General features: G+C 59.8%; 188 protein-coding genes, 3 tRNA genes, 7 pseudogenes and 2 riboswitches (1 of these 200 only partly in view). Of the genes and pseudogenes, 100 read left to right on the top strand and 98 right to left on the bottom strand.

From position 1 onward, the window contains the following. Positions 1-464: 464 nt before the first annotated feature. The 16 genes and pseudogenes from F8N43_RS29490 to F8N43_RS08150 form a co-directional block, all read right to left on the bottom strand. Positions 465-756, bottom strand: a pseudogene (locus tag F8N43_RS29490) (fructose-bisphosphate aldolase). 575 nt (positions 757-1,331) lie between these two features. Further along, positions 1,332-1,550 carry a PLD nuclease N-terminal domain-containing protein gene (locus F8N43_RS08220; RefSeq protein ID WP_150632975.1) on the bottom strand — a complete coding sequence of 73 codons (219 nt, stop codon included), beginning with the start codon at positions 1,548-1,550 and terminating at the stop codon, positions 1,332-1,334. A gap of 184 nt (positions 1,551-1,734) precedes the next feature. Then, positions 1,735-3,156 carry a mannose-1-phosphate guanylyltransferase/mannose-6-phosphate isomerase gene (locus F8N43_RS08215; protein WP_150632976.1) on the bottom strand — a complete coding sequence of 474 codons (1,422 nt, stop codon included), beginning with the start codon at positions 3,154-3,156 and terminating at the stop codon, positions 1,735-1,737. Between the two features lie 116 nt (positions 3,157-3,272). After that, positions 3,273-4,361, bottom strand: a complete 1,089-nt coding sequence (locus F8N43_RS08210; protein WP_150653563.1) for a mannuronate-specific alginate lyase — start codon at positions 4,359-4,361, stop codon at positions 3,273-3,275. Next, positions 4,361-5,758 carry an alginate O-acetyltransferase AlgX-related protein gene (locus F8N43_RS08205; protein WP_150653562.1) on the bottom strand — a complete coding sequence of 466 codons (1,398 nt, stop codon included), beginning with the start codon at positions 5,756-5,758 and terminating at the stop codon, positions 4,361-4,363. Before F8N43_RS08205 ends, F8N43_RS08210 begins: the two co-directional genes overlap by 1 nt. Positions 5,759-5,769: 11 nt before the next feature. Beyond that, complete coding sequence (gene algG, locus F8N43_RS08200) at positions 5,770-7,287, bottom strand: mannuronan 5-epimerase AlgG (RefSeq protein WP_150640055.1); 1,518 nt, start codon at positions 7,285-7,287, stop codon at positions 5,770-5,772. An 83-nt stretch (positions 7,288-7,370) separates the two neighbouring features. Then, positions 7,371-8,759 (bottom strand): alginate export family protein, encoded by a 1,389-nt coding sequence (locus F8N43_RS08195; protein ID WP_224787814.1) that lies wholly within the window; start codon positions 8,757-8,759, stop codon positions 7,371-7,373. Positions 8,760-8,800: 41 nt separating this feature from the next. Continuing rightward, positions 8,801-10,201 (bottom strand): sel1 repeat family protein, encoded by a 1,401-nt coding sequence (locus F8N43_RS08190; RefSeq protein ID WP_150632981.1) that lies wholly within the window; start codon positions 10,199-10,201, stop codon positions 8,801-8,803. Next, positions 10,198-11,412 carry an alginate biosynthesis protein Alg44 gene (locus F8N43_RS08185; protein WP_150632982.1) on the bottom strand — a complete coding sequence of 405 codons (1,215 nt, stop codon included), beginning with the start codon at positions 11,410-11,412 and terminating at the stop codon, positions 10,198-10,200. The genes F8N43_RS08190 and F8N43_RS08185 overlap by 4 nt, the downstream gene beginning before the upstream one ends. Before the next feature lie 65 nt (positions 11,413-11,477). After that, complete coding sequence (locus F8N43_RS08180; RefSeq protein WP_150640056.1) at positions 11,478-12,959, bottom strand: glycosyltransferase family 2 protein; 1,482 nt, start codon at positions 12,957-12,959, stop codon at positions 11,478-11,480. A gap of 58 nt (positions 12,960-13,017) precedes the next feature. Beyond that, the gene (locus tag F8N43_RS08175; RefSeq protein ID WP_150640057.1) at positions 13,018-14,328 is read right to left on the bottom strand and encodes a nucleotide sugar dehydrogenase; all 1,311 of its coding nucleotides are present in this window, start codon (positions 14,326-14,328) and stop codon (positions 13,018-13,020) included. Between the two features lie 701 nt (positions 14,329-15,029). Continuing rightward, a pseudogene (locus tag F8N43_RS08170) lies at positions 15,030-15,192 on the bottom strand (cytosine permease); the annotation flags it as partial. Between the two features lie 286 nt (positions 15,193-15,478). Then, positions 15,479-16,630, bottom strand: a complete 1,152-nt coding sequence (argE, locus tag F8N43_RS08165) for an acetylornithine deacetylase (protein ID WP_150653560.1) — start codon at positions 16,628-16,630, stop codon at positions 15,479-15,481. Beyond that, positions 16,627-17,304: a DUF1028 domain-containing protein gene (locus F8N43_RS08160; protein ID WP_150653559.1), complete on the bottom strand. Its 678-nt coding sequence runs from the start codon at positions 17,302-17,304 to the stop codon at positions 16,627-16,629. Before F8N43_RS08160 ends, argE (F8N43_RS08165) begins: the two co-directional genes overlap by 4 nt. Positions 17,305-17,464: 160 nt before the next feature. Then, positions 17,465-17,881 carry a RidA family protein gene (locus F8N43_RS08155; protein WP_150632987.1) on the bottom strand — a complete coding sequence of 139 codons (417 nt, stop codon included), beginning with the start codon at positions 17,879-17,881 and terminating at the stop codon, positions 17,465-17,467. 21 nt (positions 17,882-17,902) lie between these two features. Then, entirely contained in the window at positions 17,903-19,258 is a 1,356-nt protein-coding gene (locus F8N43_RS08150) for a flavin-containing monooxygenase (RefSeq protein WP_412072587.1), read from the bottom strand. A gap of 137 nt (positions 19,259-19,395) precedes the next feature. On the opposite strand from F8N43_RS08150, the gene F8N43_RS08145 reads away from it, so the two are divergent. Continuing rightward, positions 19,396-19,776 (top strand): RidA family protein, encoded by a 381-nt coding sequence (locus F8N43_RS08145; protein ID WP_150639804.1) that lies wholly within the window; start codon positions 19,396-19,398, stop codon positions 19,774-19,776. A gap of 94 nt (positions 19,777-19,870) precedes the next feature. Here F8N43_RS08145 and F8N43_RS08140 read toward each other — a convergent pair whose 3' ends face one another. After that, complete coding sequence (locus tag F8N43_RS08140) at positions 19,871-20,755, bottom strand: LysR substrate-binding domain-containing protein (RefSeq protein WP_150639803.1); 885 nt, start codon at positions 20,753-20,755, stop codon at positions 19,871-19,873. Between the two features lie 158 nt (positions 20,756-20,913). On the opposite strand from F8N43_RS08140, the gene F8N43_RS08135 reads away from it, so the two are divergent. Together F8N43_RS08135 and F8N43_RS08130 are read left to right on the top strand one after the other, a co-directional pair. Further along, entirely contained in the window at positions 20,914-23,937 is a 3,024-nt protein-coding gene (locus F8N43_RS08135; protein WP_150653557.1) for an FAD-binding and (Fe-S)-binding domain-containing protein, read from the top strand. Between the two features lie 332 nt (positions 23,938-24,269). Beyond that, positions 24,270-24,731: a hypothetical protein gene (locus tag F8N43_RS08130; protein WP_150632992.1), complete on the top strand. Its 462-nt coding sequence runs from the start codon at positions 24,270-24,272 to the stop codon at positions 24,729-24,731. A 107-nt stretch (positions 24,732-24,838) separates the two neighbouring features. On the opposite strand, the gene arsH is transcribed toward F8N43_RS08130, so the two are convergent. From arsH to F8N43_RS08065, 13 genes are all read right to left on the bottom strand, one after another. Then, the gene (gene arsH, locus F8N43_RS08125; RefSeq protein WP_150632993.1) at positions 24,839-25,531 is read right to left on the bottom strand and encodes an arsenical resistance protein ArsH; all 693 of its coding nucleotides are present in this window, start codon (positions 25,529-25,531) and stop codon (positions 24,839-24,841) included. 11 nt (positions 25,532-25,542) lie between these two features. Then, positions 25,543-26,013, bottom strand: coding sequence for an arsenate reductase ArsC (locus F8N43_RS08120; RefSeq protein WP_150632994.1), 471 nt, complete (start codon positions 26,011-26,013; stop codon positions 25,543-25,545). Positions 26,014-26,208: 195 nt separating this feature from the next. Then, complete coding sequence (locus tag F8N43_RS08115; protein WP_150632995.1) at positions 26,209-26,508, bottom strand: DUF4189 domain-containing protein; 300 nt, start codon at positions 26,506-26,508, stop codon at positions 26,209-26,211. Between the two features lie 169 nt (positions 26,509-26,677). Then, positions 26,678-27,097, bottom strand: coding sequence for a hypothetical protein (locus tag F8N43_RS08110; RefSeq protein WP_150632996.1), 420 nt, complete (start codon positions 27,095-27,097; stop codon positions 26,678-26,680). 226 nt (positions 27,098-27,323) lie between these two features. Continuing rightward, on the bottom strand, positions 27,324-27,725 hold the full coding sequence (locus F8N43_RS08105; RefSeq protein ID WP_150653556.1) for a GFA family protein: 402 nt from the start codon (positions 27,723-27,725) through the stop codon (positions 27,324-27,326). A 144-nt stretch (positions 27,726-27,869) separates the two neighbouring features. After that, on the bottom strand, positions 27,870-28,649 hold the full coding sequence (locus F8N43_RS08100) for a hypothetical protein (RefSeq protein ID WP_412072586.1): 780 nt from the start codon (positions 28,647-28,649) through the stop codon (positions 27,870-27,872). Positions 28,650-28,726: 77 nt separating this feature from the next. Continuing rightward, positions 28,727-29,716 (bottom strand): alginate O-acetyltransferase AlgX-related protein, encoded by a 990-nt coding sequence (locus F8N43_RS08095; protein WP_150632999.1) that lies wholly within the window; start codon positions 29,714-29,716, stop codon positions 28,727-28,729. Further along, on the bottom strand, positions 29,713-30,366 hold the full coding sequence (locus tag F8N43_RS08090) for an alginate O-acetyltransferase AlgF (protein ID WP_150633000.1): 654 nt from the start codon (positions 30,364-30,366) through the stop codon (positions 29,713-29,715). Before F8N43_RS08090 ends, F8N43_RS08095 begins: the two co-directional genes overlap by 4 nt. An 8-nt stretch (positions 30,367-30,374) precedes the next feature. Further along, positions 30,375-32,918 carry a bacteriophage N4 adsorption protein A gene (locus F8N43_RS08085; RefSeq protein ID WP_150639799.1) on the bottom strand — a complete coding sequence of 848 codons (2,544 nt, stop codon included), beginning with the start codon at positions 32,916-32,918 and terminating at the stop codon, positions 30,375-30,377. After that, entirely contained in the window at positions 32,915-35,029 is a 2,115-nt protein-coding gene (locus tag F8N43_RS08080; protein ID WP_150639798.1) for a glycosyl transferase family protein, read from the bottom strand. The genes F8N43_RS08085 and F8N43_RS08080 overlap by 4 nt, the downstream gene beginning before the upstream one ends. 12 nt (positions 35,030-35,041) lie before the next feature. After that, positions 35,042-37,255, bottom strand: a complete 2,214-nt coding sequence (locus tag F8N43_RS08075) for a hypothetical protein (protein WP_150639797.1) — start codon at positions 37,253-37,255, stop codon at positions 35,042-35,044. Between the two features lie 42 nt (positions 37,256-37,297). Then, positions 37,298-38,476 (bottom strand): non-hydrolyzing UDP-N-acetylglucosamine 2-epimerase, encoded by a 1,179-nt coding sequence (gene wecB, locus F8N43_RS08070; protein WP_412072585.1) that lies wholly within the window; start codon positions 38,474-38,476, stop codon positions 37,298-37,300. Between the two features lie 642 nt (positions 38,477-39,118). Continuing rightward, positions 39,119-39,544 (bottom strand): hypothetical protein, encoded by a 426-nt coding sequence (locus tag F8N43_RS08065; protein WP_150633004.1) that lies wholly within the window; start codon positions 39,542-39,544, stop codon positions 39,119-39,121. 235 nt (positions 39,545-39,779) lie between these two features. Between F8N43_RS08065 and F8N43_RS08060 the strand changes: the two genes are divergently transcribed. Together F8N43_RS08060 and F8N43_RS08055 are read left to right on the top strand one after the other, a co-directional pair. Further along, positions 39,780-40,793: a GlxA family transcriptional regulator gene (locus F8N43_RS08060; RefSeq protein WP_191623725.1), complete on the top strand. Its 1,014-nt coding sequence runs from the start codon at positions 39,780-39,782 to the stop codon at positions 40,791-40,793. Positions 40,794-41,320: 527 nt separating this feature from the next. Beyond that, positions 41,321-42,718 carry an MFS transporter gene (locus tag F8N43_RS08055; RefSeq protein ID WP_150639796.1) on the top strand — a complete coding sequence of 466 codons (1,398 nt, stop codon included), beginning with the start codon at positions 41,321-41,323 and terminating at the stop codon, positions 42,716-42,718. Positions 42,719-42,833: 115 nt separating this feature from the next. Here F8N43_RS08055 and F8N43_RS08050 read toward each other — a convergent pair whose 3' ends face one another. Further along, the gene (locus F8N43_RS08050; protein ID WP_150653554.1) at positions 42,834-43,751 is read right to left on the bottom strand and encodes a LysR substrate-binding domain-containing protein; all 918 of its coding nucleotides are present in this window, start codon (positions 43,749-43,751) and stop codon (positions 42,834-42,836) included. 377 nt (positions 43,752-44,128) lie between these two features. On the opposite strand from F8N43_RS08050, the gene F8N43_RS08045 reads away from it, so the two are divergent. The 3 genes from F8N43_RS08045 to F8N43_RS08035 all read left to right on the top strand — a co-directional run bounded on the left by F8N43_RS08045 (position 44,129) and on the right by F8N43_RS08035 (position 46,174). Continuing rightward, a complete protein-coding gene (locus tag F8N43_RS08045) occupies positions 44,129-44,581 on the top strand; it encodes an Ohr family peroxiredoxin (RefSeq protein ID WP_150633008.1) in 453 nt (150 codons plus the stop codon). Positions 44,582-44,858: 277 nt separating this feature from the next. Beyond that, entirely contained in the window at positions 44,859-45,317 is a 459-nt protein-coding gene (locus F8N43_RS08040; protein WP_150633009.1) for a MarR family winged helix-turn-helix transcriptional regulator, read from the top strand. A gap of 161 nt (positions 45,318-45,478) precedes the next feature. Continuing rightward, the gene (locus F8N43_RS08035; RefSeq protein ID WP_318182891.1) at positions 45,479-46,174 is read left to right on the top strand and encodes a tRNA (adenine(22)-N(1))-methyltransferase; all 696 of its coding nucleotides are present in this window, start codon (positions 45,479-45,481) and stop codon (positions 46,172-46,174) included. A gap of 119 nt (positions 46,175-46,293) precedes the next feature. Here the strand turns inward: F8N43_RS08035 and F8N43_RS08030 are convergent. From F8N43_RS08030 to F8N43_RS08020, 3 genes and pseudogenes are all read right to left on the bottom strand, one after another. Further along, positions 46,294-46,662 (bottom strand): annotated as a pseudogene (locus F8N43_RS08030) (LysE family translocator); the annotation flags it as partial. Positions 46,663-46,692: 30 nt separating this feature from the next. Then, positions 46,693-47,187, bottom strand: a complete 495-nt coding sequence (locus F8N43_RS08025) for a PaaI family thioesterase (protein ID WP_150633012.1) — start codon at positions 47,185-47,187, stop codon at positions 46,693-46,695. A gap of 86 nt (positions 47,188-47,273) precedes the next feature. Continuing rightward, positions 47,274-47,678 (bottom strand): RidA family protein, encoded by a 405-nt coding sequence (locus F8N43_RS08020; protein ID WP_150639791.1) that lies wholly within the window; start codon positions 47,676-47,678, stop codon positions 47,274-47,276. 132 nt (positions 47,679-47,810) lie between these two features. Between F8N43_RS08020 and F8N43_RS08015 the strand changes: the two genes are divergently transcribed. The 3 genes from F8N43_RS08015 (at position 47,811) to F8N43_RS08005 (ending at position 50,445) form a co-directional block, all read left to right on the top strand. Further along, on the top strand, positions 47,811-48,737 hold the full coding sequence (locus F8N43_RS08015; RefSeq protein ID WP_150633014.1) for a LysR family transcriptional regulator: 927 nt from the start codon (positions 47,811-47,813) through the stop codon (positions 48,735-48,737). A 136-nt stretch (positions 48,738-48,873) separates the two neighbouring features. Continuing rightward, entirely contained in the window at positions 48,874-49,542 is a 669-nt protein-coding gene (locus F8N43_RS08010) for an ATPase (RefSeq protein ID WP_150653552.1), read from the top strand. A 114-nt stretch (positions 49,543-49,656) separates the two neighbouring features. Continuing rightward, positions 49,657-50,445: a DeoR/GlpR family DNA-binding transcription regulator gene (locus F8N43_RS08005; RefSeq protein WP_150653551.1), complete on the top strand. Its 789-nt coding sequence runs from the start codon at positions 49,657-49,659 to the stop codon at positions 50,443-50,445. A 222-nt stretch (positions 50,446-50,667) separates the two neighbouring features. On the opposite strand, the gene F8N43_RS08000 is transcribed toward F8N43_RS08005, so the two are convergent. After that, positions 50,668-51,519 carry a CAP domain-containing protein gene (locus tag F8N43_RS08000; RefSeq protein WP_150633017.1) on the bottom strand — a complete coding sequence of 284 codons (852 nt, stop codon included), beginning with the start codon at positions 51,517-51,519 and terminating at the stop codon, positions 50,668-50,670. A 200-nt stretch (positions 51,520-51,719) separates the two neighbouring features. Here F8N43_RS08000 and F8N43_RS07995 point away from each other — a divergent pair, with 200 nt between their 5' ends. The 6 genes from F8N43_RS07995 (at position 51,720) to F8N43_RS07970 (ending at position 57,271) form a co-directional block, all read left to right on the top strand. Next, complete coding sequence (locus F8N43_RS07995; protein WP_150633018.1) at positions 51,720-52,340, top strand: cell wall hydrolase; 621 nt, start codon at positions 51,720-51,722, stop codon at positions 52,338-52,340. 108 nt (positions 52,341-52,448) lie between these two features. Continuing rightward, positions 52,449-53,384: a Ppx/GppA family phosphatase gene (locus tag F8N43_RS07990; protein ID WP_150639789.1), complete on the top strand. Its 936-nt coding sequence runs from the start codon at positions 52,449-52,451 to the stop codon at positions 53,382-53,384. Positions 53,385-53,485: 101 nt separating this feature from the next. Then, the gene (locus F8N43_RS07985) at positions 53,486-54,427 is read left to right on the top strand and encodes a GlxA family transcriptional regulator (RefSeq protein WP_150633020.1); all 942 of its coding nucleotides are present in this window, start codon (positions 53,486-53,488) and stop codon (positions 54,425-54,427) included. A gap of 128 nt (positions 54,428-54,555) precedes the next feature. After that, positions 54,556-55,524, top strand: coding sequence for a nitrilase-related carbon-nitrogen hydrolase (locus F8N43_RS07980; protein WP_150639788.1), 969 nt, complete (start codon positions 54,556-54,558; stop codon positions 55,522-55,524). A gap of 189 nt (positions 55,525-55,713) precedes the next feature. Beyond that, positions 55,714-56,754: a GGDEF domain-containing protein gene (locus F8N43_RS07975; RefSeq protein WP_224787796.1), complete on the top strand. Its 1,041-nt coding sequence runs from the start codon at positions 55,714-55,716 to the stop codon at positions 56,752-56,754. Between the two features lie 187 nt (positions 56,755-56,941). After that, on the top strand, positions 56,942-57,271 hold the full coding sequence (locus F8N43_RS07970; RefSeq protein ID WP_150633022.1) for a hypothetical protein: 330 nt from the start codon (positions 56,942-56,944) through the stop codon (positions 57,269-57,271). A 9-nt stretch (positions 57,272-57,280) separates the two neighbouring features. Here the strand turns inward: F8N43_RS07970 and F8N43_RS07965 are convergent, their stop codons facing one another. After that, entirely contained in the window at positions 57,281-58,069 is a 789-nt protein-coding gene (locus tag F8N43_RS07965; RefSeq protein ID WP_150653549.1) for an alpha/beta hydrolase, read from the bottom strand. Between the two features lie 319 nt (positions 58,070-58,388). Between F8N43_RS07965 and F8N43_RS07960 the strand changes: the two genes are divergently transcribed. Beyond that, complete coding sequence (locus F8N43_RS07960) at positions 58,389-59,333, top strand: aldo/keto reductase (RefSeq protein ID WP_150633024.1); 945 nt, start codon at positions 58,389-58,391, stop codon at positions 59,331-59,333. Between the two features lie 12 nt (positions 59,334-59,345). Here the strand turns inward: F8N43_RS07960 and yghX are convergent, their stop codons facing one another. Continuing rightward, entirely contained in the window at positions 59,346-60,233 is an 888-nt protein-coding gene (gene yghX / locus F8N43_RS07955) for a YghX family hydrolase (protein WP_150633025.1), read from the bottom strand. 177 nt (positions 60,234-60,410) lie between these two features. On the opposite strand from yghX, the gene F8N43_RS07950 reads away from it, so the two are divergent. The 3 genes from F8N43_RS07950 (at position 60,411) to F8N43_RS07940 (ending at position 64,779) form a co-directional block, all read left to right on the top strand. Next, positions 60,411-62,957, top strand: a complete 2,547-nt coding sequence (locus F8N43_RS07950) for an S-type pyocin domain-containing protein (protein ID WP_150653548.1) — start codon at positions 60,411-60,413, stop codon at positions 62,955-62,957. Further along, positions 62,947-63,222: a bacteriocin immunity protein gene (locus F8N43_RS07945; protein WP_150633027.1), complete on the top strand. Its 276-nt coding sequence runs from the start codon at positions 62,947-62,949 to the stop codon at positions 63,220-63,222. The genes F8N43_RS07950 and F8N43_RS07945 overlap by 11 nt, the downstream gene beginning before the upstream one ends. Before the next feature lie 90 nt (positions 63,223-63,312). Further along, entirely contained in the window at positions 63,313-64,779 is a 1,467-nt protein-coding gene (locus F8N43_RS07940) for a bacteriocin immunity protein (RefSeq protein ID WP_150653547.1), read from the top strand. 72 nt (positions 64,780-64,851) lie between these two features. On the opposite strand, the gene F8N43_RS07935 is transcribed toward F8N43_RS07940, so the two are convergent. The 5 genes from F8N43_RS07935 to F8N43_RS07910 form a co-directional block, all read right to left on the bottom strand. After that, entirely contained in the window at positions 64,852-65,253 is a 402-nt protein-coding gene (locus tag F8N43_RS07935; RefSeq protein WP_150653546.1) for a heme-binding protein, read from the bottom strand. Beyond that, positions 65,250-66,494, bottom strand: coding sequence for a glycolate oxidase subunit GlcF (gene glcF / locus F8N43_RS07930; RefSeq protein WP_150653545.1), 1,245 nt, complete (start codon positions 66,492-66,494; stop codon positions 65,250-65,252). Before glcF ends, F8N43_RS07935 begins: the two co-directional genes overlap by 4 nt. Positions 66,495-66,497: 3 nt before the next feature. Beyond that, positions 66,498-67,562 carry a glycolate oxidase subunit GlcE gene (gene glcE, locus F8N43_RS07925; RefSeq protein ID WP_150653544.1) on the bottom strand — a complete coding sequence of 355 codons (1,065 nt, stop codon included), beginning with the start codon at positions 67,560-67,562 and terminating at the stop codon, positions 66,498-66,500. Further along, complete coding sequence (glcD, locus tag F8N43_RS07920) at positions 67,562-69,061, bottom strand: glycolate oxidase subunit GlcD (protein ID WP_150633032.1); 1,500 nt, start codon at positions 69,059-69,061, stop codon at positions 67,562-67,564. The genes glcE and glcD overlap by 1 nt, the downstream gene beginning before the upstream one ends. 404 nt (positions 69,062-69,465) lie before the next feature. Continuing rightward, positions 69,466-71,229, bottom strand: a complete 1,764-nt coding sequence (locus F8N43_RS07910) for an L-lactate permease (RefSeq protein ID WP_150633034.1) — start codon at positions 71,227-71,229, stop codon at positions 69,466-69,468. A gap of 193 nt (positions 71,230-71,422) precedes the next feature. Here F8N43_RS07910 and F8N43_RS07905 point away from each other — a divergent pair, with 193 nt between their 5' ends. From F8N43_RS07905 to F8N43_RS07870, 8 genes are all read left to right on the top strand, one after another. Beyond that, the gene (locus tag F8N43_RS07905; RefSeq protein ID WP_150633035.1) at positions 71,423-71,659 is read left to right on the top strand and encodes a hypothetical protein; all 237 of its coding nucleotides are present in this window, start codon (positions 71,423-71,425) and stop codon (positions 71,657-71,659) included. Positions 71,660-71,747: 88 nt separating this feature from the next. Next, positions 71,748-72,365 carry a transcriptional repressor LexA gene (gene lexA / locus F8N43_RS07900; RefSeq protein WP_150633036.1) on the top strand — a complete coding sequence of 206 codons (618 nt, stop codon included), beginning with the start codon at positions 71,748-71,750 and terminating at the stop codon, positions 72,363-72,365. Beyond that, on the top strand, positions 72,365-72,982 hold the full coding sequence (gene imuA, locus F8N43_RS07895; RefSeq protein WP_150639781.1) for a translesion DNA synthesis-associated protein ImuA: 618 nt from the start codon (positions 72,365-72,367) through the stop codon (positions 72,980-72,982). The genes lexA and imuA overlap by 1 nt, the downstream gene beginning before the upstream one ends. Positions 72,983-72,989: 7 nt before the next feature. Further along, positions 72,990-74,405 carry a Y-family DNA polymerase gene (locus F8N43_RS07890; RefSeq protein WP_150639780.1) on the top strand — a complete coding sequence of 472 codons (1,416 nt, stop codon included), beginning with the start codon at positions 72,990-72,992 and terminating at the stop codon, positions 74,403-74,405. Next, positions 74,381-77,479 (top strand): error-prone DNA polymerase, encoded by a 3,099-nt coding sequence (locus F8N43_RS07885; RefSeq protein ID WP_191630110.1) that lies wholly within the window; start codon positions 74,381-74,383, stop codon positions 77,477-77,479. The genes F8N43_RS07890 and F8N43_RS07885 overlap by 25 nt, the downstream gene beginning before the upstream one ends. A 137-nt stretch (positions 77,480-77,616) precedes the next feature. Further along, positions 77,617-79,728: a PAS domain-containing sensor histidine kinase gene (locus tag F8N43_RS07880; protein WP_150633039.1), complete on the top strand. Its 2,112-nt coding sequence runs from the start codon at positions 77,617-77,619 to the stop codon at positions 79,726-79,728. Positions 79,729-79,869: 141 nt separating this feature from the next. After that, the gene (uvrA, locus tag F8N43_RS07875) at positions 79,870-82,500 is read left to right on the top strand and encodes an excinuclease ABC subunit UvrA (RefSeq protein WP_150653541.1); all 2,631 of its coding nucleotides are present in this window, start codon (positions 79,870-79,872) and stop codon (positions 82,498-82,500) included. A 139-nt stretch (positions 82,501-82,639) separates the two neighbouring features. Beyond that, positions 82,640-82,828, top strand: a complete 189-nt coding sequence (locus F8N43_RS07870) for a hypothetical protein (protein WP_150639778.1) — start codon at positions 82,640-82,642, stop codon at positions 82,826-82,828. Between the two features lie 57 nt (positions 82,829-82,885). Here the strand turns inward: F8N43_RS07870 and F8N43_RS07865 are convergent, their stop codons facing one another. Then, on the bottom strand, positions 82,886-83,407 hold the full coding sequence (locus tag F8N43_RS07865; RefSeq protein ID WP_150634460.1) for a DUF4142 domain-containing protein: 522 nt from the start codon (positions 83,405-83,407) through the stop codon (positions 82,886-82,888). A gap of 217 nt (positions 83,408-83,624) precedes the next feature. On the opposite strand from F8N43_RS07865, the gene F8N43_RS07860 reads away from it, so the two are divergent. Further along, complete coding sequence (locus tag F8N43_RS07860; protein WP_150634461.1) at positions 83,625-83,867, top strand: YdcH family protein; 243 nt, start codon at positions 83,625-83,627, stop codon at positions 83,865-83,867. 109 nt (positions 83,868-83,976) lie between these two features. Then, positions 83,977-84,219, top strand: coding sequence for a hypothetical protein (locus F8N43_RS07855; RefSeq protein ID WP_150653540.1), 243 nt, complete (start codon positions 83,977-83,979; stop codon positions 84,217-84,219). A gap of 93 nt (positions 84,220-84,312) precedes the next feature. Here F8N43_RS07855 and F8N43_RS07850 read toward each other — a convergent pair whose 3' ends face one another. From F8N43_RS07850 to F8N43_RS07825, 6 genes are all read right to left on the bottom strand, one after another. After that, positions 84,313-85,413, bottom strand: a complete 1,101-nt coding sequence (locus F8N43_RS07850; RefSeq protein WP_150653539.1) for an SMP-30/gluconolactonase/LRE family protein — start codon at positions 85,411-85,413, stop codon at positions 84,313-84,315. Further along, positions 85,410-86,549 (bottom strand): sterol desaturase/SRPBCC family protein, encoded by a 1,140-nt coding sequence (locus F8N43_RS07845; RefSeq protein WP_150653538.1) that lies wholly within the window; start codon positions 86,547-86,549, stop codon positions 85,410-85,412. The genes F8N43_RS07850 and F8N43_RS07845 overlap by 4 nt, the downstream gene beginning before the upstream one ends. Positions 86,550-86,655: 106 nt before the next feature. Further along, complete coding sequence (locus F8N43_RS07840; RefSeq protein WP_150634465.1) at positions 86,656-87,519, bottom strand: LysR family transcriptional regulator; 864 nt, start codon at positions 87,517-87,519, stop codon at positions 86,656-86,658. Positions 87,520-87,804: 285 nt separating this feature from the next. Beyond that, a complete protein-coding gene (locus F8N43_RS07835; RefSeq protein WP_150639806.1) occupies positions 87,805-89,652 on the bottom strand; it encodes an amidohydrolase in 1,848 nt (615 codons plus the stop codon). Positions 89,653-89,945: 293 nt separating this feature from the next. Then, complete coding sequence (locus F8N43_RS07830) at positions 89,946-90,260, bottom strand: SCP2 sterol-binding domain-containing protein (RefSeq protein WP_019690779.1); 315 nt, start codon at positions 90,258-90,260, stop codon at positions 89,946-89,948. Positions 90,261-90,324: 64 nt separating this feature from the next. Continuing rightward, positions 90,325-91,035: a histidine phosphatase family protein gene (locus F8N43_RS07825; protein WP_150653537.1), complete on the bottom strand. Its 711-nt coding sequence runs from the start codon at positions 91,033-91,035 to the stop codon at positions 90,325-90,327. 203 nt (positions 91,036-91,238) lie between these two features. Here F8N43_RS07825 and sohB point away from each other — a divergent pair, with 203 nt between their 5' ends. Together sohB and F8N43_RS07815 are read left to right on the top strand one after the other, a co-directional pair. After that, complete coding sequence (gene sohB, locus F8N43_RS07820; protein WP_150653536.1) at positions 91,239-92,261, top strand: protease SohB; 1,023 nt, start codon at positions 91,239-91,241, stop codon at positions 92,259-92,261. A gap of 192 nt (positions 92,262-92,453) precedes the next feature. Further along, on the top strand, positions 92,454-96,269 hold the full coding sequence (locus F8N43_RS07815) for a leucine-rich repeat domain-containing protein (RefSeq protein ID WP_150653535.1): 3,816 nt from the start codon (positions 92,454-92,456) through the stop codon (positions 96,267-96,269). A 53-nt stretch (positions 96,270-96,322) separates the two neighbouring features. Here F8N43_RS07815 and F8N43_RS07810 read toward each other — a convergent pair whose 3' ends face one another. Together F8N43_RS07810 and F8N43_RS07805 are read right to left on the bottom strand one after the other, a co-directional pair. Then, positions 96,323-96,817, bottom strand: a complete 495-nt coding sequence (locus F8N43_RS07810; RefSeq protein WP_150634469.1) for a DUF934 domain-containing protein — start codon at positions 96,815-96,817, stop codon at positions 96,323-96,325. After that, positions 96,801-98,459 (bottom strand): nitrite/sulfite reductase, encoded by a 1,659-nt coding sequence (locus tag F8N43_RS07805; protein ID WP_150634470.1) that lies wholly within the window; start codon positions 98,457-98,459, stop codon positions 96,801-96,803. Before F8N43_RS07805 ends, F8N43_RS07810 begins: the two co-directional genes overlap by 17 nt. A 523-nt stretch (positions 98,460-98,982) precedes the next feature. On the opposite strand from F8N43_RS07805, the gene F8N43_RS07800 reads away from it, so the two are divergent. Further along, positions 98,983-100,056 carry an ABC transporter substrate-binding protein gene (locus F8N43_RS07800; RefSeq protein WP_150653534.1) on the top strand — a complete coding sequence of 358 codons (1,074 nt, stop codon included), beginning with the start codon at positions 98,983-98,985 and terminating at the stop codon, positions 100,054-100,056. Here F8N43_RS07800 and F8N43_RS07795 read toward each other — a convergent pair. Then, entirely contained in the window at positions 100,053-100,271 is a 219-nt protein-coding gene (locus F8N43_RS07795; protein WP_150634472.1) for a DUF2970 domain-containing protein, read from the bottom strand. The genes F8N43_RS07800 and F8N43_RS07795 overlap by 4 nt on opposite strands. Before the next feature lie 199 nt (positions 100,272-100,470). Further along, positions 100,471-104,181 (bottom strand): methionine synthase, encoded by a 3,711-nt coding sequence (gene metH / locus F8N43_RS07790; RefSeq protein WP_150653533.1) that lies wholly within the window; start codon positions 104,179-104,181, stop codon positions 100,471-100,473. Positions 104,182-104,337: 156 nt separating this feature from the next. Between metH and F8N43_RS07785 the strand changes: the two genes are divergently transcribed. The 3 genes from F8N43_RS07785 to nfuA all read left to right on the top strand — a co-directional run bounded on the left by F8N43_RS07785 (position 104,338) and on the right by nfuA (position 108,495). Continuing rightward, on the top strand, positions 104,338-106,635 hold the full coding sequence (locus F8N43_RS07785; RefSeq protein ID WP_150653532.1) for a fatty acid cis/trans isomerase: 2,298 nt from the start codon (positions 104,338-104,340) through the stop codon (positions 106,633-106,635). A gap of 183 nt (positions 106,636-106,818) precedes the next feature. Then, complete coding sequence (locus tag F8N43_RS07780; RefSeq protein WP_150653531.1) at positions 106,819-107,853, top strand: acyltransferase family protein; 1,035 nt, start codon at positions 106,819-106,821, stop codon at positions 107,851-107,853. Between the two features lie 57 nt (positions 107,854-107,910). Next, positions 107,911-108,495 (top strand): Fe-S biogenesis protein NfuA, encoded by a 585-nt coding sequence (nfuA, locus tag F8N43_RS07775; RefSeq protein ID WP_045057579.1) that lies wholly within the window; start codon positions 107,911-107,913, stop codon positions 108,493-108,495. A 170-nt stretch (positions 108,496-108,665) separates the two neighbouring features. Here the strand turns inward: nfuA and cobM are convergent, their stop codons facing one another. From cobM to F8N43_RS07750, 4 genes are all read right to left on the bottom strand, one after another. After that, complete coding sequence (cobM, locus tag F8N43_RS07765; protein WP_150653530.1) at positions 108,666-109,412, bottom strand: precorrin-4 C(11)-methyltransferase; 747 nt, start codon at positions 109,410-109,412, stop codon at positions 108,666-108,668. Positions 109,413-109,495: 83 nt separating this feature from the next. Next, positions 109,496-109,909, bottom strand: coding sequence for a cobalamin biosynthesis protein (locus tag F8N43_RS07760; RefSeq protein WP_150640065.1), 414 nt, complete (start codon positions 109,907-109,909; stop codon positions 109,496-109,498). Further along, complete coding sequence (locus F8N43_RS07755; protein ID WP_150634478.1) at positions 109,906-110,610, bottom strand: CbtA family protein; 705 nt, start codon at positions 110,608-110,610, stop codon at positions 109,906-109,908. Before F8N43_RS07755 ends, F8N43_RS07760 begins: the two co-directional genes overlap by 4 nt. 11 nt (positions 110,611-110,621) lie before the next feature. After that, the gene (locus F8N43_RS07750) at positions 110,622-110,825 is read right to left on the bottom strand and encodes a CbtB domain-containing protein (protein ID WP_150653529.1); all 204 of its coding nucleotides are present in this window, start codon (positions 110,823-110,825) and stop codon (positions 110,622-110,624) included. A gap of 119 nt (positions 110,826-110,944) precedes the next feature. Then, positions 110,945-111,173: riboswitch (cobalamin riboswitch) on the bottom strand. Between the two features lie 238 nt (positions 111,174-111,411). After that, positions 111,412-111,625, top strand: a riboswitch (cobalamin riboswitch). A gap of 99 nt (positions 111,626-111,724) precedes the next feature. Between F8N43_RS07750 and cobW the strand changes: the two genes are divergently transcribed. From cobW to F8N43_RS07725, 5 genes are all read left to right on the top strand, one after another. Further along, a complete protein-coding gene (gene cobW, locus F8N43_RS07745) occupies positions 111,725-112,786 on the top strand; it encodes a cobalamin biosynthesis protein CobW (protein ID WP_150634481.1) in 1,062 nt (353 codons plus the stop codon). Between the two features lie 3 nt (positions 112,787-112,789). Next, entirely contained in the window at positions 112,790-116,656 is a 3,867-nt protein-coding gene (gene cobN / locus F8N43_RS07740) for a cobaltochelatase subunit CobN (protein WP_150653528.1), read from the top strand. A 101-nt stretch (positions 116,657-116,757) separates the two neighbouring features. Next, a complete protein-coding gene (locus F8N43_RS07735) occupies positions 116,758-117,756 on the top strand; it encodes an ATP-binding protein (protein WP_150630074.1) in 999 nt (332 codons plus the stop codon). Between the two features lie 119 nt (positions 117,757-117,875). Beyond that, positions 117,876-118,421, top strand: a complete 546-nt coding sequence (locus F8N43_RS07730) for a vWA domain-containing protein (protein WP_412072584.1) — start codon at positions 117,876-117,878, stop codon at positions 118,419-118,421. A 199-nt stretch (positions 118,422-118,620) separates the two neighbouring features. After that, the gene (locus F8N43_RS07725; protein WP_150653526.1) at positions 118,621-120,267 is read left to right on the top strand and encodes a phospholipase D-like domain-containing protein; all 1,647 of its coding nucleotides are present in this window, start codon (positions 118,621-118,623) and stop codon (positions 120,265-120,267) included. Between the two features lie 151 nt (positions 120,268-120,418). Here F8N43_RS07725 and F8N43_RS07720 read toward each other — a convergent pair whose 3' ends face one another. Continuing rightward, positions 120,419-121,960, bottom strand: coding sequence for an MFS transporter (locus F8N43_RS07720; RefSeq protein WP_150653525.1), 1,542 nt, complete (start codon positions 121,958-121,960; stop codon positions 120,419-120,421). A gap of 165 nt (positions 121,961-122,125) precedes the next feature. On the opposite strand from F8N43_RS07720, the gene F8N43_RS07715 reads away from it, so the two are divergent. Together F8N43_RS07715 and F8N43_RS07710 are read left to right on the top strand one after the other, a co-directional pair. Further along, positions 122,126-122,992 (top strand): LysR family transcriptional regulator, encoded by an 867-nt coding sequence (locus F8N43_RS07715; protein WP_150630070.1) that lies wholly within the window; start codon positions 122,126-122,128, stop codon positions 122,990-122,992. A gap of 390 nt (positions 122,993-123,382) precedes the next feature. Continuing rightward, the gene (locus tag F8N43_RS07710; RefSeq protein WP_150630068.1) at positions 123,383-124,942 is read left to right on the top strand and encodes a TerC family protein; all 1,560 of its coding nucleotides are present in this window, start codon (positions 123,383-123,385) and stop codon (positions 124,940-124,942) included. Between the two features lie 114 nt (positions 124,943-125,056). Here F8N43_RS07710 and F8N43_RS07705 read toward each other — a convergent pair whose 3' ends face one another. The 5 genes from F8N43_RS07705 to F8N43_RS07685 all read right to left on the bottom strand — a co-directional run bounded on the left by F8N43_RS07705 (position 125,057) and on the right by F8N43_RS07685 (position 133,845). Then, complete coding sequence (locus F8N43_RS07705) at positions 125,057-125,935, bottom strand: DUF4434 family protein (RefSeq protein WP_150653524.1); 879 nt, start codon at positions 125,933-125,935, stop codon at positions 125,057-125,059. After that, positions 125,935-129,099 (bottom strand): NfrA family protein, encoded by a 3,165-nt coding sequence (locus F8N43_RS07700; RefSeq protein WP_150653523.1) that lies wholly within the window; start codon positions 129,097-129,099, stop codon positions 125,935-125,937. The genes F8N43_RS07705 and F8N43_RS07700 overlap by 1 nt, the downstream gene beginning before the upstream one ends. Continuing rightward, a complete protein-coding gene (gene nrfB, locus F8N43_RS07695; protein WP_150653522.1) occupies positions 129,096-131,270 on the bottom strand; it encodes a cyclic di-3',5'-guanylate-activated glycosyltransferase NrfB in 2,175 nt (724 codons plus the stop codon). The genes F8N43_RS07700 and nrfB overlap by 4 nt, the downstream gene beginning before the upstream one ends. Further along, a complete protein-coding gene (wecB, locus tag F8N43_RS07690) occupies positions 131,267-132,421 on the bottom strand; it encodes a non-hydrolyzing UDP-N-acetylglucosamine 2-epimerase (protein ID WP_150653521.1) in 1,155 nt (384 codons plus the stop codon). Before wecB (F8N43_RS07690) ends, nrfB begins: the two co-directional genes overlap by 4 nt. 455 nt (positions 132,422-132,876) lie before the next feature. Then, a complete protein-coding gene (locus F8N43_RS07685; protein WP_224787795.1) occupies positions 132,877-133,845 on the bottom strand; it encodes a hypothetical protein in 969 nt (322 codons plus the stop codon). A 286-nt stretch (positions 133,846-134,131) separates the two neighbouring features. Here F8N43_RS07685 and F8N43_RS07680 point away from each other — a divergent pair, with 286 nt between their 5' ends. The 8 genes from F8N43_RS07680 (at position 134,132) to F8N43_RS07645 (ending at position 140,870) form a co-directional block, all read left to right on the top strand. Next, entirely contained in the window at positions 134,132-134,980 is an 849-nt protein-coding gene (locus tag F8N43_RS07680; RefSeq protein ID WP_145314551.1) for a transporter substrate-binding domain-containing protein, read from the top strand. 52 nt (positions 134,981-135,032) lie between these two features. Beyond that, positions 135,033-135,695 carry an amino acid ABC transporter permease gene (locus F8N43_RS07675; RefSeq protein WP_008033038.1) on the top strand — a complete coding sequence of 221 codons (663 nt, stop codon included), beginning with the start codon at positions 135,033-135,035 and terminating at the stop codon, positions 135,693-135,695. Positions 135,696-135,704: 9 nt separating this feature from the next. Further along, a complete protein-coding gene (locus F8N43_RS07670; protein ID WP_150630059.1) occupies positions 135,705-136,367 on the top strand; it encodes an amino acid ABC transporter permease in 663 nt (220 codons plus the stop codon). After that, on the top strand, positions 136,364-137,170 hold the full coding sequence (locus F8N43_RS07665) for an amino acid ABC transporter ATP-binding protein (protein WP_150639063.1): 807 nt from the start codon (positions 136,364-136,366) through the stop codon (positions 137,168-137,170). The genes F8N43_RS07670 and F8N43_RS07665 overlap by 4 nt, the downstream gene beginning before the upstream one ends. 31 nt (positions 137,171-137,201) lie before the next feature. Further along, complete coding sequence (locus F8N43_RS07660) at positions 137,202-137,591, top strand: RidA family protein (RefSeq protein WP_150630055.1); 390 nt, start codon at positions 137,202-137,204, stop codon at positions 137,589-137,591. A gap of 170 nt (positions 137,592-137,761) precedes the next feature. After that, positions 137,762-138,526 carry an IclR family transcriptional regulator gene (locus F8N43_RS07655; RefSeq protein WP_008033782.1) on the top strand — a complete coding sequence of 255 codons (765 nt, stop codon included), beginning with the start codon at positions 137,762-137,764 and terminating at the stop codon, positions 138,524-138,526. A gap of 41 nt (positions 138,527-138,567) precedes the next feature. Next, complete coding sequence (locus tag F8N43_RS07650; RefSeq protein WP_150653520.1) at positions 138,568-139,785, top strand: amino acid deaminase; 1,218 nt, start codon at positions 138,568-138,570, stop codon at positions 139,783-139,785. Positions 139,786-139,937: 152 nt separating this feature from the next. Further along, positions 139,938-140,870 carry a sugar kinase gene (locus F8N43_RS07645; protein WP_150630051.1) on the top strand — a complete coding sequence of 311 codons (933 nt, stop codon included), beginning with the start codon at positions 139,938-139,940 and terminating at the stop codon, positions 140,868-140,870. 138 nt (positions 140,871-141,008) lie between these two features. Here the strand turns inward: F8N43_RS07645 and F8N43_RS07640 are convergent, their stop codons facing one another. Both F8N43_RS07640 and F8N43_RS07635 read right to left on the bottom strand, forming a co-directional pair. After that, entirely contained in the window at positions 141,009-141,284 is a 276-nt protein-coding gene (locus F8N43_RS07640) for a peptidylprolyl isomerase (RefSeq protein WP_007898282.1), read from the bottom strand. Positions 141,285-141,348: 64 nt separating this feature from the next. After that, on the bottom strand, positions 141,349-143,886 hold the full coding sequence (locus F8N43_RS07635; protein WP_150639061.1) for a PAS domain-containing protein: 2,538 nt from the start codon (positions 143,884-143,886) through the stop codon (positions 141,349-141,351). A gap of 119 nt (positions 143,887-144,005) precedes the next feature. Between F8N43_RS07635 and F8N43_RS07630 the strand changes: the two genes are divergently transcribed. Then, positions 144,006-145,115, top strand: coding sequence for a PilT/PilU family type 4a pilus ATPase (locus F8N43_RS07630; RefSeq protein WP_150630088.1), 1,110 nt, complete (start codon positions 144,006-144,008; stop codon positions 145,113-145,115). A 46-nt stretch (positions 145,116-145,161) separates the two neighbouring features. Here the strand turns inward: F8N43_RS07630 and F8N43_RS07625 are convergent, their stop codons facing one another. The 11 genes from F8N43_RS07625 to F8N43_RS07575 all read right to left on the bottom strand — a co-directional run bounded on the left by F8N43_RS07625 (position 145,162) and on the right by F8N43_RS07575 (position 159,443). Next, positions 145,162-147,117 carry an acetoacetate--CoA ligase gene (locus F8N43_RS07625; protein WP_150653519.1) on the bottom strand — a complete coding sequence of 652 codons (1,956 nt, stop codon included), beginning with the start codon at positions 147,115-147,117 and terminating at the stop codon, positions 145,162-145,164. Between the two features lie 79 nt (positions 147,118-147,196). Continuing rightward, positions 147,197-147,970 carry a 3-hydroxybutyrate dehydrogenase gene (gene hbdH / locus F8N43_RS07620; protein ID WP_150630047.1) on the bottom strand — a complete coding sequence of 258 codons (774 nt, stop codon included), beginning with the start codon at positions 147,968-147,970 and terminating at the stop codon, positions 147,197-147,199. Between the two features lie 7 nt (positions 147,971-147,977). Further along, positions 147,978-149,369, bottom strand: coding sequence for a GntP family permease (locus tag F8N43_RS07615; protein WP_150630045.1), 1,392 nt, complete (start codon positions 149,367-149,369; stop codon positions 147,978-147,980). Positions 149,370-149,654: 285 nt separating this feature from the next. Further along, positions 149,655-151,070 (bottom strand): sigma-54 interaction domain-containing protein, encoded by a 1,416-nt coding sequence (locus F8N43_RS07610; RefSeq protein WP_150653518.1) that lies wholly within the window; start codon positions 151,068-151,070, stop codon positions 149,655-149,657. Positions 151,071-151,211: 141 nt separating this feature from the next. Further along, positions 151,212-152,792, bottom strand: coding sequence for an ABC transporter ATP-binding protein (locus F8N43_RS07605; protein ID WP_150630041.1), 1,581 nt, complete (start codon positions 152,790-152,792; stop codon positions 151,212-151,214). Between the two features lie 14 nt (positions 152,793-152,806). Beyond that, positions 152,807-153,829: an ABC transporter permease gene (locus tag F8N43_RS07600; RefSeq protein ID WP_150630039.1), complete on the bottom strand. Its 1,023-nt coding sequence runs from the start codon at positions 153,827-153,829 to the stop codon at positions 152,807-152,809. Beyond that, positions 153,829-154,890: a microcin C ABC transporter permease YejB gene (locus F8N43_RS07595; RefSeq protein WP_150653517.1), complete on the bottom strand. Its 1,062-nt coding sequence runs from the start codon at positions 154,888-154,890 to the stop codon at positions 153,829-153,831. Before F8N43_RS07595 ends, F8N43_RS07600 begins: the two co-directional genes overlap by 1 nt. Further along, complete coding sequence (locus tag F8N43_RS07590) at positions 154,890-156,758, bottom strand: extracellular solute-binding protein (protein WP_150639056.1); 1,869 nt, start codon at positions 156,756-156,758, stop codon at positions 154,890-154,892. Before F8N43_RS07590 ends, F8N43_RS07595 begins: the two co-directional genes overlap by 1 nt. Before the next feature lie 136 nt (positions 156,759-156,894). After that, the gene (locus F8N43_RS07585; RefSeq protein ID WP_150630034.1) at positions 156,895-157,176 is read right to left on the bottom strand and encodes a peptidylprolyl isomerase; all 282 of its coding nucleotides are present in this window, start codon (positions 157,174-157,176) and stop codon (positions 156,895-156,897) included. Positions 157,177-157,260: 84 nt separating this feature from the next. Beyond that, a complete protein-coding gene (locus F8N43_RS07580) occupies positions 157,261-158,142 on the bottom strand; it encodes an esterase/lipase family protein (RefSeq protein WP_150639055.1) in 882 nt (293 codons plus the stop codon). 227 nt (positions 158,143-158,369) lie between these two features. After that, a complete protein-coding gene (locus F8N43_RS07575; RefSeq protein ID WP_150630030.1) occupies positions 158,370-159,443 on the bottom strand; it encodes a 3-deoxy-7-phosphoheptulonate synthase in 1,074 nt (357 codons plus the stop codon). A 627-nt stretch (positions 159,444-160,070) separates the two neighbouring features. Here F8N43_RS07575 and F8N43_RS07565 point away from each other — a divergent pair. The 7 genes from F8N43_RS07565 (at position 160,071) to treS (ending at position 166,909) form a co-directional block, all read left to right on the top strand. After that, entirely contained in the window at positions 160,071-160,829 is a 759-nt protein-coding gene (locus F8N43_RS07565; protein WP_150653516.1) for a carbon-nitrogen hydrolase family protein, read from the top strand. Continuing rightward, a complete protein-coding gene (locus F8N43_RS07560) occupies positions 160,829-161,272 on the top strand; it encodes a GNAT family N-acetyltransferase (protein ID WP_150630027.1) in 444 nt (147 codons plus the stop codon). Before F8N43_RS07565 ends, F8N43_RS07560 begins: the two co-directional genes overlap by 1 nt. A gap of 126 nt (positions 161,273-161,398) precedes the next feature. Continuing rightward, entirely contained in the window at positions 161,399-162,040 is a 642-nt protein-coding gene (uvrY, locus tag F8N43_RS07555) for a UvrY/SirA/GacA family response regulator transcription factor (RefSeq protein WP_008015884.1), read from the top strand. 2 nt (positions 162,041-162,042) lie between these two features. Next, on the top strand, positions 162,043-163,866 hold the full coding sequence (gene uvrC / locus F8N43_RS07550) for an excinuclease ABC subunit UvrC (protein ID WP_150630025.1): 1,824 nt from the start codon (positions 162,043-162,045) through the stop codon (positions 163,864-163,866). Between the two features lie 32 nt (positions 163,867-163,898). Continuing rightward, a complete protein-coding gene (gene pgsA, locus F8N43_RS07545) occupies positions 163,899-164,459 on the top strand; it encodes a CDP-diacylglycerol--glycerol-3-phosphate 3-phosphatidyltransferase (protein ID WP_150630023.1) in 561 nt (186 codons plus the stop codon). Between the two features lie 62 nt (positions 164,460-164,521). Beyond that, positions 164,522-164,597, top strand: a tRNA-Gly gene (locus tag F8N43_RS07540). A gap of 245 nt (positions 164,598-164,842) precedes the next feature. After that, positions 164,843-166,909 carry a maltose alpha-D-glucosyltransferase gene (gene treS, locus F8N43_RS07535; protein ID WP_150630021.1) on the top strand — a complete coding sequence of 689 codons (2,067 nt, stop codon included), beginning with the start codon at positions 164,843-164,845 and terminating at the stop codon, positions 166,907-166,909. Between the two features lie 4 nt (positions 166,910-166,913). Here the strand turns inward: treS and F8N43_RS07530 are convergent, their stop codons facing one another. Then, on the bottom strand, positions 166,914-167,849 hold the full coding sequence (locus tag F8N43_RS07530) for a LysR family transcriptional regulator (RefSeq protein ID WP_150630019.1): 936 nt from the start codon (positions 167,847-167,849) through the stop codon (positions 166,914-166,916). A gap of 138 nt (positions 167,850-167,987) precedes the next feature. Here F8N43_RS07530 and F8N43_RS07525 point away from each other — a divergent pair, with 138 nt between their 5' ends. From F8N43_RS07525 to F8N43_RS07515, 3 genes are all read left to right on the top strand, one after another. Then, positions 167,988-169,301 (top strand): MFS transporter, encoded by a 1,314-nt coding sequence (locus tag F8N43_RS07525; protein ID WP_150630017.1) that lies wholly within the window; start codon positions 167,988-167,990, stop codon positions 169,299-169,301. 62 nt (positions 169,302-169,363) lie between these two features. Then, complete coding sequence (locus F8N43_RS07520; protein WP_150630015.1) at positions 169,364-170,113, top strand: creatininase family protein; 750 nt, start codon at positions 169,364-169,366, stop codon at positions 170,111-170,113. 81 nt (positions 170,114-170,194) lie between these two features. Then, positions 170,195-170,659, top strand: a complete 465-nt coding sequence (locus tag F8N43_RS07515) for a RidA family protein (protein ID WP_150630013.1) — start codon at positions 170,195-170,197, stop codon at positions 170,657-170,659. Between the two features lie 68 nt (positions 170,660-170,727). On the opposite strand, the gene F8N43_RS07510 is transcribed toward F8N43_RS07515, so the two are convergent. After that, positions 170,728-171,984: an OprD family porin gene (locus F8N43_RS07510; RefSeq protein ID WP_150630011.1), complete on the bottom strand. Its 1,257-nt coding sequence runs from the start codon at positions 171,982-171,984 to the stop codon at positions 170,728-170,730. A 251-nt stretch (positions 171,985-172,235) separates the two neighbouring features. Next, positions 172,236-173,975 (bottom strand): dipeptidase, encoded by a 1,740-nt coding sequence (locus F8N43_RS07505; protein WP_150653515.1) that lies wholly within the window; start codon positions 173,973-173,975, stop codon positions 172,236-172,238. Positions 173,976-174,551: 576 nt separating this feature from the next. On the opposite strand from F8N43_RS07505, the gene nirB reads away from it, so the two are divergent. From nirB to F8N43_RS07480, 5 genes are all read left to right on the top strand, one after another. Next, complete coding sequence (nirB, locus tag F8N43_RS07500) at positions 174,552-177,113, top strand: nitrite reductase large subunit NirB (protein WP_150653514.1); 2,562 nt, start codon at positions 174,552-174,554, stop codon at positions 177,111-177,113. Next, positions 177,113-177,490 carry a nitrite reductase small subunit NirD gene (gene nirD / locus F8N43_RS07495; RefSeq protein ID WP_150630005.1) on the top strand — a complete coding sequence of 126 codons (378 nt, stop codon included), beginning with the start codon at positions 177,113-177,115 and terminating at the stop codon, positions 177,488-177,490. The genes nirB and nirD overlap by 1 nt, the downstream gene beginning before the upstream one ends. 40 nt (positions 177,491-177,530) lie before the next feature. After that, entirely contained in the window at positions 177,531-177,971 is a 441-nt protein-coding gene (locus F8N43_RS07490; protein ID WP_150630003.1) for a CBS domain-containing protein, read from the top strand. A 252-nt stretch (positions 177,972-178,223) separates the two neighbouring features. Further along, positions 178,224-178,297, top strand: a tRNA-Cys gene (locus F8N43_RS07485). Positions 178,298-178,491: 194 nt separating this feature from the next. Continuing rightward, positions 178,492-178,578: transfer RNA gene (locus tag F8N43_RS07480), tRNA-Leu, on the top strand. An 82-nt stretch (positions 178,579-178,660) separates the two neighbouring features. Here the strand turns inward: F8N43_RS07480 and F8N43_RS07475 are convergent. Together F8N43_RS07475 and F8N43_RS29855 are read right to left on the bottom strand one after the other, a co-directional pair. Beyond that, positions 178,661-179,567: pseudogene (locus F8N43_RS07475) on the bottom strand (tyrosine-type recombinase/integrase); the annotation flags it as partial. Positions 179,568-179,743: 176 nt separating this feature from the next. Then, positions 179,744-180,292, bottom strand: a complete 549-nt coding sequence (locus F8N43_RS29855) for a helix-turn-helix transcriptional regulator (protein WP_224787811.1) — start codon at positions 180,290-180,292, stop codon at positions 179,744-179,746. 4 nt (positions 180,293-180,296) lie between these two features. Here F8N43_RS29855 and F8N43_RS07465 point away from each other — a divergent pair, with 4 nt between their 5' ends. After that, complete coding sequence (locus F8N43_RS07465; protein ID WP_150653512.1) at positions 180,297-181,931, top strand: methyl-accepting chemotaxis protein; 1,635 nt, start codon at positions 180,297-180,299, stop codon at positions 181,929-181,931. 94 nt (positions 181,932-182,025) lie between these two features. Here the strand turns inward: F8N43_RS07465 and F8N43_RS07460 are convergent, their stop codons facing one another. After that, a complete protein-coding gene (locus F8N43_RS07460) occupies positions 182,026-182,556 on the bottom strand; it encodes a Dabb family protein (RefSeq protein WP_150653511.1) in 531 nt (176 codons plus the stop codon). Positions 182,557-182,909: 353 nt separating this feature from the next. Between F8N43_RS07460 and F8N43_RS07455 the strand changes: the two genes are divergently transcribed. Further along, positions 182,910-184,241 (top strand): OprD family porin, encoded by a 1,332-nt coding sequence (locus tag F8N43_RS07455; RefSeq protein ID WP_150653510.1) that lies wholly within the window; start codon positions 182,910-182,912, stop codon positions 184,239-184,241. 928 nt (positions 184,242-185,169) lie between these two features. On the opposite strand, the gene F8N43_RS07450 is transcribed toward F8N43_RS07455, so the two are convergent. Continuing rightward, positions 185,170-185,427 carry a hypothetical protein gene (locus F8N43_RS07450; protein ID WP_224787794.1) on the bottom strand — a complete coding sequence of 86 codons (258 nt, stop codon included), beginning with the start codon at positions 185,425-185,427 and terminating at the stop codon, positions 185,170-185,172. 19 nt (positions 185,428-185,446) lie between these two features. Between F8N43_RS07450 and F8N43_RS07445 the strand changes: the two are divergent. After that, a pseudogene (locus tag F8N43_RS07445) lies at positions 185,447-185,877 on the top strand (dicarboxylate/amino acid:cation symporter); the annotation flags it as partial. A 283-nt stretch (positions 185,878-186,160) separates the two neighbouring features. Here the strand turns inward: F8N43_RS07445 and F8N43_RS07440 are convergent. Then, entirely contained in the window at positions 186,161-186,874 is a 714-nt protein-coding gene (locus F8N43_RS07440) for a cupin domain-containing protein (RefSeq protein ID WP_150653509.1), read from the bottom strand. 67 nt (positions 186,875-186,941) lie between these two features. Next, positions 186,942-187,799 (bottom strand): GNAT family N-acetyltransferase, encoded by an 858-nt coding sequence (locus F8N43_RS07435; RefSeq protein WP_150653508.1) that lies wholly within the window; start codon positions 187,797-187,799, stop codon positions 186,942-186,944. 242 nt (positions 187,800-188,041) lie between these two features. Between F8N43_RS07435 and F8N43_RS07430 the strand changes: the two genes are divergently transcribed. From F8N43_RS07430 to F8N43_RS07370, 13 genes are all read left to right on the top strand, one after another. Continuing rightward, positions 188,042-189,514 carry an aldehyde dehydrogenase family protein gene (locus F8N43_RS07430; protein WP_150653507.1) on the top strand — a complete coding sequence of 491 codons (1,473 nt, stop codon included), beginning with the start codon at positions 188,042-188,044 and terminating at the stop codon, positions 189,512-189,514. 374 nt (positions 189,515-189,888) lie between these two features. Then, positions 189,889-190,557 carry a haloacid dehalogenase type II gene (locus F8N43_RS07425; protein ID WP_150653506.1) on the top strand — a complete coding sequence of 223 codons (669 nt, stop codon included), beginning with the start codon at positions 189,889-189,891 and terminating at the stop codon, positions 190,555-190,557. A gap of 31 nt (positions 190,558-190,588) precedes the next feature. Then, positions 190,589-191,863, top strand: coding sequence for an NAD(P)/FAD-dependent oxidoreductase (locus tag F8N43_RS07420; RefSeq protein WP_150653505.1), 1,275 nt, complete (start codon positions 190,589-190,591; stop codon positions 191,861-191,863). A gap of 94 nt (positions 191,864-191,957) precedes the next feature. After that, on the top strand, positions 191,958-193,595 hold the full coding sequence (locus F8N43_RS07415) for an ABC transporter substrate-binding protein (RefSeq protein ID WP_150653504.1): 1,638 nt from the start codon (positions 191,958-191,960) through the stop codon (positions 193,593-193,595). A gap of 56 nt (positions 193,596-193,651) precedes the next feature. Then, a complete protein-coding gene (locus tag F8N43_RS07410) occupies positions 193,652-194,608 on the top strand; it encodes an ABC transporter permease (protein ID WP_150653503.1) in 957 nt (318 codons plus the stop codon). Further along, positions 194,605-195,480 carry an ABC transporter permease gene (locus F8N43_RS07405; protein WP_150653502.1) on the top strand — a complete coding sequence of 292 codons (876 nt, stop codon included), beginning with the start codon at positions 194,605-194,607 and terminating at the stop codon, positions 195,478-195,480. The genes F8N43_RS07410 and F8N43_RS07405 overlap by 4 nt, the downstream gene beginning before the upstream one ends. Before the next feature lies 1 nt (position 195,481). After that, positions 195,482-197,323: an ABC transporter ATP-binding protein gene (locus F8N43_RS07400; RefSeq protein WP_150653501.1), complete on the top strand. Its 1,842-nt coding sequence runs from the start codon at positions 195,482-195,484 to the stop codon at positions 197,321-197,323. Then, the gene (locus F8N43_RS07395) at positions 197,320-197,628 is read left to right on the top strand and encodes a (2Fe-2S)-binding protein (RefSeq protein WP_150653500.1); all 309 of its coding nucleotides are present in this window, start codon (positions 197,320-197,322) and stop codon (positions 197,626-197,628) included. The genes F8N43_RS07400 and F8N43_RS07395 overlap by 4 nt, the downstream gene beginning before the upstream one ends. Then, the gene (locus F8N43_RS07390) at positions 197,610-199,001 is read left to right on the top strand and encodes an NAD(P)/FAD-dependent oxidoreductase (RefSeq protein WP_150653499.1); all 1,392 of its coding nucleotides are present in this window, start codon (positions 197,610-197,612) and stop codon (positions 198,999-199,001) included. Before F8N43_RS07395 ends, F8N43_RS07390 begins: the two co-directional genes overlap by 19 nt. Next, complete coding sequence (locus F8N43_RS07385; RefSeq protein WP_150653498.1) at positions 198,998-200,152, top strand: NAD(P)/FAD-dependent oxidoreductase; 1,155 nt, start codon at positions 198,998-199,000, stop codon at positions 200,150-200,152. The genes F8N43_RS07390 and F8N43_RS07385 overlap by 4 nt, the downstream gene beginning before the upstream one ends. Beyond that, positions 200,149-201,306 carry an acetylornithine deacetylase gene (gene argE, locus F8N43_RS07380; protein WP_150653497.1) on the top strand — a complete coding sequence of 386 codons (1,158 nt, stop codon included), beginning with the start codon at positions 200,149-200,151 and terminating at the stop codon, positions 201,304-201,306. The genes F8N43_RS07385 and argE (F8N43_RS07380) overlap by 4 nt, the downstream gene beginning before the upstream one ends. A 253-nt stretch (positions 201,307-201,559) precedes the next feature. After that, the gene (locus F8N43_RS07375; protein ID WP_150653496.1) at positions 201,560-203,017 is read left to right on the top strand and encodes an NAD-dependent succinate-semialdehyde dehydrogenase; all 1,458 of its coding nucleotides are present in this window, start codon (positions 201,560-201,562) and stop codon (positions 203,015-203,017) included. Between the two features lie 27 nt (positions 203,018-203,044). After that, positions 203,045-204,124 carry a tartrate dehydrogenase gene (locus F8N43_RS07370; protein WP_150653495.1) on the top strand — a complete coding sequence of 360 codons (1,080 nt, stop codon included), beginning with the start codon at positions 203,045-203,047 and terminating at the stop codon, positions 204,122-204,124. Between the two features lie 59 nt (positions 204,125-204,183). On the opposite strand, the gene F8N43_RS07365 is transcribed toward F8N43_RS07370, so the two are convergent. Beyond that, on the bottom strand, positions 204,184-205,110 hold the full coding sequence (locus F8N43_RS07365; RefSeq protein ID WP_150653494.1) for a 2-hydroxyacid dehydrogenase: 927 nt from the start codon (positions 205,108-205,110) through the stop codon (positions 204,184-204,186). Positions 205,111-205,382: 272 nt separating this feature from the next. On the opposite strand from F8N43_RS07365, the gene gabT reads away from it, so the two are divergent. From gabT to F8N43_RS07345, 4 genes are all read left to right on the top strand, one after another. Beyond that, positions 205,383-206,675, top strand: coding sequence for a 4-aminobutyrate--2-oxoglutarate transaminase (gabT, locus tag F8N43_RS07360; RefSeq protein WP_150653493.1), 1,293 nt, complete (start codon positions 205,383-205,385; stop codon positions 206,673-206,675). 95 nt (positions 206,676-206,770) lie between these two features. Beyond that, complete coding sequence (locus F8N43_RS07355) at positions 206,771-207,427, top strand: 2-haloalkanoic acid dehalogenase (protein WP_150653492.1); 657 nt, start codon at positions 206,771-206,773, stop codon at positions 207,425-207,427. Positions 207,428-207,472: 45 nt separating this feature from the next. Further along, positions 207,473-207,961 (top strand): Lrp/AsnC family transcriptional regulator, encoded by a 489-nt coding sequence (locus F8N43_RS07350; RefSeq protein ID WP_008055821.1) that lies wholly within the window; start codon positions 207,473-207,475, stop codon positions 207,959-207,961. A 631-nt stretch (positions 207,962-208,592) separates the two neighbouring features. Then, positions 208,593-209,372 (top strand): response regulator transcription factor, encoded by a 780-nt coding sequence (locus tag F8N43_RS07345; RefSeq protein ID WP_150653491.1) that lies wholly within the window; start codon positions 208,593-208,595, stop codon positions 209,370-209,372. Positions 209,373-209,487: 115 nt separating this feature from the next. Here the strand turns inward: F8N43_RS07345 and F8N43_RS07340 are convergent. Both F8N43_RS07340 and F8N43_RS07330 read right to left on the bottom strand, forming a co-directional pair. Further along, a pseudogene (locus F8N43_RS07340) lies at positions 209,488-210,995 on the bottom strand (IS3 family transposase). Between the two features lie 725 nt (positions 210,996-211,720). Further along, positions 211,721-212,638, bottom strand: coding sequence for a LysR family transcriptional regulator (locus tag F8N43_RS07330; protein ID WP_150653490.1), 918 nt, complete (start codon positions 212,636-212,638; stop codon positions 211,721-211,723). Positions 212,639-212,763: 125 nt separating this feature from the next. Between F8N43_RS07330 and F8N43_RS07325 the strand changes: the two genes are divergently transcribed. The 7 genes and pseudogenes from F8N43_RS07325 to F8N43_RS07295 all read left to right on the top strand — a co-directional run. Then, positions 212,764-213,522 carry a 5-oxoprolinase subunit PxpA gene (locus tag F8N43_RS07325; protein ID WP_150653489.1) on the top strand — a complete coding sequence of 253 codons (759 nt, stop codon included), beginning with the start codon at positions 212,764-212,766 and terminating at the stop codon, positions 213,520-213,522. A 94-nt stretch (positions 213,523-213,616) separates the two neighbouring features. Beyond that, positions 213,617-213,862 carry an acetyl-CoA carboxylase gene (locus F8N43_RS07320; RefSeq protein WP_095079351.1) on the top strand — a complete coding sequence of 82 codons (246 nt, stop codon included), beginning with the start codon at positions 213,617-213,619 and terminating at the stop codon, positions 213,860-213,862. Between the two features lie 10 nt (positions 213,863-213,872). Next, the gene (locus F8N43_RS07315) at positions 213,873-215,246 is read left to right on the top strand and encodes an acetyl-CoA carboxylase biotin carboxylase subunit (protein ID WP_150653488.1); all 1,374 of its coding nucleotides are present in this window, start codon (positions 213,873-213,875) and stop codon (positions 215,244-215,246) included. After that, the gene (locus F8N43_RS07310; RefSeq protein ID WP_150653487.1) at positions 215,243-216,115 is read left to right on the top strand and encodes a 5-oxoprolinase subunit B family protein; all 873 of its coding nucleotides are present in this window, start codon (positions 215,243-215,245) and stop codon (positions 216,113-216,115) included. Before F8N43_RS07315 ends, F8N43_RS07310 begins: the two co-directional genes overlap by 4 nt. Then, positions 216,112-217,086 (top strand): biotin-dependent carboxyltransferase family protein, encoded by a 975-nt coding sequence (locus F8N43_RS07305; RefSeq protein ID WP_150653486.1) that lies wholly within the window; start codon positions 216,112-216,114, stop codon positions 217,084-217,086. Before F8N43_RS07310 ends, F8N43_RS07305 begins: the two co-directional genes overlap by 4 nt. Positions 217,087-217,197: 111 nt before the next feature. After that, positions 217,198-218,520, top strand: a complete 1,323-nt coding sequence (locus F8N43_RS07300; protein WP_150653485.1) for a purine-cytosine permease family protein — start codon at positions 217,198-217,200, stop codon at positions 218,518-218,520. 178 nt (positions 218,521-218,698) lie between these two features. Beyond that, positions 218,699-219,211, top strand: a pseudogene (locus F8N43_RS07295) (transposase); the annotation flags it as partial. Between the two features lie 666 nt (positions 219,212-219,877). Here the strand turns inward: F8N43_RS07295 and F8N43_RS07290 are convergent. Continuing rightward, positions 219,878-220,771 carry an AraC family transcriptional regulator gene (locus tag F8N43_RS07290; protein WP_191630107.1) on the bottom strand — a complete coding sequence of 298 codons (894 nt, stop codon included), beginning with the start codon at positions 220,769-220,771 and terminating at the stop codon, positions 219,878-219,880. 139 nt (positions 220,772-220,910) lie between these two features. Here F8N43_RS07290 and F8N43_RS07285 point away from each other — a divergent pair, with 139 nt between their 5' ends. The 3 genes from F8N43_RS07285 to F8N43_RS07275 are packed head-to-tail and all read left to right on the top strand — an operon-like array spanning position 220,911 to position 223,065. Beyond that, complete coding sequence (locus tag F8N43_RS07285) at positions 220,911-221,654, top strand: SDR family NAD(P)-dependent oxidoreductase (protein WP_150629889.1); 744 nt, start codon at positions 220,911-220,913, stop codon at positions 221,652-221,654. Between the two features lie 29 nt (positions 221,655-221,683). After that, the gene (locus F8N43_RS07280) at positions 221,684-222,085 is read left to right on the top strand and encodes a VOC family protein (RefSeq protein WP_150653484.1); all 402 of its coding nucleotides are present in this window, start codon (positions 221,684-221,686) and stop codon (positions 222,083-222,085) included. Next, entirely contained in the window at positions 222,082-223,065 is a 984-nt protein-coding gene (locus F8N43_RS07275; protein ID WP_150639048.1) for a saccharopine dehydrogenase family protein, read from the top strand. The genes F8N43_RS07280 and F8N43_RS07275 overlap by 4 nt, the downstream gene beginning before the upstream one ends. Before the next feature lie 89 nt (positions 223,066-223,154). Here the strand turns inward: F8N43_RS07275 and F8N43_RS07270 are convergent, their stop codons facing one another. After that, positions 223,155-223,340 carry a hypothetical protein gene (locus F8N43_RS07270; RefSeq protein ID WP_150629886.1) on the bottom strand — a complete coding sequence of 62 codons (186 nt, stop codon included), beginning with the start codon at positions 223,338-223,340 and terminating at the stop codon, positions 223,155-223,157. A gap of 214 nt (positions 223,341-223,554) precedes the next feature. On the opposite strand from F8N43_RS07270, the gene F8N43_RS07265 reads away from it, so the two are divergent. Continuing rightward, complete coding sequence (locus F8N43_RS07265) at positions 223,555-223,938, top strand: hypothetical protein (protein ID WP_150629885.1); 384 nt, start codon at positions 223,555-223,557, stop codon at positions 223,936-223,938. A gap of 95 nt (positions 223,939-224,033) precedes the next feature. On the opposite strand, the gene F8N43_RS07260 is transcribed toward F8N43_RS07265, so the two are convergent. From F8N43_RS07260 to F8N43_RS07225, 8 genes are all read right to left on the bottom strand, one after another. After that, positions 224,034-224,318: a hypothetical protein gene (locus F8N43_RS07260; protein WP_150629884.1), complete on the bottom strand. Its 285-nt coding sequence runs from the start codon at positions 224,316-224,318 to the stop codon at positions 224,034-224,036. 306 nt (positions 224,319-224,624) lie between these two features. Continuing rightward, positions 224,625-224,855: a hypothetical protein gene (locus F8N43_RS07255; RefSeq protein ID WP_150629883.1), complete on the bottom strand. Its 231-nt coding sequence runs from the start codon at positions 224,853-224,855 to the stop codon at positions 224,625-224,627. A 114-nt stretch (positions 224,856-224,969) separates the two neighbouring features. Next, positions 224,970-225,191 carry a hypothetical protein gene (locus tag F8N43_RS07250; RefSeq protein WP_150629881.1) on the bottom strand — a complete coding sequence of 74 codons (222 nt, stop codon included), beginning with the start codon at positions 225,189-225,191 and terminating at the stop codon, positions 224,970-224,972. A gap of 72 nt (positions 225,192-225,263) precedes the next feature. Beyond that, positions 225,264-226,304, bottom strand: a complete 1,041-nt coding sequence (locus tag F8N43_RS07245) for a DNA topoisomerase IB (protein ID WP_150653483.1) — start codon at positions 226,302-226,304, stop codon at positions 225,264-225,266. Between the two features lie 75 nt (positions 226,305-226,379). Beyond that, complete coding sequence (modC, locus tag F8N43_RS07240; protein WP_150653482.1) at positions 226,380-227,459, bottom strand: molybdenum ABC transporter ATP-binding protein; 1,080 nt, start codon at positions 227,457-227,459, stop codon at positions 226,380-226,382. Positions 227,460-227,462: 3 nt separating this feature from the next. Next, positions 227,463-228,143, bottom strand: coding sequence for a molybdate ABC transporter permease subunit (modB, locus tag F8N43_RS07235; protein WP_150629875.1), 681 nt, complete (start codon positions 228,141-228,143; stop codon positions 227,463-227,465). Then, positions 228,144-228,911 carry a molybdate ABC transporter substrate-binding protein gene (modA, locus tag F8N43_RS07230; protein WP_150653481.1) on the bottom strand — a complete coding sequence of 256 codons (768 nt, stop codon included), beginning with the start codon at positions 228,909-228,911 and terminating at the stop codon, positions 228,144-228,146. A 130-nt stretch (positions 228,912-229,041) separates the two neighbouring features. Continuing rightward, complete coding sequence (locus F8N43_RS07225) at positions 229,042-230,112, bottom strand: NAD(P)H-dependent flavin oxidoreductase (protein ID WP_150653480.1); 1,071 nt, start codon at positions 230,110-230,112, stop codon at positions 229,042-229,044. A 249-nt stretch (positions 230,113-230,361) separates the two neighbouring features. Here F8N43_RS07225 and F8N43_RS07220 point away from each other — a divergent pair, with 249 nt between their 5' ends. Further along, a protein-coding gene (locus F8N43_RS07220; RefSeq protein WP_150653479.1) for an MDR family oxidoreductase crosses the window boundary here: on the top strand, positions 230,362-230,686 show its beginning. Its footprint extends 659 nt past the window's final position; only the first 325 of its 984 coding nucleotides appear in the window; its start codon is at positions 230,362-230,364; its stop codon lies beyond the right edge, outside the window.

The following is a 230,686-nucleotide window of genomic DNA, read 5'->3' as shown; positions in this document are numbered from 1 at the left end:
CAATACGATATCTTCCAAGGCGATGTAAAGGTCGGGGGTATTTCAGGTGTCCACTTCTGGCCGTTCTCTGCTGGTCATGGTTACGAAGCGTGCTGGTCAAGTCCGATGCAAATGACGGGTCAGGTCGAATGCAAACGGGTGGTCGAGTCAGTGCAATTACCCAGTTAATGGGGAAGTTAAGGAAAAAAAAGGTGACAGATCTATTTAATAAATAGGTCTGTCACCTTTTTGATTTAATGCTGTGTCACCGGCCTTGATGGTTTCTGCGATGTGAGCAGCCATTATCTTCGGGCTGTCGAGAAAGCGGAAAGCTGCGTGAATATTTGTGCCAAAAGTATCGAGTTAGAGGATAGGCATAGCCCAAATGGCGTTTCTATTCGGTTATTAAAGCTCTTCCAGCTGAGTCGCTATGAGGTAATAAAAACCCGCATCACACGCGGGTTTTTTTGCTTTGAATTCGGTCATTAACCTTTGGATGTATCAAACCCACGCTGCTCAATAACCCGAAACACATCACCTACATCCCGGAGCAGGATCAAGGCGATGTTGGTGACGGTGTTGATGTCGTTTTCGGCGTAGTCCGGCAGGCTGGTGCAGGCCATGAGGTTGAGGTATTTGAGGACGGCGTTGAGGCGTTCGCTGACGCAGTTGTGCAGTTCGCGGAGGGGGGGCGTCGCTGTCGATTAGGAGGACGGGGTAGTCGGTGGCGAATTGGGACATGGGGGTGAAGCTGTGAGACGGATTGTTCATTGGCATAAATAAATCTTCCTCGTATTTGAAAGAAGAGCTGCCGCCATTCGCTGCGAAACGAATTGGGTGGTAGCTGTGTGCGGGTTCGCAGACCAAGGATACGAGGAGCCCGGCAGACCCGAAGGTCTCCCACACACAGCCACCATAAAACGGGTTTCGGACACTGTTGCGACCGTCATTCCATTTATGGTGCTGCGTTCTACACGTATCTTAAGGGCTGCGAAACCCCCGTCGCTGACTTGTATCTGCGACTGGCCGAACTATAGGCGCCCATTTTGGCGCTCACAACCGCGCTGTAGGACGCTTTCGCGGTTGTTGCGGCAAGGCTGAATGCCACTGTTTTCCGGCTTGTCACGGTGATTCGGGACATGTGGAGTGCCTTGGGAAATGGGGTGCAGGTTTTGGGGCCGCTTCGCAGCCTAACGGGGATAAATCCCCTCGCCACAAAGGGTAAATTCCTACGAGATTTTCGGACTTCAGTTTTGAAGTCGAGTGGCCAGAAACGACGAAGCCCCAATCATTGGGGCTTTGTCATTTCAAACTGGGGTGTTTTCCAAACTGCTATCGCGGCTCCCCCGACATCATTGTCTAGCCTGCGGCGAATGCGGATTGTGATCGGTGTGTTTCGGGCCGGCCAATGCCCACGCGATCAATCCGAACAGTGGCACAAACACGATCACCACCATCCATACGAGTTTGTTGCTGGATTTGCCTTCGGCTTTGCGCACTTTGTTAATTGCCCATAGCTCAACCAGCACAAGAACGGCGGCGAGTACGATCCAGATGGTTTCGGTTTGCATGGGTTGCCCTCCTGATGGTCTTACAGTTAGGTGGGCAGGCGGTGGAGGGGTTCATTAATTTTGTGGGTGTTTGTGGATGGCTCGCTGATGGAGTAGCGCACGATTAGACCGGTATATTTCGCGAGCAGGCTCGCTCCCACAGGGGGAGCGTTTCTTGCTCGTACTGTAAACACGCCAGGCGGGCTCAGTTATTGACCTGCTGATTCCTCCCATACACATCTTCCAAGCGCTGAATATCGTCCTCACCCAAGTAACTCCCGGACTGCACTTCAATCACTTCCAACGGAATTTTCCCTGGGTTGGCCAGCCGATGCACCGAAGCAATCGGGATGTAGGTGGACTGGTTTTCCGTCAGCAGGAACACCTTGTCGTTGCACGTCACCTGGGCGGTGCCGGAGACGACGATCCAGTGTTCGGCGCGGTGGTGGTGCATTTGCAGGGAGAGTTGTGCTCCGGGTTTCACGGTGATGTGTTTGACCTGGTGGCGGATACCGTTGTCCACCGAGTGGTAACTGCCCCAGGGACGATACACCGCGCAGTTGTTCTGGGTTTCCGAGCGGCCCTTGGCATCGAGTGCATTCACCAGTTTTTTCACGTCTTGCACGTTGTCGCGGTTTGCGACCATCAGTGCGTCCTCGGTTTCTATCACGACGAGGTTTTCCACTCCGAGCAGGGTCACCAGTTTGCTGCTGCCATGTACGAAGCAACGGCGGCTGTTGTAGCTGACGACATCGCCTTTGAACACGTTGTCATCGCCGTCCTTGTCATGCACATCCCACAGCGAAGACCAGCAACCGACGTCACTCCAGCCGGCGCTGAGTGGGACGACCCAGGCGCGGCTGGTGTGCTCCATCACCGCGTAATCAATGGAGTTGTCCGGGCAGCATTCAAAGGTAACGCGATCGATGCTGGTCACGCCTTCGTTGCTAGGGCTGCGCTCCAGGGCCATCACGCAGGTGTCGTACATGTCCGGCTCGTGAGTGCGCAGCTCTTCGAGGTAGCGACTGGCACGGAACAGGAACATCCCGCTGTTCCAGAAGTATTCGCCGGAGCGGACAAATTCGGCGGCGGTTTGCGCGTCGGGTTTCTCGATAAATTGCTCGACCTTGAAGGCACTGGAGCCGGCATCGCTGCAGTCGGCCTTGATGTAGCCAAAGCCGGTTTCCGGGCGCAGCGCCGGAATGCCGAACAGCACGAGATTGCCTTTGAGCGCTTCCTCCTGCGCGATTCCCAATGTGGCGCGCAAGGCGGGAACGTCGCTGATCACATGGTCGGCCGGAAGCACCAACATGAGCTCATCGCGGCCCTCGGCAATCAGCTTGAGGGCTGCCAGCGCTACCGCCGGTGCGGTGTTGCGGCCGAAGGGTTCGAGCAGGATCGCCTGCGGCTTGCAGCCGATGGCGGCGAGTTGTTCGTTGACGAGAAAGCGATGCTCCTGATTGCACACCACAATCGGCTTGCCGATCCCCTCGAACTCCAGGCGCTGCAGGGTTTGCTGGAATAGCGATCCTTCGCCGGCCAGGCTCAGGAACTGTTTGGGATACATCTTGCGCGACAGCGGCCACAACCGCGAACCACTGCCACCGGACAGAATGACTGGAATCATTTTCTTGCCTCCCGCACCTTCATCATTCGATATGAAGGCGCTTCGAACCGCGAAGGACTGCCTTCCATTATTTGAAACACAAGCTCAATTCAGAGTGGCCGCATCGGCTGATGCCTTTATTCTTTCTGGTCAGCAAACAACTGGGTGATGTCGCCGCCCAGACGGTAGTTTTTCATCGGTTCGACCGATTGGCGCCAGCGGTTGGTTGCCGCCGAGCAGGCGTACAGCGCGCAGTAGGGTTCCAGCCAGGCAAACTTGCCATCCTCGTTAAGGTCTTCAAGTTCCTGTTTGTGGCCGGTCTTGCGTTCAAACACGCCTGGGTCTTTGATGCCTTCTTCCACCCGCGCCGCCAGACGCCGCATGGCGCCTTGGTTTTCTTCGCGCAGGTCGACGCCGTTGGCTTGGGCGAAGGAGGCGATCATCATCAGCGGTCCCATCGCGTAGTTGTGGTAAGCCAGTGCGCGGGTGTCGCGGCCCAGTTCGTTGGGCAAGTAGCCGTCTGCATCGACCTGGGACGCGCCGATGCGAAACTGCGCCACCGACCAGTCGAACAGGTCGCGTCGATCGACTACGACCGAGGCCGCCATGACGGACCATGCTGCCCAATACTGGTGGTTGTTGAGCCGGTCCAGCGGCTGGTCGCGCCAGTCGCGCACCACCTGTTCGGCAACCTTGCCGATCCAGTCCTCGATTGGCCGGGTCTGCGCTTCGCGGCCTCTCAGTGGCTGGGAGCGCGAGTATTTGAGCCGCAGATAAGCCGAGGAAACACTGCCCACCGCCCATTTGCGCATCGACTTGCCGGTGTGGGTGTAAGTGGTACTCAGCAGCGCCTGCGCCTTGGCCCAATCGCCGAGCCAACTCAAGGTGCAGTCCACATGACCGGGGCGACCGACCCGCAAATAGGCGGCGACCTGTTTGTTGACGCCTTTTTCCAGTTCGTTGATATCGCCTGACATTTCTTTGTAGCGTTTGTTGGATTTGGCGTTTAGCTGATCCCGCGCCTTGCCCGAGCCTTCGTATTTACTGGGGATCAACAGGTCACCGGTATAGGGTTTGGGCGTCGCGGGACAGTCCGGCGCGTCGCCTTTTTTTTCTATGGCCGGCGCGTAATAGCCCTGCGGCGGGCGAAGTTGAGCGCACGCCTGCACGATAGGCCCCATCAGAATGAAGGCCACGCCAACGGCGGCCCAGTGTGCCTGACGCATCAGTTTTCCTCCGCCTGCGCGGTGCGCAGGGACGGTGCAGCGGTGATCGCGGGTTTGACACACAAGCGGGTCGAGAGCGTTCCGGAGGTCATTTCCGGCGGTGGTTGCACGTCCATGGACAGAAACGTCTGATCGTCCCAGTCCCCGTCGCCGCGCAGTTCGAAGGCGAAGCGGCCCTGGGTACTGACCGTCGGCGAACGGCTCAAGCTGAGGTTTTCCTGGCGACCGTTCAGGTAGGTCAGGGTCGCGTTCAGCAGGCGTACGCCGGGATCAGAAAACGTGAGGTCGACCAGATAACGATTGCCCTTGATCGGATACACATTGCCGCCACCGCCGTTGAACAACACCTGATTGCGACCGCCGTGCAGGGTCGCCTGGCTTTTGAGCAGGGGGGCCTGGTTGTCGCAGCCATCGCTCAGCGCCGCCATCGCCTGCCGGGAGAAGCTGGATTTGCCGAGGCTGTCGAGATTGTCGGTTTCCCACACCAGCACCCTCGGCGGGGCGTTCTGGAAGTCGTCGCCGAGCAAGTAGGCGATCAACGAATCATCGTAGCCACCGCCCGGTACGCTGAAGTTGCGGACTGGGGTTTCCAGATATTGTTCGAGGAAACCGGCAAAGTTGAACAGCTCGCCGCTGGCGCTGGTGCCGATCAAGGCGACCTTGGCCGGGCCCTTGGAATCGCCCTGGGCGTGGGTTTGGTAACGGGTGACATACTGCGCCGCATAGCCGCTGCCACAGATCTGCGCGGCGGCTTTTTGCAGCGTACCCGAGCGTCCGAGCAGGCCCGCCGGCTGGCTGGCGAAGAGCTGATGCGGCAACGCCTTGAGCACATCGTTGCCCTTGAGCGACTGGGCCACCAATTGGGCGCTGCGGTCGGCGCCATAGGGTGTCCAGTTGTGGTCGCCCTTAAAGTAGAAGGGCTGCCCGGCGGGCTGTGGCTCACTCAACAGGGGAGTAAAGTCCGGGGCCGCAATACCCAGGCCGCGCACCCGGTCCAGGGTTTGCAGGTAGTTCTGCCGGGCGCTGGCCTGATCGAAGCTGGCCAGTTCCACCGGCGTCAGGCGGTCGGCGTGCAGCAAGCCGCGACTGGGCGGCATCACCAGCACCAGTTCGACCCCGCGCTGGGCGAGCCCGTCGCGCAGGCGCTTGAGGGTGTTGTAGCTGCTCTCGTCAAGGCCGAAGTCGGTGCGAAAATCACTGCGCGTGCGAAACAGCCACTGGTCCTTGGCCTCCACCAGCGTCGCGTAGTTTTTCAACTCCGGTGGTTCGTAATAGGTTGCCTGCGCCGCTTGCGGGCACAGCTGACAGCAGGCCTCGGCCGTGTAATTCGGCAGCGCCTGTGCCCCCATCGACATGGACAGCAAGGTCACAGCGGCAAATCCATGAAGGGTGTTCATCGGAAGGCTCCTCACAGTGTCACGGGCAGAATCAGCGCGGCGGCATGGCGGCGCAGGAGGATGTCCATCAAGTCGCTCTGAACCTCCCCCAGCAAACCGGTGAAGGCCAGGCCGTCCTGTTTCTGTGGCGCCAGAAAGGTCAAGTCATAGAGTTCCAGGCGCGTGGGTGAAAACACAGCGATGGGGCTGGAACCGTTGCCGATCAGCTTGCCGCCGACCACGGTGAGCGACAGTTTTTCTTCGTAGGGGTCCTCCTTCAGATCGCGGTCGCTGCCACGCAAATCCTTGATGTGGCCATAGATCCCGGTCAGGGCATTGGCCATCAGTTCGTTTTCATAAAGCCGCACGCCGGTGCTGTTGCGTACCCGGATGCCGTGCCGGTCATTGTCCGCCGCACGGTTGCGCCACATCAGGTTATTGCCGCTCTCATACAGGGTGATGCCGTCGGAGCGGTTTTTGTAGGTTTCGTTATAGGCCAGCAGGTTGTTGACGCTGGAACGGTCCAGGACGATGCCGGACAGCTGATTGTTGTAGGTGCGGTTGTAGATGATCCAGCTGTCGTTGACCTCTCGCGAAAGGATGATGCCGTGTTTCTTGTGGGTATCGAAGACATCGTTATGGGCAATGATCAGCCGACGCGAACGGTCGTGCGGGTCGATGCCATACACGATGTTCGCGCGAAAGGTGTTGCGCAGAATCACCACGTCGTCGGCCTCGTAGCAATAGAAGCCGAAATAGTTGTCGACGAACTGCGAATTGATCAGCCAGCCGGTCGGTTTTTTGCGCTTCATCTTCGGTGCCATGCTCGGGCTGTACTGGGAAATACTCACCCCGTAGCTCTTGCTCTCGGTGTAGCCGAAACTGGTGATGGTGCTGTTGACGATGTAGGTCTCGGTGCCGCCCCAGGAGATGAGAAACGGCCGAAACGTCTCCTCTTTTTTGAACCAGGCCGGGCTGTCGTCTTTCTCGCTCCAGGCGCTGACCTTGGTGTCGGTAATGAACAGCTTGCCGTCATTGACCAGGAAGGAACCGCCGTCCTGGGACAAGCGCAATTCCTTGACCGACTTGTCGATATGCAGGGTTGCGCCGGGACGAATGACGATCGGCAAGCGCGCGAGGAACACCCCCGGCGCGGTTTCGCGCAAGGCGGACTGTGGCAGGCTGCGCGCCAGTTGCGTCAGGCTCATGTAGCCGCGATCGATGAAGATCGCCACGGGCATTTGCTTCTGGCGCACCACCCATTCCTTGAAGCGATCCTCGCCGCCGATAAACTCGTCGAGCGCGTTTTCCTTGATCATCGGCTGGATCAAGGCACGGCCGGCGGGCTTGTAGGCAATCTTCGCGGCGACTGCCTCGGCGGTATAGCCGGACAGGTCGGGCATTTTCGGTTCCTTGATCAGCAACGGTTTCCCTGGCGCCTCGCTGATGGTATAGCGCGGTATCAGGATGTCACCCGCCGCATTGGCGCCTGCCGTCTGCATCAACAGCATGGCGGCGAGCAGCAGTCCTATCTTGACGACACGGTCCATAAGTCTCACTCATCAAAAATGCAGCCTGGTGTGTTCAATCTGCCGTTGCCAGCGATGGCGTCACCGCGGGCAACCACCGGGTCCTAGATTTTCCAGACGAAATCAATGAATGCCCGGTGCATGCTCGAATCGGTGTCATTGGCGTAGGCGTCACCGGGGAAGAACACACCCAGACGCAAGCGGATCAGTGCCGAGGGTTCGTCGACCCAATCCACCATGCTCGCGGGCAACAGGCCTTGTTTGAAGTACTTGGTCATGACCAGGTCGACTTCCTGGCCCAGGTCTTTCTCGCCGTCCACCAACGCTGCATTGACGATCCCGTCGTCGCCGGTTTGCGCCTTGTCGTCGACCCGCCAGAAGCGGTGGTAGACGAGGCTGGCGTCGTAGTCCTCGCGCATCTGCCAGGAGCCGAACAGCGTCGCCGTCTGGAGGTTGCTCAGTTCACCGCGAAAGGCTTCGCCGAAGCGGTGTACGCGTGAGCGGGTGCCGGTGAAGTTGGAGCGGTTGCTCTGCAGGCCGGTTTGCTGGAATTGATTTTCCTGGTCGTTACCGCCGCCGTCACCGCGGGCGGCGGCAGCACCGAGGCGCCAGCTTTCATCGATGTTCCAGCGTAAGCCAAGGTCTGCGGCCCAGGCGTTGACGTCGCCACTGGTGTGGCCTGTTGCGACTCGATCGCCGGTAGGGCTGATCACGCTGGAGAGGTTGTCGCGATCGCCTGTCAGCCAGGTTGCGGTGGCCCAGTAATTGAGCGGCATCGTCGAGCGATAGTTGTAGCCGTCACCGTTCGCTTCGAGACCGACCCAGGTCAGGCTGCCGGTGTTGGTCTTGTCGAGTGTATCGACCTGTTCGCCGGGATCGGGCAGGCTGCCGCTGTCCTCTGAGTGGTGGACACGCAGGCCTACCCAGTTATTGGGTGTCCATTGCGTTGAGATGTCGGCGAAGACATGGGAGCGGTCTTCATCTTCGGGCGCCAGGTCGTCGAAGTCGGTGCGATAGTCGGAAAAGCGTTGGGCGGCGCCGAGGTGGGTGCGCAGCAGCGTGGTTTCGAAGGTCCAGTTGAGCGCTTCGATGTTGGTGTCCATCCACTCGCCACTGTCCTCACGCAGACGCTGGCGTCCCAGGCGCAGATGCTCGCCCGGATAGGCCGTGATGCCTTGATAATCAACCCAGAACTCGCGAAGCGCCAGGTAGCTGTCATCCGCTTCACGGGTGTTGTTCTGGTCGGCGCCGTTGTTCACCGTATCGGTGTCGATGGTGTCGGTCGCCGCCACCGCCTGCGCCATCGTATAGGCGCTCCAGTTACCCCATTGGCCAAAGGCCCAGGGGCGCAAGTCGATGCCTATATCGTTGAGGGTGCCACCGGATGCCGTGCCAAGGTCCCGGTCGTCCTGCGACTCACCGGTAATCTTCACATCCAGGCCGAAATTTTTCGGCGCCCCTTCCGCCGCCAGCACCAGACCGGAGCTGCACATCAGCGAAACTCCCAGACCACAACCAGCCAACAATGCTTGCTTCATAGTAAGTCCTGTGGATCTTCCGGAGTTTGCAGCCTGGCTAAAGCCGCGCCCGTCAGACGGGCCTGGGCTTCTTCCTCAAGCATGGGTTGCGCGATGTTCCTCTCTGCCGGGGTCATTCCCGACTGCACGGCCAACAGCACTGGCCCTGCATTGACCACGCCCTGGCGTTGTGCGAGTTGCGCAAAGACAAAAGCGTTGATCCGATTGACCTTGACCCCGCGGGCTTCGGAAAACATGTGGGCCAGGGCCAAATCGGCGTTGGGCGAGCCATTGCGGGCTGCGAGCAGCAAATGTTGCAGTGCTTTCTGAGGTTCGACCTGGCCCAGGTAACCGCGCCGGTACAACTGGCCCAGATAGTAATGCGCCTTGAATTCACCGGCCGCGGCCGCCTTGAGCAAGTGTTCTTGCGCCAAGCGCGGATCTTGCGGCAACCATTTGCCGAGGTAATACAGCCGCCCGGTCAGCAGTTCCGCCCGTGGATCGCGCGCTTCGCGCCCGCGCTGCAAGGCCGAGAGTAATTGCGCCGCATCGCCTTGGGCGGGGTAGTCGTCGATCAACCGAGCCAGACTGGTCCAGGCCGGCGGATACTCCGGTGCCAGTTCCTCGAGCAGGCGCTGGGCGCTTTGCGGGTCGGCCTGGCCTTCGAGGGCCGGGGATGACAGCACGCGCGCCACCGATTCGACCCGCAAGGGCGCTACTTGTTTCCGGTGCCAAGCCTGGCGCAACTGCACCAACAAGTCCGCTTGCGCCTTGGGCTGGGCGCGCATGCGGTTGATGATGGCCAGCTCGACATAACAGGCATGGAGTACCTCCAGCCGCACCCGGCACATCTGTTCGATCTGCAGTACGTGAGCGTTATAGGTGCCTTGATTGCGGTAAATCAGAATCTGCGCCAGATCCACCCCGACAATGCCCTTGGCACGCCAGCTGTCGACCTTTTGTTGCGGATCCACGCCAGGCGTCAGTTGCGGGTAACCCAGGTACAACACCGTCAGCGGCACCACCGCACTGAATTCGCCGTTATCCAGCGCGTCTTCCAAAAATTGCCGGGCCTCTTGCACTTGCCGGGGAGTTGTCGGCCCCTTACGTAGCAACAAGCGGCCCAGACGTGACTGCGCCTTGGCCGATGTCGGTGCGGCTCGCCGGTACAAGGCTTCAGCCTCTTTCAGGCTTGCCGGGTCACCCACCGAGGCGGTCAAGTCGCCCATCCCGGCCTGTGAGTCGGCATAGCCATCCTTGGCCAGGGGCGCGTAGTTAGTGCGAGCCGTCTCGTAATCGCCGCGGGCCATGGCCTCGCGCGCCAACCCTTGATCGGGCAGGGTTCCGCAACCGTGGATCATCGTCAGAACCGCGGCCAGCGCAGACAACCGCAGCCCGGATAGCCCTGCGCCGTTCATTTTCCGGCCGCCATGACTTTATTTTCCCAGGTGTTCTTCATCCAGGTACTGGCCGCCGAGGCATTTTGCACCCAGGTATTACCCTGCAGGTCTTCGATACTGACCTCGACCGGCCGCCCGGCCTGATCGGTTTGCAACGGGCTGTCAGGCTCAATGGTGACCCGCAGGTCGGAGGCCAGGCCGCCGTTGTCCAGCGCTACCGCGGTGATTTTGCCGGTGCGTGGCTGTGCTTCTCCGATCAGTTGGAAGCTCACTGCCTTACCGGGCTGGATCTTGGCGAAATTCTTGTAGGGGAAGCGCGCCTCGATAGTTGCCACACCGTCGATCGGCATCAACTCGTACACCGTGGTGCCCTTGCCGACGACCTGGCCATCCGGCACCAGTTGCGACACCACCCGGCAATCGCATGGGCTGGTCAGCGAACCTTGCAGGGTTCGGCTGAACAGGCGTTCAAGATTTTCCGGCGTCGCCTGTCCGGGCGGCAGGTTGCCTTTCATCACATCCAGCAACGAGGCGGAAAAGGTGGCCAGCGGGGCCCCCTTGGCCACTACTGAACCCACTTTGACTAACGAATGGACGCTGCCGTCGCGCGGCAGACCGATCAACTGACCGGGCACATTGACCCGTGCCGATTCGGCATGAGTGATGAAGTAAATGCCATACAACTGGTGCGCCACATAAGCAAAGGCAGCCAGTCCCACCAGGAACATCAGCAGGCTGACTGTGGTCGCCCGCACGCGAGCGAACACACCCATGCCGCTGCCGCTTTCGTGCTTTCGCGGCTTGGCGAAATTGTCGCGCTGCTGGGTCGCGAGCATGTCACCCAGGCGGACCACTCCACCCGAAAGGTAAGAGGTGATCACGTAACGCAAGGCGGAGATGGCGCGCGGATGCAGGTTGTGGAACTCGCAACCTATCCGCTGCCCCTCGTCGTTAATCGAGCGCACCACAAACTCCACGTCGATGGCGAACCCTAGTGCATCGACCTGGAACACCAGTTTGCCTTTGTGTTGCCGGCCAACGATCAGCGATGTGCCCGGTTGACTGAGGCTGAAGCCGCCGGCCGACAAGTCGACCAGCTCGCAATCGAATGCCTCCCGGTCGGGCCCATGAAACTTGATCCTCGCCGGTAGAGTCAGACGCGCATGCTGACGCTGCACCTCCGACTCGTGCACGACATTGTCATCAACAGCAACAAAAGCTGTGTTCATATCGCGTTCCTTCCCATCGATTGAGTCCGATCCGGCAAGGCCTGCCGACTGCCCTGATACCTGCGCTACACAATCCACATCAGCAGTGCGCAAAACACGCTGCCGGCCGAAAACGTCATGGTCCGCGACGACCAGGTATTGAACCAGCGCTGATAGCTCGCCAGCCCGCGATCCAGTTTGGTTTTCTGGCGTGTCCACGATTGCTGGTCGAGGCGGAAGAACACATAAATCTTCACCATGGCGCCGACCAACTGGTTGTAATAGAGAATCACTGGGTAAGCCGGCCCGACCGGGTGCCCCGAGGCCAGCAACAGAAGACTGAGGATCAGGCGAGTCACGCCGATCCAGAGCACATAGATCATCAGGTAGGCGATGCTGTATTTGAGGCTGGCAATGATCGCCACCGATGGCCCGAGCAAGCTGGCCCACATCGATACGCGTTGGTCGAGCAGCACCAGCGAAGTGAACCAGCCCAACCGCCGCACGCCCAGGTGCAGAGCCCGGGAGTTCTGCCGCAGGTTATTGCCATACCAGCGAAACATCAGCTTGCGGCTGGCCTTGAAGAAGTTTTTTTCCGGGGGATGCTCGACGGTGTTGATCGCTGCATCGGGCACATAAAAGGTGTCGTAGCCCAGCCGCATCAGGCTGTACCAGCTGGACTTGTCATCCCCGGTCAAAAAGCGGAAACGGCCCAGACGCCAGTGCTGCAGATAATCGCGCTCGACGTCCTGGATAAAACCGGGATCGGTCACCACCTGGGCGCGGAACACCGACATCCGCCCGGTCATTGTCAGTACTCGTTTACCCAGTGCCATCGAGCACATATTGATGTGCCGCTGGGCGAACCGCAGCTTGTGCCATTCGCTCATCAGGTAGCTGCCGCGTACCTCGCAGAACTCATTGGTGGTCAGCCCGCCGACGTTCGGAAACAGTTTGAACCAAGGCACCGTCTGCCGCACCAGCCCGGGCGAGAGCACGGTGTCACCATCGACCACCGCCACCACCGCATCGGCGTCCGGCACGTGCCGGGAGATCGCGCGAAAACCATGGGCCAGGCCATCACGCTTGCCGGTGCCGGGAATCCGCACGAAGCTCAGTTGGACCTGCTCCGGTGGGCTGTAACTGTCCCAGAGCGCTTTGATCAGCAGTTCATCGGCGAGCTCGACGATGGAACAGACCACCGTGGTCGGATAGCCACAGCCGATGGCCTCTTCGATCACCGAGCGGTACACCTGCGCCGTGGTCAGCGCCTCGATACGAAAACTGGTGACCAGTAAAAACACGTGGGACGGATCGGCACTGCTGCCGAGCCGGGTGACTTTGCGTCTGTAGTACGGGAACACCAGATAAAGGAACAGCAAGCCCCGAAGGTAATGGACAGCGCCCATCGAATACCGCCAGATACCGATCGCCCCCAGCAACAGGAGAAAGTCCCTGGATTGCGGATCGAACACTGAGCGCGGCAGCAACAGTGCAAGCGCCATCAGCGCGGTGACGTAAAACAGCCACCCCGCAGCGTCGCGCAAATAATCCCTGGAATCAGCCATACCTGTGACCCCTGTTCGATAAACCCCGAGTCGCTCGGGGGGCAGCCCGGCGCCGCACTTACCAGCAAATACCCTCGAGCCGATCGTCACTGGTGTGTTGCATGAAGCCCACCAGGTCAACCACCTGCTTGCCTTCAGGCACATCAAGCGCAATGGCTTTGAAGGACTCGTCACCGTTACCCAGTACAATCACGTCCGCCTCCTCGATCACCTTCGTCAGGTCGGCTTGCAGCAGCGAAGCCAGGTGCGGAATTTTCGACTCGATGTATTCCTTGTTGGCCCCGTAGATGCGCGCGTATTCAACGTTGCGGTCGAAGATATGCAGGTCATAACCCTTGCCGATCAACATTTCGGCCAATTCCACCAGCGGGCTTTCGCGCAGGTCATCGGTGCCCGCCTTGAAGCTCAGGCCGAGCAGGGCGATACGCCGTTTGCCGTAACTGGTGATGATGTCGAAGGCTCTTTGTACCTGGGCCGCATTGCTGCGCATGATCGAGGCCAGCAGCGGGTGCTCGACGTCCAGTTGCCCGGCGCGGTAGTTCAGCGCACGCACATCCTTGGGCAGGCAAGAGCCGCCGAACGCGAAACCGGGGCGCATGTAATAACGCGACAGGTTGAGTTTGGTGTCCTGGCAGACAACGTCCATCACATCGCGACCGTCCACACCGACGGCCTTCGCGATATTGCCGATCTCATTGGCGAAGGTCACTTTTGTCGCGTGCCAGACGTTGCAGGTGTATTTGATCATCTCCGCCACTTCGATGCTGCGGCGCAGGAGTGGCGCATCCAGCTCTTGATAGAGTGTGGCGAGCATGTCACCGCTGCGCGGCTCGAGTTCACCGATTACCGTCATGGGTGGGCAGTTGTAATCCTTGATCGCGGTACTTTCGCGCAGGAACTCCGGGTTGATTGCCACGCCGAAATCGACCCCGGCCTTCTTGCCGGAACAGTCTTCCAGTATCGGGATTACCACATTCTTCACGGTGCCCGGCAGCACCGTGCTACGCACCACGACCGTATGCCAGCTGTCCTTGGTATGCAGGGCTTCGCCGATCTCGCGACAGACCGATTCCATGTAGACCAAATCCAGATCGCCGTTCTTCTTGCTGGGTGTACCGACAACGACGAACGACATCTCCGTGGCCATCACTGCCGCCTTCACATCATCGCTACCGCGCAGTAGCCCCAGCTTCACCCCTTGCTCGAGCAGAGGTTCCAGGCCCGGCTCGACGATTGGCGATTTACCCTGATTGATCAGGTCTATTTTGACTTTCGAGACATCCACCCCGATTACGTCATGGCCGCGAGCACAAAGACAGCCCGCACATACAGCACCCACATACCCCAAACCAAATATGCTGATACGCATCGGTGAGTTCCCCATATACCTGAATTCGAAAGGCTATCGGCATGCCGCACAGGCCGACAGTTACTCTAGCGGGTCAACTAAACGGCAGTTTGATTCAACGTGATTGTCGGTTCTGCACTTGCAGAAAAAAGAGTGTAGTCACAGATCATCTGGGTGCTGTCATTTTTTTTAACAGAATTTTCGAACACTTCGTGCCGACAATATAAGTAGTCGGCTTACAAAGAAAGTGCCAAAAGACCTGGTGTGAACAAATAATAGTAAATATTCATTAAAAACAGTCACTTAATTAGATTATCGCGATTGGTTATATAGGTAGATTATGCATTTCTGCACCAGAATCAGGCGGGAACTTACATTGTTTTTTTGCACCGGCACTGGCGCGGTGCAATGCCAGTTTTACAGTTTTGTAATGGCGGTTAATCAAGTTTTTCTTATGTTGTAAAGTTGCTGAAACACGTCAATTAATTAGTGTCTGTTTTATTGGCGTTTTCATTGCGTGCGATAGTCAATATCTTCGGGCTGGGAGTTTCCTCAAACAACAAAAAAACCGCATCGCAGCGGTTTTTTTTTGCGATTGAATGTACGGACTAGAGGCTGTTGACGAATGTTCCGGTAGAGAGGCGGCGCTTGTACGCGGTGTCGCGATTGGCCAGCCAGAAGTCGATCAGGTTGATTGCGGTCCATGGCACCAGCACCACCCGTCGTGCGCCGAGGGCGCCGGTGACGATCGGCAGCGGCGCGATGTTTCCGCCCGAACCAGAGAATGAACAGGTGACGGGTTTTGCCGTGGCGATCTTCGGGCGGTACGTAGCCGATGGTGTGTTTTTCAATGAGTGGGGCCCAGGTTGTTGTTGCGGTAACCATGACGGACGCCAAGGCAATTTTGAGTACGTGGAGGTACTGCGGTGAGCGTCGCTTGGGGGCGGCGCTTTTCTTGTTGGAGTTGATGATGTGCGGTGGTTAGCGATAGATAAATTACAAAGATTGTTGGTACAGACGTTAAAAAATGTAGGTCGCCGGGCAGCCGAAAACCCTGTGGGAGCTAGCCTGCTAGCGATGGCGATCTGTCAGCCAAATCAGTGTTGACAGTCAAATCGGCATCGCTAGCAGGCTAGCTCCCACAGGGTTTTTGGGGTGTTCAAAATCTTTGTTATTCGCTAATTGATAGCAGCATTCGTTGCAGCATGGCATCGCAGGCATTGAGTTGATCGAGGCTGACGAACTCGTCCGGTTTATGGCCCTGATCCATGCTGCCGGGGCCGCAGACGACGGTGGGGATGCCGGCTGCGTCGAACAGACCGCCCTCGGTGCCGAAGGCCACCATTCCAAAGGCCCTGGAGCCGCAGAATGCAGCGATCAACTCAGCCGCTTCGCTGTGTGCATCGGTCGCTAATCCGGGATATGCCGAGAGTTCACTGAAGCGAATCTCACTCCGGTCACTGACAGCCCGCATTCGCGGCAGCACGTGTTGCTCGGCGTAGGTTTTCAGGTCCCGGGCGACGTCGTTCGGATCATGGGAGGGAAGGGCGCGGATCTCGAAATCGAAACGGCAATCGGCGGGGACGATGTTCAAGGCTTTGCCGCCGCCAATCACGCCGGTTTGCACGGTGGAAAATGGCGGATCGAAACGCACGTCGTGATGCTCGGGCGCTTTGAGCCTGTCGCCGATCCGTCCCAGCTCTCCGATCAATTCGGCGGCGTACTCAATGGCATTGACCCCAAGCGGCGCATACGCCGAATGGCACGCGTGGCCGTGAATATCACAGCGTATCGCCAGTTTGCCTTTGTGGCCGAGCACCGGTTTCAGCTCGGTCGGTTCGCCGATGATGCATAGCATCGGTTTGACTGGCCGTTGCTCCAGCTCCGCCAGCAACGAACGCACGCCGAGGCAGCCGACTTCTTCATCATAGGAGAGCGCGATATGCACTGGCAGCCGCAACGAGGTGCTCACCAAGGAAGGCACAAGGGCAAGCATACAGGCAATGTAGCCCTTCATGTCTGCCGTGCCGCGGCCGTACACCTTGCCATCGCGCTCTGTGAGTTCGAACGGCGGCACGGTCCATGGCTGGCCGTCGACGGGCACCACGTCGGTGTGCCCCGACAGCACGATGCCCGGCTTGTCAGTCGGGCCGATCGTGGCAAATAGATTGGCCTTGCTGCGCTGCTGGTTGTAGATCAGTTCGCAAGGCACATCGCAGCTGGCGAGGTAGTCGCGGACAAACTCGATGAGCTGCAGGTTGGATTCGCGACTCGTGGTGTCGAACGCCACCAGCGCCTTCAGCACATCGCGACTGCTGCTCATCGGTCATCTCCGGCGACGCCGTAGCCGGGGGATTTATCGGGGGCGAGGGCGCGGTCGATGTAGTCCTGGACTTGCGGGCGGTAGGCGTCCCACAGTTTTTCCAGCTGCCCGATCGGATCGTTGTCCGCCCAGTCGACCCGCAGGTTGATGATCGGCCAGGTCAGTTCGCCGACCACCACCATCGCCGCCGAATGCACCGGCCCGGCTTCGCCACCGGCGGCAATGGCGGCTTTCATCGCCGCGAGCAAGCGGTCGGCCAGTTGGCCTTCACCGTGTTCGAAGGCTTCAACCATGGCTTCGATCACCGCGCTGTCCGCAAGCATGTTGCCGGCGGCCACACATTGTTCGCCGGACACGGCGTTGTGGTTGCCCAGGGTTTGCGCGCCGCTGAAGTGGGCGGTCTGGCCAAGGTGGTCAATCGCAGTGATTTGCCGGTATTGGCTGTAGCCGTTGCGCGTGAGGACTTTGTCCAGTGCATTGAGGGGGGCGAGGCCTTGCTCCATCAGGGCCAGGACGTCCGGGCCGAGGGAGGGCAGGGTAATGTTTTGCGTGGAGACGGCGCCGACGCCCGGCAGCAGCCACGGGCAACGGGCGCCGACGGCGATGCTGGAAGAGCTGATGGCGATGCCGAACTGGCCGGTTTCGGGGCAACGGGCGGCGATGGAGAAGGTCATGGATTTTGCTCCTTGGTTTGCCGGGGTGATGTGGTTGTCAGCTGACGCCATCGCGGGCAAGCCCGCTCCCACAGGGGTCTTTGGTGGCCACAGGTTTGTGTACGACGACTAACCTGTGGGAGCCGGCTTGCCGGCGATGGCCGCGATGCGGTCTGTTTCCTTACTCAGGAATCACCGCAATCACATCAATCTCCATCAACCACTGAGGCTGCCCCAGTGCCGACACCACCAGCCCGGTCGAAATCGGAAACACGCCTTTGAGCCATTTGCCGACCTCCTGATACACCGGCTCGCGATACCGCGGATCGATCAGGTAAGTCGTGGTTTTAACGATGTGACTGAGATCGCTGCCAGCCTCTTCCAGTAACTGCTTGACGTTACGCATGGCCTGTTCGGCCTGGGCTCTCGGGTCACCGAGACCCACCAGTCTGCCTTCGAAATCCGTCCCGACCTGGCCACGAACATACACCGTGTTGCCAGCACGGACGGCTTGGCACAGGTCATTGTCCAGGCTCTGATTCGGGTAGGTTTCCTGGGTGTTGAACATACGAATACGGGTATGGGTGGGGGTAGACATATGAAGCTCCTGAACAATGGCTTAAGCGCTGGCAGTTTTTTTAGGGGCGAGCGAAACAGCTTCAGCCTCGCGTTGCGCTGCATCGTGGTAGTCGAGATACGAGCGCTGAATGGCGATGTGATCAGCCACATATTTGGCATCGTGCCAAACGCCCCAGATGAACGAAGACCCGCGACGCGACTGCCATGGCAGGCCGAGGAAATACACCCCCGGTTCGCTCGACACGCCGCGCTGATGCTGCGGTTTGCCCTTGTCGTCGAAGGCGTCAACGTTGAGCCAGCTGTAATCGGTGGCAAAACCGGTGGCCCAGATGATCGAGGTCACGCCGGCCTTGGCCAGGTCGAGTTCGAGAATCGGCTGGGTCACGCATGCCGGATCGGGGAAGGTGATGCGCGCTTCGGGTTCTTCCGGCAACTCCAGGCCATTGCGTTCGATGTAGGCGTCGGCGGCGTTGAGCAACGCCAGATAATTCTCATCGCCACGCGCCAGGTTCTCGGCCAGGTTCGGCTGGAAAGTCGCCACCCCGCCATTGAATGAATGAGTCAGACCAACCAGCGTCATGCCGCGATGGGCGAGGCCTCGAAAGTCCACGGTGCGGCCGCCATGCGCGCCACTCACCGCGATGGTCACGTGTTCGCGACCGGGCTTCATCGCCGCTTGATCCCACTCGCCAAGCACCCCCAGCCACCAGCAGAAATCCCGGTTGCGATAGGCGCGAGGAGGACGGTCGTGGGCGCCGACGGAGAGGTAAACCTGCTTGCCAGAACGTTGCAATTCATCGGCGATCTGCACGCCTGACGAGCCGGCACCGACCACCAAAACAGCGCCTTCGGGCAGTTGCTGCGGGTTGCGGTAATCGGCGGAGTGAATCTGCAGGAACGGCTGATCTTGCGGGGCAATCGGCGGGATGACCGGACGCTGGAACGGCCCGGTGGCGGCGACCACGCGGTTGGCTTCGATCACGCCTTCAGAGGTTTCAATGGTGAATCCCGGACGACCGATGTTGCGTTCAACCTTCAGCACATCCACGCCCGTGCGGATCGGCGCGTTGAATTTCTTCGCATAGGCTTCGAAGTAATCGGCGACACGCTCTTTCGGCGCAAACGCGTCCGGGCTGAGGTCGTCAAAATCAAGACCCGGAAAACGGTCATGCCACGCCGGGCCATTCGCCACCAACGAATCCCAGCGCCCGGTGCGCCAGCGCTCGGCAATACGGTTGCGCTCCAGCACCAGGTGCGGCACGCCCAGTTTGCTCAGGTGTTCACTCATGGCCACGCCAGCCTGACCGGCGCCAACAATCAGCGTATCTGTTTTTATTTTTTCAGTGGTCATCTCAATACCCTCGACGTTGGAGTCAGGTCGCGAACGGCCTGCCATTTCTTGGGCTCAAGACTAGGGATGACCCTGGTATCGGTAAAATATTATTAAGCTGGCATTTGAGTATAAATAACTGAGGCAGAGCCCCGATTCTGTAAACTGGCTGCCCTTTTCACGCCCTCCAACAAGAGAACCCCATGGCTAACCAAGACATCACCTTCACCCCTGATCCCGACGCGGATTCCATCTCCTCCGACGTTGCCGGTTTCAACGGCATCCTGGTCTCCACACAGATCCCGACCCGCGCCGACGGCAGCCTGGAACTGGGCGACATCACCCTGCAGAGCGAGTGCACGTTGCAGGCATTGAAGGTTGCGCTGGAGCGCGCCGGCAGTTCCATGGACCGCGTCATGCACCTGACCATCTACCTCACCGACATGGCCGACCGCGCCGCGTTCAATGAGGTTTACAAGCGTTTCTTCGCCAAGCCGTGGCCGGTACGTGCAGCGGTTGGCGTGGCATCGCTGGCGGTTGACGGCATGCGTGTGGAAGTGACCGCGATGGCGGCCAAGAGCTGAGCACAACCGCAGGAGCGAGGTATGGCCCGGTCCTGCGCACACCGTCGCCTTGCCGGCGATGGCGGCGCCCGGCGGAACACTCAGCCGGCGTCGCTCATATTTGCTCCAGCAGCCAGGTACGGAAGGCGATCAGTGAGGGCAGTCTTTCGTTGCGCGGTGGGTAGGTCAGGTAGTAACTGCGCTGACTGGCGAAGGGCAGGTCCAGGCTGATCAGCTCGGCGCTGGCCAATTCGTCGGTCACCAGGATGCGCGGCACCAGGCCGATGCCGATACCCGCTCTCACGGCCTGGATCAAATGTGAAGTGAGTTCGAAACTGGGCCCCAGGCGCATCATTCGATGGGGCAAGCCGTGGTGGCTGAACCACTCGCCCCAGACGTTGGCATTGTTCGCGACGTTGAGCAGCGTCTGTCCGCCAATGCGTTCCGGGGTCCAGGCGTCATGGGCCGCGGCCGCTTGTGGAGAAATGATCACCATCAGTTCTTCCGTATGCAGTCGATGGCTGATCAGGCCCGGCACGTCGGCAGTGCCGACGACGATCGCGGCATCGATGCCGCTGGTTTCGAAGTCGATGGCTTCGATCCGGGAATTGATGTGCACCAGCATGCCTGGATGGGTTTTGTAGAAATCATGAAGGCGCGGCAGTAACCACTTCGAGCCGAACGTGGGCAGTGTGGCCAGGCGTAAGGTTCCGCTGCCTGATTGATAAGCCAGCGCCTGCAATGTGGCGCTGCGGATGCGTCCGAGCGCGTCACTCATTTCCCGCTGGTAAAGACGACCGACATCGGTCAATTGCACCTGGCGGCCTTCACGGCGAAACAGCGTCAGGCCCAGTTGCTGCTCCAGCGCCTGGACTTGCCGGCTGACGGCGCTTTGAGTCAATGACAGCTCTAGCGCGGCGCGGGTATAGCTTTCATGCCGGGCGGCGGCTTCAAACGCCAGCAGCAACGACATGGAAGGGGTGAGGTGGCGGTAATTCATTCGTAAAAGTCATCAATAGCGGCAGGATTATCCGTTTGTCTGGCGCCAGAACCTGCAGGATCATTGGCTCAGCCGACGACCTGAGGCTGACCTATTAATGCTCAGGCGACAAGTGTTTTGATTTTTCCGTGATTAGACCTACAAGAGACCCTCCAGCGATGATCGCCCAGTTGCTTCCCGCTGCGCCCGCGGCACAGTACCCGGAATTCCTCCAGGCCTTGCGTGCCAATGGCTTGCGCGGTCAGCTCAGTGCCGACTATGCCACCCGCACCGTATTGGCGACCGACAACTCGATTTACCAGCGTCTGCCGCAAGCGGCGGTGTTCCCACTGGATGCGGACGATATCGTACGCATCGCGACGTTGATGGCCGAACCGCGCTTTCGCCAGATCAAGCTGACCCCGCGCGGCGGGGGGACCGGCACCAACGGCCAGTCGTTGACCGATGGCATCGTGGTTGACCTGTCGCGGCACATGAACAAAATCCTCGAAATCAACGTCGCCGAGCGTTGGGTGCGGGTGCAGGCGGGCGTGGTCAAGGACCAGCTCAATGCCGCGCTCAAGCCCCACGGGCTGTTCTTCGCCCCGGAGCTGTCGACGTCCAACCGGGCAACCGTTGGCGGCATGATCAACACGGACGCCAGCGGCCAGGGCAGTTGCACCTACGGCAAGACCCGCGATCATGTGCTGGAACTGCACAGCGTTCTGATCGGTGGTGAACGCCTGCATAGCCATCCGCTTTCCGACTCGCAACTGGAAGCGGCGTGTACGCAGTCCGGCCGCATCGGTGAGGTCTACCGTACCGCGCGGCAGATTCAGGAAACCCAGGCCGACCTGATCGAGTCCGTGTTCCCCAAACTCAACCGGTGCCTGACCGGTTACGACCTGGCGCACCTGCGCGACGAGCAAGGGCGTTTCAACCTCAATAGCGTGCTGTGCGGAGCGGAAGGCTCGCTGGGGTACATCGTCGAGGCCAAGCTCAACGTGCTGCCGATTCCCAAGTATTCGGTGCTGGTGAACGTGCGCTACAGCAGCTTCATGGATGCGCTGCGCGATGCCAACGCGTTGCTGGCGCACACGCCGCTGTCCATCGAAACCGTGGACTCCAAGGTATTGATGCTGGCGATGAAAGACATCGTCTGGCACAGCGTCGCCGAGTATTTCCCGACGGATGCCGAGCGCCCCACGCTGGGCATCAACCTGGTGGAATTCAGCGGCGAAGACGTGGCGCAAGTGGACGCTCGTGTGGCCTCGTTCGTGACGCATTTACAGGCCGACACGACGATCGAACGGCTGGGCCACACGCTCGCCGAAGGTGCGGAAGCGGTGACCCGTGTCTACACCATGCGTAAACGCTCTGTCGGGCTATTGGGCAACGTCGAAGGCGAAATTCGCCCGCAGCCTTTTGTCGAAGACACCGCCGTGCCGCCGGAGAAACTGGCCGACTACATCACGGAGTTCCGCGCATTGCTCGACGGTCATGGCCTGGCCTACGGCATGTTCGGTCACGTCGATGCCGGTGTGTTGCACGTGCGTCCGGCACTGGACATGAAAGACCCGGCCCAGGCTGCGCTGGTCAAGCCGATTTCCGATGCCGTGGCCGAGCTGACGCGGCGCTATGGCGGGCTGCTGTGGGGCGAGCACGGCAAGGGATTGCGTTCGGAATATGTTCCCGAGTTTTTTGGCGAGCTGTACCCGGCGCTGCAATCGCTCAAGGGGGCGTTTGACCCGCACAATCAGCTCAATCCCGGCAAGATCTGCACCCCGCCGGATGCTGCCCAAGGCCTGCTCAAGGTCAACGAAGTGACGCTGCGCGGTGATGTTGATCGGCAAATCGACGAGCGCGTCTGGCAGAGTTTCGGCAGCGCCGTGCACTGCAACGGTAACGGCGCTTGCTACAACTATGACCCCAACGATGCGATGTGCCCGTCGTGGAAGGCCACGCGCGAACGCCAACATTCGCCGAAGGGCAGGGCGTCATTGATTCGCGAATGGTTGCGTCTGCAAGGCGCGGCCAACATTGATGTCTTGCAAGCGGCCCGGGGCAAATTGACGTGGTTGAGCGGATTGCCGACGCGCTTGCGCAATAACCTGGCGCGCTCGCGCGGCGAGACGGATTTCTCCCATGAGGTGTACGACGCGATGGCCGGCTGTCTGGCCTGTAAGTCCTGCGCGGGACAATGCCCGGTCAAGGTCAACGTTCCGGAATTCCGCTCGCGTTTTCTCGAGCTGTATCACGGTCGCTATCAACGCCCGATCCGCGATTATCTGATCGGTTCGCTGGAGTTCACCATTCCCTACATGGCCTACGCACCGGGCCTGTACAACGCGGTGATGGGCTCTAAATGGGTGAGCCGCTTGCTTGAACGGCACGTCGGCATGCTCGACAGTCCACTGATCAACCGCTACGACCTGCAGGCCACGTTGACGCGCTGCAAAGTCGCTGTCGCCAGTGTGCCAGCCCTGCGCGAATTGACTGCCGCACAACGGGAGCGAAGCGTGGTGTTGGTGCAGGACGCCTTCACCCGATACTTTGAAACACCGTTGCTGGCGAGCTTTATCCAGTTGGCGCATCAGTTGGGCTACCGCGTGTTTCTGGCGCCCTACAGTGCCAACGGCAAGCCTTTGCACGTGCAGGGTTTCCTTGGTGCATTCGCCAAAGCGGCGGTCCGCAACGCCAATCAGCTCAACGCCCTGGCCGACTGTGGCGTGCCGTTGGTTGGACTGGATCCGGCGATGACGCTGGTCTACCGCCAGGAGTATCAGAAAGTGCCGGGGCTCGACGGCTGCCCGAGCGTCCTGCTACCCCAGGAGTGGTTGGTTGACGCGCTGCCTGAGCGGCCTCATGGCGTTGCACAGACGTTTCGTTTGATGGCGCACTGCACCGAGAAGACCAACGTCCCGGCCAGTTCTTCGCAATGGGAAACCGTGTTTGCCCGGCTTGGGCTGAAGCTGGTGACCGAGGCGACTGGCTGTTGCGGCATGTCGGGTACTTACGGCCATGAAGCACGTAATCAGGAGACCTCGCGGACTGTTTTCGAGCAGTCATGGGCGGGCAAGCTGGAGAAGGCAGGTGAAGCGCTGGCGACCGGGTATTCGTGCCGCAGCCAGGTCAAGCGCCTGGCCAACAGGCAACTGCGTCACCCGCTGGAAGTGGTGTTGGAGCATGTACGCGTTAAGTGAGGGAGGGCGAGTAGTCCATTGGAGGGCCAGCGTGCTCCGTGCCATTGCCGAGGCTCGCCAACCTCGGTCGATGTGAGGCGCCCTCACCTGGTTTCAGGGACCTCCAGGCCGCCTGGATAGAAAGAGCGGGTCATGTGTATCGCTGTGTATCCAGACCCGCTCTACAGATGCTGGCGTACAAATGCCCCTTGATCCGGATACATCCGGGATACACGGTTGCAGTCAAATAGCCTGGCCTTGGCGAGAAAGCAAATGCACCTCGCACCACGGCTTATCGCCCTGGTGGCATGACCCTGAGCGGCTCACCGCACACAGTATCTGGAGAAACAACCATGTCCCATATCTCGAACAAATCCCGTATTGGCCTGATCGCTGTTGCGCTGGTTGGCAGCATGAACCTTGCTTCGTCCGCCTTCGCTGCTGACGCGCTGCCCCAAGGCTACCAGCTCGCCGCCGCTGAAAAGACCAGTGAAGGCAAGTGTGGCGAAGGCAAATGTGGCGCCAGCGAAACCGGTGCCAAGGCCACCAAGGCCGGTGAAGGCAAGTGCGGTGAAGGTAAATGCGGCGACGCTTCCTTCGCGCGCACCGACACCGACCACGACGGCCGCGTTTCCCTGAAAGAATTGCTGGCTGTTGCTCCGCAGGGCACTGAAGAGTTCAAGGCGATGGACACCAACAACGATGGTTTCCTCTCCGAGGGCGAGGTCTACAAATTCCGCACCAACCAGTTCACCTCCAACGGCAAGAAAGTACCGACCGAACTGTTCACCAAAATGAGCAAAGCGCAGAACTGATAGCGGGTGCCGTCAACCGCTACGACACCGGTGTGGCGAGATAGGGTTTTCTCTATCTCGCCCGCGCTGGCGTTTATCCGTAGCGATTCATAAAGCGTTGTAGCGCTTCAAATCGACCGCTGATTCACCCGCCGGGTCAGTTCCTCTGCCGACTCCTTGCGTTCCGAGTAACGGTCAACCAGGTCCGGGCGATCGCGCAGCAACAGGGTGAACTTCACCAATTCCTCCATGACGTCCACCACCCGGTCATACAGCGAGGACGGTTTCATGCGGTTGCCTTCGTCGAATTCCAGAAAAGCTTTCGGCACGGAAGACTGGTTGGGGATGGTGAACATCCGCATCCAGCGCCCCAGCACGCGCAATTGATTCACCACGTTAAACGACTGGGAGCCACCACTGACTTGCATGACCGCGAGGGTTTTACCCTGAGTCGGGCGAATGGCACCTATCGCGAGCGGCACCCAGTCTATCTGCGCCTTGAACACGGCAGACATCGAACCGTGACGCTCGGGTGAACACCAGACCTGTCCTTCGGACCATTGCATCAGCTCGAGCAGTTCCTGAACTTTCGGGTGATCGGTCGGTGCATCATCCGGCAGCGGAAGGCCGGATGGATTGAAGATCCGCGTTTCTGCACCGAAGTGTTCGAGCAACCGGGCGGCTTCCTCGACCAGCAGACGACTGAATGAACGCGCTCGGGTCGATCCGTATAACAGCAGGATTCGCGGCTTGGGCCGGGTGTCGTCACCGGTCATGGATGGGATCAGGGAGGCGTCGAGATTGGGCAGTTCGTGGGACATGAGTGCTCCGGTTACAGGGTGCTGATGCGATCGAGTTCACGCTTCAAGGCATCCCGGTCAAGTTCGCCGAAGGGCAGGGCGAGGAAGGCCCGGCAGCGTGTTTCGATGCGTGCCAAGGTCGAGTGGAAGGCAGCGGTGATGACCGCTTCTTCCCCCTTCACCTCGGAGGGATCTTCCAATCCCCAATGGGCCTTCAGCGCCGGCCCGAAGTAAACCGGGCAGGTTTCGCCGGCGGCCTTGTCGCAGACGGTGATGACAATGTCCGGTGGATTGGCTTCGAACGCGTCGTTGCCTTTGCTGCTCAACCCGTCGATCGCGATGCCGGCTTCTTGCAACGTCACAAGACTGCGCGGCAGAACCTGGCCCTTGGGGAAGCTGCCGGCGCTGATCGCCTGAAAACCTTGCGGCGCGAGATGATTGAACATCGCCTCGGACAGGATGCTACGGCAGCTATTGGCGGTGCACATGAACAGAACGCGCATGGTGATTCCTATTACATATATGGTTATTCGAATATACGGTTGCCCATATGAATAGGTCAAATGCTGTCTGACTGCCAACTCACGACCCGCAGCCGACGTGAAAGGGTCGACGGCTTTCAGAACACAAGCCTGAAGACGCTCAAGTACGCGCCTTTCATGGATGTTTAATGTGCGCGAGCGCCCACGAGGGCACGCCTAATTTCTGCACTCGGACAACACCACCTGGCAGGTATCCGGCGTGCCACCGGAGCGGCCGGCATAGCGAATGCAGTTATTCAAGGATTTTTGGCGCGCCATGTTCAAGGTGTCCCCCCAAGCGAGGCCGCCTTCGCCGGAAGTGGGCAGCGCTTTGGCATAGCAGCTTGAGCCTGCGTTTGAGGCCGAATAGCGAGCCGTAGCCGCTTTGCCTGAACATCCCGCCATCATCGCCAGATTGATGGCCAGCAGGGAGGGCAGGACCCATGACGAATAGTGGCGTGCTGTTTTTCCGGTCATGGCGTTTTCCTGCAAGTGGCGGCTAGCAGCGTGTGTGTAGTCGTGTACTTATCAGATTAGACGGTTGGCTGAGGGTGAGAAGGGCAGATGGGGCAAGCTGCGCGGCAAACGCTTGCGCGCAGCGCCAATGGTGCATTCGCGGGTTACTTAAGTGCCCCTCACAATTGGCCTAAACCGATACATCAACGTTCCCACGAGCCAACAGCCACTCCTGATAGACCGCAGCGCTGTCAATCGAAAAGTCGCCAGGGTTAGCGTTGATGGTGTTCTCTTCAGGGCTTGCGACCTCGATCAGAGGCTGGAGGTTTTCCAGCACAGGCAAAGCGTCGCTTTTGCTGAAGGACTGCACATTGGGCCGTGCGATGGAGTCGCTTTTCGCGTTGAACGTTGCCAGGTTCTGATCCGATTTATAGCGAGCTTTCAGCTGTTCCAGATCGCGTTCTGCCTCGCGAAAACTTTTATCGATCTGTGCCTGGGTTTGCGCTGTCGCATTGACGACCTGGATCTTGCCGGCGGTCACGTTGCCACTTTCCAAAGACCTTTTGAACGCATCGACGTAATGCAGTGCAGGTAAGTTGCTTCCGATCATGTTGACACTCCTTGGTTGGTGACCGAGTAGCAGAGCAAAAGTCAGGCCATTTGTTGAGTGCCTTGTCCTGCAGGGTGTTGGCGGGTCACAGAGGTGAGTCGGTGGCACGCGCTTGCCGAGAGCGGCAACGCATTGCCCTCGTCATCGACCTGATCGCTTCGGCCAGCAGGATTGCGTGTTCGGTACATCACCCGGCATCTGGCGCAGACAATTGGCATGAGAAGGGTTATCGAGACTGCGGCCAGTGATCCTGAATGTCATGCCATACAGCCTTGGACGCCACCTCGACATGCTTCTGTTTGTCGCAATCAAAGGGCGTGTCCAACGTACCGAGCGCTATGGAGATCCAATCGGAGTATTCGCCCTGGCTATTTGACCAGAAGAGCGATGAACCGCAGCGAGTGCAAAACTGGCGCTCGACAGATGCAGAGGACGGGTAAGAGCGGATGTCAGCGCTACCCTGTACAAGATCAAAGTCGCCACGCAAAACACTGCCGTAGCTCGCAAATGCTGCTCCATGGCTTTTGCGGCATTGACTGCAATGGCAGTGCGAAACGGCTTTGGGGCGTGACCGGAGTTGGTATTGGACTGCGCCGCAAAGGCAACGGCCCTGGAAAGTCTCAGTCATTTTTGATGGCGATCCACTGAAGAGAGGACGGCACTTTAAGCGGTGGGCAGATGCAGTGTCGAGTGAGTGCTTCAGGCTGATAGTTCGCCGATGCGAACGTCAACTTTCGAGCGAAATCACCGGCCTGGATTGTCTCGATCTACGTCATCGGCTCAATTGCTCGACCAATTCAGGCGTGACGTAATGCGGTCCGTCGAACAGGTACAACGGATAGCCGTCATACGCCGCCAATTGCGGTTTGAGTTCGGCGGCGGTGGCGGAGCGGAATCCGCCACCAAAGTTGGGGCGGAAGGCTTCGACGATGATTCGCACACGGTCTTTGCCCAGGCGTTGGCGCAAGGCGTCGGCGTAGGTTCGGGCGACCGGTGCGGTGCGGGCGTAGACGCCGACGCCGTCCTGGAAAAACACGCCAATGTCATTCGGCAGCCACTGCTTGAGCCATTCGGCGGTGGCGGCAGGGCCGATATTGGCGCCGTCATACACGCTGATCCACAGCGGTCGCGGCAGCTTGGCGAGCAGGGCAGGCAACTCTTTGGCGCGGGTCCAGCTCGGATCGACTTCGGCAGGGAAATACCAGCCGGTGACGTGTAGCGGCGTAGGCAGTTTGGCGATGCGTTCGGAGACTTCAGCCAGTTGCTCGATGTTGTCCCGCGAGCGATTCTCGCTGAAGTAACCGGCCAGCCCGAGGATCACATCCTGCGCCCAGGGCGCCTTGGCGATGCGTGCCCAATCGGGCAGTATCGGCACACTCGGTAGCCCGGTACCGGCAATGAAAGCCTGATCGTCGACGACGGTCCATTGCACCAGCAGTTCACGAGCGCCGAGTTTTTCCCATTGACCGGTGATGCCGACCGTCTTGTTGTCCGGCTGCCAGACGATGCCGACAATGCCTGGGCTCAAGGCCTTGTTTGTCATGTAAAGCATGGCGGTTCCTGCACTGAGGGTGATGGCAAACAATAGCGCGGTGACCGTCGCGCGACTCGCGGTGTAGCCAGGAATATTCACGGCAGTGCCTTGTTGATGCGTTGATGCCATTGGCTCAGCGAAGTGACGCCCTTGGCGCTCCAGTTGGCTGTCGCATCGGGGCCAAGGTGAAACTGGCCCTCGTTGAATTGCCAGACGATCACTTGCGGTTTGTGTTGGGCAAAATCCGCCGACTCCAGGTATTGCAGCAGCGTAGCCCATGGGCCGACATCGCCGGGGTTCCAGGTCAGCGCGACGGGGCGGTCCAGCGCATTGGAGAGCTTCTGCGTAAAGCCAAGGTAAGGTTGGACAAAGCTGTTGCCGATGACTTGCACCGGTGCTGGCGCATCATCGATCAGCAAGTCGTTTTCCGCCTGGTGGCGAACGGTATAGATGTCGCGACCAATCGCCTTGCGTTTGACCGCCGGCAAAAAATTGCTCGCCAGGTCGCCGAACGCACGGCGGTCGAACCACTGGCCCAGCGCCGCGCCACCACCGGGTTCGCCTTGCAGCCGGTAGCGTTCGGTAATCAGTTGCGCGGTGGCGTCGGCGGTGTTTTCGGCGCTCCAGGCAGTCCAGTGGTAGTCGGCGCGGTAAAAAGCCGTGTGTTGGCCTTGCTCGGTGTTTTGCAGGATGGGCTTGATGTTCAGCGTGCTCAGCCCTGCGCGAGTCAGGTCACGCTGCAAGTGCTCGTAACGCTGCATCACCGCCGTACTCAGCGGCTGATCGGCCGGCAGACGCTGTGCGTAGAACGGCGCTTTCATCGGCACCACCAACACGACCAGCCCGATGTGCGCGCGTTCGAGTCGCTGCTGGAGTGCTTTGATCAACTCAATGTTGCGGGTCGTGCCGGTGGTGTCGACCTTGTTCAGGCTTTCCCAGGCCGGAAACAACCATCCGCCATTGCCAGTGATCACTGCAGACGCCGCTTGCACGGCGGTGCCTGACAGGCTCGACAGGAGGCCGGCGAGCAGGGCGGGCATCGACCAGCGATGGATAAAACGCGAGGGTTTGCATTGAAGGGTCATGGCGCGCTCTGGTCGACAAGGCCAATCAGCCGTGGCGCCTGGCGGGTGCCAACCAGAAACAGGCTGTAGCGATCGCCCGCCTTGAACGGTGCCAGTTTCATTGGGAGGCTGCGGTGCTGATCGCAGCTGGCAACCAGCGTCGCCTGCACCGGGTTGATGGCGCGCTGGGCCTGCCCATTGAACGGCACCTGACTGAACACCGGGGCGCCGTTGGCCAATTGGACATTGGCCTGTGCGCAACCGTTGCCCAGGTTGTACACGTTCAGTTCGGCGCGCAGGTCTTTGCCGCGCAGCGGCGGGTCGATGACCAGGCGCGGCGCCAATGCCGGGTCGTTGTCGAGAATCAGCGTGACCCACGCACCTTTCGGTGCGCTCAGGTCCTTTATCTCGCGACCATTGACGGTCAGCTGTAGCGGCTGCCGCGAGTCGACCACCTGGAAGGGACTGGCCAGCGTGTTCTGGGCGGAAAGGGCAACACTCGCGCCTTGGCCCACCCGGACCTGCATGGCGGTGTCGTGTGGGTTGACCACCCGGACCCAGGCCGAACCCTCGGGCAATGTTGGCGCGTACAGCTGTGCGATTTCGGGGGCCGCTGGTGCCCACGTCGGGATCAGGCCAAGGCCCAGCCACAAATAGATTCGAGCGTTCATGCACGTCCTCAATAGGAATAAGTCAGGCGAGCGAACACGCCTTCAGCGCGGTCATCGCCCATGACTTTCACGCGGTATTGCAGGGAAAAATCCACGTAGGAGCGGGGCGCGTTGTACGCATCTTCACGGAACCAGTAACGCACGTTATTGCCGACACCAACGCCTCCGGCCTTGCCGGAGGATGACTCGGTGCTGCCATCGGCGTCAGTCCCGCTGTTCATTTTCGAGTCGTAGTCGAACGCGGCCACGACATGGGGGAAACTGACCCAACGCGAACCTGCGCCGCCGATGGCGTAGCTGCGGCCGACCTGCCATTCGCTGTTGAAATAGTCCCGCGAGTCGTTGATGTAATGACCGGCTTCAGCGAACAACTGCGAGGTCCACCAACTGGAGACATCGACCCGCAAATCGGTGCCGATGCTTGAGCCATAACCCAGGCGCACCAGCCAGTCACCGTCGACGTCCGACGATCCCAAGGGGAACGTGCGCTCGACGGCGGCCATCACGTTCAGCGCGGTGAAGGGTTTGATCCGTACGCCCACGGCGCCTTGCAACGCATCGAAACCGGTATCCGAATCACCGTTCTTGCTCCACAGCGTGTCGGTGACGCGCCCGTACAGTTCGACGAATCGTGCATTGCGATAACCCAATGGACGCCAGGACAGTTCGGTGCTGTTTTGCAAACTGTCGATGCTGGTGCTGCCGCTGCTCGGCGCTGAACTCAAGCCACTGCTGGAGCTGTTGCCGCGATAACTGGTGGTGCTGGTCAAACCGATTCTGCGCGAGACATCGCCCACCGTACGGCGGGTGTCGAACAGCTGCTGCGCGGGCATGTCCATTTCACCGGCGTGTTGCGCGTCGATGACGCGCTCGAAGTACCCGACGGCTTGCTCGTCTTCATGGGCGCGCATCGCGGTGTAGGCCGCATCCTGAGTGGCCGTCGGCGTGAGCCGGGTGTCGGCATCGGCCTTGCGGAAGGACGCGTGGGCCGCTTCATCATCGCCGGCCTGGACCGACAAATAGGCGATCTGCAAATCACTCATCGATTCCAGTTCGCCGCTGTCGCGAGCTTGTTGAAGCCGTTCGCGGGCGGTGCGGCGCTGGCCGATGGCGGCGTACAAACTCGCCTCTTCGTAAGCGGGCAGGCTGCCCAGCGCCAACGCCTGGGTAAAGTCTTTGCGCGCTCCGGAGTCGTCTCCGATTTGTTGACGCAGGCGCCCGCGTTGAGACAGCAATCGGGCGTCATCTCCCGTCAGCTTCAGACCTTCGCTGGCCGCCGCGATGGCTTCAGGTACCCGTTTTTGCTCGCTCAGGGCACTGACCAACAAGCGCCGGTAAGCCGGATTTTGCGGTGCGCGGCCAATGGCCTCATTCGCCAGGGCAGCCGCCGTCGCAGCCTCCTTGCGGGCCAACGCTGCATAGGCCTGGGCAGCCAGGTCGGTTCCGCCGTCGCGCTGATTGCCCGGCCAGATATCACAGACGAGGCCGAAGGCGGTTTCCTGACAGTTCAAGGCCGGTGCAGGAAAATGGGCCACGGCTTTCGCACCGTTGTTTTTCTGCCGCAGTGCCAGGCGGGCAGCGGCGCGTCGGCGGGCGACTTCGCCGCTGTCATCGTCGGCCAGTGGCTGCAGATGATCGAGCGCTTGTTGCGGCTCGCCATGGGCCAGTGCGGCGTCGGCGGCGAAGAAACGGATGTCGCGGGTTTCCGTTTCCAGAAGGCCATCGATGGCCAAGGCGCGATTCAGATCAGCCTGGGCCGCTTGGGTTTTACCCTGACGATCCAGGGCGTAGCTGCGCAGAATCCACGGCGCGATCTCCCCGTCGTCCTGAGCCAATGCGCCTGACGCCGCCAGCTCGGCCCCTCGGTAGTCGTTGGCAGCGAGCAGGGCGCTGATCAGCAGTTGCTGATTGGCGGCAATTTCCGGTGCCCAGGCGACGGCCTTTCTGGCCTGATCTATAGCAAACGGCACACGGCCTTGCTCCAGGGCGCGATAACCCTCAACCGCCAACGGCGCCGCCAGTTGTCGACGAATCGCTTCGCGGCGCATCAGTAACGTATCGTCGTCCGCAAACACGGCCAATGCTTGGGTGGTGGCTTGATCCGCCTCTTGCAAATGCTGTTGACGCTGCAAGGACTCGATCAGCAGCAGGCGATAGTCCAGGCGTTTTGGCGCCTGCGCGATGGCTTTGCGTGCCGCCAGTACCGCAGCGCCGAAGTCATCCCGGTCATAGGCCTTGAATGCCTGGGCCGCAGCACCGAAACCCGGGGCCTGGCGCGACGGTGGATAGCGCTTGGGATGATCACGCAATTCCTTGTCGCGCTGAGCCAGTGCAATCAGCGTATTCAGGCGCGTGATGTCGGCGCGCTGGCGCAAGGCTTCGCGGGCCTTGGCGATGGCCAGGTCATAGTCCTTGCGCTCGTAGGCACTATACGCCTCGTTGGCGTTGACATAGGCCGGGCCGGTCAACGGCAGCGGCAGTGTTTCGCCATGCACCAGTGCCGGCAGCAGGCTCAGCCCCGTGGCCATGAAGGTCAGCAAGGGGCGGTTCATGCCGGAAGCTCCGCAGGGTAGTGACTGTGCTGACGGGCGACGGCCTTTTCGATGGTGGCGCGAGGCAACACGCCGCTGTCGACCAGATAGTCGCCGATGCGACCGTGACGCTGCGGGCGGTACTGCAACATGGCGCGGTTGAACTCGCCGCGATCGAGCAGGCCCATTTCGATCAACAGATCACCCAACAGCGGCGCGCGGGCATCCGGCACGGCTTGGCCATCGCGTACGTTCAGTTGACGCAACTGCGCAACGATTTCGCTTTCCCGGGCAATCAGCTGCACCGGTTCGCTACCCAATACCTCGCTGACCTGTTGCAGGCCTGCGGCCGGCAACGGGCTGGCCACGGCAACTTGTGCGCGGCCGTCGGCATTCAAGCCAAGCGGCACCACGCGCCAGCGCAGAGCGAATTCATCGTCCAGTTTCAGGGGCGACGATTGCGCCTTGGCGGCCACATCGAACACCCGTGGCAAGTCGTTTTGAAAGGCGATGGCTTCCGCCAGCGTCTCGTCATCCAGCCAGCCGTTACTGAGCAAAATCCGCCCCAGTGGCATGTGCCGGGTTTTCTGTTCGGTGAGGGCACTTTGCAGATCGGTTTCGTTGATCGCCTGCCAGGACAGCAGCACGCTGCCGAGCTTGCGCGGTGCGGCGGCCACCAGGTCGGTGGACGGGAAGTCGTGCATGGTTTTGTCCCACACCAGCTTGCGGTTGAGCACCTTGCCGACCAGGAACATGCGCCAGGCCCGTGACGCGGCCATGAAGTTGACGAAGTTGCCGACCACCATGCGCGGGATCGACAGCAAGCCATGCTGCCAGCCGTACAGCACAGTGGTGAAATAGCAGCGGTGAGCGATGCGCCAGGCCAGCGCGATACCGTTGGCCAACAGCAGGTATTGGATGACGCCGCTGGTTTCAAACGGCGTCGGGAAACTGACGTCCCACAGGCCGCTCTGGCGCAGGATGATCAGCCCCAGCAGTTGCACCAGAATGACGTAGGCGATGATGCTGACGAACGCCGTCACCAAGCCTTTGCGATCGCGAAACAGCAGGTATCGGTTGGCCAGCGAACCGTTCCAGCCCATTTGCTCCCAGCCTTGCAGGCCAATGCCCAGGGTCCAGCGGGCTTTCTGGCGGAACGCGGTGCGGAAGGTATCGGGAAAGAATTCCCGCACGCACAACGGCATCTCCAGGGTCGATTCGTAAGGCTTGCGAAACCATGATTTACGCAACACCCGGAACTGCACCGGGAAGCGTACGAAGATTGCGTTCATGCCGACCTTGGCCAGGCGTGCGCCAACGTCGTAGTCCTCGGTGAGGCTGTCGGTATTGAACGGCTGGTTTTGGGTTTCCCCGGCCAGCACGCGCAGGGCGCGATGCGAGAAACAGGTGCCGACCCCGGCGGAGGGCACGGTGTCGGTCATGCTTTCACGCACCACCAGATCCTTGCCATGCCACTCGGCGAAATCGTCCATGTAAGTGCCGGCCACCCACTCGTACCAGTTGCGCTCCAGAGACACCACGGGCAACTGGATCATGTCCTTGCGCGGCAGCAAGTAGTTGAAGAGGCGCAATTCCATCGGGTGCAGTACGTCTTCGCTGTCGTGCAATACCACGCCAGCGAAGGTCATGCCGTGGGTTTTTTCGTGCAGGAAAATGGCCTGGATCACCCAGTTCAGGCAGTCGGCCTTGCAGGTCGGCCCGGCATGCGGGACTTCCACGCGATGCAACTGCTTGTAGCGCCGACGCATGCGCTCCACTTCATCGATGGTGCGTTGGTCGTTGATGTAGGTGCCGACGAAGACCACGTAGTTCTGGTAGTCGAGGGTCGACACCATGTTCTCGATCATCGGCGCGATAACGTCGTATTCCAGCCAGGCCGGGACCATGATCGCCAGCGGCTGTTCATCCCGTGCCATCAACTGGTCGGCGGTCAGCGGCCGGTATTTTCGGTCCACGGTGAACTTGCGAAACAGGCGGCGAGACCAGTACCACAGATCAATGAACAGATCGTCCAGGCTGGAGATCAGGATCAGGACCGCGATCACGAGGGTCGAGATCTCCAGGAAACTGTAGTAGTGGGCCAGCCAATAGGGCCAATAAAGCGACGTCATCGAAGGTTACCGTTACTGGCGATTGCGGCGGGCACTACGGCCAGCCAGCAACAGGATGAGGACCAACAGGATGCCGCCCGGTATCAGCCACAACAGCGACGGCGTGCGCCAGGCGTCGAGGCCCTTGGGTGCTTCGTTGTCGATCAATTGGCTGCCGCTCGGGTCCTCTGTATCGAAGGTAGTCAGTGCACCGTTGTCACCCAGGATGGCGACGTCGCCGCGGCTCAGCAGAATTGGTTTGGCGAAGCGCGGTGCGTCGGTGCCCAGGGCGCGATAGACCAGACCGTGTTGGCCGCCGGCATCCACCACTTGCAACGAGGCCAGATGGTTGAGGGGCTGCACGTCCAGCAACACTTGATCTTTGTGATTGATGCGCAGACGACCCTGTTCATCGACTTGCACCGATTCCTTGCTGTCCTTGATCGGCAACTCGAAGGCGAGGAAGGTTTTGTCCGCGGTGACCGAAGCCTTGGCATCGGCACTGACCTTCAGCTGTGCGCGCAACGGCGATACACCCGCGGCAACAGCCACCGAAATCACCTGCGGCAGGCTGCTCGCCGGGTGTTCGAGGTAGGCCTGTGGCACAAGGATTTGCGCGTCCATGGCAAACCGCGCGGCCATGCCGGAGAAGTCATCACCCAGAGCCGTTTTATCCAGCACGATGTGGCTGGTCGGCAGCACCGATACCGGGAAGGCTTGCGGCGTTTCCAGGCAGCGATCACTCACTGGCTGACGCTGGAACGACACGCGCAAGACGTTCGTTGCCCCCACCGCATAACGCGGGATACGCGCTTCGATGCGCTGCATTTCACCGTTGGCCACCAGCTGTTGTGCGCCAATCAGATAATCGTTGAGAAACAGCGAAGCCACTGGCGCGGTGTCCGATGCACCGGGTGCGGCGGACACGTCGATCACTGCCTTCACCGGCAGGCGACCGTCATAGGCCACGCTGCCCAACGGGAACGACGTGCTCCAGTCGGACTTTGCAAGCACGTCGATGGCGCCGGGTTTGCCGCCCAGCCGCGACAACGCCACGCGACCGTCGGCGCTCAACGGCAACTGCGCTTCGCTGACCGTTAATTGGCGGCTGCGTGCCAGGGTGTTCCAGGCCGAGCTGAACAACGCCAGCGCTTTGCCGGTGGCTTGCGGCGCGATCATCAGCACCGGACGTGTGCCGAGCAAGGCCAGGCGCACGTTGTCAGTACCGGTAGCGGCCAGACCTGCGTTGACATGGCGCTCACGCCACTGCATGAAGGCGTTCGTTGCCGTGGCGTCGAGGCCTTGGATCTGGCTCTGTAGCGCGTCGAGTGATTCATTGACGGCCTTGAGCAGTTGCGGGTCGTTGATAGCCAGATCGGCCTGGACGTTCGGCGTCTGGCCAAGCATCAGCAATGCGCCGATTTGCGCCGCGTCCGCCAGAACGTGGGGGCTTTTGCCGTTGAGGCTGGCGAACGCGGGAATGGCCAGCAACTCGGCGGGGATGCGCAGGCCGCCAAGGTCAACGCTGTCTTGAACGGCCGGGAAGGGCAGGATGCGGCTGTGCTTGCCGATCCGCTCCAGCGCTACACCGAGGCGCCACGCCGCGTCGTAGCTTTCGGCAGACAAGGTGCCCGGCGCGACCATGATGCCCGGTTTGCCAGGCAATGCCGTCCAGGCAGCGCCGACGTTCTGCAACAGGTTGGCGTCGTAGCTGTAGGTGAGGCGGGTGTCGGGTTCGATCCGCAACACATTGCCGATGGCGCGTTCGTCTTCACACAGCACACGGGACACGATGGACGACCAGGCAACGCCCAGTCGCAGCGAGCCGCTGTCCCGTGCTTTCTTGTCCACGCCGAGCATGGCGCTGGCGTCACCCTGGGCTTCGCTGAGGCCTTCGGCACGCACCGGATAGCCGTCCAGCGACAGCAGCAACGTGTTGCGGCCGCGTTCGCCATTGAGGTAACTGGCGTTGAAATTGAGGTTGGCGTCTGTCAACGGTACACCCGCCGGCAGCGGCAGATACAGTTCGCGGCGAGCATCGGTGGAGCCGAGGATGATTGGCGCGTCGATTCCCAGATCGCTCAAGCGCACCTCACGCTCCTGGCGAGTGTCGGCGTTGAGTCGGTTGATCGCCTGGGTGAGCGGGCTGTCCGCGGCCAAGGCAAAAGTCGGCATGAGCGCGAGCAGGCTCACGCCACAGGCAAGGGCGCTGAGCGCACCCGTATGGATGGCAACGGAAGACTTCATTCAGGTCGATCTCGAGCAGATAGGGGGAGGAGCAGTTTTGGTTTATTGAGAGGTGAAGGCCGGGAGGTTTTCCCCGGGTTCCTCGCGCACGGCAGCCGCTGTCGGGTGTTGCAGGAACCTGGGCAGCGCGCATGCCACGACGAAGTCATCGACCGCGCGGCCCATCAGGGCGTCGACGATGCGCGTGCTGGCCTTTCCATCGCCATAAGGGTTGGCCGCCAGGGAGCTGCGACGCCACAGCAGGTCGTCATCAAACAGCGCGTTGACCCCGGCGATAATCGAGTCCGGTGCAGTGCCAACCAGGCGCACCGTGCCCGCCGCGACCGCTTCCGGACGTTCGGTCACGTCACGCATGACCAGCACCGGCTTGCCCAGGGACGGCGCTTCTTCCTGCACGCCACCGGAGTCGGTGAGGATCACGTGAGCCCGTTGCATCAGGCGCACGAAGGCCAGGTAGTCCAGCGGTTTGATCAGGTGTACGTTGGGCAGATCGCCGAGGTGCTCGGTGACCGGGCCCATGACATTGGGGTTCAAATGCACCGGATAGACAATCTGGATATCCGCGCGCCGGGCGAGATGACTCAGGGCCTTGCAGATATCCAGGAAGCCTTCACCGAAGTTTTCCCGACGATGCCCGGTCACCAGCAGCACCTTGCGGCCGCTCTGCAGAAACGAGAATTGCTGGTCCAGGCTGGCCCGCAAGTCAGCGTCCAGCTCGATGCGCCGTGCGGTCATCTGCAACGCGTCGATCACCGTATTGCCGGTCACGAAGGTGCGGCCCTGCAGGCGTTCGTCGAGCAGGTTCTGGCGCGATTCTTGGGTCGGCGCAAACAGCATGTCGGCGCCCAGGTCGATGCAGCGACGGTTCATCTCTTCCGGCCATGGACTATAGATATCACCGGTGCGCAGCCCGGCTTCCACATGGCCGACCGGGATGCGTCGATGAAACGCCGCCATCGCGGCGACCATGGCCGAGGTGGTGTCGCCATGCACCAGTACCCGGTCCGGGCGGGCCAATTCCAGCACCGGGTCAATCGCTGTGTACAACGCCGCCGTCAGCGAGTTGAGCGACTGCTGTTGCGTCATCACATCAAGGGTGTAATCAGCCTTGAGGTCGAACAGATCCAGCACCTGTTTCAGCATGCTTTGATGCTGGCCAGTGACGCAGATCTGCGAATCAATGTTCGGTTCCGCGGCGAGGGCTTTGACTAACGGCGCCATCTTGATGGCTTCTGGACGGGTTCCGAAGATCGAAAGGATTTTAATCTTATGGCGAGCGATGATGCCTTCCTCGCGCAGTTTTAGTGCGCAACACAACAGCGGCTAAGGTTTGTTGAAACTTGAGTAACACGCTAGCGGTTTTGAACTTGATTAAGGTCGGCTCATCGGCACGTGAGGTGAGCTGATGTTCACTTCAGGTGAGGAAGTGTGTTGCCTGGAACCCGGAACCGTCCGGATTATTAGCATCGAAGAACAGTATTTAAAAGTGTTATGTGTATTTTTTTTATTTGGTTGAAAAGTTTGAAACTTTTTATTCTTGGTCGGGTCTTTTATGGTTTTTTGAAATTTCAGCAAGATGGATGTTGGTCGTTTTGTTAGAGTTAACATTATGAATTGTATAGATTTTTTCTTATATAACTCATTCGTCGGCGCGCGTGAATTATTCTCGCGGTAGAAGTGTCGGGGGGTGGTGCCTGTAAGGCGGCGGCTGGTTGGAGTATAGCGGGTAACAGTCACTTAAGTGGCGCCTGTATATTGTCGCGACTCGATAATGTTTTGGGCGCGTAGTCACACTTACTTGTAAAGGTCCTGCTGCGAATTAGCAGGGTAAGTGTTCGGGGCGACCCAATTAAACCTGGCTGATCACTTCGCTTTCCAGTGCCCACCGCCTGACTCGCAATCGATCTTCACCTGGTTCAAGTGTTCGGCGTCGTAGTAATACGTGGTCACTTGGGCATTGTCGGGAATGTTAAGCGACTTGGCGTTCTTGTCCTTACTGGTGGAATGAGGATTGGCCAGCGACTCCTGAGTCAAGGTTGCGATGCAAGTGGCCTGATAATGATCGTCGCACTGTTCGACCTTTTTCTTGGTGCTGGTCGTCATCTCCTTGCTTTCATTGCTGCATGACCAATCGATGGAATTTACCGGCATGCCTTCGTACTCATAGCAGCTATGGGATTCGATCACGGGCACGGAAGGACTTTGGGAGCGGGTCAGCACGTCGCAGCCTTCAGCGAAAACCAGGGTTGGGCCGAGGCTGGCGATCAGAAGCAGAACTCTACTGTTCATCTGGGTTCCCTCTGCAATGGCGCCTTTCCGGATCATGGGGCAGCACTGATAACCTTTCGAAAACATGATGACGCACAGGGTTCAATTCGTTTTTGATCTGCGACAGGGAAGCCGCGAGCAAGGTGTGGATCATGGCGCTGTCTGCAGAGGAACCAGATGGAGGAGCGTGGACCGTTTTGCGATATCCTGAGGGACCAGACGCCCTGTCCGTTAACGCAACCGAGTGCCACACACCTTGATCGAACGACGCCAATTCAGCGGAGGCATGAAGGGGAAGAATCTTCGCTATCTGAACGACAACCCCAACGAGCCTGTTCAAATGACACGGACAGGCTTTTTGCTGCTCGAACATTTCTCGCTGCCTGCTTTTACCCAGGCACTGGATACGATCGTTACCGCGAATCTGCTACGACCCAAACTGTTTTCGTCCCGCACGTTCGGCTTGGACGATGGGGAAGTCGTCAGCGATCTGGGGCTGGTCATCCGGCCGGATGCGCGTATCGATTGTTCCGTGGTTCATGACCTCGATCTGTTGGTCATCTGCGGTGGCTACAGGACTGAACTGAAGGTGACGGATGAGCTGATCAGCTTGCTCAGAGCCGCCTCGGATCATGGCGTGAGCCTGGCCGGTTTGTGGAATGGTGCCTGGTTCCTCGGGAGTGCGGGCTTGCTCGACGGCTATCGTTGCGCGATTCACCCCGAACATCGCCCCGCACTCGCGGAAGTGGCGAAAGCGACGCATGTCACCAGTGAGCCTTTTGTCATTGATCGAGACCGGCTCACGGCGTCCAGTCCTTCGGGCGCGTTCCACATGGCGCTGGACTGGATCAAGAGCTTGCACGACAAGGCGCTTGTCGAAGGGATCGAGGACATCCTCGCGTTCGAAGAGTCGCGCTACCGGCGGATCAAACCGACGGAAAATGTCTGTGTGAGCGCACCCTTGCGCGAGGTGGTGAAGCTGATGGACGCCAACCTCGAAGAGCCTCTGGAACTGGAGCAGTTGGCGGTCTACGCGGGTCGTTCTCGCCGCCAACTCGAACGCCTGTTCAAGGAGCAGCTTGGCACCACGCCTCAGCGCTATTACATGGAATTGCGGATTACCGAAGCGCGCCGGCTGCTGCAGCACACGGAGCTGTCCCAGGTGGATGTGCTGGTGGCGTGTGGTTTTGTGTCACCGAGTCATTTCAGCAAGTGCTACAGCTCGTATTTCGGGTACAGACCGTCCAAGGAAAAGCGCCTGGTCAAATGAGTCCCGGCAACTGTAGGCGCGAGCTCGCGATGGCCGATAACGCACCTACAGAAGGCTAAACCGTAACGACATGCGTTGTCGTACGACTATCTTATTTTCAAATGCCCACCGCTACATCCGACAGGCTCGCCTCTTCAAGGGCGGCGAAGCCGTTGCCGTTTGGCGCAGTCCACATTTCAGGCGTGTTGTTTTATGAGACGAACGGCAATTTTCCAGATTGACAGCCGGGTAGGGGACTCGATATAAAAGGCGCAGTTGTACGATGACATACGATGTTACGCCTCTAAAAACAAAAATCGGGTCCCATCATGAACTCCATTCGCATTCTCGCTTCTCCGCATGCCGCTTCTTGTGGCCCTGACTGTACCTGCGCTCCGTCATCCCCGATGTCGGTAGCCGCATCGCCAACCTCCCGATTGCCCTTGCTACTCGTCTGACGCGAGCCACAGAACCGTGTGCTGTGCGTAAGAATTGATCTCGCTTGAAACCGAGAGATCATCACCACAATCCAATAATAAAGTGATGCCATGAATCTGAACGAGCCCATCAATGCGCAACGTGTCGGCCAGGCCGTCGGCAAATATCGCTGGACGATCTGTGCGTTGTTGTTCTTCGCCACGACCGTCAATTACCTCGACCGCCAGGTGCTCAGTCTGTTGGCGCCGGATTTGTCGACGCAATTTGGCTGGAGTAACAGCGACTACGCCAACATCGCTTCCGTATTCCAGTTTGTGTATGCGATTTCCATGCTGTTTGCCGGCCGTTTCGTCGACAAGATCGGCACCAAAAAGGCCTACATCATCGCGATCAGTATCTGGTCGACCGGCGCCATGATGCATGCCTTTTCAGTGCCTATGGGCGAGGGCATCGCGGCGGTGAGCAGCGCGTTCGGTCTTGCCGTCATCCCGGTCTCGATCGCAGGCTTCATGCTGTCCCGCGCCGTGCTGGCGATAGGCGAGGCGGGTAACTTCCCGATTGCGATCAAGGCCACTGCCGAATACTTCCCGAAGAAGGAACGCTCCTTCGCCACCGGTATCTTCAACTCCGGCGCCAACGTGGGCGCGATCCTGGCGCCGATTTGCGTACCGCTGATTGCCAGCCTGTGGGGTTGGGAAGCGGCGTTCATCGTGATCGGCATGCTGGGCTTCGTCTGGGTGGCCGTGTGGATTGCGCTCTACGAAAAACCTGAAAATCAAAAACGCCTCTCGGCAGAGGAACTGGCCTTCATCCGCAGCGATGCGCAAGTGATCGCCACCCCGGCACCGGGCGTTGCCGAGAAAAAAGTATCGTGGTTCAAATTGCTGACCTACCGCCAGACCTGGGCGTTCGCCTTCGGTAAATTCATGACCGACGGCGTGTGGTGGTTCTTCCTGTTCTGGCTGCCGACCTACCTGTCGGCGCAGTACGGCATGAAGGGCGCGGCCATCGTGTTGCCGTTGGCCGTGTTGTACAGCATGACCATGGTCGGCAGCATCGGCGGCGGCTGGTTCCCGAGCTATTTCATGGCACGTGGCGATGCGCCGTATGACGGTCGGATGAAAGCCATGCTGGTCATCGCGTTCTTCCCGCTGCTGGTACTACTGGCGCAGCCATTGGGTTACATCAGTTTCTGGGTGCCGGTGATATTGATCGGTATCGGAGCGTCGGCGCATCAGGCGTGGTCGTGCAACATCTTCACCACGGTGTCTGACATGTTCCCGCAAAAATCCATCGCATCGGTGGTCGGCATTGGCGGTTTGGCCGGCGGCATGGGCGGGGTCGTGATGACGAAGATTGGCGGTTGGGTTTTCGACTACTACAAATCGATCAACGATATTCACACCGGCTACATGATCATGTTCGCCATCTGTGCGGTGGCCTACCTGGTGGCGTGGAGCGTGATGAAACTGTTGGTACCGCGCCACAAGGAAATCACCGATCTGTAATCGGCAGGCTGGAGTTGAACCGGTGGGCGGCGAGCGAAGCCGTCACCGGTTCGGTTTCACCGGCCACCGAACTTCGGTTTTAGCGGGCGGAACCGGTTGAATGCCCAGTCGAACCTTACCCCTTGGCCCGGTGACGCAAGCGCGAGTACGAGATCAGCATGCTGGTCAGTTCTTGGGTGACCGGAGTGAAGGGGGAAACTCGACGACTGATCAAGCACACCTCGCACGACTCCAATGGCTCGCGGATTGCAATGCTGGTAAGCGACGCCGAAAACAGCTTCATGCCGGCAAGCACGCCGGGCTCCATGGTCAGGTAATCCGTCTCGGCGATAATGTGCAGGATTTCCAGCAGCGACTCGGTCGTGATCACGATCTTCGGAGGCGGCAAGCCCTGGTCTCTGAACAGATCGGTCAGCTGGTTCTCCGCGCTACCCGCCATCCCCGCCGGCCGGACGCTGATCCACTGGCAATCGGCGAGGTCGCGCACTGAGCGAGCATCCGCCAGGGGATGGCCCTTGCGCGCGATGACGCTGGCTTGCGAGCGGTAAAGCCGCTCAATCTGCAAGTCGATATCGCAGACATCAGTGCTCAGTGGACACATCACAAAGTCGAGCCGGCCCGCGCGGATCATTTCAATCAGCCTCTTCGTCTGCCCACTGGCGACGTGTAGCCGCACGTTTGGAAATCGGCGGGTAAAACTGTTGAAGACCGGCATCAGGCACGCAGCCAAAGGTTCCGCCGTGATACCCAATGCGATCTGACCTTCTGGCGCCCCCTGGCTTTGTCGGACGTCTTGAACAGCTCGATCACAATCCAGAATGATCGAGCGTGCCCGGGTCAGGAAAACCTTGCCGGCCAGGGTCAGACTGATGCCTTGATTGGAGCGCACCAACAGGGTGGTCCCCAGTTCTCTTTCCAGGCTTTGAATCGACTCGGTCAACGTGCTTTGGGCCACGTCCAGTGCTCGTGCCGCCGAACGAAAACTGCCCATGTCGACCACTGAACAGAACGTTCGGAGCTGGGTCAGCTTCACGAAGCGGTGATCCAGTTGTTGCCGTTGTGGCCATGGCAAGCATGAGGGATAGAGATTGTGAGGCTGCTGGCGGCGTTCATGGCGGATTCTCCAAACGGCAAGAGTTGCGGTGGATTTTTATCGCTATCGATTAAGTCGTATGCGATGCAAATATATTCAAGTAAAGACCCAGCGATGTCAAAGCGTGTGCTGCGACTTGGCGACGAGTGGTGACGTGCTTGATCCCAGAGAGGGGCAGCGGGGGGCCGGAAAAACCGAAGGTGATCGGTTTTTCCGGCATTCTCGGTGATTTGATCGTGCTTATAAAATGAGTTGCGTCAGATAGTTACGTGTCTTTAGTGCTATTTGACTTTAATAAAAAACTCAAGGAATCACCGATGAGCAAAATCGAAAAAGTATTGGCTACCGGCAAAACGCACACCACGCTGAGCAGTTCCGGTAACACGTCGCGCGGGCACAACGGCAACCTCGACATCGAACTCTCAACGACGGGAAGCGCCAAACCGGCCCATGTATTCGCCGCCACCCAGCCGCACCCGACGGCCGAGCAGTTGTTTGCCGGCGCATGGTCGGCCTGCTACATCGCAGCGCTTGGCCTGGCGGCCAAAGCGTTGAAGGTGACTATTCCAGCCGACGTGTCCGTCGACATCGAGATCGATCTGGGGCAAACCGGGAATGCTTACTTCCTGCAGGCCGGGTTCAACATAAACCTGCCAGGCCTGCCTCATGAGGTCGCGTGCGAAATCGCGCATGCGGCGGATCAAATCTGCCCCTACTCGAAGGCCACGCGCGGCAACATTGACGTTTACTTGAATGTTCAGACGTCGTGAGTCCATGTGAAAAACCTGCCGATCCAGGTTTGTAGTGCGGATCGTGTTCAAGTCGCGGAGGTAAGTGACTAGCTCATAGGCATGAAGGCCTGATTCTTGATGTTCAAGGATCAGGCTCGCCGCTGCCGGCGCACGGCTCATCAGGGCGCATCTCTGGTGAGCCGGTCGCCTGCTGCCCGTGGAAATCGATCATCACATTAACGAGCACTTCCGATACCATCGCATGCGATGTATAGTTTCGCCTTGCGATCCATTGTCTTTGGCCCGGAGCATGCTCATGAAACCCACTGAAAAGACATCCGCCCTCGACCTGAAGCTTTCAGACTTCCTGTGTTTTGCGGTCTATTCCTCTAACCTCGCCTTCGGCAAGGCTTACAAGCCCATGCTCGAGCGGCTCGGACTCACCTATACGCAATACATCACCCTCGTGGTGCTGTGGGAGGAAGACAACCAGACCGTTGGCAGCCTCGGCGAAAAACTGTTCCTCGAGTCCAACACCCTCACGCCGATCCTGAAGAAGTTGGAAGCCATGGGTTATGTGCTGCGCCAGCGCGACCCGGAAGACGAACGCCAAGTGCGGATCAGTCTCACTAAAGAGGGGCGAAAACTGCGTGAAGGTCTCTCGGAAGACGGCTTTCCGCAAACCGGTCTCGATGCCGACGAGTTCGTGCAACTGCAGCAGGCCATCGTGAAGTTACGGGGCAATCTCATTCGTACGACAAAAGACAGGGACTAAGGCGATTCAACTGTTCGAGCCTGTCTTGCCGAAGGCACGACGACAGGCAAGCCAGTCACACAACCCGCGCCGGCCCTTTACCCTGCCTCCCTCACCACGCATCATGGCGGCCCGCACTCATGCCACAGGGGCCGGACCTTCGTGGTGAAAAGGAACTGCAGTTGAACGAACAGACATTGTCCATGCGCCTGGAGCGCGTGGCCGCGCATATGCCAGCCGGTGCGCGCCTGGCCGATATTGGCTCGGATCACGCCTACTTGCCGGTGGCATTGATGCGCCGTGGCGCCATCGCGTCGGCGGTGGCGGGCGAGGTGGCATTGACGCCGTTCCACTCGGCCGAACGCACCGTGCGCGAAAACGGGCTGGGCCAGCGGATCACCGTGCGCCTGGCCGATGGCCTGGCGGCGATCGAGCCGGGCGACGGGATCACCGCGATCAGCATCTGCGGCATGGGTGGCGAGACGATCCGCGACATCCTCGACAGCGGCAAGGCGCACCTGAGTGGCCACGAGCGCCTGGTCCTGCAGCCCAACGGCGGCGAGCAGCCACTGCGCCAATGGCTGATGGAAAATGGCTACCGCATCCTCTGCGAGGAAGTGCTGCACGAAAACCGTTTCTACTACGAAATCATCGTCGCCGAGCGCGTCGGGCCGGTGACGTACACGGCCGAGGAACTGTACTTCGGCCCGCTACAGATGCAGGCACGCAGCCCGGCGTTCCTGGTCAAGTGGCAGCGCATCCTGCGCCACAAACAGCAGACCCTCACCCAGTTCGCCCGCGCGCGGCAGGCTGTACCTGAGGAAAAGGTGCAAGACATCGCCCGGCAGGCGCGGTGGATCACCGAGTTGCTCGCTTGAGCAGGTTCCCGGGTTTGAGCGAAAACTCGCCGAGCGGCTATTTCTCGAGGCCCCCTCGCAATTCGGGCTATCTCTAGAGCGCCTGAAGTCCTATGGATAAGCAACAGCAGACAAATCCATCACCGGTTAGCAAACGCCAACCGCGCCGCAAACAGGACAAAGATCATGCCCGTCGTGCGGTCCATCCACGTGATGACTTTTTCCCGTCGCAGTACCGCGGCGAGTGGCTGTGTCGCGCGAATCAACGTTAACGACCAGATCAAACCGATCACCACGTGAATGCTGACCAGGCCAAATGTCCAGGCAATCAATGAGTGGCCCTGGGGAATGAACTGCGGGAGAAAAGAGACGTAAAAAACCCCGATTTTCGGGTTGAGCACATTCCCCGTCATGCCCTTCAGAAACCAGTTGGCCGTTGGTTTAGCGTCCGTTTCGAAGGGCGACAGTGAGCGGCGCGGGCGCAGCAACATGTTCAGTCCCAGCCACGCCGGTTGGCCTCAAGGCCGGGTAGGGGCGACCTATCGATTGTGCGCGACGGCGGCCAATTGATCGGTGTCGACGCGAACAAAAATGGAGTCGCCCACCGCCGTGAGCACGTCCCCGGCGTAGATCTCGCAGATAACCCGGGTTTTGCGCCCGACATCACCTTCGACTTTCGCCCGCAAGGTCAGCGGAACGCCCATTGGCGTCGGTTTGATGAACTTGATGCCGAGGTTGCCCGTGACGCAATTGATGCGTGGAAGGCTGGCGGGTTCGCGGTTTTCCATCCGGTAGTGATACGCCATCACGGTCCAGTTGGAATGGCAATCAACCAGCATCGCGATCAAGCCGCCGTACACCAGGTCCGGCCAGCCGCAATACCTGGCGTCGGGCACGTGCTCGGCGATGACGTGCACGCCGTCTTCATGCCAGAAGCTCTTGACGTGCAGCCCGTGCGGGTTGCGGCTGCCGCAGCCATAACAAACGCCTTCCGGCGCCGCGGTGTCTTGCAGGGAAGTAGCGGACGTGGACATGCCTGGGTCATCCTCGAAAATGTGAGCGGAACATTCCGATTCTAACGCCGAACGGAAAACGCATTCATCCCTGCGCAGATTTCATTTCATCCCTCGGCGGTGTCTGGAAGTCTGGCGATCACCTTGATCTCGAACTGGAAACCGTACAGCCACGTTACGCCGACCCCGGTCAGCGTGGGGTGCGGCGCGTTACCCCAGAATTCCGGCACGATCTTCCAGATAGTTTCGAAAGTCGATTCGGGGTCGACGATGAACACGGTGACATCAATCACGTCGTCGAACGTGCAGTCGGCCGCTGCGAGGATTGCGTTCAGATTGGAGAAGGCCAGTCGCACCTGTTTCTCCAAATCAGGTTCGGGCGATCCATCCTCAGTGCTGCCGACTTGCCCCGAGACGAACAAAAAGCCGTTGGAGCGAATAGCCGGCGAGTACCGATTGCGCTCATAAAGCGCCTGGCGTTGGGGTGGGAAAACAACATCGCGCTGCGTCATGAAATGCCTCCATCAAGGGCTCTCTATCGTCGATGTAGAGACTGTAGGGACTTGCATCGGGACGATAAACGAGCAACCTTGGCCAGCACTGTTTGTGAAACCCAAACAATCCGATTGATACCTGGGGCCGCAATGGACCGTTTTGATGCAATGCAGGCATTTGCGCGCGTGGTGGAGGCGGGCAGCTTTACCAAGGCGGCCGACACCTTGCACATGAGCAAGACCACCGTGACCCAACTGGTGCAGCAACTGGAGGCACGGTTGCGCGTCAAGTTGCTCAACCGCACCACGCGCAAGGTCAACGTCACAGCCGATGGCGCGGTCTACTACGAGCGGGTGTTACGGCTGCTGGCCGATATGGACGATGCCGAAACCAGCCTGTCCGGTGCGGCGACGTTACCCAGAGGCCGACTTCGTGTGGATGTGCCGAGCCCGCTGGCGAGGATGATTCTGGTGCCAGCATTGCCTGGGTTTTATGCGCGCTACCCGGACATCCAGATCGACATGGGCGTCAGCGATCGCATCGTCGACATGATCGATGAGAACGTCGATTGCGTGGTGCGCGGCGGCGAACTGATGGACCAGTCGTTGATGGCCCGGCGTGTCGCGGACCTGCCACTTGGCGTGTTTGCGGCACCGAGCTATCTGGCGCGCGTTGGCCTGCCGCTACATCCGCGAGAGCTGGAGGATTCGGCGCATCGCGTCGTCGGTTTCTTGTGGGCGCGCACCGGCAAACCCGTGCCCTACGCGCTGTACAACGAGCGTGAACGGTTGCAGATCAAAGGACGCTACGTGCTGGCCGTCGATGATGGCAACGCGTTTCTTGCGGCGGGCCTCGCCGGGCTCGGTGTGCTTTGGCTGCCCAGATACATGTCCCGGGACTATGAGGCGAGCGGCGAATTGGTGCCTCTGTTCGAGGGTTGGCGGCTCGATACGATGCCGTTGTATGTGGCCTTCCCGCCGAACCGGCACATCAGCCTGAAGCTGCGCGTGTTTATTGATTGGGTGGTCGAGTTGATGGCGCAACATGCACCGGTTGCGGATCGGCCGGGGGTGTGAGGGCAAAGCGCAACGGTCCCTTTTGCCGCAACCATTCGTTTGATCAATAACCATCATCAAGAATCGCAAGTTCTGTTTTTTCGCCAAGGGAGGAGGATAGCCACATACCGAATTCGCCTCCGAAGGAACCTGCGCGATGAGAATGTCTACCCTGCTGACCCTTGTCGCTGTCCTGACCGGCAGCGTTGCCGCCACCGTGCCGGCGTACGCGGCCGAACAGTCCTGCCACTTCCTGCCGGTCGCCGACAGCGCCGCGAGCTTGCAGCACGCGCAATCGGTGGGCGTGCTCTACAGCGAAAACACCGTCAGCACCCTCGAATACCTTGAGCAGTACCACTCGGTTGCGCTGAACGGCGCGAAGAACCCTGAACTGGACTCGCGCATCAGCAGCGCCTTCGTCAACAGTTCCGATCCGAAACGGGCGATCAACGGGTTGATGGGGTCGTTGCACAAAGAGTTTGCCTCGGTGACGGTTTACGACAACCTCGATGCGCTGGTGCAGGCGCACCCGGATGTGGTGGTGATGCTCGACACCTACAGCCGTCTGGTGTCCAAGCGCAACAATCAGGTTGAAGCGCGGTTCATGGCCAGTTTTTATGACTCGAACCTGCAATACATCGGCAAGGCCGAGGGCTCACGCACACAACAAATGCCTTCGGTCTGGGTGCACGGCAAAGCCGCACCGGAGATCGCCGCGCAGATCAACCAGCAAATCGCGTTGCAAGAGAACGCTCTGAAGCAGTTCGACACGTCGCTGAAAGCGCTGGTGGCCACGGGCCGTGTGGCTCAGGTCGCGATCAACTGACGCTTCACCGCAATCCCAGGAGCCCTGGCTTGTCGGCGATGGGGCTCTTGCATCGATTGTGTTTGCGTGAAGGTTTGGCTAATCTCGCACAAACCCGCAAAATCAGGCGTAAACATGCACGATCAACACTCGGCCGCCGAACTCCCTCATCTGCGCCGGCAGAAAATCCTGCTGATCCTCGAACGTGACGGCAAGGTCATGGCGTCGGAGTTGAGTCAGCATTTCGCCGTCTCGGAAGACACTATCCGCCGTGACCTGTCGGAGTTGGCCACGGCCGGCTTGGTACAGCGCGTGCACGGCGGTGCGCTGCCTCGGCCCAAGGATACGGGCAAGGATTACTTCACGCGGGTCAGCGAAACCGATGAGGTGAAAACCCACCTCGCGCAACTCGCGGCCAGTCGGGTGGAGAATGGCCAGATCGTGATGTTCGATTCCGGCACCACTACGCTGCAGATCGCGCGCTCGTTGCCTTCGGACATTGCCATCACCGCCATCACGACCTCGCCGATGACTGCGATCATCCTGGCCGAGTACACAGGCATCAAGGTGATTCTGGCGGGCGGGCAACTCAACCTCGCCACGATGTCGGTCAGCGGTCACGAGACCGTGCGCTTGCTCCAGGGCATCAAGGCTGATGTGCTGTTCACCGGGGTCTGTGCAATTCATCCGCAAGTTGGCATCAGCTCGTTGCACTTCGATGAGGTGCCGGTGAAACAGGCGCTGCTCGACAGCGCTTCGCAGGTGATCGCCGTCACCACGGCGGACAAACTGGGTGCGGTCGAGCCGTTTGTGGTCGCGCCGTGCAGCCGCATCCATACGCTGATCACCGAGCGTCACGTGGCGACGGGCGATGTCGGGGATTATCGGAAACTGGGGATCGAGGTGGTTCAGGCGAGTGCCTGAACCGGCCTCGACCAGTGTCGAACACTGATCGCCGACCTCGATAAAAATGCTTGTGGAGATGTTGGGTACGTTGCCCTTCGGCATCGGCTCAAGCCAAGGGCCACTGGCGTCCAATCACTCTTGATGACCGGCTGATCGACAGAGTCTATGACGGGTTGACCGATCGCGCAGAAGAACCGGACCCCATCAAGAGCGTCCGGTTTTTCTGCGCGATCCGGGCGTTTACGGCGTACCAAACATCGCCGTCCAGTAAATCCCCGAATCGCTCTTCGGGTCCACCGCATACGCCGCGCCCAACTCTTGGAACTGCGGGTTCATCAGGTTGGCGCAGTGGCCGGGGCTGGCGACCCAGCCATCGACGACCTTGCGCACGCTGTCTTGCCCGGCGGCGATGTTCTCGCCGATCAACTGGGCGCTGTAACCCGCCAGTTCTGCGCGGTCACCCGGGGTACGACCGTCGCGGTCCTTGTGGTCGAAGTAATTGTTGTTGGCCATCGACCGGGAATGCTCTTCGGCCGCTGTCGCCAGGGTGACGTTCCAGGTCAGCGGCGCGGCGGCGGCAAAGGATTGCGTGCCGCACTGACGTGGACGGCTGCGGGCGGTGTTGAGCTCGGCCAGCAACTTCTGGCCCTCCGCCTGCCAGTCGCCCAGGCGTGCGCTCAACAATGGACGGGCCAGCACGATGCGCCATTCACGGTCCTGGCGGCTCACGCCGATGTCGACGAATTGCGGGTCCAGCACGATCTGGCAAAAACTCTCCTGGATCGCTTTCATCGCCGAAGCTGCATCACGCGGTCCGGACAGGCTGATTGCCTGCACATTCTTCATCGGGTAATTCGCCGCGACCATGGCCTGTTGCAGGTTGCCGATGCTGGTGGCCGACAGCGCCAGCCGTGGATCACCCGCCAGCGGCGGCAGCTCCGACGATACTTCACCCGCGCAACGTTGCACCTGGCTGCGGTAGTCGTTGATCGAGTCGATCAGTTGTTTCTCGTCGGCCGCCAGCGCCTTCGCGGCGAACAACAAGCCCAATGACAACGTAGCAAGACGCAAAACGGATGACAGGACACGCATGGAAATCTCCCTTGTTCGGACTGCGCCCATGATGCGCGATTTCACCCCCGTGAGCGCAATGCCTTTTCGCGCCGAAATACCGGTTGTTGGCCGTCTGTCGAAACGAAAACGGGCAACTACAATCAAGCCATGTCGCCCGAAAGACGTGCTGCGCGTCGACATTTTGTTGCTTGAATCCAGTCCACTCAGAAGGGTCGATCATGCGATTAATTTGGATAGCAACCTGCTTTGCAATCACGCTACTCGGCGGCCAGGCATCGGCGACTGAACAGGAACAGAAAAAGGAAGTGGCCGAAAACAAGGCCGAAGTGCTGGAGCAGAAAGCGGCGGAGAAGGGCGCCGATCTACCGGTACCCAAGTCCGAAGCCATCACCACTTCGGAAGTGCAGGCGGTCGACCCGGCAGGCGCGTCGCCGCTGGACGATGCAATCACCTGCCTGGCGCGCTCCATCTATTGGGAAGCCAAGGGCAAATCCTCCGCCGACATGGAAGCGGTGGCGAGTGTGGTGATGAATCGCCTGGGCCACGAAGGTTTTCCAGACACGGTGTGCGCAGTGGTCAAGCAAGGCTCCGAAGCCAAGAACTGCCAGTTTTCCTGGTGGTGTGACGGGCGTTCCGATGAGGTCCAGGAAGAAACCCAATACGCGATCGCCAAGGAAATCGCGCGCAAGGCCCTCAACAAGCAACTCAACGACCGCACCAACGGCGCGATGTATTTTCACGACCGCAACGTAAAACCCGACTGGGCCAGGAAATACATCAAGACCACCGAGACCCGCATGTTTCTCTTTTACAAGCCCAAGGGGGGAGAGGCCCATTAGTGGGTGTCATCTGGATGTCATCGAACCCATGCCAAGATCCTTGCAAACCGTCTTGAGTGTTCAGCAGAGCGGTGTCGGCTGATAGATGAATGTGCAAGGAATACTGCTATGAAAGGAGATGCCTCCCTGTTTGCGGCCATTGACCTGGGCTCCAATGCGTTTCGCTTGATGATCGGCCAGTCCGTCAAGCGCAACCAGCAACTGGTGATCCAGGAAGTGAAGACCCTGCGTGAACCCGTGCGGTTGGCGGAGGGGTTTCAGGGTGGCGCGCTGGACGAGATGGCGCTGGATCGCGGCTGGCAGGCACTCGCGCGATTCGGCAAAAAGTTGCGCGGCTTTGAGCCCGGTCGCGTGCGAGCGGTGGCAACCAGCGCTGTGCGTGAAGCCGACAATGCTCAACTGTTCCTCGCCAGCGCAGAACGGCATCTGGGGTTTAGCATCGATGTGATCTCCGGGCATGAAGAAGCCCGGTTGGTATACGCCGGCGTGGCTCACACGGTTCCCGGCACGCAGCGCAAACGACTGGTGATCGACATCGGTGGCGGCTCCACGGAACTGATTCTGGGGCAGGGCGCGCAACCGCTGTTGACCGAAAGCATCGCCATCGGCAGCGGCACCTTTGGTGCGCGTTATTTTCAAGGCGGCCGCATCACCGCCCCGGCGTTACTGGAAGCCGAGCGTGTCGCCACCCTGCAATTCGAACGCGTGGCGCGCCGTTATCGCACATTGGGCTGGCAGCAGGTCATCGGCTCATCAGGCACCGCACGGATGCTGGCCAAAGTGCTCAAGGCCAACGACTTGAACGACGAAGGCCAGAGCGGCATCACCTACAGCGGCTTGTTGCGCCTGTCACTGCGCCTGCTGGAAGTGGGGCACGTCAATCAGCTCAGGTTGGCGGGTTTGCAAAGCCATCGTCTGAGTATCCTGCCCGGTGGACTGGTGCTGATGCTGGCGGCGTTCAAGGTCTTTGGCGTTTCGCACATGACGCCGTCCGAGCCCGGTTTGCGGTTTGGGGTGCTGCATGGGTTGATGTCGCGGCACTGAGTGCCTTGCGTTAGGGATAGACCTGATTAGCGCGTACAGTGCAAATTAGATGGCCTGAAAAACTATCAAGCCTCCTTTGCAGCCATCAGGATATCGTCGTCATGCACCAGGTCGGCCTCATCGTTTATCCCGAGTTCCAGGTGTTGGGCCTGGCCATGTGTGCGGCGTTCGAAATGGCCAATGGCGCCGTCGACGAACCGGTGTACAGCCTTGCCTTGTTGTCGGAGCACGGCGGGACGGTGCGAACCTCCGCCGGATTCGGTGTGGAAACCACCGCGTTCGATCAGCGCTCGTTCGACACGCTGCTGGTGATGGGTGACAACCTGATCCGTCCGGTTTCATCGGGCATGGTGGCGTTTCTGCGCAGCGCCAGTCAGACCTCCCGCCGTGTCGGCTCGATCTGCACCGGTGCCATCGCGCTGGCCGAAGCCGGACTGCTTGATGGTCGGCGCGCGACTACACACTGGTGCCATGCGCCGGCGTTGCAGCGGGCCTACCCGAAGGTGAAGGTGGAGGAGGATCGGATCTTCATCAACGACGGCAACGTCTGGACCGCTGCAGGCATGAGTGCCTGTGTCGATCTCGCATTGGCCCTGGTGGAAAGTGACCTCGGTGCGCAAGTGGCGCGTCGTGTGGCCCGGCAATTGGTGGTGTACCACCGGCGCGCAGGCGGGCAGTCGCAGTTTTCGGTGATGCTCGAACTCGAACCCAAGACTGACCGCATCCAGTCAGCGTTGACCTACGCCAAGCAGAACCTGAAGTCCGAGCTGTCGGTGGACGCGCTGGCTAGCGCGGCAAACCTCAGCCCGCGGCAGTTCAGTCGCGTATTCCATGCCGAAACCGGTCAATCACCCGCCAAGGCCATCGAAAATCTGCGGGTGGAGGCCGCACGTCTGATGATGGAAACCGGCCGGCACGCCATCGACGTGGTGGCGACAGAGACCGGCTTTGGTGATCGGGAACGGATGCGCCGGGCGTTTATCCGGGCGTTTGGCCAACCACCGCAAGTCATCCAGCGCGCTAGTCGAGGCGGACTTGCGTGAACCCCGATCGCGAACCTCCTGCAAGGTATCTGCATGGCTTAAAAGGTGGTGTATTCGGCATTTGAGACAAAATATTATTGGCGTAATCTCGGTCTCGTTGAAGCCCAATCCCCACTGAGATCACCGCCATGACCATCGTCAAAGCCGCTGCCGTCCAGATCGCACCTGTTCTCTACAGCCGTGAAGGCACTGTAGAAAAGGTCGTCGACAAAATCCGTGAACTCGGCGAGAAAGGCGTGCAGTTCGCCGTTTTCCCGGAAACCATCGTGCCGTATTACCCGTACTTTTCCTTTGTTCAGTCGCCGTTCGAAATGGGTTCCGAGCACTATAAGTTGCTCGATCAAGCCGTCGTCGTGCCTTCCGCGACCACCGATGCCATCGGCAAAGCCGCCAGAGAAGCCAATATGGTGGTGTCCATCGGCGTCAACGAGCGCGATGGCAGTACCCTCTACAACACACAATTGCTGTTCGATGCGGATGGCACCCTGATTCAGGCCCGTCGCAAGATTTCGCCGACCTATCACGAACGCATGATCTGGGGCATGGGTGATGGTTCGGGCCTGCGTGCCACCGACAGCGCCGTCGGCCGCATTGGTCAACTGGCTTGCTGGGAGCATTACAACCCGTTGGCACGTTACGCCTTGATCGAAGACGGCGAACAGATTCACGCCTCGATGTACCCCGGTTCGTTCGCCGGTGCGCTGTTCACCCGCCAAATGGAAGTCAGCATCCGTATGCACGCGCTGGAGTCGGCGTGTTTCGTGGTCAACTCGACCGCCTGGTTGTACCCGGACCAGCAGGCGCAAATCATGGCTGACACCGGCTGCGCCATCGGTCCGATCTCCGGCGGTTGCTACACCGCGATCATCAATCCGCAAGGTGAAGTCGTCGGCGCACTGACCGAAGGTGAAGGCGAAGTCATTGCCGACATCGACTTGTTCCAGATCGACATCCGCAAGCGTCAGATGGACGGCCGCGGTCACTACAGCCGTCCGGAAATCCTCAGCCTGAACATCGACCGTACGCCTCATCGCCATGTGCATGAGCGCAACTCGCAGCCGACGCCGGCCGTCACTGTGCAAGCGCAAGAGGTGTGATCATGAACGTCATGGCCATCGGCAGAGGTTAAGGTTCGCACGACGTCGCGGTCGCCAATGCCTGCGATAAAACTGACCTGCCTCAGCCCGAATGGCGCGGTAATGCACAGGGGGATGGCCGTTTGTCCGGCGTATGGTTATGCTCGCAACGTTTTGCATTTGCCAATCATTAACAACCACAGTGATGACATGAGCCAATCAGAGACGCGTGCGACTGCCCTGGCGCTGTATCCGGAAGATTCCCGCGAGGCCGCGGCGCTGCTCAAACAAGCCATTCCGCTGATGGTTCGTCACAACATCCCGCCCAATCCCGTGCATTACGCGCTCTGGTACACCTACAGCAAAGGCCAGGACCTGGAGCTCAATCGTCACCTGGACCGGGTGGTAAAGGACTTCGATTGCTTCCCGCCGGAGTCCGCCACCCGGCTTTTTCGCGACTACATCATTCGCGACGAGCTGGAAGAGGCCCGCGCCGGGCAACAACAGGCGATCAATCTGGTGGACGACATGCAACGCGACGTTTCGCGCAGCGTCGAGGGCAATCTGAATTTCCAGAGCAGTCTGGGACGTTGCCTGGAAATGCTCGAGTCGCCCGTCAACGAGCGCTTGCCGGGCATTTTGAGTGAGCTGCAACAGAGCACTCAACTGATGCAGAGTCAGCAGGAGCAGTTCCTCTCCCAACTGCACACGGCCCAGAGCGAGATCAAAAGCCTGCGCAGCAAGCTTGAGCGTGCACAACTGGCGGCCACACTCGATGGCCTGACCGAACTGCTCAACCGCACCGCGTTTACCCGTTTGCTCGAGCAGGCGCTGAGCAATGAGTCCCAGGGCGTCGCGCTGGTCATGCTGGATATCGACCACTTCAAGCAATTCAATGATCAGTACGGTCACCCGTTGGGCGACCGAGTGCTGCAGCATGTCGGGCAGGTGCTGCGCAGTTCGCTGCCACCTCACGCCACGGCGGCGCGCTACGGCGGTGAGGAGTTTTGCGTGGTTCTGCAACACTGCGCCGATCTGGCGAGTGCCGCTGTTTTTGCTGAGCAACTGCGGGTGAAAATCCAGTCGTTGCGGATCAAGGCGCGGGTTGATGGCAAGGTGCTCGATACGATCACGGCATCCTTTGGCGTGGCCTTCGCGCAACCCGCCGAGAACTTTGACAGTCTCCTGACCCGCGCCGACGACGCGCTCTACCAGGCCAAGCGCACCGGGCGTAACCGCGTGCATCGCTAAGCGCTGAAATGCGCCGCCGCCATGCTGCTGCGGGTCTTGTGCATTGCCTTCATCCTGGGCGGCGTTATCGGACTCAAGCGGGTCACGGCGAACTGAGAAGGTTTGCGATAAGGCATTTTGCTGGCCCCGAAGTCTGAAAGTTACAGACAGAATCACTTTAATTTCAGGTGGTTAGGGCTGGCTTTAAATGCGCAATGTATGGATTACGCTGATTTCGTTTGGCCTGGCGGGCATCGCCGTCTCCGCCCAGGCCAAAGAGCTTCAAAGCAATGACCGGTATATGTGCAGCTGGGGCGCGGGCACGGCAGCAAGAGCCCAGGAACTCAAACTGGCGGGCGTTTCGCTGTACGCCGCCCGCCAGAAATTACAGACCTACAAGTTCAGCAAGCCATGGATGCGCATGACGGCGATGGGTATTACCGAGCAAACCTACGACAGCCCGTCGCGGATCAAACCTGCGGCACTGCGCCAAAGTTTCTACGAAGATTGCGTGCGCTTTAAGTTGGCGCGCAAATGATCGAGTGAACTACAGCCCGTCTTCCATCAGTTTCAGATATTGGGGGCTGTCGGAGATCGAGTTGTGCCCCACGCCCGGAATAACCTTGAGGGTCGCCACACCTTTGGCGAAACGCCCGTAGAGTTTTTCCGTGCTGGAGGGCGGGATGATTTCATCCTGCTCAGCCGCCAGCAGCAGCGTCGGTATCGAGATGTGCCCGGCGTATTTCCACGATTCGAACGTGTCCTGCAGCAGCCACTTCACCGGGAATATCGGGTACTGGCGGACGGCGAGGTCTTCAAGGCTGTTGTAGGGGGTGATCAGGATCAGCCGTGCGGCCGGCCGCTGACTGGCGAGACGCACGGCGACGCCCGAACCCAGGCTGCGGCCGACTACGGCAATGTGAGGGTGGCTGTCGTAGACCTTGTCGAACAAGGTCAGGGCGTCGCGGGCAATCGCCTCCTCGGAAGGTGAACCGGTGCTGCCGCCGAAGCCCCGGTAGTGCAGCAAGTACAGGGCATGGTCGGGGAACGCCTCGGAAAACTCGGGCAGGTTGCGCGAAACGTCTTCGGCATTGCCACCAAAATAAATCAACGCATTCGGCCCCTCGCGCGGCCTCACACTGACCTGCACCTGTGCGTCTGCCACCGAGAGTGTGAGCCGCGTTTCGGGTGCACCGAGCGCGGAGGGTTGCGGGAAGTAGATCAGGGCGCGCTGAAACACGAACAGCACCACACACAGCGTCAGGTACAACGCGACCGCGATGACGACGAGATAGACGAGGATACGCGACATTCGCTTAACGTTAGTGGGTGGCATTGACTGCTCTGGGCCTGACGACCGTGATGGTTTGATCGCTGTCAGAGTGTAGTTGAACGACAGCAGCGCGGGCCGGCGGTGTGGTTTTTGAGGGTGTGCGTCTCCGTTGCCGCTGTTACCGCAGAAGCAGATATTCATCCAACGGATTGCGGCTGTGCCCACCAGCGCCTGACGACCCTGTTGTATTTCAGGCAGGGCCGAATTGTCGCCGGCAGCTATTCTTTTGTAGCTGGCAAAGGTCTGATGGCGCTGGTGATCGTGCCGTTTGCCGGAAAACTAGCGCAAAAGGCCAACAGCCCAGAGGTCGAAGGACACAACCATGAGCCACACTGATGGATACACGCGTCGACGAATACTCACGCTGGCTGCCGGTGCTTCGGCGGTGCTCACTTTCGATCCGGCCTTTGCAACCACCACGCCGTCGAAGGAAACAGGAGGCAAGAACATGCTGACCCGCGCCATTCCTTCCAGCAACGAGCCATTGCCCATTGTCGGCGTGGGCACCTATCGCGGCTTTGATGTCGCGCCTGCCGATCCGGCCTATAAAAACCTGCCCGCCGTCTTCAGCGCGTTGTTCGAAAAGGGCGGGACGGTGATCGACAGCTCTCCCATGTATGGCCGCGCCGAGCAGACCACCGGCGAACTGCTGTCGATCCACAAACCGCGGTCGCCAGCGTTTCTGGCCACCAAGGTATGGACCCGTGGCCGCGAAGAAGGCATCGCGCAGATGGAGCAATCCTTCAAACTGCTGCAGACCGACCGGATCGATCTGATGCAGATTCATAACCTGCTGGACTGGAAAACCCATTTGCCGACCCTGCGCAAATGGAAGGAAGAAGGGCGCATTCGCTACATCGGCATCACCCATTACACCGCGTCGGCGTATGACGAAGTGGAAGCGGTGCTGAAAGCCGAGCCACTGGATTTCTTGCAGATCAACTATGCGCTGGATGATCGCGGCGTCGAGAAACGCATTCTGCCGCTGTGTCGTGAGCGCGGGGTGGCGGTGATCTGCAACCGGCCGTTCGGCGGCGGTGATTTGCTGGCCCGCTTGAAGGGCAAGCCGCTGCCGGGGTGGGCCTCGCAAGTCGGTGTCACCAGTTGGGCGCAACTGGCGCTCAAGTACTTGCTGGCGCATTCGGCGGTAACCTGCGTCATCCCCGGCACCGGCAACCCGCGTTACATGACGGAAAATGCCGGTGCGGGTTTCGGTCCGATGCTGACTGGCGCGCAGCGTGAGCAGTTGATTGATGTGGTGGGGTAGGCGCTTGGCTCGCTAAACCAGGTATCGCCGGAACCAACCCAGTGTCCGGTCCCAGGCCAGTGTCGCCGCTGCGTCATCGTATCGAGGCGTGGAGTCGTTGTGAAAACCGTGGTTCGCGCCGGGGTAGATGTAGGCTTCATAGGTCTTGCCTGCGGCCTTCAACGCCTGCTCATAGGCGGGCCAGCCTTCGTTGATGCGCGTGTCCAGTTCGCCGTAGTGAAGCATCACGGGTGCCTTGATTCGGGGGACATCCCTGGCTTCTGGCTGGCGGCCGTAAAACGACACCGCAGCGCCCAGTTCCGGATACGCCACTGCGGCGGCATTCACCACACCTCCGCCGTAGCAGAAGCCGGTGATCCCGACTTTTCCGCTGGCGGCATCGTGCTTCATCAGCCATTCGATCGCGGCGAAAAAGTCATTCATGAGCTTCTCCGGGTCAACGGTCGCCTGCAGTTCACGGCCTTTGTCATCGTTGCCGGGATAGCCGCCGACCGAGGTCAGGCCATCAGGGGCGAGGGCGATAAAGCCGGCCTTGGCCAACCGCCGCGCCACATCCTCGATGTATGGGTTGAGCCCCCGGTTTTCATGCACGACAACCACCGCGGCCACCTTGCCCGTGGCTTTGGCCGGGCGCACCAGGTAACCGCGAACCGGCCCGTTGCCTTTGGGGGAAGGGTAGGTGATGTATTCGGCGATGATGTCCGGGTCGGTGAACTCAACCTGCTCGGCGAGTGCGTAATTCGGGCTCAGGGAGGCCAACAGTGCGCTGGCCGTCAAACCACCCAGAGTGAACATCGCCGCACGGTCCAGAAACTCGCGCCGGTTGATCTTGCCGTGGGCGTAGTAGTCATAGAGTTCGAGCAGTTCCGGAGCAAAGTCTTTCGCAGTGAGACGGGGCATCGGAGTGTTACCTCTTCGACGTTGATGAATCCCTGTCAGTTAAGCGCATGAACGGTTTTTTTGTCGGCGCGTGAATCAGGTGTTCAAATCGGCGAATAAATCCCCCGCGATACATATGTACCGCACTCCGCCATTCCCCGATCGACAAGCTGTGCCCTACAGACAAGGAGAGACTGTATGGCACAACGATTCAACGATGGCACGTCAGGAGACGTCGTCATCAGGTCCGGTCCGCCTGCTTCTGGCGGCGGTGGGGGCGGTGGCGGAAGTTTTGGAGGTAATCGTGTAGGCGCCTCCGGCGCAATCAGCGGCCCCAGCAAAAAAACGAAACAGGCCAGAAAGCGGGCCAAGGAAGAACATAAGCGGATTCAGGCAGAGCAGGCACTGGCCGCCGCTGAGTACGCTCGGGAGCAGGCACGCATCTATGCGCGCAACCAATTACTCACTCAACTCACCCAGCGTCAAAACGTAACCAGAGATCAAATTGACGACAGTTTTGCCGCCCGGGCTAAACAACTCACGTCATCGCTTGATCAAGAGATCTCAGCGGCGAAACGGCCTCCCAACCACGGTTCGTCCGAGCGCTTTCAGCTGTATTTCATCACCAAAGAAAAAAACGAAATCGACGGGCTGATCAGCAAAAAAACTGCAGAGCTCGGCGTCAAGAACACTACGGCTCTTTCATTTGATGGGCACGATCCGCTTGCGCGCACCGCAAGCGATTATCTGGCGCGGTTGAATCAATTCGGCGAGGCGTTGCATAAAGGTCATCAAACTTGGGAAGACGCCTACAAAGCGGCTCATGAAGCCCGACTGCTGTCGGCGCAACTCGATGCGCTCAAGGATAAATCCAATGCGTTGGCCGCTTATCATGCCGAGCAGACCATTGTCTGGCGTAAGCGGGAGGCGCTTTGGGAACGCCATCGGCAGTACGCCGAGCAGCGCGACGCGCGCATTCGGTTCAAACAACAGGTTGATGAGGATGTTCGCCTCGAACGGGTCAGGCAGGCCAACACCTTTCAATTACCTGCCACATCGTCAGTGCTTTCTGCCGGGGTATTGCCCAGCCACGGCGGGGAATGGATTGATACTGACAAACTGGTAACCGCCGTTTTTCGTGCAGTCCCCGCATTGGGCTCCGTGGCCGCGACGCTCACGGTAGGGCAAGCCGCAATCTTCATGGTGGGGATCGCTTATCCCAGCGAATTGGGCAACGGCGAGTTGACCCCTGAACAACGACATCGCTTGTATGAGGCCATCGCAGTCCCGGCTCACGCGCTGGAACTGCATGACAGCCATGAAGTGCAGGCCGCTGCCGATGCCGGTGGTTCGGTGGAGGTTGAGTACCGGCTCAAACCCGTGGTCACGCCGCAAGGTACTGCGATAGTCGTTGCCGGTACGGGTGGCGATATCGACTCTCGCGTCCCGGTCGTGAATGCAACGCTCGACCCGCAAACAGGCGTCTATACCGCTGAGATCCCGGGGTCGCCCACCAGGCACGTGCAGTTCACACCAGAAGCCACGACTCAAGGGGCCCTTGCCAGTCAGACTTTGACTGTCACCGAACCGCAGATTCAGGACATCCCGACAGGCGTTGACTGGCGCATCCAGGATTGCATCGTCTGCGCGCCTGGCCTGCCGCCGACCTACCTGTCGTTCAACGTTCCACCCATGGGCACAGGTGTGGTCTCCGGAACGGGTCAAGCGGCGACGGCTGATTGGTGGACAGGCGCGAGCCAAACAGCCGGCGCAGCGATCCCGAGCCAGATCGGCGATCAATTCCGAGGCCGGGAATTCAAGTCGTTCGAGGCTTTCGACGAAGCGCTGTGGCGAACGCTCGGCGAACACACAACGCTCACCAGTCAACTCGATGAGGTGAACAAAAAACGTGTTGCACAAGGCTTCGCCCCCTACGCGCCGAAAAGCACATGGGTGGGTGAAAACCGCGAGTTCGAATTGCGGTTTCAGGAGCGGCCGGAGTTCTGGTCCGATCCGTTCAATCTCGACCAAATCAGCATCAAAACGCCGCAAAGTGCCGAGGGGTGGTTGGGCATCGTACCGGCGGTTGTGCCTTGGCCGATTCCGCCGGCTGGCACCTGGACCCCGCTGGTACCGCCGGGCATTGAACATCTCGGCTCCACCACATTGCCCATCGCACCCACCACCCCTGTGGTTTATCCCGGCGCTCCTGCCATCCCGGTCCTACCGCAAAACGAGACGTTTCCTGCGGTTGACGAAGGGGAGATGGGGGCGAGTATTCCTGGGTTCCCGGGGGATATGGAGCTACCTTCACCGGATGTGCTGTTCCGGGACCGACGTGATGATCCAGGCACTGCTACAGGTTGGGGGTCCGACGTATCGGAGGTTTGGCTTGGAGACGATGCGAGGGGAGACGGGGCACCGGTACCGTGGCAAATCGCGGAACAGTTACGGTGGAAGGAGTTTGCTAATTTTCATCGGTTTCGAGAGGCGTTTTGGATAGCTGTTGCAGCAGATGCGGAGTTGAGCAAGCAATTTACGCGAAGCAACTTGGACAGAATGCGAGATGGCTCAGCACCTTTTCCTCGGGTTGTAGATCAAGTAGGGGGGCGTAAAACGTTTGAATTACATCATGTGATTGAAATTTCACAAGGTGGAGAAGTCTACGGGTTGGATAACATATTGGTGATGACACCAAGACGTCATATTCAGATACATAAAAGGAATCGTGATTATGATTTTTAAAGACAGGTTTGAGGAATACACCGAGGCAGAATTCCTATCTTTTTTGGGTGAGTTTTTTCATCAAACAAGCGGCCTTAAAGGACGGGCGCTAGAAATGTATCGAGATAAACTCCTCGAGCATTTCGAATCCATTACTGAACATCCAGACCGTTCCGACGTCATTTTCTACCCAAAGGAAGGCCAGGAAGACAGTCCCGAAGGCATCCTGAAAGAAGTCAAAGAGTGGCGTGCAGCCAATAACAAACCAGGATTCAAGCCGGAATAACCGATACCACCAGCATTAAACGGGCACCTGCTCACAAGGCGTGAGCAGGTGTGCTGTTTTCGTCGTGCGCAAAACAAGGAAGAACCCAAGATGGAACTTAAAGCAGCACTCAAGGATTACACCGCCTCGGAATTCCAGGCGCTGGTCAACAAAATCTGGGCCGTTGATCTACCGAAACCGGACCACGACAAACTGATCAACCATTTCGACCGGATCGCTGGCCATCCCCGAGGGGCCGATCTGCTGTTCTACTCGACGGACGAGCACATCTCCAACAGCCCGCAAGCCGTTGTACACCACGTCAGGACATGGCATCACCAACAAGGAATTCCAGCGTTCAAAGGCGAGGACATTCCTGCCGCGAAGCCCCCTGTTGCGCCGCTGACCCCTTTGGCCAGGAGCCTGGCAGAGGTCGAAAAAATCGCGGCGGATGTGGCTGTCTCAGGGCATGTTCTCGAAGAGGCTTTCAGCCATTTCGAGCAGCAGATCGAGAGCTTTCAACGTCAACAGGACACCCTTCGGGACATCCCCAAACAGGAGTCTGGCATCCGCACCCTGGAACATGCCCAGCGTGAAGCACTGATAGCCGCCAGAAAGTTTGAGTTCTGGAAAATGAGAGTGGAGTTTGTACAAAGTGGCGCTCAGCGCAACCTGACGTATGCGCGTTCCGAGCAAGCGCAATGGCAGGGCGTCATTCAAAAGATCAACGCCATTCGGGATCGCTATGTGACTCGGTTGGCCAGCATGACCCAGCGGCATCGCACTCTGCATGATGAAGCGGAAGCACTGCTGATCAAGGCGCATCAACGCCTGATTCATTCGCGTAGTTCTACACAAACGATGCATACGATCAGCGCGTCCCTCGCTTTTGCCGATAAACGTCCCGATCTTTTACTGAATGGCGGTTCGCCCGTATTGTTGGTGTCCCAGCAGGTGGCTCTGCTTAAAGCGATACGCTCGGTTGTTGCGGATTTTTCCTGGCAGAACACCTCAGGCGAACCGAACACTGGAAGCCAGCAGGCGGCCTTATTGAATTTCGCTTTTACCAGTCGGGCAGACACTCAGGTTTTCGGTTTGAGTGCGCCGCTGGCCGAGCTTCTACCCATTGAAGGTCAGGATTGGCAATACCTGGCCGCGAGCCGGGGCGAGGTCGATCTGCCTTTTCGCATGGGCACCGCGACAGTCCCCGTCACACCCGGAAAAATGTTCCATGGGTTGCGCGAGTTAGAAACGTTGTCACAGGTTTACCTCACGGCGTGCAACGGATGCCCTTCGATCTCTGGCGTCAGGGTCAGAGCGGTAACGCAGGATCAGCACCTCAACCGTTTCAGTTTTACCCCTGAGGGTGGGGCAACGGTCACAGTTCACTGGTCGACCACGGATTCCCTTGAGTCAGCCCAATCGCTGCGCATAGGGTTTGTCCACTCCGCGCCAGTGCCAACAATTGAAGCCTTGGCAGACCGGGCGCATGACCGGTTTGACGATTACATCCTGGTATTTCCCGTCGAGTCAGGGCTTGACCCGCTTTACATCGTTTTCAACCGACCGCCCAATTGATAGAGCGATTCGCATCGCTCATGGCCGGCAAGTCGTGCTCCTGCAGGTCTGGGGGGAAACATCTATCGCCGGTCAGTGCAGGCATTGCGCCCCGGCCCTCGCCACTTGCGCATCATGCTCGGCCTTGACCCCGGACACCCCGACCGCGCCGACAACCTGATCATCAACGATGATTGGCACGCCGCCTTCCAGGGACGTCAGCAACGGTGCCGACAAAAACGCATAGCGCCCACCATTGACCATCTCTTCATAGCCTTTGGACTCGCGCCGGCCCAGCGCCGAGGTACGCGCTTTTTCGGTGGCGATGTAAGCGCTGATGGGCGCGCAGCCGTCGAGGCGTTCGAGGGCGAGGGGGTGGCCGCCGTCGTCGACGACCACGATGGTCACGGCCCACTGGTTGTTCTGGGCTTCGGTGCGTGCGGCAGCGAGGATCTGGCTGACTTCGGCCTGGCTCAGGATGGCTTTGCTTTTCATGGGGAATCTCCGGTGATCGGTGAGGGTGGCAGGGCCGCGTCGAGCAGTTCGATCCAGTGCCGCACCGGGGTTCGACCCGCGCCGTCGAGATGCGACTGACAGCCGATATTGGCGGTGACGATCACTTCAGGATGGCCACTTTCCAGCGCGTTCAGTTTGTTGTCGCGCAGTTGCCGGGACAGTTCGGGTTGGGTGATCGAATAAGTTCCCGCCGACCCGCAGCACAAATGGCTGTCGGGAACGGCCGTGAGATTGAACCCGAGGCGAATCAGCATCGCTTCGACGGCGCCGCCGAGCTTTTGCGCGTGCTGCAAGGTGCACGGGCAATGGAACGCCAAACGCTGATCGCCGTGGACGCCGAGTGTTTCCAGCGGTTCGTCGCGCAACACTTCCACCAGGTCCCTGGCCAACGCGCTGACCCTTTTTGCCTTCTCGGCGTAGGCCGGATCGCGTTCGAGCAAGTGGCCATAGTCTTTGATAAAAGCGCCGCAACCACTGGCCGTTTGCACAATGGCTTCGGCGCCGTTTTCGATACTCGGCCACCACGCATCGATATTGCGGCGAGCGCGGTCGAGGCCGGTGGCCTGGGCGTCGAGGTGATAATCCACGGCACCGCAGCATCCGGCTTCCCTGGACGGGGTGACGCTGATGCCCAGTCGATCCAGCACCCGCGCAGCCGCTGCATTGGTGTTGGGCGACAGGCTCGGCTGTACGCAGCCTTCGAGCATCAGCACCTGGCGAGCATGGCGCGTGGTAGGGCGAGGCCTGGAGGGAAAAACATGGCGAGGCAACTTTGCCTGCAAGGTGTTGGGGAGCAGCGCCCGAAAAACCTGACCGCTGCTGACCAGCGCTTTGAACAGTCCCGGATTGGGCACGATGCTGCGCAATCCTTCACGCAACAGGCGTTGGTCGATGGAACGCGGCACGGCCGCATCGACCACTGCCCGGCCGATGTCGAGCAAGTTGTGATAATCGACCCCGGAAGGGCAGGTGGTTTCGCAATTGCGGCAAGACAGGCAGCGGTCCAGATGCTGCTGGGTTTTCTGCGTGACCTCGTTGCCTTCCAGCACCTGTTTGATCAGGTAGATGCGGCCCCGTGGCCCATCGAGTTCATCGCCGAGCAATTGATAAGTCGGGCATGTCGCGTTGCAGAACCCGCAGTGCACGCAGGTGCGCAGGATGCTTTCGGCTTCCTTGGCGCGGGGCAGGCGCCGGGCAGTTTCGCTCAGGGTTGTCTGCATGGTTCAAAGCTCCGCGTACAGGCGTGCGGGGTTGAAGATGCCCCGTGGGTCGAGTTGCTGCTTCAGGCTGCGGTGATAGCGCATCAACGCGGCAGGCAACGGCTGGAACGGACTTTCGATCAGGCCATGGCTGTAGCAGGTCACATGGCCGCCGACCTCATCCACGACTTGGCGAATGAACGCCGCTTCGGCGTCAGACTTGAGCCAGCGCTGGGCGCCGCCCCAGTCGAGCAGTTGCCGACCGGGAAGGGACAGTCGAGGCGTGTTGTGCGGCACCGACACGCGCCACAGGGGCTGGTCCTCATCGAAAAAGCTCAGTCGATGTTCGTTGAGGTCCGCCCAATACGAGGCGTCCAGCCGCTCACCGCCCAAACGGTCATGAGCCGCCGACACCGAGCCTTCGCCGCCCTCAAGCCGCAAGTGCAGGCGTTGCCCGTCGTGGCACGCGGCACTGATCGGCAATGGCTGCTGGCCCCATTCCGCAAGGCGCAGCAAGGCACGATCGCTGTCCATCTCCAGGCTGATGCTCAAGCATTGCCGGGGTCTGGGCAGGACTTTGAGCGAGACTTCGGTGATCACGCCAAGGGCGCCAAAACTCCCGGCCATCAGGCGCGACAGGTCGTAGCCGGCGACGTTCTTCATCACTTCGCCACCAAAACGCAAATGCTTGCCATGCCCGGTGATGACCCGCGTGCCGAGGACGAAATCGCGCACCGAGCCTGACCACGGCCGTCGCGGTCCCGACAGGCCACTGGCGATCATTCCGCCGATCGTGGCATCGTCGCCGAAGGACGGCGGTTCGCAGGGCAGCATCTGTTGCGCTTCATCCAGTACGTGCGCCAGTTCGTACAAGGGCGTGCCGCAGCGGGCGGTGATCACCAGTTCGGTCGGGTCGTAGCTGACGATGCCCCGATGGGAGCGCGTATCGAGGACCTCTCCGGCAACGATGCGTCCCAGAAATGCCTTGCTGTTGGAACCCTGAATACGCAGCGGCGTGGCGTTTTCCAGCGCTTGATTGACCTGCTCCAGCAGCGCGCCGCTGTCATCGATATCGAGTTCGCTGCGCATCAGAAACGCTCCAGCTCAGGGAAGGGCAGCTGGCCCAGGTGCACATGCATGGCGCCAAATTCGGCGCAGCGATGCAGCGTCGGAATGTTCTTGCCGGGGTTAAGCAAACCGCCGGGATCGAACGCGGCTTTGACGGCATGGAACAGGGTCAGCTCATCGGCGTTGAACTGCGCGCACATCTGATTGATCTTCTCCCGGCCCACACCGTGTTCGCCGGTGATGCTGCCGCCGACCTTCACGCACAATTCGAGGATTTTGCCGCCCAAGGCTTCGGCGCGGTCGAGCTCACCCGGTTGGTTGGCGTCGAACAGAATCAACGGGTGCATGTTGCCGTCACCGGCGTGGAAAACGTTGGCGACGCGCAAGTCATACTCGGCGGACAACGCCGCAATCGCGTGCAATACACCGGGCAATTCGCGGCGCGGGATCGTGCCATCCATGCAGTAATAATCCGGCGAGAGCCGACCGACCGCCGGGAACGCATTCTTGCGTCCAGCCCAGAAACGCACGCGCTCGGCTTCATCCCTGGCCTGACGCACTTCAGTGGCGCCAGCTTGTTCCAGCACTTGGCGTACGCGGTTGCAGTCATCGTGGACGTCGGCTTCGACGCCATCGAGTTCGCACAGCAGGATGGCTTCGGCGTCCACCGGATAGCCGGCGTGGATGAAGTCTTCAGCGGCACGAATCGCCAGGTTGTCCATCATTTCCAGACCGCCCGGAATGATGCCGGCGGCGATGATGTCACCCACCGCTCGCCCTGCTTTTTCGACGGAATCGAACGCCGCCAGCAGCACCTTGGCGGTCTGCGGTTTGGGCAGCAGTTTGACGGTAACTTCGGTGATCACCCCGAGCATGCCTTCGGAACCGGTGAACAACGCCAACAGGTCGAAGCCGGGAGAATCGAGGGCATCGGAGCCCAGCGTCAGGTGCTCGCCGTCGACGGTCAGGATGTCGACCTTGAGCAGGTTGTGCACGGTCAGACCGTACTTCAGGCAATGCACGCCGCCGGCGTTTTCGGCGACGTTGCCGCCGATGGAACAGGCAATTTGTGAAGACGGGTCCGGTGCGTAATACAGGCCGAACGGCGCCGCTGCCTGGGAAATCGCCAGGTTGCGCACGCCCGGCTGGACCCGTGCCGTGCGGGCGGCCGGGTCGATGTGGAGGATGTTGTTGAAGCGCGCCATCACCAGCAGCACGCCTTTTTCCAGTGGTAACGCACCGCCGGACAAACCGGTGCCGGCACCACGGGCGACCACCGGCACGTGCATTTCATGACAGAGCTTGAGCACGCCTTGCACTTCGTCGAGATGGCGTGGCAATACCACCAGCAGGGGCGTGGTGCGATAGGCCGAAAGTCCGTCGCATTCGTACGGCTTGAGTTCTTCCCGCTGATGCAGGACTTCCAGCGCCGGCAAGCGGGTTTGCAGGGCCCGCAGCAGCGTGGCCTTATCGACATCCGGCAGCACACCGTCAACGCGTTCATCGTAGAGAATGTTCATAGTCGTTTTACGATACTCCGTATCGTGAATACCGGGGGAGCGCTTGGGTGTATATCCGTTTCTGCGGCAACGGCTACTTATGGTTCCGCCCTTATGGCGGGTTACTTGGAGAATCACCCAGGGCGACTACCGCAACGGCACCGCGAGGCGGCCTACCGGCCGGCCTGGTTCTTCGGATGTACGCATTCCCCCTGTGGGAGCTAGCCTGCTAGCGATGGATGTCAACGATAACGCGTACTGTCTGAATGACCGCGGTGTCTGGACGTCCATCGCGAGCAGGCTCGCTCCCACAGGGAAACGCGTTCTGCTCCGGCTTTTGTTTTTGATCTTGCTGTTGATCTTGATCGCCACAAGGGCGGAACCAATAGCCGCCATTACCGCAAAGCCGGATATGCCCACTCAGCTCAATGCCCGCCCACAACCATATGGCTGAACGGCGCCACATAAGCCTGCAACGTCACCAACCCACCCACCAGAATCGCCAGAATGATGGAGTGGAAGAACACATAACGCAGGATTTCCCCTTCATGCCCATACCAGCGCGTGGCAGTGGAAGCCACCACGATTGACTGGGCGTCGACCATCTTGCCCATGACCCCGCCGGAACTGTTGGCGGCGGCCATCAACACCGGGCTTAGCCCCAGTTGCTCGGCGGTCACCCGTTGCAGCCCGCCGAACAGCACGTTGGACGCCGTGTCCGAACCGGTCAGCGCCACGCCGAGCCAGCCAAGCAAGGTGCCGAACATGGGGTAAAAGATCCCCGTCGCGGCGAACGCCAGGCCCATGGTGGCGTCGAGCCCCGAGTAGCGCGTGAGGAACCCGAGCGCGAGCATCGCGACGATGGTAATCAGCGAGTAACGCACCACCCAAATCGTGTGCAGGTACTGCTTGATCAGTTGCGGGATGGAATAACCCATCAACAGCCCGCCCAGGATCGCCGCCAGCAAGATGCCGCTGCCGGTGCTGGTGAGCCAGGTGAATTTGTAGACCGCGTCCTCGGTTTTAGGCGCAGGCACCACTGGCGGGACCTTTTCGATTTGCTGGTGGATCGCGCCGAAAGTGACGACCGGGGCAAAGATCGGGTTCGCTTCGCGCAGCGGTTTGCCTTGAGGATCGAGCTTGACGGAATGGGTGACCGGATCAATCGCCGGGCGGGTATCGAACATGTTTTTGAAGCCCTGGGTGCCCCAGGCGAACACGAATACCGTGAGGATGATCCACGGCATCCACGCGCGCATGACCGCAGGCTTGGCGTCGCTGGCGAACGTCGCGCTGGCGACGGGTTTTTCTTCATGCTCGTCGGCAATTTTGGAGTTGTCGACGCGCCCGGACAGCGCGGCGGAGGTGTGCACGGTCGCGGGTTTCCACACCCTGAGGAAGCCGGTCAGGCAGGCCATGGAAATCAGCGCGGCGATCACGTCCACCAGCATCGGCCCGTGGTAGTTGGACACCAGGAACTGCGGTACGGCGAAACTGACCCCGGCGACCAGAATGGCCGGCCAGATTTCCAGCATCTTGCGCCACCCGGCAAAAGCCCAGATCAACCAGAACGGCACGATCACCGAGAAAAACGGCAATTGCCGACCGACCATCATCGACAGTTCCATTTCATCCAGGCCGGTGACCTTGGCCAGCGTAATGATCGGCGTGCCGAGGGCGCCGAATGCCACGGGCGCGGTGTTGGCGATCAACGCCAGGCCCGACGCCGCCAATGGCGAGAAACCCAGGCCAATCAGAATCGCGCCGGTCACCGCCACCGGCGTGCCGAAGCCGGCAGCCCCTTCAAAGAAGGCGCCGAAGCAGAAGGCAATCAGCAGCAGTTGCAGGCGGCGATCGTCGGTAATGCGCGCCAGCGAGTCCTGCAGCACTTTGAACGAGCCGTTCTCGGTGGTCAGTCGGTGCAGGAAAATGATGTTCAGCACAATCCAGCCGATCGGCAGCAAGCCGTTGGCGGCGCCGTAAAGAGCGGCCGAGCCTGCCATGTTAGCCGGCATGCCGAAGGCGAAAATCGCAATGACCAGCGCCGAGGCGAGGGCGAGCAAGGCGGCCAGGTGGGCCTTGATGTGGAAAAATGCCAGGGCCGCGAGCATCACCACGACCGGCACTGCTGCCATGATGGTTGAAATGACCGGGTTGCCGAACGGATCGTAGATTTGCTGCCAGACCATGTTCCACCTCTGCTTTTTATTGTTGGGATTGCAGACCCCGAAGGGGCGGTGGCTTGTAGTATAGGTGGCATTGCGCCGCTGACCGGTTGAGCGTTCACACGCTTGAATGGGCGTTTTTGGTGCGTGGCGCTGAGCTAACATGGCCAATGGGTACAGGCACGACTCGGCCTTCAACGACGAGAGGAATGCAGCAATGACTGAACGTCATTTGGTCCACACGGAAACGCTGTCGAACAGTTGCAGTATCAAGGTCAAGGCCGAGATCCTGCGAGACGGCTCGTTGGGAATGTTCATCGGCATCTACCGACCCGATGGCTCGGCCATTGAGGAGAATGACCACCCGTCGTTGCATTTTCTCGACATGGAGGCCGCGATGGAGTGGGGGATCGAGCAGGCCAAAGCTATCGGCAATGGTCAGCGGACGTTGTAGGGCCTGACTCTGGATGTGCTGTATGCCGGGCCCGTGATCAAGGGGGCTGACTGGCGGTCCTTGCCAGAAAAAAGCCAAAAGAGTACAAATGTACTCCATGACGACTTTAACTCCCCGCCGTACTGCCATCCTGACGTTTATCCGTGATCGAATCGCGGAACACGGTCAGTCCCCGAGCCTCGCTGAAATCAGCGAGGCCTTTGGTTTCGCCTCCCGCAGCGTGGCGCGCAAGCATGTGCTGGCGCTGACCGACGCCGGTTTTATCGAGGTCAATGCGCATCAGGCCCGAGGCATTCGTTTGCTCGGGCAACCGGCGCGCCCCGAGTTGCTGGACATTCCGGTCCTCGGCCGGGTGGCGGCGGGGGCGCCGATCGGTGCCGATGCCGAGGTGCACAGCCGCTTGCTGCTCGACCCGTCGATCTTCTCCCGGGTGCCGGATTACATGCTGCGGGTCCAGGGTGACTCGATGATCGAGGACGGCATCCTCGACGGCGATCTGGTGGGCGTGCATCGCAACCCCGAAGCGCTCAATGGCCAGATCGTCGTGGCGCGGCTTGACGGCGAAGTCACCATCAAGCGTTTCGAGCGGGTCGGCGACGTGGTGCGCCTGTTGCCACGCAACCCGGCCTACAAGCCGATTATCGTCGACGCTGATCAGGACCTCGCTATCGAAGGAGTGTTCTGCGGTCTGGTGAGGCAAGGGTGATGGGCGCCGTCGTTGCGCTGGATACGCTGTTCAATGGCGGCCAGGTCTGGAAAGGCCGGCCTGCGCCACCGACGGTCAGCCCGCAACCCACCGGGCATGCTGCGCTGGATGCGGCATTGCCCACCGGCGGCTGGCCGGAAGCGGCGTTGACTGAAATCCTCTTGGCCGGGCAGGGCGTCGGCGAGTTGCAACTGGTGTGGCCGGCGCTGGCGCGGTTGTCGGCGGCGGGCGAGCGTATCGTGCTGGTGGCGCCGCCGTACGTGCCGTATCCGCAAGCCTGGCAGAACGCCGGGATTGATCTGCGCCAGTTGTCGATCATCCAGGCCAGTGAGCGCGATGCGCTGTGGGCGGCGGAACAATGCCTGCGCTCGGGCAGTTGCGGCGCGGTGCTTTGCTGGCCGCACAAAGCTGATGACCGTGCCTTGCGGCGCTTGCAGGTGGCGGCAGAAACCGGCTCGACCCTGGCATTCGCCTACCGCTCGATCCATGAAGCGATCAACCCGTCACCGGCCGCGCTGCGCATCGCCATCGATGCCAGGCCTGCGCAATTGCGCGTGCTCAAGTGCCGGGGCGGGTTGGCCCGCTCGGCACCGATTGCCTTCCCTGTGGGGCATTGAGGTTGCCATGCGCTGGGTGTGCATTCTCTTCCCGCAATTGGCGCTGGACGCGGTACTGCGTCAGCGCCCCGACCCCGATGAGCCGCTGGCGCTGCTGACCGGCCCGGCGCAGCGTCGGGTGTTGCAGGCGGTCAACGCTTCGGCCAGGGCCCTGGGCTTGCGTCCGGGGCAGTCGATGACCGCCGCGCAGGCCTTGAGCAAAGGCTTTGTCACGGCGGAATACGATGCGGCCGAAATCGAGCGCTGGCAGCAGTTTCTCGCAGCGTGGGCCTACCGCTTCAGCTCCCAGGTCAGCGTGCATTACCCGCGTGCGGTGGTGTTTGAAATCGAGTCCAGCCTGGGGTTGTTTGGCGACTGGCCGCAATTCGAAGCGCGCTTGCGCACTGAACTCGGCGAGCTGGGCTTTCGTCATCGGATTGTTGCCGCGCCCAATCCGGTAGCGGCGCGGGTATTGGCCAATGCGTATGACGGTCTGGTGGTGCCGGACGATCAAGCCTTGCAGCATCATCTGGGGCAATTGCCTGTCGACCGGATCGCTCTGGAGCCGGCGGTGGCCACGGCGTTGTCGCGCATGGGGCTGCGCACCTTGAGTCAGGTGCAGGCTTTGCCCCGGCAGAGTCTGGCGCGGCGTTTCGAGGCTCAGGTGCTCAAGCATCTGGACGCGCTGTTTGGCGAACGACGGCTGGCGCTGGCGTTCTACCTGCCGCCGGACCGCTTCGATGTGCGCATCGAGCTCAATTTCGACGTGCAATCCCATCAGGCGCTGCTGTTTCCGTTACGCCGGCTGACCGGCGATCTGTCGGCGTTCCTGTGCGGTCGCGACAGCGGTGTGCAGCGTTTCGACCTGCACCTGGAACATGCCGGGTTGCCGGACAGCGTGATCAAGGTCGGCCTGCTCAGCGCCGAGCGTGATCCGGCGATGCTCTTCGAACTGGCCCGAGGGCGGCTGGAACAGGTTCAGGTCGAGGCGCCGGTGCGCGGTTTTCGTCTGCGCGCCGAAGACTTGCCGGCCTTCGTTCCGCAGTATCAGGAACTGTTCGACGATCGTCCGCAGCAGTCCTTGCCTTGGGAGCAACTGCGCGAACGCTTGCGCGCGCGGCTGGGGGATGACGCGGTGCAAGGCTTGCGGTTCCAGGCCGATCACCGGCCGGAGTGCGCCTGGCAGGCCAGCGCCGAGAGCCAGCGCTGCGCAGTGATGCCTGGCGTGCAGCGTCCGGGCTGGTTGCTGACGGAACCGCAAGCGGTACACGAAGGTTCTACGCGCATCCTCATGGGCCCGGAGCGCATCGAGTCCGGTTGGTGGGACGGCGCCGACGTGCGCCGCGATTACTACCTGATCGAAACCCGTTCCGGCCAGCAGGGCTGGGCCTATCGTGCGGTTGGTGAGGACGGCCCGTTGTGGTTGCAGGGCTGGTTCGCATGAGCATCGATTATGCCGAGCTGCATTGCCTGTCGAACTTCAGTTTCCAGCGCGGCGCCTCCAGCGCCCTCGAACTCTTTCAGCGGGCGAAAAAACTGGGCTATCAGGCGCTGGCGATCACCGACGAATGCACGCTGGCGGGCATCGTCCGCGCCTGGCAGGCGGCCAAGTCCGTAGAGCTGCCCCTGATTATCGGCAGCGAAATGCGCATCGAAAACGGTCCGAAACTGTTGCTGCTGGCCGAGAACCTTGAGGGCTACCAAAACCTGTGTCGGCTGATTACCCGAGCGCGGCGTCGTTCGCAGAAAGGCCAGTATCAGGTGCTGCGGGAGGATTTCAGCGAGCCTTTGCCGGGGCTGTTGGCGTTGTGGGTACCGGATGCGCTGGATGATTTTCAAACCGGTCACTGGCTGAAGCAAACCTTCGCCGAGCGCCTGTGGCTGGCGGTCCAGTTACATCGCGGTCAAGACGATACCCGGCGATTGAGTGCGTTGATGACATTGGCAAGGGAGCTGCGGATCCCGGCAGTGGCCAGCGGCGATGTGCACATGCATGCACGCGGGCGGCGCGCCTTGCAGGACACCATGACCGCGATTCGCCATCACCTGCCGGTGGCCGAGTCCGGGTTGCGCCTGCACCCCAACGGCGAGCGGCATCTGCGCAGCCTCGACGTGTTGCACTCGCTCTACCCGCAAGCGTTGCTCGATGAAACGGTGACCATTGCCCGGCGCTGCACCTTTGATCTTGGCCAGTTGCGTTATCAGTATCCCCGAGAGCTGGTGCCGGAAGGCCACAGCGCCGCGTCCTGGCTGCGCGAGTTGACCGAACGAGGTATTCGCGAGCGCTGGCCCGAAGGTGCGAGCGAGAAGGTACGCGGGCTGATCGACAAGGAACTGGGGCTGATCGCCGAGCTGGGTTATGAAAGCTATTTCCTGACCGTTCAGGACATTGTCGCTTTCGCCCGGCGCGAGAAAATTCTCTGTCAGGGTCGGGGCTCGGCGGCCAACTCGGCGGTGTGTTTCGCCCTGGGCATCACCGAGATCGACCCGGACCGGATGAATATGCTGTTCGAGCGTTTTCTCTCCAAGGAACGCAACGAGCCGCCGGATATTGATGTGGACTTTGAACATGAACGCCGCGAAGAAGTCTTGCAGTACGTGTTCCAGCGCTATGGCCGGACCCGCGCGGCGCTGACCGCGGTGGTCAGCACCTATCACGCGGCCGGCGCCGTGCGCGATGTGGCCAAGGCGCTGGGTTTGCCGCCGGATCAGATCAATGCCCTGGCCGATTGCTGCGGACACTGGAGTGACACGGCGCCGCCCGTCGAGCGCCTGCTTGAAAATGGCTTCGATCCCGAGAGCCCGGTGCTGCGCCGGGTGCTGAGTTTGACGCAACAGCTGATCGGTTTTCCCCGACACCTGTCCCAGCACCCCGGCGGTTTCGTCATTTCCGAACAACCGCTGGACAGTCTGGTACCCGTAGAAAACGCCGCCATGGCCGAGCGCACCATCATCCAGTGGGACAAGGATGATCTGGACGCGGTCGGTTTGCTCAAAGTGGATATTCTGGCGCTGGGCATGCTCAGCGCGATTCGGCGTTGTTTCGATTTGCTGCGCCGTCATCGCGACCTGGATTTGAGTCTGGCGTCGATCCCCTCCGAAGACCCGCAAACCTACGACATGATCGGCCGTGCCGACACCATCGGCGTGTTCCAGATCGAATCCCGGGCACAAATGTCGATGCTGCCCAGGCTCAAGCCCCGCAAGTTTTATGATTTGGTGATTGAGGTGGCCATCGTTCGTCCGGGACCGATTCAGGGCGGGATGGTGCATCCATATCTGCGGCGGCGGAACAAGGAAGAACTCGAAAGCTATCCGTCCGAAGAGTTGAGGGAAGTGTTGAAACGTACGCTTGGGGTGCCGCTGTTTCAGGAGCAGGTGATGCAGATTGCGATTGTCGCCGCCAGTTACAGCCCCGGCGAAGCGGATCAGTTGCGCCGCTCCATGGCCGCCTGGAAACGTCACGGCGGTCTCGAACCGCACAAGGATCGCCTCGCTGCAGGCATGAAGAAAAAAGGCTACGCCCCCGAATTCGCCGCGCAGATTTTCGAGCAGATCAAAGGCTTCGGCAGCTACGGATTCCCCGAGTCCCACGCCGCCAGTTTTGCCTTGCTGACTTATGCCAGTTGCTGGTTGAAATGCCACGAGCCAGCGGCCTTCGCCTGTGCGCTGATCAACAGCTGGCCCATGGGTTTCTACAGTCCGGACCAGATTCTGCAAGATGCGCGCCGGCATCATTTGCAGATCCGCCCGGTGGACGTGCGCGCGAGCGACTGGGATTGCAGCCTCGAACCGGTTATCGGCGCGCAGCCGGCGATTCGCATGGGGCTGCGGATGATCAAGGGCTTTCGCGAGGACGATGCGCGGCGTATCGAAGCCGCGAGGTCGAAGGGGGCGTTTATCGACATCGCCGACCTCGGCGAGCGGGCGCGACTCGATGCCCGTGCGCAGGAACTACTGGCTGATGCCGGGGCGTTGCGTGGGTTGGCCGGTGATCGTCATCGAGCACGCTGGGAAGTGGCGGGCGTGCAGAAGCAATTGGGTTTGTTCGCCGGTTTGCCGAGTCAGGAAGAGGACGCGGTGGCATTGCCCAAACCCACGGTGGGCGAAGACCTGCTGGCGGATTACAACAGCATCGGCACCACCCTCGGCCCTCATCCGTTGGCGCTGCTGCGGGGGGAATTGAAAGCCCGGCGCTGTCGCAGTTCGCAGGAGCTGCTGGAGGTCGAGCATGGTCGGCCGGTCAGCGTCGCCGGGCTGGTGACCGGTCGGCAGCGTCCGGGCACCGCCAGTGGCGTGACTTTCGTCACACTGGAAGACGAGTTCGGCAACGTCAACGTGGTGGTCTGGCGCGACCTGGCGGAGCGGCAACGGCGGGTGTTGGTCGGCTCGCAGTTGCTCAAGGTCGACGGGCGCTGGGAGAAGGAAGGCGAGGTGCGGCATTTGATTGCCGGACGGTTGAGCGATCTGAGCGAATTGCTCGACGGCATCAGCGTACGCAGCCGGGATTTCCATTGACCCCCAATCCACCTCGAACCCACAGAGATCTGCGGCTACCCCGGATTGCCGCAAGATTCAGCTACCCTCTATGAAACCATTGGCCTGCGCGATGCTCGAAACAAACGGGTACCAATTACAGGACACAGAGCCAGTCGATGCAGTTTCTAGACGATAGCCACGGGTGTGCCGGATGGAACGGTGAAATGGCCGGGCGCATCCGTGCGTTCGACTGGAGCCGCACCGAACTGGGCAGTCTGGAGACCTGGTCCGCAAGTCTGTGCAGCGCGGTGCAATTGCTGCTCGCGTCGCCGCTGCCGATGGTCATGCTCTGGGGCCGTCCCGGCTACATGATCTATAACGATGCGTACTCGTCGTTCGCCGGTGGCCGACATCCTTATCTGTTGGGCTCTCCGGTGGAACTGGGCTGGCCGGAAGTCGCCGAATTCAATCGTCACGTGGTCGACACCTGCCTGGCGGGCGGCACCTTGTCCTATCGCAACAAAGAGCTGGTGCTATTGCGCGACGGCGTCCCCGAAGACGTCTGGCTGGACCTCTATTACAGCCCGGTGGCCAATGACGAGGGGCGGCCGGCCGGGGTCATGGCAATGGTGGTTGAAACCACGGAACGTGTGAATTCCGAACGCCGGCGTCAGGAAGCCGAAGATGCCTACCGCGCCGACAATGAGCGCGTGCGTCTGGCGTTGAATGCCGGGGCCTTGCTCGGTTCGTTCGTCTGGGACGTCAAAGGCAATCTGCTCTCCGGCGATGAACGCTTCGCCCGGACCTTTTCCTTTCCCGCCGGGCATGACCTCGGCGACCTGCCAACGGACTTCGCCGAAGCACAGATTCATCCCGACGACCGCAGCTGGGTCAGCGAGCGGGTCAATCAATCCGTCACTACCGGCGAGCCCTTGAACGCCGAATATCGGGTCCTGCGCCCCGACGGCAGCTACCTGTGGGTGCAGGCCAGCGGTTGCTGCGAATTCGATGAGCAGGGCGAGCCGTTCCGCTTTCCCGGCGTGTTGATCGACATCCACGAGCGCAAGACCGCCGAAGAGTCCCTGCTCAAGTTCACCCGAAACCTGGAGCAGCGCGTCGCCGACGAAGTTGAAGCGCGGCTGGCGGCGGAAGAGCAACTGCGCCAGTCGCAAAAGCTCGAAGCCATCGGCGGTCTCACGGGCGGGGTGGCCCATGACTTCAATAACCTGCTGCAAGTGATCGCCGGCAACCTGCACCTGCTGGCGAGGCACGAACCGGACAATGCCAACGTGCAGCGTCGGGTCTCGGCGTCGATTGCGGCGGTGGAGCGGGGGGCGAAACTGTCTTCGCAATTGCTCGCCTTTGCCCGCCGTCAGCCACTGTCGCCAGCGGTCTGCGACCCACGGCAGATCTTCGAAGGCCTGGGCGAGCTGCTGCAACGGGCGTTGGGCGAAACCATCCAGATCGATGTGCGGCTGCCTCAAGCGTCCTGGCACATCAACGTTGATCGCAACCAACTGGAAAACGCCATTCTCAATCTGGCGATCAATGCCCGTGATGCCATGGCGGGCGAAGGCACCATTGAACTGAGCGCCGAGAACGTGACCCTCGACCGCAAGTTTTGCGCGGGCAAAGGTATTTCCCCTGGCGATTACGTGCGTGTCTCCGTGGCGGATACCGGTGCCGGCATGTCTGCGCAGGTGCTCGCACAAGCGTTCGAACCGTTTTTCACCACCAAGGCCGACGGTCAAGGCACCGGGCTGGGACTGAGCATGGTGTTCGGCTTCGTCAAACAGAGCGGCGGACATATCGAAATGGCCAGTGTCGAGGGGCAGGGGACACGGGTGCAGTTGTATTTTTCGCGCAGCCTGCGACCGTTGCTGAGTGAAATCGCGGCCACTGACGTGCAACAGCGCGGCGGCCACGAAACCATTCTGGTGGTCGAAGACAACGAGGCGGTGCGTAGCTCGGCGGTGGAGTTGCTGCGGGAGGAGGGCTATCAAGTCCTGACGGCGGCCAACGCCGACGCCGCCATGCAGATGTTGCTGGAAGGCGTGGTGGTTGAGCTGATTTTCACCGACGTGGTCATGCCCGGCCTGATCAAAAGTTCGGACCTGGCCGCTTGGGCAAAAGTGCAGAATCCACCCGTGGCAGTGCTGTTCACCTCGGGCCACACCCGTGACATTATTTCGCGCAATCACCAACTCAACCCCGACACGTTTCTGCTGAGCAAACCCTATGGCCCCGAGGCGCTGACCCGAATGGTCCGCACCGTCCTCAATGGCTGAACACCGATCCAATTGTAGGCGCCGGCTTGCTGGCGATGGCGTCCGTCAGATCGCTATCGCCAGCAAGCCGGCTCCTACAATTGGATCGCTAAATTCCTGGCTATGCGTCAATCTTTCGAACCTTCTAATCAAGGCCACCTGATGACTTCCAAGCGCACCTCCAATCCTCCTTCCGGCATGGTCAGGGTACGCGGGGCCCGTGAACACAACCTCAAGAATGTCGATGTCGATATCCCCCGTGATGCGTTGGTGGTATTCACCGGCGTATCCGGTTCAGGGAAGTCATCCCTGGCGTTTTCGACCTTGTACGCCGAAGCGCAGCGACGTTATTTCGAATCCGTGGCGCCGTATGCGCGACGTTTGATTGACCAGGTCGGCGTACCCGATGTCGACTCCATCGAAGGTTTGCCGCCCGCGGTAGCCTTGCAACAACAACGGGGCACGCCGAGCACGCGGTCTTCGGTGGGCAGCGTGACCACGTTGTCGAGCCTGATCCGCATGCTGTATTCCCGCGCCGGCAGTTATCCGCCGGGGCAAGCGATGCTCTATGCGGAAGACTTTTCACCGAACACGCCTCAGGGCGCATGCCCTGAATGCCATGGTTTGGGGCGGGTGTATGAAGTCACCGAAGCCCTGATGGTCCCGGACCCGAGCCTGACCATTCGCCAGCGCGCGGTCGCTTCCTGGCCCATGGCGTGGCAAGGGCAGAACCTGCGGGACATCCTCGTGACCCTGGGCTACGACGTTGATAAACCCTGGCGCGATCTGCCGAAAAAGCAACGCGACTGGATTCTCTTCACCGAAGAAACCCCGACGGTTCCGGTGTATGCAGGGCTCACACCCGAAGAAACCAAAGTCGCGCTCAAGCGCAACATGGAGCCGAGCTACCAGGGCACCTTCACCGGTGCCCGGCGCTACATCCTGCACACGTTCACCCACTCGCAAAGTGCGCTGATGAAGAAGCGCGTCTCGCAGTTCATGCTCGGCAGCCCATGCCCGCTGTGCGACGGCAAGCGCCTCAAACGCGAGGCGTTGTCGGTGACCTTTGCCGGTTACGACATCGGCGAGTTGGCGCAAATGCCGTTGCTGCAAGTGGCCGACGTCTTGAAACCGGTGGCGGCGCACAGTTACCTCGAACAGGTCGATGAGGCGGGCGAAGTCTTGACCCACGAGCAGACCCGCGAGGCCCGTGAGCAGCGAGTGGCCCACGGTGCCAGCGGTCACGCCAATGCGCCGGATGTGCGCCACACGCCCAACCTGTCGGTGGAAAAGCGCCTGGCCGCGCAACGCATCGCCCAGGATTTGCTGGAGCGGGTCAGTACGTTGACGGACCTGGGGCTCGGTTACCTGGCACTGGAGCGCAGCACGCCGACGTTGTCGTCCGGTGAGCTGCAGCGGCTTCGTCTGGCGACGCAATTGGGTTCGCAGTTATTCGGGGTGATTTACGTGCTGGATGAACCGTCGGCCGGTCTGCACCCGGCGGATGGCGAAGCGTTGTTCGAAGCCCTGCAACGTTTGAAAGCGGCGGGCAACACGCTGTTCGTGGTCGAGCATGATCTGGAAACCATGCGTCGCGCCGACTGGCTGATCGATGTCGGGCCGGCGGCGGGCGAGCATGGCGGGCGGATTCTGTACAGCGGACCGCCGCAGGGCCTGGCCGACGTGACGAACTCGCAGACTCGCGCTTACCTGTTCGCCGATCAGGTCAGGCTGCCGCGAGCCAGCCGCAAGCCGACCGATTGGCTGCGGCTGGAAGGCATCACCCGCAACAACCTGGACAACCTCAGCGTCGAGTTTCCGCTGGGTTGTTTCACCTCGGTGACCGGCGTGTCGGGCTCTGGTAAATCCAGTCTGGTCAGTCAGGCGTTGCTGGAACTGGTGGGCGCGCATCTCGGGCGTGCGGCCAGTGACAGCGAAACGCAAGAATTGAGCCTTGAGGACGATGCACCGCAAGTCAGTGGCGGGCAGGTCAGCGCAGGGCTGGAGTCGATCAAGCGGCTGGTGCAAGTCGATCAGAAACCCATCGGCCGCACGCCGCGTTCTAACCTGGCAACCTACACCGGGCTGTTCGACAACGTGCGCAAGCTCTACGCCGCGACTCCCCAGGCGCAGGCTAAGGGCTACGACGCCGGTCAGTTTTCCTTCAACGTCGCCAAAGGCCGCTGCCCGACCTGCGAAGGTGAGGGGTTTGTCAGCGTCGAATTGCTGTTCATGCCCAGCGTCTACGCACCCTGCCCGACCTGCCACGGCGCCCGTTACAACCCCGAGACGCTGGCGATTTACTGGCAGGGTTTGAACATCGCCCAGGTGTTGCAGTTGACGGTGGACGAAGCGGTCGAGGTGTTTGTTGAGCAACCGGGGATCCGCCGCTCACTGGAAGTGCTGCGCGACATTGGCCTGGGTTACCTGCGGCTCGGCCAACCGGCCACCGAGTTGTCGGGCGGCGAAGCCCAGCGCATCAAACTGGCCACCGAACTGCAACGCAACCAGCGCGGGGCAACACTTTACGTGCTTGACGAACCCACCACCGGGTTGCATCCACGGGATGTCGATCGCTTGCTCGAACAGTTGAACACGCTGGTCACGGCGGGGCACACGGTGATCGTCGTCGAACATGAAATGCGCGTGGTGGCGCAGAGTGACTGGGTGATCGACATCGGGCCGGGGGCCGGGGATCAGGGCGGCAAGATTGTGGTGGCGGGCACGCCGCAGAAGGTCGCCAAGAGCAAAAAAAGCCGAACCGCGCCGTTTTTGGCTCGGGTGCTTGGGTGAGGATGAATCAAAAGATCGCCGCCTCCGCAACGCCTGCAGAATCCGTGGTCTGTCCAATGGAACGATGCCTCCCGCAAAGCTTCGAATTCACAAGGCCGATGTTTTCAGCCGCGCATTCGCAGTGACGAACGAGGTACATATGAACGATCAACGTGAGCTTGAGGAAAACGCTAAAACCGCCGAACCGGAAAGTGCCGATCAAGCGGTGGATCAGAAAAATCGCCACACCGACAACGACAATGAGTTCAGCCCGGGCTTCAAGCCGCATCCGGATCGCCCGAAACCTGGCGAGGAGACGGACGCCGACATCGATACCGACGGCGGCTAGTACCGGCGCAAACCAAAAGACCGCCTCCATGGAGGCGGTCTTTTGTTGTGGCGCGCGTTACTTGCTCGGGTGGGCCGCTTGCAGTTTCTTCGCCGCCTCCAGATGCTTTTCCAGCCCCGGCAACATTTTTTGTGCGAAACCTTTCAGTTCGGTGGCGCCTTTGACTTGGTCATCGGTCACGGTGTTGGCTTCTTTCTTGAACAGTTCGATGGTTTCTTCGTGCGCCTTGACCTGATTATTGGCGTACGCGGCATCGAACGACTCGTCACGCATGTCGAGGATCTTTTCCTTGGCCTGTTTCACCAGCGTCGTGGTGTCTGGCACCTCGATGTCGTTTTTCTTCGCGATGGCCGCGAGTTCATCGTTGGCCTTGGAATGATCGGTGATCATCATGTTGGCGAAGCTTTTGATGTCGGCCGATGCGCTTTTTTCCAGTGCCAGTTTGCTGGTTTCGATCTCGGCGATACCGCCGGCGGCCGCCTTGTCGACGAAATCATTGTCAGTGGCCGCGAAAGCCGTACCCATGCTGGTGCTCAAGGCTACGGCCAAAGTGAGGTGGCGCAGGGTCAATCCGTCCATTGGTTATTCTCCACACAGATTTTCATGAGCGATCGAGTGATCGTTAATCTGTGGAGGTCGACGGGCGGCCAAAGGTTTTATCGGGTTTGCGCCAGGACGACGAACGGACACCGCTGGTCTGATAGGCGGTCGACAGAACCCGTCAACCGAGGCCATTCTGATGGTTGGTGAACGCAATCGATCGCGTTTGCCACCGATCAACAAACGGAGGTGTTCCATGCCGGTGCCACACGACCTTTATCAGGACTTGAAACTTTCAAAGGAAGATATCCAGCAAAAACGCACCAAGGATCCGTTACTGGATTCACTGATCAACAAGTATTCACAAGCGGACGCCGAGGTCGTAAAGGCTGAAACCGCCCAATCGGATGCGCCCAGTGATGACGTACTGAAGAAGCTCAAGGAGAAGCGCTTGCAGGTCAAGGACAAGATCGTCCAACAACTCCAGGCACCGTCCTGACGTGTCGCTTCAGCCACCGACGACCGGTGACTGAAAAATTGGAACGGCGATAAATCCCGGCACCTCGAATGATCAGAGTCCGAATCTACGGCTCCATGCGAGGTGCCCCATGAATGACCCCAAATTTCCAAGTGAAGAACAGGGCGGCTACGATCCGATCCCGACCCATCCCGAACCGTTGAGCCCCGGCCGCACCGCCATCAATCCCGAAGACGAACCGGGCATCGACGAACTGCCGAACAACGAAGGCGCCATTCCCATGGACCAGGACGACGGCACCGACCTCGACCCTGAGCGCGTGCGTGAAGAAACCGATAATGCGGTGCGTAATGGCGAGATGGATCCGCGCTAACCTTTGAACGACACGGAACCTGTAGGAGCCGGTTTGCTGGCGAAGCGATGGCGGCCGTGACGACGCCATCGCTGGCAAGCCAGCTCCTACAGTTCAATTGGGTGTTTGCGACAACGCGCTGGTGAGCGGCAATCGCGCCATGTGTTTGGCTTTCAACGAGCCGAAATACAACCACTCCCCATACTCACGCACCGTGGTGATCGGCGAGTAATTTCCACTGCTGCCGTCCTGCAGATTGGCGATCACCTTTCCTTCCAGGTCCAGTCCCAAGGCAAATGCGCGCTTCTCCACCGGTTTGGGCAGGACGGTCATCGCCCGCACAATCATCTTGCGCACGAAGGGGTGCGGCGCCGTGGCATCGAGCAGGGCGTTGCGTGGTGCGTACAACGCCACCCAGAAACGGTCTCGGCCATTGAACGCCAGGTTGTCCGGCAAGCCCGGCAAGTTGTCGATAAACAGATCGTGAGTGCCGGCCTTGGGGCCGCTCAGCCAGTAACGGCTGATGCGATAGGCGCCGGTCTCGTTCACCAGCACAAAGGCATCGTCCGGGCCCAGCGTCACGCCGTTGGCAAACTCCAGTTTATCCAGCAAGACTGCGGTTTTACCGGTCTGGAAGTCATAACGCAGCAAGCGACCGTCGCCGCCATGCTCGATGATTGCCTCGCCGTCGTGGCCGTAGCCGAAGCGGCTGGAAGCATCGCTGAAATAGGCGTAGTGCCCGGACTTGTCGATGACCACGTCGTCAGTGAAACCGAAAGGCACGCCGTTGGCCGCCGTGGTCAATGGAATCAAGCGCCCCTGAGCGTCCAGCGAGAGCAAGCCCTTGACCCCGTCGGCGATCACCAGCAACCCATTGGGGTGACGCGCCAGGCCCAGCGGTCGGCCGCCGGTATCGGCCAGCACCTTGGTGACTTTGCCATCGAGGCTGGTGCGAATCAGTCGACCGTCATGCAGGCCAGTAATGAGTACGTTGTCCTCCAGCAGCAACGCTTCCGGCCCGTCGATGTCATCCGCGCCGACACGCTCCACACCTTTGAGGCGTTGATTGTCGGCGTAGGGGCCGCTGGTGAGGGACGGTGCTGGCGGCGGATTCCAGGCCACCGGTTGCACGTTGGTCGGCATCAGCAGCACAAAGGCGCCAATGGCTACGATCACCAGCAACACGACATGGCGAAACTTGACGGTTCGACTCACGCGTTGACTCCTGCGGCGGCCAGTTGTTTATGCGCCATCTCGCGCAAGGCCTGCATCGACGCTGCCGATTCATGATCAATGCGCCGCTTGAGCAGCATTCGATTGGCAATGCGCATCATCACGCCGCTGAATTGATATTCCAGGGTACGGACAAACCGCGTGCCATCGCCTTCGGCCGTGCATTCGTAAGTCACCACCAGCGACAGCCCGTTGTCACCTTGAGCCCGTGCGCTCCAGCGGCGACCGGGCAGATATTCGTTGACCATCCAGCTCAGGTGCCCCTCGCGCCCGCCGGCGCGGATGTCTTCCTCGAACCGCGCCCCGGCATGCAGCGGGCCGCCCGGGCCATCGACCTTGAGCGACGACGGGTGCCACTCGGGCCAACGGGTCACGGTGCTGGCGTAGGCGAGCACGTCGATCGGGCTGCCGATAATGTTGATCTGATGCTGCATGCGGGTCATGGGCGTTCTCGTCAGGTAGGTCGGCTCGGGCTCCCAATAGAGCGTGCCGAACAGGTAATCCATCAGCGGAAAAACGATGTTGAAATTGCGTTCCTGCATCAACTCACGGCGGTGATGCAGCTCATGCAGACGGCGCATCTGGCGGATCCACGGCCAGCGTGTGACCGGGTTTTCGGGCGGCAGGTGTTCGCAGGCATGAAACACTTCATAGGCCAGGTAACCGAGGACCAGACTGCCCCCGAATAGCCCGGCGACGTTGGTATCGAACTGTTCAAGCAGCCACCAGAGGGGCAGGGTGATGACAACCGTGTGCACCACGATCAGCCATGCCGGAAACAGGATCACCCGCCAGTCACGGGCGCTGTCGTAGGTCATGTGGCCGGGCGCAAAGAAACTGTGATGGTCGCCGGCGTGACGGGCATAGAACATCCGCGCGAAGCTCTTTTTGTGATGCCCCAGGTGGCGATGCACCGTGTACACGCCAAAGTTGAAGAACAATAACGTCAGCGGCACCGCCAGCCACTCCAGCGGCTGTACCTGATGCACAGTGCTCCAGAACACTGCGATGGCCAGCACGCCGAACAGCAGCACAAACGCGCCGTGCAGCCAGGGGTTGTAGAGCGGATGAATGTCCGCTCGATAGCGGCTGCGAAATGCCTCGGTGGTCTGCCTCACTGCGGTCACCTGTGGTTATTGTTGTCCCAGCAGATTAGACGATCCCGCCGTGCAGGGCGGACCGAAGCTTGAGGACACAAACGCCATGATCCGGTGTAAAGCGGACTCAGGTCAGCGGGTTCCAGCGTTGCGACCAGTCTTCATCGGACTGGATGACTTGGCGTAGCAGGTCGAAGGCCCTTTGCAGGGTCGCCGAGTCGCGGTCGCGGGAGTAGACCAGATAGGTTGGGTAGCTGAATTCCGGAGCTTTGGGCACCTGCTCCAGTACGCCGCTTTCCAGATAACTCTGCACCACGCGGGTACGGAAATAGCCACTGCCGCCATTTTCAAGGATGTACTGCAAGCCCAGTGGGCCGAGATTGAAGCTCAGGGCAGCCTTGGCTTTTTCCGGTAAGGCCGCATCGTGTTGGCGACGGAAATCCGGGCCCCAGTCGATGTAGACATAGGGATCGGGTTTACCGGGCAGCCGCACGAGGACCAGTTTTTCTTCCAGCACCTGCTCGACTTGCAGGCGCGGCCAATACTCCGGCTGATAGACCAGCGCCGCGTCCAACACCCCCAGTTCCAGTTGGCGCAGCAGGTTTTCGCCGTCACGGATTTCCATGCGCAGCGCGTGGCTGGGAATTTTCTCCCGCAGCTCGCCGGCCCAGCTGAGCATCAGCGGGTTGCACAGGCTGACCTCGCCACCGATGTGCAATACGTCGTGGTAACCCTCGGGCAAGGGCAAGTCCCGACGCGCAGCGTCCCAGGTTTCGACCAGTTGATTGGCGTACACCACAAATGCCTCGCCGTTCGGGGTCAGGCGGGCGCCGGCGCGGTTGCGCACGAACAGCGTGCTGCCCAGTTGGCTTTCGAGTTTCTGCACGCGCGCGGTGATCGCGGTCTGGGTAACGTGGAGTTTTTCCGCCGCAGCGGCGAGGCTGCCGTGGCGGACGATTTCCAGAAAGGTGCGGGCGAGGTCGATGTCCATGGGGTGGCCGGTGTGGGAGGTGCGGGCATTGTAAACGGATACAGGCGAACCCGTTTGGTGCGCATTGGCGCGAGGCGGCCTCTACAAACGTACGCATTCCCCCCTGTGGGAGCTAGCCTGCTAGCGATGGACGCCAACGATAACGCGTGCGGTCTGAATGAATGTGGTGTCTGGACGTCCATCGCTAGCAGGCTAGCTCCCACAGGTATGAGTTCGCTCCAGTTTTTGATCTGGCTTTTGCTTTGGCTTTTGATCTGCCCCGCTGTGAGGGCAGAACCAATCAATTCAAAACGCAAAACACGAACAGCCAAACGCCCCCCAGAATCCCTGAAAGTCACTCACCGGCGCCGAGGACAATCGCGCCCGCTCATGGCTGTGGGCATGCACTGCGCAAGCTCCCATACACTGATGAACCTGCGCCGTCATCGGCGCCAGCGGTCGCCAATGGCCCGGCACGTTGACCACCGGAGACCATTCCGGCACCACCGGTACCGGCGGCGGTCCGAGCTTTTCGAATTCTGCGGTGCCATAGACGATCTTGCCGTCGACAATCGTCAGCACCGACTCGATCCATTTGACTGCTTCGTCCTCGATGTGGAAATAGTCCGCCGACAGCGCAATCAGGTCCGCCAGTTGCCCGACCTTGATCTGGCCTTTCTTGCCTTGCTCGGAGGAGAACCAGGCGCTGCCATGGGTGAACAGTTCCAGCGCGGTGTCGCGGCTCAAGCCTTGCGGGTACAGCTCCAGACCTCCGACGGTGCGGCCGCTGACCAGCCAATACATCGAGGTCCAGGGGTTGTAGCTCGACACCCGCGTGGCGTCGGTACCGGCACCGACCGGAATGCCTTCGGCAAGCATGCGCGCGATCGGTGGTGTGTGTTCGGCAGCCTTGGCGCCGTAGCGGTCGACGAAGTACTCGCCTTGAAATGCCATGCGGTCCTGAATCGCAATGCCGCCGCCCAAGGCTTTGACCCGTTCGATGTTCTGCGGCGTGATGGTTTCGGCGTGGTCGAAAAACCACGGCAAACCATCGAACGGAATGTCGCGATTGACCTTCTCGAATACATCAAGCATGCGGCTGATGGATTCGTTGTACGTGGCGTGCAGGCGGAATGGCCAACGCTGTTCCACCAGGTGCCGGACCACCGGTTCCAGTTCCTGCTCCATGGTTTGCGGCAGGTCCGGGCGTGGTTCAAGGAAGTCTTCGAAATCCGCCGCCGAAAACACCAGCATTTCCCCAGCACCGTTGTGCCGCAGAAAATCGTCGCCCTGACCGTAATGTGACGTACCGGTCCAGTTCTTGAAATCGGTCAGCTCTTCCTTGGGTTTCTGCGTGAACAGGTTGTAGGCGATCCGGACTGTCAGCTGTTGGTCTTTGGCCAACTGCTCGATCACCTGGTAATCGTCCGGGTAGTTCTGATAACCGCCGCCGGCATCGATGGCGCTGGTGACACCGAGGCGATTGAGTTCGCGCATGAACTGCCGGGTCGAGTTGACCTGGTACTCCAGCGGCAGTTTCGGTCCCTTGGCCAGCGTCGAGTAAAGAATCATCGCATTGGGGCGGGCGATCAGCATGCCGGTCGGGTCGCCGTTGGCGTCACGCTGGATTTCACCGCCCGGCGGGTTCGGTGTGTCGCGGGTGTAGCCGACCACTTTCAACGCAGCGCGGTTGAGCAGGGCACGGTCGTAGAGGTGCAGCACGAACACCGGCGTATCCGGCGCGGCTTTGTTCAGTTCATCAATCGTTGGCAGGCGCTTTTCGGCGAACTGGAATTCGTTCCAGCCACCGACCACCCGCACCCATTGTGGCGTGGGGGTGCGGTCGGCCTGATCCTTGAGCATCCGCAACGCATCGACCAGTGACGGCACGCCTTCCCAGCGCAGTTCAAGGTTGTAATTCAGGCCGCCGCGAATCAGGTGCAGGTGCGAGTCGTTGAGACCGGGAATGACCGTGCGACCGTGCAAATCAATAATTTGCGTGCCGGGGCCTTGCAGGGCCATGGCCTGAGCGTCACTGCCGACCACCACGAAGCGTCCGTCCTTGATCGCGACGGCACTGGCCTGGGGTTTCTTGCGATCGACGGTGTGCAGGCGTCCGTTGTACAGAATGAGGTCGGCCGGGGTATCTGGCATGGTTTTACTCCCTGCGAACAGCGGGCTGATCCAGGCACCGACGGCACCTGCCGAAAGGCCTTGCAATACACGTCGACGGTTGAAACCGTCGCGGTCGTCAGGTGGGGGCATAGCAGTGTTCTCCGCAAAAATGATCGGATTGAACAGCCGATGTCTGACGCATACGGCCAGAAGGAATATAGACCGCAAATCTGCAGAGGGCGGTTTTCCAAAGGTGAAAAACGACGAATCCCGCCACAAGGGGCGGGATTCGTTTGCAGACAGAGAGGCTCCCGGGCGCGGGAACCGCCGTCTTAGCTTGGGAACAGCTCGGACAGTTTCATGGCCAGCATCATGTCGCCTTCAGCGCGCAGCTTGCCGCCCATGAACGCCTGCATGCCGTCGGTCGAACCGTCAACGATGCCTTCCAGGGTTTCGCCGTCCATCACCAGAGTGACCTGGGCGTCCGGGTTTTCGCCTTCTTTCAGCTCGCAGGTGCTGTCCTTGACGATCAGCGAGAAATTCTTGGTGTCGTCGATGCGGAAACCGAATACCAGGTCCAGACCGGCAGCAGCGGCTGGGTTGAACTTGGCTTTCATTGCTTGTACGGCATCAGCTACGGAGGTCATGGTTCGATCCTTTCTTGGGTAATTAGAGCTGGGTGATTACAGCCAGGGTCACAATAGTCCGGACTCAGCGAAACGTGATGAGTTCCGGTGCTTTCAACAGTTGCAAATGCGCATGACTGTTGAAAGAAGCCAGTGCCACCTCGCGACCACGGAATTTCAGTTGGTTGAGCGAGGTGTTGACGATTTGCCAGTTCAGTTCAAAGGCCTGCTTGGCGGGCATTTGGGTAATGAGGTGGAGCAGGGCAGTGATGGTGCCGCCGGAGGTGAACACGGCGATTTTCTGAGTGTTGTCGGCGCTTTCGAGGATTCGGTGCAGACCGGCCTGCACCCGCTCGACAAAACCCAGCCAGCTTTCCAGGCCCGGCGTGTCATACGTACCGGCGAGCCAGTGTTCGATGATCAGGGCGAAGATACGCTGGAACTCAGCGCGGTTTTGCGCGGCGTTGCGCAGGATCTCCAACGCTTCGGGCTCATCGTCGAGCATGGCCGGCAACAGCGCACGGATCACCGCATCGGCGTCGAATTCGTTGAAGGCGGAATCGGTTTCCACAATCGGCACCGGCAAGCCTGCGGCAGCGAACTGTTCCAGCGCACTGCTGGCAGTATGCTGCTGACGGCGCAAGTCGCCCGAGAGGCAGCGATCGAAGCTGATGCCCAGCCCGGCGAGGTGCTGGCCGAGGATTTCTGCCTGGCGAACACCGGTCGGCGACAGGACGTCATAGTCGTCTGCACCAAAGGAGGCCTGGCCATGTCGAATCAAATAGATACTGCCCACGTCCGCGTCATCCCGGTACGTTGAAGGTTCGGCGAGGTTATGAGGATGACGGTGAGCTGTCAATGAAAAAACATACGCTTGTTTGAAATGCTCGTTACAGGCCTGTTGCCAGAGCTTTCACGGCTGGCCGCGGGGCCGGCGCATGGGTATGCTGGTGGTATCCCGCGCGCGTTTATGCAGCGCACTGTATTGAAGGAGTAACTGTGGATTTTCTGTCCGAGTACGCCAGTTTTCTGGCTAAAACCGTGACACTGGTGATCGCCATTCTGGTGGTCCTGGCCAGTTTCGCGGCATTGCGCAGCAAAAGTCGACGCAAGTCGGCCGGCCAATTGCAAGTCAGCAAACTCAATGATTTCTACAAAGGGCTGCGCGAACGCCTGGAGCAGACCTTGCTCGACAAGGACCAGCTCAAGGCCTTGCGCAAGGTCGAGGCTAAATCCGAGAAAAAGCAAAAGAAGAAACCCGAAGCCAGGCCTCGGGTGTTCGTGCTGGATTTTGACGGTGACATCAAGGCGTCGGCCACTGAAAGCCTGCGTCACGAGATCACCGCGCTGCTGACCCTGGCCACGCCCAAGGATGAAGTGGTGTTGCGTCTGGAAAGCGGCGGCGGCATGGTTCACAGCTACGGCCTGGCATCCTCGCAACTGGCGCGTATCCGAGATGCCGGCGTGCCGTTGACCGTGTGCATCGACAAGGTCGCGGCCAGCGGCGGCTACATGATGGCGTGCATCGGCGAGAAGATCATCAGCGCGCCGTTCGCGATTCTCGGCTCGATCGGCGTGGTGGCGCAGTTACCCAACGTCAACCGTCTGCTGAAAAAACACGACATCGACTTCGAAGTGCTGACCGCCGGCGAATACAAACGCACCCTCACCGTGTTTGGCGAAAACACCGAAAAGGGCCGTGAGAAATTCCAGGAAGACCTGGACATCACTCACCAACTGTTCAAGAACTTCGTTGCCCGTTATCGCCCGCAACTGGCCATCGACGAAGTGGCGACCGGCGAAATCTGGCTCGGTATCGCGGCACTGGACAAGCAACTGGTGGACGAACTCAAGACCAGCGATGAATACCTCGCCGAACGTGCGAAGAAGTCGGAGCTTTATCACCTGCACTATGCCGAACGCAAAAGCCTGCAGGAGCGCATCGGCATGGCGGCCAGCGGTTCGGTCGATCGCGTATTGCTGAGCTGGTGGAGCCGGTTGACCCAGCAACGCTTCTGGTGAGTTTTCAAAACTCCATTGCCCTGAAAAATGAAACCGTGGATTACCTCCACGGTTTTTTTTGCCTTCCACAAGGGCGCGTTTTTCCCGTGTAAGCAGCGAAATTTCCTATCGTCACTGTCAATCGGTCCGGCTTTTTCGGCGGCCCAGGTTGGGTAGGGTGGTGTTCCTGAAATGATTGCAATGGAATGCACCATGAAAGAGTTGCTTCATAACGATGCTGCCGGCCCTCATCCCACGCCCTCTGCGCGATTGCGCGACGAACTGAAAGCCGCGCTGGATATCGCGCTGCCCCAAACCCCCGGTCAGTTTGGAGAGCGTCTGATCAAGGAAAAATGGGGGCAGACCATTGATCCGCAGACAGCTTTGCTAGTCACGCTCGATTACAACTACAAGGGCCATCCTGCCATTGATGGTGTGGAGCAAGGGCAGGTGGCGAGCTCACGATCGCTGCTGCAAACGCTGCTGTCCAACTATCAGACTGTCGGGGATGGGCGTTTCGCTGAAACCGCGTTCGGCTTGTACACGCCACCGGATATCGGACCGGCCGTACGCATCGTGAAAAATGTCGATGAGTTTGCCGATCACGGCAGCGGCAATCACCAGACGTATGAAGGCATCTATCGCCAGACCACACCGCAAGTTTACGGGCCGTCGACACAGATCAATCTGAGGCCCGCCGATTTCAAGAAATGGGCCTGGGAGCTGGAACTTAAGGACTTGTACGAAGCGTATCTCGGTCAGGCCTGGCCAGCCGAGAACGTGCTTGTCGCAGCCAAACCTTACGCGTTGAGAACGTCGGTCAAAGCAGCATTCGTCATGGCAGCCTGGTTGCAGTTTCGTGAACAGCACCTGTCGCCAAAAGGCCTGGAACTGGCGATGCAAGCGGCAGGTTTGCCACCGGATCAGCCATGGGAAACGCTGGCCATCGAGCAACTGCAAGCACCGACTCGCGCGCCTTCATCGGTCAGGGCCGGGCGGTTGAAGCTCTACCGTTACACCGCGACAGATATCTGGGCCTTTCGTGACACCGCCAGTGCCAGAGTGCTGTTGTACATTCCCGGCAATTCTTCCCCGCTGCACGAATTCGCCGACGCCACAAAACTGCACCAATGGATTGCCGCACTAGGCAAGGTGAATGAAACGAAGCAGGCTTTGGCCGCCCGCTTTGCCGAAGATGACCGTGAGGACGGTACGTTTCATGCCGGTGTTCTGACGGCGCTCGATGGCATGGCGTTGTATCCGGCAAAACACTGGCTGACGAACAATGCCGGTTTGTTCAACAACGACGGCTATTGGGACCCGGACGAGTACATTGGCTACGACGATCCTGACTCCGCCACCGATCCGTTTGCCCTGTGTGTGCTGACGATGAAGCAGGCAGCCCGGGCCAGCATCGAGACCATCCGTGACGATGCCCAGGTCAATCGTGACAATTTAAGTGCGGTCGTTGAACCGCTTGTGCAGTGGGTCAACCGGTTTGGACCCTTGGCGTTGTTCGTTCCGGGAGGCGAGGGAATATTGGCATTGGCCGGGCTTATCGACGCGGGTTACGGGATTGATCAGGTGGTCAACGGCAAGACATTCAGCGAACGGTCAGAGGGTGCGACGCGCACTGTTTTTGGCTTGCTCAATGCATTGCCGATCGTCGCGGAGGCGGCGCTAAAAGGTGACGCGGCAATCGCCGATGCAACAGAGGAAGGCGCAAGGCCTGCGCCGGAAGTGGCTGTTGCCCCAACGCCCGACCCGTTGAACGGGGTGCCGGCGACACGGGTCGAACTCATTCGCGCCATTGGCCCCTCGGTGGCGTCGTTCAGCGATGAAATGCTGGCGCAGATCGGCAAGGTCTGCGCGATTGATGACGACATGCTGCGGTTGATTCAGGCGGGTCGCGCGCCGACGCCTTTGCTGGCTGACACCATCAATCGCTTCAGGATCGATCAGGCGCTCGGTCCGGCGGGGGATGTTGCGCAATTCAGCCTGCGTTACCAGGCACTTCAACGTTCGGAGCTGGAATGGGTGCGGCTGTTCCAGGAGCAATACCCGGACGTGCCAACAAGCGCAATCGAGCAAATGCTCGACCGCTACGGCGTGGACATCCAACGGCCGCCCGACATTGCCGAGGCCAGGCAGGTGTTCGCACGCCTGGACGGCAAGGCACGGCAATACCAACAGCAGGTGCGGCTCAATCGCGCTTATGAAGGCTTCTATCTGCGCTCGGTGGTGAACGCCGAGACGGACACGCTAGCATTTCACTCCCTGAAAAACCTGCCCGGCTGGCCAAAAGATCTGCGGATCGAAATCCTCGAAGGCTCTTCCACCGGTCGGGTTCTTGACCGTTGCGGTGCCCTCGATACCCCTAAGTACCGAAGCGTCATCAAGGTGGGCAACCGTTACCTGCGGGAAGGCCGGCCAACGGATTTCTACGACGCGATCCTCGGCGTGCTGTCGGAGGAGGAGCGCTCGGTGTTGCATCTCACGTCGCTGGATCCGGCCAGCGAGTTGCGGCTCAGCCTCAGCGATCGGGCATTGTCCCGTGCCGAAACCCTGCTCGGCCTGCAAAGACTCGACTCAGGGTTGACCTTCGAACGGCAGGGGCTGCGCGGTGGAGGCTACCCGTCGACGCCTCAGGGTGAAGCCATGGCATTGCAAGCCACCAGGTTACAGATCAAGGATATTTACCCGGACTTCACCGATGCGGAGGCGGATCAGGTCATACAGCGTGAGGGTGGCTCGGTGCAGGCGTATATCGATCGGCTGAATCTGCAGTTACAACAACTCAACACCGAATTGAATGCCTGGGTCGATCAAGCGGTGCAAGACATTCCCGATATGGACATCCCCGTGCTGGCCATCGGCGATGAAGAGGCGGCGGGTATGAACCCTGCGCAAATTGCCGTGCACAATGCCCACCTCCTGCAAATGGCCTTGCACGAGGAGCAGACGGTCCGGGGGGAGCTGGCTGTGGAACTTGCCGCCATTTGGCAAAAACGCACGCCGAACCGTCGTGTCAGGCTCGATCTCGCCTTCGAGGACTATCACCGCCTGCCCACCCTGAGCGTCCGGCTTAACGATGTGGTCGAATTGTCGATGCAAGGCTTTCATCTGACCGAGGAGGGCAGTTTGAACGGCTTTCTCGAGAGCTTCCCGAATCTCGAGGTGTTGAATCTGGAGCGCGTCGACTTGCGTCATTTCTTCGTGGACGGCCACGAAGGGTGTGCCTTGCCGCCTGCCCTGTGCCAGTTGAGAAACCTGTCCTCACTCAATCTGCGCGCCACCCAGCTGGTATTCAGTGAACGCGCCGCTTCACAACTGACTGACCTGACAAGCTTGCAAAGCCTTGACCTGAGCGACAACCCGTTGGGTGTACCGCCGATGGTACTGGGCTTGAACAACCTGCGCCGACTCAACCTGAGGAATACGCAGATAAGCCGTTGCCCGGTCGGGATCATGGATGAGCCGTACCTGACGTCCCTGGATTTGCGCGATAACCAGATCACGCGGATCCCCCAAGCGGTTTTGAACCAGGCCATCACCAGGGATCGGGTGCTGCTGTGGAACAACCCGTTGACCGATGAGGACACCTTGCAGCGGTTGGTCGCGCATCGAGAACAAACGGGGATCAATTTGTGGTTGCGTGCCGCAGGGCCTGACTATGCGAATCCGGCACTCTGGCTGAACGGGATTGAGGCAGGGCTGCGCGATGCCCGGCTGCACGTCTGGCAGCAACTGGCGCTCAAGCCGGGTGGTGGGCGGTTTTTAGGAACCATGAACACATTGACGCTCACCCCGGATTTCCAGATCAGTTATCTGGATCTTCAGGCACGGGTGTGGCGACTGTTGACGGAAGCAGACGCTTCGGACGAGTTGTTGGCGCGATTGACCCGGGATGTACCGATTCCGGAGGGCGCTTTCGACAACCCTCTTGCGGTATTCACGGCACTGGAAAGCCGTTTGCAGCTGTACCGGGACTGGGTGGCTTTGGGGCGACCGATTCCGATCGAGCGATAACAGAGGGGTGGAGCCGATAAAGCCCTGATCCCGTTGGACCAGGGCTTTATGTGTCAGCGGCGACGGAACAGCGGGAGCGGTTCGTCGGTGGCGGCCTGATAGGTCACTGAGAAGTCCTTGAGGCCTTCAAGGGCTTCGTACGGGTCTTTATCTGCGCGAACCGCAAAGGCGTCGAAACCGCAGCGACGCATGTAGAACAGCTGGTCGCGCAGCACATCGCCAATCGCCCGTAGTTCACCTTTGAAACCGTAGCGGTCACGCAGCAGGCGGGCGTTGGAGTAGTTGCGGCCATCGGTGAAGGCCGGGAAGTTCAAGGCGATGACCTGGAAGTTCGCGACGTCTTCACCGATTTCTTCGGCTTCTTCATCGGCGTCCAGCCACACACCCAGGCCGCCATCGCGGGCCTTGAGCATACGGCCGTGTTCACGCCACAGCTGCAACGGAACGATCAGGTCGTCGCAGTTGCTGATCTCGTCGATGTTGAAATCCTTGGGCAACAGGTGCCAGGTTTCGTCGACGACTTCGTTGTTCTTAATGATTCGCTGCATAGACGCGTTCCTTGAAGAGGTCGATGCCAATACGCTGATAGGTGTCGATGAAGCGCTCGTCTTCGGTACGTTGTTCGATGTACACGTCGATCAGCTTTTCGATCACGTCTGGCATGGCGTCCTGGGCAAAGGACGGGCCGAGGATCTTGCCCAGGCTCGCATCGCGACTGGCGCTGCCGCCGAGGGATACCTGATAGAACTCTTCGCCTTTCTTGTCCACCCCGAGGATGCCGATGTGGCCGACGTGGTGGTGACCACAGGCGTTCATGCAGCCGGAGATGTTCAGGTCCAGTTCACCGATGTCGAACAGATAGTCCAGGTCGTCGAAACGGCGCTGGATCGATTCGGCGATCGGGATCGACTTGGCGTTGGCCAGCGAGCAGAAATCACCGCCAGGGCAGCAGATGATGTCGGTCAGCAACCCGATGTTCGGCGTGGCGAAGCCTTGCTCGCGCAACTCGCCCCACATCGCGAACAGTTGGGACTGTTCAACGTCGGCCAGAATGATGTTCTGTTCGTGAGAGGTGCGCAGTTGACCGAAGCTGTAACGATCGGCCAGGTCGGCCACGGCGTCGAGCTGCTTGTCGGTGATGTCGCCCGGCGCAACGCCGGTCGGCTTCAGGGACAGGGTCACGGCGACATAACCCGGCTTCTTGTGCGCCAGGGTATTGCGCGTACGCCAGCGAGCGAAGCCCGGGTGTTGCTTGTCGAGTTCGGCAAGTTCGGCGGTCTGGTTGTCCAGCGCCTTGTAGTCGGGGTCGACGAAGTGTTTGGCAACGCGATGAACTTCGGCTTCGGTCAGCGTGGTCTGGCCACCGCGAAGGTGTTCCATTTCCGCATCGACTTTCTGCGCAAAGACTTCAGGCGTCAGGGCCTTGACCAGAATCTTGATCCGCGCCTTGTACTTGTTGTCGCGACGGCCATAGCGGTTGTACACACGCAGGATGGCGTCGAGGTAGCTCAACAGGTCTTGCCACGGCAGGAATTCATTGATGAACGCGCCAACCACCGGTGTACGGCCCAGGCCACCACCAACCAGCACACGGAAGCCCAATTCGCCCGCAGCGTTGTGCACCGGCTCAAGGCCGATATCATGGACTTCGATGGCGGCACGGTCGGAGGTCGAACCGTTGATCGCGATCTTGAATTTACGCGGCAGGTAAGCGAATTCCGGGTGGAATGTCGTCCATTGGCGAACGATCTCGCACCATGGGCGCGGGTCGATCAGCTCATCGGCAGCGACACCGGCGAACTGGTCGGTAGTGACGTTGCGCAGGCAGTTGCCGCTGGTCTGGATCGCATGCATCTGCACCGTCGCCAGCTCAGCGAGGATGTCCGGGATGTCTTCCAGCGCCGGCCAGTTGAACTGTACGTTCTGGCGGGTACTGATGTGGGCATAGCCCTTGTCATAGTCGCGGGCAATCTTCGCCATCATTCGCGTCTGGCGCGAAGTCAGCTGGCCGTAAGGCACCGCCACCCGCAACATCGGCGCGAAACGCTGGATATAAAGCCCGTTTTGCAAGCGCAGAGGGCGGAATTCTTCTTCGCTCAGCTCGCCTGCCAGATAGCGTCGGGTCTGATCACGGAACTGCTTGACGCGGTCCTCGATGATCCGCTGATCGTACTCGTCGTATACGTACATATAAGTCCTGTTCTCAGGCTTGGGCCGGTCGGATCCAGTTGCGATTTTCGCTTGCTGAAATCTCCGATACTGCCTCGGCAATTCTGCGCGCACGGCCGCGCACTCCCTACGGAGCCGGGGCAAGATACCAGTTTGGAGTTATGCGCAAAAGTGATGTTTGAGTATATGTAAAGAACCAAATCGACTAACGAGAATTGTTATTGATAAACCCGTATTTGTGGTGTGGGCAATCATCGTCTTAACTGTGGTCGAGTCTTTATGCAATCACCGATAAAACCGACAAGAGGCGATGCAATGAGCAACCCTACCAAAGCTTCAAAACCTGACAGTACGGTCGATGCCTGGGCCATTCTGTTTCTGATCATTCTGGTCGTGGGCACAGCGGTATTCTGGGTCAGCCATCAATAACCGACCCCGTCCGGGCCCGGCCCCGACAATTGTAGGACAAAAACTGCAATAAACGCCGTTTTACGGGCGTTCGCCAGCTATAATGCGCGGCGAATTTCCGGGGCTCGGACGATCAATGTTGAAGTTTTTCTACACCTTCCTGTTGCTGCTTGGTACGGTTTACGGCCCTGCTGCGCGTGCGGAATCGGTGTTGTTCCTCAATCCCGGGAGTACCGACGAAGCCTTCTGGATCAGCTATTCGCAATTTATGCAGGCGGCCGCCACGGACCTGGGCATCGACCTGAGGATTCTCTATTCCCGGCGCATGCCCGAACTCACGCTGGCGCAAGCGCGCCGTGCCCTGCAAGGTCCCGATCGTCCGGACTATCTGGTCTTCGTCAACGAACAGTACATTGCCCCGCAAGTGTTGCGTCTGGCTCAAGGCAGTGGCGTGAAACTGTTTATGGTCAACGCCTCGCTGACCGCCAACCAGTTGAACCTGCTGGGCGAACGCCCCGATCGACTGGGCAGCCTGGTGCCCAATGACGAGGAGGGCGGCTACCTGATGCTCAAGGAGCTGATTCGCCAGCATCCGCCCGTGGCGCCCGGTCAGGTGATCGAGTTGCTGGCGTTCTCCGGCCTGAAGATCACGCCATCGGCGCAACTGCGAGAGCAAGGCATGATGCGTGCGCTGGCCGAGCACCCGCAGGTGCGTTTGCGGCAACTGGTTTATAGCGGCTGGACCCGCGCCCGTGCGTATGAACAGGCAAAGCTGCTGTTCCGGCGCTACCCGAAGGTCACGCTGGTGTGGTCCGCCAATGACGAGATGGCGTTTGGCGCCATGCAGGCGTACTCGGAGGCGGGCGGTGTGCCCGGAAAGGACGCGTATTTCAGTGCGGTCAATACATCGACGGCCGCGTTACAGGCGAAGGTCGACGGAAAGTTGAGTGTTTTGTTGGGCGGACATTTCACCCTGGGTGGCTGGGCTCTGGTGGAATTGCATGACCTCGATCAGGGCGTGGACATCAGCCGGTACGGCGGTCGTGACCGCCAGATCCCGCTGCTGCAACTGGTCGACAAGGCAACCGCCAGGCGAATGCTGACCCTGGGTGAATCGCCGCACTACGGCGTGAACTTCCGTCGACTGTCGGCCAAGGGCCGGCCGACGTCCTATCGCTATCCGTTCAGCCTGCAAACCCTGATGCGCTAGACCCCGGCCAGATGCACCACCAGTTGCACGATGCCGAACAGCATCAATGCAAACACCGCGGTGAACAAAATCCCCAAGACCACGAAATGACTGGGCTTGCCGTGAGTGAAATCCCGAGCCCGATTCTTCCCGCTCTGCACCCCGAATGCCGCCGCCAGGACGCTGTGCAGCATCTGCCAGAAAGTAGGCGGCTTGTTGTCGACTGGATCGTCCATAAACCCCTCGTCACGGATGTGTGAAGCGTAAGCATAGACAATCCCCCCAGCGCTGGCGCAAATCAAATGTGGGAGCGAGCCTGCTCGCGATAGCGGACTGACAGCCAATACTTGTATCGACTGTTATGGCCTCATCGCGAGCAGGCTCGCTCCCACAGGGGATCTCTGTTGGCTACAGAATTGTGGCCAGGAGACTTACTTAGTTGTCGTAGCCGAGGTTCGGCGCCAGCCAGCGCTCGGTCACGCTCAACTCCTGACCCTTGCGCGAGGTGTAGCTCTGCACCTGATCCTTGTCGACCTTGCCTACCGCGAAATACTGCGCCTGCGGGTGAGCGAAGTACCAGCCGCTGACCGCCGCCGCCGGGAACATCGCGTAGTGCTCGGTGAGGAACACGCCGCTGCGACCCGCCTTCATTTCGCTCGCTTCAGGATCGAGCAAGGCAAACAGCGTCGATTTCTCGGTGTGATCCGGGCAGGCCGGGTAGCCGGGAGCAGGGCGGATGCCGGTGTATTGCTCTTTGATCAGTGCCTCGTTGTCCAGTGTCTCGTCCTTGGCGTAACCCCAGTAATCCTTGCGAACCTGCTGGTGCAGCCATTCGGCGCAGGCCTCAGCCAGACGGTCGGCCAGGGCCTTGACCATGATCGAGTTGTAATCGTCGCCGGCGTCTTGATACGCCTTGGCCACTTCTTCGGCGCCGATGCCGGCGGTGGTGATGAAACCACCCACGTAGTCGGTGATTTCGCTGTCCTTCGGCGCCACGAAGTCGGCGAGGGAGAAGTTCGGCTTGCCGTCGGTCTTGATGATCTGCTGGCGCAGGTGATGCAACTTGGCCAAAGGCTTGCCGTCATCGCCATAGACTTCGATGTCGTCGTCACGCACCTGGTTGGCCGGCCAGAAACCGAACACTGCGCGGGCGCTGATCAGTTTCTCGTCGATCAGTTTGGCGAGGATTTCCTTGGCATCGGCGTATAGCGCGGTGGCGGCTTCACCGACCACTTCGTCTTCGAGGATGCGCGGGAACTTGCCGGCCAGGTCCCAGGAGATGAAGAACGGGGTCCAGTCGATGTACTCGGCCAGGACTTTCAGGTCGATGTTGTCCAGCACTTTGGCGCCGGTGAACGTCGGTTTGACCGGCGCGTAGGTGCTCCAGTCGAACTGCGGCTTCTTGGCGATGGCGGCCGCATAGCTCAGGCGTTCGGTACGGGCGCTGCGGTTGGCGGTACGCTCGCGAACGTCGATGTATTCCAGGCGGGTCTTCTCGACGAACGCCGGTTTCAATTCCTTGGACAGCAACTGCGTCGCCACGCCCACGGCGCGGGAGGCGTCGGTGACGTAGATCACCGCGTCGTTGCTGTACTTCGGCTCGATCTTCACCGCCGTGTGTGCCTTGGAAGTGGTCGCGCCGCCGATCATCAGCGGCAGGTGGAAGTCCTGACGCTGCATCTCGCGGGCCACGTGGACCATTTCATCCAGCGACGGCGTGATCAAACCGGACAGACCGATGATGTCGCACTTCTGCTCCTTGGCCACCTGCAGGATCTTCTCCGCCGGCACCATCACGCCGAGATCGACGATGTCATAGCCGTTGCAGCCGAGTACCACGCCGACAATGTTCTTGCCGATGTCGTGCACGTCGCCTTTCACCGTCGCCATGAGGATCTTGCCCTTGGCTTCCGGCTTGTCGCCTTTTTCCAGTTCGATGAACGGAATCAAGTGCGCCACCGCCTGCTTCATCACACGGGCAGATTTCACCACCTGTGGCAGGAACATTTTGCCGGCACCGAACAGGTCACCGACGATGTTCATGCCGGACATCAGCGGGCCTTCGATCACCTCGATCGGGCGCGCGAACGACTGGCGCGACTCTTCGGTGTCTTCAACGATGTGTGTGGTGATGCCTTTGACCAGCGCATGCTCCAGACGCTTGTTGACGTCCCAGCCGCGCCACTCTTCGGTCTCGGCTTCCTTGACGCTGCCGTCGCCCTTGTACTTGTCGGCAATGGCGAGGAGGGCGTCGGTGCCGTGCGGGGTGCGGTTGAGCACCACGTCTTCGACGGCGTCGCGCAGTTCCACCGGGATCTGGTCGTAGATTTCCAGCTGACCGGCGTTGACGATGCCCATGGTCAGGCCGTTGCGGATCGCATACAGCAGGAACACAGAGTGAATCGCCTCACGCACCGGGTTGTTGCCCCGGAACGAGAACGACACGTTGGACACGCCGCCCGAGGTCAGCGCATACGGCAGCTCGTCACGGATGTAGGCACAGGCGTTGATGAAGTCCACGGCGTAGTTGTTGTGTTCTTCGATGCCGGTGGCCACGGCGAAGATGTTCGGGTCGAAGATGATGTCTTCCGGCGGGAAGCCGACGTCGTTGACCAGAATGTCGTAGGAGCGTTTGCAGATTTCTTTTTTGCGCGCTTCGGTGTCGGCCTGGCCGGCTTCGTCAAACGCCATTACGACCACGGCGGCGCCGTAGCGCTTGCACAGTTTGGCGTGATGAATGAACTGCTCGACGCCTTCTTTCATGCTGATCGAGTTGACGATGCCCTTGCCCTGGATGCACTTGAGGCCGGCTTCGATGACTTCCCACTTCGAGGAGTCGATCATGATCGGCACGCGGGAGATGTCCGGTTCACCCGCAATCAGATTGAGGAAGGTCACCATCGCCTTCTTCGAATCGAGCATCCCTTCGTCCATGTTGATGTCGATCACCTGAGCGCCGGCTTCGACCTGCTGCAGGGCGACTTCCAGGGCTTCGGTGTAGTTGTCTTCACGGATCAGGCGGGCAAATTTTGCCGAACCGGTGATGTTGGTGCGCTCACCGACGTTGACGAACAACGAGCTGCGATCGATGGTGAACGGTTCCAGGCCGGAGAGGCGGCAGGCCTTCGCAATGTCCGGGATTTCCCGCGGCGCATAACCGGCGACGGCTTTGGCGATGGCTTCGATGTGCCCCGGCGTGGTGCCGCAGCAGCCGCCAACGATATTGAGGAAGCCGCTCTGGGCGAATTCTTCGATGACTTTGGCGGTTTGCGACGGCAGTTCGTCGTACTCGCCGAATTCGTTTGGCAGACCGGCATTCGGGTGTGCGGAGACGTGGGTACCGGCCTTGTTCGACAGCTCTTCAAGGTACGGACGCAGTTCGCTGGCGCCGAGCGCGCAGTTCAGACCGACCGAAATTGGTTTGGCATGGGCCACGGAGTTCCAGAACGCTTCAGTGGTCTGGCCCGACAGGGTGCGGCCGGAGGCGTCGGTGATGGTGCCGGAGATCATGATCGGCAGTTCGACGCCCAGTTCTTCGAACACCCCTTGCACGGCGAAGATCGCGGCTTTGGCGTTGAGGGTGTCGAAGATGGTTTCGATCAGGATCAGGTCGGCGCCGCCTTCGATCAGGCCTTTGGTGGCCTCGGTGTAGTTCACCACCAGTTCATCGAAGGTCACGTTGCGGTAGCCGGGGTTGTTCACGTCCGGCGACAACGAGCAGGTGCGGCTGGTCGGGCCGAGCACGCCGGCGACGAAGCGTGGCTTGTCCGGGTTCTCGAGGGTTTTCGCGTCGGCGACCTTGCGGGCCAGGCGAGCGCCTTCTACGTTCAGTTCGTAGGCCAGTTCTTCCATGCCGTAATCGGCCATGGAAATCCGGGTGGCGTTGAAGGTGTTGGTTTCCAGAATGTCCGCGCCGGCATCCAGGTAGGCTTTTTCGATGCCGCCAATCACGTCCGGGCGCGTCAACACCAACAGGTCGTTGTTGCCTTTGACATCGCTTGGCCAGTCGGCAAAGCGTTTGCCGCGATAATCCTGCTCTTCGAGCTTGTAGCTCTGGATCATCGTGCCCATGCCGCCATCGAGAATCAGAATGCGCTCTTTGAGGGCGTGCTTGAGGGCTTGAAGGCGAACACTGCGATCGGACATTGGGACTACTCGGAAAGACCATGACGAAGGGCCGGGATCATAGCAAACCTGTGCGCTTTTAGAGCATGTGCGGTTTTTGCATGAATATCGTTCATGTTGGTGCGGGCGCTGTCCCGGTAGAATCGCGGCGTTTTTTCAAGGATCGGGAACAGGGACATGTCGTATCGCGTCGTCATCAGCAGCGTATTGCTGTTTTTAAGCTGGGGCGCCGTAGCGCAGGAGCCGGCGATTTCTACTGGCATTTCCTACAGCCGCGACATCCAACCGATCTTCACCGAAAAGTGCGTGGCCTGCCATGCCTGCAATGACGCCCCCTGTCAGCTCAATCTGGGCAGTGGCGAGGGGGCTGCGCGCGGCGCGTCGAAAGTCTCGGTCTACGATGGCGAGCGCAGCCTGGCTGCCGCGCCGACCCGGTTGTTTTATGACGCCTTCGGCAAGCACGCCTGGCAGCAAAAAGGCTTCTACCCGGTGCTCGATGCCCAGGGCAGCCAGGCCGCGTTAATGGCGCGGATGCTGGAACTGGGCCACAAAACACCGCTGACGCCCAACGCCAAGTTGCCCGAAGACATTGTCCTGGGTCTGAATCGGGAAAACATGTGCGCGATGCCGGGCGAGTTCGACGGTTACGCCAGCGCGCATCCGAAGGAAGGCATGCCGCTGGCGGTTACCGGCCTGACCGATCAGCAGTACCAGACGCTGCAACGCTGGCTGGCTTCGGGCGCGCCAATCGATGAGCAAGGTCTGGTGCCGTCGGCCAAAGAGGCCTTGCAAGTGGTGCAATGGGAAAACCTGCTTAACGCGCCGGGCGCCCGCCAAAGCCTGGTGGGGCGCTGGTTGTTTGAACACTGGTTCCTCGCCCACCTTTACTTCAAGGACGGCGAGCCGGGGCATTTCTTCCAGTGGGTGCGTTCGCGCACGCCGACCGGCCAGCCGATTGACCTGATCAACACTCGCCGCCCGAATGACGATCCGGGCACGCAGGTGTATTACCGCTTGTGGCCGGTGCAGGGTGTGATCGTACAGAAGACCCACATCACTTATCCGCTGAGCGCGGCGAAGATGGCGCGGATCAAAAGCCTGTTCTACAACGGCAACTGGCAGGTCAACGCCTTGCCGGGGTACGGCCCGGAGCGCCGGGCCAATCCGTTCAGCACGTTTGAGGCGATCCCGGCGCAGGCGCGCTATCAGTTCATGCTCGATAACGCCGAATACTTTGTGCGCACCTTTATCCGCGGGCCGGTGTGCCGTGGCCAGATAGCCACCGACGTGATTCGCGATAACTTCTGGGCATTGTTTCAGGCGCCGGAACACGATCTCTACATCGTCGACCCGAACTATCGCGGCCAGGCCACGCCGTTGCTGGCGATGCCGGGGCAGAACGACGACGTCGGCAGTGTGCTGAGCCTGTGGCACGACTACCGCGATAAACGCAACGAATACGAGGCGTTGCGCCGCGACAACTATGCCGACGCGCCGGCGCCGAGCTGGTCGACCTTGTGGGCCGGTAACGACAACGCGCTGCTGACGATCTTCCGGCACTTCGACAGTGCTTCGGTAAACAAGGGCCTGATCGGCGACGTGCCGCAAACCATGTGGCTGTTCGATTTCCCGTTGCTGGAGCGCACGTATTATCAGTTGGCAGTCAACTTCGACGTGTTCGGCAACGTCTCCCATCAGGCGCAGACGCGCCTGTACTTCGACCTGATTCGCAACGGCGCCGAGCAGAACTTCCTGCGCCTGATGCCCGCCGATTCACGCGATGGCTATCTCGATGACTGGTATCAGAGCGGCGGCAAATTCAAGATGTGGCTGGACTATGAAGCCATCGACAACGACAAACCGACGGCGCTGAAACTCGACGAGAAAGACCCGAAGCGCGACTTTGCCATGCAGTTGCTGGCTCGCTACGGTGAACTCAACGCCAGGCCCGACCCGATCAATCGCTGCGACGGGGCTTATTGCTCGCGGCCAAACATCGATCCGGCATTACAGAGTGCCGAACAGGCGCTCAGCCGCCTGACCTCGCGTCCGGCTGCCGGGCTGAAAGTTATCGATCAGTTGCCGGAAGCGACGATGCTGCGTATCGAAACGACGAGCGGCAAGCGTGAGGTCTATAGCCTGTTGCGCAACCGCGCGCACAGCAACGTCGCATTCCTGCTCGGCGAGTCGCTGCGTTATCAGCCGGGGCTCGACACGCTCACCCTGTTTCCCGGCGTGCTCAGCAGCTATCCGAACTTCATGTTCAACATTCCCGCCGAGCAAGTACCAGCGTTTGTGGAGGCGATGGAAAACGCCAGGGATGCCCATCGTTTCGAGCAAATCGTCGAACGCTGGGGGATTCGTCGTAGTCATCCGCAGTTCTGGTTTTACTTCCATGACCTGAGCCAGTACGTCCAAGAAACCGACCCGGTGGAAGAGGGTGTGCTGGACATGAACCGCTACCAGAATCTTTGATCGACTTTTGATAGATGCCTGATGTCCCAATCTTGAGGCGCCGTTGAACCCCTGTGGGCGGGCTTGCCCGCGATAGCGATGGATCAGTCGCCATCAATGTTGAATGTGATGGCGCCATCGCGGGCAAGCCCGCTCCCACAGGGGATGTGTGGTGGTTTGGAATTGCGGACGGGAGGGCGGTCGATGTTGATTTCAGTACAAGCACTGCGCGCACTCGCGGCCTGGACGGTGGTTTGCCACCATTTCATGCAGATTTTCTTCGACTTCAAGGCCCGCGGGCCGATCGGTCAGATGTTCATCGACAAGGGTGCGGTGGGCGTCGATATCTTCTTCGTCATCAGTGGGCTGGTGATTTTCCTGTCCACCGAGGGCAAGTCGCTGCCTCCCGGGCGGTTTCTGCTCTATCGGCTGTTCCGCATCGTTCCGGCCTATTGGCTGTACACGGTGTTGATGGCGCTGCTGGTGCTCTTCGCACAGCCAGTGTTGCCGGATCAGACGGTCAACTGGTCGCATTTCCTGCTGTCCTTGCTGTTCATTCCTACGGAAAACCCCGGCGGGTACGGGATTTATCCGACGCTCAACGTCGGCTGGACCCTTAACTACGAAATGCTCTTCTACGTGCTGTTTGCCTGGGCGTTGCTGTTCCGTTTGCAGGTTCGGCTGTTGATCGTCGCGGCGTTGCTGTTTGCGGTGTGTCAGGCGTGGACGGGTTATGGCTGGATCAGTGCGTTCTACCGTTCGGACATCGTTTATGAGTTTCTGTTGGGGATCGCCATCGGCATGATCTACCGTCGCGGCTGGATCAAGCCTGGCCTATGGCTGCCATTGCTGGGGATTGGCGGCGCGTTGCTGGCGATCTATCAGTTGCCGCCGCAGCCGCGGTTTTTCGCCTGGGGCCTGCCGAGCGCCGTGTTGGTCATGGCCTGCATGGCACTGGAGCGGTTTTTCCAGGGCAGTCGGTTGTTCAAACTGCTCGGCGATTGTTCCTACTCGGTGTACCTGATGCATGTGTTGGTGCTTTCTGCTGGAGGTTTCGTCGCACAGCGTTATGGCGTAAACCCCTACGTGATGTTCGCCGTTTGCGTCGCGACCATTGGTTTGGGATCGTGGGCGAGCTACGAATGGGTGGAAAAAAGCAGCTATCGGTGGCTTAAAGCCAGGATTGACGGCGAAACGGCCGATCGAGGCGAGCTGGCGCTTTCCCGACAAAAATACTAGGACTTTGTGCGGCGCGATGATTGGCGTAAACTGCGCCCAAGCCTGCGAGGAGTTTCCATGACCGCTATTACCATTACCGACGCCGCCCACGATTACCTGGCTGATCTGCTCTCCAAGCAGAACACCCCGGGCATCGGCATCCGCGTCTTCATCACCCAGCCTGGCACCCAGTACGCCGAAACCTGCATTGCTTATTGCAAGCCGGGCGAAGAAAAACCTGAAGATACCGCGCTGGGGCTGAAAAGCTTTACCGCTTACATCGATTCGTTCAGCGAAGCTTTCCTGGACGACGCGGTTGTCGACTACGCCACCGACCGCATGGGCGGCCAGCTGACCATCAAGGCGCCAAACGCCAAAGTCCCGATGGTCAACGCCGACAGCCCGATCAACGAGCGCATCAACTATTACCTGCAAACCGAGATCAACCCGGGGCTGGCCAGCCACGGCGGTCAGGTCAGCCTGATCGATGTGGTTGACGACGGTATCGCCGTGCTGAAGTTCGGCGGCGGTTGCCAGGGCTGCGGCCAGGCCGACGTCACCCTGCGTGAAGGCATCGAGCGCACCTTGCTCGAGCGCGTTCCCGAGCTCAAGGGTGTTCGTGACGTGACTGACCACACGCAGAAAGAAAACGCCTACTACTAAGGTGTTCGCTGCGACAAGAAAAACGGCGCCCCGTGAGCGCCGTTTTTTTATGGGGAAAATTCCTTGGCCCCATCGCGAGCAGGCTCGCTCCCACATTGGATCTGTGGCGGACACAGTAATTGAGTCTGGTCACGATCCCCTGTGGGAGCGAGCCTGCTCGCGATGAGGCCCTATGGCCGATACAAATGCGCATGCCCGGCGCGATACAGCGACGACTCGCTGAAATGATCACTGCCCAACACCCGACCTACCAGAATCAACGCCGTGCGCCGAAAACCCTTCGCCTCAACCTTCCCGGCAATATCCGCAATCGTCCCCACCACCCAATCCTGATCCGGCCAGGTCGCCCGGTGAATCACCGCAATCGGACAATCCGCGCCGTAATGCGGGAGCAATTCGATCAGGATTTTCTGCAGATGATTCACCCCCAAATGAATGGCCATGGTCGCCCCATGCTGCGCCAGATTCCCCAGTTCCTCACCTGCCGGCATGCTGGTCTTGTCGGCGTAGCGAGTCAGGATCACGCTCTGTGACACATCTGGCAACGTCAGCTCCGCCCCCAAAAGCGCCGCACACGCCGCTGTCGCTGTAACACCGGGAATGATTTCAAACGCAATATCGAGTTCGCGCAGGTAGCGAATCTGTTCGCCAATCGCGCCATACAGACTCGGATCGCCGGAATGTACGCGAGCGACGTCTTGGCCGTTGGCATGGGCGCTTTTGATCAGTTCGATGATCTGTTCCAGGTGCAATTCGGCGCTGTTGACCACCTGTTCGGCATTGTGGCCTTCCAGCACGGCGGCCGGGACCAGTGAGCCGGCGTAGATGATCACCGGGCAGCTGCGGATCAGTCGTTGGCCTTTGACGGTGATTAGTTCCGGGTCGCCGGGACCTGCGCCAATGAAGTAGACGGTCATCGTCGTTTCCTGTCAGAAAAAGGGGCTGGTCAAGGCTTCAGATGAAGATTGCTCATGATCGAAGGCGAGGATTATCGAGGATTTTACGCAGAGCAGGCCAATGCCAGGGTCGCCTGGGCATACTTTTGTCGGGAAATCAGCAGTTTTGCCGGCGCCTGGGCCAGTTGTTCGGCAAGGGCGAGGGCGGCACTTTCTGCTACGCCGTAGCAGCCGGTGCGTTCGAAGGCGATGTCCGAGCGGTGGCTGAGTCGTGGTTGATAACCGGCCAGTTGTTCACTGCTGAAGTACATCAGGGGCAGCGCGAGTTGTGCAGCGAGTTCGATCAGGCCAGGTTCATCACGTTTCAGATCGATGCTGGCCAAGGCCTTGATCTGGTGAAGCCCGATTTGATGCGCCTGTAGCGCCTGATCGAGTAACGCCCGCAGCGTGCTCACGGGGCAGCCGCGCTGGCAGCCCAGGCCGACCACTAACGTCGGCGCTGTGCGGGTGTTGGTCATGCGTGGTATTGGCCATCGCTTTTGCGGCGGAACAACCAGGCGCTGATCAGGCCCAGAGCCAGCCAGAATCCCATGTTGGTCAGCTGCGAAGCGATTTTGAACTGGGTTTCCAGGGCTTCCGGCGCGAGCATCGAGTGCACTTCCGGTTGCGGTGCGCCGATCACATGTGGAACCGCCAGGATGGCCACGCCGAGAATCTTCATCAGCCAATGACGGCTGAACACGATCAGCGCGATGCCAACCGCAGTGGATGCAGCGGTGCCGATCCACCAGATTTGCCGTTGTGCCAGATCCGCTGCGGCGGTGCCCGGCAGTTCCGGTGGCAGGCCGAGGGTTGGCGCCAGTACGAACGTCGCGTAACCGGCCAGGCCCCAGAGCAGGCCCTGCGAGGTTTTGGTCGGTGCGCGCAAGGTGTAGAGGCCAGCGAGCATCAGCGCAAAACCGACGGCAACTACCAGATTGCCGCCCGTGGTGGACAGCACGCGCTGCCAGCCGTCTTGCGGCTCCCAGGCTTCGGCATCGTGGGTGTGAGCGGCGGCACCGGCGGCGTGCTCATGAACTTCAACAGCGGCCGGCTCGGATTTTTCGTAAGTCTCGGCCTGCAGAATCAGCGGAGCGACCCAGAAGCTTTGCAGCAGGGTCAACAGCAGGGCGGCCAGCAGCCCGGTGAAACCTGCGGTTTGCGCAATACGCTTGATCATGTCGACAGGTCTCAATGGCACGGGAAAGCGGAGCTGTGACGGGTATCGTGCGCGGCGTTGTGCACCGCTTCGATGTGCGAGAAACCGGCGAAATACACCAGGCACGCGCCAAGGATCGATGCGCATACGGCAGCGGTCAGGCGTTGGGTCAGGGTCGTGGTGGTGCTGGTGGTGCTCTTATCGGTGTTGCTGCCGGTGCTGCTGATGATCGACATGGCGCTTCCCTCTGGTCTGTCAGCGGGTGAATAGAGCGCATGGAAGACCCCTGCGAATCGGGCTCGCAGAGGTTCAAACAGCGCCCGCCCACCGCGGGTTTGTTGTTCAGTGAACGTAATCGTCACTTTGTGTTGCGGGCCGGTCTCCGGGCTCGCGAGGGGCTTGGGCGTCAACCGAAACCTGCAAGCGTCACCTTCCCATGCCGAATTGCCGGCACAGTGGATCTGACGCTTCGCTCGCTTACCGTTGCGGGGGCAGCACCGGACTGACATGGCTTTGAGTAAAGCACATGATTCACCGGTTTCCCGTTTCACCCTGTGAAGGGCACCCGTAACAAGGCGTGTAGGAGAGCATGGGCGGGGGTTGGGCGTCAATTGGCAAGGGTTCTCAACTCGGGGGCAAGGGCAAGGAGTGTTACCTGTGGCGAGGGGATTTATCCCCGTTCGGCGGCGACGCCGTCGCAAAACCTGCTTGCGGGGCCCTGAAGGAATGCAGGGGGCCGCTTCGCAGCCCAACGGGGATAAATCCCCTCGCCACAGGGGATTGCAATCAACTGACGGACATTGACCCGCCCACACACCATGCGTAGCCTTGCGCTTTCGAGGTTCTTCGGCGTTTGCCGAAGCTAAGAAGGGAACGCGGTCGATGCCGCGGCTGCCCCCGCAACTGTGAACGGTGATGTTCGCTGCCACGCCACTGCACGCTCCAGCCTTGGAGCCCGCGGGAAGGCGCAGCAAACGCCAGTCTAGCGACAGGCACACCGTCAGCCAGGAGACCTGCCTCGACACAGATTCTCACTACAACCGGGCGGGGTGATCCGGTGGCGAACTCTTCCGCGCGCGCATCCGCCGCCGCGATTGTCGTCCCGTATGCCCGCCACCTTGCCAAAGGGCATCCGATGAAAACACTGGCCAAACTCCCCGTCACCATCGTTACCGGCTTCCTCGGCTCGGGCAAAACCACCTTGCTGCGGCACATGCTCGACAACGCGCAAGGCCGCCGCATCGCGGTGATCGTCAACGAGTTCGGCGAGCTGGGCATCGACGGTGAAATCCTCAAGCAGTGCTCGATCGGTTGCACCGAAGAAGAAGCCAACGGCCGCGTCTACGAACTGGCCAACGGCTGCCTGTGCTGCACCGTTCAGGAAGAATTCTTCCCGGTGATGCGTGAACTGGTAGCCCGTCGCGGCGACCTCGATCACATCCTGATCGAAACCTCGGGTCTGGCCCTGCCAAAGCCGCTGGTTCAAGCCTTCCAGTGGCCGGAAATCCGCAGTGCCTGCACCGTTGACGCGGTGATCACCGTGGTCGACAGCCCGGCCGTTGCCGCTGGCACGTTCGCCGCGTTCCCGGATCAAGTGGACGCCCAGCGCAAACTCGACCCGAACCTGGATCACGAATCGCCGCTGCACGAGTTGTTTGCCGACCAACTGGCCAGCGCGGATCTGGTGATTCTCAACAAGGCCGACTTGATCAGCCCTGAGGACCTGGCCCGTGTGCGCCTGGAAGTCGCTGAAGAGTTGCCGCCGGCAGTCAAAGTCATCGAAGCCAGCAGCGGTCGCCTGCCGCTGGACGTGCTGATCGGCCTCGGTGCCGGCTCCGAAGAACACATCGACAGCCGTCACAGCCATCACGATCACCATCATGAAGGCGAAGATGACCACGATCACGACGCGTTCGACTCCATTTCCATCGAGCTGCCACAAGCCGACGAAAGTCTGCTGATGGACGCGCTGACCCAACTGGTGGTCAAGCACGGCATCCTGCGGGTCAAAGGTTTCGCGGCGATTCCGAACAAGCCGATGCGCCTGTTGATTCAGGGCGTGGGCACGCGTTTCGACAAGCATTTCGACCGTCAGTGGGGCGCCGACGAAGCACGCACCACGCGTCTGGTGTTGATCGGTCAGGAGCTCGACGCCGCGCAACTCGAAGCGCAACTGCGCGCCGCGCTCAGCGTTTAACCCATGCACCTGCTCAGGACCCAGCCCGGCGGTTTCGTCTCGGATGACAACATCGCCGACCTTGGACAAACCCCCGCCGAGCTGGTGATCCTGTGCAGCGGCGATTCCAGCCTTGCGCTGCTCGCCGAAGCCGCGCAGCAGTTGCCCGACGATTACCCGAGCGTGCGCCTGGCCAACCCGATGCAGGTGCAAAACCACGCCTCGGTCGATTTGTATGTCGATGAAGTGCTGCGCCACGCCAAGGTGATTCTGATTTCGCTGCACGGCGGCATTGCCTATTGGCGCTACGGCGTCGAGCGGTTGGTCGAGTTGTCCGAGCGCGGGGTGCAACTGATTCTGGTGCCCGGCGATGATCGCCCGGACCCGGAGCTCAGCGACCTGAGCACGGTGGTGGCCGAAGACCGCGACCGGCTCTGGCATTACCTGCGCCAGGGCGGCATGGCCAACGCCCTCGATCTGTTTCGCTGCCTGGCCAATCGCTGGCTGGATCGCGACTATGTGTGGGCCGAGCCACAAACCCTGCCGCGTACCGCGATCTACCACCCGAAAAAAAGCCCCGCCGTTTTGAGTGATTGGCAGGCCGACTGGCAGGCCGGTCAACCGGTGGCGGCGGTGCTGTTTTACCGCTCGCATTTGCAGGCGGCGAACACCGCCTTCATTGATGTTTTCTGCCAGCGTTTGCAAGCGGCGGGGTTGAACCCCTTGCCGATTGCCGTGGCCAGTTTGAAGGAACCCGGCTGCCTGACGGTGGTCGAGGACTGGCTGGATGAAGTCGATGCAGGGGTGATTCTCAACACCACCGGTTTCGCTCAATCCAGCCCCGAAGCGCCGCATTTGCGACCTTTTCGCCGAAATATCCCAGTGATCCAGGCGATCTGCGCCCAGGACAACGAACCCGGTTGGCGCGCCAGCGAACAGGGCCTCGGCCCGCGGGATCTGGCGATGCACATCGCGCTGCCGGAACTGGATGGGCGGATCATCAGCCGCCCGATCAGCTTCAAGGACCTGGCGTGGCGCAGCGAGCGCAGTCAGTCCGATGTGGTCTGCTATCGGCCTGCACCTGAGCGCATGGATTTTGTTGCCGAACTGGCGCGGCGCTGGATCGATCTGGCGCGGGTGCCGAACAGCGAAAAACGCATCGCCCTGATCCTCGCCAATTACCCGACCCGTGACGGGCGCATTGGCAATGGCGTCGGCCTTGATACGCCTGCCGCCGCGTTGAACATCCTCCGAGCGTTGCACGCGCAAGGTTATCCGCTGCCCGCCGAATTGCCGGATAGCGGCACCGCGCTGATCCAGCAATTGCTCGGCGGCGTCAGCAACGACCTCGATACCCTCGACCAGCGTCCGTGTCATCAAAGCCTGGCGCTGGACGATTACAACTCGATGTTCAACGCCTTGCCTGAGGCCAACCGCCAAGCCGTGCTGGAGCGCTGGGGCACGCCCGAAAGCGATCCGATGTTTCGCGGCGGACGGATGATGATCGCCGGGCTGCGATTTGGCCTGACCTTTATCGGCATTCAACCGGCGCGGGGTTATCAGGTCGATCCGAGCGCGGTCTATCACGACCCGGACCTGGTGCCGCCCCACGGCTATCTGGCGTTTTACTTCTGGTTGCGCAACACCTACGGCGCCCACGGCGTGATCCACGTCGGCAAGCACGGCAACCTCGAATGGCTGCCGGGCAAAGGCGTCGGGCTCTCGGAAAATTGCTGGCCGGATGCGTTGCTCGGGCCGCTGCCGAACATCTATCCGTTCATCGTCAACGACCCGGGCGAGGGCGCTCAGGCCAAGCGCCGCACGCAAGCGGTGATCATCGATCACCTGATGCCGCCGCTGACCCGCGCCGAAACCTACGGCCCGCTGCGCAACCTCGAACTGCTCGCCGACGAGTATTACGAAGCGCAATTGCTCGATCCGCGCCGCGCCCGCGAATTGCAGCGCGACATTTTGCAACTGGTGCGCGACACGCACATCGACCGTGAACTGCAACTGGACGAGAAGCTCGACAGCGACGCCGATGCAGCCATCTGGCTGCCGCGTCTGGACACGTATTTGTGCGATTTGAAGGAGTCGCAGATCCGGGATGGCCTGCATGTGTTTGGCGAGTCGCCGAGCGGGCGTCTGCGCATCGACACGTTATTGGCGCTGTTGCGGATTCCACGCGGTGATGGCCGGGGTGCGCAGTCGAGTCTATTGCGAGCATTGGCCAAGGCGTTTGCGCTGGGGTTTGATCCGCTGGATTGTGAGTTGGCCGATCCGTGGACCGGTGCGCGTCCTGATGAACTGCAATCGATCAGCGATGAAGTCTGGCGCACGGCGGGGGATACCCGTGAACGTCTGGAACTGTTCGCCACTCAACTGATCTCGCAGACATTAAACCTGCCTCAAGCCAAACCAGGCCCCTGTGGGAGCGAGCTTGCTCGCGATGCGGTTGAACATTCAGCAACGATGTTGATTGACCCACCGCTATCGCGAGCAAGCTCGCTCCCACAGGAAGCAAGCTGGATTGAGGTGCAGGCCATCCTCGACAACCTGCGCGAAGTCGTCGCGCCACGCCTGGACGCCTGTGGCCCGGCGGAAATGCGCGGCCTGCTTGACGCCCTCAGCGGCCGTTTCGTCCCCGCCGGCCCCAGCGGCGCACCCAGTCGCGGCCGTCTCGACGTGCTGCCGACCGGGCGCAATTTCTATTCGGTGGACGTGCGCAACCTGCCGACCACCACCGCGTGGCGCATCGGTTTTCAATCGGCGAACCTGATTCTCGAGCGGCACTTGCAGGATCACGGCGATCACCTGCGTCAACTCGGTCTGTCGGTCTGGGGCACGGCGACCATGCGCACCGGTGGCGATGATATTGCGCAAGCCATGGCGTTGATGGGCGTGCGTCCGGTCTGGGCGACGGGCAGTCAGCGGGTCGATGACTTCGAAATTCTGCCGCTGAGCCTGCTCGACCGCCCGCGCGTAGACGTAACCTTGCGCGTGTCCGGGTTCTTCCGTGATGCCTTTGCCAACCTGATCCGCCTGTTCGATGCGGCGGTGCAAGCGGTCGCTGCGCTGGATGAACCGGACGATCTCAATCCATTGGCGGCCAAGGTCCGCGCCGAACGCGAAGCGTTGCTGCAATCGGGCCTTGATGAAGACGCGGCCAAACGGCAGGCCGGTTGGCGCATTTTCGGCGCCAAACCCGGTGCTTACGGCGCTGGCGTGCAAGGGGCAATCGACGGTCGTTTGTGGCAGAGCCGTGATGACCTGGCCGAGGTCTACCTGAACTGGGGCGGCTACGCTTACGGCGGTTCCGACGAAGGCACGGCGGCCCGCGAGCAGTTCGCCCAGCGCCTGAGCCAGGTTCAGGCCGTGCTGCAAAATCAGGACAACCGTGAGCATGACTTGCTCGATTCCAACGACTATTACCAGTTTCAGGGCGGTATGCTCGCGGCCGTGGAAAGCCTCAGCGGCGCAGCGGCGGCCAGTTACCACGGCGATCACAGTCAGCCGGACTTGCCGAAAATCCGCACGTTGAAGGAAGAATTGAACCGGGTGATCCGCTCACGGGCGGCCAATCCGAAGTGGATCGACGGCGTGAAGCGCCACGGCTACAAAGGTGCGTTTGAACTGGCGGCGACGGTCGATAACCTGTTCGCGTTCGACGCGACCACGCAGTTGATCGACGATCACCAATACGCGTTGCTGGCCGATGCGTACTTGCTGGACCCGGCGACGCGGGAATTTGTCCGTGAGCACAATCCCCATGCGCTGCGCGACATGACCGAGCGCATGCTGGAAGCACAGCAGCGGGGGATGTGGAAAGAGCCGGGCGAGTACCGCGAGGCGCTGGAGAGTTTGTTGCTGGATATAGAAGAAGACACCTGATGCGCCGCCTGCCCTATGGGAGCGGACTTGCCCGCTCCCATAGGGGTACAGGCGCCCGTGAGATTTATTGATAGATCACCGACCATGACCGAGATTTAATAATGACCGACACCCCGCATTTCCCCTTATCCGCCGTGGTCGGCGCCGACGATCTCAAGCTCGCTTTGTACCTCACCGCCATCGACCCGAAGATCGGCGGCGTGTTGATCGAAGGCCCGCGTGGCATGGCCAAGTCCACCCTGGCCCGAGGGCTTGCGGACCTGCTTGCCAGCGGCCAATTCGTTACCTTGCCGCTGGGCGCCACTGAAGAGCGTCTGGTTGGCACCCTCGACCTCGACGCCGCCCTGAGCGAAGGGCGCGCGCAATTTTCTCCCGGTGTATTGGCCAAGGCTGACGGAGGGGTGCTCTACGTCGATGAAGTCAATCTGCTGCCCGATCACCTCGTGGACTTGCTGCTCGACGTCGCCGCCAGCGGCACCAATCTGATCGAGCGCGACGGCATCTCCCATCGGCATTCGGCGAAGTTCGTGCTGATCGGCACCATGAACCCGGAAGAGGGCGAGTTGCGTCCGCAACTGCTCGACCGCTTTGGCCTGAACGTCGCCCTCAGCGGTCATACCGCCCCGGCCGAGCGTGGGCAGATCATCCGTCGGCGTCTGGATTTCGACAGCGATCCGCAACGCTTCTGCGCTGAATGGGAAAGCCAGCAGCAGTCATTGCGTGAACGCTGCCAGGCAGCACGCAGCACATTGGCAAGCATCCCCCTCGACGATGAGGCGCTGGCACAGATTACCGAGCGCTGTTTCGCCGCCGGTGTCGACGGCCTGCGCGCCGATCTGGTGTGGTTGCGCGCCGCCCGTGCCCACGCGGCATGGCGAGGGGCGAGCGCGATTGCCGAAGAAGATATTGATGCGGTGGCCGAGTTCGCCTTGCGCCATCGTCGTCGCGAACAGTCGCCACCGGCACCGCAACAGGCCCGGCAACCCGATCCGCAACAGTCCAACCCGAGCGAAGGCCAGGGCCAGTGGGGCGAAATGCCCGCGCAGGCGCTGCCGGTTGGCGCTCGACGTGAAGTGCCGAGCTGGCCAAAAAAGCCCTAGGCATTCGCCCTCGATCTGACGCGGGGGCGAATGCCAGACCCCGCGCCGGACGGCTGGACCACGGCAAACAGGGTCAGCGTCATGCCGCCCGCAACGGCTCGATCAACTGGCCCGGCACCTTGCTCAACGGCCGTCCGCGCCAACGCCAGGATGTGCTGTTTCATCTGCGCACGCGCTCGCCGCACGAGCTATGGCTGGTCATCGTCGACGCCTCGGCCTCGACGCGCCGCCATCACGCATTAAGTGACGCCAAGGGGCTGCTGGCGCAATTGTTTGACGACGCCTACCGTCAGCGTGCGCGCCTTGCATTGCTGACGGCCAGCGGCCATGCGCCGAAGTGGCAAGTGCAGGGGTTGAAAGCTTGCAGCGGATTAGGCCACTGGCTCGATGGCCTTGGCGCGGGCGGTGGCACGCCGTTGCTGGCGGCGCTCGGCGAGGCGGGGCGATGGCTCGCGGTGCGGCGAAAACGCTTTCCGGCGGAACAGCAGCGCTTGTTGCTGGTGACGGATGGGCGGTTGAAGGAATGGTCGGGGTTGCCGGTGCTGGAGTGTCCAGGGTTGCTGATTGATATTGAGCGTGGGCCGATTCGGCTGGGGCGGGCGCGGCAGTTGGCAGCAGAGCTGCAGGCAGATTATCGGCATATCGATGAGTTGATTTCAGGCTGAAAGTTGCCGCGTCTTTAAGGGCCGCATCGCGGGCAAGCCCGCTCCCACAGGGTTTTTGTCGTTCGCAAAGTCGTTGATCAATACACAAATCCTGTGGGAGCGGGCTTGCCCGCGATAGCATCCACTCGGTAACAGCATTGTCCCCATAACCCGCAGCGCTGCCCTATGCTCTGAAAGCCGCCATTCACAGGAGTGAAGCATGCGTGTTCTCGTCACCAACAGTCAGGACGATTTTCGCGTCAAAGCCTACGCGGGCACCAATGGCGTGCTGCTGGCCATGGACCTGGCCGAATCCCGCCGCCAAGGCCTGCTGGGTTTCGCCATCGAAAAGCAGCAAGGGAGCAAGCCCTGGCTATTCCTGTTCAATAGCCTGACGTTCCCCGACAAGGCGCATACGTTCCCGCAGTTTCACGCCACCCCGAGCGACCTCGCGCCGTTGCAGAAATTTCGCTGGGCCGATTATACGGTCAATCCGGGGATGACGATCCATTACCGAATCCACCTCGCCTATGGCAGCGCCGAGGCACCGCAGCTGGGTGAATCTCTGGAAGTGACCGTCACGTCCGATAATGGCCTGCCGCACAATCAGAGTGTGATTTTCAACCGCGCCGTGGCCGCGAGTCAGGCGTTCCAGCGCAAGTTTCCCGAGCTCGACGCGCTGATCAGCGCCAACAAGAACCTGCCTATCGAAGCCTGGCCCGATGCCCCTCGGCAATGGCTGGAAAATGGTCTGCTCGGGCGCTTGCTGGGGTTTATCGAACGGGCGCTGGATGGTCAGTGGGCACTGGACATTGCCATTTACGAATACGAGTTGCAGGTGATCGTCGATGCCGTCAACGCGGCGTTCGAACGGGGCGTGAAGGTTCGCGTGTTGTATCACGCACAACCTGACGATGATGACACCGCGATCAACCAGGCCAGCCTGGAAAAAATCCCGGCGGCGAACAAGCGCGGGCGCGTCACTCACAACATCTTTCACAACAAATTCATGGTGCTGAGCCGACTCGACGGCGCCGGCCAGCATCAGCCCGAAGCCGTGCTGTGCGGCAGCACCAACTTCACGCCCAATGGCGTTTATCGCCAGGCCAACGTGGTGCATGTGCTGGACGACGTGCGCATCAGCGCCAGCTATCTGCAGACCTTCGAGCAGGTCTGGGCGACACCGGCCGATGTCGGCGCCACCCGGCAATGGCTCACGCAACACAACCCGATGGACCCGCAGCAACCGTTGTTCGTCGGGTTCTCTCCGCGTTCGGGGCTGGGTGATTTGCGCGAGTTTGTCGAGATCATCACCGCCGCGAAAAAGGACGTACTGTTCGTCACCGCGTTCGCCTTGCCCGACGACATTCTCAACGCGCTGCTCGGCCAGCCCCAAGACGACATTTTGCGATATGGCCTGCAAAACACCGCCAGCCGCATCACCGGTTTTCACGCCGACCGCAGTGCCGAATTCGCCGCGACTGCGCTGCTCAACACCGGGCTGGAAGGCTGGCTCCGAGAGAACATGAAAGGCCAGAAGGGCAACCTGCTGGTGCACACCAAAGCCGTGGTCACCGACTTCACCAGCGACGCGCCGACGATCATCAGCGGCAGTCACAACCTCAGCGTCGCAGCCAGCAACGGCAATGACGAGAACTACCTGATCGTGCGCGGCGATACCGATCTGGCCGACCGTTATGGTCTGGAGTTGCTGCGGTTCTACGAGCATTACCGCTTTCGTTACTTTGCCAAGAAGCTGGCACTCAAACAGGTCCAGCCGTTGAAGGTGGATGACAGCTGGACCAATGATTATTACCTGGCGGGGGATTTGCGGCAGCTCTCCAGATTGCGTTTTTCCGGGCGGTAAACAGTGTGTCCAACGGGGGCACCGCGGTTTTTGCACGGATCTGCGATGATTTGCCCATCGCCTGACGATACTGGCGCGCACGCCGGCCCATGTACAAGCTCGCCCGACGGCATGGGCTGCGATGCCAATGCCGAGCGGGTGCTGGCGTCCTTCAAGCCCTTGCGCTGATGGTGGCCGCCGATGGGGCCGGAATCGGATTGCGCATCAACGTGCCTACCACCAGCGCCCCCAGCAGTGCGAGCAAACCGGCGACCCACAGCAAGAGACTGAAACCGCCGACGAACGCTTCTCGGGCCAACGGTTCGATCACGCTGCGCGCGGCTTCCGGCACCAGGCCCAGCGCTGCCGGCATGTCACCGGCCACCACCCGCGACGCGATGCCTTGGGTCTGGGCGAGCCATTGCGCGCCTTGTGCCGACAAATCTGCGCGCAACAACTGCTCGGCATGGCTGGACAGCAATGCGCCGTACACGCCGATCGCCAGCACGATCGCACTGAAGCGCATGGTGGTGCTCAGGCCCGAAGCCATGCCGGTGCGTTCCCTGGGCACGCAGGCCATGATGTTTTTCTGCGTGTCGCCATTGAGCAGCCCGGCACCGGCGCCCGTGACGGCAATCGCCAGCGCGAAAGGCAGGTACCCACCGCTGCTGACCGCCCAGGCACTGAGCAGATTGCCGATGCCGACCAGGCTCAAACCGGTCGCCATCAGCGTGGCCGGGGCAAGACGGTTGGCCAGGCGCACGCCGATCCGTGGGCAAATCAACATGGTCAGGGCAAACGGCAACATGCCCAGCCCCGAGGCGATGGCCGAGAAACCCAGGCCGTTTTGCAGATAAAACGGCAGCAACGTCATCATCACCTGAGCACAACCGGCGTAGGCAAACATGCCCAGCAAGGCGCCGATGAAGCGCGGATGTTTGAACAGTTGCAGGTCGACCATCGGCCGCCGCTGCATCCGCTCGATCACGACGAACAACCCCAGCAACAGCGCGCCGCCGATCAGTCGGGCGTAAGTGCTCGGGTTGTTCCAGCCGATCCGGTTGGCTTCGATCAGGCCCCAGATCAGGCACAGCAAACTGCCACTGAACGCCAGACTGCCCCACGGATCGAGGCGTGCGGATTGGGGGTCGCGAGACTCCGGCACGGCACGCCAGACCATGACCATCAGGAACAGGCCCACCGGCAAATTCAGGTAGAAGATCCAGCGCCAGCCGATGTACTCGGTAATCAGCCCGCCGATGGTCGGTGCGGCGGTCATCGCCACGCCCATGCACGCGCCCCAGAAAGCCCAGGCTTTGGCCCGTTCCGCTTCATCGTGAAAGGTGTGGCCGATAGAGGCCAGTGCCGAGGTCAGCAGCAACGCCGCGCCGACACCCTTGATCGCCCGGGCGATGTCGAGAAACAACGCGTTGGGTGCCGCGCCGCAACCGATGGACGCCAGAATGAAAATGACCAGGCCACAGAGCAGGGTTTTCTGCCGGCCGAAGCGGTCGGCGATGCTGCCAGCCGGCAGCAACAGGGCGGCGAAGGCGAGCATGTAGGCGCTGACCACCCATTCGATGTCGGCAAAGTTGGCACCCAGGTCCCGGGCAATCGTCGGCAAGGTGACGGCGACGATGTTGGTGTCGAGGACGATCAACGAACAGACGCCAGAGGCTGTCAACAGTGTGAGGCGCGGATTGACGCGGCTCATGACCGGATTGCCTTTTGCGCAATGCGGATGGACATAACGGCGATAAGAGGTTTGACGTTCATGGTGTGGGCTCTCTACTGTGATTGCCAAATGAGCTTATCGCGCCCGCTGACAGGCTTCGTTAGCCGAAAACCGGCACTTCATTACCTTTGAGCTAATCCACCGATGGACATACGGCATTTTCGCTACTTTCTGGCCGTTGCCCGACAAGGCAACTTCACTCGCGCCGCCGAACAACTCGGTATCGCACCGCCGACCTTGACTCGGCAGATCCAGGACATGGAGAACGAGCTTGGCACGCGGCTGTTCGTGCGTCAGACCCGTGAAGTCAGCCTGACCGAAGCGGGCGCCGCACTGCTGATCGAAGCCGAGGCGACGGTGCGCCAATTTGAATACGCCCAACGCAATGCCCAGCGTGCCGGGCGAGGGGATATTGGTCATATCGAACTGGGTTACGTGGCCTCTGCGGTGTACTCAGGTCTGCTGCAGAAGCAGGTGCAAGCGTTCAGTCGCGAATGTCCGGACGTCAGCCTCAACGTGCGCGAAAGTCCGATGGCGACTTTGCCGGCGATGGTGCTCGAAGGTCGATTCGATATCGGTTACGTGCGCTCACCCCTGACGTTGCCCGAAGGGCTGGAAGCCATTCGCCTCGACGCTGAAGGTTTTGTGCTGGCGCTGTCGAGTGAGTCGTGGCTGTGCCGTTTGCCCGAGATCAGCCCGGAGCATTTGAAGGGGGAGAGGTTCATCCTGCCGGAGCAGATCAGCGGCACCTTGCAAGTCGCGGCCGAGGGCGGGTTTGCGCCGAAGCTCGGGGCGCAACCGGGCGGGTTGGTGGCCGTGCTGGCGCTGGTGTCGCTGGGGCAGGGCGTGGCGGTGGTGCCGGAGTCGGTGGTCGGGCATGTCGGGTTGCCGGGTGTTGTTTACCGGTCGATCAAAGGGTGTGAGGCGAGTTCGTGGTTATCGTTGGTCTATCGGCGGTTCGAGAAATCAGCGGCGGTGGTGCGATACATCGAGCGGGTGAAAAACCGCTAAAAGCAACAGCTTCGCTCGCACATTGAACCGCCTTTCGCGACCCTTTTTTTGATCATCGAAGATCCATTGTGGGAGCGAGCCTGCTCGCGAAGGCGGCGGTCGGGACAACGGCAATCCAGAGGTGTACAGATTTTGTAATGATTTCTGGCTGTAGGAAAAGTTACTTTCGCCTGTACGCTCCAAGGCCTTTTTCCTTTCAGGACTTGCATGAACACCCTCTCGGAGCCTCCCAGTTATCCTTCCTCCCGGCGCCACCGTGCGCGCCTGATGCACGCGAAACACCCGGTCTTTCGCCTTCTGACCAGCTTTGACATTGCAACGCCACGGCCTCTGCGCCGCGCCTTGCCGTGCCCGGCATTCTGAATTCACTGAAGAGATCGAGACGTTTTTATGGAATGGATAGCTGACCCCACCGCGTGGCTGGGCCTGTTGACGTTGATCGTGCTGGAGCTGGTGCTCGGCATCGACAACCTGGTGTTTATCGCCATCCTTGCGGACAAGCTGCCGCCGGAGCAGCGTGACCGTGCGCGAATCATCGGTTTGTCCCTGGCCTTGCTGATGCGCCTGGGCCTGTTGGCGAGTATTTCCTGGCTGGTGACCCTGACGCAGCCGCTGTTCGAAGTGTTCGAGCACAGTTTCTCCGGTCGTGACCTGATCATGTTGTTCGGTGGTGTGTTCCTGTTGTTCAAAGCGACGATGGAATTGCACGAGCGACTCGAAGGCCATGTCGGCCAGCGCTCGTCCAACACGGCTTACGCGCTGTTCTGGCCGATCGTCGCGCAGATCGTGGTGCTCGACGCGGTGTTCTCTCTTGACGCGGTCATTACCGCCGTGGGCATGGTCGATGAACTGGCGGTCATGATGATCGCGGTGATCATCTCCATCGGCCTGATGATCGTCGCCAGCAAGCCGCTGACCCGTTTCGTCAACGCCCACCCAACGGTCATCATGCTCTGTCTGGGCTTCCTGATGATGATCGGTTTCGCGCTGACCGCTGAGGGTCTGGGCTTCCACATTCCGAAGGGCTACCTGTACGCGGCCATTGGTTTCTCGATCCTGATCGAGCTGTTCAACCAGATCGCCCGGGCCCGCCGCAAAAAGTCCATGCAGGGATTGCGACCGATGCGCGAGCGCACGGCTCACGCCGTCCTGCGTTTGCTGGGTGGTCGGAAACTGGCGGTAGAGGAGGTCGGCGAAGAGATCGCCGACTTGCTCGACAACGGCGAGGCGCCGAGCGAAGAGCTGTTCGACCGTCGCGAGCGGGTGATGATCAGCGGCGTGCTGCAACTGGCCGAGCGCCCGATTCGCACGTTGATGACGGTCCGCGCCGACATCGATCACATCGATCTGTCCGACGACGCAGAAACCATTCGTACACAGCTGATGCATTCGTCCTACTCGCGCCTGCCGTTGATTCGCGACGGTGCGGTGGATGAGCCGCTGGGCTTCGTGCACAAGAAGGAATTGCTCAAGGACTATTTGGCTGGCAACGAGCCAGACCTCGAACACCTGGCACGCAAGACCATCAACTTGCTGGACAGCTATTCGATTCTCAACGCCCTGGAACAGATGCGCAGAGCCTCGACGCACATTGCCTTTGTGGTCAATGAGTTCGGTGACTTCGTCGGTATGCTGACCATGACCGACATTCTTGAGTCGATTGCCGGTGAGCTACCCGACGCCAGCGAAATCGAAGGGCCGGATGTTGTGGAAGAGCAGGGCGGGTTCAGGGTCAATGGTGCGTTGAACCTGATGCGGGTTCGCCAGCGCACCGGGTTCGCCGCGGAACCGACCGAGGACTATCAGACCTTGGCGGGTCTGGTCGTGAGCTTGCTGGATCGTCTGCCGATGATTGGCGACAGCCATGAGTGGGAAGGCTGGCGCATGACGGTGATGGCGGTTGAGGAACGGCGGGTGACGCGGGTGTTTCTGACGCGGGTCGGCGGGTGATTCTGCGCTGGATTTGAGGGCCCTTCGCGAGCAGGTGCGATGTTTCGACCTGCTCGCGATGGCTGACTCCAAGCGACTCAAACCCTATTGATGAAAGGTCGTCCGATCCTTCCCCTAAAGTTTTGAAACATCGCCGACCTGATGCTTGCGTTGGTTGTCGAGAATCACCTTGCCCCACGGTCGATAACGCAGGGAAAACACCGCCGTCGGATGGCAACCTGCCGATGTGGCGTGCGGGTTGGCCGGCTCCGCGCGAAATGCTTGGCCCTCGGCGCTGATTTGCCGGAACGCTTCGCGCACGATACCGACCGGACAGGGCAGTGCGCCGGCGTAGCCGTGACGCACCAGTGGCGGCAATCGCCCGGTGCCTGCGCCATCCTGCCACCACACGTGAACACCCGCGTTCGCCAGGCCTCCCAGCCACTGGCCGTTTACCTGGGGTGCAAGTTTGCCGGCAGTGAAGGCGCTGACGTGCAGCGGTGCGTCCAGTTTGCCGGCGAAATCCTCGAGCTGGCGTTGCAGGGTTTGCCGTCGATCGACCGCCAGGAAGTGAAAGTCGTCGAGCTCCATCGGCAGGTACCAACCGCTCACTGGCAGTTTCCAGTCCTGGCGCAGCCGCTGTTGCTGAGCCAGCGACTGCCCGAGTTGCGCCTGCCAATACGTTGCGAGCCCGGCGCTGTCCAGCTCATCGATGCGTTGGTAATAGGCCGGGTCCATGCTCAGGCCCAGCACCAGTTTCAGGCCTTGCTCGTGGGCCAGTTTCAAACTGGTGGCGAGCCAGCCATCGACGCCGCCGAAGTTTGAATCACCGTACGCCGTCCATTGCACGATGACCGTCTGCACGCCGTGTTTGGCGCTGTCTTGCCAGATCCGTCGCCATTGCGCCTGGTTCAGATTGGCGTCGACGTTCAGGGGTTGGTAAAAAATTCGCTCATCGGCGCGCGCCATTGTGCTGCTCAGCAACAGGCAAAAGACCAGGAGAAAACGCGTCATCAGAAATTCAACTCCACACCCAGCAACACACCGTTGCCGCCTTCATACAGGTTGCCGCTCAGGGATTGTTGATACTCGGTACGAACCGTCAGGTGCGCGCGGTAAGCGTTGTAGATGTCGTCGTCGAACCACCATTGCCAGCGCAGGCCGATACCGGTGCGCAGGTCCTGGCGCCAGTCATTGTTCGGGTCCTGGCTGGCGAACTCGAGAAAGCCGTACGGCATAACGGTTTGTGCGCCGTTGAACGGCAGCTTCCAGGTATGGCCTTGCTGGAAGCGCGACAGCCATTGGTGATCACCGGCCTTGGTCCACCACGCCGCGTCGAGATAGAGCGAACGCTCCTCCCAATCGTTTTCATCGATGCGCCAATCGTTGCGGAATCGTCCCTGATCAAGAAATGAGGCCGTGGCGCGCAGCAGGTAATCGGTGCTGGTGTGGCCGTCCTGGCGATGATCGTTGAACTGGTTGGCGAGTTTTTCAGGAATCAGCAATTGACCGAGGCTCAGGTGCTGATTGTCGTTGCTATCAAACGAGCTCTGCTTGTAGAGCTCGCCGTAGAAGTTGATGTTCGCCGTGCCCCAGGGCTTGTAACGCAAACCCACGCCGGTGCCGAGGGATTCGCCGTAACTCGACCGGCCCTGACCGCCGAGCAGTACGCGGCCATAAACCGCCAACGCGCTGCCGGCGCGACTCGGCTCTTCGCCGAGCGCATGGTCCCAGATCGCCACTTGCACGTTCTGTGAGGTGGCGCGCCGAGAGGTGTCGCGCAGGGTTCCGTTGGGGCGGAAACTGTCGTTGGTCGAGACTCCGGCCGGTGACCAGGTGCTGGCCAGCGTGCGGCTGTCGCGCCGGGACAGGGTTTCGTGGGCGCGGCGCTGGCGATAACGCCTGGCTTCCATGCTGCCGTCCTCATCGTCGGCGGCCACCGGGTGCTGTTCCAGATCGATGACCCGCCGCAATTCCTTGCGCGCCGCCGCACTGTCCTTCGCTTCGTCATAACGCAGCGCCAGGGTTTCGCCGAGGCGATAGTCTTCCGGGAAGTCGCGGGTGGCGCTTTGCAGATAAGGGATGGCGTGGGCGCGCTGTTCCCGGGTGTCGGCCCCGGCCAGGCGCATGCCGTAATCGGCGCGAAAACGCGGGTTGCCTGGCTCGCGGCGCACGGCTTCGGCGAGCCATGCGGTGCTTTGCTCCCGTTCGCCGGCCTTTTGTGCGGTGACCGACGCTGCGTAAAAATGCCCGGCATCCGGCGCCTGCTGCAAGGCTGAACGCTGACGCTGCATGGCGTCGACATGATCACCGCGCGCGTCGGCAATCACCGCACCCAGCGCCCACTCATTGGCACCCCGTGCGCGACTCTGTTGCCAGTAACGTTCTGCTACCTGAGTGTCGCCCGCAATGAGGGCGCTGCGGCTGGCCGTCAGTTTGGCGTTATCGCTCAGTTCGGCTTCCGGCAGGCTGCGCCAGATGGCCAGGGCGCCCGACGAATCACCGGCCGCTTCCAGCGCATACGCCAGCGGCAGGCGACTGCCACGGTCGCCGAGTGTTTCGGCGGTCTGGTAGTAGACGACGGCTTCACCGGGCCGGTCCGGCATGGCACAACGGCCCAATACCCGGTAGTCGCCTGCGACCTGCGGATGTTCGTCAATGGCTTGTTTCACCGCATCGCACTGACCTTTCTCGGCCAGTTGCGCCAGCAATTGGCCGCGCGTGGCGGGATCGACGCGATTGAGCAGCGACACCATGCGTTTCTGCTGCGTCGGGGTCGGCGTCGACGCGGCATAGAGCCCCGCCAGCCGTTGCAGCAGGCCAATGGGTAACTTGCCGGCATGACGGTCATAGGCGCGTTCGAGCAACTGTTGCGCGTGTTCGCGCTGACCGGCGTTCAGCGCCAGGTACGTCGACTGATTGAGCGAGCCAACGTTGCCGGTCTGCTGGTAGTGCCGCTCCCAGAGCGTTGCGGCTTCAGTAGTGCGACCCAGGGCTTGCGTCAGTTCGGCCCGGCGTTTGACCACGTCGGCCGTCTGTGGCTGGCCGGCGAGCCAGGCCATGACTTTGTCGGTCTCGCCCTGGTCCTGCCAGATGTCCAGCAGCCGTGCCTGGCGGCGACTGTCCCAGGGTTCGGGCAGGCGCGTGCTTTGCAGCAACTCGGTGGCTTGCAGACGCTGGGCCAGGATCAGCCAGGTCTGCGGGTCGTCGTTCGGCTGGCAGCCACGCAACTGTGTGAGTGCGGCTTGCGGATCGCGACCGGACAGCCATTCGGCCGTTTCGAGGCACGGACGCTGCAATTCGCCACTCAAGCGTTGCACGGTCGGCACGTCGCCGCTCTGCCGTGCCAGCTCCCACAGGCGCTGGCGTTGCGCCGGATCCGCCAGGTCGCTGGCGGGCAATGATTGAATCCAGCGTTGAGCCTGTTGCACCTGGCCCATGGCGATCGCCCGATCGACCATCGCAAGGCGGGCCTTGCGCGCGGCTTCGGGCGTTGGCGCTTGCTGCAGCAATTGCTGCAAAGGCTGTTCGTCGAGCTTCTGCACATAGGCGTTGGCCAGTCGCTGCCAACCTTCGGCGTCCAATTGCTTGCTGGCGGCCAGTGGCGCCAGTTGCTCGATGGTGCCGTTCCAGTCGCGCAATTGCTCGGACCAGTTTGAGCGGGCCAGGTGCAGAATGTCGTCGTCACCCTTGGGCGCCAGTTGCGCCAGCCAATCGTGAGCTTTGCCGGCGCCGCCAAATTTCGCGAGGCTCAGGCTATAGGCCTGCCACAGGCGTACCCGCTGACTGAGGTTGCTGCTAGCGATCCATTGTTCTACCTGCTCGCTGCCCGGAGGATCCTGTTCGATCCAGGTCAGGCGCAGGTTGAGCAGGGCGTCGTTGTTGTCCGGGTTATCCGGCAGCGCTTGCACGGCATCCTTGTACCGACGTTGCTTGGCCAGCGCTTCCACGAGCAGGGCCCGGGCTTCATCGTTTTTCGGCACTTTCGCCAGCAGGTGGCGCATCAGCCGTTCGACTTCGGCCCAGTTGCCCTTTTTCGCTTCGCGGTAGCTGCGATCCATGTAGGGGAAACTGCGAAATTGTTCGAACTCGGTCAGCGGTTCCGCCTGTACCCAGGAACTGGTTGTCAGGCTCAGCAACAGACTGCCGATCAGGAGGGCATGACGATCAGGCTTCATGCGACCTCCCGGACAATACGGTAGGCGGCTTGCTGTTCGCTGGCCTGGTCCACCAGGGCTTGTTCGAGCACTTCCTGAGTGATCATGCCGCGCGAGATGAGGTGTTCACCCAAGGACATGTGCTCGGCGTCGAAGTCGATCAAGGCCTGATTGAACAGGCTCGGCGGGACCATGCCGCGCACTTGCAGCAGATTGCCCAGCAACACCTGATGATGGCTGACGCGTTCGAGCAAGGCTTCATCGTCCTGATGACGCTCAAGCACTTCGAGCATGTGGTGTACTTCCTCATTCTGACGGGGGCTGGCGTACCAGTAGCGGATACCCAACGTGACGCGGCCCTGCGGCGCGAGACGGCAGCGCACAGGGCGTTTCAATTGACGGCTGATGGCGCCGAGGGAGACCTGGCTCACCGGGCCTTCCGAGGCGAGCACCAAGGTTTTGCCTTCCTCGGCCACCGGCAGCACGCCGTAGTGGGAGGCGATCTTGCGCGGCACGGCGTCGATCAGGCGCTTGTCGAGTTTGAACGGGTTCAGTGGCGCCCATTCCAGGTCCAGCTGCTCGGCGAGGGTTTCCACCAGTTGCGTGCTGTTGATGTGTTCACGCAGCAGCAGTTCGTGGCCCAGACGCCGGCGAATCGGGTTGGTGATCGCCGCTTCCAGTTGTTCTTCGGTGAGCAGGCCTTTTTCCACCAGGCGATGACCCAGCGGCGTGCGCTGGGCCTTGGTCAGGGCCGGGAATTCGTGGGTGGTCTTGTCCCAGGCCACTCGGCGTGAATCGCCCATTTCCATGACCTGACGCAGCGCCCGCACGTTGGCGAAGAAGTTGATGAAGTTGCTCCATATCATGCGCGGTGCCGACAACAGGCCTTCGACCAGTCCGTAGTAACGGGTGACGAACCAGCCACGCTGGAACAACCGATTGATCAGCATCAAACCGTTGAGCCACAAGAGCGTCGCGAGCACCGGGCTGTTGGACAAGATCGACGGATAGCGCCAGGCGTTGGGTGCAATCACCGTCATCAGCCACATCGCCAGCAGCACGAGGCACAGCAGGTTGACCAGGAAACTCAGCAGGTAAGCGATCATGCCGCGACGGTCGCGCCAGAGGAAATAGTTGAGCACGCCCGTGGGGCTCCAGCCGAGGTTCTTGGTGCCTTGGAAGACGATGCCGACGATCCAGCGCGATTTCTGGCGGATGGCATGCTGAAAGTCCCGGGGGAAATGCTCGCGAACGCAGATCACTTGGGAAAACACACGGTCCATGCCGAACGCCCAGGGCTGTTCGAGCGCCAGTTTCGGGTCGGTCACCGAGTAGCGCGCAAAAATGCATTTCATGCCTTTTCGCTTGAGACGAAAACCGATGTCGTAGTCTTCGGTCAGGCTCTGCACGTCGAAGGCAATGCCGTCGCCGTCTTCGAGCAGGGCGCTGATGGCTTTACGGCTGAAGCAGGTGCCGACCCCGGCACTGGGCACCTGGCCGGTCATGGCTTCGCGGACGATTACGTCCTTGCCGTGGTTCTCGGCGAACTCGTCGACGTAATGCCCGGCGGTGAAACCTCGCCATTCCGGTGCATAGGGATAGACCGGAATCTGGATCAGGTCCTTGGCCGGCAGCAGGTAATTGAAGAGGCGCAATTCCATTGGCGAAATCACGTCTTCGGCATCGTGCAGAATGAACCCGGCGAACTGGATTTTCGCCTCGCTTTCAAAGCGCAGGATCGCGTCGATGACGTTGTTCAGGCAGTCGGCCTTACTGGTGGGGCCGGGGCGGGCGCAGACCACTTTGTGCACGTTGGGATAGTGCTGGCAGACGGCATCGACGTCGGCCTGCGTCTCGGCATCGTTAGGGTACGTACCGACGAAAATCTGATAGTTCTCGTAATCGAGGGTCGACGCCGCCAGGCGCGCCATCTCACCGACCACACCGACTTCGTTCCACGCCGGAACCATGATGGCCAAAGGTTTTTCGGCAATAGCGTACAGGCGCTCTTCATCCGCACGCTTGAATTTTTCATAGATCCGCCAGCGCCGGACCAGTTTGCGGCCCCAGTACACGAGGTCGATGAACAGGTCATCGAGCCCGAGGAGGAACATCAAAAACGCCAGGATGATCGCGAGGTATTTGAGGCCGAACAGGACGTAGGCAAAAAAATCGATAAAACCGAAACTCATCGCGCTTTAACCGCCGCCGAGCGCTCGCTTAGCCACTCACACAATCGGGTGGCGATGCGTTCGCTGGCGTGGCCGTCACCATAGGGGCTGTGAACGCGGCTCATGCGTTCGAAGTGAACCTCGTCATCCAGCAAACGACTGGCTTCCTTGACGATGCGGTCGGTGTCGGTGCCCACCAGCAACACGGTCCCGCCTTCGAGCACGGACGGTCGCTCGGTGACGTCGCGCAGTACCAGCAGCGGCTTGCCGATAGCGGGTGCTTCTTCCTGAATGCCGCCCGAATCGGTAAGGATGAAATGCGCACGACCCATCAGCCAGACAAAATGCTGATAGTCCTGCGGCGCCACCAGATAAATGTTCGGCTTGTCCGACAGCACGCCATATACCGCTTTCTGTACCTGCGGATTCAGGTGCACCGGGTAGACGAACTGCACATCCGGGTAGCGCACGGCGAGGTCGGCGAGCGCCTGGCAGATGTTACGAAAACCATCGCCGAAATTTTCCCGGCGGTGGCCAGTGATCAGCACCAGGCGTCGATGGTCTTCAAGCACCGCCAGCGACGAACCGGCGGCAGGGTGCCAGTGGATTTCCTGCTGATGGGTGCGCATCCACAGCAGCGCATCGATCACCGTATTGCCGGTGACTTCAATGTTGGCCTTGGGCACGCCTTCGCGCAGCAGGTTGTTTTCGCCCTTGGTGGTCGGTGTGAAATGCAGGTCGGCAATGACGCCTGTCAGGCGACGGTTGGCTTCTTCCGGCCACGGTGCACGCAAATTACCCGTGCGCAAACCGGCCTCGACGTGACCGATTGGCAACTGGCGATTGAACGCGGCGAGGGCGGCGATGAAGCTGGTGGTGGTGTCACCGTGAACCAGCACGATGTCGGGTTTCGTTCGCTCGTAAGCCTGATCGAGGTTGATTAGCAGTTGTTGTGACAACCCGTTGAGGGTCTGGCCCTGGGTCATGACTTGCAAGTCTTCGTCGACCGTCAGTTCGAAGGAATCGAGTACTTGCTTGAGCATCTCACGGTGCTGGCCGGTGGAGCAGATGTTCAATTTGACCCCTGGCCATTGACGCAACACTCTGGCGAGTGGCGCCATCTTGATGGCCTCCGGACGCGTTCCGAAAACCATCATGATGTTGAAAGACATTGACCCCTCCTGGGAATGTGACAAGGCTCTGGCTCAAGGCCGGCAGCGCTTTTCGCTTGCTGAACCATGAATGAAAACAGCCGAGTCGGCGTGTGTCCAAATCGGCTTCAGGTTTGACTGCCGTCGCTGAAATGCGACTGATGCTCCGCCGAAAGTGGCTCTTGGATCGCACTGTAAACCCAGTAGCGAGGATGGAGTAACCAAAGAGGGCATGAGAAAAAAAGCGAGGCTAGCACCGTCCTTCAGGACGGGCAATCCGCTTGGCATGACACGTTGTCGGCACCTTTCCAGGAATTCTCACAGGCGAGAAGTTTTGAGCAAGTTGGGGGCGAGCGGCTCTAGGGCCTGCATGGCAACTGGGGGAGGGTTAAGAGGTCTGTTCAGCGCTGAGCGGAAGCAGTGGAGTACAACGAGAGATGGTCTTGTACTCCGACTGCTTCTAGCGACTTCAGCGTTTATTTTTTCGTTGGCAAAACAGTTTGTTTCACCGTGTAGGCGAATGATTCGTTATGGTAGTTGACCGCGAAAATTGTTAATTCGTCGCCAGGCGTTATTGGCGACGGGAGGTCTCTATAAAAAGCCAGATACCTGTCGGGCTTCCAACTAATAATAGGGTTTAAACCTATAGTGTAGGGAAGAAGAGCTGCGCCTCCAAAGACCTCTCCTGTGGGAACGCGGATTATTGCAGTGACAGATGATTTTATCGGGAAGAAAATGGCGCCTGGGTGAGTGCCACAAGAAGGATAGTCAGGCGTGCCTACTGCACACTTGGAGCCGGGCTCTTGCCCAACGACCAGATTTGTTACCGGCGAACTTGTATTGTTCACAAACACCGAGAAAGAAATGTTTTTGCCTGGCAAGTTTTGCAGGTTCAACGAACTCATCGTGAAGTCACCATTTGCCAGGGTGCTTGCCTGTTTCAAGATTCCATCAGTGGTTAATGCTGTGACCATGAACGGCCCTGTTGAACCGGCGCCAACTACGCTCCCTGAAATGGATGTGTCACTTTTTGACAGGGGCGTCGTGACGCACACCTCTGGCCCGTTTTGACCAATGAGCCCTCTGTTGACGAGATCTCCGCATTCTTCTGAAGCCGCGACGGAATTATTGCCCTGTTTAACGTTGCAGCCTGTCAAACAAAGTCCTAATGCCGCCGTGAAAAGCAACGTTCGGGTATACATGTCCCAACTCCCTTGGCTAGCCGCCGTCATAATTCCAATGAAGCTCAAGTATTCGTGAGTGTTTATCAGGGCGTCTACTGTCAAAGATGACAGTAAACGAGGCTGTTTGGCGTGGTAATTGATCGAATTCAGTTCATTGGCGCGGAGGCGGTGCGGCAGTGTTTCAACCGGTTTGATGAACTCTTCTCTGGTTATGGAAGGGCGATCCCTGCAGCAGTGGACAGCGGATTTATCGACACGCAATCGCTTTACTCTCCAGGTATTTCTCCCTGGGTGTCAGTGACACCTTCCGCTCACTTGCCCTCAATGGGTGCTCAATTACCCACCGCCTGTGGTCAACGGTAGCGCCCATGTCTTGCGGAGTCCGGTAACACTTGTTGCCGGAATCTTCGCATCCCATTGATTCGATTTGAATTTCAATTGCCCTGTGATTTCCGGGCAGACCTGTGGCACACTTTCTGCTGTCTATTCCGTTGTTACATACCAAGTTCCGGTATAGCGGAATACACATCATCCTGGAGTGCTTGCCATGCATCGCCGACCTTCCTTGTTTAAAGCGTGTGTTTTTCTTTTTGCGGCTTCGGCTGCTGCTGTGGGTGTTGCCCAGGCGGCGGACAGCAAGCTCGATAGCGTGCTGGCCCGCGGGAAACTGATCGTGGGCACGGGCAGTACCAACGCGCCGTGGCATTTCCAGGGAGCGGACGGCAAGTTGCAGGGTTTCGATATCGATATCGGGCGGATGGTCGCCAAAGGGTTGTTCAACGACCCGAGCAAGGTCGAGTTCGTGGTGCAGTCGTCCGATGCGCGGATTCCCAACCTGCTGACCGACAAGGTCGACATGAGTTGCCAGTTCATTACCGTGACCGCCAGCCGCGCGCAACAGGTCGCGTTCACGCTGCCGTACTACCGCGAAGGCGTCGGCCTGCTGTTGCCGGCCAACAGCAAGTACAAGGAAATCGAAGACCTCAAAGCGGCCAATGACAGCGTGACCGTGGCAGTGCTGCAGAACGTTTACGCCGAAGAACTCGTGCACCAGGCGCTGCCCAAAGCCAAGGTTGATCAATACGACAGCGTGGATTTGATGTACCAGGCCGTGAACTCCGGCCGTGCCGACGCCGCTGCCACCGACCAGTCTTCGGTCAAGTACCTGATGGTGCAGAACCCTGGCCGCTATCGCAGCCCGGCTTACGCCTGGAGCCCGCAAACCTACGCGTGCGCAGTTAAGCGCGGCGATCAGGACTGGCTGAACTTCGTCAACACCACGTTGCATGAAGCCATGACCGGCGTTGAATTCCCGACCTACGCGGCGTCCTTCAAACAGTGGTTCGGTGTCGATTTGCCAACACCCGCGATTGGTTTCCCCGTCGAATTCAAATGACCCCGTGAGAGCGGGGCGCCTGTAACGCGCCCCGTTCAAGGTACTGCTGACCATGAACTATCAGTTGAACTTTGCCGCCGTGTGGCGCGATTTCGACACCTTGCTGGCGGGGCTCGGCCTGGGCCTGGAACTGGCGCTGGTGTCGATCGCCATCGGTTGCGTGATCGGCCTGATGATGGCGTTTGCCTTGCTGTCAAAGCATCGCGCGCTTCGGGTGATGGCGTCGGTGTATGTGACGGTGATCCGTAATACGCCGATTCTGGTGTTGATTCTGTTGATCTACTTCGCGTTGCCGAGCCTGGGGATTCGTCTGGACAAGATCCCGTCGTTCATCATCACGCTGTCGTTGTATGCCGGGGCGTACCTGACCGAAGTGTTCCGTGGCGGTCTGTTGAGCATTCCCAAGGGCCAGCGCGAAGCCGGGTTGGCGATCGGTCTCGGCGAGTGGCAGGTCAAGGCGTACGTCACTGTTCCGGTGATGCTGCGCAACGTGCTGCCGGCGTTGTCGAACAACTTTATTTCGCTGTTCAAGGACACCTCGTTGGCGGCGGCGATTGCCGTGCCGGAGCTGACCTATTACGCGCGCAAGATCAATGTCGAGAGCTACCGGGTGATTGAAACCTGGCTGGTGACCACAGCGCTCTATGTTGCGGCCTGTTACCTCATTGCCATGATGCTGCGTTACCTCGAGCAGCGTCTGGCGATCCGCCGATAGGAGGCTCTCATGTACGAATCACCCAGTTGGATGCATGAGTTATGGGTCGCCCGTGAAGTGTTGTGGCAAGGCTTCCTGACCAGTGTGCAGGTCTCGGCCCTGGCGATTTTGCTGGGCACGATGGTCGGTATCGTCGCGGGTCTGGTGCTGACCTACGGCAAATTCTGGATGCGCGCGCCGTTCCGTTTTTATGTGGACATTATTCGCGGCACGCCGGTGTTTGTATTGGTGCTCGCGTGCTTCTACATGGCGCCGGCACTGGGCTGGCAGATCAGTGCGTTCCAGGCCGGTGCCTTGGGGCTGACGCTGTTTTGCGGCTCGCACGTCGCCGAGATTGTGCGCGGTGCTCTGCAAGCTTTGCCCAGCGGTCAGATGGAGGCGAGCAAGGCGATTGGCCTGACGTTTTATCAATCGCTCGGTTACGTGTTGTTGCCTCAGGCGCTGCGGCAGATCTTGCCGACGTGGGTCAATTCCTCGACCGAGATCGTCAAGGCCTCGACGCTGCTGTCGGTGATCGGGGTCGCCGAGTTGCTGCTCAGCACCCAGCAGATCATCGCCCGGACGTTCATGACGCTGGAGTTTTACCTGTTCGCCGGATTTCTGTTTTTCGTCATCAACTACGCCATCGAATTACTCGGCCGGCACATTGAAAAGCGGGTGGCCTTGCCATGACTCAACCTTCGCTCTCTAACGTAAAAGATGCTCAAAACGCTCAGGCCCTGCTGGACATTCGCGGCCTGCACAAACAGTACGGCAAGCTCGAAGTGCTCAAGGGCGTCGACCTGACCCTGCAGCGCGGCAATGTGGTCACGCTGATCGGTTCGAGCGGTTCGGGCAAAACCACGCTGTTGCGTTGCGTAAACATGCTCGAAGAATTCCAGGGCGGCCAGATCGTGCTTGATGGCGAATCCATCGGCTATGACGAGGTCAACGGCAAGCGTGTCCGCCACCCGGAAAAAGTCATCGCTCGTCATCGCGCCATGACCGGCATGGCGTTCCAGCAGTTCAACCTGTTCCCGCACCTGACCGCGTTGCAGAACGTCACCCTCGGTTTGCTCAAGGTGAAAAAGCTGCACAAGGACGAAGCCGTCGCCCTCGCCGAAAAATGGCTCGAGCGCGTCGGTTTGCTGGAGCGCCGCGATCACTATCCCGGTCAGTTGTCCGGCGGTCAGCAGCAGCGCGTAGCGATTGCCCGGGCGATTGCGATGAACCCGAGCCTGATGCTGTTCGACGAAGTGACATCGGCCCTCGACCCGGAACTGGTGGGCGAAGTGTTGAACGTGATCAAGGGCCTGGCGGATGAAGGCATGACCATGTTGCTGGTGACCCACGAGATGCGTTTTGCGTTCGAGGTCTCGGACAAGATCGTTTTCATGAATCAGGGGCGGATCGAAGAGCAGGGGCCTCCCAAGGAGCTGTTCGAACGCCCGCAATCGCCGCGCCTTGCGGAATTTCTCAAGAACACGCGGTTTTAAAACGTCCACCTTTCAATCAGGAGAAACACTCATGAGCATTACTCGTTACGGCACCGGCAGCACCGCCGCTGGCGGCCAGCCTCGTCCATTCGCTCGCGCCGTTGAAGCCGATGGCTGGCTGCATGTTTCCGGCCAGGTGCCTGCGGTGGATGGCGAGATCATTGTGGGCGGCATTGTCGAGCAGACCCACCAGACCATGAAGAACCTGATCGCAATTCTCGAAGAGGCTGGTTATGGCCTGGAAGATGTGGTGCGTGCCGGGGTGTGGCTGGAGGATCCGCGGGATTTCACCAGTTTCAACAAGGTGTTCTCCGAGTACTTCAAATCTGAACACGCGCCGGCCCGGGCCTGTGTGCAGGCGAACATGATGGTCGACTGCAAGGTCGAGATCGACTGCGTCGCGTACAAGAAAAAGGCCTGAACCGAGTCGTGCCCATCGCTGGCAGGCCAGCTCCCACAGGATTCTATGGGCTGCCACAGATTGCAGACACACTCTCCATCCCTGTGGGAGCTGGCCTGCCAGCGATGGCGGCCTAACAGTCGCCACCGCACTCTGGTTAAACTCCCGGCACTTTAATGGGAACCACTGAAATGACCGAAGACACCATCAAGCGCCGGGCACGCGGTCTGGACCGGGCGTTCGATATCCTCGATTTCCTCAAGGAAATCGGCCAGCCCTTGCGTCCAAATGAAATCGCCAGTGGCATCGGCAGCCCGAAATCCACGGTCTACGAACTGGTGGCTTCACTGCTGGAACGACGGATCCTCGAGCCCGTGGGCAAGGACGGTCACGTCTACCTCGGCCGTCAGCTCTACTTCCTCGGGCAGGCGCATTTGCGTCATTTCGACCTGACCCGCGAGGCTGATCACGCTCTGCAGGAAATCGTCAGCCAGACCCACGAAACCGCGCAGATGTGCCTGCTCAACGGGCGTAAATACACCGTGGCATTGATGAAAGAGGGCGAGCGGCATTTCCGCATTTCCTCGGACATCGGCGAGAACGCGCCGATCCCCTGGACCGCGTCCGGGCGCCTGTTGCTGGCGCATCTGAGCGACCAGGAAATCATCGACCTGATCGATCACGACGACTTCATCCTGCCCAACGGCGAACGCCTGCCGCTGGAACAGTTTCTCGGTGAAATCCGTCAGGCCGGCATCGACGGGTTTTTCTCCTTTGATAGCGTCGCCGACACCTTTACCCATTGCTTCGCCGCCCCGGTCAAAGACCCGAACGGCGTGGCCATTGCGACCCTGTGCATCGTTGCCCCGCGGGCCGATGCCAAGACGCATTACAACGACTATCGCCGGGTGTTGATCGACAACGCCAACCGCCTGGCCCGTCGCATCAACGAATAACAGCGGCTATTCGCGGCCGCGAAAATGTGAGGAGTTCGACCATGTCTTCTGCCCAAAATACTGCTGCCGTGGAAAAGGGCTTTGCCCAGACCGGTGCCCACCTGGTGCGTGACGTCAGCCTGCCGGCGCTGGTGCTGCATCGCGAGGCGCTGGAACACAACATCCGCTGGATGCAGGCGTTCGTCAGCAACAGCGGCGCCGAACTCGCGCCTCACGGCAAAACCAGCATGACTCCGGCATTGTTTCGCCGCCAACTGGACGCCGGTGCCTGGGGCATTACCCTGGCCAGCGCCACGCAAACCCGCGCGGCATACGCCCATGGCGTGCGTCGAGTGTTAATGGCCAACCAATTGGTCGGTACGCCGAACATGGCGCTGATCGCCGACCTGCTGGCGGACCCGACCTTCGAGTTCCATTGCATGGTCGATCATCCGGACAACGTCGCTGACCTCGGCGCGTATTTCGCCTCGTGCGGTGTGCGCCTGAACGTGATGATCGAATACGGCGTGGTGGGTGGCCGTTGCGGTTGCCGGACCGAAGAGGAAGTGATCGCCCTGGCCAAAGCCATCAGCGCCCAACCGGCATTGGCGCTGACGGGCATCGAAGGTTACGAAGGCGTGATCCATGGTGATCATGCGGTCACTGGCATTCGTGAGTTCGCCGCTTCGCTGGTGCGCTTGGCGGTGCAGTTGCAGGACAGCGGCGCCTTCGCCATTGGCAAGCCGATCATCACGGCGTCGGGCTCGGCCTGGTACGACCTGATCGCCGAGTCGTTCGAAGCGCAGAACGCTGGCGGCCGTTTCCTCAGCGTGTTGCGCCCGGGCAGTTACGTGGCTCACGACCATGGGATTTATAAAGAAGCGCAATGTTGCGTGCTTGACCGTCGCAGCGACCTGCACGAAGGCCTGCGTCCGGCGCTGGAAGTCTGGGCGCATGTGCAATCGTTGCCGGAGCCGGGTTTTGCGGTGATCGCTCTGGGCAAGCGCGACGTGGCGTATGACGCCGGTCTGCCGGTGCCGTTGCTGCGTTACAAGGCCGGTGTGGTGCCGGCGAAGGGCGACGATGTCAGCGCCTGCAAGGTGACGGCGGTGATGGATCAGCATGCGTTCATGACCGTGGCGCCGGGGGTTGAACTACGGGTGGGCGACATTATTTCGTTCGGGACTTCGCACCCGTGCCTGACGTTCGACAAGTGGCGCACGGGGTGTCTGGTGGATGAGCAATTGAATGTCATCGAAACCATGGAAACCTGTTTCTAAGGTAAACCGAGGTGCGGCTATCGCGGGCAAGCCCGCTCCCACAGGGGGTTGCGAGTTGCCATAAATTGCAGTCACATCAAAAACTGTGGGAGCGGGCTTGCCCGCGATGAGGCCCGCCCAGACACCATCGAACGATCTGAGACACCACAATAATGAACACCATCAACACCCTCGGCCCCAACATCCCGCGCATCGCCCTGATCGGCGAATGCATGATCGAGTTGCAACACCGCGCCGACGGCAGTCTGCAACAGAGCTTCGGCGGCGACACCTTGAACACGGCGGTCTACCTGTCTCGGGAGCTGGGCACGGCCGGTTCGGTGGATTACGTCACCGCACTGGGCGATGACAGTTTCAGCGATGCCATGTGCCAAAGCTGGGCCGCCGAAAACATTGGCCTGGACAGGGTCCAGCGTTTACCCGGTCGCTTGCCCGGTTTGTACTGCATCCAGACCGACGCCGCCGGTGAACGGCGTTTTCTCTATTGGCGCAACGAGGCCGCCGTTCGCGATTGCTTTACCACGCCATCCGCCGCGCCGATTCTCGCGGCGCTGCCGGATTACGACGTGCTGTACTTCAGCGGCATCACCCTGGCGGTGCTCGGCGTGCAAGGTCGGGAGAAGTTGCTGGAAACCCTGATCGAAGCGCGGCAGCGCGATGCGCGGATTGTGTTTGATAACAACTACCGGCCACGTCTGTGGGCGTCGATCGAGGAGGCTCGGGCGGCGTATCGCAGCGTGTTGCCGTATATCGACCTGGCGTTGCTGACTGTCGATGACGAACAGGCGCTGTTCCATTTTTCCGATTGCGATGCAGTGTTCGCCGCTTACGAGCAAGTGGGCACGCCGGAAGTGGTGCTCAAGCGCGGCGCCGAAGCCTGCCTGATTCGCTGTGAGGGTGAGTCGTTCGAGGTGCCGGCGCAGCGCGTCGAGCGGGTGGTGGACACCACGGCGGCGGGGGATTCGTTCAGTGCGGCGTACCTGGCCAGTCGGCTCAAGGGCGGCAGCCCGGTCGAGGCGGCGCAGGCCGGGCATCGGTTGGCGAGTCGGGTGATTCAGGTGCCGGGGGCGTTGATTCCCCGATAAGGGTTGAATGGCCGCTGGCTGCGCCACCGGATCGCTGGCAAGCCAGCTCCCACAAGGGTTGTGTCGTACGCAAATGCGTGGTCAACGCAAATCCTGTGGGAGCTGGCTTGCCAGCGATGAGGCCCTCAAGCCAACCCATCAATCGCGATAAAACACCTGCACCAAGTGATACCCGAACTTGCTCTTGATCGGCCCATGCACCACCCGCAACGGCTTTTTGAAAATCACCGCATCAATCACGCCGACCATCTGCCCGGGCCGGACTTCACCGAGATCACCGCCGCGCTTGCCGGACGGGCAGGTGGAATATTTCTTGGCCAGCACATCGAAGGCTTCGCCCTTGGCGATGCGTTGTTTGAGTTGCTCGGCTTCTTCCGAGGTTTTCACCAGAATATGGCGGGCTTGAGCTTTCATTGGCAGTACCTTGCAACGGTGGTGGCTATGTGGGGGCCAGCGGGGCGCGCGATTATGCCTTAACTCACTCGGGTTGGCCGATCATCGTGCGAATCTTGTTGGCCAGCAGGTCAACCGAAAACGGTTTGGCCACCATGTCCATGCCTTCCTCGAGAAAGCCCTGGCGCTCGGTGGCCATTTCCGCGTAACCGGTCATGAACAGCACTTTGAGCTCGGGACGGTGCTGCCGGGCGATTTCTGCCAGTTGCCGACCGTTCATGCCCGGCAGCCCGACATCGGTCACCAGCAGATCGATCCGCAGACCGGATTCGAGCAGGGGCAGGGCGGTCTTCGCATCCTCGGCCTCGTGGGCGCGATATCCCAGCTCCTTGAGCAGATCAAACACCAGCATGCGCACTGCCGGATCATCTTCCACCAACACCACGGTTTCCCCGGCTATCGCGGAGGGCGCCTCGCCGATGACCGGTGATCGCACATCTTCCTGGTCCACTCCCTGCAACCGCGGCAAGAACAAACGCACGCTGGTGCCCTGGCCGGGCAGGCTGAACAAGCTCACGTGGCCGCCCGACTGCTGGGCAAAACCGTAGATCATCGACAAACCCAGCCCCGTGCCCTGACCGATTGGTTTGGTGGTGAAGAATGGATCGAACGCCTTGGCCAACACTTTGGGGGTCATGCCGGTGCCGTTGTCACTGACGGCGATCATCAGATAATCCCCGGCCTTGACCGGTTCCAGAATGTTGATGTCACTGCTGTCCAGATAGACATTGGCGGTTTCGATGCGCAACTCGCCGCCATCAGGCATGGCATCACGCGCATTGATTACGAGGTTGAGCAGAGCGTTTTCCAGTTGGCTGACGTCGGTGCTGACCGGCCAGGCTTCATCGGCCAATTGCAGTTTCAGTTCGATGTGATCGCCCTTGGTGCGGCTGAGCAAGTCTTCCAGAGAATGAATCAGCTCGTTGGCGTTCAGCGGCTTGCGATCCAGCGACTGGCGCCGGGAGAAGGCAAGCAGGCGATGAGTCAGGGCGGCCGCGCGGTGGGCTGAGGACACCGCCGCTTCGGTGAAACGGCCGATCTCGGCGGCACGCCCATCGGCGATGTAGCGCTGCATCAGGTCAAGGCTGCCGATGATCCCGGTGAGCATGTTGTTGAAGTCATGGGCGATACCGCCGGTGAGCTGGCCGACCGCTTCCATTTTTTGCGCATGGCGCAAGGCGTCTTCGGCACGCTCGCGTTCGAACATTTCGTTTTGCAAGCGCTGGTTGGCTTCGGCCAATTGCTGGGTACGGGCGGCGACGCGTTCCTCAAGGGTTTCGTTGAGGTTGCGCAAGGCTTCTTCGGTCTGTTTGCGCTCGGTTTCGTCGATCACGAAGATGTAGAAACCGTTCACCGCACCATCCGACCCGTGGCGCGGCAGATAATTCATCAAGGCCTGACGGGTGCCGCCGTCACGATGCGGCGTGCTGATGCTGAAACAGCAGGTTTTGCCCGCCAGCGCATCGGCGATGTATTCGGCGCGCAAGGCGTAGGCTTCTTCCCCCAGCACCTCATGAATGGTCCGACCGTAAAGCTCCTGAGGTGTCAGGCCATACCAGTCGAGGTACGCCGCGTTGTTCAGGCGAAAGCGTTCTTCGCTGTCGACGTAACTGATCAGGATCGGCATGGCGTTGATGATCAGTTGCAGCTCGGTCTGACTCTGGCGCAAGGCTTGTTCGATGTGTTTTCGTTCGGTCAGGTCCAGCGCGGCGCCGAGGAAACGGATCGGCCGGCCATGGTGGTCCTTGTAGCAACGGCCCCGGGCAAACACCCAGTGCAACTGGCCGTCGGGTTGCAACAGGCGATATTCCTCGGCGTATTCGCTGCCGTGGGTAATGCACTGCTTGATGCCGCGAGTGACCATCGATCGGTCTTCCGGGTGCACCGCTTCGAGATAAGCACTGATGGGCAACTGACTGGCGAGTAGCGGGTCGATGCCGTGCAATTGGGCGAAATGCGCGTCGGCGATGAAGCGGTCTTCGCTGATGTCCCAGTCCCAGGTGCCGACAGCGTCGGTGGCGGCCAGCGCCAGTTGCAGGCGTTCCTCGGTCTCGCGCTGAGCTTTCAGGCTGGCCGCCGAACGCTGCTCCAGTTCAAGGGCGATGCGTCGGCGTTCGTTGGTTTCGATGGCCGTGACCAGAATCCCGGCGACCTCGGCGCGTTCATCGCGGATCGGACTGTAGGTCAAATCCAGCCAGAAGTCGGAATCATCCCCGTCGCGTTGCAGGGTGAAGCGCTGTTCGCTGTAGGTCCGCACCTGGCCTTGTAGGACGGCGCTGTAAATCGGGTCGGTAAAGTCTTTGAGTTCTGGCCAGATCTGGTGCGTTGGTTGTCCGAAAGCGTGTGGATGCTTGCTGCCGGCCAGTAATGCGAAGCCATCGTTATAGATCTGTGTGAGTTCCGGCCCCCAGAGCAGCAGCATCGGCATCGGTGAGTGAATCACGATGTCCACCGCTGTGCGCAGGCTCTGCGGCCAGGCACTGGCGGCGCCGAGCGGGGTGCTCGACCAGTCCAGTCTGGCAATCAAGGCCTGGGCATCGCTGCGGGTGGGTGCTGCGTTCATCACGGTGTCCTGCATGTCGGTCGGTGTAGCGGCGTCTACTATCCTAGGGGGGTAGGCGCTGAATGACCGGTTTTTTGGGTCATTTCTGTTCATTGAATGCTTCGCGGGTGCTTTTTGCCATGGAAATCGATGCGCTGTTGAATACCCTGTCCAGCCAGGAAGGGTCCGATCTGTACCTGTCCACCGGCGCGCCACCCTGCGCACGGATTGACGGTGTGCTCAAACCCTTGACTGACCAGCCGTTCAAACCGGGGGCAATTGCCGCCATGGCCGCGTCCATCATGGACGCCGAACAGCGACTGGAGTTCGATCGGGAGCTGGAGATGAACCTGGCGATCTCTTTGGCGGGTGTCGGGCGTTTTCGGGTCAATATTTTCAAGCAACGCAACGATGTGTCGATTGTGGTGCGCAACATCAAACTCGACATTCCGCGCTTCGAAGACCTCAAGTTGCCCCCCGTGCTGCTGGAAACGGTGATGCTCAAACAAGGGCTGATGCTGTTCGTCGGCGCCACCGACTCGGGCAAGTCTACCTCACTGGCGGCGTTGATCGATTACCGCAACCGCCATAGCAGCGGCCATATTGTCACCATCGAAGACCCGATCGAGTACATCCACCGGCACAAAAAATCGATCATCAATCAGCGCGAGGTCGGCGTCGATACCCGCAGTTTTCATGCCGCGTTGAAAAACACCTTGCGCCAGGCGCCCGACGTGGTGCTGATTGGTGAGATCCGCGATCGCGAGACCATGGAACACGCGCTGGCGTTTGCCGACACCGGGCATTTGGTGATTTCCACCTTGCATGCTCATAACGCCCATCAGGCGCTGGATCGCATTATCAATTTGTTCCCGGAAGAACGGCGGACACAACTGCTGCATGACCTGGGCAACCATCTTAAAGCGTTCGTTTCCCAACGTCTGGTGCGCACCCGTGACGGACAACGCAGGGCGGCGGTAGAGGTGATGCTGGGCACGCCGACCATTGGCGACCTGATACGGCGCAATGAATTCGACGAGCTCAAAGGGATCATGGAAAAGTCGACGGAGCAGGGCATGCAGACGTTCGATTGCGCGCTGTATGCATTGGTGATCGAAGGCGCGATCGACGAAGAAGAGGCGTTGAAACATGCGGACTCGGTGAACAACTTGCGCCTGCGGCTGAAGCTGCATGCCGACGCGTCACCCGGCCCCCATGCTCCGCCCGGCGAATGGGGCCTGATGGACTGACCCACATCCCCCTTTGCAGGCGCCGGCTCCTGCAAAGGGGCGTGTTTCAGGTGTTGAGCTCAGGGCGATTGCGGAATTGTTCCAACGCTTCGGGATTGGCCAGCGCATCGGTGTTTTTCACCGGTTCGCCCTGCACCACATTCCTCACCGCCAACTCGACCACTTTGCCGCTGATCGTACGCGGAATGTCGGTCACCGCGACAATCTTCGCCGGTACGTGGCGCGGCGTGGTGTTGGCGCGGATGACCTGGCGAATCTGCTGTTGCAGTGTTTCGTCCAGTTCGACCCCCTCGGCCAACCGTACGAACAACACCACCCGCACGTCGTCCTGCCATTGCTGACCGATGGCCACGCTGTCGATAACCTGCGGGACTTTTTCCACCTGACGGTAAATCTCCGCCGTGCCGATGCGCACGCCGCCAGGGTTGAGGACCGCGTCGGAACGCCCATGGATCATCATCGCGCCGTGAGCCAGTTGTTCGGCGTAATCGCCCTGGGCCCAGACTTCGGGGAACAGGCTGAAGTAAGACGCGCGCAGCTTTTCCCCGGTCGGGTCATTCCACAGGCCGACGGGCATGGCCGGGAAGTGTCGGGTGCAGACCAGTTCGCCCTTTTCGCCAATGACCGCAAGACCGGCATCGTTCCAGACCTCGACGGCCATACCGAGGCTCTTGCCCTGGATTTCGCCGCGACGCACGGCCAACAACGGATTGCCGTTCACGAAGCATGAAACGATGTCGGTGCCACCGGACATCGACGCCAGGCACACGTCGGCCTTGAGGTCGCGGTAGACGTAGTCGTAGCTTTGCGGCGACAGCGCAGAACCGGTGCACAGCAGCGTTTGTAGGCTGCCCAGATCATGAGTTTGCCGCGGCTTCACGCTGTTGCTTTCCAAGCTCGCGAGGTATTTGGGGCTGGTGCCGAACACGCTGATGCGCTCGTCGTCGATCAGGTCGATCAAGCGCTCCGGACCGGGATGAAACGGCGAGCCGTCGTACAGTACGACGGCGCTGTCCACCGCCAGGGCCGACACCAGCCAGTTCCACATCATCCAGCCGCAGGTGGTGTAGTAAAACAACCGATCGCCGGGCCCGAGATTGCAATGCAGGCCGTGTTCCTTGACGTGTTGCAGCAGCACGCCGCCGGTGCTGTGGATGATGCATTTGGGCACGCCGGTGGTGCCACTGGAATAGAGGATGTACAGCGGATGGGCGAAGGGTACGGCGACAAAATCCGGCTCACCGCCTGGTGCGTAGAACTCATCCCAAAGTGTCACGTTCGCCTGGGTATGGAAGTCTTCGACGTGCGCCTGTGGTTGCGCGTAAGGCACCACGATCAGCTGTTGCAGGGAGGGCAGGCGTTCAAGGATTTCGTTGACCTTGGCGCGTTGGTCGATGTCTTTGCCGGCATAACGGTAACCGGCGCAGGTGATCAGCACCTTCGGTTCGATCTGGCCGAAGCGGTCGATGACGCCCTGGGTGCCGAAATCCGGCGAGGAGCAGGACCAGATGGCCCCGAGGCTGGTAGTGGCTAGCATGGCGACCAGGGTTTGCCAGGTGTTCGGCATGCACGCGGCGACGCGGTCGCCGAGGCCGACACCGGCGGCGATCAGGCTGTTCTGGAAACCGGCGACATGCTCGGCCAATTCGGCCCAGGTGAGTTGTTCGCGTTGGCCGTTCTCGCCGATGGCGACCACGGCGACGGCATCGTCACGACGGCGCAACAAGTGCTCGGCGAAGTTCAGCGTTGCACCGGGAAACCACTGCGCGCTGGGCATGTGCTCGCCTTCGATCAGAACCGCGTCGGGTTGATCGTGGAAGCGGATATCAAAGAAGTCGACGATGGCTTGCCAGAAGTCGACCCGCTGATCAATGGACCATTGATGCAGATCGGCATAGTCGGCGATATCGAGGTGATGTCGCTGATTGATAAAGCGCCGAAAGGCCTCCATGCGGGTTTTGGCGATGCGTTTGGGGTCAGGTTGCCAGAGGATGTCGGACATTTTTTGCCTCTTCTTTTTCTATTTCGAGATCCAATCGCCGGCTTGCCGGCGATGAACGATTACACGGTCTATCGCCCAATCACTGCGCCAACCACCCACCATCAATATTCCACGCCGCACCGCGCACCTGGCTGCCGGCCTCGCTGCACAAGAACAGCACCAGTTCACCCAATTGCGGCGGCGTGACGAACTCCAGCGACGGCTGTTTCTCAGCCAGCAAATCGTGCTGCGCCTGCTGCGGATCAACCCCTTTGGCGATGCGGTCGTCGATCTGCTTCTGCACCAACGGCGTCAACACCCAGCCAGGACAGATTGCGTTGCAAGTCACATTGGTGGTGGCTGTTTCCAGGCCGACCACTTTGGTCAGACCGATCACCCCGTGCTTGGCCGCGACGTAGGCCGCCTTACCCACCGATCCCACCTGGCCATGCACCGAGGCGATATTGATAACCCGGCCCCAACCCTTGGCGCGCATACCCGGCAGGCTCAAACGGGTGCTGTGAAACACCGACGACAGGTTGATTGCAATGATCGAGTCCCAGCGCTCCACGGGAAAATCTTCCACCGCCGCCACGTGCTGAATGCCGGCGTTGTTGACCAGAATGTCCACGCCGCCGAACTCACGCTCGGCGTAGGCGATCATGTCGGCAATCTGCGCCGGGTCGCTGACATCGGCGGGGTGATGACCGACCTTGCCGCCGAACTGTTCGACCTCGGCAATCACTGTGGAGGCATCGCCGAAACCGTTGAGAATCAGGTTCGCGCCAGCCTTGGCCAGGCTGAGGGCGATGCCCAGGCCGATGCCGCTGGTGGAACCAGTGACCAGAGCGGTCTTGCCCGAAAGAGTCGTCATGAATACCTCACACAATGCCAGTGGCGTAGAAAGTACCGATCACCACAAAAACCGCCAGGGTCTTGATCAGCGTAATACAGAAAATGTCTTTGTAGGCTTCGCGGTGGGTCAGGCCGGTCACCGCCAGCAAGGTGATGACTGCGCCGTTGTGCGGCAGGGTATCCATGCCGCCGCTGGCCATCGCGGCCACCCGGTGCAGCACTTCCAGAGGGATGTTGGCCGCATGGGCCGCGGCGATGAAGTCATTGGCCATGGCCGCCAGAGCGATGCTCATGCCGCCCGATGCGGAGCCGGTGATGCCGGCCAGCAAGGTGACGGTGATCGCTTCGTTGACCAGCGGGTTGGGAATACTTTTGAGCCAGTCGGCCAGCACCAGGAAGCCCGGCAGCGAGGCGATCACCGCACCAAAGCCGTATTCCGACGCCGTGTTCATCGCTGCCAGCAATGAACCGCTGACCGCACTTCTGCTGCCTTCGGCCAACTTGCCGCGAATCGCCTGGAAGCCGAACACCAGCACCATGATGATGCCGACCAGCAACGCTGCCTGAACCGCCCAGATGGCTGTGAGTTTGGCGACTTCGGTGGTCACCGGTGCAGCCATCCCCGGCAGCGCGAGGCTGTGGGTCTTGCCGTACCACTGGGGAATCCATTGGGTAAACAGCAGGTTCATGATGCCAACGGCCAGCAACGGCGACAGCGCGATCCACGGATTTGGCAGCTTGATATCGGCGGCGGTTTCCGGCTCGTTGCGCAGTTCGGTGCCGTAGCCTTCACCCGAAGTCTGAGCCTTGTTGCGCTGGCGCTGCAGAAACAGCATGCCGGCGCAGACCACGAAGATTGAGCCGATCAAACCCAGCCACGGCGCCGCCCACGCGGTGGTGTTGAAGAAAGTGCTGGGGATGATGTTCTGGATTTGCGGGGTGCCGGGCAGGGCATCCATGGTGAACGAGAAGGCACCGAGGGCAATGGTCGCCGGGATCAACCGCTTGGGAATATTGCTCTGGCGGAACATCTCGGCCGCGAACGGGTAGACCGCAAACACCACCACAAACAGCGACACGCCGCCGTAAGTGAGCAGGGCGCAGACCAGCACGATCACCAGCATTGCCTGACGGGTGCCGAGCAAGCGAATCGCTGCCGCAACGATGGAGCGCGAGAAACCCGACAACTCAATCAGCTTGCCGAACACCGCACCGAGCAGGAACACTGGAAAATACAGTTTGATGAAGCCGACCATTTTCTCCATGAACACCCCGGTGAAAGCGGGAGCGACGGCGGACGGGTCGGTGAGCAGAACGGCGCCGAGGGCGGCAATCGGGGCAAAGAGGATAACGCTGTAGCCACGGTAGGCCGCGAGCATCAGCAGCGCGAGGGCTGCCAAGGCAATGATCACACTCATGGTGTGTCTCCTGGATTGTTATTTTTGTGGGGTGAAGCTGTGTGGGGGAGGGCTTTAGCGAGTTTCGTGCCAGACATGCAACATATTGAAATATAAGGATATTTCTTGAGTTTGTTATGTAGGGGGACGATTGATAGTCTCTGATGTGAGACGTGTGCTGGCAGTGTGACCTCATCGCGAGCAGGCTCGCTCCCACAGTTGACCGAATTTCTCTGGTGAAATGCATAACCTGTGGGAGCGGGCCTGCTCGCGCTGGTCTGTCTAACAATGGAGATGTATGTCTCTTTATGGAGACTCTGCAATCCCCAGTGCCACCATCTTCTTGTACAACGTCGACCGCCCAAGCCCCAACCGAGCCGCTGCTTCAATCACCTTGCCCCCGCATTGCGCGAGGGCGGATTCAATCAGTTGCCGGTCAAATCGTTCACGAGCCTCGCTGAAGGTCTCATGTACAACCGATTCAATCATTGAGGGCGCCGTGCGTTCGACCGGCGTTAACGTACCAATCGCAGCGCGGATATCCTGCGCATTCAGCATCAGGTTGTCACTGAGCAACGCCGCCCGTTCGAGCACGTTGCGCAACTCGCGAATGTTCCCCGGCCAGGCGTGTTGAGCCAGCAGCTCCAGCGCCTCGCGGTTCAGTTCGTGCTGACTGCGCAACTCCTCAAGGATGGCTTCACTGAGCGCCGGCAAATCATCGAGGCGATCACGCAGCGGCGGGACCTGGATCGGCAGCACATTGAGGCGGTAATACAAGTCGGCGCGAAACTCGCCGTGTTTAATCGCGGCTTCAAGGTCGGTGGAGGTCGCGGCGATCACCCGCACATCGCTCTGAATCACTTCGTTGGACCCGACCGGTTCGAATTCCTTTTCCTGCAGCACCCGCAGCAGCTTGCTTTGCAGCGGCAGCGGCATGTCGCCGATTTCATCGAGGAATAACGTGCCGCCCTGTGCAATCTGCAACTTGCCGACACGACCCTTGCGATCGGCACCGGTAAACGCGCCAGGGGCGGTGCCGAAGAATTCGGCCTCGAGCAGCGCCTCGGGAATCGCTGCGCTGTTGATGCTGACGAACGCCTTGTGCGCACGGGGTGATGCGCCATGAATCGCCTGGGCCAGCAATTCTTTGCCGGTGCCGGTTTCGCCCAGCAGCAACACCGGAGAATCAGCACTGGCACTGCGCCGGGCGCGGCGTTTGACTTCGAGGCTGGCGGCGCTGGTACCAATAAAGTGTGCAAAGTTGTACTTGGTTTGCCTTGCGCGCAGCAGCGAGCGGGTGGAGGCCAGTTCCTCCTGCATGCTCATGTAGCGCTTGAGCATCGGCGACAGGCTGCGCAACTCGTCGAACAGCGCAAAACCAATCGCACCGATCACCACGCCGGCATCGTCGTGGATTGGCAGGCGCATCACCACCAAGGGTTCTTTGGGCGTGTCCTGCATGTCGAGCAGAATCGGTCGGCCGGTGCGCACCACTTCCCGTAGCAGGCTGCCGGGGATCACGCTTTCGCAGGCCTTGCCAATCGCCACTTCCGCCGATTCGAGACCGAAGCGTCGGGCGTAACGCTCGTTCATCCAGACGATGTTCGCGTCGCGATCGACAATCACCGTGCCTTCGCTGGACTGCTCAATGATCTCGAACAGGGAGCGGATCGCCAACAGGCGAACGCGCTGGTAATCCTTGAGGCTTTCGGTGGTGTTCATGAGTGTCATATCCAAAAGGTTTGGTGTCTTCGCGGGCGTCTTCGCGAGCAGGCTCGCTCCCACAGTAGATCTGTGTCGTTCACAAATCCCCTGTGGGAGCGAGCCTGCTCGCGATGGCCGCTACGCGGTTCAACGACAGGATTATGCCGACTGCAGATGCGCCGCCGCCAACAGCTCTTTGGTGTACGGATGCTGCGGCGAATCAAACACATCGTGGCTGGCACCGCTTTCCACCACTTTGCCGTCCTTGATCACGATCATGTCGTGGGCGAGGGCGCGCACCACCGCCAGGTCGTGGCTGATAAACAGGTACGTCAGGCCGTGCTTTTCCTGGAGTTGGCGCAACAGCGCGACCACTTGCTTCTGCACGGTGCGGTCCAGCGCCGAGGTCGGTTCGTCCAGCAGGATCAGCGCCGGTTTCAGCACCAGCGCCCGAGCGATGGCGATGCGTTGGCGTTGGCCGCCGGAGAACTCGTGGGGGTAGCGATGGCGACTTTGCGGGTCGAGGCCGACTTCCTGCAGTGCGCGAATCACTTCGGCCTTGCATTCGTCCGCCGTCAATTGGCTGTGAACCTCAAGGCCTTCGCTGATGATCTGCGCCACGGACATCCGCGGACTCAGGCTGCCGAAGGGGTCCTGGAACACCACCTGCATTTTCTTGCGCCATGGCCGCAGCTGCTTTTGTGTCAAACCGTCCAGCGCTTCACCCTGAAAACGAATACTGCCTTCGGAATCGAGCAGGCGCAGGATCGCCTGGCCCAGTGTGGATTTGCCGGAACCGGATTCACCGACAATGCCCAGCGTCTTGCCGCGCTGGACATTCAGGCTGATGCCATCCACCGCGTGCAAATACGTTTTGCGCTGGAACAGTCCGCCGCTCAGGGCAAAACGCACGGAAAGATTTTCCACTTCCAGAACGTTCTCGCGTGGGTCCCGGGGCAGGGCTTCGCCTTCCGGTTCGGCATTGAGCAGCACGCAGCTGTAGGGATGTTTCGGCTCGGTGAACAGCGTTTCGCACGGCGCTTGTTCAACGATTTCCCCGGCCTTCATCACGCACACGCGCTGAGCGATGCTGCGCACCAGATTGAGGTCGTGGCTGATCAGCAGCAATGACATGCCGAGCCGCTGTTGCAGGGATTTGAGCAGGATCAGGATCTTGCGCTGCACCGTGACGTCGAGCGCGGTGGTGGGCTCGTCGGCGATCAGCAACTCCGGTTCGCAGGCCAGCGCCATAGCGATCATGACCCGTTGCCGTTGGCCGCCGGAAAGCTGATGCGGATAGGCCTTGAGCCGTTCTTTGGGCTTTTGGATACCCACGAGGTGCAGCAACTCAAGAATCCGTGCCTGTGCCGCTTTACCGGTCAGGCCCTTGTGCAACAGCAGGGTTTCGCCGATCTGCTTTTCAATGCTGTGCAGCGGATTGAGCGAGGTCATCGGTTCCTGGAAGATCATCGCGATGCGGTTGCCGCGCAACTCCCGCAACACCTTCGAAGAGGCGCCGAGCAGCTCCTTGCCACGATAGCGGATGCTGCCGGTGGTTTCGGTGCCGGTCTCGGGCAGCAATTGCAGGATCGAGTGCGCGGTCACCGATTTGCCGGAACCCGACTCACCCACCAGCGCCAGGCATTCACCGGGGCGGATGTCCAGACACAGGTTACGCACCACGGCCTGGCCACTGAAGGCCACGCAGAGGTCACGGATTTCGATCAGGTTGTTACTCATATCAACAGTCCGCGTCAGGATCGAGGGTCAAAGGCATCTCGCAACGCCTCGCCGATAAACACCAATAAAGAAAGGATCAGCGCGAGGGTGAAAAACGCGGTCAGCCCCAGCCACGGTGCTTGCAGGTTCTGCTTGCCCTGACCGATCAGTTCGCCCAGCGAGGCACTGCCGGCCGGCATGCCGAAACCGAGGAAGTCCAGCGCGGTGAGCGTCGAAATGGCCCCGGTCAAAATGAACGGCAGGTAACTCAGCGTCGCGTTCATCGCGTTCGGCAAGATGTGCCGAACGATGACTTTGCGGTCGGTCAGGCCCAGTGCCCGTGCGGCTTTGACGTATTCGAGGTTGCGCCCGCGCAGGAACTCGGCACGCACCACGTCCACCAGCGCCAGCCAGGAAAACAACGCCATGATCCCCAGTAGCCACCAGAAATTCGGCTCGACGAACCCCGACAGGATGATCAGCAGGTACAACACCGGCAATCCCGACCAGACTTCCAGCAAGCGCTGACCGATCAGGTCGACCCAGCCGCCGTAATAGCCTTGAAGCGCCCCGGCGGCGATGCCGATCAGTGCGCTGACAACGGTCAGCATCAGTGCAAACAGAATCGACACCCGTGCGCCAAATATCACCCGCGCCAACACGTCGCGCGCCTGGTCGTCGGTGCCCAGCCAATTGACATTCGACGGCGGGCTCGGCGCGGGTTTGTTCAAGTCATAGTTGGGCGTGTCGTCGCTGAATGGAATCGGCGGGAACAGTAACCAGCCGCCGTCCTTTTTGATCAGCTTCTGAACATAGTCGCTGCGGTAGTCCGCCTGGAACGGCAGTTGCCCGCCGAATTCCTGCTCGGTGTAGCGCTTGAAGGCCGGGAAGTACAGCGAGCCCTGATAACTGACCACCAGCGGTTTGTCGTTGGCGATCAGCTCGCCGCCGAGGGTCAGCATAAACAGGCCGATAAACAACCACAGCGACCACCAGCCACGGCGGTTTTTCTTGAATCGTTCGAAACGGCGGCGCGCCAACGGCGAAAGCTTGAGCATCAGGCGTTCCTCGCGGCGAAGTCGATACGCGGGTCGACCAGCGTGTAGCACAGGTCGCCGACCAGTTTTATCAGGAGGCCGAACAGCGTGAAGATGAACAGCGAACCGAACACCACCGGATAGTCCCGCGACACCGCGGCTTCGTAACTCATGCGGCCCAGGCCATCGAGGGAAAAGATCACCTCGATCAGCAGCGAGCCGGCAAAAAACACGCTGATGAACGCCTGAGGAATGCCCGACACCACCAGCAGCATGGCGTTGCGGAACACGTGGCCGTACAGCACGCGGCGTTCACTCATGCCTTTGGCCCGCGCCGTGACCACGTACTGGCGAGTGATTTCATTGAGGAAGGAGTTTTTGGTCAGGATGGTCAATGTGGCAAATCCACCGATGACCAGCGCTGTGACGGGTAATACCAGGTGCCAGAAGTAGTCGGCGATCTTGCCCACGGTGGACAGCGATTCGAAGTTGTCCGAGACCAGGCCACGCACCGGGAACCAGTTCAGCGACGTGCCTCCGGCAAACACGACGATCAGGAACATCGCAAACAGGAACGCCGGCATCGCGTAGCCAATGATGATCGCGGTGCTGCTCCAGATGTCGAAATGGCTGCCGTGGTGCACGGCTTTGCGTATGCCCAGCGGGATCGACACCAGGTAGGTGATCAGCGTGGCCCAGAGCCCGAGGGAAATGGTCACCGGCATTTTTTCGAGAATCAGGTCGGTGACCGTGGCGCCGCGGAAAAAGCTCTTGCCGAAATCCAGTTGCGCATAACTTTTGAGCATCAGCCACAGACGCTCGTACGCCGGTTTGTCGAAGCCGTACTGTTTTTCGATTTCCTTGATCAGTTGCGGGTCGAGGCCGCGACTGGCTCGCGAACTGCCGCTCATGACCTCGCTGGAACCGCCGCCCACGCTGGCCCCGCCGATGCCTTGCAAGTGAGCGATCGCCTGTTCCACCGGTCCGCCCGGTGCGGCCTGAACGATGACGAAGTTGACCAGCAGAATGATCACCAGCGTCGGAATGATCAGCAGCAGGCGCCGCAGAATATAAGCCCACATCAGTGCGGCCCTCCGGGTTTGCCGCGCTTGATCAGTTCGGCAGTCATCTGTTGATTGGTCAGCGGGGTGGTGCTCACTTCCCACCAACTCTCGATGGCTTCGTCATTGGCCGCTTGCACGCTGGGAATGCCGAAACGGTTCCACCACACGGTTGAACTGCCCGGCGGGTAATAGTTGGGAATCCAGTAGTAGTTCCATTGCAGTACCCGGTCGAGGGCATGGGCGTAGCGCAACATGTCGGCCTGGGTGGTGGCGCGGACGAGGCCGTTGACCAGCGTATCGACCGCCGGATTCTTCAACACCATGTAGTTGTTGGAGCCCGGATCGTTGGCCGCTGCCGAACCAAAGTAATTGTTCAACTCGTTGCCCGGCGACGTGGTGACCGGGTAGCCGGTGACGATCATGTCGTAATCCCGGGACATCAGGCGATTGACGTACTGCGAGGAGTCGATTCGGCGGATGTTCAGGTCGATGCCGATCTGCTTCAGCGTGCGCTTGTAGGGCAGCAGCAAACGGTCCATGCCGTTCTGGCTGACCAGGAAGGTGAAGCTCAGCGGCTTGCCCTCGGCATTCACCAGTTGATCGCCATCGGGTGTCCAGCCGGCCTGTTCGAGCAAATCCAGCGCTTGCAGTTGTTTGTCGCGGATCACGCCACTGCCGTCGGTTTTCGGTGCTTCGAAGACTTTGGTAAATACTTCGTCGGGGATCTGTCCGCGCAGGGGTTCAAGAATCGCCAGTTCGGCGGCGTCCGGCAGGCTGCGGGCGGCGAGGGCGGTGTTGGAGAAGAAGCTCTGCTGGCGGATATAGAGGTCGCGCATCATCTGCCGGTTGCTCCATTCGAAATCCCACAGCATCACCAGCGCCTGACGGACACGGCGGTCCTGGAACATCGGATTTTGCAGATTGAACACAAAGCCCTGGGCCGACTGCGGCGCTTCTCTGGCCAGGTGCGACTTTTGCAGGCGACCGTCGCTGAGGGCCGGGCCTTCGTAGCCGATGGAATAACCGGTGGCGGAGAATTCACGGTTGTAGTCGTAGGCTCCGCCGCGCAACACCTGACGCGCCACATCGGTATCACCGAAATACTCGATGCTGAAGTGATCGAAATTGTAGAGCCCACGGCTGACTGGCAAGTCCTTGCCCCACCAGTCCGGATTGCGTTCGAAGGTGATACTGCGTCCGGAATCGACCTTGCCCACCTTGTACGGGCCGCTGCCCAAGGGGGGCTCGTAACCACCGCCGCTGGCGAAGTCGCGGGTTTTCCACCAATGCTCGGGAAATACCGGCAAAGTCGCGATGTCGAGGGGCAGGGTGCGGTTTTCGTTGGTCTTGAAGTCGAAACGAACGGTGCCCGGCGATTCCACCTCGACGCCTTTGACGTCGGCGAACTGGGTGCGATATCGCAGGCTGCCCTGGGTCATCAGCAGGTCGAAGGTGTAGCGCACGTCTTCGGCGGTGATCGGCTTGCCATCGGCGAAGCGGGCCTTGGGGTTGAGGTAGAAACGCAGGGACAAACCGTCTTCGGAGCGCTCCATCTTCTGCGCTACCAGGCCATAAACGGTGTAAGGCTCGTCCAGCGAGCGCTGGGCCAGCGGCGAATAGATCAAACCGTCGATCTGCGTCACGCCGATGCCTTTGTCTATATAAGGCAGGACATGATCGAAATGCCCGATCTCGATCGCCGAGCGACGCATTGTCCCGCCCTTTGGCGCTTGCGGATTGGTGTAGGCAAAATGACTGAAGCCGGCAGGGTATTTCGCTGGCTCGCCATAGACGGTCAGCGCATGTTGCGGTGCGGCGTTCACACCGGCGGCGCCCAACAACAGGGCCACGGCAGTGAACAGCAAAGTAGGGAAAGCCAGTCGCATTGTCAGCCTTAGAGCCGGGTAATCGATAACCGCAATTTGTACGCTAGCGGCGCGTCCCTCGCCAGCCGTATCACGTACCCGAAACACGACGGCCCACCATAAGGCGGGCCGTTGTGCGTGAAACTTCGCGAATTACTTAGTCCTGACGGCTGGTCACTTCAAGCAAGTGGTAACCGAATTGAGTCTTGACTGGGCCTTGCACGACGTTGATCGGTGCGCTGAAGACCACGGTGTCGAATTCCTTGACCATCTGGCCCGGACCGAACGAACCCAGGTCACCGCCCTGACGGCTCGACGGGCAAGTGGAGTTGGCTTTGGCAACTTCAGCGAAGTCGGCGCCAGCCTCGATTTGGGTTTTGAGTTCGTTGCACTTGTCTTCGCTGGAAACCAGGATGTGACGGGCAGTGGCTTTAGCCATGGGAAATACTCCTTTCAATGTTCAGTAAAGTGCGGAGCCTACCGGATTCAGTGGTCCATTTCTTCTCAAAGTTCCTTCCAATGCTTACAGGCCAGCCTTTCTCAGGCGTTCGGCGTGTTGCACATACAAATCAATCGGGTCGATGCCTTTGCGTACCCGACCGGCTGTCTGGTTGATGCTGTCCAGATGATCGAGCGGGTAATCGGAACGGATCACTTTGCCCAAATGGGAGCTGAAACGTCCGACCATGCCGTCGTTCTGCTCGGCTTCGGTGGTGAAATAGCGAGAAAAGGCCCGTGAGAACCCGTTCAGCGGGTCGAGTGCATTGAGTCCCTCATCGAGAATGGACCCTTGCAACGTGCCGCTCCAGGAATAGTAGCGAACCCCGTTGACCCGTTCCCGACCCTTGCCGCCCCAGGTTTTTGGCAGGCCCTGGGGGTATTTCTCATTAAACGCGTAGACTCCTTCGGTGGTCAGCGCATTCAACGCAGCGATAGCGTTCTGCGGCAGTTGCGGGTTGCCACTCAGCAATGACAGGAAATCGGCGAACAAGCTGACGACCGCTTCGGCGGCCTGTTCCGGCAGGCGTCCGGGCGTCAGTGTCTTACGCAGGAAATCTGCCAGTTCCGAACCGTGGTTCGGTCCGCTGACCGACGTCACCGAGGCTACGATTTGCGGCGCTATCGCGGCGGCGTAACGTGCGGCCAGTGCCCCCTGGCTGTGCCCGATCAGGTTGACTTTTTCTGCACCGGTGCCTTCCAGCACCCGTTCGATCTGGGCCAAAAGCTGTTCACCGCGTGCTTCGTTGGTGTGGGTCGCCGACAGGTGAGGTATGAACACCCTGGCGCCGTCGCTGCGCAGTGCTTGCTTGATGTCCTGGAAGAGCTCGAACGGGCCGATCCGGTCGAAACCGAACAGGCCGTGAACCAGCAGGATGGGATAGAGAGTGCTTGCATTCCTTTGCATGTTCTTACCTTTTCGCGGGAGTTCGTGGATGTGCTTGGGCCTCACTCTAAAGCACTCGGACGTTTGCGCGATGTATGAAAAAGCCGCTGTAAATGGGTGAAGAACGGAATAGGTAAGGTACGAATATTCGAATAAGCAGGAGGCTTTTTTCGGAATGTCCGGACGTCCTTTAATCGGAGGTAGCGCAGAGTTCTGCAATGCCCTACCTCCGAAATGTCATTTGCCTATCAGCCGCGTACCGCCCGCAACCGATCCGCCGCCGAACGCAACAACGCCTCCGTCCCGTCCCAGCCAAGGCAGCCATCCGTGACCGATACGCCGTACTTCATCGTCGGGCTCAACGGCTGGCAACCCTCGAACAAATGGCTCTCGATCATCATTCCGATCAACGATCGATCACCTTGAAGGCGCTGCTCAAGCACATCGTTGAACACCGCCGGCTGCCGCAACGGGTCTTTGCCGCTGTTGGCGTGGCTGCAATCGACCATGATCCGGGCCGGGATCTTCAGTTTGAGTAGATCGCTGTTCACCTGGGCGACGCTGTCGCGATCGTAGTTCGGGCCGCGATGGCCGCCGCGCAGTACCAGATGGGTATCGGGATTGCCCGGGGTCTGAATGATCGCCGGATGTCCCTGACTGTCGACACCGAAATGCCGATGCGGATGGGCAGCGGAGCGCATGGCGTCACTGGCAACACCGACGCCGCCATCGGTGCCGTTCTTGAAGCCGACAGGCATGTTCAGGCCGCTGGCCATTTCCCGGTGGATCTGCGATTCGGTGGTGCGGGCGCCAATGGCAACCCAACTGAGCAGGTCGTCGAAGTAACCGGCGGCCATCGGTTGCAACAGTTCGGTGGCAATCGGCAGGCCGAGTCGAAGCATTTCGCGCATCAGCTCCCGGGACAGGGTCAGGCCACCCGCCATGTCATCGCTGCCGTCCAGGTGCGGATCGTAGGCCAGGCCTTTCCAGCCGATGGTGGTGCGGGGTTTTTCGACGTAGGCGCGCATCACCAGGAGCATTTCATCGCTGACGTCGGCGGCGAGGCGGGCGAGGTGACTGGCGTATTCGAGGGCGGACTGCGGATCGTGAATCGAGCAAGGGCCGACGATGACCAGCAAACGGGAGTCTTCACCGTTGAGAATCGCGCGGACCGCATCGCGGTGGGCAGCGACTTGCCGGGTCAGGGCGTTGCTGAGGGGCAGTTGCTGTTTGAGTTGCAACGAGCTCGGCAGGCGCAGGGTCAGCGCTTCATTGGCAGGGCTCAGGGTGGACAGCGGCAAAGCAGATACGGACGAGTTCATGTTCAGGCTTCCTGGGCGGCGGCGGGTTTGTTCCCGCGCGCTCGGCCCTACTGGGGTGTTCGACAATTGGCCGGGTTGGCTGCGTGTGTGTGCTGCTTGCCACCTGTGGGTGACCGATCGGAGGCGGCAGGCTGTCCCGAGCGGAGGCTGGTAAATCGCCAGGCGGTAAAACTGTCGTGACGGTAATAAGTGGCGTAGTTCATGTCGTAAATCCTCAAAGTGTCTGGCTGTTGCTAAAAAGTGCGGGGCTGAAAAAACAAAACCCCCGGTCGGGAAGCCGACCGGGGGTTGAGAATTCTCTGGTGGCGACCCGTTTAAAGTGGGCGCCGTGTGGGTATCAGGCGCGCCAGTGGCTAAACCAATACCCAAAATAAAAGCTGACCGGAGCGCAGACGTCGTTCACCCGGGCAGCCGCAACCGAGCGCGGGGCGCTGGCGGAACGAAGCTGTGAGAGGGTGTTGAACATGGTCTGTCTCCGATGGATGCGCCGAGCTTACTAGAGGCCGGTACACGGATTCAATCACAAATTGCTATCGATCAGTCGTGGCGTTTTCTATCGCTTGAGTGCGTCGAGGGTTGTGACACACTCGCCCTTTAAACAAAAACACCACGTCGCAAGGACGAACCATGACGCCTCTGACCATCGCTGCCGCTCAATCGATCTCTATCGCGGGGGACCTTGCCGCCAATCTCGCCTGGCATCAACGCTTCATGCAGGCGGCGGCGGAGCAGGGCGTACAGTTGCTGGTGTTTCCGGAACTGTCGCTGACCGGGTATGAGCGTGGGCTGGCGGCTGAACTGGCCGTTGTACCGGAGGACACTGTGCTGCAACCACTACGGGATTTTGCGCAGGAAATCGGCGTAACGACTGTGGTCGGGATGCCTATTCGTCTGTCGGAGAATTCGCCAGTGTTGATTGGGGCACTGGTACTGGGCGCCGATGGTTCACTCGGTGTCTACAGCAAACAGCATCTGCATCCCGGCGAGGAAGTCGCTTTTTCACCGGGCACCGGCGGTTCGACCCTGACCCTCGGCGACGACACGGTCGCCCTGGCGGTGTGCGCCGATTTTTCCCACGCCAGCCATGCGGCCGCAGCGGCACAGCAGGGCGCGGACATTTATGCCGCCGGCGTGCTGATCACCGGAAACGGTTACGCCCCCGATACTGCATTGTTGCAAGGCTATGCCGTCACGCACTCGATGGCGGTACTGATGGCCAACCATGGCGGCGCGACGGGGGGCTGGGAGTCGGCAGGACGCAGCGCGATCTGGGCGTCGGACGGTTCGCTGATTGCCGTCGCCCCCGGCACTGGCAATTTCCTGGTCGTTGCAAGCCGCGATGTTGACGGCTGGACGGGGCGAGTCGCCGCCGTTGCGGAGGCTTGATGGGGTTCGAATTACGTCCAGCGACGTCGCGGGACCTCGACTTTGCTCGTGAACTGACCTGTAAAACCATGCTCCGCTATTACATTCAGCACGATCTGCTGTGGCAGGACGAGGCTTTCGATGTGGCCTGGGCGGGGCGGGAAAACTGGCTGATCGTCCGGGGTGACAGGCGGCTGGGTTATGTGAGCCTGAGTCGAGATGCGAGGGCGTTGTACATCCGAGAGTTGCATGTGCTCGAAGCGTTCCGGGGGCAGGGTGCCGGTTCCTGGGCGATCGATCAGGTATTGGCAATGGCGCGCAAGGAGCGACGCCCGGCATTGCGCCTGACGGTTTTTGAAAATAATCCGGCGAAAGCGTTATACGAGCGAAAGGGCCTGACAGTGGCAGGCAAAGATGAGTGTTTCCTGAGAATGCAGCGAGATGTCGATACCTCGTATCGCTGAAACACGCATAAGACAAGCCTTTCCAGACGTATTGATACTTTTTATATGACGCTTGCCGCTAGGTCTGCCAGTCGCTTTTTGCTAAGGTGTCGGCAACTCAATAAGACCATATCGCGAGGTGTCTGCTTGATTAGGGTGCTAGTAGTCGATGACCATGATCTCGTTCGTACAGGCATTACACGAATGCTGGCTGACATCGATGGCCTGCAAGTAGTCGGCCAGGCTGAGTCCGGGGAAGAGTCCCTGCTCAAGGCGCGTGAGTTGAAACCCGATGTGGTGCTGATGGACGTCAAAATGCCGGGTATCGGTGGTCTTGAAGCCACGCGCAAACTGTTGCGCAGTCATCCGGATATCAAGGTCGTCGCGGTCACCGTGTGCGAGGAAGATCCGTTTCCTACACGGTTGTTGCAGGCAGGAGCCGCGGGCTACCTGACCAAAGGCGCCGGGTTGCCGGAAATGGTCCAGGCCATCCGCCTGGTGTTTGCCGGGCAGCGCTACATCAGCCCGCAGATTGCCCAGCAACTGGCGATCAAATCCTTTCAGCCGACCAACGATTCGCCCTTCGATGCCCTGTCGGAACGGGAAATCCAGATCGCTTTGATGATTGTCGGCTGCCAGAAGGTCCAGATCATTTCCGACAAGCTGTGCCTGTCGCCCAAAACCGTGAACACCTACCGTTACCGAATTTTCGAAAAGCTTTCGATCAGCAGCGATGTCGAGTTGACGCTGTTGGCGGTTCGTCACGGCATGGTTGATGCCAGCCTCTGAAAATGACTGACACCTTCGATCCCAGTGCTTTCCTGTCGACGGTCAGCGGGCGCCCCGGCGTCTATCGCATGTTCGACAGTGAGGCTCGCCTGCTCTATGTAGGCAAGGCCAAGAACCTCAAGAATCGCCTGTCAAGTTACTTCCGCAAGTCCGGCCTCGCACCGAAGACCGCTGCGCTGGTGGCACGTATCGCCCAGGTCGAAACGACGATTACGGCCAACGAAACCGAAGCCTTGCTGCTTGAGCAGACGCTGATCAAGGAATGGCGTCCGCCCTACAACATCCTGCTGCGCGACGATAAATCCTACCCCTACGTGTTTCTCTCGGACGGCCCGTTTCCGCGCCTGAGCATTCACCGAGGGGCCAAAAAGGCCAAGGGCAAATATTTCGGCCCTTATCCCAGCGCCGGGGCTATTCGCGAAAGCCTGAGCCTGCTGCAAAAAACCTTTTTTGTTCGCCAGTGTGAAGACAGCTACTACAAGAACCGCACACGCCCATGCTTGCAATATCAGATCAAACGCTGCAAGGCGCCGTGTGTGGGGCTGGTGGAACCCGAGGTCTACGCCGTGGACGTTCGTCACTCGGTGATGTTCCTCGAAGGGCGCAGCAATGCGCTGACCGATGAATTGTCCGCCGGCATGGAAGAGGCTGCGGTCAACCTCGAGTTCGAGCGTGCCGCCGAATTGCGCGATCAGATCTCGTTGCTGCGCCGGGTCCAGGATCAACAGAGCATGGAAGGCGGGACGGGTGACGTCGACGTCATCGCAGCATTCGTCAACCCGGGCGGTGCCTGTGTTCATCTGATCAGCGTGCGTGGCGGCCGGGTGCTGGGGAGCAAGAACTTCTTCCCGCAGGTGGGCATTGAAGAAGACGTTGCCGAAGTCATGGCCGCGTTTCTCGGTCAGTACTTTGTCAGCAGCCCTGAACGGGACTTGCCGAGCGAGCTGATCGTCAACGTGGTTCACGAAGATTTCCCGACGCTGATCGCCGCGATCGAAGAGCTGCGCGGTCGTGAGCTGACCATCAGCCACAGGGTTCGGGGCACGCGCGCGCGCTGGCAGCAATTGGCCGTGACCAATGCCGAACAGGCACTGGGCGCGCGTCTGGCCAACCGCCAACACGTTGCGGCACGTTTCGAGGCCCTGGCCGATGTGCTGAAACTGGATGAGCCGCCGCAGCGCCTGGAGTGCTACGACATCAGTCATTCCAGTGGTGAAGCGACCGTGGCGTCTTGTGTGGTGTTCGGCCCCGAAGGGCCGATCAAGTCCGATTATCGTCGTTACAACATCGAGGGCGTCACGCCGGGTGATGACTACGCCGCGATGCACCAGGCCCTGACCCGACGCTTCAGCAAACTGAAGGACGGCGAGGGCAAGTTGCCGGACATTCTGCTGGTGGACGGCGGCAAGGGGCAGCTGTCCATGGCGCGCGATGTGCTCAACGAGCTGGCGGTGCCGGACCTGATTCTGCTGGGCGTGGCCAAGGGCGCGACGCGCAAGGCCGGTTTCGAAACCTTGTACCTCAACGATGCCGCCCACGAATTCACCTTGCGCGGCGATTCTCCGGCGCTGCATTTGATTCAGCAGATCCGCGATGAAGCCCACCGATTTGCAATTACCGGGCACCGCGCCCGTCGTGGCAAAACGCGCCGCACGTCTACGCTTGAGGGCGTTGCCGGGGTTGGTCCGACACGTCGTCGCGATTTGTTGAAACATTTTGGTGGATTGCAGGAGCTGTCTCGTGCCAGCATCGACGAGATCGCCAAAGCACCCGGGATCAGTAAAAAGCTCGCAGAGTTGATTTATGCAAATCTGCACAGCGAGTAGAATGCCACCTCACCTCGTAGCCAGTTGTGCCGATGAATATCCCTAATCTGATTACCGTTCTACGCGTCCTGCTTATCCCGATCTTCATTTTACTGTTCTACCTGCCTTACCAATGGAGCTACGTGGCGTCCGCTTCGGTCTTCGCGTTTGCCGCCGCCACAGACTGGCTGGACGGTTACCTGGCTCGCCGTTTGGAGCAAAGCACGCCGTTCGGGGCGTTCCTCGATCCGGTAGCCGACAAGCTGATGGTCGCCGTGGCGCTGGTGCTGCTGGTGCAGGAGCATGGTAATTTGTGGCTCACGCTGCCGGCCGCTGTCATCATCGGGCGCGAGATTGTCGTCTCGGCGCTGCGCGAATGGATGGCCGAGCTCGGTGCTCGTGCTCACGTTGCCGTGTCGAACCTGGGCAAATGGAAAACCGCCGCGCAAATGCTCGCGCTGGTGATCCTGCTGGCCAATCCGTCGGACTTCACGTTCTGGGTCCTTGTTGGGTACGCCTTGTTGCTGATCTCTGCGGGCCTGACATTGTGGTCCATGGTTCAATATTTGCGGGCTGCATGGCCGCATCTGAAGACCGACGTGGAAAAGAAATAAACTTTTTTGAATCAAGGGGTTGACGGGGCTTCTGGATTCTATAGAATGCGCCACACCAAGACGCGGGAATAGCTCAGTTGGTAGAGCACGACCTTGCCAAGGTCGGGGTCGCGAGTTCGAGTCTCGTTTCCCGCTCCAAGATTTACAAAAACGCCACTCAATGAGTGGCGTTTTTGTTTGTGTGCTATTTGTCATTTCGTCTTCGAAAAAGAGGCTCAGGCCTCTTTTTTTGTGCCTTTTTTTCGGCGAAGGCGCCCACGCACCGGGCGGTTTGAATTCGGCATGCAACGATCTGCCGCTCACGGGCTCATATAAACACTACCCGCGCCGCGCCGCGTGCGACGGCTCAATGTGTTGGGTTCCGACAGCGAGTGAATGTGCTTATGACGATGGCAGACAAGGACTATGTGGCTTGGCTGGTTGAGCAATCGATGCTGAATGCGGCCAGGCAGCGAGCGAAGCTGTACTCCGGGCAAGGGCGAATGTGGCAGCAACCCTTCGCGCATACCCGGCCCCGTGATGCTTCGGCACTCGCCTCTGTGTGGTTCACCGCATATCCCGCGTCGATCATCACCGCAGAAGGCGAGACGGTCTTGCAGGCGCTGGGCAATGAAACGCTTTGGCATGCATTGTCGGAAATCGGCATTCAAGGCATTCACAACGGGCCATTGAAAACCTCAGGTGGTTTGCAGGGGCGCGAGCACACGTCGACCATCGACGGTAATTTCGATCGCATCAGTTTCGGCATTGATCCTGAACTGGGCACCGAGGCGCAGTTGCAAGGCTTGAGCCGAATCGCCGCCGCACACAACGCGGTCATCATCGACGATGTGATTCCGTCTCACACCGGTAAAGGCGCGGATTTCCGTCTTGCGGAAATGGCCTATGAGGACTATCCGGGGCTCTACCATATGGTGGAAATCCGCGAAGAAGACTGGCCGTTGCTGCCGGAGGTGCTCGAGGGGCGCGATGCACAGAACCTCGGTCCGTTGCAGGTCGATGCGTTGCGGGACAAGCACTACATCGTCGGTCAGTTGCAGCGGGTGATTTTCTTCGAGCCGGGTGTGAAGGAAACCGACTGGAGCGCAACGCCCGTGGTGATCGGCGTTGATGGCAAGCCGCGGCGCTGGGTGTATCTGCATTATTTCAAGGAAGGACAGCCTTCGCTCAACTGGCTTGACCCGAGTTTCGCTGCGCAACAGATGATCATCGGTGATGCGCTGCACGCGGTCGATGTGATGGGCGCGAAAATCTTGCGACTGGATGCCAACGGCTTTCTGGGCGTCGAGCGCAAGCTGGACGGAACGGCCTGGTCTGAAAGTCACCCGTTGTCGATCACCGGCAATCAATTGCTCGGCGGGGCGATCCGCAAGGCGGGTGGCTTCAGCTTCCAGGAGTTGAATCTGACCATTGATGACATTGCGTCGATGTCCCACGGCGGCGCGGATTTATCCTACGACTTCATCACCCGACCGGCCTACCAGCATGCCTTGCTCATGGGCGATGCCGAGTTCCTGCGCCTGATGCTGCGCCAGGTTCATGCCTATGGCATCGACCCCGCCTCATTGATTCATGCCCTGCAAAACCACGACGAACTGACGTTGGAGCTGGTGCATTTCTGGACCCTGCATGCTCATGACACGTTCCTCTATCAGGGGCAGACTTTTCCCGGCAACATCCTGCGCGAGCACATCCGCGAACAGATGTATGAGCGCCTGTCCGGAGAGCACGCGCCTTACAACCTGAAATTTGTCACGAATGGCGTGTCCTGCACCACCGCCAGCATCATTACCGCGGCGTTGGGCATCCGTGATCTGAATACGATTACCGCGGCGGACATCCAACAGATCCGCCAGGTGCATTTACTGTTGGTCATGTACAACGCCATGCAGCCTGGCGTGTTTGCGCTTTCCGGTTGGGACCTGGTGGGGGCGTTGCCGCTGCCGGCGGAGGAGGTGGCGCACTTGATGCTCGATGGCGATACTCGCTGGATTCATCGCGGTGCCTACGATCTGGTCGACCTCAACCCCGAAGCGTCGCTGTCCGCCGGCCAGATGCCGCGCTCGAGAACGCTGTACGGCAGTTTGCCCAGCCAATTGAAAGACCCGGATTCCTTTGCTTCACAGTTGAAGAAAGTCCTCGCGGTGCGCCGTTCCTATGACATCGCCGCCAGTCGGCAGATCTTGATTCCTGACGTCGAACACCCAGGCCTGCTGATCATGGTTCACGAGTTGCCGGCCGGTAAAGGCACGCAAATCACCGCGCTGAACTTCAGTGCTCAGCCGATCACTGAAACGCTGCATTTGCCCAACATTGCGCCAGGGCCGGTGGTCGACATTATCAACGAACGGGTCGAAGGCGATCTGACCGCCGAGGGCGAGTTCACCATCACCCTGGACCCTTACGAAGGCTTGGCACTGCGCGTTGTCAGCAGTTCGCCGATGGTTTGACCGGTTACCGGGCGTACGTCACTTCGTCGCCAGAGGTAAACATCGGCAAGCGCTGTAGCATCCAGTTCAACAACTCCTGAGCAGGGGCGGCCAGGGGGCGGCCGGACTTCACCAGCAGTTTCGCTTTCACGCCCAAAAACAGTGGATGGTCGATCAGTACCGCCGCGAGGCTGCCCTGTTCGATTTCTCGATAGGCTGCGAATTCGCCGAGCAACGAGGCGAAATCTCCGGAGGCCACTAGGCGCTTGAGTGCGGCGAGGGAGTTGCTGACCAGGGCCGGGCGGATTTCGATTTTTTCGGCGTACTCGAGCATCTTTATCGCATGACCGATACCGAATGTGGTGGGCGTCAATACCAGTTGGCAGGTAAGTATGTCCTCGATGGTTGCCGTTATCCCTCGCACCGCCAACGGGTGATCGGGGCGAACCAGCAGCATCACCGGCTGCGATGACGTCGCGCGAAAATCGATTTGCGAATGCGGCGGGGGATTATAAGCAAGGCCGATGTGCGCACGGTTCTCGGCAACTTCGTTCAGTACGTCGTCGACAGGAAGGATGTCCAGCCTGACATCGAGCTTCGGGTACTGTTTGCAGAAGGGGGCGAGCACGTTGTCGACCAAGGCATCGACATAGCCCTCACTGATGACGACGCGCACCTGGCCTTGTTGCAGGCCCTTGATCGCCTGGAGCTGGTCTTCGAGCTTTTCCTGGTGTGATCGATAGCCGCGCCAGAACTCCAGCAAATGCGCCGCCGCCTCAGTGGGTTGGACGCCACGGGCCTGACGCTCGAACAGCTTCGCCCCCAGTTCCTCTTCCAGCAGCTTGATCTGGCGCGTGATCACGGAAGGCGACGTATTGATGCTGTCTGCCGCGCCACGAATCGAGCCGTGGACCAGCACTTCGTGAAAATACCGCAGCCGTTGTTGGTTGATCTCGCGCATCTCGGGCCCTCCCTTCAGAAAGTCTGTGTTGCCTATAGGGCAACGATACACGAACTTAGTTGCTCTTGCTGGGGCTGAGGTGTCGGTGCAACATTCCTTGGCACGACCGCAGCCCAACAAGAATAATTGGAGACTCGCATGTCAACCTTACTGACACCGGCAAGCAGTGATGCCGTTTCGGCCCTGTACCGCAAGCTCAATTGGCGGCTGTTGCCACTCCTGTTCATTTGCTACGTCTTTGCGTATCTGGACCGGATCAACGTCGGCTTTGCCAAACTGCAAATGCAAAATGATCTCGGGCTATCCGATGCGGCCTACGGCGCGGGCGCAGGGATTTTCTTTCTGGGGTATGTGTTGTTCGAGATACCAAGCAATTTGATGTTGCCGAAGGTGGGGGCGCGAAAAACCTTCAGCCGCATTCTGGTGTGCTGGGGCATCACCTCGGCCTGCATGCTGTTCGTGCGTAACGTGCCGATGTTTTATGCGATGCGTTTTCTGCTGGGCGTATTCGAAGCCGGTTTTGCCCCGGGCATGATCTATTACCTGTCTTGCTGGTACGGTCCGAAGCGAATGGCCCGGGCCATTGCGATCGTGTTTATTGCCGGCCCCATCGGCGGCATTATTGGCGGTCCGCTGTCTGCCTGGCTGATCACCACGTTCGAAGGCGTTGGCGGCTTGGCCGGGTGGCAGTGGATGTTTTTGATTGAAGGCCTGCCTTGCGTGTTTCTTGGCATTCTGACCTTTTTCGTTCTTTCCAATCGGCCCTCAGAGGCCCGCTGGCTGAGTGGTGAAGAAAGGAAACTGCTGGAGAGTGAACTCGGTGCATCGACGGGGCGCGTCCATTCGTTCCGGGCGGTGTTGCGCGACCCGAAAATCTACGTCCTGGCGTCGGCCTATTTCTGCATCATCTTTTCGATCTACGCCATGAGTTTCTGGCTGCCGGCCATCCTCAAGGCCCAGGGCGTCAACGACACCATGCAATTGGGTTGGTATGCCGCGATTCCCTATGTCGCCGCAGCATGCGGCATGTACTGGATAGGGCGTCGATCCGACCGGGTCGGCGAACGACGCTATCACTGCGCAGTCCCTGCGGGCATCGGTGCGATCCTGCTGCTCATGTACCCGTTTGCCGACGGTCACCTGATGGCTTCGCTGGTGCTGCTGACGCTGGCAACCGCCATGATGTTCATGGCCTATACCGTGCTCTGGGCGATGCCGTCCGAACACATCAAGGGTGACGCGGCGGCGGGCGGCATCGCTTTGATCAACACCATCGGACTTTCCGGCGGTTTCTGGGGGCCTGCGGTGATTGGCTGGGCGAAAACGGCAACCGGCAGCGCCAATCTCGGCATCGTTATTGTGGGCTGCGTGTTCCTGTGCGCAGCGTTCGTGATCCTTTCCACCAAACCGCGCCCCCGTGATAGCTCGGTTTCTGAATTCAGCGCGGGTTGATCAACCGCCTCCCACTTGATCAGTCGTGTTCCGAGAGGAACCCTTTTAAAGAGAGAACCCACATGCTTTTACACCTATCGACCTGGGCCGAGATCGGGCAATTCCTTGAACGCAGCCGCACCATCGTGGTCCCGATCGGCTCCAATGAACAACACGGTCCGACCGGTCTGTTGGGGACTGACTGGATGTGTCCCGAAATCATTGCACATGAAGCGCAGAAATCGGCAGACATCCTGATTGCGCCAACCTTCAACATCGGCATGGCCCAACACCATCTTGGGTTCCCCGGGACCATTTCACTGCGTCCTTCGACGTTCATAGCGGCCATTGGCGACTGGGTACGTTCGTTGGCCGCTCACGGGTTTGAGAAAATCCTTTTCCTCAATGGCCACGGCGGCAACGTCGCCTCCATCGAAGCGGCGTTCTCGGAACTGTATGCCGAAGCCAGCTTCGCTCGACGCCCTGCGGGGTTCGCGTTGAAGTTGTGCAACTGGTGGGATCTGGAAGGGGTCGGTGAATTGGCGCGAGAGCAATTCCCTACGGGCCACGGGATTCATGCCACGCCGTCCGAGATCGCGGTCACCCAATGGGCTTACCCGGACGCCATCAAGTCCGCCCAGTACTCGCCGCAGATCGCGCCGTGGGGACCTATCCGCGAAGCGCTCGATTTCCGCGCACGTCATCCGGATGGTCGCATGGGGTCGGATCCGTCCCTGGCCAGCCCGGATAAAGGCCGCGACCTGGTGATGATGGCAGCACAGGGCCTGGTGCAGGAACTCGATGCCTTCAGCCGCGAATCGATACCCGGCTAAACAACCCGATTAACCCCTTTTTTCAACTTGACCAGCGCCCGGTAATCCCGGGCGTTGGCACATCCTGTTCGAGGAAATCCCATGATTGAACGCGACGTTTATACCCGTCTGAAAGAGCTCGGTATCGAATTACCCACCACCGGTGCTCCCGCCGCTGCCTATGCGATGAGTGCGCAGAGTGGCAATGTCGTTTACCTGTCCGGCCATATTGCGAAAAAGGACGGCAAAGTCTGGGCAGGAAAACTGGGCGAAACGCTGACGACAGAGGAGGGCTATGCGGCCGCGCGTTCGACGGCCATCGACTTGCTGGCGACGCTGCAGGCTCATGTTGGCGATCTGAATCGGGTCACGCGGATTGTCAAAGTGCTGAGCCTGGTGAATTCAACTTCCCGTTTCACCGAGCAGCATCTGGTCACGAACGGCGCCTCGGAGCTGTTTGCCGAGGTGTTTGGGGATCAGGGAAAACACGCACGCTCGGCATTCGGTGTGGCCCAGATCCCGTTGGGTGCTTGTGTCGAAATCGAGATGACCGTGGAAGTCCGTTGAAGGCCGGGCAACGCTAAAAGTTGCCCTGTGGGGGCGAAGTTATTCGCCCCCACAATTAATTTGAGAACTCAGAACAACGTCCAGGTGTAACTGATGATCAACCGGTTCTCGTTGATGTCCGTGCGGTAGTTGGAGCGCGCCATCGCGTTGCGCACTCGCACGCCGAGGCCTTTCAGCGGGGCGGACTGGAAGGTGTAACTGAGGTCCAGGTCACGCTCCCGATCTTTGCCCTCATAACCCATCCCGGTCTTCACATTGTCGCCAGTGACATAGCGGGTGCTGGCTAACAACCCCGGCACACCGAGGGCCGCGAAGTCATAGTCATAGCGCACTTGGAAGGAGCGCTCATGAGTGGAGACGAACTCGTAGGTCGGCAGTTCGTTGCCAAGCGCACTGACATTGAGAAACACGCGAGGAAAGGGACTGTCGCCGTACATGCCCTGGTAACCGGCATAGAACGTATGACCACCGAGCTTGGCCGATAGCAGCGAGAAGAAGGCCTGGTTGTCGACCTTGCCCACCCGTTTGCGACCTTCCTCCTTGGCGTCGTAATAACCGAGATTGGCCCCCAGCACCCAGCTTCCCACGGGCTCACTGTGTTTTAAACCGAAGAAGTTCTGCTCGTAGATATCCTCCAGTCGGGAATGCCAGGCACTCACGGTCGTGCGATTACTGTTGAACGCGTAGTCGCCGCCCACGTAATTGAAGGCATCGCTCGACACCTGGCGCTGCGGCTTGTTGCCCAGCAAGGCCTGGAGTTTGCTTTCGCCGGCTTCGTTGCGCAGGGTCGTGGAGGTCAGGTGCCCGGCTTGCAGCGTCAGGCCGGGAATTTCACTGCTGGTAATGCTCGCGCCTTGGTAGGCGGGGGGCAGCAAGCGGATGTCGCTGAAAACCAGCGAAGGAATGTTGGGTTGCAGTTCACCGAACTTCAGCTCGGTTTTGGAAAAACGCATCTTGGCCGCCACCCCCAGGCGACCATAATTGTCAGCGGCACGGCCATCGTCCTTCACCGGTAACAACCCCGAGTTGACCCGGTCCGGACTGCTGTCGAGCTTGATGCCGAACTTGGCGGTGGCGTCCAGGCCAAATCCCACCAGCCCCGGCGTGTAACCGGACTTGAAGTTGAGGATGAAGCCTTGCGCCCACTCCTGGGCCATCGATTTTTCCGAACCTCGGATGTCGGAGAAATCCCTGCTGAAAAAATAGTTTCGGGTTGTCAGCGTTGCAGTGGACTGCTCCACAAATCCGCTGTCGGCGGCCTGGGCGAGGTTGGCGCCCGCTCCTGTGAAGAACAGCACACAGAGTTTGCCTCGATCTTTTGTCATATGTTGACTCTTGTTTTTATTAGACATGACTCCGCCGTAGGCGCTCTTTCGAGGGCCTTGCGAGTGGGACGGGGGAGGTAATGACAGCCGTCAGCGTGTGGTTTTGACGGTGCTGCGGTGTCGAGAGCGATGCTCGCTCCATTGACCAATGGCAGCAAGAGCAACTTTATTCAGACATCGTTGCTCTGGAGGCAACGATGATGCGAAGGCATAAAAGACGGGACCCGCCAGAACGGCGGGTCCGGAAGGGATCAGAGTGTCGGCAATTGCCCGATGCGCCCCATCATCTCGGTCACGATCTGCAGGTCCAGCAGGAACTGGTCGACCGTCTTGAACTCGTTGTCGGTGTGGCCGGTGTATTTGTTCTCGGGCCGGGCCAGACCGAACTGCACGCCATTGGGCAATTCATGAACCGAAGTGGCGCCGGCAGAGGTGCCGAACTCGTGTTTCATGCCAAGGTTTTCGCTGGCCACGGCCAGCAGGGCCTTGACCCATTCACCCTCGGGGTTGCGGTACATCGGCTCGGCAATCGAGTAATCGAACGTCGCTGCAACGTGGGACTTTTTGCTCCAGGCGCCAATCTTGTCGGCGATTTCGGCCTTGAGTGCTTCCGGGGACTTGCCCTTCGGCACGCGCAAGTTGACCGCGAGCTTGAAGGTCTTTTCATCCATCCCGACAAACGTCAGGGAGGTGGTCAGCGGTCCCATGAAGGCATCGGAGAAGCCGACCGCCAATTTGCCACCCAGGTAATCCAGCCCCCAGTTATCGGAGGCATAGCGGGCGGCGTCGGTGATGTGGTTGTGCTTGAGCGCGACCTTGCCGTCGAGGCCATTGATGAAGACCAGCATCCGCGATACCGGGTTAACGCCTGACTCCGGCTCGGAGGAGTGGGCGGAAACGCCGGTGACCGTCAGCTTGACGTTCTTGCCGTCAACCTTGGCGTTCACGCTGAAATTGCCGCCATTGCGCTTGGCAAAATCGGTACCGGCCTTCTGCAGGCTGGCTGCCAGTTCAGCAGGCTTGTCGCTCAATAGAGTGGCGACCGAAGCCGACGGAATCTGGTTGGTGGCCAGGCCGCCAGTCATCGAGACGATTTCAGCGCCCTTGCCGTCGGCCTTGCGCTTGGGGAAGTTGGCCATGACGGTGCCGTAGCCTTTCTCGGCAATCACCACCGGATAGCCGCCATCCAGCGCCAGGTTGTAGTTGGGTGTCGGGTTGTGTTCGAAGTAGTAGGGGATGGCGTCGCCCGAAGTTTCCTCGGTGGTGTCGACCAACAGCTTGAAATTCCTCGCCAGCGGCAGTTTTTCTTCCTTGATCACTTTCATGGCGTAGAGCGCCACCACGATACCGTTCTTGTCATCCTCGGTGCCCCGGCCATACATGCGGTCGCCAATCAGGGTGACCTTGAACGGATCGAGTTTGGTGCCGTCTTCCAGGACCCAGTTCTCCGGTGTCACGGGCACCACGTCGGCGTGGGCGTGAATGCCGACCACTTCATCGCCACTGCCCTCGAGGGAGATCTCATAGACGCGGTTGTCGATGTTGCGAAAGTTAAGGTTGAAGGCCTGGGCCAGGCTCCTGATCTTGTCGGCGATCTTGGTGAATTCAGGGTTGTCGTGCTGGGCAACGCCGTCCACGTTGAAGGTCGGGATGGCTACCAGTTCGCGTAGCGTTTCGGTGGCGGCGTTGCCGTACTTCACTCGCGCATAGAGCCCAAGCAGGCGATGGATTTCGTTCTGCTGGTCGGCGGAAAGGGTCTTGTTGTCCAGAAAGGCACTGATTGCCGCGCCGAGGTCATCGGTTTTGGCCAGATCGGTCTTGCCCAGGCTGGTCAGGAACTGCCTGAAATCAGTGGCCGATGCGTCACTGAACGTTTTGAGGATGGTCGCGCTCTGTTCCGGGGTGATGTTGGCGTGCGCGGCCGTGGTGAACGATGAAAGGCTGGCCAACATCAGGGTGGTTGCGGCCAGGTGCTTGAGTGAGAAGTCCATTGCTGGGGGCATTCCTTTGCAGGGAGTGAGTTAGAAGAGTTTGATTAATGAAACAAAACGTTTCCAACCTACCACCACGGGGGCGCAACAGGGGAGCCCTGAAGCGGGATCTGTCGCACAGCCGTGCAAATGCGGCGCAGAAATGAAAAAGAGACTCGGCCCGTTTTCGCGGCGAGTTTTACGAGATGTGTGCAGATTAAGCATTGGCTGGAGATGTTGTAGGGTAGATGACATTTGTGCACTTTTATAAAGCCGCGCGGCCTCTCGCTGCACTATGCGAAGGCAAGAGCGACCTGTTTTCACGGTGAATTCCATGCCGAAACGTCAGAAAGACCGCCCCTGAGCAGCACTTTCGTGATCTGGCACAAACACTGCAATACACCGAACAGGCCCACCCTGAATGCAATCGAGTGGGCAGCCCCCTCGGTCAACGACGATCGAATCATGGGCAACATCGGTGGATCAGGCATAGACGTCTGGTGCTAACACCGCAAAAGAACAGGCAAAGACGCCTGGAACCGCAAGGTTTCAGGCGTTTTTTTTTGCTTTTTGAACCGTTTTAGCCGGGTGCTTCTTATGAATTCCAATGTTGCCGCGTTGAACAAAGTGCAAACGCTGATCGTGATCGGCAATGGCATGGTCGGACATCATTGCGTCGAACAGTTGATCGAGCGGGGCGCTCTTGACCAGTATCGGCTGCACGTCTTCAGCGAGGAGCCGATGCGTGCCTACGACCGTGTGCATCTGTCCGAGTACTTCTCGGGCCGCGATGCCGAATCGTTGGCGCTGTCCGATGCATCGCTTTACCAGACGCCGGGCGTCACCCTGCATTTGGGTGTGCCGGTGCTGGAAATCGACCGCGCTCGGTGCCAGGTGATGACCGCGCAGGGCTGCATCCCTTACGACAAATTGGTGTTGGCCACCGGCTCCTATCCGTTTGTGCCGCCCGTCGAAGGTGCCGAAGGCGATTCGCGTCTGGTGTATCGAACCCTTGAAGACCTCGACGCGATCCGTGCCGCCGCTGCCAACGCCCGACGCGGCGTGGTGGTCGGCGGTGGCCTGCTGGGCCTTGAAGCCGCCAATGCGCTGAAAAGCCTCGGTCTGGAAGCGCATGTCGTGGAGTTCGCCCCGCGCCTGATGCCGGTGCAACTGGACGAAATGGGGGGGCTTGCGCTCAAGTCGCAGATCGAAAGACTGGGTGTCGGTGTGCACCTGTCGCGCGCCACTCAATCAATCAGTGCGGGCGAGGAGTACCGCTACCGCATGAATTTCGCCAACGGCGAGTTTCTTGAAACCGACCTGATCGTGTTCTCGGCCGGCATCCGCGCACAAGATGCGCTGGCCCGCCACTGTGCCTTGGAGATCGGTCCGCGCGGCGGCGTGGTAATTAACGACGAATGCCTGACCAGCGACCCGGACATTTACGCCATCGGCGAGTGCGCCTCCTGGAATGGCGGGCTGTTCGGCCTGGTCGCGCCGGGCTACCAGATGGCGCGCGGTGTGGCGGCACGTCTGTGCAACGACATGGCCGAGCCGTTTCTGGGGGCCGACATGTCGACCAAACTCAAGCTGCTGGGCGTCGACGTCGGCTCCATCGGCGATGCGCATGGCCACACGCCGGGTGCGCGCAGCTTTCAGTTCATCGACGAAACCACGGCCAGCTATCGGCGGCTGGTGGTGGATGCCTGCGGCAAACACGTCATCGGCGCGGTGCTGGTCGGCGACAACAGCTATTACGACACGCTGCTGCAATACATGCAGAACGCAATTGCCTTGCCGGCAGAGCCCGCCAGTCTGATCCTGCCGTCATCCGAAGGTGCGCCGACGTTGGGGCCGGGCGCGTTGCCGGAATCGGCCACGGTCTGCTCGTGCCACAACGTCACCAAGGGTTCCATCTGCTCGGCCATCGATGGCGGCTGCACCGACCTGGGTCTGCTCAAGTCTCAGACCAAGGCCTGCACCGGCTGTGGCGGTTGTGCCGGGCTGCTCAAGCAAGTCTTCGAGCACGAGCTGATTGCCCGAGGCGTCAGTGTCGATAAAAGCCTGTGCGAACACTTCGCCTATACCCGTCAGGAGCTGTATGCGCTGGTTCGCGTAGAAGGGGTGATCACCTTCGAGGAACTGCTGGCCAAACATGGCCGTGGCCACACCGGCTGCGACGTGTGCAAACCGGCCGTGGGCTCGATCCTCGCGTCGTGCTGGAACCAGCCGATCATGGATGCCTCGCTGGTACCGTTGCAGGACACCAACGACACCTTCATGGCCAACATGCAGAAGAACGGCACCTATTCGGTGGTGCCGCGCATTCCCGGTGGTGAAATCACCGCCGACAAACTGATCGCCATCGGAGTTGTGGCGAAAAAATACGACCTCTACACCAAAATCACCGGTGGTCAGCGAATCGACCTGTTCGGCGCGCAGTTGCATGAATTGCCGGACATCTGGGCCGAGCTGATCGAAGCCGGTTTCGAAACCGGGCACGCCTACGGCAAATCGACCCGGACGGTGAAGTCTTGCGTCGGCAGTACCTGGTGCCGTTATGGCGTGCAGGACAGCGTACAAATGGCCCTGACCATCGAGGACCGCTACAAAGGTCTGCGCTCGCCGCACAAGCTCAAGTTCGCGGTGTCCGGTTGCACCCGTGAGTGCGCCGAAGCCCAGAGCAAAGACGTCGGCGTGATCGCCACCGAGAAGGGCTGGAACCTCTACATCGCCGGTAACGGCGGCATGCGTCCGCGCCACGCGGAGCTGTTTGCCACTGACCTCGACGATGCAACACTGATCCGCTACATCGACCGCTTCCTGATGTTCTACATCCGCACCGCCGACAAACTGCAACGCACTTCGGTATGGCGCGAAAGCCTGGAGGGTGGCCTCGATTTCCTCAAAGAGGTGATCATCAACGACAGCCTCGGACTCGGTGCCGAACTCGAATCGCAGATGCAATTGGTGGTCGACCGCTATGAATGCGAGTGGGCCAACGCCCTCAAAGACCCGGAAAAACTCAAGCGCTTCCGCACCTTCGTCAACGATAAACGCCCGGACCCGGACATCCACTTTGTCCAGGAGCGTGGTCAACGGCGCCCGATCATGGCCGCTGAACTCAACCTGATCCCAGTCACCGAGGAGATTGCCTGATGAGCCAGTCCACTACCCAACGCCTCGATTCCCTGGTCAGCAGCGATGTCTGGCACACCGTGTGCGAGCAACAGGACCTTGTCTCTAACTCCGGCGTCGTCGTGTGGCTCGACGGCGCACAAGTGGCGCTGTTCTATCTGCCGGACGCCGAGGGTCGAAGCCTCTATGCCATCGACAACCATGACCCGCAATCCGGGGCAAACGTCATCGGACGCGGGTTGGTCGGCAGCATCAAGGGGGATCTTGTTGTTGCTTCACCGATCTACAAACAGCATTTCCGCCTCGAGGACGGCAGTTGCCTGGAGTATCCACAGCAACGTTTGCGGGTCTGGCCGGTACGGCTGAACGGCGGTTGGGTTGAAGTCGGGGTGGCCTGAGTTCAAGCATCGGCAATGAGCAACGATAGCGGAGGCATCCATGAAAACAGCCGCACAGCTGCTGAAACTGAAAGTCGTGCAAAACCAGCACGTGCATAGCATCGCGCCAGACCAGATGGTTCTTGATGCACTGAAAATGATGGCCGAGAAGAATGTGGGCGCACTGCCGGTCATCGAAGCGGGGCAGGTGGTCGGCGTTATCAGCGAGCGCGACTATGCGCGCAAAGTCGTTCTGCAGGGGCGTTCCTCGGTCGGCACGCCGGTGCGCGACATCATGAGCGCGCCGGTGGTGACAGCCGACAGTCAGCAGAGCATCGAGCGCTGTATGGCCGTCATGACCGACAGCCACCTGCGTCATCTGCCGGTGGTGGACAGCGGCGAGCTGATCGGTTTGTTGTCGATTGGCGACCTGGTCAAAGAAGCGATTGTCGAGCAGGCCGATTTGATCCGGCAGTTGGAGCACTACATTCGGGGGCACTAAGTGGGCCGGGGAGACGTTGAAGCCGATTTGGGGACGTGGGCGAAGAGTCGAGCCTGCATCCAGACACGCAAAGCACCCGACAATTTTTTTTTGAAATCAAGGGGTTGCCAGCCTTCGGAAATCAGTACATAATTCACGCCATCGAAAGCACTGACCGCTGAAAAAGCTCAATGTTTTCAAGGGGTTAGATCTAGAATCTAATTCCAAGTTTGTACGCGTTTGATGTTGTGCTACATGACATCAGGTGCTTGAGGCCGAGTAGCAAAATGGTTATGCAGTGGATTGCAAATCCACCTACGCCGGTTCGATTCCGACCTCGGCCTCCACTTTAAACAAGCTCCGTAGATCGATGATTTACGGAGCTTTTTTATTTGCACAGCCCTGCAAGATTTAGTCTTGAAACGGGTATTTGCGAACTTGCTTCACCGGGACGGGATGTATATATTTCGTCCTCTGCTGCACAAGAGTCAGAACTGACAGATCCACGTTTGTCAGGCTACAGACTGCTTACCGCGCTACCGCCCGAATGGCGAAACTGGTAGACGCATGGGACTTAAAATCCCCCGCTCGTAAGGGCGTGCCGGTTCGATTCCGGCTTCGGGCACCATCTAAAATCAAGGGTTTGCGGGCGAAAGCTGATGCAAGCCCTTGTTTGTTTCTGGTCCGCTATTTTGCAGTTGGTCCGCAATTCACTTGGTAGGAGATACCTTTTTGCCCAAGCGATTTCGGATGTATTGCTCTGTCATAACCACGGTCGTATGCCCAAGTTGATCCCTCGCTTGCATAATGTCACCACTTGATTCGGCTTTATCCGTACCTGCCTTAGCGCGCAAATCTCGCATCTGAAATTCAGCCTTAGCGACATCGGCCGCTTCCCTGGCCAGGTCAAACCTTCTCCGCAACATCGCCACTGTCATCGGTGTGCCATCCTCTGCAACGATCAACCGCGTCGAGCGGACCTTGTGTTCTGATTTCCGGGACATGATTCGATCAATCAAAATCTTCAGCTCTCCAGTCACCTCAATCCGACGCTTTGCTTTTGTTTTCCCCTGGAGAACCCAAATCTGCCCGTCGCGCACGTCTCGCTCATCCATCAGCCGCGTGTCCGTTACGCGTTGACCAGTTAGATAGGCGAGGTCCATTGCGTCGCGGAGCCCCGCATCCGCCTTGTCGTGCACTCGTTTGAACAATTCGTCTTCGACGTAAGTGTCTCGGCCGTTCTCTTTGTTGCCCTTTATGCCCGCGCAGGGATTGGCGAGTGACGTGTAGCCCTTGTCCCGCATAGTTCCAGATCGCGCTGAGCAGTGCCTTTTCACGATTCGCCCGAACCGGCGCGGCTTTGCGCCAGGTGAGGTACTGGCGAACATGTAAAGGCTCGATCGTTTCCAGTGGCGCGGGCGGATCATCGAAGAACGCGATCAGGTTCTTCATCTCGCGCTTGTTGTCTGCCTGGGTTGCCGTGCCTTTAGTGGGGACGACATCGACCATGTACTTTTCGGCGACGTAGCGAAATGTGATCACCTTGGCGACCAGGTCGGTCGCGGTGCGGTCTCGCTCAAGCTTGGCGTACGCCATGATTGCTAGCCCATAGTCGCTTACGCATTCCACAAGGCCGGGATTGAACGGGTGTGCTGCGTTTTTGGATGTTTGTGCGATAGCGTGCGGATTTTCGATAGGGCAGCGGAACACCTCATCGGATGACGCCGGTTTATGGCGTCACTCGATGACTGCGAGTGAGGGCAAAAGACTCAGAGAGGGGCAAAGACAGAACGTCAGCGACAACGCCAACGACCCGGCGTGGCCCCGGTCGCGCAACGGAATACCCGGTTGAAATGACTTTGGTCGGTAAAGCCGCAGGTCACTGCGATTTCAGAGAGCGTGTTGGTGGAGTGGCGCAGCAAATCCTTAGCTCGTTCGATACGCATGGTCCGTAGCCAGCGGTAAGGAGGTGCCCCGACGCTACGACTGAAGGCGCGGGAAAAATGGGCCCGTGACGATCCGCACTCATGAGCGATGGTGGCAATCCCAAAGAACCATCGAGATTGGCACTTAGCAGTTCTTGGCTCGGCGGATTTGCCACTGAGCGAGTCGGCAGTTGGGCCGTCCGGTGCTGAAAATCCGGACAACTCGATGTGTCGGAATAAAGACTGGGGGCAGTTTCGCGACCCAACGGGGCTAGCCCCATTCGCCACAGGTTTCTCGCTCGCATCAATATTTTCTTCAGCATTAATTTGCAAGTCGGTTTTTTTAACAACGATTAACCTAAAGCTGAAACGATTCCGCACGATAGGTTCTATATCTATTATCGAATGGCGTCGCATATCCATGAATCTGAGAAAACTAAATATCGCTCCTCGTGCTGCACTGTGTTTTGGGTTTTTCGCGCTACTGGTCGTGATCCAGGGGCTGTTTTCCCTCCAGCATTCTGCCGCGATGGCGGAGGCGGAAAAGCTGATCGAGACCAATGTTATCCCGAGCATTCAAACCATTGGCCAGATGCAGCTTTCGTTACGGCAAATCCGTCTGGACAACGCCTTGCTGCGTTTATACCGGGATGACACGCAAAAGCGTGATCCGGTGTTGACGGACGTGAAGGCTGCGCGCGATGCGCTGCAGGGTTATGCCGATCAAATGGGAGGCTTATTGACTACCGAGCAAGGCAGGGCGATCCACGCCCAACTAATGTTGAACCTGCGGGATTACTTCGGCATGCATCAGCGATTCCTCGATGCATTGGCGCAAGGTCAGTACGATCAGGCGGCGAGCTTTTCTGCGCCCGATGGCGGCATGACTCTGGCCGCGGTAAAGCTCAATGACAGCATCGATCAGTTGAGTAAGAGGACGGACCAGAAAACCATCAATGCCGGTAACAAGGCCCGCGACGCTTACAGCACCAGCCGGATCACGGCACTGATTGCCATTGTGATTGCATTGCTTGCCACGGTGGTGCTGGCTGCGCTGTTCACCCGTAGCCTCAGCGGGCCGATTGCGCGAGCACTGAGCGTTGCGGAGCGAATCGCCGCCAACGATTTCAGCAAAAGCATTGAGCTCGACTATCAGGATGAGGCGGGACGCCTGCTAGTTGCCTTGGCGTTGATGCAAGATAATCTGCGCACTGCAATAAAGCAGATCGGTGATTCGTCCACCCAGCTAGCGTCGACCTCGGAAGAAATGACCGCTGTGACCGAAGATGCTTTGCGCGGTATGCAGCGGCAAAACGATGAAATCGAGCAAGCGGCCACTGCCGTGAATCAAATGAGCGCGGCGGTCGATGAGGTCGCTCGCAATGCCGTCATGGCCACCACGGCTGCGCAAGCGTCCAGTCAGTCGGCCGAGGTCGGCAAGCAACGCGTTGAGGAAACCGTCAAAGTGATTGGTGAGCTGTTTGAGGATGTTCAGTACACCACGCAAGAGATCAATGATCTGGCCGAACAAATCCAGAACATTACAAAGGTCCTTGATGTCATCCGCGGCGTGGCTGAGCAAACCAACCTGTTGGCGCTGAACGCGGCCATTGAAGCTGCCCGGGCGGGAGAGGCCGGACGCGGGTTCGCTGTGGTCGCCGACGAAGTCCGTGGCTTGGCCCATCGTACTCAGCAGTCCACCAGCGAAATCGAAGGCATGGTCAGTGCGGTACAGGCGGGGGCAGAGAAGGCGGTGAGTGCGATGCAACAAAGTAGCCAGCGTTCACAGCAAAGCCTGAAAGTCGCCGAGTCCGCTTGGACAGCTTTGAATGAAATCACTAACGCAGTCCTGCAAATCAACGAACGCAACGTCAGTATTGCCGCGGCATCAGAAGAGCAGGCTCAGGTGGCTCGTGAAGTCGACCGTAATCTCACCAGCATCCGGGACCTGTCGGTGCAAACTGCCGCGGGGGCAAATCAGACTTCTGCCGCCAGCGGGGACCTTTCGCGCCTGGCGATAGACCTCAACCAAATGGTATTGCGCTTTCGTCTTTAGTGCATCATGGAGGCAGGCCAAGCTGGCCCGCCTCCATCCTTCTCTCGATCTCCAATGTTCGGGGGCTATTAGTTTGACCACAGAGCTGGTCAGCTCACTCCACGCGTTGCTCTACTGTGTAATCAAATACAATCACGCCGCCAGACGCCAGCATCGGACCCACAAACTCCTTGAAGCGCTGGTGTACAGGCTCGTAGTACTGCGCATCGCTGACAAGCGGTTGGCCTACGTAATAGTTACGGTCGCCCTGTGAGCGGAAGGTCACCACGAACGCCTGCTCCAGGTTTTGGTCTGCGCCCTCGCCACTATGCTGTTGACCGGTCTCGATCGACACAATGAAGGGAAGCGTTTTGCGCAGGCTGCTTTTCTGCATGGACAGAAAACGTCGGGTGATCTCCGCGCGTTGATCGCGTGTAACGTTTTCCTTGTAGCGGAACAGCACGATGTGTCGAACCACGCCGAGCTTGTAGTCGGGGGCGATGAAGCGTTCGACGCCTGTGTGCTGAAGTTCTTGAGCAAGTGTCGAAACAGCGGTTGTCTGCACGGTTTTTTCCTCTGCCTGACCGATCAAAGGCATTAGCCCGAGTAGGGCAAAGGTGGCGGCGCGGAACCAGCGATTTGTCATGAGTACCTCGGTCTATTCGAAGAATGAAGAATAATTTTTTATCTTATTTGTCTATGGTTAATTTAATCAAGTTACTATTCAGTAAAAACACTTTTGCGCAAAATGTACTTGATATTTTCGATCTAAATAAAGTGTGTTTTTATGCGCTTTATGAGTGCGCTAAATATGTGTTGTGCATCATTTTCGTGTTGTTGTTGTTGTTGTTGTTGTTGCTCGATTTTTTGATCTATCGCTGTAATAAGCGGAGTTGGCGTAATTTATGCTTTTTGAGAAGTGGCGGAGGTAACAACAGGCCAATACCGAGTAGTCGGCGCTGGCTGCACAACATATAGAACTGAAATAGGGCATCTGAAATGAATACGATCAAATGGAGCGTTTTAGCCATGGCCGTTTCGGCAGGCACCACCCAGTTGGCGAGTGCCGACACCTTTGTGAGCGATCAAGCCGCATCCAAGGGGTTCGTTGAGGACAGCAAGCTCGATGTGCTGCTGCGCAACTATTATTTCAGCCGTGATGGTCGAAATGGTGGCGGTGACAGGAAAGACTGGACGCAAGGGTTCCAAGGCACGTTCAGCTCTGGGTTCACTCAAGGTACCGTCGGTGTCGGTGTTGATGCCTTCGGTTACCTGGGGCTGAAGCTGGATGGTGGGGATGGCACTTCAGGCACCGGCAACCTGCCGGCGGACCACGATGGCAAGCCAGAAGATGACTATGGTCGTGCGGGCGGCGCGCTGAAGCTGCGCGTCTCGAAAACGATGCTCAAATGGGGGCAGATGCAACCGACGGCTCCTGTCTTTGGTGCCGGTGGCACGCGCCTGCTACCGCAAACGGCAACCGGCTTCAACCTGCTCAGCAGTGAAATAGCTGGACTGGACCTCGAAGCCGGTCATTTCACCGCTGGCAACAGCCCGGTCACCACTAGTTCTAAGGGCGAACTGTTTGCCACTTATGCCAACCGGGCCACAAGTAGCGTGGACTTCGTTGGCGGACGCTACGCGCTCAGCGACGCGCTTTCGGTGTCCCTGTACGGCGCCGAGTTCAAAGACATCTGGCGCCAGTACTATTCCAACGTCAATTACACCCTGGCTTTGCCGGCCGAGCAGTCGCTGAACTTCGACTTCAATATCTATCGCACCACGGATAAGGGCCGCGCGGACGCCGGGAATATCGATAATACGGCCTGGTCGCTGGCCACTGCCTACACCTTCCTGCCGGGCAATACGGTGACAGTGGCGTATCAAAAAGTGCGAGGTGATACCCCGTTCGACTATGTCGGTTTTGGCGATAACGGCGCGGGGGCGACCGGCGATTCAGTGTTTTTGGCCAACTCCATTCAATATTCGGACTTCAACGGGCCCGGCGAACAGTCCTGGCAAGCGCGTTATGACCTGAAAATGGACAACTATGGGGTTCCGGGCCTGAGTTTCATGGCCCGATACGTCAACGGCAAGGACATCGACGGCAGCAAAATGGCGCTCGACAGCCCATACCGCGAATACGGATATGGCGAGGATGGTAAACATCACGAGACTAACCTTGAGGCCAAATACGTGGTTCAGAGCGGTCCCGCCAAGGATCTTTCGTTACGTATTCGTCAGGCGTGGCACCGAGCCAATACTGACCAGGCCGAAGGCGACCAGAACGAGTTTCGTCTGATCGTCGACTATCCGCTGTCGATACTTTGATCGACCCGCTGTACGTCCGACGTTGAGTCGGACGTACAGCCACCCACCGACAATCAGCAGCCGAAAAAAACCGCAGGTCCAAAGGAGAAAACCTGCGGCGTTGCCTATTCTCACAATGGCGGGAGGTTGCAATGTGAGGTCGGCGAAAATCTAGGACGGAAATCGACGTTGTCCGCCACTTATTAAATGATGGTTATTTCTACAGTCTGCAATATTTAGGACCACTATCGTTGACTAGTTCTGCCTCGGAAGCTATTTCAGCTTAGGCAGTCGGTAGTGGGCGATAATAGTTTTTTTGCTAAAGATCTAAAAGTCGCGTTTGATCAAAACACTTTTGCATAAACTACACACCGTTCTCATGGATAAAATGCCTCGACGTATTATTTGCTTACATCACGTTAACCGTTGGATTGATTAAATACCCGATACAGATTAATAAGCGACTCCTTGGCGCAAGACGAGCCAGCCGGTTCATTTATGTGAATTGTTCAGCAAGGCGCGCTGACGCAGAGCGCGTTGATGAAGTCGGTGGCGGCCTAGCGATAATGTTCACGGGCGGAAAGCTACGGCGAGATTGTTATGCTTCCAACTTCAGTCATGCGGCGAACACCGGGCGCTGGTAGTCCAACGTGGCTTCCCGCTGTTGTCGTTCGCGCAGCTCCAAGGTTCCGGTTAAGCGGCCACGCTGGAAAACCGGCAAGTACAGTCTGGGTCCATAGTTCCATTGGCGTGAGCTCAAGGCCCGATCTGGTCGTTCGGGAGGGGCATGCGTGCCGCTGGTCGTGACTTGAGCGTCGGCGTTGGCGGTGTCCAGGTTAGGGGCCAGTGTCAGTACGCCGGGGTGAATGCGTCGGGTGGTCGCGTGCAGGGCGATCTACTGACCAGACCGCCGTTGGATAACCTTCAGCTTGCTGCTCCCTACAGCGAGTCATATGACGTCGTGAAATCTGGGCAAAATGTATTCGGCAATCTCTTCAATCACCTCCACGACGGGGCGTTCGCTGAGACGCAGATGCAGCCCAACATGCTGCACACCCGACTCACGCAATGCTTCTAGCTCCTCAATGAGAGCCAATCGCCCACCGCGCCCACCGCGCCCACCGAAACGCAGTGGTTTCATCGGCGTATGAGGATCGGCTTCAAGGTCCAGATGCAAAAAGCTGATATAGGGTTTGTCAGCGCCCACCTCACGCCAGAGCCCTACACGCCGACGATATTCCAGCGGTGTAGGCTATTCGTTCAACCTCGACGGTTCGATGATGTACTGCACCTTTGCAGTGCTGTTCATCGCGCAGGCTTACGGCATTGAGTTGTCCATTGGCCCCCAGATCACCATGTTGCTGATTTTGATGCGACCTCCAAGGGCATGGCTGGCGTTCCGCGATGCTCGCTGGTGGTGATCGCAGCGACACTTAGCCAGTTCAACATCCCGGAAGCTGAGCTGCTGCTGATCTTGGGTGTTGATACCTTTCTCGACATGGGCCGCGCGGCCACCAATGCCGTCGGTAACTCTATCGCAAACGCCGTGGTGGCCAAGTGGGAGGGGGAGTTGGTGAGTGAAGAGGAGGCTCAGGTGCAGGCACAAATGCATGACCGCGAGAATGCCGCGTCAATGGGTGCGACAGCGAAGGCCTAAGAAACCGGAGTCAGTACCTTATGTGCCCGAGGTTACATTCATGCACATGGGAGTGACCTCGGGCAGATCATGCTGGTGAGTATTGAAGGCTTGATCCGTACGAGCTCAATGGCCGGGACACGAATCAAGGACTGCTCGAAATGGGAAAGACCATAAACATCACTCTGCTTGGATTCGGCACCACAAGCTGAGCGACGGCAGAAGCACTCAATAGAAACCCGCCATCGTACACATGAACCTCATCGGTCCACTGTGTACCCGGTTCGCAGTTGTCGGTCGCCTGTTACTTAACGGCATACACTTTGCGCACATACCGCGTACTTTTCCACGCGCACAGCGCGCCTTGCGGTACGAATACGCTGTCACCGGTGTTGACCGTCACGTTCGTTCCATCGGGTGCCAGCAAGGTGACGCTGCCTTCAATCAGGTGCATCAGCTCGTTGAGCTTGTGTGCTCGGCCATGACGTTCGTACGGTGTCGAGTCCCACACACCCACACGCAGTTCGGTGGCGTCGTCTTCGAAGGCATTGCGCGATCGGCACTGCGGGGTGGGGCCTATCAGTATTTGCGGTTCCGGTGCTGCCGAAGGAGAAAGCATGGCCAGTGGGTCGAGCGCTGTCAGTCCGGGTGTAGGTTCAGCGGCGGGGCATAAGAGCGCACAGAAGGCCCAACGAGTGTCAGGTTGGGCCAGGATCCGCAACGCGGTACCACGACCGATCACCGCGCTGGCACCGATACTCAGTTCGAGCGTCTGTGTTGCGGTTTGGAGTACGACGTGGCCGGCATGAACCACGATCACTTCAGTGTGCGGAAAGTTATCGTTATCGAGCATTCCGCTTGCCTGCACGATGCCCGCCGTCACGCCATCAGGCCCGGTATAAGCAATCTGACGACCGTCCATGAAGGGGTCGATGGGGCTTAAGGGGGCAGCTTTGAAGGTCGTATTGACAGGACCGCCGTTGGCGCGAGCCAACAGCAGAACGGTAGGTTGGGACATACGGTAACGCTCCATGAAATGAGGTATAGAGGGGAATTGGGTAGCGGTGGCTTCATCGCACGTGTGGTCATCCAATGGCTTGGGTGACTAGTGCGAACTGCCAAACGCTGTCGGTGGTGTGTGGCGGTGTGCCCCGGGCCATCTGCGCCACTGTGTCGACTTGCTTGAGACCTGCCAGCTCCAGCCACTCGGCTAGGCCACTGTCTGCCGGAATGTCGATGCGCACGAAAGCGTCCGGCACTTGCGCCAGCAAAACGGTGATCAGGTGTTTGGCCTGTTCGAGGTTTTCGGCGACCACCGGGCCGATGCAACGACCGCGGCCGAAGGGGCGCAGCAACGCGAAGGCGCGGAGTTGACCGCCACGTTCAATGCCTGCCGACCGCTCGACCACACTGAACAGATCGGTGAGCACCGCTTTCCGATCCAGCCCGCTGCCGGCATTGGCCAGCGACAGCACTTGAGCCTGATCCGCATCACTCAATTCACGGCACAGCTGGCCCTCGGCCAATGCTTCTGTAGCGGGTGCAGAGACGATTCCCTGATGTTGCTGAATCCGGCCGAACTCGACAAAGCCCTGACTGGTGTAAAGCGGTGCACCGGCCAGCGTGGCATTGAGCACTGGCGTGCGTGTCTGGCAGGCATCGAGTGCAAGTTCCATCAGCTTGCGACCGATGCCTTTGCCCTGATAGTCATCACTGACGATCACCAGGCCAATGGTCGCAAACTTGCCCTGTGGGCAGGCGAAAGCGGTGCCGATCAAACGCTCGCCATCCAGCACCACGAAACCATCACTGACCCGTTGCAACATCGCCCAGTCTTCCAAGCGATGCGGCCACTTCAATTGCACGGACAAGGCATGGGCTGCCGGGAGATCTGCTGCGGTCATCGGGCGATAAATATAAGCGGATTGTTGCGGGGCGGACATGGCGAGTCTCCGATAAACAGTGTGCACGAGCGACCGGTTTTCCAGCGCAATGGTGCTTGTATCCCATCTGTGTGAAGGCCTGACAAGAGGGGGTGGAACATTCGGCAGATTCCTCACGTCGAAGGCTGCCAGACCACACTTACTACTTAATTGCACCGCAAGGTCGGCAGCAAATGCTTGGGCTTTTTTTCTACGATGGAAGCCTGAGTTAACGACTCGCCGGCCCTTATTTGGAGTGCTCCATGGATAGTTTCGATCCTCGTCTTATCGCTGTGCGCAGCGCTCATTTTATCGGCGGAAAATACCGCGACGCTCAACCGGGACTGGAAGTGGTGCGGCCCTCGGACGGCCAGGTGTATGCCGGATTGCCGATTGCCGATGTCAACCTGGTGGATGAGGCTGTCAACGATGCCTGGCAGGCATTCAACCGCAGCGATTGGGCTCGTCGCCCACCCCGCGAGCGGGCGCGGGTGATGCGTCGCTGGGCCGACCTGATCGAAGCGGATGCCGAGATCCTCGCACCACTGGAAGCCGTCGGTTCGACCCGTCCGCATAAAGATGTGATTGCCTGGGACATTCCCTATGTCGCCGAAGGTATTCGCTTTTTTGCCGAGCTGGCGGACAAGCACGGCGGCCAGGTCGCGGCGACCCAGACCGATCGGTTGGGCATGCAAATCGCCGAACCCTACGGCGTGATTGCGGCCATCGCGCCGTGGAATTTTCCATTGAGCATGGCTTCCTGGAAAGTCGCCCCGGCGCTGGCAGCAGGGAATGCTGTAGTGCTCAAGCCTTCAGAGCTGACGCCATTCTCCAGTCTGCGCTTCGCCGAGCTGGCGTTGCAGGCGGGCATTCCTGCGGGGATTTTTAACGTGGTGCAGGGTGACGGTCGCGTCACGGGCGATGCCTTGTGCCGTCACCCTCGTGTTGCCAAAGTAACCTTCACCGGATCGACGGCAACAGGTTCTAGCATCATGTCCACCTGCGCGTTGGTCGGTCCAAAACCGGTCACCCTGGAGCTCGGCGGCAAAAGCCCGCAACTGGTGTTTGCCGACGTGCCGGACATTGCCAAAACCGCGCACACCGTGGCGCTGGCCATTACCGGTAACGCCGGGCAGGTCTGCGTATCCGGTTCACGGCTGTTGATCCAGCGTTCGATAATGGAACCCTTTATTGCGCACTTGCAGGCGTATTTCGAAGGATTGCGACCGGCTCCGACCTGGTCACCTGACGGCACATTGTCGCCAATCATCTCCCGATTGCAGGCCAGCCGCATCGACGGCATTGTCCAGCGTTCGCGTCAGGCCGGGGCCGAAGTGTTGACCGGCGGCGGATTATTTGAAGGGTTGGGCGGGGCTTACTACAAACCGACGCTGCTGGTCGGCCTCGACAACCAAAACCCTGCGGTCTGCGAAGAAATCTTCGGCCCGGTACTGACGGTGCAGGCGTTCGATGACGAAGAGCAGGCGCTGAGCCTGGCCGCACACGCCACTTATGGCCTCGCGGCGGGAGTGCACACCGCCGACATCAATCGCGCCCTGCGGCTGGTCCGGCGGCTGGAGGCGGGGACGGTATGGGTCAACCGTTACGGTCGCAGTAACGACTACATTCTGCCAACCGGTGGCTACAAACGCTCCGGCATCGGCAAGGACCTGGGCCGCGAAGCGTTCGAAGCTAACTTGCGCTTCAAGAGTGTGCTGATCGATATCGTGCAGTAGCGCAACTGCTACAAGCGCTTTGAAACCGCACCCAAACGGGCGCTTCCTCAGGGAAGCGCCCGTTTTAGTTCTGCCCGACGCAGTTTCTGCGGCGAATGGCGGCGCACCTGAGCCGCACAGGGCTATAAAGGTCCATAAGAGCGCACAAATACGGGGTTTGCCCAAGCCTGGAGCGCCCCGCAAAGTCTGCTGAGGGGGAGGGGCAAAACGGTGGTTTATATCGGGTGGCGGTCGCTTTTAACGCCATCTGCTGATTTCACGGTGTTGTAATGACGGTGTGCTGCAGCGTTGCATCACAGCTTTGCATCACAGCTTTGCAAGCCAAGCGAATGCTTGTCGCGCCATGACCTCAACGAACTTCAGGACCGCACTCAATGAGCTTTCTTCGCCCCAAATTCATTACGTTCGACTGCTACGGTACGCTGACCAATTTCCACATGGGCACGATGACGCGCGAGATTTTCGCTGATCGCGTGGCGCCCGAGCAGATGGATCAATTCGTCAAGGATTTCTCGGCCTATCGTCTGGACCAGGTCATGGGTGACTGGATGCCATACGACGAAATCCTCAAGACCGCCCTGGCGCGGACCTGCAAGCGTTGGGGTATCGAATACCGCGACGAAGGTCAGCTGTATTACGACGCCGTGCCGACCTGGGGCCCGCACCCGGACGTACCGGCCGGCCTGTCGAAAATCGCCGACAAGATCCCACTGGTGATTTTCTCCAACGCCAGCGACAGCCAAATCATGTCCAACGTCGACAAGCTCGGCGCGCCATTTCACAAGGTCTTCACCGCCGAACAGGCACAAGCCTATAAGCCGCGTCTGGCAGCGTTCGAGTACATGCTCGACAACCTAAACTGCGGCCCGGAAGACATCTTGCATGTGTCCTCCAGCTTCCGTTACGACCTGATGCCGGCCCACGACATGAAGATCAAGAACAAGGCCTTTGTTGCCCGCGGTCACGAAGTCCCGGCCAATGCTTTCTACGGCTACCAGCAGATCACCGACATCGGTGGCCTGGCTGCGCTGGTCGGTCTGTAACGGCACTTTTCCTGGCATAGGCGGATTAAACATGGGCAGTGAATCCTACTGGCTCGACACCGCACCGGCGTTCAGCGGTGCTCAACTCGGTGCTTTGCCCAGGCAGGTCGATGTGGCCATCGTCGGCGGTGGTTTCACCGGCCTGGCGGCGGCCCGGGCGTTGGCCTTGAAGGGCGCCAGTGTGGTGGTGCTCGAAGCCGGGCGGGTGATCGGTGAAGCTTCGGGGCGCAACGGTGGCCAATGCAACACCGGCGTGGCCCAGGATTACGCCGGGCTTAGCGCCAGCCTCGGTGCCGACAAGGCCCGGGCCTATTACCAGGCCTACGAAAGTGCGGTGCAGAGCGTGGTGTCACTGGTGGAGCAGGAGCAAATCGCCTGCGACCTGGTCCGCAACGGCAAGCTCAAGTTGGCCGCCAAACCGATGCACTATGAAGGCCTGGCGCGGACTTGCGAGTTGATTCACAAGGAAGTCGATGCCGACGTTGAGTTGCTGTCCGCCGAGCAGACCCGCGCAGAAGTGAATTCGGTGCAGTTTCACGGTGGATTGCTACAACGCAACGGCGTGCAGATGCATGTCGGGCGCTTCGGTGTCGGCTTGGCTGAAGCGGCTGCACGGCACGGCGCACTGATCCACCAAGGCACCTCGGTGCTGGACTGGAAAGCACAGGCTGGCGGCTATCAGGTCAACACCAGCAAGGGTTCGCTGCACGCCGGGCAAGTGTTGCTGGCCACTGGCGCCTGTCAACACGGTGGCCTGGGTTGGTATCGGCGGCGGATTGTGCCGGTGGGCAGTTTTGTCATTGCCACCGAAGTGCTGCCGCAATGGTTGATCGATCAGCTACTGCCCGGCCGCCGAGCCTATGTCACCAGCCGTATGATCGGTAACTACTTCCGTCTGACCCCGGACAACCGCTTGCTCTTCGGTGGTCGTGCGCGGTTTGCCATGTCCGACAGCGTCAACGACGCCAAGAGCGGCAAGGTACTGCAAGCCGCAATGGTGCAGATGTTCCCGCAGTTGGCCAACGTGAAAATCGACTACTGCTGGGGCGGATTGGTGGACATGACCTCCGACCGATTACCCCGGGCCGGTCAGCACGGAGGGGTTTTTCACTCCATGGGCTACAGCGGCCACGGGGTGCAGATGTCGGTGCACATGGGCCAGGTCATGGCCGAGGTGATGGCCGGCAACGTCGAGGCCAACCCCTGGCGCGAACTCGACTGGCCGGCGATCCCTGGGCACTTCGGCAAGCCCTGGTTCCTGCCGTTCGTGGGTGCGTATTACCGCTTCCAGGACTATTTGCATTGAGTTGATGTTGTGGTGACACCGTCGTTTGCGTTTCCAGGACGTTCCGGTCAACCGGAGCACTCGAGCCTTCTCATCTTCGACAGGTACAACTGATATGACTGACAACAAAATCGACTCCCAACTGATTTCCGGCCAGGAAAGCCTGCGTGTCTTCGAAGGCCTCAATCGCGGCATGTCGCGCCGCAATGCCCTGCAAATGCTCGGTGTAGCGGGTGTTGCTGCGGCCGGCGCCGGCAGCCTCTTCGGCGCCGCCGGCAAACTGTTTGCTGAAGAAGCCGCCGCACCGGGCAAGGGCAAACCGGGCGGGCGGATTCGCGTCGCCGGGATGTCCAGTTCCACCGCCGACACCCTCGACCCGGCCAAGGGCGCGTTGTCCACCGACTACGTGCGCCACTTCATGTTCTACAACGGCCTGACCCGTTTCGATAAGCATCTGGTGCCGCAACTGGAACTGGCCGAGCGCATCGACAACACCGACGCGACGCTGTGGATCATCACCCTGCGCAAGGACGTGACGTTCCACAACGGCAAGACCCTCAGCGCCGCCGACGTGGTGTATTCGCTGAGCCGGCACAAGGATCCGCTCACCGGTTCCAAAGTCATGCCGCTGATGGAGCAGTTCACCGAAATCAAGGCCACCGGCACCCACGAAGTGCAGGTTCGCCTCAGCGCACCCAACGCCGAGTTGCCGTCAATTCTCGCCGTCTCGCACCTGCTGATCGTTCCCGAAGGCACCACCGACTTCAACCTGGGCATCGGCACCGGACCGTTCAAGGTCAAGGAATTCAAACCGGGGGTACGTTCGATTGCCGCTCGCAACACCGGTTACTGGAAACCGGGCCTGCCTTATCTGGACGAAATCGAGTTCATCGCGATTTCCGACGAACCGTCGCGGGTGAACGCGCTGCTCTCCGGCGACGTGCACATGATCAACGAAGTCAATCCGCGTTCCACCACGCGGATCAAGGCCAGCGCCAAGCACCGGGTCGTTGATGCACCGTCGGGGAACTACACTGACTTGATCATCCGTCAAGATCAGATGCCGGGCAAAAGCGCCGAATTCACCCAGGCGATGAAGTACCTGCTGGACCGCGAACAGGTGAAATCCGCTGTGTTCCGTGGCTTTGCCGTGGTCGGTAACGATCATCCGATTGCGCCCGGTTCGCGCTACTACAACGCCGACCTACCGCAAACCGTATACGACCCGGAAAAAGCCAGGTTCCTGCTGAAAAAGGCCGGCATGGAAAGCATCAGCATGCCGCTGGTGGCATCCCCGGCGGCCACCGGTTCGGTAGACATCGCCGTGCTGTTGCAGCAATCGGCGAAACAGGCCGGGCTCAAGCTCGACGTCAACCGCTTGCCGAGCGACGGCTACTGGTCCAACCACTGGATGAAGCACCCGCTGAGTTTCGGCAACATCAACCCGCGGCCGAACGCCGACGTGATGTTCTCGCAGTTCTTCCAGTCGAAAGCGCCGTGGAACGAGTCGGGTTGGCAGAATGATCAGTTCGACCAGTTGCTGATGCTCGCTCGCGGCGAAACCGACGACGCCAAGCGCGGCAAAATGTACGCCGATATGCAGACGCTGGTGCATGACCACAGCGGCATTGGCATTCCGGTGTTCATCAGCAACATCGACGGCGTCGACCAGCGCATCAAAGGCTACGGCAGCAACCCGCTGGGTGGCTTCATGGGCTACATGTTCGCCGAGCAGGTCTGGCTGGACGCTTGATAGGGCCTTGATGGTCAGTTATGCGGTACGTCAGGGACAGTGCAGGAGGGTAGTCGATGAATAGCAACACACTGTGGTTGATCGGCCGGCGTTTGGGCGCCGGGATCGTGACTCTGTTGATCGTGTCCATGGTCGTGTTTGCGATCACGGCGGTACTGCCGGGGGACGCAGCGCAACAATCGCTCGGGCAGTTCGCCACACCGGAACAGGTGGCGGCGCTGCGCCTGAAACTGGGGCTCGACCAGCCCGGTGTGGTGCGTTACCTGCACTGGTTGATGAACCTGATCAGCGGTGACATGGGCCTGTCGGTGTCCAACGCGATGCCGGTCGGTGAGTTGATGGCCGGGCGCGTGCCGAACACCTTGATGCTGGCGGCCGCCACGGCACTGGTGTCGGTGCCGGTGGCGTTGATCCTCGGTATCGGCTCAGCCATGGGCCGTGGCGGACGCATTGATAGCTTCCTGAGCTTTTTCACCCTAGCCATGGTCGCCGTACCGGAGTTTCTGGTGGCGACCCTGGCGGTGCTGATTTTCGCGGTGAACCTGGGCTGGTTGTCGGCGTTGTCCTATGCCAGCGACGTCACCTCACCGTGGCAATTCATGCGCACCTACGCCTTGCCGGTGATGACCTTGTGCTGCGTGATCGTCGCGCAAATGGCGCGTATGACCCGCGCCGCCGTTATCGATCAACTGGACAGCCCCTACGTGGAAATGGCCCGGCTTAAAGGCGTCAGCCCGATGCGCATCGTGCTGCGTCATGCCTTGCCCAATGCGATCGGGCCGATCGCCAACGCCATCGCCCTGAGCCTGTCGTATTTGCTCGGTGGGGTGGTGATCGTCGAGACGATCTTCAACTATCCCGGCATCGCCAGCCTGATGGTCGATGCCGTGACCAACCGTGACATGGCGCTGGTCCAAGCCTGCACCATGTTGTTTTGTACCGCGTACCTGGGGTTGGTGCTCATTGCCGACCTGTGCGCGATTCTGTCCAATCCGAGGCTGAGAAACCAATGAACAATCTCATTGTGAAATCGACGCCTGAGACCCCCGACCTGTCGGTTGGCAAGGTATCTCATGGCCCTGCATGGCTGGGTCTGATCGGCGCTGCGATGTGCGTGATCTGGTTGCTGGTGGCGATCTTCGGCCCCTGGCTGGCACCGCACCCGGTGGGTGAAGTGGTCTCCGACAATGTGTTTGACAACATCAGCGCCGTTTACCCGTTCGGCACCGATTACCTGGGCCGTGACATGCTCAGCCGCGTCCTCGTCGGCGCGAAATTCACTGTCGGCCTGGCGCTGATTGCGGCGGTGTTGGCCAGTGGTTTGGGCACCAGTTGTGCTCTGCTGTCGGTGGTGTCGCCGAAATGGCTGGACGAAGTGATCAGTCGCTTGATGGACGCGTTTATCTCGATCCCGAGCAAGATGCTGGCGCTGATCATGGTCTCGGCTTTCGGCTCTTCGGTGACCTTGCTGATTTGCACCGCAGTACTGAGCTTCACCCCCGGTGCGTTCCGCATCGCCCGCAGCATGGCGGTGAATATTGAAGCGCTGGAGTACGTGCAAGTCGCCCGTACCCGTGGCGAACGCCGCTTGTACATCGCTTGCGTGGAAATCCTGCCGAACATGCTCAACCCGGTGCTGACCGACCTTGGGCTGCGCTTCGGTTTTATCGTGTTGCTGCTCAGTGGCATGAGTTTCCTCGGTCTCGGTGTGCAACCGCCGGATGCTGACCTCGGGTCCTTGGTGCGGGAAAATATTGGCGGCCTTAATCAGGGCGCGCCGGCCATCGTGATTCCGGCCCTGGCCATCGGGACCCTGACCATTGGCGTGAATCTGTTTATCGACAGACTGTCGTCCCGCCGCAGTCGCCGCACGGGAGGTCATTGATATGAGTGAATTGATTCGAGTCGAAAACCTGCAGGTGGTCGCTTGTGGCGAGCGCGGCGAAATGAAAATCGTCAAAGGCGTGAGCTTTGCCCTGGCAAAAGGTGAAGTGCTGGCGCTGATCGGTGAGTCTGGGTCGGGCAAGACCACCATCGCTTTGGCGTTGTTGGGTTATGCGCGACGTGGCTGCCGGTTGTCCGGCGGAGTGGTGCAGGTCGGTGAACACGACATGCTGGCGTTGAGCGAAAAGGAATTGCAGGGCCTGCGCGGTAACCGCGTGTCGTACATCGCACAAAGTGCGGCGGCAGCGTTCAACCCAGCGAAGAAGTTAATCGATCAAGTGGTGGAGGGCGCGTTGATTCATGGCCTTGGTACCCGCGCGGCACTCGAAGCCAAAGCCATTGAATTGTTCCGTGACCTCGCGTTGCCAGACCCGGACCACATCGGCCAGCGCTACCCGCACCAGGTGTCGGGCGGGCAACTGCAACGGGTGATGGCGGCCATGGCGCTGATCAGCGATCCGTTGCTGGTGGTGCTCGACGAACCGACTACCGCCCTCGACGTGACCACCCAGATCGACGTGTTGCGCGCCTTCAAGCGCGTGGTCCGTGAACGGGGAGCGACGGCGGTCTACGTCTCCCATGATCTCGCGGTCGTGGCGCAAATGGCCGATCAGATCGTGGTGCTCAACGGCGGCCAGATCTTCGAACAGAGCGCCACCGCGCCGTTACTCAAAGGCCCGGCCCACGAATACACCCGCAGCCTGTTAGCCGCAGCGCAGCCCGATACGACGATTCGTCCGCCTTGCGGCGTCGCCGAAGACGCGCCGTTGCTGACGATCAAAGGCCTGACCGCCGGTTACGGCAACAAGAACATGCAAGGCATGCCGGCGATCCGCGTGCTCGAAGACATTGACCTGACCGTGCGTCGGGGCCAGGCCATCGGTGTGATCGGTGAGTCGGGGTCCGGCAAATCAACCCTGGCGCGCGTGGTCGCGGGGTTGCTGACCCCGGCGCTCGGCGGCTTGACCTTCGACGGTCAGCCCTTGGGCGGCAGCCTGTCCGAGCGCACCGACGAACAGTTCCGCCGCATCCAGATGGTTTTCCAGAACGCCGACACCGCGCTCAACCCGATGCACAGTGTCAGCACCATTCTGAGCCGGCCACTGAAGATGTATTTCGGTCTTAAAGGCGCCGCATTGCGCGAGCGCATCGGCGAGTTGCTGGATCTCGTTCGTTTGCCGCGCACGATGGCTGAACGGCGTCCGAATGAACTGTCCGGCGGGCAGAAGCAACGGGTCAACCTGGCCCGGGCCTTGGCGGCGAAACCGGACCTGATCCTCTGCGATGAAGTGACCTCGGCGCTGGACACGGTGGTCGGTGCTGCAATTCTCGAACTGCTGCGGGACCTGCGCCAGGAGCTGGGAGTTTCCTATCTGTTTATCAGCCACGACATCTCCACGGTGCGGGCGTTGTGCGACGACATTGTGGTGATGTACAGCGGCCACAAGATCCAGGCCGGCAGTCGTCAGTCGTTTATCCAGGCACCGTTCCATCCGTACACCGACCTGTTGATCCACTCGGTGCCAGAGTTGCGTCAGGGCTGGCTGGAGAACTGCGGCACCACCTGCGACGCGTTGCCGCCGATCGGCGCCAAGACCAATGAGCCAGAGCTGTGCACCTTTCTCAATCGGTGCTCGGTGCGGATCGATGGCCTGTGCAATCACACCGCGCCGAACCGCCGAGTCATCGCCGGTGGCAGCGAAATTCTTTGCCACCACGATACGGCCGAGCTGCTGAAAACCCAGCAGGATTTGAACACCATGACCCAGGGAGCCTATGCATGAAGGGGCGTTTTGTGAGGCTAGCCGAGCAGGGCAGGCCGACCGTCAATCTGAAGGTGGACGGCGCACCCATCGAGGCGTTGAAGGGGGATACCTTGATGGTCGCGTTGTTGGCCCAGGGCTCGGCGTTGCGCCAGTCGGAATTCGATTCGGGCCGGCGCGCTGGTTTTTGCTTGATGGGCGCGTGTCAGGATTGCTGGGTCTGGACTCGCGGTGGCGAACGCCTGCGGGCTTGCTCCAATGAGGTCCGTGAAGGGCTGGACATCGTGACCACACAACCGGAGGCGACATGGCCACTGCACGGCTGAGCTCTAATAAAGTCGCTATCGTCGGCGCCGGACCGGCCGGTATTCGCTGTGCCGAAACCTTGGTGGCTGCGGGTTTAAAACCCATCCTGATCGATGAAAATCGTAGGGATGGCGGGCAGATCTACCGTCGCCAACCGGAAGGCTTTACCCGGGATTACGCCACGCTGTACGGCACCGAAGCCGCCAAGGCCCGGGACCTGCACGAAAGCTTTGATCACCTGCGCGACCGGATTGACTACCGACCGGACACGCTGGTGTGGAACCTGACGGCGGGGCAATTGTGCTGTGTCAGCCAGGGCAAACATTCGACCGTGGATTATGACGCGCTGATCCTTTGCACCGGTGCCACCGACCGCTTGATGCCGATTGAAGGCTGGCAGTTGGCGGGCACCTACAGCCTTGGCGGAGCGCAGATCGCGCTCAAGTCCCAGGCCGTATCCATTGGTCACAGCGTGGTGTTCATGGGCAGCGGGCCATTGCTGTACTTGGTTGCGAGCCAATACGTCAAAGCAGGCGCGAATGTCGCGGCGGTGCTCGACACGTCGCCGCTGATCAAGCGCATCGGTGCCTTGCCCAAACTGCTGGCGCGTCCCGGATTGCTCTTCACCGGGATGAAACTGTTGGCGCAGCTGTATCAGGCGAAAATCCCGGTACATCTGGGGATCAAACCTCAGCAAGTGCTGGGTGACGCCGGGAACGGGGTCAGTGGCGTGCGGGTCAGTACGGCGCGCGGGGAAACCCTGACGATCGATTGCGATGCCGTGGCGCTGGGTTATCACCTGCGCCCGGAAACCCAATTGGCGGATCTGGCCGGTTGTCGCATGCGCTTTGACGAGGCATCCGGTCAATGGTGGCTGGCGGTTGATGAGGAGGGCCGGACCTCGGTCAACGGCGTGTATGCCGCCGGTGACGGCTCGAAAATTCGCGGTGCGGATGCCGCTGAACACGCCGGACGCCTGGTGGCCATGGCGCTGCTGGAAGACCTGCAACAACCGGTAAACGCCGGGTTGCGCAACGAACAACGCCAAGCGTTGGCGGTAATGGATCAGTTCCGCCTCGGTTTGGCCCAGGCCTTTCCCTGGCCCGCTGAACAGGCCAAAGCGTTGCCGGACAGCGCCATCATTTGTCGCTGCGAGATGATCAGCGCCGGCGAGTTGCGTGGGGTAGTGCGTGAGAAGGGCGCCTGCGAAGTCAACCGGGCAAAAGCTTTCAGTCGGGTCGGCATGGGCCGCTGCCAGGGGCGTTATTGCTCCCAGGCCGGCGCTGAAGTGATCGCTGCGGCGGCGGGTGTCAGCGTGCAACAGGTCGGTCGCCAACGCGGCCAGGCGCCAGTCAAACCGCTTTCGATGCTTACCGAGGAGGTGTCGCCATGACAGTTCAAAAAGCCGATGTGGTGATTGTCGGCGGCGGCCTAATGGGCTCGGCTGCGGCGTTTTTCCTGCGTCGTCGCGGTCAGTCGGTAATCCTGCTGGAGCGCGACCAGATTGGTCAGTACGCCAGTGGCGTGAACTTCGGCAACGTTCGGCGTCAGGGGCGTTATCTCGGCCAACTGGAGTTGGCCAACCGTTCCTGGGCGTTGTGGAAGCGCTTGCCGGAACTGATCGACGATGACCTGGAGTTCATCGCCAGCGGGCACATGCGCGTGTGTTATCGCGAAGATGAAATTGCTGAGCTAGAGGCGTATGCCGCTGCTCCCGAAGCCACGCAATTGGACCTGAAGATTTATAGCGGTGCCGAGCTGCACCAGCGCTTCCCGTTCCTCGGGCCTGACGTGAAGGGCGGCTCTTACGCCCCCCACGATGGTCACGCCAACCCGCGCCTGGCTGCCCCGGCGTTTGCTCGTGCTGCCCGACGACTCGGCGCACAGATTGAAGAGCAGACCGAAGTCGCCGAAGTGCAGAAGGTCGGCGGTGAATTCAACATCACCACCACTGATGGTCGCCAGATCAACGCCGCACAACTGCTGATCACCGCCGGGGCCTGGGGGCAGAAGCTGTCCCAACAGTTCGGCGAACCGGTACCGCTGGACACCCACGGCCCGCAAATGGCCGTGACTGAACCGGTGCCTTACGCGCTGCCAACGGTGATTGGCGTCTACACCAAGATTCCCGAAGAGGTGATTTACTTTCGGCAAATACCGCGCGGCAACATCGTCATCGGCGGTGGCTATCGCAGCAAGCCGGACATGCTCAATCGCCGAGCCTATGTCGAGCCGCGCAGCATCCTCAACCAGATGGAACAGATGCGCCGACTGCTGCCAGGTGTCGGCAACCTGAACATCATCCGGGTCTGGAGCGGCATCGAAGGTTATCTCCCAGACTCGTTGCCAGTGATGGGCCCGAGTGGCACCGTCGACGGCTTGTTCTACGCCTTCGGCTTCTGTGGTCACGGCTTCCAGCTCGGCCCTGGCGTCGGTGACGTGATGGCCGAACTGATCAGCACCGGCAGCACCAGCACTTCGATTGAGCCGTTCTCTATCCGTCGGTTCGCCCATTTAGCCGAGCAACGGAGCAAGGCCTCATGAAACCCCGTGTACTGGAAATTCTCAAACGCCTGATGGGCTTCGACACTGTTTCTTCAGAGTCGAACATGGCGCTGATCGACTACGTGCGCGACCTGCTGCTGACCAAGGGCATCGAGTCACTGATTGTCAAGGATGAAACCGGGAAAAAGGCCAACCTGTTCGCCAGCACCGGCCCGAAAGAACTGCCGGGGATTCTGCTGTCCGGCCATACCGACGTAGTGCCGGCGGCGGGGCAGGCCTGGACCTTCCCGGCGTTTCAGGCAACGGTGCAGGACGGCAAGATTTACGGACGCGGCAGTTGCGACATGAAGGGCTTCATCGCCCTGGCCATCGACGCCATGCTTGATGCTGCCGACCATTCCTTGAGTCGGCCGCTGCAACTGGCGTTGTCCCATGACGAAGAGACTGGTTGCGTCGGTGTGCGACGTTTGCTCGACGTGCTGCACCTGGCGCCGGTGCGGCCGTTTTTATGCTTGATCGGTGAACCGACCAGCATGCAGTTTGTGCTGGGACATAAGGGCAAGGGGTCTTATCGCACTTACTGCCGGGGCCTGGAGGCGCATTCGTCGCTGGCGCCCCGTTCGGTCAACGCGATCCACGTTGCTTGCGATTTCATCGCGGCACTGCGTCAGAGCCAGCAACAACTGCAAGAGCAGGGCGCCCAGGATGCCGACTACGATGTGCCTTACAGTACTGTGCATGTCGGGCAAATCGGCGGAGGCCGGGCGTTGAACATCGTGCCGAACCTGTGCACCCTGGATTTCGAAGTGCGCAACTTGCCGGCAGATGACCTGGACCAGTTCCTGGATCAGATGCAGGGGCGAGCCGAACAAATCGTGCGCGAGGCCCGGTTGCTGTCGAGTGTGGCAGCGATCGAGATCGAAACACTCAATGTTTATCCCGGTCTCGATACCCACCCTAGCGTGGACGCCGTGCGCTTTTTGAAAAACTTCGCCGCTCCGGATACCGGTACATCCAAGGTTTCGTTTGGCACCGAAGGTGGGTTGTTCAAGCAACGTCTGGATGTGCCTGTGGTGGTTTGCGGGCCGGGTTCGATTGAGCAGGCGCACAAGCCGGACGAGTTTATCGAGATCAGCCAGATGGAGGCCGGGGAGCGGTTTATTAATGGCCTGCTCGGTTCCCTGAAGTTGTAATCGATTCTGCGGCAAACAAAGATCAAATGTGGGAGCGAACTTGCTCGCGATAGCGGGTTGTCAGTTACCTCTATTTCGAATGCCAGTCCCTCATCGCGATCAAGCTCCCACAGGCTTTTGTGTTTCCTGATAGACCACAAATCTGCCGTTCCACCGCTAATTTCAGCATCCGACACTGTCCTCGAATCGCTTTCAGCATCCTCATCCGCAGCACCTCCCTAGACTGGAGCGTGTCTCGGATCAGGACTCGACCATGCTCAAGAATCGTTTGAAAGACCCCAGCCTTTTGGCAGAACTCGCGTATGTGGACGGGCAGTGGATCGGCGCCGACAACGACGCGACCCTGGACGTCATCGACCCGGCCAGCGGCCAATTGCTCGCCCGCGTACCCGCCATGCAAGGCGCGGACACCCGGCGAGCCATTGAAGCTGCCGACAACGCCTGGCCGGCCTGGCGCGCACGCCCGGCTGCGGAACGTGCGGCGCTGCTGGAGCGTTGGTATCAGGCCATGATCGACAACCTCGACGACCTTGCGCTGATCATGACCTGTGAACAGGGCAAACCGTTGAACGAGGCCAAAGGCGAAATCCGCTACGGCGCCGGTTTCGTCAAATGGTTTGCCGAAGAGGCCCGTCGTGTCTACGGTGAAACCATGCCGGCCCCCAGCGGCGATCGCCGACTGCTGACGCTCAAGCAACCCGTGGGCGTCTGCGCTGCAATTACCCCGTGGAATTTCCCCAACGCGATGATCACCCGCAAATGCGCGCCAGCTCTGGCCGCTGGCTGCCCGATCATCGTCAAACCCTCCGACCTGACGCCGCTGTCGGCTCTGGCCCTGGCGGTATTGGCCGAACGAGTGGGCATTCCGGCCGGGGTGTTTAACGTGTTGACCGGCATGCCCGCGGGTATCGGTGAGGAGCTGACCGCAAACCCGACAGTACGCAAGATCTCGTTCACCGGTTCCACCGCTGTTGGTCGATTGCTGATGCGCCAGAGCGCCGAACACATCAAGCGCTTGAGCCTGGAACTCGGCGGTAACGCGCCGTTCATCGTGTTCGATGACGCCGATCTGGAGCAGGCCGTGGCCGGGATCATGCTCAGCAAGTTTCGCAACGCCGGGCAGACCTGCGTCTGCGCCAACCGGATTCTGGTGCAGGACGGCATCTACGAACGCTTCGCCCAGCGTTTGGTGGAGGAGGTCGGCAAACTCAAGCTCGGCAACGGCCTCGATGCTGACGTCACCATCGGTCCGCTGATCAACGCGGCGGCCGTCAGCAAAGTCGCCCGGCACATCGACGATGCCCTGAGCCAAGGTGCTAGGTTGCTCTGCGGCGGCATTCCCGAAGGCGACAACCAGTTTGTGCAGCCCACGGTCCTCGGCGAGACCCACGCCGGCATGTTGTTGGCCAACGAAGAAACCTTCGGCCCAGTGGCGCCGCTGATGCGTTTCACCGACGAAGCCGAAGCACTCGCACTGGCTAACGCCACGCCTTACGGTCTGGGCGCCTACTACTTCACCCAGGACCTGCGTCGTTCATGGCGGTTTGGCGAGGCGCTCGAGTTCGGCATGGTCGGGCTCAACACCGGGATCATCTCCATGGAAGTCGCCCCGTTCGGTGGCATCAAGCAATCCGGGCTGGGTCGCGAAGGCAGTAAGTACGGCCTGGATGAATACCTTGAAGTCAAAGCCTTCCACATCGGCGGGCTGTAATTCACAGACACTGGGGAGGTACGATTGATGAGCAAGACATTCAAAATCGCCGCGATTGCCGGCGATGGCATTGGCAAGGAAGTGCTGCCGGAAGGCTTGCGGGTGCTGGAGCTGGCCGCGAAGAAATGGCAGCTGGATTTAAGCATCGAAGTGCTCGACTGGGCCCACTGTGATTACTACCTGGAACACGGGCAAATGATGCCCGACGACTGGTTCGAACAGCTCAAGGGCTTCGACGCGATCTACTTCGGCGCCGTGGGTTGGCCGGACAAGGTGCCTGACCACATTTCCCTGTGGGGCTCGCTGCTGAAGTTCCGTCGCGACTTCGATCAGTACGTGAACATCCGTCCCGTGCGGCTGTTTCCCGGTGTGCCGTGCCCGTTGGCCGGGCGCAAACCGGGGGATATTGATTTTGTGGTAATCCGCGAAAACACCGAGGGCGAATACTCCTCAGTCGGCGGCAAAATGTTCGAAGGCACCGAGCATGAATTCGTGCTGCAAGAGTCGGTGTTTACCCGGCGCGGCGTGGACCGGATTCTCAAGTTCGCCTTCGACCTGGCCCAGACCAGCCCCCGCAAGCGCCTGACGGCGGCGACCAAGTCCAACGGGATTTCCATCAGCATGCCGTACTGGGACGAACGCACCGCATTGATGGCGGCGCAGTACCCGGACATCACCTGGGACAAGCAGCACATCGACATTCTGTGCGCACGTTTCGTGCTGCAACCGGACCGTTTTGATGTGGTGGTGGCGTCGAACCTGTTTGGCGACATCCTTTCCGACCTGGGGCCGGCGTGTGCCGGGACCATCGGCATTGCGCCTTCGGCGAACCTTGATCCGGAGCGCCGGTTTCCGTCACTGTTCGAACCGGTGCATGGTTCTGCGCCGGATATCTATGGGCAGAACATTGCTAACCCGATCGCGATGATCTGGTCCGGGGCGTTGATGCTGGATTTCCTCGGGAATGGCGATGAGCGATATCGCGCGGCGCACGATGGAATTCTGCAAGCCATCGAACGGGTGATTGCCGATGGGCTGATTACACCGGATCTGGGCGGGAAGGGCTCGACACAGGATGTCGGTAAAGCCATCGCCGACAGTCTGTAAGTCACAACCTAACAACTGTGGAGCGGGCGAGCCCGCTCCAAAGTTGATTTGTGTTTTAGTCAGTAACCTTTGGTTCGGTCGATCTGGCCTACCATCGGTTCGCCTCGCTCAAACCGTCGAATATTCTCCAGCAACACCCCAAACGCACTCTCCGGCTGAGTCATCGCCGCAATATGCGGTGTCAGCAGGATCTTCGGGTGCCCCCAAAACGGATGATCCGCTGGCGCAGGTTCTTCCTGCAGCACATCCAACACCGCACCACTGAGCTGCCCGCTGTCCAGCGCCTCCAGCAGATCATCTTCCACCACATGCCCACCACGGCCCATGTTGATCAGCGCCGCGCCATCGGGCAGTTGCCGAAATAGTTCACGATCAAGAATGCCCTGGGTCTGTTCCGTCAGCGGAAGCACGCACAACAAAATGTCGCACTGACTGAGAAACGCCGGCAACTGCTCGTTACCAGCATAGCAATCCACGCCAGCGACCCGATGAGCACTGCGCGCCCAGCCTTTCAACGCAAACCCCAGCGGTTGCAATGTCGCAAGAATTTGCTGCGCCTGGGTACCCAGCCCCATCACGCCCAACCGACGTTTGCTCGCTGGTTGCAGCAAGTGCGCCTGCCAGCACCGCGCCATCTGCTGCTGGCGATAACGCAACATGTCGCGATGCAGGCTGAGCACCGCAAAACTCGCGTACTCGCACATGCCACGGGTGATGCCCGGGTCCAGCAGGCGCACCACTGGCAAACTTGCCGGCAAGCGGCTGAGGTCCAGTTGATCGACTCCGGCAGACAACGCAAATAGCACCTTGAGATTCGGTAGCAATGTATCGAGATCATCGGGTGCCTGCCACGCGGCCAGATATTTAATTTCGGAGGGTTCGCCGATGTCCGGCCAGGCGCGCCATTCGATATCCGGGGCGTGTTCGGCGAACAGCGCCTTCCACTGTTCGCCGCGTGCAGGGTCGGCTTTATAAAGCAGGGCCATGGGCAATTCCTGAAAGGGTGAAGGTGCTCTCATCATCGCGCAACGCCAGAGCAGGATCTGTTGAAAGCGCCGGGTTAAACGGGGTGCGCCACGTTGTATCGGTGAGACTCCGGCAGATTCGGCGGGCTGAAGGAATCTGCCGTTTGGCAGGGTGAAAACAGTCGATCCGAATTTCTCAGGGGTCAAGTTCGGCGTAGTTCGTTTCGCACAGGCCTTAACCTGAACACCCTCGCAACCACCTCCCGGTTGCCGCACTCACGATGGGAAATGCCATGAATAGCAAAGTCGACGAAACCCCTCATTTGCTCCGTCAGCGCGATCAATTCGTGCCGCGTGGCCTGGTTACCGCTCACCCGTTGGTGATCGATCGCGCCCAAGGTTCCGAGTTGTGGGATGTGGAGGGCAAGCGTTACCTGGACTTTGTCGGCGGCATCGGTGTGTTGAACATTGGTCACAACCACCCGAAAGTGGTTGCTGCAGTGCAGGCGCAACTGCAAAGGGTGTCCCACGCCTGTTTTCAGGTGGTGGCCTATAAGCCTTACCTCGATCTGGCCCAGCGTCTGTGTGAAATGATCGGCGGTAAAGAAGCCTATAAAGCGGCGTTCTTCACGTCTGGCGCCGAGGCCGTGGAAAACGCGGTGAAGATCGCCCGGGCTCACACCAATCGTTCGGCAGTCATTGCTTTTCGTGGCGGCTTCCACGGTCGTACTTTGCTTGGCACCACGCTGACCGGTATGAGCCAACCGTACAAACAAAACTTCGGGCCGTTCGCGCCAGAGGTGTTCCACACGCCATATCCGAATGCCTATCGCGGTGTGACCAGCGACATGGCGCTCAAGGCGCTGGACGAGTTACTCGCGACTCAGGTTGCGCCGGAGCGGGTCGCCGCAATCATCATCGAGCCGGTGCAGGGCGATGGCGGTTTCCTCTCCGCACCGACGAAGTTCCTGAAGGGCCTGCGCGCGCTGACAGAGAAGCACGGTATTGTGCTGATCCTCGATGAAATCCAGACCGGTTTCGGTCGCACCGGCAAGTGGTTCGGTTTCCAGCACGCTGGCATCCAGCCGGACCTGGTGACCGTCGCCAAGAGCCTGGCCGGTGGTTTGCCGCTGTCGGGCGTGGTCGGCAAGGCCGCGATCATGGACGCGCCGTTACCCGGTGGCCTGGGCGGCACCTACGGCGGCAATGCGTTGTCTTGCGCGGCGGCATTGGCAGTGATCGATGCCTTCGACGAAGAACAGCTGCTGGCGCGTGGTGAAGCGTTGGGCGAGCGTCTGCGTCAGGGACTGCTGCGTTTGCAGACCCGTCACCCGCAAATCGGCGACGTGCGCGGTACCGGGTTCATGCTGGCGATCGAACTGATCAAGGATGACGAGGCCCGCACACCGGACGCCGACCTGAATCAGCGACTGATCGATGAAGCCCGGGCCGGTGGTTTGCTGGTGATCAAATGCGGTGTGTACCGCAACGTGCTGCGCTTCCTCGCACCGCTGGTGACCACCGAAGAGCAGGTCGATGAAGCGCTGCAGATTCTTGAAGCGGCATTGGCACGCGTCTTGAACTGAGCTCATGGCCGTTCGGGGCGGTGCCATAAGGCATCGCCGGTGAGCGTTTATGGAGCATGGATTGATAGAATGCATCATCGGAGGCTTTGCGCACCATGGGGCTGACTGATTATCGAGCACTGCTCATCGATTGCGATGAGGTCCTGGTTGACCGCGACTCGGGTGTCTGGACGGCACTGCAACCACTGTTGGACAGCCGAGGCGGTCATCCGGACAAGGAACAGGTGCTGGCCGAATACAGCGAGGTGGTGCGTGCGCTGTATCCGCGCTTCGGTGAGCTAGGCTTCAGTGGACTGCTGTGTTTCGCCCATCGTCAGTTGGCTGAGCGTTGGGGCCTGAAAGCCAGTTGGGAGGAGGGCATGAGCTTCGCCCGGTCGGTAACCGGTTGGTCGCTGTTTGAGGATGCACCGGGGGCGATGTTGTACCTGCGCAAGTTCTATCGCCTGCTGGTGCAGGGTGATCGGGATGCTGAGGATCGCGGTCTGCTCTGCGAACGTCTGGGGATCATGCCCGATGACTTCATCTCGCTGGTCTGCGACCCGCTGCAGGATTTGGATTGGTTAAAGGCAAACGCACTTGAGCCCGGAGCGATCCTGCAAGTAACCCGGCCCTCAGCCAGTCGGCGGGCGAGCAGCGATGTCTGCCTGATCTGCCGCGGTCGGGTCAAACACCCGGCGCCTTGCGCCGCTGATTACTGCATCAACAGCATGGCGGATCTGGTGGCTCAGCATCAGCTGTCTTTACGGCGCTGATTTTGCTAGAAGATTGTCCAACAAATGGCAGTCAAGAGGTATGCAATGGAAGGTTTAGTCAAACTGGACCGGATCGATATCAGCATTTTGGTTGAGCTGCAAAAGGACGGCCGCATGACCAATGTCAGCCTGGCCGATGCAGTGGGATTATCGGCCAGCCCCTGCCTGCAACGGGTCAAGCGGCTGGAATCGGCCGGATATATTTCCAGCTACAAGGCGCACCTGAACCTGGCGAAAATTACCGATTCGGTGACGGTCTTCACCGAAATCACCCTGAGCGACCACAAGCGCGAAGACTTCGCCAAGTTCGAGTCCAATATCCGGCTGGTGGATGAAGTGCTCGAATGCCATTTGATTAGCGGCGGCTACGATTACCTGGTGCGCTTCATGACCCGCAGCATCCAGCACTATCAGGAAGTGATCGAAAGCCTGCTCGACAAAAACATCGGCATCTCCAAGTACTTCAGTTACATCGTCATCAAGTCGCCTGTGCTCAAGGACGGCGTGCCGTTGCGCAAGTTGCTGCGGCACTGACTAACTCCATACCCAATCCCAACACAAACACTTGTGAGCGAGCTTGCTCGCGATGAGGCCCTTTCAGTTGATAGAAATGTCGACTGACACACTGCCATCGCGAGCTAGCTCGCTCCCACCAGTGTTTTATGGTGCCGCAATGCACCGCGTTCGGACATTCCCCCGCCAGATCCCCTCAACCCGCCTCATTCTGGCGCAAGCCGCATAAATAGCTGTTTCGAGCCCTCAAAACAGTTCCCGGGTGCCCCTTGAGTCATGAATTCGCAACAAAGCGCAAAAGTCTCTGCGTTGTAATGCGTACAGAGAGAGAGGGGCGCTACTGGTGCCCTGAAGATGGATGGCCCTGGCGCGCATTCGCTGTTACTTGTCACCGCGAATCCGTTTATGAAGGCGCCAATGCAGCGACTAAACAGGCATCTTCGACGTATGGGATGGATCACTCCGGTGCCATCAGTACCGCGAGCGTCATGTTGATGAACTCTTCGCTCCTACTGATTTTATTAAGAGCACCGCGCACACTGTCGACGACATCGGCAGATCCGTGTTGCTCGACTTTCAAATGAACTGGTTATGCAGTCAAAGGCTGGCAGTATAGGAATAGCCAGCTTTGGCTTGGCACATGGAGTAGCACGTGAACAAGCTTATGTCTGCGATAAAAGTCCTTGTGGTCGACGATCAGCCGTTGATCGTGGAGGAGTTGTGCGAGTTTCTCGAAAGTAACGGTTACCGTTGTGTGCCGTGTGGGTCCAGCCAACAGGCGATCGAACGCTTTAGCGAAGATGCGCAAATTGGTCTGGTGTTGAGTGATCTGCATATGCCGGACATGGACGGCATTCAGTTGATTCAGGAGCTGCAGCGCCTGGCGGGAAAGCATCGGGCGTTCGAGGCGATCATGTTCACCGGTCGTGCTGACAAGCAGGACGTGATCAAGGCGTTGCGCGCCGGGATTGCCGATTATTATCAGAAACCGATCAATCAGGACGAGTTGCTCGAAGGGTTGCAGCGCCGGGAAGTGGCCCTGCAGGAGCGGCAAAAGAATGTGCAGTGGGGGCATTTGAATCAGAAGCTGCAGTATCTGTCCGAGTCGATTGATGATCTTTGTCAGGATCTGGACAAGGTACTGCGCAGTGCGCCGGCGGTGGTTCTCGATGTGATGGGTGGTGAGCCGGCGGAAGTGGAGATGCCGGAGATTTTCAATCAGCTGTCGCCGCGGCAGCTGGATGTGGCGCGGTTGGTGGGCAAGGGGCAGACCAATTATCTGATTGCCTGTGAGTTGGGGATTACCGAGAACACGGTGAAGCTTTATGTTTCGCAGGTGTTGCGGTTGACGCATATGCATAATCGGACGCAGTTGGCGCTTGCTTTGTCGCCGGCGGCTTCGGCTTCGCGGCAGCGGGTTAAGGGGCACTGATTTTGGCCTTGGCGGCCTTTGGGCCGACCATGCCGTTTTGGGTTTTGTGTCTATATCCGTGTCGGCGCTGATTGAAAACTGACCCACCGGGGGGGGGGCAAAAAACTTGAACTGGTTATGCCGCGAGGCCTAGGCTCTCACGATACTCAACAGAGCTGAGAGCGCCGAGGGAAATCTTGATTCGTTTCTCGTTGTACCAGCGAATGTGAGTCCAGGACCTGAATGAACTGCTCAATGCTCGTTGACTGTCAGTTGCGAGGATAGAACAGTTCCGTTTTCAGCCGGCCGAAGAAGCCTTCACAAGCCGCGTTGTCAGGCAAGCATCCTTTGCGCGACATCGAACGAATCAGCTTCGCATCAGCGATGCGCGATAACCAGCCGGGCCACCGGTAGTGAGCGCCACGATCGGAGTGAACGACAGGCCGTTTGTTGTTGCGGGCCACCGTTTCGACGGCGGCATCCAGCATCGTGTTCACAAGCCCGGCGTCCGGGCGCGTGCCGATCGACCAACTGATGACCTTTCCATCGAAGCAGTCAATCATGGGGGACAGGTACACCTTGCCGGCCGGGTTCTGGAACTCCGTAATGTCAGTGAGCCATTTCTCATTCGGAGCAACAGCCGTGAAGTCGCGGTTGACGAGGTTTCCGGTGCCGGACTGATCTCCCCGAGGTAGGAACCGTATCGACGCCGTTTCGGCTTGGCGACGACCAGGCACTCCTGCTTCATCAAGCGCTGCACCTCCTTCTCTGACAGACGCACACGCTGCCTGCTCAGCGAAGCCCGCATCTGGCGGTAGCCATAGCAGCGATGATTGCGCTCGAAAATGTCCGCCATCGCACGACGCACTTCGGTGTATTTTTCCGCGACCTGCATTCGGGCTCGATGATAGAAATAAGAGCTTCGGGCCAAGCCCAGCGCTTAAAGCAGCTCTAACAAGGAGTATGTCTGCCTCAGGGCATCAGCCAGCAATGTCTTCTCCCGATTGGTCAGGACTTGCAGGTCGATGCTCGTATCTTCTTTTATGAGTTCATTCGCCTTCATCAACAGGTCGTGTTCAAGCTGCAGACGGCGCACGTCGAGCCGAAGAGATTCAAGTTGCCGCTCGAACTCTTCTCGTTCCGGTGACGATGGAGTTTTTTGTCGGCGTTTCATGGATGCGGATGCCTCTGGGCCGAGTAGCTGATTTTTCCAGTTGTACAAGGTCGGCCTGCACACGCCCAGCTTTTGAGCCACGGCGTTCGCACTTTCTTGTCGCGTGCACAGCGCGATGACAGCAGCCTGCTTCATCGCTGGCGGGCGTGCTAGCCCGCCAGATCGACTAACGACGCGCGTGTGCAGTTCGGGGTGCAATTTGTAAATCCAGGCACGCAACGAATCCCGTGCCGGGTAGCCCAAAGCCTTGATGGTGGAGGCGATGCAGCGCCCGTGGTCGAGATAGTTCCCGACAGCCTTTGGGCCAGTGAGTACTTCGGCTTCAAGATCACGTAGCCACGCGACAGGTCGAGGCATCGCTCGTACTCTTCAGGCCAGCTCGTCAGAGAGTTCTTCGTCGGGTAACCCAACTGACGAATAGTTGCCCCGGTGTGCTTCCCCAGTTTGATATAGAGCTTGACTGCTCGGATACGGTCTTCGTATGAACACGAACCACCTCCAGGTAGTCCAAGATTTCTAACGCGCCCCCGGTCAACTGGATCGCGGTGCTCACCACATTCGCCTCTATCGCTTTTTACCTCTGGCTTTGCAACCCGGTGACATTGGCCACGCAGTCTGCCTTCGTTTACTTGGGTGCGGGTGTCCCGACCATGCTCTTCACGGGACTGGTGTATTACGTGTTGATGAAGTGTTTTGTGGTCGGCCGGCTGGGCGCATAAGCGAGGCGGCATTTACTCTCGACGCTTGGAGAACCGGGGAACGAGTTCTTGCAACGGTTTTAGCGTCGCCGGAATCTGCGCGTTTTGCACGAGTTGAGCGGCTGATATTGATGCCGGTGAGCAGCGGATGGCTGCCAATTTCTTCTGCGTTGGAGCGTTCCAAGGAGCGGTACCTAAGAGAGGAGGGACGCTGCTTCTGGAAGCCACTGAGTGTTGATGCCAAGGTCTTGCGGACGCTCCCGGACTTTTGGCTGGAAGAGGACCGCGGCCAGAAAATGTGACCACCAGAGTCGACCTAGTGCACTGGCCGGGAAAGGGCATCGTTTTAGCTAGGCACTCAAGATGCCGAGGTGAGGAGGAGTCTATCCCATTGCTTTTGGCCATGGCGGACATTTAGCTGCTACTTTTTCCACCCCCGATAATGTCCGTTTATTAGGTCACGCCGGCGGGTCACTCGTGCATGGTTTTCGTTTCTTTCAGCGTCGTGCGGAATGCTGTTGGGGCGCCAAAAATGCATCGTGGAAATAATTACGAAAAGCCTGCATCGCCGGGCTGAATTCCCGTTCGCGATGCCAGGCCAGACCCACGCTCATGGGCGTGACCTTGTCGGTGACGGTCAGGGTTTCGATGCGTTTGCCTTCCAGTGACCAGGGGCGGTGCACCAGATCCGAGAGGATCGCCACGCCGCTGCCATTGGCGACCATGCTGCGCACCGCTTCCACCGAACTGGTCCGCACCCGCACGTTTGGCTGCTGGTGCGCATGTTCCCAGTAACGCATGGCGCTTTGTTCGGCCTCGTCGACGGTCAACAGGATGTAGGATTCCTTCGCCACGTCGGCAAGGCTGACGGCCGAGCGTTCGCACAGTGGATGGTGGCTGGGCAGCCATAGCCGGCGCTCGGAGTTGAAGAGGATCTCCGAAACGATGTCCGGGTGAGTCAGGTTCGCCGTGAGCACCACCGCCATGTCGAAGCGGCCCTCGAGCAGGCCTTGCTCGATGGCCGTGCGCTCCTGTTCGTGAACTTCGATGGCCACGTCCGGATGCCAATGCTCAAGCCGTTGCAGGTGGTGTGGCAGGAAGTAGCCGATCACCGTGTAGCTCGCCGCCAAGCGCAACAGGCCGCTGGCGCGGACATCCGGCAGCGGGCTGTTCAACGCGTCATCGACGCTGCGCAAAATCACGTAGGCGCGGTTGAGAAAGTGTCGCCCGGCATCGGTCAGGCTCATGCCCTGAGCCGAGCGCTGGAACAACAGGGTGCCGAGTATCCCCTCCAGTTCCTTAATCGCCGTGGTCACCGCCGACTGGGAAATATTCAAATGAATCGCCGCCTGGGAGATCTGCCCGATCTCGGCGGTGGCGACGAAGTAGCGGACCTGGCGCAGGGTCAGTGACATGGGCACTCCGGGTGACTTGGTATCTGATTTTCAGAGGATGGCCTATCTGATAATAGATCTTCCCAAGGGGTTGGCTGGAATTTAACTTGGCCTGCATGAAGTCACAAGCGTCGGGAGCAAGCGTCATGCAGGCAGTAGATTTCAACTCGGACATGGGCGAAGGCTTTGGCCCCTGGACCATCGGCGATGGCGTCGACAATGAGCTGATGGGCTTCATCAGTTCGGCCAACATCGCCACTGGTTTTCATGCCGGCGACCCCAGCACCATGCGTCGTACCGTCGAGCAGGCCAAGCGCCTGGGCGTGGCCATCGGCGCGCATCCGGGGTTTCGCGACCTGGTTGGTTTTGGCCGTCGGCACATCAATGCGCCGGCCCAGGAACTGGTCGACGACATGCTCTATCAGTTGGGCGCCTTGCGTGAGCTCGCCCGGGTTCAAGGCGTGGCCCTGCAACACATCAAACCCCACGGCGCGCTCTACATGCACCTGGCCCGAGACGAAGAGGCCGCCCGTTTGCTGGTGGAGAACCTCCAACGTCTGGAACCGGAGTTGCTGCTGTATTGCATGCCCGATTCGGTGATCTGGCGGGTTGCCACGGAACTTGGCCAACCGGTGATCCGCGAGTTCTACGCCGACCGCGAATACGACCTCAGCGGCTCCATCGTCTTCACCCGCAACGTGCGGGCTTACGACCCGGCCCACGTCGCCGAGCGAGTGCTACGTGCTTGCCAACAAGGCGTGGTGCGCACCGTCGAGGGCGAAGACCTGGCGATTGAATTCGATTCCATCTGCTTGCACAGCGACACACCGGGTGCCCTGGCGTTGGTCGAAGCCACGCGCAAGGCACTCGATGGCGCGGGAATAGAGGTACGAGCACCGCGCTGAGACCATTCGAAAACACCTGGCACATAGATGCCAGGGTTTGCACTCCGATTCACTTTTTGCCTGCCTTTCTACAACTATTCCAAGAGGAACAGACATGGCCGAACACACTGTTATCACCCCGTTGCCGGGAACCTTCTACCGCAAAGCCACCCCGGAATCGGCGAACTTCGTCGAGGTTGGTGCGCAGGTCAGCGCCGACACGGTGATTGGCCTGATCGAGGTCATGAAGCAGTTCTCCGAACTGACCGCCGGGACGGCCGGTCGCCTCAGTGCCTTTCTGGTAGAAGACGGTGATCCGGTGGAACCGGGTCAAGTCGTCGCAACACTCGACGACGAGTGAGGGTGCGATCATGACGCAAGCCATTCATAAATTACTGATCGCGAACCGTGGCGAGATCGCCGTACGGATTATCCGCGCCGCCAAAGAATTGGGGATTCCCACCGTTGCCGCGTGCAGTGAGGCGGACGTTGATTCCCAAGCCGCGCGCATGGCTGATGAGGTGCATATCCTCGGCCCGGCCCGCGCCGACAAAAGTTACCTGAACGTCGAGGCATTGCTCGGCGCCTTGAAAGCCACGGGCGCCAACGCAGTGCATCCCGGTTACGGCTTTCTGTCGGAGAACGCCGATTTCGCCGAAGCAGTGGTGGCTGCCGGCGCCATTTTCGTCGGCCCGAGCGCGGAGACGATCCGGCGCATGGGCGATAAAGCCGAGGCGCGGCGCACGGCGCAAGCCGCTGGCGTGCCGGTGGTGCCGGGTTCGCCGGGTGAACTGTTCGACGTTGAATCGGCGCTCAAGGCTGCCGAATCCGTCGGCTTCCCGCTGTTGATCAAAGCTTCGGCCGGTGGTGGCGGGCGCGGTATTCGGCTGGCGGAAAACGCCGAGCAACTGAGCGAAGAATTCCCCCGTTCCCAGCGCGAAGCCCAAGCGGCGTTTGGCAATGGCGCGGTGTACCTGGAGCGGTTTATCAGCCGGGCCCGGCATATTGAAGTGCAGGTGCTGGGCGACGGTCAGCACGCCGTGCATTTGTTTGAGCGCGAGTGTTCGCTGCAACGGCGCCGGCAGAAAATCTTCGAAGAAGCGCCGTCGCCAGTCCTCAGCCAGCAGCAACGGGAAACGCTGTGCGCCAGCGCCGTGCGCCTGACCGAATCCCTGGGCTACAAGGGCGCCGGCACCCTGGAATACCTGTATGACGATGCTACCGGTGAGTTCTTCTTTATCGAGATGAACACGCGGATTCAGGTAGAGCACCCGGTCAGCGAACTGATCACGGGCATCGACCTGGTCCAGGCCATGTTGCGCGTCGCTGGCGGCGAGCCGCTGGGCTTCAAGCAAAGCGACATCCGACTCAACGGCGCCGCCCTGCAAATGCGCCTGAACGCCGAAGACCCGGCGCGGGATTTCTTCCCCAGCCCAGGCGTGGTCGAGGAACTGACCTGGCCGCAGGGCGAGGGCATCCGCATCGACACACATCTGTATCAAGGCTACCGCGTGCCGCCGTACTATGACTCGCTGCTGGCGAAGCTGATTGTTCACGGCGCGGATCGCGCCGAAGCCCTGGCCCGTGCGCGGGTTGCGGTAAGGCGGACCACGCTTACCGGCATGGCCAGCACCTTGGCCTTGCATGGTGAACTGCTGGAACAGCCGTGGCTGCACAGCGCCGACTTTCACACCGGCACCCTGGAAACCTGGCTGGCCGAGCGCTGCAGCGGAGGTGAAGCATGAGTACTCCCATCCGCTACAGCTTTGGCGCCGATGAACATTTGTTTGCCGAAGTCAGCGACAGCATGTCCCTGGACGCGTTCTTCAAAGGTCTGGCCGTCACTCGCGCCGTGGAACGGCTGGCGCTGGATGGCGTGCTCGATGTCTGCCTGGCTAACGCGTCATTCCAGATTCGTTTTGACCCGGATCGCATCGCCCCTCACACCTTGCTCGAAGCGGTAAAAATTGCCGAGGTCGGGGCCGTCGCCGAGCGCACGTTGCAGACGCGGATCATCGAGATTCCCGTGCTCTACAACGACCCCTGGACCCACGAAACCCTGATGCGTTTTCGCGACCGTCATCAAGACCCGAGCGCCACGGACCTGGAATACGCCGCACGAATCAACGGTCTGGCCGACGTCGATGCATTCATCGCGGCCCACAGTGGCGCGCCGTGGTTTGTCTCGATGGTCGGCTTCGTTGCCGGGTTGCCATTCATGTTCCAGATGGTCGAGCGCGAGCGTCAGTTGCAGGTGCCCAAGTACCTGCGCCCGCGCACCGACACACCGAAATTGACCCTTGGTCACGGCGGTTGCTTTGGTTGCATTTACTCAGTGCGCGGCGCCGGCGGTTATCAGATGTTTGGCGTCACGCCCGCGCCGATCTACGACCCGCAACAGAACCTCGCGTACCTGAAAGAACACATGGTGTTTTTCCGCCCAGGCGACATCGTGCAGTTCAAACCGATGGACCGTGAAGCCTACGACTACGCGGTGGCCGAAGTGGAAGCCGGTTGCTTTGATCTGCGGATTCGTCCGGTGGAGTTTTCTCTGGATGCGTTCCTCGCCGATCCCGTTGGCTATCCCAAGTCGTTGCAGGAGGTGTTGGCATGATCAAGGTCCTCAAACCCGGCCTCGCCACTTCGGTACAGGACCTGGGCCGCGAAGGGTATTACCACTTGGGGATTCCACCGTCCGGCGCACTCGATCAATACGCCTTAAGCGCGGCCAATCAACTGGTCGGCAACCCGGCCGGTGCGGCGGCGTTGGAATGCACGTTGCTCGGGCCGGAGCTGGAGTTCCAGCAGGATGCACTGGTGGCTGTCTGCGGCGCACACATGACGCCACGGGTCGATGGCGTGGAAATGCACCACGACACCGCGTTCACGGTGAAAGCCGGGCAAGTGCTGCGCTTTGACTTTCCCAAGGCTGGTGCCCGCGCTTATGTGGCGGTGGCCGGCGGCCTTGATGTGCCGGTGGTGCTCGGCAGTCGCTCCACCTATGCGCTGGGCGCGCTCGGCGGTTTTCAGGGGCGACGCCTGATTGCAGGCGACGAATTGCCGGTGGGCATCGCCAGTGGCAAGAGCCGCGCCGGGGCCAGTTTGCCCATGGCGTTACGGCAATCATTGGGTGGCGAAATCACCCTGCGGGTGGTGCCCGGTTTGTACTACCACCGCTTGACCGAATCGGCGGCGAAGAGCTTTTTCGCCGAGCCGTGGACGGTCGGTTCGGAAGCCGACCGCATCGGCTATCGCTTCAAGGGCGGCAGCGCGCTGAGCTTTCAGCCCCGGGAGCAGCCGTTCGGCGCCGGTTCCGATCCGTCGAACATCGTCGACAGTTGCTACCCGATCGGCTCGATCCAGGTGCCCGCCGGGCTCGAACCCATCGTGCTGCACCGTGATGCGGTGTCCGGTGGCGGCTACGCGATGATTGGCACGGTGATCAGCGCCGACCTCGACTTGATCGGCCAGATGCAACCCAACCAGAAGGCCCGCTTTGTCGCGGTAACCCTCGAAGAGGCGCTGGAAGCGCGACGTTCCTATAAGAAAAAACTCAGCTGCCTGAGCAAGCTGTTCCCTTCCTGATTCTGCCCGCCGTCTAGCGCGGGCCATGCCAAACGGTACGCCAACGCCGCACTTCGGTGCGGTGACGGCTGCCCGCGCTTCAACCTTTGACTGGTTTTGGAGTTCACGCATATGGCTGCTTTATCGCAATCGAGTCAAACCGGGCAAGACCCGGCGCATCATCCTGTTCCCACCGAAGCGCGCATGGGTCGACTGTCGCTGACCATGGCCTGGTGGGCGGTGTGCAGTGCGATGTTTTACATCGTGGTGGGTGCTTCATTGGCGTTGTCGTTCGGTGCGCGCAATGCGCTGATCGGCATGGTCCTGTCTGTGATCAGTTATGGACTGGTCAACAGCGTGCTCAGCCGTTTTGCGATTCGCAGCGGCTTGTCAGTGGCGTTGTTTTCACGGCTATTGTTCGGCAGCACCGGGGCGTGCCTGGCGACGTTGATTTTCTTCTCGACCGCGATCTATTACGCGGTGTTCGAAGGTTCGGTGATCGCCGTCGCGCTCAATCACCTGTACCCGGAACTGGTCTATCCGCTGGCGGCATTGGCGGTGGTGCTCTACAGCGTGCCGATGATCCTGGGCAGCGTGCAGCACTGGCTGGACAAGCTCAACGGCGTGTTGCTGCCGGTGTACCTCGGTGGTTTGCTGGTGGCGGTGGGGGTATCGATCAGCCGTTATGGCTACCAGCCGCAATGGCTGGATTTCGGCCCGGCAACGCCTAGTGCATTTGGCTGGTGGGATTGTTTTGTCGCCTACATGGGCGTCTGGGTGTTGATGCTGTTCACCTTCGACTATGCGCGTTTCGGCAAGCCTGAAGACGCCGAGTACCACGGTCGCTGGAACTTCGGCATGCCGTTCTACGCGGTGACGTTTCTGCTCAACGGTGCGGCGGGTATCTATCTGGTTAGCAGCATTCCCCATGAAGGCGCCTTGAACGAAGTGTCGGTGGTCATGGCGATCCTGCAATTGATGGGCCTCTGGGGATTGTTGTTCGTATGGGCCACGCAAACCCGGATCAACACCGCCAACTACTACCTGGCGACGATGAACATGCAGGCGTTCTTTGCGCGTTTTGGCGTGCGCGGTTCGTACCTGATGTGGGCGCTGGCGGTCGGGGTGATCGTGTACGGGCTGATGCTAGCCGATGTGTTTTCCTACCTGCTCAAGGCCCTGGCTTATCAAGGCATTTTCGTCGTCGCCTGGGTCGGCGTGGCGTTGGCGCAGATACTCTGTGGCCGTAGTGACGTGGCCGCGCTCGAACGGGTGGTCGCGTTTAACCCGGTGGGCTTGACGGCGTGGTTTGGTGCCACCGCTTTGGGGCTTGCGTTGATGTTTTTCGGCGGCAGCCTGAGCAGTTTTTCCGCGCCATCTACCGTGATAGTTGCATTTGCCTTGCAAGCAGGCTTATCCCATCGAAGCCGGTTGCGGTTACGGTTGGCAGAGTAGAGTTTTTCATGCACTCATCCTTGTACCCGCCTGTCCTAACAGGGTAGAGCGGGTAATGGAAGCCTCATTACGAATTCGCTGATGGATTTTCCAATGACTGCTTCTGGCCCAGAGTGTGTAAAAACGCCTTCGCGACCCCCTGCTATGATTTCTGAGGATTTCATCTCAGGGATCGCCCATGAAGCGCTTTATCCAAGGTGAACATCGAGGCCAAGGCACCTTACTTCCCGAGAGCCTCGACGACTACGTCAGCGATACCAATCCGGTGCGTGTAGTCGACGTCTTCGTCGACGAACTCGACCTGGTCTATCTGGGTTTTGAAGGTGCCATTTCAACCGATACTGGCCGGTCGGCTTACCACCCCGCGATCCTGCTGAAGATCTACATCTACGGCTATCTCAGCCGCATTCAGTCGAGCCGACGTTTGGAGCGAGAAGCTCAACGCAACGTCAAACTGATGTGGTTGACCAGGCGTTTAATGCCCGATTTCAAGACCATTGCCAACTTCCGAAAACACAACAGCAAGGCCATCCGAGGCGCCTGTCGCCAGTTCGTTGTGCTGTGTCAGCAGTTGGGACTGTTTGGAGAACATCTGGTCGCCATCGATGGCAGAAAATTCAAAGCAGTTAACAACCGCGACCGCAATTTCACCAGCGCCAAACTGAAGCGGCGCATGGAAGAAATTGAATCGGAATCTTTGAGATCCACTGCCGACTGGGCTTGATACAGTTTGGTCCTAACTGCATCGATCTTTTGAGCCGCAGTTGTGATGCCGGATTTAGAAAGTCCATGAGTGCCAGAAAGCGGACTCACCACGGTAAGCATGCAGTCCATTGCAGTCGTCGCCTTCCCGTAGTTCAGTGATTGGATTATGAACTCGTAGCGCTGGCCATAGATCGATGAGCCTGCCGCTATTGCACCACCGGTATAGACAGTGGAGGTCGACTTAACCAGACCCCAATGACACCGATGATGCTCCCGCCTAGGGTTATGTCTGTAGTCGCGTTTTTTTGCACGGACAAGTTCGTTTTTGACCATCAGGTAGTGGTCGCGATAAACGAGAAGATTCAGTTTCAGGTCATGCTGAGTCTGTGGTTTGCCAGAGGGGAGGCCAAACTGCCAGGTCGTTTAGGGTTGGCTTCGCGCTCAGTGCGTTCCTAAACAACCACTTTCCCAGCTTCATCTTTTTCTTCACCCTGTTGCTGTAAAACCGAATCCTTCTCTGTCGGTGTTGACGCCGACGCCGAATTGACCCACGTGCCGATGCAAGACTGCCCCACCTCCAACCGGAACAAATTCAGCACAGGCAATGGTTCGCAAGGAATCAGACTGGGTCAGTGAAATGTCGGCAACTGGGTCAATTCGGCGGCGGCGCCAACACCAACAAGATTCTTGCAGCATCTCGTGCAGGAGGCAGGCCAAATACCCGCGCGTAATCGCGGCTGAACTGAGTCGCGCTTTCATAGCCGACCTCGAAAGCAGCGCTCGTGACGCTCTGGGCATTGACCACCATGAGCGTGCGAGCCTGTAGCAATCGAACCCTTTTTTGATACTGCAACGGGCTTAATGTGGTTACGGATTTGAAGTGGCGGTGGAAGGCGGACACGCTCATCGCCGCCTTTTGGGCAAGGGTGTCCACTCTAATGGACTGGGCGAAATCTCGACGAATGCACTGAATGGCCGTACTGACTCGGGCCATGGCGGTATCCGGAGCCGCGATCTCCCGCAGCATCCAGCCGTGTGGACCTTGCAGAACCCGGTACAGAATCTCCCGTTCGTAAGCGGGGGCGAGGGCGGCTATATCCTCAGGTTTGTCCATCAATCGCAACATGCGTACCCAGGCGTCCATCAATTCGGGCGTGACGGCGGCTACCGAAAATCCTGCATCGTTATCGTGACGCCCGGAGGGCTTGGGGAGGTCGGCGAGAAGCGACGACACCACTATCGGGTCAAGTGTCAGACTGACCGCGAGATAGGGCTCGCCGGAAGAAGCGGGGTGCACTGTTCCCACCGCTGGCAACTCGATGGACATCACGAAATATGTCGCCGGGTCGTAACGCAGCGTGCGGTCGCCGACGGTTATCGTTTTGCTGCCTTGCAGGATCAGGTTGATCATCGGATCGTAAACGGCGGCCAGCATGTGCTCAGGAACTTTGCCCTGGACCATGGCCACGCGTGGGATGCCCGTTTCGGTGCGGAGGTTCTGGGCCTTGGAAGCCAAGGACCGTAGCTCGATCAGTTGATTGTTCATGGGGGCATGCTGATCGCAGGAGGGTGCCATGCGCAAGCAAAAAGCAGAAACAGGCAGGTTTTGAGTAGGAACGGCTGCGCTCTTACGCAGCATCATGGTTACTGTGATGGCTCATCTGATCAACAGTGGAGAGCATCCCATGAGCGTTATCCTTATCACCGGAGGCAGTCGTGGCATCGGCGCCAGCGCGGCCGAACACTGCGCCCAGCGAGGCATGGGGGTTATCCTCACGTACAAAAATAATCCGCAGGCTGCCAATTCAGTTGTCAGTCGTATCAAGGCCGCCGGGGGCAAGGCCGCCGCGCTTGAGCTTGATGTCGCCGATATCGGCAGTTTTGAGACGTTTCGAGAATCGATACTGCAGACCTTACAGGCGACGTGGAACGTGACCACCCTCAGTGGTTTGGTCAACAACGCAGGCTATGGTCTGTTCAACCCTCTTGAGTCAGTCACTGAGGCACAGTTTGATGGCCTGCTGAACGTGCATCTCAAAGGGCCGTTTTTCCTCACCCAGTCGTTGCTTCCTCTGATGGAGACTGGCTCCAGTATCGTCAATCTGACCAGTGCAACCACCCGCGTGGCGACGGCGGGCGTGGCGCCTTACGCCGCCTTCAAGGGTGGGCTGGACGTGCTCACCCGTTACATGGCTAAAGAGTTTGGTGATCGGTGCATACGTGCGAATTCGGTCTCGCCCGGTGCGATCCGCACCGAGTTGGGCGGTGGTCTGAACGCCGAGTTCGAGGCGCTGCTTGCTTCGCAAACAGCCCTCGGCAGGGTGGGTGAGCCGCAGGATGTTGGCCGCGTTATCGCCATGCTGCTTGGCGAAGAGGGGCGCTGGATCAATGCTCAAACGATTGAAGTCGCGGGCGGCTACAGCATCTGAATCAGCAACTGAACAAGCGAGGCTATCCCATGCTGGATCACATCTTTGTTTCTGTGAGCGACATCGAGCGCTCCATCCGTTTCTACGACGCAGCGCTCACTCCGCTCGGAATTACCGCGCGACTCGATTACGACGGCAAGGATGGTCCCCCGGGTCACCCCGATCTCAAAGGATTTGGTGCTGATGGCCGAATGTTTTTCTGGTTGCGCGAGGGCGTTGTGGAGGGGCGAGCTGTGCACGTTGGATTCGTGGCGAGCAACAAAGCCGAGGTTGACGCTGCCTACGCCGCCGCCATGGCGAATGGTGCTAGCGACAACGGTGCCCCTGGTGCGCGTCTGCATTACGACCCGAATTATTACGCCGGCAACGTCCTTGACCCCGACGGTTACAGCCTTGAATTCGTTTACAAGAATTGGCAGCACGCGCAATGAATACTCTGCTGATTTACGGTGCTACAGGCTATACCGGCCGCATGGCGGCAGAACGCGCCAAAATGTTGGGGCTGAACTTCGAGATTGCCGGGCGCAATGCCGAACGGTTGCAATCCCTTGCCACGCTTCTGGATGTTCCTTACCGAGTCTTCACTGCCGATGATCGAGCAGAGCGCTTTATGGGCGGTATCGACACGCTGCTGAACTTTGCGGGGCCTTTCGCGCAAACGGCTGAAGCGCTGATGCGCGCATGCATCAACGCCGGGGTGAACTATCTGGACATCACGGCCGAGATCAACGTTTATCGCCTCGCGGAAAGCTTGGGTGCTCAGGCCGCGAAGTCAGGCGTCATGCTGATGCCTGGAGTCGGCTGGGACGTCGTGCCAACTGACTGCCTGGCCGTGCATGTCGCGCGTCGTGTACTACAACCGCACTCGCTGAACATTGCACTGCAGGTCCCAGGTTCCATGTCGCGGGGTTCCGCAATGAGCGTCGCTGAAATCATTGGCGCCGGCCTGTTGGCGAGAGTCGACGGCCAGCTCGTTTCGACGCCGGATGCGCAGCCGCGACACTTCGATTTTGGTGATGGCCCGGTCCTGTGCCTACCACTTTCCTTCGGTGACCTGGTGACAGGTTGGCATTCGACGGGGATTCCCAATATCGCGATGTTTGTACACCTCTCTGGAGACGCCTTCCCCGAGGGTGATCTATCGCAACTGCCGGATGGTCCGAGTGTTCAGCAACGTGATGCTCATCGCGCTCGTGCAGTAGCTGAGGTGTCGGGGGCTGACGGTACGGTAGCACGGTCGATGATCGAGACCGTCAACGGTTACTCTTACACGCCACTTGCCGCCGTTGAGGCCGCGCGACGGGTATTGGGCGGCGAGCGCAGGCCAGGTTTTGAAACGCCTGCGCGGTTGTTCGGTGGCGGATTCGCCGAGACTATCGCGGGTACGACAGTCAGCGATTTCGAGCGCTAAATCCGTCCCATAGTGGCTTTGATGCGGCATATTCACCGCACTGGCGTTTATCTTCAGGAGGCTGATAGCGGGTGGAAATGATCCTGAGTTCAATCCGCCTTGCGTCGATCGGCGCCGTCAGGGTTGCCGCTATCAACCAGCCTTCTCTCCACCAAAATATTCTGCAATGCCTCACGAGCTGCCGGGTCTAGCTGATGTTCTCTTTCCTTCAGCTCCAGCAAGATCGGGCTGGACCAGGTGCGGTAGGTTTTTTCCGCCTCACGAATGGGTGTCATGTGTTCCTCCTTGATCAGTCGCCTGCCCACATCGTCGGCGCCGCCTCGATGCGATAGAAAACATAGCTGAGGAAAGCGTTTACCGCCAAAAACGAAATGCATACGGTGCGATTGAACTTATCGTCAAATAGTCTTTTCGGCGTTTTCTGCCTATCTAATCTTAAGGTTCTGTTTGCCTTATAAAAAAATAATAGGTGAAGTTATGATCAGGCTAATGACGGTCCTCTCTGTAGCGTTGTTTTTAGCAGGATGTTCTTCAAGTACTCACACTCCCAATGATGCCCATTCGCCTGCGCCAACAAGTGCGAAACAGCTTAGCGGCGATGAGATACAGCAGGTTTTGATAGGCCGCAAACTTCAAAGCCGCACCGAAAAGGGTGATTCTTTCTGGGAAACCCTGAGCCCTGGCGGGGCTGCAGCCATCAAGATCGCGGATTACCCTGAAGCAAAAGGCAGTTGGACGATTGCCGGAGATGTGATCTGCGTGACGTATAAGGAATATGGAAAGGAGTGCAATACCGTACGCAGTGATGGTGTTTCAATCTGGCTCATCGATGAGTCTAAAAAGACCACGAACAACAAGTTCAGTGCGCATTAGATCAGTTCTGCCTGATGCACACTGACGTAATCCGTTGCTTAAATCATGGGGCCAGCGGCTGGGCCGAGTGAACGCGCTTCAGCCGCCGAACCTGCCTAAACGAATGGTTGTCCGGTAAAGCCTCGGGGCAACCGTTGCAGCCCGGCCATGGCGGTAAGCCGCTCGACCCATGCTGCGCGCCAGTCATTGGCCGTGTGAGTGACTTTGGCTTTGCGTGCGGCACGGCGTGCCGCGTTGCGTTGGTCTTTGCGTGCATCCTTGAATGCATCGGTGTTTCGGCAGCTTCTGCATTTCACCCGGGTCAGTTCAGTGGTTGAGGTGAGTTTGCTGCCCTTGTGACCGCAGGCCAGATGCCCGGCAACTTTGAAGTGAGTAACCATCAGACGCCTCCTTCGTGACGTGTGATTGTTAGACCCCCCGCGAGTGATGACGTTCGTTAACCGAAAAAAGGCAAAAATAAGGCCCGCATGCGGGCGGGCCAAGGGGTGTTTCAAAAGGAGTAGGGCCACTGTAGGCGGTGAGATGTGAAGGCAGTGTGAAATGGTCGGGCAAAAAAAATCCCGGTACGGGCCGGGTGTGGGATTCAGCAGCAGGTGATCAGGCAAGGACGCACCCGGTGACGATCATCGTCGCCGTTCATGCGTCCTGAAGCAGGTGGCGCGCGCGTGTCCGAAGTCCAGATTGAATCATCTGAACCGCGGTAGGGGCGGCTCGACAGGTTTGAGCGACGACAGCGTATTACGAATCAGTGGCGCGTCTTTCTCGATGTCGTTCAGACGATCACGAATCCTCAGGGCGGTCGGATGCCCGCCTTGATGATCGACCCAGTCGGCGATTTCCTTGCACGCCGCGGCCAAGCGAGCCTGGCGCGAGTCAAGCAGGGTCAGCAGGGTGGTGATGGACTCTTTTTCGGACATGGCAAACACCTCCGTTCAAGAAACCTGGCAATGGCAGCAAAAAGCCCGCAAGAAGCGAGCTTTCTGCCGATGGGTGCGCTGTTCCCTCAGCCATTTTCAGTATAGACCCGGACTTTAGCCTTGTCGGGCCGTCATTTGCGATCTGGCATTGAGCTGATGACACACGCGTCGGGCGTCTTCCTCAAGATCGTAACCGTCACCGATGAAGCCGTGGGTCCGGGTATCGGCGATGCGATACCAGATGGCAGCGTCAGGTGGTTGATGATCGACTTCCCCGGCTCTGCGGCCATGAACGATGATCCTGTTGCAACGCTTCACAACGAAAATGTCTTCCATGGCGTCACTCGAAGCTAATTCTTGTCACAACAACTATAGAAGCCATTTGTAATCACGCAAAAAATGCAGAGGTCAGTTCGTCGGTTGAGTCGCCTCTATCATCTTCTCCAGATACATCGCCAGACTGACTTCCTCGGCCCTCAGGCCTTTGCGTGTTCTGGGGCGCGGTAACTGGGCCAATGCCCCCAGCAGGAAACCCTCGAGCACCGCCGGGTGGATGTAGCATTTGCGACAAACCGCCGGGGTGTTGCCGAGTTGCCTGGCGACGCTCTTGACCATCTCCACCACATGCCGCTTGGCGTCCGATTCGGGCTCCCACTGCAAACCGCGCAGCACCGACAATGCCAGCGCACTACCCGCCCACGTGCGGTAATCCTTGGCAGTGAAGTCAGCGCCGGTGAGGGTTTGCAGGTATGCGTTGACGTCGGAGGAACTGACGGTGTGCCGCTCACCGTTTTCATCCAGATACTGAAACAGATTTTGCCCGGGAATTTCCTGGCAGCGCTTGATGATTCGTGCAAGGCGCCGGTCTTTCACGGTGATCTGGTGTTCGACACCGCTCTTGCCACGGAACTGGAACCGGATTGCACTGCCGTTGATCTCGACGTGACGGCTGCGCAGGGTGGTCAGCCCATACGAGCGGTTGTCCCGGGCGTACTGCGTGTTTCCGACCCGAATCAGCGTCGCATCGAGCAAGGTAATGACCGTGGCCATGACTTTGTCGCGGCTGAAGCCCGGCGCCGCCAACAGCGTTTCAAGCTGTTTGCGCAGTTTCGGCAGGGCGAGCCCGAAATCCCGCAGGCGCGAGTATTTGTCGGCATCGCGCACTTCGCGCCAGCGCGGGTGATAACGGTATTGCTTGCGACCCCGGGCATCACGGCCAGTGGCTTGCAGGTGCCCGCGCGGGTCGGCACAGATCCACACGCCAGTGTAGGCGGGGGGCACGGCGAGGGCGTTGATGCGTTTGATCTCCCCCGGGTCGGTGATGCGCTGTCCGTCCGGGTCGAAGTAGCAGAACTTGCCGCGCAGTTTCTTGCGGGCGATGCCGGGCTGGTTGTCATCGACATAATGCAGGTCCGGTGGCAGCACATCAGTCAGCGCGGAATCGGGCATGGCGGTAGTCCTTGGCGACGAATCAGGGGCCGTTACAGCCATTGACCGCGCGCCGATGCAGTGGTGCCAGCGGATTTACGCCAGCACCGCCACCGCTTTGATTTGCGCCCAGAGCGGCTGGCCGGGATGCACTTGCAGCTGGTCCCGGGAATAGCGGGTGATCCGCGCCAGCAGCGGCGTGCCGGCCGCGTCGAGACGGATCAGCACATGGGCGGCGTTGTCCGCGCCCATTTCACTGATCACGGTCACCGGCAGGCGGTTGAGGATGCTGCTTTGTTCGACGCTGTGCAGGCTCAGGCTGACATCGCGTGCCTGAACCTTGCAACGCAGCGCCTGGCCGGCATCCAACGGCGTGTGCGCCACACGGATGTTCAGAGCGGTGCCGGGCAGTTGCAAGGTCAGCAACTGATAGTCGGCGTCGTAAGCACTGACGTGGCCTTCGATCACCACGCCGGCGTCATCGCCCAATGCCAAAGGCAAATCGAGCCGAGCCAGCGTTTCACCAATAGGCCCGCTGGCCAGGGCTTTGCCGTTGCTGAGCAGGACGATGTGGTCGGCCAGCCGCGCCACTTCATCCTGGGAATGGCTGACGTACAGCACCGGGATGTCCAGTTCATCGTGCAACCTTTGCAGGTAGGGCAGGATTTCGCTTTTGCGTTGCGAATCCAGCGCCGCCAGCGGTTCGTCCATCAGCAACAGTTTCGGACTGGTAAGCAGGGCGCGGGCGATGCCGACACGCTGTCGCTCGCCACCCGACAGGTGCTGTGGGTGGCGGTCCAGCAGATGACCGATACCCAAGAGTTCCGTCGCGTGATCCATGTCGACCCGGCGTTGGTGTCTGGGGATCCGTTTGAGGCCGAACTGCAGATTCGCCAGCACCGACAAGTGCGTAAACAGACTGGCTTCCTGGAAGACATAACCGATCGCGCGTTTGTGCGGCGCGACGAAAAGCTTCTTGTCGCTGTCCTGCCAGACTTCATCGTTGACCTGGATAAATCCTTGTTCGGCCCGTTCCAGTCCCGCGATGCAGCGCAAGCACGTGGTTTTGCCCGAGCCGGAATGACCGTAAAGCGCAGTGACGCCACGGCCGGGCAGTTGCAGGTCCACATCCAGGGCGAACCCCGAGTATTTCAGCTTCAGGCGCGTTCGAATCATCGATCAGCTCCAGCCCGCTTTGGTTTTGCGGCTGGAGTAAAGCGCCAGCAACACGGCAAACGAGAACACCAGCATCGCCCCGGCCAGCCAGTGGGCCTGGGCGTATTCCATGGCTTCGACGTGATCGTAGATCTGCACCGAGACCACGCGGGTCTTGTCGGGGATGTTGCCGCCGATCATCAGGACCACGCCAAACTCGCCGACGGTGTGGGCAAAGCCGAGAATCGCGGCGGTAATGAATCCCGGTCGGGCCAGCGGCAGAATCACGCTGAAAAAAGTGTCCCAGGGATTGGCGCGCAAGGTCGCCGCCACTTCCAGCGGGCGGGTACCAATGGCAGAAAAAGCGTTTTGCAGCGGCTGCACCACGAACGGCATCGAGTAGAGCACCGAGCCGATCACCAACCCGGCAAAACTGAACGTCAGGGTGCCGAGCCCGAGCGATTGAGTGAAGTGGCCGACAAAGCCGTTAGGGCCGAGCGCCAGCAACAGATAAAAACCAATCACTGTCGGCGGCAGCACCAGGGGCAGGGCGACAATCGCCCCGACCGGGCCCCGCAGCCAGGATTGGGTGCGCGAGAGCCATAACGCAATAGGGGTGCCAATCACCAGCAGGATAACCGTCGTCAGGGACGCGAGTTTCAGGGTCAGCCAGATGGCGGAAAAATCGGCACTCGTCAGCGTCATTTAGAGTTGATAACCATAGGACTTGATGACAGCAGCGGCTTTCGGACCTTTGAGGTAGTCAACCAGTGCCTTGGCGGCCGGGTTGTCCTTGCCTTTGTTGAGGATCACCGCGTCTTGTTTGATCGGATCGTGCAGGCTGGCTGGAACGATCCACGCCGAACCGCTGGTGACTTTGCCGTCTTTGTAGATCTGCGACAAGGCGACAAAGCCAAGTTCTGCGTTACCGGTTGAGACAAACTGATAAGCCTGAGTGATGTTCTGCCCTTCAACGATCTTGTCCTTGACCTTGTCGGTCAGGCCCAGCCTGGCCAGAACCTGGGTGGCAGCCAGGCCATAAGGGGCGGCTTTCGGGTTGGCGATTGACAGATGCTGATACTCGTTCTTTTTCAGCACATCGCCCTTGGCATCGACGTAACCTTCTTTAGCCGACCACAATGCCAGGGTGCCGACGGCGTAAGTGAAACGCGAGCCCTTGACGGTGTCGCCTTCGACTTCGAGTTTTTGCGCGGTGGCGTCGTCTGCCGAGAGGAACACCTCGAACGGCGCGCCATTCTTGATCTGGGTGTAGAACTGGCCGGTTGCACCAAAGGAGGTGACCAGTTTGTGCCCGGTGTCTTTCTCGAAATCGGCAGCGATCGCCTGGATCGGCGCGCTGAAGTTGGCCGCGACGGCGACCTGGACTTCGTCCGCCTGGGCCGCGCCGATGGCGAATACAGCGAGCAGGCTTGCGAGGCACCCAGGGGCAAAACGTGAGGCACGAATGGTCATGAAACGGCTCCGTGGTAGGCAGGGGCAGCGAGGGACGAAAACGCTATATAGCGGAATATATAGCGAATTGCCTGCAAACGGAATGTGTTGAACTCGATTGCATTGCGGCGAGGCTCCCTCGCTGCTGGTCTTATGCCTGCCGGTGCAACAGTTTTGCCAATCCCTCTTGCGCCAGATGCCGCGTCAACTCCGCCGTCGTCATCTCCACCCCCAACGTAAACGCCTGCCCGGCCCAGAGGTTGCTGAAATCCGCTTCGCCCTTGGCCCGCAACGGCATCAACGCCCCACCCGCCAACGGGAAGGCCGGTGCTTTATCGCAGATCGGTCCGAGCTCGCGCATCACGCGATTGAGAATCCCGCGCGCGGGACGGCCAGTGAAAATGTTGGTGACGGCGGTTTCGCTTTCTTTGGCCGTGCGCAACGCCTTGTGATGGGAGGCGCTGACCTTGGCTTCCGGCGTGAACAAATACGCCGTGCCCACTTGCACAGCGGATGCGCCCAGCAGAAACGCCGCCGCTACGCCTCGCGCATCGGCAATGCCGCCAGCCGCAATCACCGGCACTTTCACTGCGTCGACAATCTGCGGCAGCAGTGCGAAAAGCCCCACCTGGCTGTTCAAGTCGTCGCTCAGAAACATGCCCCGATGGCCGCCGGCTTCGTAGCCCATTGCGATGATCGCATCGCAGCCATGCTGCTCAAGCCAGAGAGCTTCGTCGACGGTTGTTGCCGAAGACAGCACTTTCGCCCCTGTCGCCTTGACACGATCCAGTAGGGATTTTTCAGGCAGGCCGAAGTGAAAACTCACCACGTCGGGACGACATTCTTCGATCACTTCACAGGTCGCGTTATCGAACGGCGCGCGATTGGACACGGGCGTCGGCGCGTCGAAATCCACGCCGAGTTCGCGGTAGTAGGGCTCCAACAGTTTCTTCCAGTCCCGAGCGCGTTGCTCATCGGCCGCAGGCGGTTGATGGCAGAAAAAGTTGACGTTGAACGGGCGCTGGCTGTGTTGGCGAATGGTCTTCAATTCTTCACGCAATTGCTCGGTGCTCAGCATGGCCGCGGGCATCGAGCCCAGGCCGCCGGCATTGCTCGCGGCGATCACCATGGCCGAACCGGTTGCACCCGCCATCGGGGCCTGGATGATCGGCAGTTCGATCCCTAGCAAATCAATCATTCGGGTGTCTGGCCATTGGCTCATTTCAAAGGTTCTCCGGCATCAAAAACAGGGCAGGACGGTAGAACAGGATTTGTATCAGCAAAGCGGCCCGAGACCAACGAGTTGTAGCGGGTAGATCGTCAGTTTTATAGCGCCGCTGCTCAGCGCCTGCGGCCAGGTCGGGCTCGTGGGTGCCTGCGATGCAGTATTGGCTTAAGGTCGAGTAGGGCAAAATGTTGCCGTGTGTTATTTCAACTGCACCACAACCCAGTGATTTAGTAGGAGATAGCAATGTTCCAAGGCATTTTGATCGACAAAGACGACAGCGGTTACCGGGCCACACTGCAAGAGATCAATGACGATCAACTGCCCGAGGGCGATGTGACCGTGCGTGTGGCGTACAGCACGCTGAACTTCAAGGACGGTCTGGCAATTACTGGCAGCAGCCCGGTGGTGCGAAAATTCCCCATGGTGCCGGGCATTGATCTGGCGGGGACTGTCGAAGTCAGTGGGCATCCGGACTACAAGGTCGGTGATCAAGTCGTACTCAATGGCTGGGGCGTAGGCGAAGGGCATTGGGGCGGGTTGGCACAGAAGGCGCGCCTGAATGGCGATT

Origin of the sequence: Pseudomonas fluorescens (genome assembly GCF_902498065.1) — a bacterium.
In the GTDB taxonomy this organism is placed as follows: domain Bacteria; phylum Pseudomonadota; class Gammaproteobacteria; order Pseudomonadales; family Pseudomonadaceae; genus Aquipseudomonas; species Aquipseudomonas fluorescens_BJ.
Note: the sequence above shows the minus strand (reverse complement) of the source record. Positions and strands in the feature narration are given on the sequence as shown.

Excerpts from the sequence above, each read along its gene's own strand:
- F8N43_RS08220 (WP_150632975.1), bottom strand. The coding sequence starts at position 1,550 with ATGCAAACCGAAACCATCTGGATCGTACTCGCCGCCGTTCTTGTGCTG.
- F8N43_RS08215 (WP_150632976.1), bottom strand. The coding sequence starts at position 3,156 with ATGATTCCAGTCATTCTGTCCGGTGGCAGTGGTTCGCGGTTGTGGCCG.
- F8N43_RS08210 (WP_150653563.1), bottom strand. The coding sequence starts at position 4,361 with ATGCGTCAGGCACACTGGGCCGCCGTTGGCGTGGCCTTCATTCTGATG.
- F8N43_RS08205 (WP_150653562.1), bottom strand. The coding sequence starts at position 5,758 with ATGAACACCCTTCATGGATTTGCCGCTGTGACCTTGCTGTCCATGTCG.
- algG (WP_150640055.1), bottom strand. The coding sequence starts at position 7,287 with ATGGACCGTGTCGTCAAGATAGGACTGCTGCTCGCCGCCATGCTGTTG.
- F8N43_RS08195 (WP_224787814.1), bottom strand. The coding sequence starts at position 8,759 with ATGTGCAGCTCCGGTCTGGTGCTGGCGGCGGAAGGGGCGCCGAAAAAT.
- F8N43_RS08190 (WP_150632981.1), bottom strand. The coding sequence starts at position 10,201 with ATGAACGGCGCAGGGCTATCCGGGCTGCGGTTGTCTGCGCTGGCCGCG.
- F8N43_RS08185 (WP_150632982.1), bottom strand. The coding sequence starts at position 11,412 with ATGAACACAGCTTTTGTTGCTGTTGATGACAATGTCGTGCACGAGTCG.
- F8N43_RS08180 (WP_150640056.1), bottom strand. The coding sequence starts at position 12,959 with ATGGCTGATTCCAGGGATTATTTGCGCGACGCTGCGGGGTGGCTGTTT.
- F8N43_RS08175 (WP_150640057.1), bottom strand. The coding sequence starts at position 14,328 with ATGCGTATCAGCATATTTGGTTTGGGGTATGTGGGTGCTGTATGTGCG.
- argE (WP_150653560.1), bottom strand. The coding sequence starts at position 16,630 with ATGAGCAGCAGTCGCGATGTGCTGAAGGCGCTGGTGGCGTTCGACACC.
- F8N43_RS08160 (WP_150653559.1), bottom strand. The coding sequence starts at position 17,304 with ATGACCTTCTCCATCGCCGCCCGTTGCCCCGAAACCGGCCAGTTCGGC.
- F8N43_RS08155 (WP_150632987.1), bottom strand. The coding sequence starts at position 17,881 with ATGTCTACCCCCACCCATACCCGTATTCGTATGTTCAACACCCAGGAA.
- F8N43_RS08150 (WP_412072587.1), bottom strand. The coding sequence starts at position 19,258 with ATGGCAGGCCGTTCGCGACCTGACTCCAACGTCGAGGGTATTGAGATG.
- F8N43_RS08145 (WP_150639804.1), top strand. The coding sequence starts at position 19,396 with ATGGCTAACCAAGACATCACCTTCACCCCTGATCCCGACGCGGATTCC.
- F8N43_RS08140 (WP_150639803.1), bottom strand. The coding sequence starts at position 20,755 with ATGAATTACCGCCACCTCACCCCTTCCATGTCGTTGCTGCTGGCGTTT.
- F8N43_RS08135 (WP_150653557.1), top strand. The coding sequence starts at position 20,914 with ATGATCGCCCAGTTGCTTCCCGCTGCGCCCGCGGCACAGTACCCGGAA.
- F8N43_RS08130 (WP_150632992.1), top strand. The coding sequence starts at position 24,270 with ATGTCCCATATCTCGAACAAATCCCGTATTGGCCTGATCGCTGTTGCG.
- arsH (WP_150632993.1), bottom strand. The coding sequence starts at position 25,531 with ATGTCCCACGAACTGCCCAATCTCGACGCCTCCCTGATCCCATCCATG.
- F8N43_RS08120 (WP_150632994.1), bottom strand. The coding sequence starts at position 26,013 with ATGCGCGTTCTGTTCATGTGCACCGCCAATAGCTGCCGTAGCATCCTG.
- F8N43_RS08115 (WP_150632995.1), bottom strand. The coding sequence starts at position 26,508 with ATGACCGGAAAAACAGCACGCCACTATTCGTCATGGGTCCTGCCCTCC.
- F8N43_RS08110 (WP_150632996.1), bottom strand. The coding sequence starts at position 27,097 with ATGATCGGAAGCAACTTACCTGCACTGCATTACGTCGATGCGTTCAAA.
- F8N43_RS08105 (WP_150653556.1), bottom strand. The coding sequence starts at position 27,725 with ATGACTGAGACTTTCCAGGGCCGTTGCCTTTGCGGCGCAGTCCAATAC.
- F8N43_RS08100 (WP_412072586.1), bottom strand. The coding sequence starts at position 28,649 with ATGCTTTACATGACAAACAAGGCCTTGAGCCCAGGCATTGTCGGCATC.
- F8N43_RS08095 (WP_150632999.1), bottom strand. The coding sequence starts at position 29,716 with ATGACCCTTCAATGCAAACCCTCGCGTTTTATCCATCGCTGGTCGATG.
- F8N43_RS08090 (WP_150633000.1), bottom strand. The coding sequence starts at position 30,366 with ATGAACGCTCGAATCTATTTGTGGCTGGGCCTTGGCCTGATCCCGACG.
- F8N43_RS08085 (WP_150639799.1), bottom strand. The coding sequence starts at position 32,918 with ATGAACCGCCCCTTGCTGACCTTCATGGCCACGGGGCTGAGCCTGCTG.
- F8N43_RS08080 (WP_150639798.1), bottom strand. The coding sequence starts at position 35,029 with ATGACGTCGCTTTATTGGCCCTATTGGCTGGCCCACTACTACAGTTTC.
- F8N43_RS08075 (WP_150639797.1), bottom strand. The coding sequence starts at position 37,255 with ATGAAGTCTTCCGTTGCCATCCATACGGGTGCGCTCAGCGCCCTTGCC.
- wecB (WP_412072585.1), bottom strand. The coding sequence starts at position 38,476 with ATGGCGCCGTTAGTCAAAGCCCTCGCCGCGGAACCGAACATTGATTCG.
- F8N43_RS08065 (WP_150633004.1), bottom strand. The coding sequence starts at position 39,544 with ATGAACAGTAGAGTTCTGCTTCTGATCGCCAGCCTCGGCCCAACCCTG.
- F8N43_RS08055 (WP_150639796.1), top strand. The coding sequence starts at position 41,321 with ATGAATCTGAACGAGCCCATCAATGCGCAACGTGTCGGCCAGGCCGTC.
- F8N43_RS08045 (WP_150633008.1), top strand. The coding sequence starts at position 44,129 with ATGAGCAAAATCGAAAAAGTATTGGCTACCGGCAAAACGCACACCACG.
- F8N43_RS08040 (WP_150633009.1), top strand. The coding sequence starts at position 44,859 with ATGAAACCCACTGAAAAGACATCCGCCCTCGACCTGAAGCTTTCAGAC.
- F8N43_RS08025 (WP_150633012.1), bottom strand. The coding sequence starts at position 47,187 with ATGTCCACGTCCGCTACTTCCCTGCAAGACACCGCGGCGCCGGAAGGC.
- F8N43_RS08020 (WP_150639791.1), bottom strand. The coding sequence starts at position 47,678 with ATGACGCAGCGCGATGTTGTTTTCCCACCCCAACGCCAGGCGCTTTAT.
- F8N43_RS08015 (WP_150633014.1), top strand. The coding sequence starts at position 47,811 with ATGGACCGTTTTGATGCAATGCAGGCATTTGCGCGCGTGGTGGAGGCG.
- F8N43_RS08010 (WP_150653552.1), top strand. The coding sequence starts at position 48,874 with ATGAGAATGTCTACCCTGCTGACCCTTGTCGCTGTCCTGACCGGCAGC.
- F8N43_RS08005 (WP_150653551.1), top strand. The coding sequence starts at position 49,657 with ATGCACGATCAACACTCGGCCGCCGAACTCCCTCATCTGCGCCGGCAG.
- F8N43_RS08000 (WP_150633017.1), bottom strand. The coding sequence starts at position 51,519 with ATGCGTGTCCTGTCATCCGTTTTGCGTCTTGCTACGTTGTCATTGGGC.
- F8N43_RS07995 (WP_150633018.1), top strand. The coding sequence starts at position 51,720 with ATGCGATTAATTTGGATAGCAACCTGCTTTGCAATCACGCTACTCGGC.
- F8N43_RS07990 (WP_150639789.1), top strand. The coding sequence starts at position 52,449 with ATGAAAGGAGATGCCTCCCTGTTTGCGGCCATTGACCTGGGCTCCAAT.
- F8N43_RS07985 (WP_150633020.1), top strand. The coding sequence starts at position 53,486 with ATGCACCAGGTCGGCCTCATCGTTTATCCCGAGTTCCAGGTGTTGGGC.
- F8N43_RS07980 (WP_150639788.1), top strand. The coding sequence starts at position 54,556 with ATGACCATCGTCAAAGCCGCTGCCGTCCAGATCGCACCTGTTCTCTAC.
- F8N43_RS07975 (WP_224787796.1), top strand. The coding sequence starts at position 55,714 with ATGAGCCAATCAGAGACGCGTGCGACTGCCCTGGCGCTGTATCCGGAA.
- F8N43_RS07970 (WP_150633022.1), top strand. The coding sequence starts at position 56,942 with ATGCGCAATGTATGGATTACGCTGATTTCGTTTGGCCTGGCGGGCATC.
- F8N43_RS07965 (WP_150653549.1), bottom strand. The coding sequence starts at position 58,069 with ATGCCACCCACTAACGTTAAGCGAATGTCGCGTATCCTCGTCTATCTC.
- F8N43_RS07960 (WP_150633024.1), top strand. The coding sequence starts at position 58,389 with ATGAGCCACACTGATGGATACACGCGTCGACGAATACTCACGCTGGCT.
- yghX (WP_150633025.1), bottom strand. The coding sequence starts at position 60,233 with ATGCCCCGTCTCACTGCGAAAGACTTTGCTCCGGAACTGCTCGAACTC.
- F8N43_RS07950 (WP_150653548.1), top strand. The coding sequence starts at position 60,411 with ATGGCACAACGATTCAACGATGGCACGTCAGGAGACGTCGTCATCAGG.
- F8N43_RS07945 (WP_150633027.1), top strand. The coding sequence starts at position 62,947 with ATGATTTTTAAAGACAGGTTTGAGGAATACACCGAGGCAGAATTCCTA.
- F8N43_RS07940 (WP_150653547.1), top strand. The coding sequence starts at position 63,313 with ATGGAACTTAAAGCAGCACTCAAGGATTACACCGCCTCGGAATTCCAG.
- F8N43_RS07935 (WP_150653546.1), bottom strand. The coding sequence starts at position 65,253 with ATGAAAAGCAAAGCCATCCTGAGCCAGGCCGAAGTCAGCCAGATCCTC.
- glcF (WP_150653545.1), bottom strand. The coding sequence starts at position 66,494 with ATGCAGACAACCCTGAGCGAAACTGCCCGGCGCCTGCCCCGCGCCAAG.
- glcE (WP_150653544.1), bottom strand. The coding sequence starts at position 67,562 with ATGCGCAGCGAACTCGATATCGATGACAGCGGCGCGCTGCTGGAGCAG.
- glcD (WP_150633032.1), bottom strand. The coding sequence starts at position 69,061 with ATGAACATTCTCTACGATGAACGCGTTGACGGTGTGCTGCCGGATGTC.
- F8N43_RS07910 (WP_150633034.1), bottom strand. The coding sequence starts at position 71,229 with ATGGTCTGGCAGCAAATCTACGATCCGTTCGGCAACCCGGTCATTTCA.
- F8N43_RS07905 (WP_150633035.1), top strand. The coding sequence starts at position 71,423 with ATGACTGAACGTCATTTGGTCCACACGGAAACGCTGTCGAACAGTTGC.
- lexA (WP_150633036.1), top strand. The coding sequence starts at position 71,748 with ATGTACTCCATGACGACTTTAACTCCCCGCCGTACTGCCATCCTGACG.
- imuA (WP_150639781.1), top strand. The coding sequence starts at position 72,365 with ATGGGCGCCGTCGTTGCGCTGGATACGCTGTTCAATGGCGGCCAGGTC.
- F8N43_RS07890 (WP_150639780.1), top strand. The coding sequence starts at position 72,990 with ATGCGCTGGGTGTGCATTCTCTTCCCGCAATTGGCGCTGGACGCGGTA.
- F8N43_RS07880 (WP_150633039.1), top strand. The coding sequence starts at position 77,617 with ATGCAGTTTCTAGACGATAGCCACGGGTGTGCCGGATGGAACGGTGAA.
- uvrA (WP_150653541.1), top strand. The coding sequence starts at position 79,870 with ATGACTTCCAAGCGCACCTCCAATCCTCCTTCCGGCATGGTCAGGGTA.
- F8N43_RS07870 (WP_150639778.1), top strand. The coding sequence starts at position 82,640 with ATGAACGATCAACGTGAGCTTGAGGAAAACGCTAAAACCGCCGAACCG.
- F8N43_RS07865 (WP_150634460.1), bottom strand. The coding sequence starts at position 83,407 with ATGGACGGATTGACCCTGCGCCACCTCACTTTGGCCGTAGCCTTGAGC.
- F8N43_RS07860 (WP_150634461.1), top strand. The coding sequence starts at position 83,625 with ATGCCGGTGCCACACGACCTTTATCAGGACTTGAAACTTTCAAAGGAA.
- F8N43_RS07855 (WP_150653540.1), top strand. The coding sequence starts at position 83,977 with ATGAATGACCCCAAATTTCCAAGTGAAGAACAGGGCGGCTACGATCCG.
- F8N43_RS07840 (WP_150634465.1), bottom strand. The coding sequence starts at position 87,519 with ATGGACATCGACCTCGCCCGCACCTTTCTGGAAATCGTCCGCCACGGC.
- F8N43_RS07835 (WP_150639806.1), bottom strand. The coding sequence starts at position 89,652 with ATGCCAGATACCCCGGCCGACCTCATTCTGTACAACGGACGCCTGCAC.
- F8N43_RS07830 (WP_019690779.1), bottom strand. The coding sequence starts at position 90,260 with ATGACCTCCGTAGCTGATGCCGTACAAGCAATGAAAGCCAAGTTCAAC.
- F8N43_RS07815 (WP_150653535.1), top strand. The coding sequence starts at position 92,454 with ATGAAAGAGTTGCTTCATAACGATGCTGCCGGCCCTCATCCCACGCCC.
- F8N43_RS07810 (WP_150634469.1), bottom strand. The coding sequence starts at position 96,817 with ATGCAGCGAATCATTAAGAACAACGAAGTCGTCGACGAAACCTGGCAC.
- F8N43_RS07805 (WP_150634470.1), bottom strand. The coding sequence starts at position 98,459 with ATGTACGTATACGACGAGTACGATCAGCGGATCATCGAGGACCGCGTC.
- F8N43_RS07800 (WP_150653534.1), top strand. The coding sequence starts at position 98,983 with ATGTTGAAGTTTTTCTACACCTTCCTGTTGCTGCTTGGTACGGTTTAC.
- F8N43_RS07795 (WP_150634472.1), bottom strand. The coding sequence starts at position 100,271 with ATGGACGATCCAGTCGACAACAAGCCGCCTACTTTCTGGCAGATGCTG.
- metH (WP_150653533.1), bottom strand. The coding sequence starts at position 104,181 with ATGTCCGATCGCAGTGTTCGCCTTCAAGCCCTCAAGCACGCCCTCAAA.
- F8N43_RS07785 (WP_150653532.1), top strand. The coding sequence starts at position 104,338 with ATGTCGTATCGCGTCGTCATCAGCAGCGTATTGCTGTTTTTAAGCTGG.
- F8N43_RS07780 (WP_150653531.1), top strand. The coding sequence starts at position 106,819 with ATGTTGATTTCAGTACAAGCACTGCGCGCACTCGCGGCCTGGACGGTG.
- nfuA (WP_045057579.1), top strand. The coding sequence starts at position 107,911 with ATGACCGCTATTACCATTACCGACGCCGCCCACGATTACCTGGCTGAT.
- cobM (WP_150653530.1), bottom strand. The coding sequence starts at position 109,412 with ATGACCGTCTACTTCATTGGCGCAGGTCCCGGCGACCCGGAACTAATC.
- F8N43_RS07760 (WP_150640065.1), bottom strand. The coding sequence starts at position 109,909 with ATGACCAACACCCGCACAGCGCCGACGTTAGTGGTCGGCCTGGGCTGC.
- F8N43_RS07755 (WP_150634478.1), bottom strand. The coding sequence starts at position 110,610 with ATGATCAAGCGTATTGCGCAAACCGCAGGTTTCACCGGGCTGCTGGCC.
- F8N43_RS07750 (WP_150653529.1), bottom strand. The coding sequence starts at position 110,825 with ATGTCGATCATCAGCAGCACCGGCAGCAACACCGATAAGAGCACCACC.
- cobW (WP_150634481.1), top strand. The coding sequence starts at position 111,725 with ATGAAAACACTGGCCAAACTCCCCGTCACCATCGTTACCGGCTTCCTC.
- cobN (WP_150653528.1), top strand. The coding sequence starts at position 112,790 with ATGCACCTGCTCAGGACCCAGCCCGGCGGTTTCGTCTCGGATGACAAC.
- F8N43_RS07735 (WP_150630074.1), top strand. The coding sequence starts at position 116,758 with ATGACCGACACCCCGCATTTCCCCTTATCCGCCGTGGTCGGCGCCGAC.
- F8N43_RS07725 (WP_150653526.1), top strand. The coding sequence starts at position 118,621 with ATGCGTGTTCTCGTCACCAACAGTCAGGACGATTTTCGCGTCAAAGCC.
- F8N43_RS07720 (WP_150653525.1), bottom strand. The coding sequence starts at position 121,960 with ATGAGCCGCGTCAATCCGCGCCTCACACTGTTGACAGCCTCTGGCGTC.
- F8N43_RS07715 (WP_150630070.1), top strand. The coding sequence starts at position 122,126 with ATGGACATACGGCATTTTCGCTACTTTCTGGCCGTTGCCCGACAAGGC.
- F8N43_RS07710 (WP_150630068.1), top strand. The coding sequence starts at position 123,383 with ATGGAATGGATAGCTGACCCCACCGCGTGGCTGGGCCTGTTGACGTTG.
- F8N43_RS07705 (WP_150653524.1), bottom strand. The coding sequence starts at position 125,935 with ATGACGCGTTTTCTCCTGGTCTTTTGCCTGTTGCTGAGCAGCACAATG.
- F8N43_RS07700 (WP_150653523.1), bottom strand. The coding sequence starts at position 129,099 with ATGAAGCCTGATCGTCATGCCCTCCTGATCGGCAGTCTGTTGCTGAGC.
- nrfB (WP_150653522.1), bottom strand. The coding sequence starts at position 131,270 with ATGAGTTTCGGTTTTATCGATTTTTTTGCCTACGTCCTGTTCGGCCTC.
- wecB (WP_150653521.1), bottom strand. The coding sequence starts at position 132,421 with ATGTCTTTCAACATCATGATGGTTTTCGGAACGCGTCCGGAGGCCATC.
- F8N43_RS07680 (WP_145314551.1), top strand. The coding sequence starts at position 134,132 with ATGCATCGCCGACCTTCCTTGTTTAAAGCGTGTGTTTTTCTTTTTGCG.
- F8N43_RS07675 (WP_008033038.1), top strand. The coding sequence starts at position 135,033 with ATGAACTATCAGTTGAACTTTGCCGCCGTGTGGCGCGATTTCGACACC.
- F8N43_RS07670 (WP_150630059.1), top strand. The coding sequence starts at position 135,705 with ATGTACGAATCACCCAGTTGGATGCATGAGTTATGGGTCGCCCGTGAA.
- F8N43_RS07665 (WP_150639063.1), top strand. The coding sequence starts at position 136,364 with ATGACTCAACCTTCGCTCTCTAACGTAAAAGATGCTCAAAACGCTCAG.
- F8N43_RS07660 (WP_150630055.1), top strand. The coding sequence starts at position 137,202 with ATGAGCATTACTCGTTACGGCACCGGCAGCACCGCCGCTGGCGGCCAG.
- F8N43_RS07655 (WP_008033782.1), top strand. The coding sequence starts at position 137,762 with ATGACCGAAGACACCATCAAGCGCCGGGCACGCGGTCTGGACCGGGCG.
- F8N43_RS07650 (WP_150653520.1), top strand. The coding sequence starts at position 138,568 with ATGTCTTCTGCCCAAAATACTGCTGCCGTGGAAAAGGGCTTTGCCCAG.
- F8N43_RS07645 (WP_150630051.1), top strand. The coding sequence starts at position 139,938 with ATGAACACCATCAACACCCTCGGCCCCAACATCCCGCGCATCGCCCTG.
- F8N43_RS07640 (WP_007898282.1), bottom strand. The coding sequence starts at position 141,284 with ATGAAAGCTCAAGCCCGCCATATTCTGGTGAAAACCTCGGAAGAAGCC.
- F8N43_RS07635 (WP_150639061.1), bottom strand. The coding sequence starts at position 143,886 with ATGAACGCAGCACCCACCCGCAGCGATGCCCAGGCCTTGATTGCCAGA.
- F8N43_RS07630 (WP_150630088.1), top strand. The coding sequence starts at position 144,006 with ATGGAAATCGATGCGCTGTTGAATACCCTGTCCAGCCAGGAAGGGTCC.
- F8N43_RS07625 (WP_150653519.1), bottom strand. The coding sequence starts at position 147,117 with ATGTCCGACATCCTCTGGCAACCTGACCCCAAACGCATCGCCAAAACC.
- hbdH (WP_150630047.1), bottom strand. The coding sequence starts at position 147,970 with ATGACGACTCTTTCGGGCAAGACCGCTCTGGTCACTGGTTCCACCAGC.
- F8N43_RS07615 (WP_150630045.1), bottom strand. The coding sequence starts at position 149,369 with ATGAGTGTGATCATTGCCTTGGCAGCCCTCGCGCTGCTGATGCTCGCG.
- F8N43_RS07610 (WP_150653518.1), bottom strand. The coding sequence starts at position 151,070 with ATGAACACCACCGAAAGCCTCAAGGATTACCAGCGCGTTCGCCTGTTG.
- F8N43_RS07605 (WP_150630041.1), bottom strand. The coding sequence starts at position 152,792 with ATGAGTAACAACCTGATCGAAATCCGTGACCTCTGCGTGGCCTTCAGT.
- F8N43_RS07600 (WP_150630039.1), bottom strand. The coding sequence starts at position 153,829 with ATGCTCAAGCTTTCGCCGTTGGCGCGCCGCCGTTTCGAACGATTCAAG.
- F8N43_RS07595 (WP_150653517.1), bottom strand. The coding sequence starts at position 154,890 with ATGTGGGCTTATATTCTGCGGCGCCTGCTGCTGATCATTCCGACGCTG.
- F8N43_RS07590 (WP_150639056.1), bottom strand. The coding sequence starts at position 156,758 with ATGCGACTGGCTTTCCCTACTTTGCTGTTCACTGCCGTGGCCCTGTTG.
- F8N43_RS07585 (WP_150630034.1), bottom strand. The coding sequence starts at position 157,176 with ATGGCTAAAGCCACTGCCCGTCACATCCTGGTTTCCAGCGAAGACAAG.
- F8N43_RS07580 (WP_150639055.1), bottom strand. The coding sequence starts at position 158,142 with ATGCAAAGGAATGCAAGCACTCTCTATCCCATCCTGCTGGTTCACGGC.
- F8N43_RS07575 (WP_150630030.1), bottom strand. The coding sequence starts at position 159,443 with ATGAACTCGTCCGTATCTGCTTTGCCGCTGTCCACCCTGAGCCCTGCC.
- F8N43_RS07565 (WP_150653516.1), top strand. The coding sequence starts at position 160,071 with ATGACGCCTCTGACCATCGCTGCCGCTCAATCGATCTCTATCGCGGGG.
- F8N43_RS07560 (WP_150630027.1), top strand. The coding sequence starts at position 160,829 with ATGGGGTTCGAATTACGTCCAGCGACGTCGCGGGACCTCGACTTTGCT.
- uvrC (WP_150630025.1), top strand. The coding sequence starts at position 162,043 with ATGACTGACACCTTCGATCCCAGTGCTTTCCTGTCGACGGTCAGCGGG.
- pgsA (WP_150630023.1), top strand. The coding sequence starts at position 163,899 with ATGAATATCCCTAATCTGATTACCGTTCTACGCGTCCTGCTTATCCCG.
- treS (WP_150630021.1), top strand. The coding sequence starts at position 164,843 with ATGACGATGGCAGACAAGGACTATGTGGCTTGGCTGGTTGAGCAATCG.
- F8N43_RS07530 (WP_150630019.1), bottom strand. The coding sequence starts at position 167,849 with ATGCGCGAGATCAACCAACAACGGCTGCGGTATTTTCACGAAGTGCTG.
- F8N43_RS07525 (WP_150630017.1), top strand. The coding sequence starts at position 167,988 with ATGTCAACCTTACTGACACCGGCAAGCAGTGATGCCGTTTCGGCCCTG.
- F8N43_RS07520 (WP_150630015.1), top strand. The coding sequence starts at position 169,364 with ATGCTTTTACACCTATCGACCTGGGCCGAGATCGGGCAATTCCTTGAA.
- F8N43_RS07515 (WP_150630013.1), top strand. The coding sequence starts at position 170,195 with ATGATTGAACGCGACGTTTATACCCGTCTGAAAGAGCTCGGTATCGAA.
- F8N43_RS07510 (WP_150630011.1), bottom strand. The coding sequence starts at position 171,984 with ATGACAAAAGATCGAGGCAAACTCTGTGTGCTGTTCTTCACAGGAGCG.
- F8N43_RS07505 (WP_150653515.1), bottom strand. The coding sequence starts at position 173,975 with ATGGACTTCTCACTCAAGCACCTGGCCGCAACCACCCTGATGTTGGCC.
- nirB (WP_150653514.1), top strand. The coding sequence starts at position 174,552 with ATGAATTCCAATGTTGCCGCGTTGAACAAAGTGCAAACGCTGATCGTG.
- nirD (WP_150630005.1), top strand. The coding sequence starts at position 177,113 with ATGAGCCAGTCCACTACCCAACGCCTCGATTCCCTGGTCAGCAGCGAT.
- F8N43_RS07490 (WP_150630003.1), top strand. The coding sequence starts at position 177,531 with ATGAAAACAGCCGCACAGCTGCTGAAACTGAAAGTCGTGCAAAACCAG.
- F8N43_RS29855 (WP_224787811.1), bottom strand. The coding sequence starts at position 180,292 with ATGCGACGCCATTCGATAATAGATATAGAACCTATCGTGCGGAATCGT.
- F8N43_RS07465 (WP_150653512.1), top strand. The coding sequence starts at position 180,297 with ATGAATCTGAGAAAACTAAATATCGCTCCTCGTGCTGCACTGTGTTTT.
- F8N43_RS07460 (WP_150653511.1), bottom strand. The coding sequence starts at position 182,556 with ATGACAAATCGCTGGTTCCGCGCCGCCACCTTTGCCCTACTCGGGCTA.
- F8N43_RS07455 (WP_150653510.1), top strand. The coding sequence starts at position 182,910 with ATGAATACGATCAAATGGAGCGTTTTAGCCATGGCCGTTTCGGCAGGC.
- F8N43_RS07440 (WP_150653509.1), bottom strand. The coding sequence starts at position 186,874 with ATGTCCCAACCTACCGTTCTGCTGTTGGCTCGCGCCAACGGCGGTCCT.
- F8N43_RS07435 (WP_150653508.1), bottom strand. The coding sequence starts at position 187,799 with ATGTCCGCCCCGCAACAATCCGCTTATATTTATCGCCCGATGACCGCA.
- F8N43_RS07430 (WP_150653507.1), top strand. The coding sequence starts at position 188,042 with ATGGATAGTTTCGATCCTCGTCTTATCGCTGTGCGCAGCGCTCATTTT.
- F8N43_RS07425 (WP_150653506.1), top strand. The coding sequence starts at position 189,889 with ATGAGCTTTCTTCGCCCCAAATTCATTACGTTCGACTGCTACGGTACG.
- F8N43_RS07420 (WP_150653505.1), top strand. The coding sequence starts at position 190,589 with ATGGGCAGTGAATCCTACTGGCTCGACACCGCACCGGCGTTCAGCGGT.
- F8N43_RS07415 (WP_150653504.1), top strand. The coding sequence starts at position 191,958 with ATGACTGACAACAAAATCGACTCCCAACTGATTTCCGGCCAGGAAAGC.
- F8N43_RS07410 (WP_150653503.1), top strand. The coding sequence starts at position 193,652 with ATGAATAGCAACACACTGTGGTTGATCGGCCGGCGTTTGGGCGCCGGG.
- F8N43_RS07405 (WP_150653502.1), top strand. The coding sequence starts at position 194,605 with ATGAACAATCTCATTGTGAAATCGACGCCTGAGACCCCCGACCTGTCG.
- F8N43_RS07400 (WP_150653501.1), top strand. The coding sequence starts at position 195,482 with ATGAGTGAATTGATTCGAGTCGAAAACCTGCAGGTGGTCGCTTGTGGC.
- F8N43_RS07395 (WP_150653500.1), top strand. The coding sequence starts at position 197,320 with ATGAAGGGGCGTTTTGTGAGGCTAGCCGAGCAGGGCAGGCCGACCGTC.
- F8N43_RS07390 (WP_150653499.1), top strand. The coding sequence starts at position 197,610 with ATGGCCACTGCACGGCTGAGCTCTAATAAAGTCGCTATCGTCGGCGCC.
- F8N43_RS07385 (WP_150653498.1), top strand. The coding sequence starts at position 198,998 with ATGACAGTTCAAAAAGCCGATGTGGTGATTGTCGGCGGCGGCCTAATG.
- argE (WP_150653497.1), top strand. The coding sequence starts at position 200,149 with ATGAAACCCCGTGTACTGGAAATTCTCAAACGCCTGATGGGCTTCGAC.
- F8N43_RS07375 (WP_150653496.1), top strand. The coding sequence starts at position 201,560 with ATGCTCAAGAATCGTTTGAAAGACCCCAGCCTTTTGGCAGAACTCGCG.
- F8N43_RS07370 (WP_150653495.1), top strand. The coding sequence starts at position 203,045 with ATGAGCAAGACATTCAAAATCGCCGCGATTGCCGGCGATGGCATTGGC.
- F8N43_RS07365 (WP_150653494.1), bottom strand. The coding sequence starts at position 205,110 with ATGGCCCTGCTTTATAAAGCCGACCCTGCACGCGGCGAACAGTGGAAG.
- gabT (WP_150653493.1), top strand. The coding sequence starts at position 205,383 with ATGAATAGCAAAGTCGACGAAACCCCTCATTTGCTCCGTCAGCGCGAT.
- F8N43_RS07355 (WP_150653492.1), top strand. The coding sequence starts at position 206,771 with ATGGGGCTGACTGATTATCGAGCACTGCTCATCGATTGCGATGAGGTC.
- F8N43_RS07350 (WP_008055821.1), top strand. The coding sequence starts at position 207,473 with ATGGAAGGTTTAGTCAAACTGGACCGGATCGATATCAGCATTTTGGTT.
- F8N43_RS07330 (WP_150653490.1), bottom strand. The coding sequence starts at position 212,638 with ATGTCACTGACCCTGCGCCAGGTCCGCTACTTCGTCGCCACCGCCGAG.
- F8N43_RS07325 (WP_150653489.1), top strand. The coding sequence starts at position 212,764 with ATGCAGGCAGTAGATTTCAACTCGGACATGGGCGAAGGCTTTGGCCCC.
- F8N43_RS07320 (WP_095079351.1), top strand. The coding sequence starts at position 213,617 with ATGGCCGAACACACTGTTATCACCCCGTTGCCGGGAACCTTCTACCGC.
- F8N43_RS07315 (WP_150653488.1), top strand. The coding sequence starts at position 213,873 with ATGACGCAAGCCATTCATAAATTACTGATCGCGAACCGTGGCGAGATC.
- F8N43_RS07310 (WP_150653487.1), top strand. The coding sequence starts at position 215,243 with ATGAGTACTCCCATCCGCTACAGCTTTGGCGCCGATGAACATTTGTTT.
- F8N43_RS07305 (WP_150653486.1), top strand. The coding sequence starts at position 216,112 with ATGATCAAGGTCCTCAAACCCGGCCTCGCCACTTCGGTACAGGACCTG.
- F8N43_RS07300 (WP_150653485.1), top strand. The coding sequence starts at position 217,198 with ATGGCTGCTTTATCGCAATCGAGTCAAACCGGGCAAGACCCGGCGCAT.
- F8N43_RS07290 (WP_191630107.1), bottom strand. The coding sequence starts at position 220,771 with ATGAACAATCAACTGATCGAGCTACGGTCCTTGGCTTCCAAGGCCCAG.
- F8N43_RS07285 (WP_150629889.1), top strand. The coding sequence starts at position 220,911 with ATGAGCGTTATCCTTATCACCGGAGGCAGTCGTGGCATCGGCGCCAGC.
- F8N43_RS07280 (WP_150653484.1), top strand. The coding sequence starts at position 221,684 with ATGCTGGATCACATCTTTGTTTCTGTGAGCGACATCGAGCGCTCCATC.
- F8N43_RS07275 (WP_150639048.1), top strand. The coding sequence starts at position 222,082 with ATGAATACTCTGCTGATTTACGGTGCTACAGGCTATACCGGCCGCATG.
- F8N43_RS07270 (WP_150629886.1), bottom strand. The coding sequence starts at position 223,340 with ATGACACCCATTCGTGAGGCGGAAAAAACCTACCGCACCTGGTCCAGC.
- F8N43_RS07265 (WP_150629885.1), top strand. The coding sequence starts at position 223,555 with ATGACGGTCCTCTCTGTAGCGTTGTTTTTAGCAGGATGTTCTTCAAGT.
- F8N43_RS07260 (WP_150629884.1), bottom strand. The coding sequence starts at position 224,318 with ATGGTTACTCACTTCAAAGTTGCCGGGCATCTGGCCTGCGGTCACAAG.
- F8N43_RS07255 (WP_150629883.1), bottom strand. The coding sequence starts at position 224,855 with ATGTCCGAAAAAGAGTCCATCACCACCCTGCTGACCCTGCTTGACTCG.
- F8N43_RS07250 (WP_150629881.1), bottom strand. The coding sequence starts at position 225,191 with ATGGAAGACATTTTCGTTGTGAAGCGTTGCAACAGGATCATCGTTCAT.
- F8N43_RS07245 (WP_150653483.1), bottom strand. The coding sequence starts at position 226,304 with ATGCCCGATTCCGCGCTGACTGATGTGCTGCCACCGGACCTGCATTAT.
- modC (WP_150653482.1), bottom strand. The coding sequence starts at position 227,459 with ATGATTCGAACGCGCCTGAAGCTGAAATACTCGGGGTTCGCCCTGGAT.
- modB (WP_150629875.1), bottom strand. The coding sequence starts at position 228,143 with ATGACGCTGACGAGTGCCGATTTTTCCGCCATCTGGCTGACCCTGAAA.
- modA (WP_150653481.1), bottom strand. The coding sequence starts at position 228,911 with ATGACCATTCGTGCCTCACGTTTTGCCCCTGGGTGCCTCGCAAGCCTG.
- F8N43_RS07225 (WP_150653480.1), bottom strand. The coding sequence starts at position 230,112 with ATGAGCCAATGGCCAGACACCCGAATGATTGATTTGCTAGGGATCGAA.